The 230,686-nt window shown below is 61.4% G+C and carries 197 protein-coding genes and 8 pseudogenes (2 of these 205 running past the window's edge); 89 read left to right on the top strand and 116 right to left on the bottom strand.

Translation table 11 applies throughout. The annotated features are described in order from the left end of the window. A protein-coding gene (locus JMN22_RS04050; protein WP_198795892.1) for an aldehyde dehydrogenase family protein crosses the window boundary here: on the bottom strand, nucleotides 1-1,155 show its 5' portion. It extends 336 nt beyond the left edge of the window; the window shows 1,155 of its 1,491 coding nt (coding positions 1-1,155); it begins with the start codon at nucleotides 1,153-1,155; its stop codon lies off the left edge, out of view. 10 nt (nucleotides 1,156-1,165) lie between these two features. Next, complete coding sequence (locus tag JMN22_RS04045) at nucleotides 1,166-2,707, bottom strand: acetolactate synthase large subunit (RefSeq protein WP_198795891.1); 1,542 nt, start codon at nucleotides 2,705-2,707, stop codon at nucleotides 1,166-1,168. Between the two features lie 275 nt (nucleotides 2,708-2,982). On the opposite strand from JMN22_RS04045, the gene JMN22_RS04040 reads away from it, so the two are divergent. Continuing rightward, a complete protein-coding gene (locus JMN22_RS04040; RefSeq protein ID WP_198795890.1) occupies nucleotides 2,983-3,735 on the top strand; it encodes an IclR family transcriptional regulator in 753 nt (250 codons plus the stop codon). 197 nt (nucleotides 3,736-3,932) lie between these two features. On the opposite strand, the gene JMN22_RS04035 is transcribed toward JMN22_RS04040, so the two are convergent. From JMN22_RS04035 to JMN22_RS04020, 4 genes are all read right to left on the bottom strand, one after another. After that, nucleotides 3,933-5,258: a hypothetical protein gene (locus tag JMN22_RS04035; protein ID WP_198795889.1), complete on the bottom strand. Its 1,326-nt coding sequence runs from the start codon at nucleotides 5,256-5,258 to the stop codon at nucleotides 3,933-3,935. Nucleotides 5,259-5,340: 82 nt separating this feature from the next. Next, complete coding sequence (locus tag JMN22_RS04030) at nucleotides 5,341-6,690, bottom strand: aminotransferase class III-fold pyridoxal phosphate-dependent enzyme (RefSeq protein WP_198795888.1); 1,350 nt, start codon at nucleotides 6,688-6,690, stop codon at nucleotides 5,341-5,343. 11 nt (nucleotides 6,691-6,701) lie between these two features. Further along, nucleotides 6,702-8,123 carry an aldehyde dehydrogenase family protein gene (locus tag JMN22_RS04025; protein ID WP_030141614.1) on the bottom strand — a complete coding sequence of 474 codons (1,422 nt, stop codon included), beginning with the start codon at nucleotides 8,121-8,123 and terminating at the stop codon, nucleotides 6,702-6,704. An 84-nt stretch (nucleotides 8,124-8,207) separates the two neighbouring features. After that, entirely contained in the window at nucleotides 8,208-9,656 is a 1,449-nt protein-coding gene (locus JMN22_RS04020) for an APC family permease (RefSeq protein WP_030141615.1), read from the bottom strand. A gap of 493 nt (nucleotides 9,657-10,149) precedes the next feature. Here JMN22_RS04020 and JMN22_RS26780 point away from each other — a divergent pair. From JMN22_RS26780 to JMN22_RS04005, 4 genes and pseudogenes are all read left to right on the top strand, one after another. Continuing rightward, nucleotides 10,150-11,343, top strand: a pseudogene (locus JMN22_RS26780) (PDC sensor domain-containing protein); the annotation flags it as partial. A gap of 102 nt (nucleotides 11,344-11,445) precedes the next feature. Next, the gene (locus JMN22_RS26775; protein WP_437127678.1) at nucleotides 11,446-12,201 is read left to right on the top strand and encodes a methyl-accepting chemotaxis protein; all 756 of its coding nucleotides are present in this window, start codon (nucleotides 11,446-11,448) and stop codon (nucleotides 12,199-12,201) included. Nucleotides 12,202-12,301: 100 nt separating this feature from the next. Next, nucleotides 12,302-13,471 carry an efflux RND transporter periplasmic adaptor subunit gene (locus JMN22_RS04010; protein ID WP_198795886.1) on the top strand — a complete coding sequence of 390 codons (1,170 nt, stop codon included), beginning with the start codon at nucleotides 12,302-12,304 and terminating at the stop codon, nucleotides 13,469-13,471. Nucleotides 13,472-13,474: 3 nt separating this feature from the next. Continuing rightward, a complete protein-coding gene (locus JMN22_RS04005; protein WP_198795885.1) occupies nucleotides 13,475-16,570 on the top strand; it encodes an efflux RND transporter permease subunit in 3,096 nt (1,031 codons plus the stop codon). A 12-nt stretch (nucleotides 16,571-16,582) separates the two neighbouring features. Here JMN22_RS04005 and JMN22_RS04000 read toward each other — a convergent pair whose 3' ends face one another. Then, nucleotides 16,583-17,080 carry a winged helix-turn-helix transcriptional regulator gene (locus JMN22_RS04000; protein WP_198795884.1) on the bottom strand — a complete coding sequence of 166 codons (498 nt, stop codon included), beginning with the start codon at nucleotides 17,078-17,080 and terminating at the stop codon, nucleotides 16,583-16,585. Nucleotides 17,081-17,242: 162 nt separating this feature from the next. On the opposite strand from JMN22_RS04000, the gene JMN22_RS03995 reads away from it, so the two are divergent. Next, nucleotides 17,243-17,869: an isochorismatase family cysteine hydrolase gene (locus JMN22_RS03995; RefSeq protein ID WP_198795883.1), complete on the top strand. Its 627-nt coding sequence runs from the start codon at nucleotides 17,243-17,245 to the stop codon at nucleotides 17,867-17,869. Nucleotides 17,870-17,880: 11 nt separating this feature from the next. Next, complete coding sequence (locus tag JMN22_RS03990) at nucleotides 17,881-19,077, top strand: MFS transporter (RefSeq protein ID WP_198795882.1); 1,197 nt, start codon at nucleotides 17,881-17,883, stop codon at nucleotides 19,075-19,077. Here JMN22_RS03990 and JMN22_RS03985 read toward each other — a convergent pair. The 6 genes from JMN22_RS03985 to JMN22_RS03960 form a co-directional block, all read right to left on the bottom strand. Next, nucleotides 19,052-19,990 carry a hypothetical protein gene (locus tag JMN22_RS03985; protein WP_198795881.1) on the bottom strand — a complete coding sequence of 313 codons (939 nt, stop codon included), beginning with the start codon at nucleotides 19,988-19,990 and terminating at the stop codon, nucleotides 19,052-19,054. The genes JMN22_RS03990 and JMN22_RS03985 overlap by 26 nt on opposite strands. After that, complete coding sequence (locus JMN22_RS03980; protein WP_198795880.1) at nucleotides 19,983-20,873, bottom strand: hypothetical protein; 891 nt, start codon at nucleotides 20,871-20,873, stop codon at nucleotides 19,983-19,985. Before JMN22_RS03980 ends, JMN22_RS03985 begins: the two co-directional genes overlap by 8 nt. A gap of 186 nt (nucleotides 20,874-21,059) precedes the next feature. Continuing rightward, nucleotides 21,060-21,908, bottom strand: coding sequence for an ureidoglycolate lyase (locus JMN22_RS03975; protein WP_198795879.1), 849 nt, complete (start codon nucleotides 21,906-21,908; stop codon nucleotides 21,060-21,062). 25 nt (nucleotides 21,909-21,933) lie between these two features. Beyond that, on the bottom strand, nucleotides 21,934-22,674 hold the full coding sequence (locus tag JMN22_RS03970; RefSeq protein WP_198795878.1) for an SDR family oxidoreductase: 741 nt from the start codon (nucleotides 22,672-22,674) through the stop codon (nucleotides 21,934-21,936). After that, nucleotides 22,671-24,053 carry an MFS transporter gene (locus tag JMN22_RS03965; RefSeq protein WP_198795877.1) on the bottom strand — a complete coding sequence of 461 codons (1,383 nt, stop codon included), beginning with the start codon at nucleotides 24,051-24,053 and terminating at the stop codon, nucleotides 22,671-22,673. Before JMN22_RS03965 ends, JMN22_RS03970 begins: the two co-directional genes overlap by 4 nt. A gap of 283 nt (nucleotides 24,054-24,336) precedes the next feature. Beyond that, entirely contained in the window at nucleotides 24,337-25,275 is a 939-nt protein-coding gene (locus JMN22_RS03960) for a LysR family transcriptional regulator (RefSeq protein WP_198795876.1), read from the bottom strand. A gap of 114 nt (nucleotides 25,276-25,389) precedes the next feature. Between JMN22_RS03960 and JMN22_RS03955 the strand changes: the two genes are divergently transcribed. The 4 genes from JMN22_RS03955 (at nucleotide 25,390) to JMN22_RS03940 (ending at nucleotide 29,501) form a co-directional block, all read left to right on the top strand. Then, nucleotides 25,390-26,571 (top strand): fumarylacetoacetate hydrolase family protein, encoded by a 1,182-nt coding sequence (locus JMN22_RS03955; RefSeq protein WP_198795875.1) that lies wholly within the window; start codon nucleotides 25,390-25,392, stop codon nucleotides 26,569-26,571. Nucleotides 26,572-26,617: 46 nt separating this feature from the next. After that, complete coding sequence (locus JMN22_RS03950; RefSeq protein WP_198795874.1) at nucleotides 26,618-28,402, top strand: IlvD/Edd family dehydratase; 1,785 nt, start codon at nucleotides 26,618-26,620, stop codon at nucleotides 28,400-28,402. A gap of 143 nt (nucleotides 28,403-28,545) precedes the next feature. Beyond that, entirely contained in the window at nucleotides 28,546-29,046 is a 501-nt protein-coding gene (locus JMN22_RS03945) for a type VI secretion system amidase effector protein Tae4 (RefSeq protein ID WP_030141629.1), read from the top strand. Then, nucleotides 29,046-29,501, top strand: a complete 456-nt coding sequence (locus tag JMN22_RS03940; RefSeq protein ID WP_030141630.1) for a type VI secretion system amidase immunity protein Tai4 — start codon at nucleotides 29,046-29,048, stop codon at nucleotides 29,499-29,501. Before JMN22_RS03945 ends, JMN22_RS03940 begins: the two co-directional genes overlap by 1 nt. 10 nt (nucleotides 29,502-29,511) lie before the next feature. On the opposite strand, the gene mug is transcribed toward JMN22_RS03940, so the two are convergent. From mug to JMN22_RS03915, 5 genes are all read right to left on the bottom strand, one after another. After that, entirely contained in the window at nucleotides 29,512-30,030 is a 519-nt protein-coding gene (mug, locus tag JMN22_RS03935) for a G/U mismatch-specific DNA glycosylase (RefSeq protein WP_030141631.1), read from the bottom strand. 229 nt (nucleotides 30,031-30,259) lie between these two features. Further along, nucleotides 30,260-31,996 (bottom strand): OPT family oligopeptide transporter, encoded by a 1,737-nt coding sequence (locus tag JMN22_RS03930; protein ID WP_198795873.1) that lies wholly within the window; start codon nucleotides 31,994-31,996, stop codon nucleotides 30,260-30,262. Between the two features lie 248 nt (nucleotides 31,997-32,244). After that, on the bottom strand, nucleotides 32,245-32,709 hold the full coding sequence (locus JMN22_RS03925) for an ester cyclase (protein WP_030141633.1): 465 nt from the start codon (nucleotides 32,707-32,709) through the stop codon (nucleotides 32,245-32,247). 83 nt (nucleotides 32,710-32,792) lie between these two features. Then, entirely contained in the window at nucleotides 32,793-34,271 is a 1,479-nt protein-coding gene (locus JMN22_RS03920) for an APC family permease (RefSeq protein WP_030141634.1), read from the bottom strand. Between the two features lie 61 nt (nucleotides 34,272-34,332). Further along, entirely contained in the window at nucleotides 34,333-35,826 is a 1,494-nt protein-coding gene (locus JMN22_RS03915) for an aldehyde dehydrogenase (RefSeq protein ID WP_198795872.1), read from the bottom strand. Between the two features lie 277 nt (nucleotides 35,827-36,103). Between JMN22_RS03915 and JMN22_RS03910 the strand changes: the two genes are divergently transcribed. The 6 genes from JMN22_RS03910 to JMN22_RS03885 all read left to right on the top strand — a co-directional run bounded on the left by JMN22_RS03910 (nucleotide 36,104) and on the right by JMN22_RS03885 (nucleotide 41,379). Continuing rightward, the gene (locus tag JMN22_RS03910) at nucleotides 36,104-36,838 is read left to right on the top strand and encodes a FadR/GntR family transcriptional regulator (RefSeq protein ID WP_198795871.1); all 735 of its coding nucleotides are present in this window, start codon (nucleotides 36,104-36,106) and stop codon (nucleotides 36,836-36,838) included. A gap of 102 nt (nucleotides 36,839-36,940) precedes the next feature. Further along, nucleotides 36,941-37,684, top strand: a complete 744-nt coding sequence (locus tag JMN22_RS03905; protein WP_030141637.1) for a PDC sensor domain-containing protein — start codon at nucleotides 36,941-36,943, stop codon at nucleotides 37,682-37,684. Between the two features lie 97 nt (nucleotides 37,685-37,781). After that, nucleotides 37,782-38,552, top strand: a complete 771-nt coding sequence (locus JMN22_RS03900; RefSeq protein ID WP_030141638.1) for a substrate-binding periplasmic protein — start codon at nucleotides 37,782-37,784, stop codon at nucleotides 38,550-38,552. Nucleotide 38,553: 1 nt separating this feature from the next. Further along, the gene (locus JMN22_RS03895; protein ID WP_198795870.1) at nucleotides 38,554-39,900 is read left to right on the top strand and encodes a diguanylate cyclase; all 1,347 of its coding nucleotides are present in this window, start codon (nucleotides 38,554-38,556) and stop codon (nucleotides 39,898-39,900) included. Between the two features lie 25 nt (nucleotides 39,901-39,925). Next, nucleotides 39,926-40,660 carry a substrate-binding periplasmic protein gene (locus JMN22_RS03890; RefSeq protein WP_198795869.1) on the top strand — a complete coding sequence of 245 codons (735 nt, stop codon included), beginning with the start codon at nucleotides 39,926-39,928 and terminating at the stop codon, nucleotides 40,658-40,660. Nucleotides 40,661-40,848: 188 nt separating this feature from the next. Continuing rightward, entirely contained in the window at nucleotides 40,849-41,379 is a 531-nt protein-coding gene (locus tag JMN22_RS03885; RefSeq protein ID WP_198795868.1) for a cupin, read from the top strand. A gap of 30 nt (nucleotides 41,380-41,409) precedes the next feature. On the opposite strand, the gene treS is transcribed toward JMN22_RS03885, so the two are convergent. Then, nucleotides 41,410-43,476: a maltose alpha-D-glucosyltransferase gene (gene treS, locus JMN22_RS03880; protein ID WP_198795867.1), complete on the bottom strand. Its 2,067-nt coding sequence runs from the start codon at nucleotides 43,474-43,476 to the stop codon at nucleotides 41,410-41,412. A 284-nt stretch (nucleotides 43,477-43,760) separates the two neighbouring features. On the opposite strand from treS, the gene JMN22_RS03875 reads away from it, so the two are divergent. Further along, complete coding sequence (locus JMN22_RS03875; RefSeq protein WP_030141643.1) at nucleotides 43,761-44,594, top strand: SDR family oxidoreductase; 834 nt, start codon at nucleotides 43,761-43,763, stop codon at nucleotides 44,592-44,594. A gap of 5 nt (nucleotides 44,595-44,599) precedes the next feature. On the opposite strand, the gene JMN22_RS03870 is transcribed toward JMN22_RS03875, so the two are convergent. The 5 genes from JMN22_RS03870 to JMN22_RS03850 form a co-directional block, all read right to left on the bottom strand. Further along, nucleotides 44,600-45,853, bottom strand: coding sequence for a lipase family protein (locus JMN22_RS03870; protein WP_198795866.1), 1,254 nt, complete (start codon nucleotides 45,851-45,853; stop codon nucleotides 44,600-44,602). Next, nucleotides 45,850-46,833 carry an alpha/beta hydrolase fold domain-containing protein gene (locus JMN22_RS03865; RefSeq protein ID WP_198795865.1) on the bottom strand — a complete coding sequence of 328 codons (984 nt, stop codon included), beginning with the start codon at nucleotides 46,831-46,833 and terminating at the stop codon, nucleotides 45,850-45,852. Before JMN22_RS03865 ends, JMN22_RS03870 begins: the two co-directional genes overlap by 4 nt. Beyond that, nucleotides 46,830-47,846 carry a phosphoglycerate dehydrogenase gene (locus JMN22_RS03860; protein WP_198795864.1) on the bottom strand — a complete coding sequence of 339 codons (1,017 nt, stop codon included), beginning with the start codon at nucleotides 47,844-47,846 and terminating at the stop codon, nucleotides 46,830-46,832. Before JMN22_RS03860 ends, JMN22_RS03865 begins: the two co-directional genes overlap by 4 nt. Nucleotides 47,847-47,876: 30 nt before the next feature. Beyond that, nucleotides 47,877-49,274 (bottom strand): OprD family outer membrane porin, encoded by a 1,398-nt coding sequence (locus tag JMN22_RS03855; RefSeq protein WP_198795863.1) that lies wholly within the window; start codon nucleotides 49,272-49,274, stop codon nucleotides 47,877-47,879. A gap of 84 nt (nucleotides 49,275-49,358) precedes the next feature. Beyond that, on the bottom strand, nucleotides 49,359-50,648 hold the full coding sequence (locus JMN22_RS03850; RefSeq protein WP_198795862.1) for a CitMHS family transporter: 1,290 nt from the start codon (nucleotides 50,646-50,648) through the stop codon (nucleotides 49,359-49,361). Nucleotides 50,649-50,905: 257 nt separating this feature from the next. Here JMN22_RS03850 and JMN22_RS03845 point away from each other — a divergent pair, with 257 nt between their 5' ends. Continuing rightward, complete coding sequence (locus tag JMN22_RS03845) at nucleotides 50,906-52,111, top strand: citrate synthase (RefSeq protein ID WP_030141650.1); 1,206 nt, start codon at nucleotides 50,906-50,908, stop codon at nucleotides 52,109-52,111. Between the two features lie 61 nt (nucleotides 52,112-52,172). On the opposite strand, the gene JMN22_RS03840 is transcribed toward JMN22_RS03845, so the two are convergent. The 3 genes from JMN22_RS03840 to JMN22_RS03830 form a co-directional block, all read right to left on the bottom strand. Continuing rightward, complete coding sequence (locus JMN22_RS03840; protein ID WP_198795861.1) at nucleotides 52,173-53,546, bottom strand: MmgE/PrpD family protein; 1,374 nt, start codon at nucleotides 53,544-53,546, stop codon at nucleotides 52,173-52,175. Nucleotides 53,547-53,620: 74 nt separating this feature from the next. After that, entirely contained in the window at nucleotides 53,621-53,929 is a 309-nt protein-coding gene (locus tag JMN22_RS03835) for a DUF4387 domain-containing protein (protein WP_198795860.1), read from the bottom strand. Then, nucleotides 53,929-55,341, bottom strand: a complete 1,413-nt coding sequence (locus tag JMN22_RS03830; RefSeq protein ID WP_198795859.1) for an acyclic terpene utilization AtuA family protein — start codon at nucleotides 55,339-55,341, stop codon at nucleotides 53,929-53,931. The genes JMN22_RS03835 and JMN22_RS03830 overlap by 1 nt, the downstream gene beginning before the upstream one ends. A 485-nt stretch (nucleotides 55,342-55,826) precedes the next feature. Here JMN22_RS03830 and JMN22_RS03825 point away from each other — a divergent pair, with 485 nt between their 5' ends. Beyond that, nucleotides 55,827-56,075, top strand: a complete 249-nt coding sequence (locus JMN22_RS03825; protein WP_030141654.1) for a hypothetical protein — start codon at nucleotides 55,827-55,829, stop codon at nucleotides 56,073-56,075. 21 nt (nucleotides 56,076-56,096) lie between these two features. Here the strand turns inward: JMN22_RS03825 and JMN22_RS03820 are convergent, their stop codons facing one another. Further along, nucleotides 56,097-56,972, bottom strand: a complete 876-nt coding sequence (locus JMN22_RS03820; RefSeq protein ID WP_198795858.1) for a LysR family transcriptional regulator — start codon at nucleotides 56,970-56,972, stop codon at nucleotides 56,097-56,099. A 123-nt stretch (nucleotides 56,973-57,095) separates the two neighbouring features. On the opposite strand from JMN22_RS03820, the gene JMN22_RS03815 reads away from it, so the two are divergent. From JMN22_RS03815 to map, 5 genes are all read left to right on the top strand, one after another. After that, nucleotides 57,096-57,965, top strand: a complete 870-nt coding sequence (locus JMN22_RS03815) for an NmrA/HSCARG family protein (protein ID WP_198795857.1) — start codon at nucleotides 57,096-57,098, stop codon at nucleotides 57,963-57,965. A gap of 122 nt (nucleotides 57,966-58,087) precedes the next feature. After that, nucleotides 58,088-59,449, top strand: coding sequence for a chromate efflux transporter (chrA, locus tag JMN22_RS03810; RefSeq protein ID WP_198795856.1), 1,362 nt, complete (start codon nucleotides 58,088-58,090; stop codon nucleotides 59,447-59,449). Nucleotides 59,450-59,538: 89 nt separating this feature from the next. Beyond that, complete coding sequence (locus JMN22_RS03805; RefSeq protein WP_198795855.1) at nucleotides 59,539-59,811, top strand: hypothetical protein; 273 nt, start codon at nucleotides 59,539-59,541, stop codon at nucleotides 59,809-59,811. 165 nt (nucleotides 59,812-59,976) lie between these two features. Next, nucleotides 59,977-60,189 (top strand): ParD-like family protein, encoded by a 213-nt coding sequence (locus tag JMN22_RS03800; protein WP_030141658.1) that lies wholly within the window; start codon nucleotides 59,977-59,979, stop codon nucleotides 60,187-60,189. After that, nucleotides 60,186-60,962 carry a type I methionyl aminopeptidase gene (gene map, locus JMN22_RS03795; RefSeq protein WP_030141659.1) on the top strand — a complete coding sequence of 259 codons (777 nt, stop codon included), beginning with the start codon at nucleotides 60,186-60,188 and terminating at the stop codon, nucleotides 60,960-60,962. Before JMN22_RS03800 ends, map begins: the two co-directional genes overlap by 4 nt. Before the next feature lie 27 nt (nucleotides 60,963-60,989). Here the strand turns inward: map and JMN22_RS03790 are convergent, their stop codons facing one another. The 5 genes from JMN22_RS03790 to JMN22_RS03770 all read right to left on the bottom strand — a co-directional run bounded on the left by JMN22_RS03790 (nucleotide 60,990) and on the right by JMN22_RS03770 (nucleotide 67,244). Then, on the bottom strand, nucleotides 60,990-61,892 hold the full coding sequence (locus tag JMN22_RS03790) for a LysR family transcriptional regulator (RefSeq protein WP_030141660.1): 903 nt from the start codon (nucleotides 61,890-61,892) through the stop codon (nucleotides 60,990-60,992). Between the two features lie 184 nt (nucleotides 61,893-62,076). After that, the gene (locus tag JMN22_RS03785; protein ID WP_198795854.1) at nucleotides 62,077-65,094 is read right to left on the bottom strand and encodes an EAL domain-containing protein; all 3,018 of its coding nucleotides are present in this window, start codon (nucleotides 65,092-65,094) and stop codon (nucleotides 62,077-62,079) included. Continuing rightward, nucleotides 65,082-66,101: a substrate-binding domain-containing protein gene (locus JMN22_RS03780; protein WP_030141662.1), complete on the bottom strand. Its 1,020-nt coding sequence runs from the start codon at nucleotides 66,099-66,101 to the stop codon at nucleotides 65,082-65,084. Before JMN22_RS03780 ends, JMN22_RS03785 begins: the two co-directional genes overlap by 13 nt. A gap of 286 nt (nucleotides 66,102-66,387) precedes the next feature. Continuing rightward, a complete protein-coding gene (locus tag JMN22_RS03775; RefSeq protein ID WP_030141663.1) occupies nucleotides 66,388-66,795 on the bottom strand; it encodes a VOC family protein in 408 nt (135 codons plus the stop codon). Nucleotides 66,796-66,818: 23 nt separating this feature from the next. Next, nucleotides 66,819-67,244, bottom strand: coding sequence for a YciI family protein (locus tag JMN22_RS03770; RefSeq protein ID WP_030141664.1), 426 nt, complete (start codon nucleotides 67,242-67,244; stop codon nucleotides 66,819-66,821). Nucleotides 67,245-67,540: 296 nt separating this feature from the next. Between JMN22_RS03770 and JMN22_RS03765 the strand changes: the two genes are divergently transcribed. After that, the gene (locus JMN22_RS03765) at nucleotides 67,541-68,236 is read left to right on the top strand and encodes an EthD domain-containing protein (RefSeq protein ID WP_225936047.1); all 696 of its coding nucleotides are present in this window, start codon (nucleotides 67,541-67,543) and stop codon (nucleotides 68,234-68,236) included. 100 nt (nucleotides 68,237-68,336) lie between these two features. Here the strand turns inward: JMN22_RS03765 and JMN22_RS03760 are convergent, their stop codons facing one another. The 20 genes from JMN22_RS03760 to JMN22_RS03665 form a co-directional block, all read right to left on the bottom strand. Beyond that, the gene (locus JMN22_RS03760; RefSeq protein ID WP_198795853.1) at nucleotides 68,337-69,470 is read right to left on the bottom strand and encodes an FAD-dependent oxidoreductase; all 1,134 of its coding nucleotides are present in this window, start codon (nucleotides 69,468-69,470) and stop codon (nucleotides 68,337-68,339) included. Nucleotides 69,471-69,861: 391 nt separating this feature from the next. Beyond that, complete coding sequence (locus tag JMN22_RS03755; RefSeq protein WP_198795852.1) at nucleotides 69,862-71,331, bottom strand: NAD-dependent succinate-semialdehyde dehydrogenase; 1,470 nt, start codon at nucleotides 71,329-71,331, stop codon at nucleotides 69,862-69,864. Nucleotides 71,332-71,347: 16 nt separating this feature from the next. Continuing rightward, a complete protein-coding gene (locus JMN22_RS03750) occupies nucleotides 71,348-72,364 on the bottom strand; it encodes a dihydrodipicolinate synthase family protein (RefSeq protein ID WP_198795851.1) in 1,017 nt (338 codons plus the stop codon). A gap of 25 nt (nucleotides 72,365-72,389) precedes the next feature. Beyond that, nucleotides 72,390-73,400, bottom strand: a complete 1,011-nt coding sequence (locus JMN22_RS03745; RefSeq protein ID WP_198795850.1) for an ornithine cyclodeaminase family protein — start codon at nucleotides 73,398-73,400, stop codon at nucleotides 72,390-72,392. A gap of 98 nt (nucleotides 73,401-73,498) precedes the next feature. Beyond that, entirely contained in the window at nucleotides 73,499-74,449 is a 951-nt protein-coding gene (locus tag JMN22_RS03740; protein WP_236010242.1) for a LysR family transcriptional regulator, read from the bottom strand. Beyond that, nucleotides 74,446-75,171, bottom strand: a complete 726-nt coding sequence (locus JMN22_RS03735) for a FadR/GntR family transcriptional regulator (protein WP_225936048.1) — start codon at nucleotides 75,169-75,171, stop codon at nucleotides 74,446-74,448. The genes JMN22_RS03740 and JMN22_RS03735 overlap by 4 nt, the downstream gene beginning before the upstream one ends. 2 nt (nucleotides 75,172-75,173) lie before the next feature. Beyond that, nucleotides 75,174-75,959, bottom strand: a complete 786-nt coding sequence (locus JMN22_RS03730; RefSeq protein WP_198795848.1) for a cyclase family protein — start codon at nucleotides 75,957-75,959, stop codon at nucleotides 75,174-75,176. Further along, nucleotides 75,946-76,953, bottom strand: coding sequence for an NAD-dependent epimerase/dehydratase family protein (locus tag JMN22_RS03725; RefSeq protein WP_198795847.1), 1,008 nt, complete (start codon nucleotides 76,951-76,953; stop codon nucleotides 75,946-75,948). Before JMN22_RS03725 ends, JMN22_RS03730 begins: the two co-directional genes overlap by 14 nt. Continuing rightward, nucleotides 76,944-77,936: a fumarylacetoacetate hydrolase family protein gene (locus JMN22_RS03720; RefSeq protein WP_030141673.1), complete on the bottom strand. Its 993-nt coding sequence runs from the start codon at nucleotides 77,934-77,936 to the stop codon at nucleotides 76,944-76,946. Before JMN22_RS03720 ends, JMN22_RS03725 begins: the two co-directional genes overlap by 10 nt. Continuing rightward, on the bottom strand, nucleotides 77,933-78,505 hold the full coding sequence (locus JMN22_RS03715; RefSeq protein ID WP_198795912.1) for a cupin domain-containing protein: 573 nt from the start codon (nucleotides 78,503-78,505) through the stop codon (nucleotides 77,933-77,935). Before JMN22_RS03715 ends, JMN22_RS03720 begins: the two co-directional genes overlap by 4 nt. 63 nt (nucleotides 78,506-78,568) lie before the next feature. After that, entirely contained in the window at nucleotides 78,569-79,522 is a 954-nt protein-coding gene (locus JMN22_RS03710) for a PDR/VanB family oxidoreductase (RefSeq protein ID WP_198795846.1), read from the bottom strand. Then, nucleotides 79,519-80,565, bottom strand: a complete 1,047-nt coding sequence (locus JMN22_RS03705) for an aromatic ring-hydroxylating dioxygenase subunit alpha (RefSeq protein ID WP_030141676.1) — start codon at nucleotides 80,563-80,565, stop codon at nucleotides 79,519-79,521. Before JMN22_RS03705 ends, JMN22_RS03710 begins: the two co-directional genes overlap by 4 nt. Next, nucleotides 80,562-81,635, bottom strand: a complete 1,074-nt coding sequence (locus JMN22_RS03700; RefSeq protein ID WP_198795845.1) for an aromatic ring-hydroxylating dioxygenase subunit alpha — start codon at nucleotides 81,633-81,635, stop codon at nucleotides 80,562-80,564. Before JMN22_RS03700 ends, JMN22_RS03705 begins: the two co-directional genes overlap by 4 nt. A gap of 45 nt (nucleotides 81,636-81,680) precedes the next feature. Next, the gene (locus tag JMN22_RS03695) at nucleotides 81,681-82,883 is read right to left on the bottom strand and encodes an MFS transporter (protein ID WP_030141678.1); all 1,203 of its coding nucleotides are present in this window, start codon (nucleotides 82,881-82,883) and stop codon (nucleotides 81,681-81,683) included. Nucleotides 82,884-83,009: 126 nt separating this feature from the next. Continuing rightward, complete coding sequence (locus tag JMN22_RS03690; protein WP_198795844.1) at nucleotides 83,010-85,544, bottom strand: efflux RND transporter permease subunit; 2,535 nt, start codon at nucleotides 85,542-85,544, stop codon at nucleotides 83,010-83,012. 4 nt (nucleotides 85,545-85,548) lie between these two features. Continuing rightward, the gene (locus JMN22_RS03685; protein WP_198795843.1) at nucleotides 85,549-86,643 is read right to left on the bottom strand and encodes a WD40/YVTN/BNR-like repeat-containing protein; all 1,095 of its coding nucleotides are present in this window, start codon (nucleotides 86,641-86,643) and stop codon (nucleotides 85,549-85,551) included. Nucleotides 86,644-86,712: 69 nt separating this feature from the next. Next, entirely contained in the window at nucleotides 86,713-88,077 is a 1,365-nt protein-coding gene (locus JMN22_RS03680; RefSeq protein WP_198795842.1) for a DUF1329 domain-containing protein, read from the bottom strand. 12 nt (nucleotides 88,078-88,089) lie between these two features. Beyond that, nucleotides 88,090-89,769 carry a DUF1302 domain-containing protein gene (locus JMN22_RS03675; RefSeq protein ID WP_198795841.1) on the bottom strand — a complete coding sequence of 560 codons (1,680 nt, stop codon included), beginning with the start codon at nucleotides 89,767-89,769 and terminating at the stop codon, nucleotides 88,090-88,092. A gap of 184 nt (nucleotides 89,770-89,953) precedes the next feature. Then, a complete protein-coding gene (locus JMN22_RS03670) occupies nucleotides 89,954-90,319 on the bottom strand; it encodes a Rieske (2Fe-2S) protein (RefSeq protein WP_030141683.1) in 366 nt (121 codons plus the stop codon). 15 nt (nucleotides 90,320-90,334) lie between these two features. Continuing rightward, nucleotides 90,335-91,273 (bottom strand): VOC family protein, encoded by a 939-nt coding sequence (locus JMN22_RS03665; RefSeq protein ID WP_198795840.1) that lies wholly within the window; start codon nucleotides 91,271-91,273, stop codon nucleotides 90,335-90,337. A 319-nt stretch (nucleotides 91,274-91,592) separates the two neighbouring features. Here JMN22_RS03665 and JMN22_RS03660 point away from each other — a divergent pair, with 319 nt between their 5' ends. Together JMN22_RS03660 and JMN22_RS03655 are read left to right on the top strand one after the other, a co-directional pair. After that, nucleotides 91,593-92,504: a LysR family transcriptional regulator gene (locus tag JMN22_RS03660; protein WP_030141685.1), complete on the top strand. Its 912-nt coding sequence runs from the start codon at nucleotides 91,593-91,595 to the stop codon at nucleotides 92,502-92,504. Between the two features lie 216 nt (nucleotides 92,505-92,720). Beyond that, complete coding sequence (locus JMN22_RS03655; RefSeq protein ID WP_198795839.1) at nucleotides 92,721-93,878, top strand: alpha/beta hydrolase family protein; 1,158 nt, start codon at nucleotides 92,721-92,723, stop codon at nucleotides 93,876-93,878. A gap of 87 nt (nucleotides 93,879-93,965) precedes the next feature. Here JMN22_RS03655 and JMN22_RS26510 read toward each other — a convergent pair whose 3' ends face one another. The 3 genes and pseudogenes from JMN22_RS26510 to JMN22_RS03645 all read right to left on the bottom strand — a co-directional run. After that, entirely contained in the window at nucleotides 93,966-94,193 is a 228-nt protein-coding gene (locus tag JMN22_RS26510; RefSeq protein ID WP_236010254.1) for a hypothetical protein, read from the bottom strand. Beyond that, complete coding sequence (locus JMN22_RS26505) at nucleotides 94,117-94,467, bottom strand: NAD(P)-binding domain-containing protein (RefSeq protein WP_236010241.1); 351 nt, start codon at nucleotides 94,465-94,467, stop codon at nucleotides 94,117-94,119. Before JMN22_RS26505 ends, JMN22_RS26510 begins: the two co-directional genes overlap by 77 nt. Before the next feature lie 115 nt (nucleotides 94,468-94,582). Continuing rightward, nucleotides 94,583-94,925: pseudogene (locus JMN22_RS03645) on the bottom strand (SDR family NAD(P)-dependent oxidoreductase); the annotation flags it as partial. On the opposite strand from JMN22_RS03645, the gene JMN22_RS26500 reads away from it, so the two are divergent. Next, a complete protein-coding gene (locus JMN22_RS26500; protein ID WP_225936050.1) occupies nucleotides 94,921-95,247 on the top strand; it encodes a winged helix-turn-helix transcriptional regulator in 327 nt (108 codons plus the stop codon). The pseudogene JMN22_RS03645 and the gene JMN22_RS26500 sit on opposite strands and share 5 nt — an antisense overlap. Here JMN22_RS26500 and JMN22_RS03635 read toward each other — a convergent pair. Next, the gene (locus JMN22_RS03635) at nucleotides 95,153-96,040 is read right to left on the bottom strand and encodes a LysR family transcriptional regulator (protein ID WP_030141688.1); all 888 of its coding nucleotides are present in this window, start codon (nucleotides 96,038-96,040) and stop codon (nucleotides 95,153-95,155) included. The two genes, JMN22_RS26500 and JMN22_RS03635, sit on opposite strands and share 95 nt — an antisense overlap. A 94-nt stretch (nucleotides 96,041-96,134) precedes the next feature. On the opposite strand from JMN22_RS03635, the gene JMN22_RS03630 reads away from it, so the two are divergent. From JMN22_RS03630 to JMN22_RS03610, 5 genes are all read left to right on the top strand, one after another. Then, the gene (locus tag JMN22_RS03630; protein WP_198795838.1) at nucleotides 96,135-97,181 is read left to right on the top strand and encodes an Ldh family oxidoreductase; all 1,047 of its coding nucleotides are present in this window, start codon (nucleotides 96,135-96,137) and stop codon (nucleotides 97,179-97,181) included. 1 nt (nucleotide 97,182) lies between these two features. After that, nucleotides 97,183-97,911 carry an ABC transporter substrate-binding protein gene (locus tag JMN22_RS03625; protein WP_030141690.1) on the top strand — a complete coding sequence of 243 codons (729 nt, stop codon included), beginning with the start codon at nucleotides 97,183-97,185 and terminating at the stop codon, nucleotides 97,909-97,911. A gap of 51 nt (nucleotides 97,912-97,962) precedes the next feature. Then, a complete protein-coding gene (locus JMN22_RS03620) occupies nucleotides 97,963-99,267 on the top strand; it encodes a CitMHS family transporter (RefSeq protein WP_030141691.1) in 1,305 nt (434 codons plus the stop codon). A 148-nt stretch (nucleotides 99,268-99,415) separates the two neighbouring features. Continuing rightward, on the top strand, nucleotides 99,416-100,300 hold the full coding sequence (locus JMN22_RS03615) for a glycosyltransferase family 2 protein (RefSeq protein ID WP_030141692.1): 885 nt from the start codon (nucleotides 99,416-99,418) through the stop codon (nucleotides 100,298-100,300). Nucleotides 100,301-100,331: 31 nt separating this feature from the next. Further along, nucleotides 100,332-101,183, top strand: coding sequence for an NAD-dependent epimerase/dehydratase family protein (locus JMN22_RS03610; protein WP_030141693.1), 852 nt, complete (start codon nucleotides 100,332-100,334; stop codon nucleotides 101,181-101,183). A 153-nt stretch (nucleotides 101,184-101,336) separates the two neighbouring features. Here JMN22_RS03610 and JMN22_RS03605 read toward each other — a convergent pair whose 3' ends face one another. The 4 genes and pseudogenes from JMN22_RS03605 to JMN22_RS26490 form a co-directional block, all read right to left on the bottom strand. Continuing rightward, complete coding sequence (locus JMN22_RS03605; RefSeq protein ID WP_198795837.1) at nucleotides 101,337-103,493, bottom strand: glycosyltransferase; 2,157 nt, start codon at nucleotides 103,491-103,493, stop codon at nucleotides 101,337-101,339. Further along, nucleotides 103,486-104,172 carry a 2OG-Fe(II) oxygenase gene (locus JMN22_RS03600; protein ID WP_030141695.1) on the bottom strand — a complete coding sequence of 229 codons (687 nt, stop codon included), beginning with the start codon at nucleotides 104,170-104,172 and terminating at the stop codon, nucleotides 103,486-103,488. Before JMN22_RS03600 ends, JMN22_RS03605 begins: the two co-directional genes overlap by 8 nt. Further along, a pseudogene (locus tag JMN22_RS26495) lies at nucleotides 104,166-105,512 on the bottom strand (polysaccharide pyruvyl transferase family protein); the annotation flags it as partial. The pseudogene JMN22_RS26495 and the gene JMN22_RS03600, both read right to left, overlap by 7 nt. A 138-nt stretch (nucleotides 105,513-105,650) precedes the next feature. Beyond that, nucleotides 105,651-106,874 (bottom strand): annotated as a pseudogene (locus tag JMN22_RS26490) (ABC transporter ATP-binding protein); the annotation flags it as partial. A gap of 183 nt (nucleotides 106,875-107,057) precedes the next feature. Between JMN22_RS26490 and JMN22_RS03590 the strand changes: the two are divergent. The 10 genes from JMN22_RS03590 (at nucleotide 107,058) to JMN22_RS03545 (ending at nucleotide 120,429) form a co-directional block, all read left to right on the top strand. Then, nucleotides 107,058-107,876 (top strand): ABC transporter permease, encoded by an 819-nt coding sequence (locus JMN22_RS03590; protein WP_198795835.1) that lies wholly within the window; start codon nucleotides 107,058-107,060, stop codon nucleotides 107,874-107,876. A 146-nt stretch (nucleotides 107,877-108,022) separates the two neighbouring features. Next, the gene (locus JMN22_RS03585; RefSeq protein ID WP_198795834.1) at nucleotides 108,023-110,473 is read left to right on the top strand and encodes a glycosyltransferase; all 2,451 of its coding nucleotides are present in this window, start codon (nucleotides 108,023-108,025) and stop codon (nucleotides 110,471-110,473) included. Between the two features lie 246 nt (nucleotides 110,474-110,719). Next, a complete protein-coding gene (locus JMN22_RS03580) occupies nucleotides 110,720-113,128 on the top strand; it encodes a phospholipid carrier-dependent glycosyltransferase (protein WP_236010240.1) in 2,409 nt (802 codons plus the stop codon). Nucleotides 113,129-113,140: 12 nt separating this feature from the next. After that, nucleotides 113,141-114,163 (top strand): glycosyltransferase family 2 protein, encoded by a 1,023-nt coding sequence (locus JMN22_RS03575; protein ID WP_198795832.1) that lies wholly within the window; start codon nucleotides 113,141-113,143, stop codon nucleotides 114,161-114,163. Nucleotides 114,164-114,255: 92 nt separating this feature from the next. Continuing rightward, nucleotides 114,256-114,942 (top strand): class I SAM-dependent methyltransferase, encoded by a 687-nt coding sequence (locus JMN22_RS03570; RefSeq protein WP_236010239.1) that lies wholly within the window; start codon nucleotides 114,256-114,258, stop codon nucleotides 114,940-114,942. Beyond that, nucleotides 114,939-115,346, top strand: a complete 408-nt coding sequence (locus JMN22_RS03565) for a GtrA family protein (protein WP_030141701.1) — start codon at nucleotides 114,939-114,941, stop codon at nucleotides 115,344-115,346. Before JMN22_RS03570 ends, JMN22_RS03565 begins: the two co-directional genes overlap by 4 nt. Then, complete coding sequence (locus JMN22_RS03560) at nucleotides 115,346-116,629, top strand: NAD-dependent epimerase/dehydratase family protein (protein ID WP_198795830.1); 1,284 nt, start codon at nucleotides 115,346-115,348, stop codon at nucleotides 116,627-116,629. The genes JMN22_RS03565 and JMN22_RS03560 overlap by 1 nt, the downstream gene beginning before the upstream one ends. Beyond that, the gene (locus tag JMN22_RS03555; RefSeq protein ID WP_198795829.1) at nucleotides 116,619-118,205 is read left to right on the top strand and encodes an FAD-dependent oxidoreductase; all 1,587 of its coding nucleotides are present in this window, start codon (nucleotides 116,619-116,621) and stop codon (nucleotides 118,203-118,205) included. Before JMN22_RS03560 ends, JMN22_RS03555 begins: the two co-directional genes overlap by 11 nt. Then, nucleotides 118,202-119,311, top strand: coding sequence for a non-hydrolyzing UDP-N-acetylglucosamine 2-epimerase (gene wecB / locus JMN22_RS03550; protein WP_030141704.1), 1,110 nt, complete (start codon nucleotides 118,202-118,204; stop codon nucleotides 119,309-119,311). Before JMN22_RS03555 ends, wecB begins: the two co-directional genes overlap by 4 nt. 86 nt (nucleotides 119,312-119,397) lie before the next feature. Then, nucleotides 119,398-120,429: a glycosyl transferase gene (locus JMN22_RS03545; RefSeq protein ID WP_337248683.1), complete on the top strand. Its 1,032-nt coding sequence runs from the start codon at nucleotides 119,398-119,400 to the stop codon at nucleotides 120,427-120,429. A 1-nt stretch (nucleotide 120,430) separates the two neighbouring features. Here JMN22_RS03545 and metC read toward each other — a convergent pair whose 3' ends face one another. From metC to JMN22_RS03515, 6 genes are read right to left on the bottom strand one after another with little or no spacing between them, the layout of a single operon-like run. Then, the gene (gene metC, locus JMN22_RS03540; protein WP_198795827.1) at nucleotides 120,431-123,178 is read right to left on the bottom strand and encodes a cystathionine beta-lyase; all 2,748 of its coding nucleotides are present in this window, start codon (nucleotides 123,176-123,178) and stop codon (nucleotides 120,431-120,433) included. A gap of 44 nt (nucleotides 123,179-123,222) precedes the next feature. Next, nucleotides 123,223-123,822 carry a cysteine dioxygenase gene (locus JMN22_RS03535; RefSeq protein WP_198795826.1) on the bottom strand — a complete coding sequence of 200 codons (600 nt, stop codon included), beginning with the start codon at nucleotides 123,820-123,822 and terminating at the stop codon, nucleotides 123,223-123,225. A gap of 27 nt (nucleotides 123,823-123,849) precedes the next feature. Then, nucleotides 123,850-124,686, bottom strand: a complete 837-nt coding sequence (locus tag JMN22_RS03530) for an amino acid ABC transporter ATP-binding protein (protein ID WP_198795825.1) — start codon at nucleotides 124,684-124,686, stop codon at nucleotides 123,850-123,852. Next, the gene (locus JMN22_RS03525) at nucleotides 124,673-125,461 is read right to left on the bottom strand and encodes an amino acid ABC transporter permease (protein ID WP_198795824.1); all 789 of its coding nucleotides are present in this window, start codon (nucleotides 125,459-125,461) and stop codon (nucleotides 124,673-124,675) included. Before JMN22_RS03525 ends, JMN22_RS03530 begins: the two co-directional genes overlap by 14 nt. Beyond that, nucleotides 125,451-126,185 (bottom strand): amino acid ABC transporter permease, encoded by a 735-nt coding sequence (locus JMN22_RS03520; protein WP_198795823.1) that lies wholly within the window; start codon nucleotides 126,183-126,185, stop codon nucleotides 125,451-125,453. Before JMN22_RS03520 ends, JMN22_RS03525 begins: the two co-directional genes overlap by 11 nt. Before the next feature lie 54 nt (nucleotides 126,186-126,239). Next, entirely contained in the window at nucleotides 126,240-127,082 is an 843-nt protein-coding gene (locus JMN22_RS03515) for a transporter substrate-binding domain-containing protein (protein ID WP_198795822.1), read from the bottom strand. Nucleotides 127,083-127,324: 242 nt separating this feature from the next. On the opposite strand from JMN22_RS03515, the gene JMN22_RS03510 reads away from it, so the two are divergent. Next, nucleotides 127,325-128,176, top strand: a complete 852-nt coding sequence (locus tag JMN22_RS03510; protein WP_198795821.1) for a LysR substrate-binding domain-containing protein — start codon at nucleotides 127,325-127,327, stop codon at nucleotides 128,174-128,176. A gap of 37 nt (nucleotides 128,177-128,213) precedes the next feature. Here the strand turns inward: JMN22_RS03510 and JMN22_RS03505 are convergent, their stop codons facing one another. Then, on the bottom strand, nucleotides 128,214-129,131 hold the full coding sequence (locus JMN22_RS03505; RefSeq protein ID WP_030141713.1) for a LysR substrate-binding domain-containing protein: 918 nt from the start codon (nucleotides 129,129-129,131) through the stop codon (nucleotides 128,214-128,216). A gap of 44 nt (nucleotides 129,132-129,175) precedes the next feature. On the opposite strand from JMN22_RS03505, the gene JMN22_RS26645 reads away from it, so the two are divergent. The 7 genes from JMN22_RS26645 to JMN22_RS03475 all read left to right on the top strand — a co-directional run bounded on the left by JMN22_RS26645 (nucleotide 129,176) and on the right by JMN22_RS03475 (nucleotide 136,581). Then, nucleotides 129,176-129,304 carry a hypothetical protein gene (locus JMN22_RS26645; protein WP_272929120.1) on the top strand — a complete coding sequence of 43 codons (129 nt, stop codon included), beginning with the start codon at nucleotides 129,176-129,178 and terminating at the stop codon, nucleotides 129,302-129,304. Between the two features lie 22 nt (nucleotides 129,305-129,326). Further along, nucleotides 129,327-130,076 carry an SDR family NAD(P)-dependent oxidoreductase gene (locus JMN22_RS03500; RefSeq protein ID WP_198795820.1) on the top strand — a complete coding sequence of 250 codons (750 nt, stop codon included), beginning with the start codon at nucleotides 129,327-129,329 and terminating at the stop codon, nucleotides 130,074-130,076. Between the two features lie 99 nt (nucleotides 130,077-130,175). Next, nucleotides 130,176-131,474 (top strand): MFS transporter, encoded by a 1,299-nt coding sequence (locus JMN22_RS03495; RefSeq protein WP_030141715.1) that lies wholly within the window; start codon nucleotides 130,176-130,178, stop codon nucleotides 131,472-131,474. 17 nt (nucleotides 131,475-131,491) lie between these two features. Beyond that, the gene (locus tag JMN22_RS03490) at nucleotides 131,492-132,340 is read left to right on the top strand and encodes a transketolase (RefSeq protein WP_198795819.1); all 849 of its coding nucleotides are present in this window, start codon (nucleotides 131,492-131,494) and stop codon (nucleotides 132,338-132,340) included. Then, a complete protein-coding gene (locus tag JMN22_RS03485; protein ID WP_030141717.1) occupies nucleotides 132,337-133,359 on the top strand; it encodes a transketolase family protein in 1,023 nt (340 codons plus the stop codon). The genes JMN22_RS03490 and JMN22_RS03485 overlap by 4 nt, the downstream gene beginning before the upstream one ends. 60 nt (nucleotides 133,360-133,419) lie before the next feature. Next, on the top strand, nucleotides 133,420-134,361 hold the full coding sequence (locus tag JMN22_RS03480) for an alpha/beta hydrolase (protein ID WP_198795911.1): 942 nt from the start codon (nucleotides 133,420-133,422) through the stop codon (nucleotides 134,359-134,361). A 276-nt stretch (nucleotides 134,362-134,637) separates the two neighbouring features. Further along, on the top strand, nucleotides 134,638-136,581 hold the full coding sequence (locus tag JMN22_RS03475) for a sigma-54-dependent Fis family transcriptional regulator (protein ID WP_198795818.1): 1,944 nt from the start codon (nucleotides 134,638-134,640) through the stop codon (nucleotides 136,579-136,581). A 54-nt stretch (nucleotides 136,582-136,635) separates the two neighbouring features. On the opposite strand, the gene aldA is transcribed toward JMN22_RS03475, so the two are convergent. Beyond that, complete coding sequence (gene aldA / locus JMN22_RS03470; RefSeq protein WP_030141720.1) at nucleotides 136,636-138,072, bottom strand: aldehyde dehydrogenase; 1,437 nt, start codon at nucleotides 138,070-138,072, stop codon at nucleotides 136,636-136,638. A gap of 42 nt (nucleotides 138,073-138,114) precedes the next feature. Further along, complete coding sequence (locus tag JMN22_RS03465) at nucleotides 138,115-140,292, bottom strand: PQQ-dependent dehydrogenase, methanol/ethanol family (RefSeq protein WP_198795817.1); 2,178 nt, start codon at nucleotides 140,290-140,292, stop codon at nucleotides 138,115-138,117. A 290-nt stretch (nucleotides 140,293-140,582) separates the two neighbouring features. Here JMN22_RS03465 and JMN22_RS03460 point away from each other — a divergent pair, with 290 nt between their 5' ends. Both JMN22_RS03460 and JMN22_RS03455 read left to right on the top strand, forming a co-directional pair. Continuing rightward, the gene (locus JMN22_RS03460) at nucleotides 140,583-141,479 is read left to right on the top strand and encodes an alpha/beta fold hydrolase (RefSeq protein WP_198795816.1); all 897 of its coding nucleotides are present in this window, start codon (nucleotides 140,583-140,585) and stop codon (nucleotides 141,477-141,479) included. Nucleotides 141,480-141,547: 68 nt separating this feature from the next. Beyond that, nucleotides 141,548-141,955, top strand: a complete 408-nt coding sequence (locus JMN22_RS03455; protein WP_198795815.1) for an ACT domain-containing protein — start codon at nucleotides 141,548-141,550, stop codon at nucleotides 141,953-141,955. 371 nt (nucleotides 141,956-142,326) lie between these two features. Here JMN22_RS03455 and glcC read toward each other — a convergent pair whose 3' ends face one another. Continuing rightward, nucleotides 142,327-143,094 (bottom strand): transcriptional regulator GlcC, encoded by a 768-nt coding sequence (glcC, locus tag JMN22_RS03450; RefSeq protein ID WP_198795814.1) that lies wholly within the window; start codon nucleotides 143,092-143,094, stop codon nucleotides 142,327-142,329. A 233-nt stretch (nucleotides 143,095-143,327) separates the two neighbouring features. Here glcC and glcD point away from each other — a divergent pair, with 233 nt between their 5' ends. From glcD to glcF, 3 genes are read left to right on the top strand one after another with little or no spacing between them, the layout of a single operon-like run. Next, nucleotides 143,328-144,827: a glycolate oxidase subunit GlcD gene (gene glcD, locus JMN22_RS03445; RefSeq protein WP_198795813.1), complete on the top strand. Its 1,500-nt coding sequence runs from the start codon at nucleotides 143,328-143,330 to the stop codon at nucleotides 144,825-144,827. Beyond that, a complete protein-coding gene (gene glcE, locus JMN22_RS03440; RefSeq protein ID WP_030141727.1) occupies nucleotides 144,827-145,891 on the top strand; it encodes a glycolate oxidase subunit GlcE in 1,065 nt (354 codons plus the stop codon). Before glcD ends, glcE begins: the two co-directional genes overlap by 1 nt. A 3-nt stretch (nucleotides 145,892-145,894) precedes the next feature. Beyond that, nucleotides 145,895-147,112 (top strand): glycolate oxidase subunit GlcF, encoded by a 1,218-nt coding sequence (gene glcF / locus JMN22_RS03435; RefSeq protein WP_198795812.1) that lies wholly within the window; start codon nucleotides 145,895-145,897, stop codon nucleotides 147,110-147,112. Nucleotides 147,113-147,166: 54 nt separating this feature from the next. On the opposite strand, the gene JMN22_RS03430 is transcribed toward glcF, so the two are convergent. The 9 genes from JMN22_RS03430 to JMN22_RS03390 all read right to left on the bottom strand — a co-directional run bounded on the left by JMN22_RS03430 (nucleotide 147,167) and on the right by JMN22_RS03390 (nucleotide 156,308). After that, nucleotides 147,167-147,553, bottom strand: coding sequence for a hypothetical protein (locus JMN22_RS03430; protein WP_198795811.1), 387 nt, complete (start codon nucleotides 147,551-147,553; stop codon nucleotides 147,167-147,169). A 10-nt stretch (nucleotides 147,554-147,563) separates the two neighbouring features. Beyond that, nucleotides 147,564-148,796, bottom strand: coding sequence for an SfnB family sulfur acquisition oxidoreductase (locus tag JMN22_RS03425; protein WP_198795810.1), 1,233 nt, complete (start codon nucleotides 148,794-148,796; stop codon nucleotides 147,564-147,566). A gap of 161 nt (nucleotides 148,797-148,957) precedes the next feature. Next, nucleotides 148,958-149,734 carry an ABC transporter ATP-binding protein gene (locus JMN22_RS03420; protein WP_198795809.1) on the bottom strand — a complete coding sequence of 259 codons (777 nt, stop codon included), beginning with the start codon at nucleotides 149,732-149,734 and terminating at the stop codon, nucleotides 148,958-148,960. 52 nt (nucleotides 149,735-149,786) lie between these two features. Beyond that, nucleotides 149,787-151,121, bottom strand: a complete 1,335-nt coding sequence (locus JMN22_RS03415) for an ABC transporter substrate-binding protein (protein ID WP_198795808.1) — start codon at nucleotides 151,119-151,121, stop codon at nucleotides 149,787-149,789. Nucleotides 151,122-151,208: 87 nt separating this feature from the next. Further along, complete coding sequence (locus tag JMN22_RS03410) at nucleotides 151,209-152,273, bottom strand: branched-chain amino acid ABC transporter permease (protein ID WP_030141731.1); 1,065 nt, start codon at nucleotides 152,271-152,273, stop codon at nucleotides 151,209-151,211. Nucleotides 152,274-152,277: 4 nt separating this feature from the next. Next, nucleotides 152,278-153,159 carry a branched-chain amino acid ABC transporter permease gene (locus JMN22_RS03405; RefSeq protein WP_030141732.1) on the bottom strand — a complete coding sequence of 294 codons (882 nt, stop codon included), beginning with the start codon at nucleotides 153,157-153,159 and terminating at the stop codon, nucleotides 152,278-152,280. Then, entirely contained in the window at nucleotides 153,156-153,926 is a 771-nt protein-coding gene (locus JMN22_RS03400; RefSeq protein ID WP_198795807.1) for an ABC transporter ATP-binding protein, read from the bottom strand. The genes JMN22_RS03405 and JMN22_RS03400 overlap by 4 nt, the downstream gene beginning before the upstream one ends. Next, nucleotides 153,923-154,885, bottom strand: a complete 963-nt coding sequence (locus tag JMN22_RS03395; protein ID WP_198795806.1) for an AMP-binding protein — start codon at nucleotides 154,883-154,885, stop codon at nucleotides 153,923-153,925. The genes JMN22_RS03400 and JMN22_RS03395 overlap by 4 nt, the downstream gene beginning before the upstream one ends. Nucleotides 154,886-154,889: 4 nt before the next feature. Continuing rightward, nucleotides 154,890-156,308, bottom strand: a complete 1,419-nt coding sequence (locus tag JMN22_RS03390; RefSeq protein ID WP_198795805.1) for an LLM class flavin-dependent oxidoreductase — start codon at nucleotides 156,306-156,308, stop codon at nucleotides 154,890-154,892. 295 nt (nucleotides 156,309-156,603) lie between these two features. Between JMN22_RS03390 and JMN22_RS03385 the strand changes: the two genes are divergently transcribed. Next, nucleotides 156,604-158,241, top strand: a complete 1,638-nt coding sequence (locus JMN22_RS03385; RefSeq protein ID WP_198795804.1) for an ATP-binding response regulator — start codon at nucleotides 156,604-156,606, stop codon at nucleotides 158,239-158,241. Nucleotides 158,242-158,253: 12 nt separating this feature from the next. Here JMN22_RS03385 and JMN22_RS03380 read toward each other — a convergent pair whose 3' ends face one another. Next, complete coding sequence (locus JMN22_RS03380) at nucleotides 158,254-159,201, bottom strand: ABC transporter substrate-binding protein (protein WP_198795803.1); 948 nt, start codon at nucleotides 159,199-159,201, stop codon at nucleotides 158,254-158,256. A 302-nt stretch (nucleotides 159,202-159,503) separates the two neighbouring features. Between JMN22_RS03380 and JMN22_RS03375 the strand changes: the two genes are divergently transcribed. The 5 genes from JMN22_RS03375 (at nucleotide 159,504) to JMN22_RS03355 (ending at nucleotide 163,050) form a co-directional block, all read left to right on the top strand. Then, a complete protein-coding gene (locus JMN22_RS03375; RefSeq protein WP_198795801.1) occupies nucleotides 159,504-160,496 on the top strand; it encodes an aliphatic sulfonate ABC transporter substrate-binding protein in 993 nt (330 codons plus the stop codon). A 63-nt stretch (nucleotides 160,497-160,559) separates the two neighbouring features. After that, nucleotides 160,560-161,405 (top strand): ABC transporter permease, encoded by an 846-nt coding sequence (locus JMN22_RS03370; RefSeq protein ID WP_198795800.1) that lies wholly within the window; start codon nucleotides 160,560-160,562, stop codon nucleotides 161,403-161,405. 3 nt (nucleotides 161,406-161,408) lie between these two features. Further along, on the top strand, nucleotides 161,409-162,122 hold the full coding sequence (locus JMN22_RS03365) for an ABC transporter ATP-binding protein (RefSeq protein WP_198795799.1): 714 nt from the start codon (nucleotides 161,409-161,411) through the stop codon (nucleotides 162,120-162,122). A 122-nt stretch (nucleotides 162,123-162,244) separates the two neighbouring features. Further along, complete coding sequence (locus JMN22_RS03360) at nucleotides 162,245-162,406, top strand: hypothetical protein (RefSeq protein WP_198795798.1); 162 nt, start codon at nucleotides 162,245-162,247, stop codon at nucleotides 162,404-162,406. 53 nt (nucleotides 162,407-162,459) lie between these two features. Then, nucleotides 162,460-163,050, top strand: coding sequence for a helix-turn-helix domain-containing protein (locus JMN22_RS03355; RefSeq protein WP_170866797.1), 591 nt, complete (start codon nucleotides 162,460-162,462; stop codon nucleotides 163,048-163,050). Nucleotides 163,051-163,318: 268 nt separating this feature from the next. Here the strand turns inward: JMN22_RS03355 and JMN22_RS26485 are convergent, their stop codons facing one another. Continuing rightward, a complete protein-coding gene (locus JMN22_RS26485; protein ID WP_236010238.1) occupies nucleotides 163,319-163,828 on the bottom strand; it encodes a hypothetical protein in 510 nt (169 codons plus the stop codon). 448 nt (nucleotides 163,829-164,276) lie between these two features. Between JMN22_RS26485 and JMN22_RS03345 the strand changes: the two genes are divergently transcribed. The 7 genes from JMN22_RS03345 to JMN22_RS03315 all read left to right on the top strand — a co-directional run bounded on the left by JMN22_RS03345 (nucleotide 164,277) and on the right by JMN22_RS03315 (nucleotide 173,665). Continuing rightward, nucleotides 164,277-164,939: an HD domain-containing protein gene (locus JMN22_RS03345; RefSeq protein WP_198795796.1), complete on the top strand. Its 663-nt coding sequence runs from the start codon at nucleotides 164,277-164,279 to the stop codon at nucleotides 164,937-164,939. Between the two features lie 129 nt (nucleotides 164,940-165,068). Beyond that, nucleotides 165,069-166,769, top strand: a complete 1,701-nt coding sequence (locus tag JMN22_RS03340; protein ID WP_198795795.1) for a molecular chaperone HscC — start codon at nucleotides 165,069-165,071, stop codon at nucleotides 166,767-166,769. A gap of 2 nt (nucleotides 166,770-166,771) precedes the next feature. After that, nucleotides 166,772-168,436, top strand: a complete 1,665-nt coding sequence (locus JMN22_RS03335; protein ID WP_198795794.1) for a J domain-containing protein — start codon at nucleotides 166,772-166,774, stop codon at nucleotides 168,434-168,436. Continuing rightward, a complete protein-coding gene (locus JMN22_RS03330; RefSeq protein WP_198795793.1) occupies nucleotides 168,433-169,404 on the top strand; it encodes a DUF3829 domain-containing protein in 972 nt (323 codons plus the stop codon). The genes JMN22_RS03335 and JMN22_RS03330 overlap by 4 nt, the downstream gene beginning before the upstream one ends. 24 nt (nucleotides 169,405-169,428) lie before the next feature. Beyond that, nucleotides 169,429-170,217: a nucleotidyltransferase domain-containing protein gene (locus tag JMN22_RS03325; protein WP_198795792.1), complete on the top strand. Its 789-nt coding sequence runs from the start codon at nucleotides 169,429-169,431 to the stop codon at nucleotides 170,215-170,217. A gap of 46 nt (nucleotides 170,218-170,263) precedes the next feature. Next, nucleotides 170,264-170,704, top strand: a complete 441-nt coding sequence (locus tag JMN22_RS03320; protein ID WP_198795791.1) for a hypothetical protein — start codon at nucleotides 170,264-170,266, stop codon at nucleotides 170,702-170,704. Between the two features lie 30 nt (nucleotides 170,705-170,734). Next, nucleotides 170,735-173,665 carry a DUF4132 domain-containing protein gene (locus JMN22_RS03315; RefSeq protein WP_198795790.1) on the top strand — a complete coding sequence of 977 codons (2,931 nt, stop codon included), beginning with the start codon at nucleotides 170,735-170,737 and terminating at the stop codon, nucleotides 173,663-173,665. A 37-nt stretch (nucleotides 173,666-173,702) separates the two neighbouring features. On the opposite strand, the gene JMN22_RS03310 is transcribed toward JMN22_RS03315, so the two are convergent. Next, the gene (locus tag JMN22_RS03310) at nucleotides 173,703-174,869 is read right to left on the bottom strand and encodes an MFS transporter (RefSeq protein ID WP_198795789.1); all 1,167 of its coding nucleotides are present in this window, start codon (nucleotides 174,867-174,869) and stop codon (nucleotides 173,703-173,705) included. A 95-nt stretch (nucleotides 174,870-174,964) separates the two neighbouring features. Between JMN22_RS03310 and JMN22_RS03305 the strand changes: the two genes are divergently transcribed. Beyond that, a complete protein-coding gene (locus tag JMN22_RS03305) occupies nucleotides 174,965-175,858 on the top strand; it encodes a LysR substrate-binding domain-containing protein (RefSeq protein WP_030141748.1) in 894 nt (297 codons plus the stop codon). Nucleotides 175,859-175,881: 23 nt separating this feature from the next. Here JMN22_RS03305 and JMN22_RS03300 read toward each other — a convergent pair whose 3' ends face one another. The 3 genes from JMN22_RS03300 to JMN22_RS03290 are packed head-to-tail and all read right to left on the bottom strand — an operon-like array spanning nucleotide 175,882 to nucleotide 180,213. After that, complete coding sequence (locus JMN22_RS03300) at nucleotides 175,882-177,537, bottom strand: N,N-dimethylformamidase beta subunit family domain-containing protein (protein ID WP_198795788.1); 1,656 nt, start codon at nucleotides 177,535-177,537, stop codon at nucleotides 175,882-175,884. 51 nt (nucleotides 177,538-177,588) lie between these two features. After that, a complete protein-coding gene (locus JMN22_RS03295; protein ID WP_030141750.1) occupies nucleotides 177,589-178,914 on the bottom strand; it encodes an MFS transporter in 1,326 nt (441 codons plus the stop codon). A 48-nt stretch (nucleotides 178,915-178,962) separates the two neighbouring features. Then, nucleotides 178,963-180,213, bottom strand: a complete 1,251-nt coding sequence (locus tag JMN22_RS03290) for an MFS transporter (protein WP_198795787.1) — start codon at nucleotides 180,211-180,213, stop codon at nucleotides 178,963-178,965. 102 nt (nucleotides 180,214-180,315) lie between these two features. Between JMN22_RS03290 and JMN22_RS03285 the strand changes: the two genes are divergently transcribed. Continuing rightward, on the top strand, nucleotides 180,316-181,284 hold the full coding sequence (locus JMN22_RS03285) for an AraC family transcriptional regulator (RefSeq protein WP_030141752.1): 969 nt from the start codon (nucleotides 180,316-180,318) through the stop codon (nucleotides 181,282-181,284). 47 nt (nucleotides 181,285-181,331) lie between these two features. On the opposite strand, the gene JMN22_RS03280 is transcribed toward JMN22_RS03285, so the two are convergent. Continuing rightward, nucleotides 181,332-182,138, bottom strand: coding sequence for a GntR family transcriptional regulator (locus tag JMN22_RS03280; protein ID WP_198795786.1), 807 nt, complete (start codon nucleotides 182,136-182,138; stop codon nucleotides 181,332-181,334). A 250-nt stretch (nucleotides 182,139-182,388) separates the two neighbouring features. On the opposite strand from JMN22_RS03280, the gene JMN22_RS03275 reads away from it, so the two are divergent. The 5 genes from JMN22_RS03275 (at nucleotide 182,389) to hisM (ending at nucleotide 186,503) form a co-directional block, all read left to right on the top strand. Continuing rightward, nucleotides 182,389-183,402: an SIS domain-containing protein gene (locus tag JMN22_RS03275; protein ID WP_030141754.1), complete on the top strand. Its 1,014-nt coding sequence runs from the start codon at nucleotides 182,389-182,391 to the stop codon at nucleotides 183,400-183,402. A 2-nt stretch (nucleotides 183,403-183,404) separates the two neighbouring features. Continuing rightward, nucleotides 183,405-184,259: a PfkB family carbohydrate kinase gene (locus JMN22_RS03270; protein ID WP_198795785.1), complete on the top strand. Its 855-nt coding sequence runs from the start codon at nucleotides 183,405-183,407 to the stop codon at nucleotides 184,257-184,259. A gap of 61 nt (nucleotides 184,260-184,320) precedes the next feature. Beyond that, nucleotides 184,321-185,091, top strand: a complete 771-nt coding sequence (locus JMN22_RS03265; protein WP_198795784.1) for an ABC transporter substrate-binding protein — start codon at nucleotides 184,321-184,323, stop codon at nucleotides 185,089-185,091. 24 nt (nucleotides 185,092-185,115) lie between these two features. Beyond that, nucleotides 185,116-185,802, top strand: a complete 687-nt coding sequence (locus tag JMN22_RS03260) for an ABC transporter permease (protein ID WP_030141757.1) — start codon at nucleotides 185,116-185,118, stop codon at nucleotides 185,800-185,802. Then, complete coding sequence (gene hisM, locus JMN22_RS03255) at nucleotides 185,802-186,503, top strand: histidine ABC transporter permease HisM (RefSeq protein ID WP_030141758.1); 702 nt, start codon at nucleotides 185,802-185,804, stop codon at nucleotides 186,501-186,503. Before JMN22_RS03260 ends, hisM begins: the two co-directional genes overlap by 1 nt. A gap of 36 nt (nucleotides 186,504-186,539) precedes the next feature. Here hisM and JMN22_RS03250 read toward each other — a convergent pair whose 3' ends face one another. Then, nucleotides 186,540-187,130, bottom strand: a complete 591-nt coding sequence (locus tag JMN22_RS03250; protein ID WP_198795783.1) for a TetR/AcrR family transcriptional regulator — start codon at nucleotides 187,128-187,130, stop codon at nucleotides 186,540-186,542. A gap of 121 nt (nucleotides 187,131-187,251) precedes the next feature. On the opposite strand from JMN22_RS03250, the gene JMN22_RS03245 reads away from it, so the two are divergent. After that, entirely contained in the window at nucleotides 187,252-188,010 is a 759-nt protein-coding gene (locus JMN22_RS03245; protein WP_198795782.1) for an SDR family oxidoreductase, read from the top strand. Nucleotides 188,011-188,033: 23 nt separating this feature from the next. Here JMN22_RS03245 and JMN22_RS26770 read toward each other — a convergent pair. The 4 genes and pseudogenes from JMN22_RS26770 to JMN22_RS03235 form a co-directional block, all read right to left on the bottom strand. Then, nucleotides 188,034-188,375: pseudogene (locus JMN22_RS26770) on the bottom strand (ATP-binding protein); the annotation flags it as partial. A gap of 519 nt (nucleotides 188,376-188,894) precedes the next feature. After that, a pseudogene (locus JMN22_RS26765) lies at nucleotides 188,895-189,230 on the bottom strand (response regulator transcription factor); the annotation flags it as partial. 213 nt (nucleotides 189,231-189,443) lie between these two features. After that, a pseudogene (locus JMN22_RS26760) lies at nucleotides 189,444-190,493 on the bottom strand (sensor histidine kinase); the annotation flags it as partial. A gap of 1,294 nt (nucleotides 190,494-191,787) precedes the next feature. Continuing rightward, nucleotides 191,788-192,891 (bottom strand): ABC transporter substrate-binding protein, encoded by a 1,104-nt coding sequence (locus tag JMN22_RS03235; RefSeq protein WP_198795780.1) that lies wholly within the window; start codon nucleotides 192,889-192,891, stop codon nucleotides 191,788-191,790. Between the two features lie 312 nt (nucleotides 192,892-193,203). Between JMN22_RS03235 and JMN22_RS03230 the strand changes: the two genes are divergently transcribed. From JMN22_RS03230 to JMN22_RS03220, 3 genes are all read left to right on the top strand, one after another. Next, on the top strand, nucleotides 193,204-194,199 hold the full coding sequence (locus JMN22_RS03230) for a lipase family protein (RefSeq protein ID WP_198795779.1): 996 nt from the start codon (nucleotides 193,204-193,206) through the stop codon (nucleotides 194,197-194,199). Nucleotides 194,200-194,660: 461 nt separating this feature from the next. Beyond that, entirely contained in the window at nucleotides 194,661-195,023 is a 363-nt protein-coding gene (locus tag JMN22_RS03225; protein ID WP_030141764.1) for a DUF6124 family protein, read from the top strand. Nucleotides 195,024-195,244: 221 nt separating this feature from the next. Continuing rightward, complete coding sequence (locus JMN22_RS03220) at nucleotides 195,245-195,616, top strand: hypothetical protein (RefSeq protein WP_198795778.1); 372 nt, start codon at nucleotides 195,245-195,247, stop codon at nucleotides 195,614-195,616. A 183-nt stretch (nucleotides 195,617-195,799) separates the two neighbouring features. On the opposite strand, the gene fos is transcribed toward JMN22_RS03220, so the two are convergent. Then, on the bottom strand, nucleotides 195,800-196,210 hold the full coding sequence (gene fos, locus JMN22_RS03215; protein ID WP_198795777.1) for a fosfomycin resistance glutathione transferase: 411 nt from the start codon (nucleotides 196,208-196,210) through the stop codon (nucleotides 195,800-195,802). Nucleotides 196,211-196,469: 259 nt separating this feature from the next. Further along, the gene (locus tag JMN22_RS03210; RefSeq protein ID WP_030141767.1) at nucleotides 196,470-197,087 is read right to left on the bottom strand and encodes a LysE family translocator; all 618 of its coding nucleotides are present in this window, start codon (nucleotides 197,085-197,087) and stop codon (nucleotides 196,470-196,472) included. A 202-nt stretch (nucleotides 197,088-197,289) separates the two neighbouring features. On the opposite strand from JMN22_RS03210, the gene JMN22_RS03205 reads away from it, so the two are divergent. Together JMN22_RS03205 and JMN22_RS03200 are read left to right on the top strand one after the other, a co-directional pair. Beyond that, nucleotides 197,290-199,272 carry a M10 family metallopeptidase C-terminal domain-containing protein gene (locus tag JMN22_RS03205; protein ID WP_198795776.1) on the top strand — a complete coding sequence of 661 codons (1,983 nt, stop codon included), beginning with the start codon at nucleotides 197,290-197,292 and terminating at the stop codon, nucleotides 199,270-199,272. A 127-nt stretch (nucleotides 199,273-199,399) separates the two neighbouring features. After that, nucleotides 199,400-200,161 carry an SDR family NAD(P)-dependent oxidoreductase gene (locus JMN22_RS03200; protein WP_198795775.1) on the top strand — a complete coding sequence of 254 codons (762 nt, stop codon included), beginning with the start codon at nucleotides 199,400-199,402 and terminating at the stop codon, nucleotides 200,159-200,161. An 84-nt stretch (nucleotides 200,162-200,245) separates the two neighbouring features. Here JMN22_RS03200 and JMN22_RS03195 read toward each other — a convergent pair whose 3' ends face one another. From JMN22_RS03195 to JMN22_RS03155, 9 genes and pseudogenes are all read right to left on the bottom strand, one after another. Then, on the bottom strand, nucleotides 200,246-201,145 hold the full coding sequence (locus tag JMN22_RS03195) for a helix-turn-helix domain-containing protein (protein WP_198795910.1): 900 nt from the start codon (nucleotides 201,143-201,145) through the stop codon (nucleotides 200,246-200,248). Nucleotides 201,146-201,207: 62 nt separating this feature from the next. After that, a complete protein-coding gene (locus tag JMN22_RS03190) occupies nucleotides 201,208-202,596 on the bottom strand; it encodes a J domain-containing protein (protein WP_198795774.1) in 1,389 nt (462 codons plus the stop codon). A gap of 3 nt (nucleotides 202,597-202,599) precedes the next feature. Next, nucleotides 202,600-204,291 carry an Hsp70 family protein gene (locus tag JMN22_RS03185; protein ID WP_198795773.1) on the bottom strand — a complete coding sequence of 564 codons (1,692 nt, stop codon included), beginning with the start codon at nucleotides 204,289-204,291 and terminating at the stop codon, nucleotides 202,600-202,602. Nucleotides 204,292-204,450: 159 nt separating this feature from the next. Next, on the bottom strand, nucleotides 204,451-204,753 hold the full coding sequence (locus tag JMN22_RS03180; RefSeq protein ID WP_198795772.1) for a hypothetical protein: 303 nt from the start codon (nucleotides 204,751-204,753) through the stop codon (nucleotides 204,451-204,453). 58 nt (nucleotides 204,754-204,811) lie between these two features. Next, nucleotides 204,812-206,119 (bottom strand): OprD family outer membrane porin, encoded by a 1,308-nt coding sequence (locus tag JMN22_RS03175; RefSeq protein ID WP_198795771.1) that lies wholly within the window; start codon nucleotides 206,117-206,119, stop codon nucleotides 204,812-204,814. Between the two features lie 50 nt (nucleotides 206,120-206,169). Continuing rightward, nucleotides 206,170-207,823, bottom strand: a pseudogene (locus JMN22_RS03170) (AMP-binding protein). After that, nucleotides 207,820-208,566, bottom strand: a complete 747-nt coding sequence (locus tag JMN22_RS03165) for a nitroreductase (RefSeq protein WP_030141775.1) — start codon at nucleotides 208,564-208,566, stop codon at nucleotides 207,820-207,822. The pseudogene JMN22_RS03170 and the gene JMN22_RS03165 overlap by 4 nt, the downstream one beginning before the upstream one ends. 41 nt (nucleotides 208,567-208,607) lie before the next feature. Further along, nucleotides 208,608-209,951 (bottom strand): MFS transporter, encoded by a 1,344-nt coding sequence (locus tag JMN22_RS03160; protein ID WP_198795770.1) that lies wholly within the window; start codon nucleotides 209,949-209,951, stop codon nucleotides 208,608-208,610. A gap of 283 nt (nucleotides 209,952-210,234) precedes the next feature. Beyond that, the gene (locus tag JMN22_RS03155) at nucleotides 210,235-211,266 is read right to left on the bottom strand and encodes an AraC family transcriptional regulator (protein WP_198795769.1); all 1,032 of its coding nucleotides are present in this window, start codon (nucleotides 211,264-211,266) and stop codon (nucleotides 210,235-210,237) included. Nucleotides 211,267-211,555: 289 nt separating this feature from the next. Between JMN22_RS03155 and JMN22_RS03150 the strand changes: the two genes are divergently transcribed. From JMN22_RS03150 to JMN22_RS03135, 4 genes are all read left to right on the top strand, one after another. Further along, entirely contained in the window at nucleotides 211,556-212,020 is a 465-nt protein-coding gene (locus JMN22_RS03150) for a MaoC/PaaZ C-terminal domain-containing protein (protein ID WP_030141778.1), read from the top strand. Nucleotides 212,021-212,151: 131 nt separating this feature from the next. Next, nucleotides 212,152-212,676 (top strand): transporter suffix domain-containing protein, encoded by a 525-nt coding sequence (locus JMN22_RS03145; protein WP_030141779.1) that lies wholly within the window; start codon nucleotides 212,152-212,154, stop codon nucleotides 212,674-212,676. Between the two features lie 70 nt (nucleotides 212,677-212,746). After that, nucleotides 212,747-213,877: an HlyD family secretion protein gene (locus JMN22_RS03140; RefSeq protein WP_198795768.1), complete on the top strand. Its 1,131-nt coding sequence runs from the start codon at nucleotides 212,747-212,749 to the stop codon at nucleotides 213,875-213,877. Continuing rightward, a complete protein-coding gene (locus JMN22_RS03135) occupies nucleotides 213,867-214,916 on the top strand; it encodes a DUF2955 domain-containing protein (protein ID WP_030141781.1) in 1,050 nt (349 codons plus the stop codon). Before JMN22_RS03140 ends, JMN22_RS03135 begins: the two co-directional genes overlap by 11 nt. A 165-nt stretch (nucleotides 214,917-215,081) precedes the next feature. Here the strand turns inward: JMN22_RS03135 and JMN22_RS03130 are convergent, their stop codons facing one another. The 12 genes from JMN22_RS03130 to JMN22_RS03075 all read right to left on the bottom strand — a co-directional run bounded on the left by JMN22_RS03130 (nucleotide 215,082) and on the right by JMN22_RS03075 (nucleotide 229,003). Further along, nucleotides 215,082-216,263 (bottom strand): hypothetical protein, encoded by a 1,182-nt coding sequence (locus JMN22_RS03130; protein ID WP_198795767.1) that lies wholly within the window; start codon nucleotides 216,261-216,263, stop codon nucleotides 215,082-215,084. A 165-nt stretch (nucleotides 216,264-216,428) separates the two neighbouring features. Next, a complete protein-coding gene (locus tag JMN22_RS03125; protein ID WP_198795766.1) occupies nucleotides 216,429-217,667 on the bottom strand; it encodes a serine hydrolase domain-containing protein in 1,239 nt (412 codons plus the stop codon). A gap of 6 nt (nucleotides 217,668-217,673) precedes the next feature. Then, complete coding sequence (locus tag JMN22_RS03120) at nucleotides 217,674-218,630, bottom strand: ABC transporter ATP-binding protein (RefSeq protein ID WP_198795765.1); 957 nt, start codon at nucleotides 218,628-218,630, stop codon at nucleotides 217,674-217,676. A gap of 24 nt (nucleotides 218,631-218,654) precedes the next feature. Then, nucleotides 218,655-219,686: an ABC transporter ATP-binding protein gene (locus JMN22_RS03115; RefSeq protein ID WP_198795764.1), complete on the bottom strand. Its 1,032-nt coding sequence runs from the start codon at nucleotides 219,684-219,686 to the stop codon at nucleotides 218,655-218,657. Beyond that, nucleotides 219,686-220,570 (bottom strand): ABC transporter permease, encoded by an 885-nt coding sequence (locus tag JMN22_RS03110; RefSeq protein ID WP_030141786.1) that lies wholly within the window; start codon nucleotides 220,568-220,570, stop codon nucleotides 219,686-219,688. The genes JMN22_RS03115 and JMN22_RS03110 overlap by 1 nt, the downstream gene beginning before the upstream one ends. Beyond that, nucleotides 220,567-221,583, bottom strand: coding sequence for an ABC transporter permease (locus JMN22_RS03105; RefSeq protein WP_030141787.1), 1,017 nt, complete (start codon nucleotides 221,581-221,583; stop codon nucleotides 220,567-220,569). Before JMN22_RS03105 ends, JMN22_RS03110 begins: the two co-directional genes overlap by 4 nt. A 167-nt stretch (nucleotides 221,584-221,750) precedes the next feature. Beyond that, nucleotides 221,751-223,295: an ABC transporter substrate-binding protein gene (locus JMN22_RS03100; RefSeq protein WP_030141788.1), complete on the bottom strand. Its 1,545-nt coding sequence runs from the start codon at nucleotides 223,293-223,295 to the stop codon at nucleotides 221,751-221,753. Nucleotides 223,296-223,514: 219 nt separating this feature from the next. After that, a complete protein-coding gene (locus tag JMN22_RS03095; RefSeq protein WP_030141789.1) occupies nucleotides 223,515-224,342 on the bottom strand; it encodes a helix-turn-helix domain-containing protein in 828 nt (275 codons plus the stop codon). 327 nt (nucleotides 224,343-224,669) lie between these two features. After that, the gene (locus JMN22_RS03090) at nucleotides 224,670-226,385 is read right to left on the bottom strand and encodes an alkaline phosphatase D family protein (protein ID WP_198795763.1); all 1,716 of its coding nucleotides are present in this window, start codon (nucleotides 226,383-226,385) and stop codon (nucleotides 224,670-224,672) included. A 123-nt stretch (nucleotides 226,386-226,508) separates the two neighbouring features. After that, nucleotides 226,509-227,675 (bottom strand): MFS transporter, encoded by a 1,167-nt coding sequence (locus JMN22_RS03085; RefSeq protein ID WP_236010246.1) that lies wholly within the window; start codon nucleotides 227,673-227,675, stop codon nucleotides 226,509-226,511. Nucleotides 227,676-227,789: 114 nt separating this feature from the next. Continuing rightward, a complete protein-coding gene (gene dmeF / locus JMN22_RS03080; protein ID WP_198795761.1) occupies nucleotides 227,790-228,707 on the bottom strand; it encodes a CDF family Co(II)/Ni(II) efflux transporter DmeF in 918 nt (305 codons plus the stop codon). 20 nt (nucleotides 228,708-228,727) lie between these two features. Further along, nucleotides 228,728-229,003 carry a metal/formaldehyde-sensitive transcriptional repressor gene (locus JMN22_RS03075; RefSeq protein ID WP_030141796.1) on the bottom strand — a complete coding sequence of 92 codons (276 nt, stop codon included), beginning with the start codon at nucleotides 229,001-229,003 and terminating at the stop codon, nucleotides 228,728-228,730. A gap of 151 nt (nucleotides 229,004-229,154) precedes the next feature. Here JMN22_RS03075 and JMN22_RS03070 point away from each other — a divergent pair, with 151 nt between their 5' ends. Together JMN22_RS03070 and JMN22_RS03065 are read left to right on the top strand one after the other, a co-directional pair. Beyond that, a complete protein-coding gene (locus JMN22_RS03070; RefSeq protein ID WP_198795760.1) occupies nucleotides 229,155-229,511 on the top strand; it encodes a VOC family protein in 357 nt (118 codons plus the stop codon). A 29-nt stretch (nucleotides 229,512-229,540) separates the two neighbouring features. Further along, nucleotides 229,541-230,350 carry an isocitrate lyase/PEP mutase family protein gene (locus tag JMN22_RS03065; RefSeq protein ID WP_198795759.1) on the top strand — a complete coding sequence of 270 codons (810 nt, stop codon included), beginning with the start codon at nucleotides 229,541-229,543 and terminating at the stop codon, nucleotides 230,348-230,350. Between the two features lie 48 nt (nucleotides 230,351-230,398). Here JMN22_RS03065 and JMN22_RS03060 read toward each other — a convergent pair whose 3' ends face one another. Further along, nucleotides 230,399-230,686: the end of a DUF1206 domain-containing protein gene (locus tag JMN22_RS03060; protein WP_030141799.1), read on the bottom strand. 516 nt of this gene lie beyond the right edge of the window; 288 of the gene's 804 nt are visible here — the last part of the coding sequence; its start codon lies beyond the right edge, outside the window — the gene reads right to left on this strand; the stop codon is at nucleotides 230,399-230,401.

Here is a 230,686-nt window from a genome sequence, read left to right as displayed (position 1 = left end):
TACGCTGGGGCGAATGAAGTGGCCGCGTTCAAGGTGGGCCGGTCGGTCGCCGCCGCAAATCAGCTCCGCGCCTTCCTCCTGGCCCCGCTGCAAGTAGCCACGCACCGTGCCCAGTTGCCGGGCCGAGACCAGCGGGCCCATGCTGCTGGCTTGATCCAGGCCGGGCCCGAGCACATGGGCGGCCGCATGGCGCTGGAGTTCTTCAAGTACCTGGTCGAGAACGCTGGCATGCACATACAGGCGCGATCCGGCGGTGCAGACCTGGCCCTGGTTGTAGAAGATGCCATCGGCGGCACCCTTGGCGGCGCGGACGATGTCGGCGTCCGGCAGGATGATGTTGGGGGACTTGCCGCCCAACTCCAGCGAGACCTTCTTCATGTTGCCAGTGGCCGCCTGGGCGATCAGCCGGCCCACCTGGGTCGAACCGGTGAAGGCGATCTTGTCCACGTCCGGATGCTGGGCCAGCGGTGCGCCGGTCTGGGCGCCGAGGCCGGTGAGCAGGTTGACTACCCCGGCCGGGTAACCGGCAGCCTCGATCAATTGCACCAGGCGAATCGCGACGAGCGGCGTCTGTTCGGCGGGCTTGAGCACCGCGACACAACCGGTCGCCAGCGCCGGGCCGAGCTTCCACACGCACATGGTCAGCGGGAAGTTCCACGGCACGATCAACGCGCAGACACCCACCGGCTCGCGCAAGGTGTAGTTGAGCATCGGTGCGCCGCTGGCGGGCGATACGGGCAACGTGCTGCCTTCGATCTTGGTCGGCCAACCGGCGAAGTAGCGAATGATGTTGGCGGCGCTGGCGGCTTCGCCCCGGGCTGTCGCGATCGGCTTGCCGTTTTCCAGGGTGATCAGTTGCGCCAGTTCTTCGCGATGCTGGTCGAGCAGTTCCGCCAGGCGAAACAACAGCACCCCACGCTGGGCCGGCGAATGCTGCGCCCAGGCACCGGTGAAGGCCACACGGGCGGCGGCGACAGCGGCATCCACGTCACGCTCGCCGCCGGCGGCCACCTCGGTCAGGGTGTCTTCAGTGGCCGGGTTTTCCACGGCAAACCGGCGACCATCTGCCGCGTCCTGCCACGTGCCGCCGATAAACAGGCGTCCGGGTTGCGACAGGTACTGCTCGACCGCAGGCAACAGTTGAATCTGACTCATATCCTCTTCCTCACAGCGCCATTTCAATCAGGCAAGGACCACCGTCGGCCTTGGCGTTGGCCAGGGCGCGCTGCAACTCGCCGTTGGTGTGCACGGTGCTGGCCGGCAAGCCGTAGCCTCTCGCCAGGGCCTTCCAATCGATGCGTGGGCGATCCAGCACCGTCAGGCTCAGGGCTTCGGGGCCCAACTCGGTCATGCCGAAGCGGCGCAGTTCGTTCTGCAAGATGGCGTAGCGGTGGTTGGCCGCGATCAGGATCACCACCGGCAATTGCTCCCGGGCGATGCTCCACAAAGTCTGGATGGTGTATTGCGCACTGCCGTCCGATTGCAGGCAGAACACCTTGTTGCCGCGCTCGGCCATCGCGGCGCCAAAGCCCACCGGGATGCCCTGGCCGATGGCCCCGCCGGTGTTGGTCAAGACCCGATGGCGCGCGGCATGGGCCGAGGCGGTGAAGAATGGATAGCCGCACGTCCCGCCTTCCACCGAAACGATGCTGTCGTCCGGCAACGAGGCGGCCAGTACCTGCCCTACCGACTGCGGCGTCAGTTCAGCCTCGGCGGCAGGCAATTCAATGCCCATCGACGTGGGCACATGGGCCGGCGCCTCAAGCGCATCGGCCAACGCGGTGAGCGCCCCGGCCACGTCGTCTCCCACCTCGGCCAAACACAGCAGGCGATCACGCTCGGCCAGCCGGGAGGCAATGCCTTCGTAGCCGAAATAGCTGATGGGTTCGGGGACGCCGGCGCACACCACCGCGTCGTATTGGTCGAGGATCTCGATGGCCACTTCGGGGAAGTACGGCAGGCGATCCAGGTCCGGCAGGCCGCCACCGCGATAACTCATGCGCGGGAAGGTCTCGGCGAACATCCGCACGCCCGCCAACTGGGCCAGGCGCCCCGCCGCTTCCAGGCCTGCGACGGACAAGCCTTGGTCGCCGACGATAAATACCAGGCGCCGGCCATCACGCAGGGCCTGGGCGACCGCCTCGATCCGGTCACCGGCAAAGCGCCGGATCGGCGCCTGCAACGCTGTGAACGCGCTTTCGTTTTGCACGGCATTGGCTTGCAGGTCCATGGGCAGGATCAGGCTGGCGATCTGGCCCTTGGCTTGCCAGGCCGCACGCACCGCCTCTTGCAAATCCTCCCCGACGCCAGAGGCCGTGCGCGACGTGCGCACCCACCCGGATACGCTCCCGGCCAACGCCTGGATGTCACTGGCCAGCGGCGGATCGTAGTTGACGTGCCAGGACGCGTGGTCGCCGATGACGTTGACGATCGGCGTGTTGGCGCGGCGGGCGTTGTGCAGGTTGGCAATGCCATTGGCAAAGCCTGGCCCCAGGTGCGTCAGGGTCATCGCCGGCTTGCCGGCAATGCGCCCGTAGCCGTCGGCGGCGCCGGTGCAGACCCCCTCGAACAACGACAACACCGGCTTGAGGGCTGGCGCGCTGGCCATGGCCGCCACCAGGGGAATTTCGGTCGTCCCGGGGTTGGCGAAGCAGTATTCGATACCGCTCGCCACCGCCGCCTTCACTATCAGTTGCGCACCATTCATTTCCAGCCCTCTTCATCGAGCGTTTGCAATGGCTGAGATTTATCACACAGCGAAATCGACAAAACAAGCTATTTTTTACACATAAACTCGTATTTTGAGATTTATGCGTATTTCAGATGGCTTTATTCCAGCCGATCAACTTGCATTTCTCAGATCTTCAGTTACCGTGACAGCGCGCTACAGACCGACCCTGCGGGCTTTTCATCATCGATGGGTCTACCTATAGTGCTCACCCAAACGGCCACCCACGCGCCACTCCACCCTTTAGGAGCGAAATGAGCAGCCTGAGCAAGATGCTGAGCGTCCTGGACCTCTTCGGCCCGGATCGACTGAAGATCGACCCCGACACCATTGCCGAGCGCATGGGCCTGTCCCGGGCGACCGTGTACCGCTACGTGAAGGACTTGTGTGACGCTGGCCTGCTGGTGCGAGTGGATGCCGGCAGCTACGGCCTGGGGCCGCGGATCATCGAGCTCGACTGGATGATGCGGCAGTACGATCCGATCCTCGTCGCCGGCCGCGAGCTGATGCACGAGCTGTCCGAACGAACCGGCCTGGCGGTGTTCGCCAGCGTTTTCTATGACGGCCACATCATCAACACCTACATCGCCGAGCCCGACGACACCTACCAGTTCTCGTTCGGCCGCGGCCATCCGTTGCCGTTCTTTCGCGGCGCGCAGTCCAAGGTGTTGATCGCATTCCAGAAAGGTCGCCGCTTGCAGCGCCTGTTCGAAGAACACCTGGCCAACGAGCCCGACAATCCCTATGACTGGCCGGGTTTTTCCAAGGCGACGAAAAAGATCCGCAAGGACGGCTATTGCCTGACCCACGACGAACTCAACCAAGGGCTGACCGGTATCGCGGCACCGATCATCAACCCCGGACTCGACGAAGTGGTGGGCAGCCTTTCCGCCGTGGGCAGCACCGACAGCTTCAAATTGCTGCGTCAGGAGACCGTGATTGAAATGGTCGTTGAGACTACTCGGCGGATAGCGGAGCGGATGCAGCATCCGCCTGCCATGAGCTAGAAAGCAGGGACGCAGCTCATTCAAGAGAAACGATCCCCCTGTGGCGAGGGGATTTATCCCCGTTGGGCTGCGCAGCAGCCCCATACAGGCAACTCAATCTACCTGACACACCGAGTTGTTTGGCTTTTAGGGCCGCTTCGCAGCCCAGCGGGGATAAATCCCCTCGCCACAGGAGTTTTGCCGTCCAGCCCTCTGCCTCAAAACGGCACGGCCACCGTTACCTGGCTGTACACGTTGGTGCCATTGCCCGCCACTTGATTACCCCCTGTCGTTGCATCCCGGTCCGGCTTGTAGAGGCCGATCAGCGGCGTGACGATCAAGTGCTGGTTCACGGCCCACTCGGCATAGAAATCCAGCTCACGGGCATCCAGGTTCAAGGCATTGTCCTTGCGCACCGTGTTGAAATAGAAGTACAGCGCACCGAGGGTCAGGTTCTCCAATGGCGTGGCCTTCAAGCCGACATGGTGAATGCCGGTGTTGCTGTTGAAGGGCCCGGCATAGTTGCCCGCGACCTCGCCCTGGAACCAGGTGCCGTAACCGGTGCTCTGGCCGGTGAACAGCGAGTCCCACTTCTGCGAATAACGGGTGTAGCGATAGGTCAGTTTCGGCGCCCAGGCGATGTCCGCGAAGGTGTAGCCAGCCTCGGCGTACCAGGCGTTCTGCGGGCCGGCGTCCTTGTCCTGCCAGGCGTACTCGAAGGCCAGGCTGGCGTTCTCGATACCAGCGTCGCCTTCACCGCGAATGCTATAGACGTCCATGCCCTTGCGTTGCCGCTGGAAATCGCTGGACCAGCGGTCGTTCACATCAAGGCCATGGATCCAGGTCAACCCCAGTGTCCCGGCCTTGGCGGTGTAGTCCAGCGTGCCGGCAGCGAGTTCGGTTTCGGCCTGGGCGCGGTTGTCCGATTTAAGCCACACCACGCTGCCATGCAGGCCATCCTGCCCACCGAGGCGCAACACGGCGGTTTGATCGAACGCGTGCCGTGCAGCGAGGTAATAGGCGCCGCCACGATTCAAGCGCCCGTCGGCCGGGCCTTTGCCCAGGTTCGGCCCATCATCGTTGATCAGGAATCCCCTGCCCAACTTGACGATTTGGCGTCCGCCGGAAATATCGACACCATCCTGCCCCAGCAGCGGGAACAGATCGGCGGAGCGCCAGCCCAGGTAAGCGTCCTCGATTTTTGTCGTGCGCTCGCTGCCCAGCGTGTTGCCGGCCGCGTCGCCATCGCCCCAAGTGGCGGAGCTGACCAGGCTGAAGGCGCCGTAGGCGGTGCCCTGGCCGGCGAGGCCCTGGTCGCCACTCACGCCATATTTGATGAAGCCTTCGCGCCAGGTCGAACCGCCCGGCCTGCCGTCATAATTCTTGCGGCTGTTGAAGTGGCCGAACACCGCCAGCAGGTCGGCGTTGAGGTGAGTGTCGTCATCGGCATACAGCTCGTAAGCCTGGACCTGATTGGCGGCATAGAACGCCAACGTGCAGGCCAGGCCACTGCCGAAAAATCCCATACGCGATAGAGACCGCATGGCTTGAACTCCTTGAGGTGCGCCTTGACAGGCTGTTTTTATATTGGGAAGCCGGCACCGCAAACGGCACCGGCTGGCCGGGCTAGCGGCAGTTGGCGAGCGCGTCGTCCAGCGCGCCGACCATCATGCCGGCCTCGTCGGACGTGAGGGTCAGCGGTGGCGACAGGACGATCTTGTTGCCGATCGGGCGCACCAAGACGCCGGCGCGACGTGCATGCTCGGCAATCCGCGACGCCAGGCCGTTGGCCGGGTCCAGCGGTTCGCGAGTGCCCTTGTTCGCCACCAGATCGAGGGCAATCATCAGGCCCTTGCCGCGCGCTTCGCCGACCAGTGCATGGCGTTCGGCCAACGGCTGCAGTTGCTCCAGCAACTGGGCGCCAACCTTGCCGGCGTTGCCTGGCAAATCCTCGGCCTCGACGATGTCCAGCACCGCCAGCGCTGCGGCGCACGCCGTCGGGTGTCCGCTGTAGGTGTAGCCATGCATGATCACGCTGGTGAAACCCGGGCCGTTTTCGATGGCATCGACCATGCGCTGGTTGAACACCGTGGCGCCCATGGGGATGTAACCGGCGGTGATGCCCTTGGCCAGGCACAACACGTCCGGCGCGATGCCCCAGCCGCGACTGCCGAGCATGCAACCGGTGCGGCCGAAGCCGGTGACGACTTCATCGGCGATCAGCAGGATGCCGTGGCGATCGCAGACTTCGCGCAATTTTTTCCAATAATCGGCGGGGGGTACGATCACGCCGCCGGCGCCCTGCACGGGCTCGGCGATCAGCGCCGCGATGGTCTGCGCGCCGAGCAAGGCGATCTGGTCTTCCAACTGGCGAATGCAGTGGGCGGTCAATTCCTGCGGGTCACGGCAGTCCCAGGGATTGCGGTACAGCCACGGCGTATCGAGCAGATGGCAACCGGCCAACAGCGGCCCATGGTTGTAGTGATAGACGCCGTTGCCGCCCACGGAGGTGCCGCCCATGTGCACGCCATGGTAGCCATTGCGCAACGACAGGAAGCGCGTGCGCCCCGGCTCACCGCTAGCGATCCAGTACTGGCGGGCCATTTTCAGGGCCGTCTCGACCGCGTCCGAACCGCCGGAACTGAACAACACCCGCGCCATGTCTTCCTGGGCGAACATCGACGTGAGTCGTTCGGCCAGATCGAACACCCGAGGGTGGGCGATACCGTCGAAAGTCTGGTAATACGCCAACTCGTCCATTTGCGCGGCAATGGCCGCCTTCACTGAAGCGCGGTTGTGCCCCACGTTCACGTTCCACAAGCCGCCGACTCCATCGAGCATGCGGTGGCCGTCGATATCGGTGATGTAGTTACCGTCGCCACGGGCGATGACCAATGTCTTGGAGCGGTTGGCCGGCGCCGATGAGCTCATCGGGTGCCAGAATTTCTTTTGTGCCGTCTTGTAGTGCTCGTACATGGTTGCAGTCCTCACTGTGTTTCACGCTTGCGTACGTACAGCAGTTGCTGGCCGGTGAATTCCAGCAACCCTTCAAGGCCGAACTCGACGCCGAACCCGGACATCTTGCTGCCACCAAATGGCGTGTTCGGTTGGATCTGCGCATGGCAGTTGACCCAGGCCACGCCGCTTTCAAGGCGACTGGCCAAGGCCTGGGCCTGGTCCACATCGCTGCCCCAGACCGAACCGCCCAGGCCCATGTCGCCAGCGTTGGCGCGGCGCAGGACATCCTCGACGTCCTGGTAGGCAATCAGCGGCAACACCGGGCCGAACTGTTCTTCGTCCACCAGGCGCTGGCCGTCGCTGACATCGGCGACGAGGGTCGGCGGATAAAAGAAACCCGCTCGGTCCAGGCGCGCGCCGCCACACAGCACACGCGCGCCCTGGTTCCGGGCATCCGCCACCAGTGCTTCCACCAGCGCCAGTTGTTCAGCGTTTTGTACCGGACCGAAGGTGACCTCCGGCTCCAGGCCGTCGCCAACGACCTGGCGCGCGGCGATGAGTGTCAGTGCGTCGGCGAACGCCTCGTATTGGGATTGGTGCACGTACAGGCGCTTGAGGGCGGCGCAGGTCTGCCCCATGTTGAGAAAGGCCGCCTGGAAAATCTCTTCGGCCACCGCCTCGACCGACGTGCCGGGCAGGACGATGGCAGCATCGTTGCCGCCCAGCTCCAGCGTCAGGCGTTTGAGATTCGCCGCAGCACCGCGCATCACGCTCTGGCCGGTGGCTGTCGAACCGGTGAAGACAATTTTCTGGATACCGGCGTGGGCCGTGATCGCGCTGCCAAAGCCCTGTTCGCCGGTCACGACATTGATCACGCCCCGGGGCACATGACAGGCGATGATTTCCACCAGGCGCAGAGTGCTCAGGGGCGTCAGGCTCGACGGCTTGCTGATCACGCAATTGCCGGCTCGCAGCGCCGGCATGATGTGCCAGACGGCAATCATGAACGGCCAGTTCCAGGGCGTGATCGAGGCGACGACGCCCAAGGGCTTGCGGTGCAGCTCGATGCGCTGGGTCGGGGTTTCTTCCACCAGCTCCACCGGGATCTGTTGTTCGGCGGCATAACGCGTCCAGGCCGCCGCGCCCATGACTTCAGAAAACGCCAGCGCCAGCGGCTTGCCTTGTTCGAGGACGATGAGCCGGGCCAGCGCGTCGGCGTCCTGCTCGATGTCCGTCGCAATATCCAGCAGACGTTGGCGGCGATCTTCATGGGTACTGTGCCGCCACTCGACAAAGGCCGATTGCGCCGCCTCGACCGCGCGGTCCAGTTGGCCCAGGGAACCGGCCGGGCATCGGGCGAACGCAGCGCCCGTCGCCGGGTTGACCACATCGAAATGGCCGTTTTCGCCGTCGACCCGCACCCCGTTGATGAGCATTTGATAATCGTGCATGGAACCTTCCTTTCACGCGCCGCCGAACCGTCCCGAACGACAGCGCAGTTGTTTTTTGTGTGGTGTGAAGCGCTCGCGTGGCGGCTAGAGCTTGTGGCTACCCAGCGCCGCGAATCGCTCCGGCGAGACCTTGCGCAGACGCACGGCGAGGAACACGCCGACCACCAGCGCGACAGGAATGACGGCGCAGAGACCGTAGGACAGGCGCTGGCTGGCGCCCGTGAGCACATCGAAATGAATCACCGCAAGGGCCAGCACCGCGAGCAAGGCCAGGCACGCAAAGCCTGGAAGAATCCGACCGCGCCAAAGCCCCAGCTTCAATTCCGGGTGGCGCCGGAAGTAGACGAACACCGCCGCCGACGTCAGCGCCATCAGCAGGATCACGCAGAGGGTGGCCAGGTTGGAAAACCAGGCGAACAATTGCAGGATCGGGTCGGCGTCCAGCGCGGCGAAGATCAGCACCACCACGGCGGCGATCAGGCTTTGCAGGACCGAGCCCATGTGCGGGCTCTGGTGCACGCGGTGGGTGGTGCCCAAGCGGCTATGCAGCAAGCCGTCCCGGCCGATGGCATAGAAATAACGCGCCGCGGCATTGTGGAACGCCAGCAGTCCGGCGTAGATGCTGACCATGAACAGCAGCCGGATGATCTGGGTCAGGTGCGGGCCGACAAAGTGATCGGACAGGCCGTAGATGAACGTGGTCGGATCCTGCAGGGCTTGCAGCGTCGGTACGATCTTGTCGGCCCCGACACCCACGATCATCGACCAGACCGACAGCGCATAAAAACCACCGATCAACAGCACGGAGCTGTAGGTGGCGATGGGAATCGTGCGGTGCGGATTCCTCGCCTCTTCTCCATAGATCGTCGTGGCTTCGAAGCCGATGAACGCCGCGAAACAGAACAGCAGGCCGATGGATGGCGTGCCGCTGAAGACGTGGCTGCGGTCGAACGAATCGAGATTGATGCCGCTGTCGCCACCGGTCTTGAGGATGGCGAAATCCAGCGTCAGGATCGCCAGGTACTCGGCGATCACCACCACAGAGAGCACACGAGCCGATAAGTCGATCTTGCGATAACCGAGGATCGCAACGCTCGCCATCGCCAGCAGCGAGTACGTCCACCACGGCAATTCCAGGCCGAAGACACTGGCCATCGTGCCGCTGACCACGCCGCCGAACATGCCGTACAGGCCGACCTGGAGAATGTTGTAGGCAAACATCGCCAACACCCCTGCCGCGCCACCGGCCAAGCCACCCAGGCCGCGAGAGGTGAAGGCGTAGAAGCCACCGGCGTTGGTCATGTGCCGGGACATGGCGGTGTAACCCGCCGAAAAGGCCAGCAACACCAACAGCGCCAGCAGCAACAGCGCAGGTGTGCCGGCGCCATTGCCAAGCATGATGCCGATGGGAAAGCCGCCGGCGATGACACTCAAGGGACTCGCCGCCGATATCACGAAGAAGATGATGAAGCCGACACCCAGTGCGCCGCGCTTCAGCTCCGTCGAGCTGCTGATCGGGAAAGATACGCTCATTGTTCTTGACCTTATTGTATGAGGCAGTGGCTGCTGGATCGGAGTCGGCCAGCTTCACCGGCTTCCAGAATCTTGTTGTTCTGCTTGCACGCTGGTTTCGATGCTATGCCCTTGCCAAAACCCTTCGCTATCCCAAAACGGCAGCATCAAAAGCAGTGCCCCAAAACAGGCCAGCCCCATCAGGGAAGGACATTCCTGTGGCGAGGGGATTTATCCCCGCTGGGGCGCGAAGCGGCCCTAAATGCAGGCAACGCGGAGTATCAGAATACTGAGTTGACTGTTAGGGGGCTGCTGCGCAGCCCAGCGGGGATAAATCCCCTCGCCACAAGGACGTCGGCGCCTTAAGTGAACCGCATGCGCTCAATCTCGGCGCACAACCGCTGCCGATTCGGGATAACGGGGAGGCGCTTCCTGCCGCAAGATAACCTTGCCCACCGTTCAGACAGTGCTGGGCTCAAAACAATAAAAACCCCTAAGCCCAGGAAACCTCAGCATGTTTTTCGCTCGTCTCTCTATCCAATGGCGGATCACCCTTCTGAGCGGCCTGAGCCTGCTGGCAGTTGTCGGGGCACTGACCGGTGCCTCGCTGTATCAGAACCAGCAAGGCGCCACGCTGCTGAAACGGCAAAGCAGCCAGCTACTCGGACAGTCAGCCTTGGAGAGCCTGCAAGCACAGGCCTTGGCCCACGGTCAGCGGGTGGAACGGTTTTTCAGCGAAACGGCGATTTATGGCGAAGGTTTTGCCCAGCAGGTGCTGCAACTGCGCGCCCAGGCACTGAACGGACGATTGACGGCCGCGCAACTGCGCCACGACCTGATTGACCTGACTCGCGAGGCGCTGCTCAAGCGTGAAAAAGTCCTCGGTTTCTATGTCGTGCTGCTGCCCGACGCCCTGGCGACCGAGGATGCCAGCTTGGCCGGACAGCGCGACCTCGCCAGCAACGAAAAAGGCCGCTTTGCCCTGTACTGGTCGCAAAGCCAACCCGGGCACCTGATGCAGGAAGTGCTCAGCGAAGCCCAGATCAGCGCCAACACCGCGCCACCGGGCAGCGAGCCGGAAAACGCCTGGTACGTCTGCCCGCAAAACCAGGGGCATACCTGCGTGACGGAGCCCTACGCGATTGAAGTCGAAGGCAAGCAGACCTTGATGAGCAGCATCTCCATACCACTGCTGGACCAAGGCAAAGTCATCGGCGTGGTAGGCATGGACATCAGCCTCGATACCCTCCAGCAACTCGCCGCCAGCCTGGCGAACGAGCTGTATCCCGGCCACAGCGAGGTCAGCATCCTCTCCCCGTCGGGGCAAGTGGCCGGCCACAGCGGCGCCGTGACGGAGGCCTCCATCGACGTGCGCCAAGCCGTGCAGACCGCCGCGGCAAGCCACCCCTGGCAACTGCAGATCCGCGTGCCGGAAGCGCTCGTGCAAGCGCCCGCCTTGCACATGCAGGCGCAGCTCGACGACAAGCATCGCCAGTCGAACTGGTTCAACCTCAGCCTGGGCCTGCTGGCTGCCGGCCTTGGGCTGCTGCTCATCTGGCTCACCGCCTACGGCGTGACACGGCCATTGTTGCGGGTGGCTCATATGCTCGACGCCATTGTCGAAGGTGACGGCGACCTCACCCAGCGCCTGCCCGACGAACGCCACGATGAACTCGGTCAGTTGGCGCACGGCTTCAACCGTTTCCTCGACAAGCTCCAGCCAATCATCCGGGATATCCAGCAAGCGTCCCGGGACACTCGGGACACCGCCGACACGTCTGCGCGGGTCGCCGGAGAAGTCAGCGCAGGCATGCAACAGCAGTACCGGGAAGTCGAATTGGCGGCGACCGCCTTGCACGAGATGAGCGCCAGCGCCCAGGAAGTGGCGCGCCACTCCCACCAGGCTGCCGATGCCGCAACGGTGGCGGAAAATGCCAGCCGATCGGGACAGGAAATGTTCGCCAACGCCGTCAGCAGCATCGACGCCCTCGACCGGCGCCTGGAGGCAACGCTTGGGCAGGTCAAGGCACTGGCGGACAACAGCCAACAGATCAGCCAGGTGCTGGACGTGATTTGCGCCATTGCCCAGCAGACCAACCTCCTGGCCCTGAACGCCGCCATCGAAGCAGCCCGGGCGGGCGAACAGGGACGTGGCTTCGCGGTGGTGGCCGATGAAGTCCGGCATTTGGCGAGCAACACCCAGAATTCCGTCGAGCAGATCCGCACGGTGATCGAAGCCTTGCAGCAGCTGAGCCAGGACGTGGTACTCAGCACCCAGTCGAGCCGGGAACTGGCCAGGGGCAGCGTCGTTCACGTCGAACACACCCATGGCGCGCTGCAGCACATCACCCAGGCCGTGGAAGTGATCGAACAGATGAACCAACAGATCGCCAGCGCGGCCCTGGAGCAAAGCTCAGTGGTGGAAGACATCAGCCACCGCGTCAGCGGCATTCGTGGCATCAGCGAAACCCTGGCCGGCCGGATGCAGGAAGCTTCCCAGGCGAGTCACACGCTGCACGCCATGGCCAACCACCAGCAGGAGTTGGTGGGGCATTTTCAGATTTGATTCCAGGGGCGTTACACAATTTCACAGAGCCGCTACAAAGCTTAACCCCTGTCATCGGCCCGGTTCCCTACCATGGGCGGTTCAATAGTGGGGAAGCACCATGTCCAAGAAACCTGCCGTCACGCTGGGCCTGTTGATCGGTGCGCTGTTGCTCAGCGGCTGTGATGACACCTCGACCTCGGAAGAATCCGCACCGCCGGCCAGCGTGCGTATCGAGACCGTCCAGGCTCGACCGCTGTCCATCAGCAACGAGCTGAGCGGCCGGATTGCCGCACCGCGAGTGGCCGAAGTCCGCGCCCGGGTCGCCGGCGTGGTCTTGCAGCGGGTCTACCACGAAGGCAGCGACGTCAAGCAGGGACAGGTGCTGTTTCGCATCGATCCGGCGCCGTTCAAGGCTGACCTGGACAGTGCCGAGGCGGCGTTGCGCAAGGCCGAGGCCAATGCGTTCCAGGCCCGGTTGCAGGCGCAGCGCTATGCCCAACTGATCGATGACCAGGCCATCAGCGGCCAGGACTACGACAATGCCCGGGCCAACGTGCGCCAGACCGCCGCCGATGTCGCCGCCAACAAGGCCGCCGTGGAACGGGCCAAGCTGAACCTCGGCTACGCCACGGTGACCGCACCGATTTCCGGGCGCATCGGGCGCGCCCTGGTGACCGAAGGCGCACTGGTGGGGCAGAACGAAACCACGCCATTGGCACTCATCCAGCAACTGGACCCGATCCACGCCGACCTTACCCAATCGACCCGTGAACTCAATGACCTGCGCCGCGCCTTTCGCGCCGGCCAGTTGCAAGCGGTCGGCCGGGACCAGGCCAAAGCCACCCTGATCCAGGACGACGGCAGCCCCTATCCGCTGCCCGGCAAGTTGCTCTTCACCGACCTCAGCGTCGACCCGGGCACTGGCCAGATCACCCTGCGCAGCGAGTTCCCCAACCCGGACCTGGACTTGCTGCCCGGCAGTTTCATCCGGGTGCGCCTGGAGCAGGCAGTGAACAGCCAAGGCATCACCGTGCCGCAACGGGCGATCCTGCGCGACAGCGCCGGCATCGCCCAGGTATTGCTGCTGGACGCCGAGCAGAAGGTCAGCCAGCAACCGGTGCAATTGGGCGCCGCTCAGAATGATCGCTGGATCGTCACCGAAGGCTTGAAGCCGGGCGATCGCATCGTCGTCGAAGGTGTCCAGCACGCACGCCCCGGTGAAAAAGTCCGGATCGATGATTCCCCTCTTCCTCTCGCCCAGGCTTCCGGGCCACAGGCAGGACACTAAGCCATGCCGCAATTCTTCATCGACCGCCCGGTGTTTGCCTGGGTCGTCGCGCTGTTCATCCTGCTGGCCGGGATCCTGGCCATTCCACAACTGCCGGTGGCGCAATACCCGGTCGTGGCGCCGCCGCAAATCGAGATCTACGCGGTGTACCCGGGCGCGTCGGCGCAGACCATCGACGAGAGCGTGGTCAGCCTGATCGAGGAAGAACTCAACGGCGCCGACAACCTGCTGTATTTCGAATCCCAGAGCAGCCTCGGCAGCGCCACGATCACCGCGACCTTCCAACCCGGGACCAACCCCGAACTGGCCCAGGTCGATGTGCAGAACCGCCTCAAGGCGGTGGAGTCGCGCCTGCCGCAAGCGGTGACCCAGCAGGGCTTGCAGGTGGACAAGGTCTCCGCCGGTTTCCTGTTGCTGATCACCCTCACCTCCAGCGACGGCAAGCTCGATGACGTGGCGCTCAGCGATTATCTGGCGCGCAACGTGATGAACGAGATCAAGCGCCTGGACGGCGTCGGCAAGGCCCAGTTGTACGGCGCCGAGCGGGCCATGCGGATCTGGATCGATCCGCGCAAGCTGGTGGGTTTCAACCTGACCCCGGCGGACGTCAATGCCGCCATCGTCGCGCAGAACGCCCAGGTCTCGGCCGGCAGCCTCGGCGACCTGCCGAGCCGCAGCACCCAGGAAATCACCGCGACCATCGTCGTCAAGGGCCAGCTCTCGACGCCGCAGGAATTCGCCGACATTGTGCTCAAGGCCAACCCCGACGGTTCGACGGTGCGCATCGCCGATGTCGCGCGGGTGGAAATCGGCAGCCAGGAATACCAGTTCTCCACGCGCCTGAACGGCAAGCCGTCGACTGCCGTGGCGGTGCAGTTGTCGCCGGGCGCCAATGCGTTGAACACCGCCACCCTCGTACGGGCGAAGATGGATGAGCTGGCGCGCTACTTCCCGGCCGGCGTGGAATACAAGATTCCCTACGACACATCGCCGTTCGTCAAAGTCTCGATCACCAAGGTGGTCTATACCCTCGGCGAGGCGATGCTGCTGGTGTTCGCGGTGATGTACCTGTTCCTGCAGAACATCCGCTACACGCTGATCCCGACGCTGGTAGTGCCGGTGGCGCTGATGGGCACCTTCGCGACGATGCTCGCCCTGGGTTTCTCGATCAACGTATTGACCATGTTCGGCATGGTGCTGGCCATCGGCATCCTGGTGGACGATGCCATCGTGGTGGTGGAGAACGTCGAGCGGATCATGGCCCAGGAAGGCCTCTCTCCCAAGGACGCGACGCGCAAGGCCATGGCCCAGATCACCGGGGCGATCATCGGCATCACCCTGGTGCTGGTGGCGGTGTTCATTCCAATGGCGTTCATGCAGGGCTCGGTGGGGGTGATCTACCAGCAGTTCTCGCTGTCCATGGCAACGTCGATCCTGTTCTCGGCGTTTCTCGCCCTGACCTTGACCCCGGCGCTATGCGCGACCTTGCTCAAGCCGATCGCGCCAGGCGATCACCACGCCAAACGCGGGTTCTTCGGTGCGTTCAACCGCGGCTTCGATCGATTCGGCGACCGCTACCACAGTTGGGTGGCCTACGCAGTGAGACGCAGCGGCCGTTATCTGTTGATCTACGGCGTGCTGCTGCTGGGCATGGGCCTGCTGTTCAGTCGCCTGCCCTCCTCGTTCCTGCCGGTGGAAGACCAGGGCTACACCATCACCGACATCCAGTTGCCGCCGGGCGCGAGCAAGAACCGCACGGTACAGGTCGTCGAACAGATCGAGGCGCACAATGCCGGCGAGCCCGGCGTTGGCGACAGCACGGTGATCCTCGGCTTCAGCTTCTCCGGCAGCGGGCAGAACGCGGCCCTGGCGTTCACCACGCTGAAGGATTGGTCGCAGCGCGGCGGCGATGATTCGGCGGCGTCCATCGCCGATCGCGCCAACCAGGCCTTCGGCGCGATCAAGGACGCCATGGTGTTCTCGGTGCTGCCGCCGCCGGTGGACGGCCTCGGTACTTCCAGCGGTTTCGAGTTTCGCTTGCAGGACCGCGGCGGCCTCGGCCATGCCACGCTGATGCAGGCCCGCAGCGAACTGCTCGCCGCCGCCGAAAAAAGCCCGGTGCTGATGAACGTGCGCGAAAGTGCCCTGGCGGAAGCGCCGCAGGTGCAACTGGAGGTCGATCGCAAGCAGGCGAATGCCTTGGGGATTTCCTTTGCCGATGTCGGCGGCGTGCTGTCCACGGCGGTGGGCTCGGCCTACATCAACGACTTCCCGAACCAGGGGCGCATGCAGCGCGTGGTGGTCCAGGCCGAAGGCGACCAGCGCAGCCAAGTGGAGGATCTGCTGAAGATCCACGTGCGCAACAGCAATGGACAAATGGTGCCGCTGTCGGCGTTCGTCCAGGCCCGCTGGACCCAGGGGCCGGCGCAACTGACCCGCTACAACGGTTACCCGGCGGTGAGCATTTCCGGCGAGCCGGCACCGGGCTACAGCACCGGGCAAGCCATGGCCGAAATCGAACGGTTGGTCGCCCAGGGACCAAAAGGCATGGGCCAGGAATGGACCGGCCTGTCGTTGCAGGAACGCTTGTCCGGCAGCCAGGCGCCCATCCTGCTGGGCCTGTCGCTGCTGGTGGTGTTCCTGTGCCTGGCGGCGCTGTACGAGAGTTGGTCGATCCCGACCTCGGTGTTGCTGGTGGTCCCGCTGGGCGTGCTCGGCGCGGTACTGGCGGTGTCGTTGCGCGGCATGCCCAACGACGTGTTCTTCAAGATCGGCCTGATCACCATCATCGGCCTGTCGGCAAAAAACGCGATCCTGATCATCGAGTTCGCCAAAAGCCTGTACGACGAAGGCCACGACCTGGTCGACGCCACGCTCCAGGCCGCGCGCCTGCGCTTGCGGCCGATCATCATGACCTCGTTGGCGTTCATCCTCGGCGTGGTCCCGCTGGCGATCGCCACGGGGGCCAGCTCGGCGAGCCAGCAAGCCATTGGCACAGGCGTGATCGGCGGCATGATCAGCGCCACCCTGGCGGTGGTGTTTGTCCCGGTGTTCTTCGTGGTGGTGATGAAGCGCGTCACGCGTCGCAAATCCGATTGAGGGTTGGCGGCGCTACCTGCCCTTGAACGCTTCCCGACGGGCCGTGCGCTCGGCGAGGAAGCGTTCGCTGATCGACGGTTGCAAGTCCTTGCGTTCCACCGGTACTCCGCAATTGGGGCAAACACTCGCCACCCCCACGTCGTGACCACAGGCGCGATGCACAAAGTGCATCGCCAACCCTTCATCCTCGCCCTTGCACCACGTTTCGCCCCAGGCGCGCAACGCGTAGATCACCGGATAGAAATCCCATCCCTTGGCGGTCAGCTGGTACTCGTAGCGCAGGGGTTTTTCGTTGTAGGGACGACGCTCCACCAGGCCGTCGGCTTCCAATGCCTTGAGGCGCGAGGTGAGCATTTGCGGCGTGGCGCCGGCCTGGATCTGGATCTCCTCGAAGCGTGTCGTGCCCATGTACAACTCACGCAACACCAGGATCGTCCACTTATCACCGACCACCCCAACCGAACGCGCCACCGGGCACACCGTCTCGTTTGTCTCGTCGTGCTTGTTCATCACTTTTCCAGAATCCGCAAAGCCACTATTTTTTTCATAGTAACACGGCGATTGCAGATACGATTCGGCGGTAAAAAATGCGATGTACACCGCTAGATCATTGACTATATGATTTTCATAGTTAGTATTGAGCGTGCCTTTCCCAACCGGAGCATCGAAGACATGACCCAGCCTGTGTACTCCCCGTCCCGAACCGGCCTGCTGCTGGTCGACCCTTATAACGACTTCCTGTCCGAGGGCGGCAAGCTCTTTCCCTTGCTGGAAAAGGTTGCCCAGGACGTTCACCTCCTCGACAACCTGCGCACCGCTGTGGCAGCCGCACGGCAACAAGGCATCCAGGTGTTCTACGTGCCCCATCGTCGCTGGCAACCCGGCGACTACGACAACTGGAACCACCCCAATCCGACCCAACGCCTGATCCAGCAACGCCATACGTTCGCAAAAGGCACCTGGGGCGGCGAATGGCACCCGGACTTCGTGCCGCAGGACGGCGACATCATCGTCCAGGAGCATTGGGGCCAGAGCGGGTTCGCCAATACCGACCTCGATTTCCAGCTCAAGCAACAAGGCATCACCCACGTGATTGTCATGGGTTTGCTGGCGAACACTTGCATCGAGTCCACCGCGCGTTTCGCCATGGAATTGGGTTACCACGTGACGCTGGTGCGCGACGCAACCGCCGCGTTCAGTCCGGAAATGATGCACGCGGCCCATGAACTGAACGGTCCGACATTCGCCCACAGCATCGTCGATACAGGCACGCTCATTTCGACCTTGCAACCGCACTGAAGGACCGCGCCATGCCCGCGTCGAACGTGATCCCCGCGCGCCTGGTCGGCGTGATGGCCGTGTGTTGCGCCCTGGCCGTGTCGACCCTTTACTACCATCAACCGTTGCTGCCGATGATGGCCGCGTCGTTCGGCCTGACCTCGACCCAAGCCGGGCTGATCGCCACGCTGACGCAACTCGGGTATGGGACGGGCCTGCTGCTCATCGTGCCCCTCGCCGATTGCCGACAACCCCGCCGCGTTGCATTGCGGGCCATCGGGGCAAATGCCGTCGCGCTGCTCGCCTGCGCCGCGGCGCCGAGTTTCGCGCTGCTGTGCGTCGGCAGTTTCCTGGTTGGGGTGACGGCGATTACCGCACAGCTGATCATCCCCGCCCTGTCGGGTCTGGCCGCGCCCGCGGAACGCGGCCGGGTGGTAGGGGCGTTGCTGAGCGGATTGTCCGCCGGATTGCTGTTGGCGCGGACCTTCGGTGGCCTGCTCGGCGAGCACTGCGGTTGGCGATCGGTGTTCTGGGTGGCCTCGCTCATCGATGGGGTGCTGTTGTTGATCGTTGCTGGAAATCTACCCGCTCTGACGAGCCTTTCTCCCATGCGCTATGGCGCGCTGATGCGTTCCCTCGGCAGCCTGTTGCGCGAGGAGCCGGTACTGCGCTTCTGCGCCGCGAGCGGCTTCCTGATTTTCGCCGCCTTCAGTGCCTTATGGGCCACGCTGGCCGCGCTGCTGACCCAGCCGCCGTACACGTTCGGCTCGACCACCATTGGCCTGTTCGGCCTGGTGACAGTGTTGGGCATCGTCGCATCGCCCCGCATCGGCACGTTAGTCGATCGCCTGGGCGCCCGGACGCTGACCGTCGCGGGTACGACGGTGCTGGTCGTCGGTTTCGTCTTCATCGGGGCCGGCGGACAGCACCTGGGCTGGCTGATTGTCGGCATGGTGCTGTTGGACTTCGGCAACCGGGTCGGGCTGGTGGCCAATCAGGCACGCGTCCAGACCCTGCGCGCCGAGGCCCGCAGCCGATTGAACACGGTGTTCATGGGTTCGTATTTCCTGGGCGGTGCACTCGGCGCGGCCTTGGGTAACTACGGGGTCCACCGGAGCGGCTGGATCGGGCTCGCCACCGTCGGTGCACTGCTCGCCCTCGCGGCGACCGCCACCAGCGCCCTCGCGCCCCGAGATACCCGCGTCACGTTGGCGGACGCTCCGCCATGACAGCCGTTCGCTGAGGCTGTGGACCAGTGTTGCCGCGCGCCTTGTCCGCCAGCGCCTTGTCCACCAGTCGCTGCACCCAACCGGCGTCCCGGTCGTTGACCACGGCGTAACGGTCCGGCGGGAAAAAGCCCCAGCGATGGGATGCTTCGGCGAGGCGGCTGAACTCATCGGCGGACAGCCAGTACGAGGATTCCGTCAGCGGCAAAGGCGCACCGTCAAAGCGCTGGCCCAGCATCAACTGGGTCCCAGGGGCAAAGGCAATCGCCAATTGCTGCTGGGGCTTCATCCGCAGGTCGGACGCAGGCATTCGCCTGGCCTGTCCATGGCGGAAGACGCCGGGAATTTCCTCCGTGAGCACCAGCCAGTGCCCGGCCGAGGTCATGGCCAGGATCCATTGCGACACGCCGCAGCTTTGCACGCGCACCAGCTTGTCGTCTTGCCAGAGCGTGAGGCTGAGGGCCTCGGGATTATCATCGCAGGACCACAGGCTGATGCCCGAGACCAGCGTATGACGCTCAAGCTCGACCACCCCTTCATCCGGCATCGAGCGCCAGTAGCGCTTGGTCGGGTCGCGTGAATCGCGCCGGTAATTGGACGAGGCCCAACCGGCGATGAAAAGCACAGTCGCCAGCACCTGCCAGCCCCAGGATCCATCGATGATCCGGTCGACATCCAGGCCGGGGACGAACCATTTCTCGACGAGGCCCAGGCCAATCACGAACGCCAGGCTTGGCAGCATCAGGCCAACGCTCACCGGCGCCGCCAGCACCATGACCCAGCTGAAGCGGTGCATGGATGCACGCTCGCGCGCCCTGGCTGACTCCTCTGGGAGCATGGGTGATTGCTCGCGAGGGCCGATGGTTGGATCAGGCGTCTCGAAGCTGATCATTTGCTTGTAGAGTTCGTCACTCATGCTGAGGCCCGACACTGGCTTGTGCCCTGTCCACCAATCGTTGCACCCAGCGGGCGTCCTCGGTATTGACCACGGCGTAACGGTCCGGCGGGAAGAAAATCCAGTGATGGGCGGCTTCGGTCAGGCGCTTGATCTCATCGGCGGACATCCAATAAGGCGTTTCCACCAATGGCACAGGCGCACCCTCAAAGCGCAGGCCCAGCATCAGCTGGGTTCCGGGTGCGAAGGCAATCGCCAAGTGCTGGCGGGGTTGCAGCTGCTTGCCCTTCTCGGGCATCCGCCCTTCTCGCCCATAGCAGAAGTCACCGGGGAACTCGTCCTTGAGCACCAGCCAGTGGCCGGCCGCGGTCATGGCGAGGATCCACTGCGACACGCCGGAGCTTTGCACGCTCACCAGCTTGTCGTTCTTCCACAGGGTGAGGCTGTTGCAGTCCGGGTCAAAGTCGTTGGCCCAAAGGCTGATGCCCGAGACCAATGTATGACGCTCAAGCTCGACCAATCCTTGGTCCGGCAACGATTGCCAGTAGCGCTTGGTAGGGTCCCGTGAGTCGCGCAGGTAATTGGACAATGCCCAGCCGGCGACGAAAAGCATGGTCACCAGCGCCAGCCAGCCCAGGGAATCACCGACGATCCGGTCGACATCCAGCTCCGGGGCGAATAACTTCTGGGTCAGGCCCAGGATCGTCAAGTACGCCAAGCCTGGCAGCACGAGGCCCATGCTCAACGGCGGAAGCAGCACCACGAACCAACTGAAGCGGTGCATGAAGGCACGCTCGCGCGCCCAGGCCAACTCCTGCGGGAGCATCGGTGATTGCTCGCGCGGAGGGATGCTGGGATCCGGGGTTTGAAAACGGGAAAACCGTGCGTGGGAGTCGTCGCTCATGGGTCGAATCGTTCTCTCGAATCAGGCGCGCATCTTCGAGGATTTTTCGTGGCGAGGACAGTGCCTATATCTTCGGCAACAGAACTACCGCCATCGCGAGCAAGCTCGCTCCCACACGGTTATCTGCACCCTAGAGATCTCCTGTGGGAGCGAGCTTGCTCGCGATAGCGGCAGCGAAACCAGCGATCAATCCGCCTGCACGGTCACCTGACGCTGCTCGCCCAAGCCCTCGATACCAAGGCGCATGGTCTGCCCCGGGCGCAGGAACACCGGGTTGGGCTTGATGCCCAGCCCAACGCCCGGTGGCGTGCCGGTGGAAATGACGTCGCCCGGTTGCAGGCTCATGCACCGGCTCAGGTAGGCGATCAGTTGCGGCACGCTGAAGATCAGCGTCCGGGTGTTGCCGTCCTGATAGCGATGCCCGTCGACTTCCAGCCACAGGTCCAGCGCATGCGGGTCGGGGATTTCATCCTTGGTCACCAGCCAGGGTCCAAGGGGGCCGAAGGTGTCGAAGCCCTTGCCTTTGTCCCATGTGCCGCCGCGTTCGAGCTGCCACTCGCGCTCCGACACATCGTTGATCACGCAATAACCGGCGACATGCTCCAGGGCGTTCGCTTCGTCGATGTAGCCCCCGCCTTTGCCGATGACCACGCCCAGCTCGACTTCCCAATCGGTCTTGAGCGAGCCACGGGGGATCTGGATGTCATCGTTCGGCCCGCAGATGGCGCTGGTCCATTTGTTGAAGATGATCGGTTCCTTCGGCACCTCCATGTTCGACTCGGCGGCATGGTCGGCGTAGTTCAGGCCGATGCAGATGAACTTGCCGACCTGGCCGACGCACGGGCCGATCCGCGGTTGGCCGGCCACGACCGGCAGGCTGCGCGGGTCGAGGGCGGCGAGTTTTGCCAGGCCTTCCGGCCCAATGACATTTCCGGCGATGTCCGGCACATGGCCCGACAGGTCGCGGATCTGATGGTCGTCATCCAGCAGCCCGGGCTTTTCCGAACCTTTCTCGCCGTAACGCAACAGTTTCATGAAGTGCTCCTGTTCAAGTGAAAACTCAAAGGCTCATGCCGCCATCGATCACGTGCACGGCGCCCGTGGTATAGCCGGACGCGTCACTGCCCAGGTAGAGCGCCAGTTGCGCGATTTCTTCGGTATTGCCAATTCGTCCCATGGGCTGACGGTCGAGAAACTGCCGGTAGACCTGTTGCTCCTCGACACCCTGCTGCGCGGCCTGGTCGGCGATGCGCTGGCGCAGCGATGGAGAATCCACGGTGCCGGGGCAGATCGCGTTGCAGCGAATGCCCTGGCTGACGAAGTCGATGGCGACGGATTTGGTCAGCCCCACCACCGCGGCCTTGCTGGCAGCATAGGCGAAACGATTGGGCACGCCTTTGACACTGGAAGCCACCGACGACATATTTATGATCGAGCCGCCGCCACGGGCCAGCATGCCCGGCAGGAAGGCGCGGATCATGCGGTACATGGCCGTGACATTCAGGTCCATCGAGCGCGCCCAGGCCGCTTCGTCGCAGTCGAGGATGTTGCCGCTGTGCACGACGCCTGCGCAGTTGAACAACACGTCCAATCCACCGATTCGCTCGCAGGCCGCGTCGATGGCGCTGGTCGAAGTGACATCCAGGATCATCGGCTTGACCCCATCGATACCCGCCAGCGCGCGAATATCAATGTCACTGGCGAACACCTCGGCGCCGGCCTGGGCGAAGGCAACCGCGCTGGCCAGGCCGATGCCCTGTCCGGCCGCCGTCACCAGCACCCGTTTGTTCTGCAGGCTCATGCTGTCTCCAATTGCGCCGCCGGGGCCGCGCTTTTCGGTGTCCGGCCGAGCATCGAGGCCGGGATGGCCAGGATCAACCCGCCACTGACCAACAGGCACAGCGCCAGGACATAGGTACCGTTGTTGATATTGCCCGTGAGCGTCTCGGCCACGGCGGTGATCATCGATCCGGTGAACCCCGACAGGTTGCCGATGGCGTTGATCATGCCAATCCCCGCTGCGGCAGCGACGCCTGACAGTACGGTGCCGGGCAAGGTCCAGAAGATCGGCATCAGGCTGAGGATCCCCGAGGCGGAGACGCTGAGGAACAGCACTGACAGCACCAGGTTATCGGCGAAGTAAGCACTGAGGATCAGCCCCGCGCCACCGATGAAGGCGGGAATCGCCGCGTGCAGGCGGCGCTCGCCGGTGCGATTGGAATGCCGGGCGTTGAGCAGCATCGCCACCACCGCCACCGAGTAGGGAATGGCGGTGAGCAAACCGATGTGCAGGCTGTTGGTGATGCCGGTGCTCTTGATGATCGACGGCATCCAGAAGGCCAGGCCATAGAAACCGGTGTTGAACGTCAGCAGGATCAGCACCAGCAACCACACCCGAGGGTTGAAGAACACCTCGCTCAAGCGTGTGGCCTTGCCGTGGTTGTCGGTTTGAAGATTGGCCTTGAGCATGGCTTTTTCCGCCGCCGAAAGCCACTTGGCCTTGTCGATGTTGTCCGCCAGGCAGACCACCACCACAACCGCCATGATGATCGAGGGAATGCCTTCGATCAGCAACATCCACTGCCAGCCGGACAGGCCGTGCACACCCTGCATGCTGTTCATCAGCCAGCCGGACAATATGCCGCCGAGCGTCAGGCTGACCGGCAATGCCAGCAGGAACCCGGACATCACCCGGCTCTGCCGGTGGGTCGGGAACCAGTAGTTGAGGTAAAGGATCACGCCAGGAAAAAAGCCCGCTTCGCAGATCCCCAGCAGGAAACGCAGCACGTAGAACATCGTGCTCGATTCGATGTGGAAGAACGCTGCCAGCGGCACGGTGTAGGCCACCGCCATGGAAATCACCGCCCAACTGAGCATGATCCGGGCGATCCAGAACCGCGCGCCAAAGCGATGCAGCAACAGGTTGCTGGGCACTTCGAACAGGAAATAACCCCAGAAAAACATGCTGGCGCCCAGCGCGTACACGGTGTTGCTGAATTGCAGCTCGTTGAGCATGTCGAGCTTGGCGAAACCGATGTTCACCCGGTCGAGGTAGGCCGCCATGTAGCACAACAGCAGGACCGGCAGGATTCGCCAGATCACCTTGCGGTAGGTCCGGTCCTCGAAATCGAGTTCGCCGGCTTGCGCCTGGGCGGGCAAATGCTCGGAGATGGTTTGCATGAGGTAACCCCTGATTGTTTTTATTGGGTCACGTCGAATGAGCGAGTCATCCGGCGATTGAACGAGGACTCTACTGTCGGGAAGCGATTCTTTCCCAATGGCATTTTTGGATTAGTTGATAACCCAGTGTTATCAGTATTGAGAATCGGTATAGGATCGATGTAGACAGACCCGCCGCCATCGCGAGCAAGCTCGCTCCCACAGGGGGGCGGGCGTGTCGCGGACTTCTAGTCAACACTAAACAACTGTGGGAGCGAGCTTGCTCGCGATAGCGGCAGCACATTCAACGGCTCGGCCGGGCGTTGTCCTTGAGGATCTCGGCAAACTCCAGCGCCGCGCCCACCAGCGGCTCGTCCTTGCGGGTGAGGATGCCGTAGTCCTGCGGCACCAGGTGCAGCGGTGTGTCGAGGGTCTTGAGCTGGCCGCTTTCGAGCAGTGGGTCGACCATCGCATTGGGCAACATGCCGATCATGGGCCCGCGTTGCAGCACCTGGAGGAAGGTCTGCATGGAAATCGTGTCGATGGTGTTGCGCGGCATGCCCACCCCGGCTTCGGCGAAGGCCAGTTCCATGCGCGCGCGAATCGGCGTGCCGACCGGGTAGAGAATCCACGGCAGATCCACCAGTTGCTGCAACGACGTCGGCCCGGCATCGGCGAGCGGATGGCGATCATTGACCACGATGCAGAACGGTTCGGGGGCCAGGGGTTGGAAGTCATAGCGCTGCTGCTGGCTCTGATCGGTAAACCGCGCAACGGCAAGGTCGAGCTTCTTTTCTTCAAGCATCTTCATCAGGTGATTGCTGGTCTGCTCCACCACCTCGATGGACAGCAGGGGCCAGCGCTGCTTGATCTGCAGGATCGCCTCGGGCAGCGCCACCGCCGTCGCGGCGAAAATACCGCCGACCTTGAGGTAACCGTGGCCGCCCTCGCGCAGGCTGCTGATCTGTTCGACGAACGAACGGGCGTCATTCAGGGCGATTTGCGCATAGCGCAGCACGTGCTCACCCAGGGCGGTGGGCGGCATGCTGCGCGGTCGGCGCTCGAACAGGGCGAAGCCGAGCAGGTTTTCGATTTCCTTGAGCATCTTGCTCACGGCCGGCTGGCTGAGGTTCATCTGCTCGGCCGCCAGATGCATGTTGCAGGTACGTCCGAGGGTGTCGATGAGCAGCAGATGGCGGAATTTGAGCCAGCCGCAAAAGCTGGAGAAGGACAGATCTGACATGGACGTTCCTCGGCGGCGCAATAACCAGGCGTTATCGGATACTGAATATATCTCATTGGAGTTCATCGACAACGCGCCCTAGCGTGAAGGCTTTACGAACCAGGAAGCCTGTCCATGTCGCTATTGCTTACTCCCGAGAACACTCTGCCGGTCGATGGCGTGGCCGGTACCCTGATCGGTCGCGCCTGGGTCCCGGGGCGGATCGCCGGGCCTTCGCCGATCGTGCTGCGCAGTGACGGCGTGTTCGACCTCTCGGAGCATTTCGCGACCTTGAGCGATCTGCTGGAAACGCCCTCACCCCTCGCGTCGGCGCGACAGGCGCCGGGCACCTTCCTCGCCAGCGTCGAAGACCTGTTGGCCAACACCGGCCCACACGCTGATCCGGCCAAGCCGTTCCTGTTGCCGCCGCTGGATCTGCAAGTGATCAAGGCCGCCGGCGTGACCTTCGCCGCGAGCATGATCGAACGGGTGATCGAGGAACAGGCCGGCGGCGACGCGGCCCGGGCCGAAGCCGTGCGCGCCACGGTCCACGGCGTGATCGGCGACAACCTGCGCTCGATCGTGCCGGGTTCCGAGCAAGCCATGCGCCTCAAGGCGTACCTCATCGAGCAAGGCATGTGGTCGCAATACCTGGAAGTCGGCATCGGCCCGGACGCGGAAATCTTCACCAAGGCGCCGGTCCTCGCCGCCGTGGGCAGCGGCAGCCAGATCGGCATTCATCCGGCCTCGCAATGGAACAACCCGGAGCCCGAAGTGGTGCTGGCGGTGGACAGCCGGGGCCGGATCCACGGCGCGACCCTGGGCAACGACGTCAACCTGAGGGACATCGAGGGCCGCAGTGCGCTGTTGCTGAGCAAGGCCAAGGACAACAACGCCTCGTGCGCCATCGGGCCGTTCATTCGCCTGTTCGACGAGCAGTTCAGCCTGGACGACGTGCGCGCTTGCGAAGTCGACCTGCAAGTACACGGCGAAGACGGCTACCGCCTGCACGGCTGCAGTTCCATGAGCCAGATCAGCCGCGATCCGCAGGACTTGGCCAGCCAGACACTCAACGCCAACCATCAATACCCGGATGGCTTCCTGCTGTTTCTCGGTACCCTTTTCGCCCCCACCGAGGACCGTGATCATGCCGGCGGCGGTTTCACCCATAAACTCGGTGACCGGGTCAGCATCAGCAGCCCGTTGCTGGGCGGCCTGCATAATCAGGTGACCCACAGCTGCAACGCCGCGCCGTGGACCTTCGGCGTAGGCGCCCTGTTGCGTAATCTTGCCGCACGGGGACTGCTCGACCGCTGAGCCCGACCGATCGTCGATTCATCCAATTACAAGAGAGAAATGAATCATGAGTGACACGCCAAAACGCCGCCTGCGCAGCGAGCAATGGTTCAACGACCCGGCCCACGCGGACATGACCGCGCTGTATGTCGAACGCTACATGAACTATGGGATGACCCGCGAGGAGCTGCAATCGGGACGGCCAATCATCGGCATTGCCCAGACCGGCAGCGACCTGACGCCCTGCAACCGCCATCACCTGGAACTGGCGCAACGGGTCAAGGCCGGTATCCGTGATGCCGGTGGCATTCCAATGGAATTCCCGGTTCACCCCATCGCCGAACAGTCTCGCCGGCCCACGGCGGCGCTGGACCGTAACCTGGCTTATCTGGGCCTGGTGGAAATCCTCCACGGTTATCCGCTGGACGGCGTGGTGCTCACCACCGGTTGCGACAAGACCACCCCCGCCTGCCTGATGGCGGCGGCGACCACCGACCTGCCGTCGATCGTGTTGTCCGGCGGGCCGATGCTCGACGGCCGCCACAAGGGCGAGCTGATCGGCTCCGGCACAGTGCTCTGGCACGCACGCAACCTGATGGCCGCTGGCGAGATCAACTACGAAGGCTTCATGGAAATGACCACGGCGGCCTCGCCCTCCGTCGGCCACTGCAACACCATGGGCACCGCCCTGTCGATGAACGCACTGGCCGAAGCCCTTGGCATGTCGTTGCCAGGTTGCGCAAGCATCCCGGCGCCTTACCGCGAGCGCGGACAGATGGCCTACGCCACCGGCAAGCGCATCTGTGAACTGGTGCGCCAGGACGTGCGCCCCTCGCAGATCATGACCCGCGAAGCGTTCGAGAACGCCATCGCTGTCGCTTCGGCATTGGGCGCATCGAGCAACTGCCCGCCGCACCTGATCGCCATCGCCCGGCACATGGGCGTCGAATTGAGCCTGGACGACTGGCAACAAATCGGCGAGGACGTGCCGCTGTTGGTCAACTGCATGCCCGCCGGCAAATACCTGGGCGAAGGTTTCCACCGTGCCGGCGGCGTCCCGGCGGTCATGCATGAACTGCAAAAGGCCGGACGCCTGCACGAACACTGCGCCACCGTCAGCGGCAAGACCATCGGTGAGATCGTCACCGGCAGCCTGACCTGCGACGCCGATGTCATCCACCCCTTCGAGACCCCGCTCAAACACCGCGCCGGCTTCATCGTGCTCAGCGGCAATTTCTTCGACAGCGCGATCATGAAAATGTCGGTGGTGGGCGAAGCGTTCCGCAAGACCTACCTGTCCGAACCCGGCGCCGAGAACAGCTTCGAAGCGCGGGCCATCGTCTTCGAAGGGCCGGAGGACTACCACGCGCGCATCGACGACCCGGCACTGGACATCGACGAGCGCTGCATCCTGGTGATTCGCGGCGCCGGCACCGTCGGCTATCCCGGCAGCGCCGAAGTGGTGAACATGGCCCCGCCAGCGGCGCTGATCAAGCGCGGCATCGACTCCCTGCCCTGCCTGGGCGATGGCCGCCAGAGCGGCACCTCGGCGAGCCCGTCGATCCTCAACATGTCCCCGGAAGCCGCCGTCGGCGGTGGCCTGGCGCTGCTACAGACCAACGACCGGCTGAGAGTCGACCTGAATACCCGCACCGTGAACCTGCTGGTGGACGAGGCCGAAATGGAGCGACGGCGCCTCGCATGGACGCCGAACATCCCGCCTTCGCAAACGCCTTGGCAGGAGCTGTACCGGCAACTGGTCGGGCAGCTGTCCACCGGGGGCTGCCTGGAACCAGCCACGTTGCACTTGAGGGTGATCGCTCGCAGCGGGGAGCCGCGGCATTCTCATTGATCTTGGTGAACAGGCACGCTGTCCTTCCGCAACCAGATGAAGTCATGGACAGCGGCCTTTGATGATCCGGCTATTTGAAGCTATCTTTCGTTTCAGCAAAGAACCAACCGCAGCCGTATGCTGCCTGAAATCAAGGATGAATCATGATTCGACCCTCCTTTTCCAGCGCGTGGGCGGCCTCGCAACGGATCTACGACCCCATCAATCCATCTGAAAAAGTTGCGACAATTATCGGGGGTAACGTGGCCCTGAACATCAACAGCAGTCACCCGACCGCCAGGTGGGTCAACACTTGTGCGGTTCGCATGAGCTACATCCTCAATTACTCCGGCTCACTTATCCCACATATACGGGGAAAAACCGTGTCGGGTGCCGACAAGCGTTGGTATTTCCACCTCGTCAAGGATTTGATTTCATACCTGGAACAGCAGTGGGGACGTGCCGAGACGGTCAAGTATCCGGCTGCGGATGGCGGCACCCTCGCAGGGAAGAAGGGGCTTATCCTGTTCGAGATCTCCGGTTGGGAGGACGCCAAGGGCCACGCCACGTTGTTTGACGGCAGGATGTGTTATGACCACTGCTATTTCAATGAACCGGGCGTGAACTATAAAACCGACCAGGCGAACTTCTGGAGCTTGCCGTGATGAAAGCCTTCACCGCACTCCTGTTATCGGCCTGGGCAATCGCGCCTGGCGTGAATTGGGCCAAGGATGGACCGAGCGATTCCCCCCAGGCAGGCGGACGCACCTACGCGCAAAACTACAAGGACATGGTACTGGCGGACTGCATCGCGACAGCCTACAAAGGTGAACCTGACGCGGCCCAGGATGCCGGTAGCAGCGCCAGTGCGCTGATGGACTGGACGTATTTCGACCTTGAGCAAGCGCCCCAGGTCGGCAAACCGTTGATCGATCAATTCCTGGCCCGTGATTATCGCAATCCTGTGGTGGAATCGGAACGTCCGGGGGTCCGCTTCGAGCTGCTCAAATGCCTCGATCTTTATCACAGCAAAGAACTCGACAATCAGGTCAAGCAACTGGTTATCGATCCTGATCACACTTACCGCCAAGACAATCCGCCACGGCAGAAAAGCAACTGACGCGATCTAATCATGACGGAGTCTGGTATTGCATCGCCTGGTACAGCACCCGATACGCCGCCACCAACTGCCCCAGCGTGAACGCCCGGTTGCGTCCGCTGGGGTTGGGCAAGACCCAGACCTCGGCGCCGCCGAACGCTTGCGCCTGGCGCCCCCATGCCACGTCCTTTTTTCGCACCAACCCGGCGTAGGCAGACTTACCGAGGAACGCCAGGCAGCGGGGTGCATGGCGGATGATCTTCTGTTCGAAGCTCGCCGCCACCGAGGTGAACTCAGTGAAGGACAGTTGATCCGCCCGCGCCGTCGGTCGCTCGACCACGATGGTCAAGCCACAACGGTATTGCAGGATTGACCGATCGTCCTCCGGCAGTAAGCGTTGCGGGGTGAACCCGGCGAGGTGAAGCGTGGGCCAGAACCGATTGCCTCGACCGGCAAAATGATGCCCCTGGGCCGCCGCCATCAGGCCAGGGTTGATACCGCAAAACACCACCGCCAGATTTTCCGCGAGGATGTCTTCGAGGCCTGGCATCAGGCTGCCCGGCCGCACATGAGGCTGATCGCGGCGCGCGCAAGGCCGTCAAGTTGAGGGGACCGCTTCAGCCTGATTGCTGGCGGCCTGGAGACGATGATAAGAACTGCGGCACGGGCTAAAAATGGAGCGCCGGGACAAACACTGTTGCCAGAATTCATATGAATAGGCGTCGCGCCCGACTGCACGTTGCCGGGCCTTCGGTGGACATGAGCGGCGCTTGCCGTGCTCAGAGGTTCCCGAGCATTTCCCACAACGACGCACCCACCCCTGTGATGCTCTCCCCGGCGATCAACCCCGCCGCCGCGGTAATCGCGAAGCGTTCGGTGAGGCTCGGCCAGCGGCAGCTCACCAGCCAGGTGAGCACGGCGCCGAGGGCCATCATCAGCGAGACCGAGGCCGGCAGCACAAATGCCAGGCCCAAGGCTGCGGTGCTGGGCAGGTAGCGGGCGCGATGGGCCGGCAGCAGGCTGTCGAGAATGCCCAGCAGCAAACCGGCGAAACCACCGATGAAGATCGCCCAGCGAATGCTCGCCGACAACGAGTCCAGGCCATGGGTCAACGTTTGCGCCACGGCCTTCCAGGTGGCGACTGCCGGGGCTGGCCATTCTTCGGTGAGTAGCATGGCTTGCGGGTCGGGGATCAACGCCAGGTAGGCCAGCACGCCGACGATACTGCCGATGAAAATCCCCAGCGTCTGGGCCAGCAGTTGCTTGCGCGGCGTCGCGCCGATTGCCCGGCCGACCTTGAAGTCGTTCATCAAGTCCGTGCATTGCCCGGCCGAACCGCCGGCCGTGTTGGCGCTCATCAGGTTGATCGGCACCTGCCCCGGCGCGACGATGCCGAAGCTCAATTGGGACAACTGCCCGATGGCGCCGATGGGCGGGATACCCGTGGCGCCCACCACCCGGGCCGCCACCGCCGCCAGGCAGATGGCCAGGGGAATGGTCAGCAACGCCATCCACGGATTGATGCCAAACAACACCGCTTGCAGGCTGACCACCAGAACGATCGCCAGCAAAAACCCAATCGCGGGCCCGGCCTTGGGGATCGCCCAGGTTGTCCCGCCGCTGGCCTTGGTGGACGCGTGCAGCGTCCACAGGCGGATCGCCAGGGAAGCCAGGGTCGAGCAGACCATCAGGCTCACGCCCGGCCACAGCAACCATTCCACCAGCACCGCGAATTGTGGGCCGCTGCTGCCGGGCGGCATTTGCACCAGGCCATTTTCCAACAACCACGGCGCCAACCCGCCCCACGCCAGCAGTGCGCCGAGCAATAGGGTCAGGCCGACACGGATGCCGATGATGCCGCCGAATCCCACCAGCAACAGCGAAGGGTCGGCGGTGAATGTGAGCCGTTCCAGCTGGGCGCTCGGCGACCAGCGTGGGATGGCCCAAACGAACGTGTCGACCCACTTCGCCAGCCCGGACAGCAGCGTCGCACCCAGCAACACCTTGAGGCGCGTCGCCGCTTCATGGCCATGGTTGTAGATATGCAGCAGGGTTTCCAGGGTCGCCATGCCCTCGGGAAACCTCAGGGCCTTGTCGTTGAGCAGCGAGGGTCGCAGGTACCAGGCGATCCAGATGCCCAGGAAACTCACTGAAAACACCCAGGCGACCATTGGCAAAGCGTCGAGTTGCTGGCCGGTCAGCAAGGTATACGCCGGGATCGGCGCCACCAGCCCGCCGGAGATGATCGATGCCGCGGCGGACGCCACGGTCTGGTTGATGTTGCTTTCATGCAGCGTCCAGGGCAACGCGGCAGCCGAGCGCTTGGCCAGGCCTTGCCAGACACCGTAGCCGACCAGCAAGGCAATGATCGACATGTTGAACGACCAGCCGATCTTCAATCCCGCGTAGACATTGGAGGGCGTCAGGAGGGTACCGAGCACGATCCCGGTGATCACCGCGCGCGGGCTGAATTCACGCTCTACAGCGTGGACGTGCGGGGTCGAGGTTTGATCCATGCGAATTCCTTATCGGCAAAAACAGCACGGTCACCTGAGGTGACGACCTAGGCTCTGTACGAAATGTGTTCGCGCGAAGGCCAGACAAGGCGAAACGGGGCGAGGAAGCGGAGTGTACTGGAGTACATGAGCATTCCGAGCCTCGTTTCAACGCAGTATGGGCGAGTGCGGATACATTTCGTACAGAGCCTAACAAGTGAGCGCTGTATTGCCGTAAGGTTCATCCAGAGGGCAACCCCGGCATTGCGTTACCAACCCAGCTGCTTGTTGAAACCAAGGGCGTCGTAGTAGTCGTGCTGGGTGAGGATCTTGCCGTCCCTGAGCCGTATGAAACTGACGCCCTTGAAGCTCAAGGGGCGTCCCGTGGCCGGGGTTTCAGTGCTCCATGGCCCGGTATTGTTGCCCTTGAACTCCCATTCGAAGGCAATCCCTTCGCCTTTGAGAATCGGGTCGCCAAGCATTTTCCATTGCAGGTCGGGCACCGCCCGCATGAACACCTCGACCACCTGGCTCTTGGCATTTTCACGCCCCACCTGAGGCACGCCCACCGAGGCGTCGAGGAACTCGACATCCGGGGCGAAGAACTGGGCCGCCGCTTGGGCGTCGTGGGCATTCCAGGCCTTCATGTAGCCGTGGATGATATCCAGCGTCTGTTCCTGGCCAGCCGCCAGGACACCATGGCTGGCGAGGATCAGGAGCAGGCCAAGCAGCATTGATTGGATTCGAGAGGTCATAGCGTCCAGCCTTTTCCAAGAGGTGTCGCCTGCCGTCGGAAACGACAGGCGTTCGAGTGCGTCTAGCGTTGCTTCCAGGCATCTGAAGCGGGGGCCGTGCCCTTCTCGTAGGGACGGAACAGCGCCATGTAGACGAGGCCGGCAAGAATCACGATGGCGCCCACCAGCACGATGCCGTAGTTCACGTACCAGGGCGCATCGGGTGTGCGTGGCCACGACATGTTGACGATGGCGAACACGCCGTAGCAGAGCGCGGCAATGTTCACGATCCAGCCCCAACGTCCGAGGGTGAATTGGCCCTGGGGTTTCCAGCCACGCAGGCGGGCATACAGCACACCGCTGACAATCATCTGGAAGGCCAGGTAGATGCCGATGGCGGCAAAACTCACCACCATCGCGACGGCGTTCTGCAAGTAGAAGCCAACGCACACGATGATCGCCGGCAGCACACCGCAGACCAGCAACGCCGCTGTCGGCACGTGGGTCTTGGGCGAGAGTTTTTTCAGCGTCGCGCTGCCCATGAGCATTTCATCCCGGGCGTAGGCGTAGAGCAGACGACTGGCCGAGGCCTGCAGGCTCAGCACGCAGGAAACGAACGAGACGGTGATCACGCCCATCACCACCCGGGACATCACCGGGCCGAACGCCGCGCCGAAAATCGTCGACATCGGGTCCTTGTCCTGTCCGGAAATCACTGCGGCGATATCAGGCACCGCGAGGATCAAGGCGAGCGCAGCGAAGATCGAAGCGGCGCCGCCGATCCAGATGGTCATGCGCATCGCCTTGGGCACCTGGCGGCTGGGGTTCGGTGTTTCTTCGGCAACGTCGCCACAGGCTTCGAAACCGTAGTAGAGGAACATCCCCGCCAAGGAAGCCGCGAGGAACGCCGGCCAGTAGGCCCCGTCGATGGAAATATCAAACGTATCGAACAGCACGCTCAAGGGCTGGTGACGCTCGAAAATCAACAGGTAGCCGCCGATCACCAGGGCACCGACCAACTCACAGAGAAAGCCGAACATTGCCACCCGTGCCAGCAGCTTGGTGCCGCTGAGGTTCAAGACCGTCGCGGCGGCGGTCAGCACCAGGGCCACCAGGGTGTTGGTGACCGGCGAAGGTTCGAAACCCAGCAGGCTGGCGATATAGGGACCGGCCCCCAGCGCCACCGCCGCAATGGTGACGCACAGCGAAATGGCGTAGATCCATCCGACCATCCACGCCCACTTCTTGCCCACCAGGCGCCGGGCCCACGGGTAGACGCCACCGGAAATCGGATACTGGGACACGACTTCGCAAAAAATCAGGCACACCAGCATCTGGCCGAACCCCACCAACAGGTAGGACCAGAACATCGGCGGCCCGCCGGCCGCCAGGCACAAACCAAACAAGGTGTAGACGCCGACCACCGGCGACAGATAAGTGAAGCCGAGGGCAAAGTTCTGCCACAGGCTCATGCTGCGTTCAAAATTCGAGGTGTATCCCAGCGCACGGAGTTGCTCCGCATCCTGGTCCACCGCCACCGAGGCATTCATCGAGCTGTTCATTTCACCATCCTTCAGCAGGAAAATTGTTGTTGTAAGCGTCGAACAGGCCGCATCCCAGCGCTTAGAGCTGTATCCAGGTGGCCTTGATCTCGGTGTATTTGTCGAAGGCATGCAAGGACTTGTCGCGGCCGTTGCCGGACTGCTTGTAGCCACCGAACGGCGCCATCATGTCGCCGCCGTCGTACAGGTTGACCCAGACACTTCCGGCCCTGAGCGCACGGGCGACGTTGTGGGCACGGGACAGGTCAGCCGTCCAGACCGCAGCCGCCAGCCCATAGGGCGTGTCATTGGCGATACGCACCGCCTCCTCGGCATCGTCGAATTCGATCACCGAGAGAACAGGCCCGAAGATCTCCTCCCGAGCGATCTTCATCCCATTGCTGACATTGTCGAACAGCGTCGGCTCGACGTAGCTGCCACCGCTCTCCTCCAACGCCACGCGCCCGCCCAGCAATAACCGCGCGCCCTCCTCCTGCCCGCCCTGGATACGTTGCAACACCCCTTCCAGGTGACGGCTGTCCACCAGCGCGCCGACATTGGTATCGGGATCGAGTGGATGGCCCGGCTTCCACGCCTTCAGCGCCTCGATGACCATCGGCACGAACCGTGCCTTGATGGACGCCTGGACCAGCAAACGTGAACCGGCGGTGCAGACTTCGCCCTGATTGAAGGCGATGGCGGCGGCCGCCGCTTCGGCAGCGACCTGCAGGTCGGGCGCGTCGGCGAACACGATGTTCGGGCTTTTACCGCCGGCCTCGAGCCAGACCCGCTTCATGTTCGATTCGCCGGCGTACACCAAGAGCTGCTTGGCCACTTGGGTCGAACCGGTGAACGCCAGGGTGTCGACGTCACGGTGCAGGGCCAGCGCCTTGCCGACGGTGCCGCCGTAACCCGGAAGAACATTGAGCACACCCGCCGGCAAACCCGCCTCGAGGGCCAACTGGGCGATACGGATGGCGGTCAGCGGCGAACGCTCCGAGGGCTTCAGGATGACCGAGTTGCCGGTCGCCAGCGCCGGTCCCAGTTTCCACGACGCCATCATCAGCGGGAAATTCCACGGCACGATGACCGCCACCACGCCAACCGGTTCGCGGGTCACGAGGCCGAGTTGGTCAGGCGCCGTGGCGGCGACCTCATCGTAGATCTTGTCGATGGCCTCGCCACACCAGCGAATACTGTCGATGGAACCGGGCAGGTCCACCGCCAGCGCATCGCTGATCGGCTTGCCCATGTCCAGGGTTTCCAGCAACGCCAATTCCTCGGAATGGGCCTCCAACAGATCGGCAAAACGCAGCATGACCGCCTTGCGCTTCGCCGGTGCCAGGCGCGACCAGACGCCCGAATCGAAGGCCGACCGGGCATTGGCGACCGCCAGGTCGGCATCTGCCCCATCGCAACTGGCAACCGCGCCCAACAAACGCCCATCGATTGGGCTTATGCAATCGAAGGTCGCCCCTGAACAGGCCGGCACATAGCGTCCGTCGACAAAGGCACGTCCTTCGATGTCCAGCGCGTTGGCTCGGGTTTCCCACTCTGCTCGGCTCATGTGACTCATGGTGAAGGGTGCTCCTGGGTTCGATGATGCGATCTGGGCTCGCTTAAACATATGGAACCATATCTTTTAGACCCTGAGAACCCCCGCCGATACGAATAAAGGTACGATTCTTTGACTTGCAGTGCCCAGGATCCCTAGAATCCCCAGGCGTCCGAGAGACGAAAGCGGATTAAAAACTGAAATAGAATTTTTAAGCACACGCGGAACCGTTCGCGCTTGACGCCACATCGGACGCTTGCCACAGGTGTCAATGACCCCGTTTATGAATGAATCGACCATGAGCCCCACATCGAGCCTCATACGCGTCAACCAGGAAGGGAAAACGGAATCCGTCACCCGTCGCCTGATTGAAATGATCGACCTCGGGCTGCTCGTCGAGGGCGAACAGCTGCCCAGCGAAAACAGCCTGTCCACCCAGCTCGGCGTTGCTACGGTCACGCTGCGCGATGCCCTGGCGGCGCTGCGCGAGCGCGGGGTGATCGAAACCCGGCGCGGTCGCAACGGCGGGAGTTTCATCTGCGCCGCGCCCGTGACTTCGGAGGAGGCGCTGTTCGACCAGTTGCGGGAAATCAGCACTTTGCAGTTGCGCGACCTGGCCGATGAACACTGTGCAATTTCAGGTGCTGCCGCTCGGTTGGCGGCCCAGCGTGCCGGCCCGGAGCAGCATGCGCGGCTGGACGGCTTCATCGAGGCCTTGGCAAACGCCAAGGAGCGTCGAGAGCGGCGACGCGCCGATGCCCGGTTTCATATCGAGATTGCGGTGGCGGCGCAGTCCGTGCGCCTGACCCACAGCGAGGCGCGCTTGCAAGCCGAACTGGGCGAACTGCTGTGGCTGCCGTTCGCCGGCCAGCCGGATCCCCAAGCCATTGAACGCGAACACCGGGCCATCCTCGAAGCCATCATTGCCAACGACAGCAACCTGGCCGGCGCCCTTGCCGAAGCCCATGTGGCCCGCGGCATCCGCCGCTTGAGCAGCGTGCGGTTGCAACAGATGGCGCAGGACGCCGGATGACTGGAACAGAACTTGCTGAACGAATGACTCGCCCTGCAGCTCGACGTCCAGCCCGCGTCGCCTGCCTCCCGCAGCATACCCTCCGAGTCATGAGGTAGAGCCATGGCCAATGAAATGTCGGCACACGAACTGACCCAATGCGCAGCGCTGATCAACGCTTCGATTAGTAACGTCTTCAAAGGCCTCGAGGCACTGGGTGCCCAGGTATCGAGCATTTGGGAACAGCAACGGTGCAAGGCGAAGCAACCCGACCAAGGCGATCTCAAGCCGCTGCTGGCGGTCGTCCGGCGGATCCTCGACTCCGAAAGCCTCAAGTTCCACGGCGCCGGCGTGGTCTTTGCGCCGGGGGAACTGAAGGATTGCGAGATGCACCTGCAATGGTGGTGTCGCACCCAGCAGGAAGCGATACAGCCGCTGAAGCTGAACCTCAACAGCCGCAGCGATCGCTTCTACGACTACCTGCACATGCCGTGGTACACCCGTCCCCAGCAAACTCGCCGGCCGTCCATCGAAGGGCCTTTTGTCGATTTGTATGGCACCGAGCAGTACATCGTGGCGTTTTCGCTGCCGATCTTCTTCGATGATCGCTTCATCGGCGTCGCCGCCGCCGATATCTCCCTGCATTCCCTGGAGCCCTTGCTGGTGCGCAGCCTCATGCGGATCAGCAATGAAGCGCTGCTGCTCAACGCCGAGGGCCGGGTGCTTGCCGCCAACACGTCGAGCTGGCTGGCCGGCGATCTGATCCGCGACACCTTGAACCAGGACATGGAACACAGCCGGGTGTTGAGCCTGATCGATACGTCGTCCTATTGGAGCGTGGTGGAACGGCCCGCCCCACGAATTTGACCACGGCCCTCAAGCAGCCCTTCGCCCAGCCGATAACCTCAGTGACGAAGGCCCTCAGGCCTCGCCAGGCTTTGCTGGTTGCATAGGGTGATGATCAATGGCTTTGCAGCTTAACCGCGTACTGATGTTCGGCGTCCTGATGCTCCTGGTTGCAGGTGGATCGGCGTTGGCCATCGCGGCAGAGCCGCCGCTGCGCATCGTCACCGAGGAATTGCCGCCCTACAACATGACGCAGGACGGGCGCGTGACCGGCATGAGCACCGAGGTGGTCGAGGCCGTGCTCAAGGAAGTCGGCATGACGGCATCGATCCAGCCTATGCCCTGGGCGCGGGCCTACGAACTGGCGCTCAATGAAAGCAACGTCCTGATTTATTCGATCGTGCGCACGCCTGAGCGCGAATCGCTGTTCCAGTGGATCGGCGCCATCGCTCCGACCAAGTGGTACATCTACTCGCTGGCCGACCGGCCGGTGAAACTCAACTCCCTGGCCGACGCCCACGGGCACCAGATCGCGACCGTCAATCAGGACGTGGGCGAGCAATTCCTGGTCTCGAAGGGCTTTCGCATCGGCGAGGAACTGCAATCCAGCACCAAGTACGAACACAACTACCGCAAGCTCAAGGTCGATCACGTAGAGCTGTGGATTTCCAACGAACTCAACGCGCTGTACCTGACCCGCCAGAATGGCGAAGACCCGGACAAAGTCCTGATCCAGTCGCTGCCCCTGCCCGAACTCAGCAGCGCCGACGGCCTGAACATGGCGTTCAGCCGCAAGACGCCGCCGCAGACCGTGGAAAAATTCCGCGCCGGCCTGGAGGCCATTCGTCGCAACGGCGTCTACGATGCCATCGCGCGCAAGTGGTTGTGAAATGGACGGTAGATCCCGCCCGTCTCCGTCCGTGCAACCACAGGCCAAGGCACTCAGCTCGCTCGGGCGGAGGCTGGTGCTCGCGACCTTGTTGTTCTGCCTGCTGTTCACCCTGGCAATGGTGACATGGCGGACCTGGCTGGCGTGGGAGAACAACCTGGCGGAGATGAACTCCGAGCTGGGACTGATCGACCAGGTGTTCCGGGACACCTTGGCCCATGCGATCTGGGAAATGGATCGCGAATCCCTGGACAAGCAACTCACCAGTGTCGCGAGCGCCGCGCCCGTCGGACGCGTGGTGCTGAACATCCTGCGGCCCGGTCGATCACCGGAGATCATCGAGCTCAATCGCTACGCTTCCGGTGCTGCATCGGGTGCGGCGCCGGTACTGCATCGCGAGCTTGTCGCCGAACCCTACCTGGGCGCCTATGAAAAAGTCGGCGAGCTGACCATCGAAGGCGACAACCGACTCCTGTGGGAGCGTCTTTGGGGAGAAGCACGCAGCATAGTCATTACCCAGATCATCCAATCCATGCTGCTGGCCGGGTTGGTAATGACGATGTTCAATCGCCTGGTGACCATTCATGTGGTGCACATCGCCAGGCATCTGGGCGCGCTCGCGCCGCAGACGCTCCAGCGTCACCTCAAGCTGCAGCGCTCGGTCAATCGCCAGGATGAACTGAGCCTGCTGGAATCCCAGGTCAACGAACTGCAGGACAACCTCCGCGCACACCTGGAGCGCCAGCGCACGGACGAACTGGCGATTGCCGCCAGCCGCGACCAATTGGTGGAGCTGGTCGAGGCGCGTACCGCAGAGCTCAAGGCCGCCAACGACGCCCTTGAAACCTTGTCGCGCCACGATGCCTTGACGGGTTTGGCCAACCGTCGTCATTTCGACGAGTTGAAGGAAGTTGAATTCAACCGCGCCATCCGCCATCGGACGCCCCTGGCCCTGCTCATGTGCGACGTGGATTTCTTCAAGATCTACAACGACACCTACGGCCACGTGAACGGCGACCAATGCCTGCAACAGATCGCCGACACCCTGCGTGAGGTGTATGGGCGCTCCGGCGAATTGACCGCGCGGATCGGTGGCGAGGAGTTCGTCGTGGTGCTGCCCAACGTGGACACGCAGCAGGCCTGCGATGCGGCCCAACGGCTGCGCGCCGCACTGGCGGAACGCCAATTGCCCCACAGCGGCTCATCGGTCTCCCCTTTCGTCACCTTGAGCATCGGCGTCGCCCAACTGGACCCCGAAGCCATGGACCATTTCGATCAACTGATGCAACGCGCCGACCAGGCGCTGTACCGGGCCAAGCACCAGGGGCGCAACCGCGTTTCCCTCTGAACACAACGCCAGCCACGAGGTTTGTATGCGCCACCACCTGATGCTCTACGCGTTCGTATTGCTGGCCCTGGTCACCGTCAAAAGCCAGGCCGATACCATCGAAGTCGTCACCGAAGACTCGCTGTACGCCTACCTGCTCGACGACAAACTGGTCGGCCCCGGCATTCACATTACCTCCGACACCTTGAAAAACGCCGACCTCGGCGACTACCACATGGCTTTGTATCCCTGGGCACGGGCCTACGAAATGGCCCTGCGCGAGCCCAACGTGCTGATTTTCCCCCTCGACCGCACGCCGGCCCGGGAGCAACTGTTCAAATGGGTCGGTGAAATCCATCGTTCCACCAGCCGGCTCTACAAACTGCGAGACGCCGAACCCATCAGGATCGGTAATCTCGAAGAGGCCAAGCAGTACAGCATCGGCGTGGTGCGCAACGACGCCAAGCAGATCTACCTGCAGGATCGCGGCTTCAAGAGATTGGTCGTGTCGGCGGACAACCACGATAACTTTCAGAAGCTGCTCAATCATCAGGTGCAACTGGTGCCGATGCCCGAGAACACCGCACGCCTGATGAGCCAGGATGCCCAGATGGATTTCAACCTGCTGGAGGAAGTCTACGCATTGGATGAACAACCCCACCGGGTCTACCTGGCGTTCAGCCTGAACACGCCGGACGAAACCGTCGCCAAGGCCCAACGCGCGTTCGAGCAACTCAAGGCTTCGGGCGAGGTGGAGCGCATCATGAAGGAAAAACGCTGACGGGCGACAGCGGTCAGCGGCGTTGAACTCTGCTATCGAAAACCCGTCCAGACCTTCACATGCCAGTGGGAGTGAGCCTGCTAGCGAAGACGTCGGCCCATTCGACATCGACGGGGGCTGACACACCGATTTCGCGAGCAGGCTCGCTCCCACAGGCCGGGTTTTGCTACCTGCGGTGGAGACTTTCGATGAGCGCGCTGAACACGATGCCGAATGCCATACAGACGCTGATGCTGGAGCGCAACGACTGGGTGCCCAACAACCCGCGCCTGCCCGTGATCATTTATCGGGATGCGATAGCCAGCCAGGCAGGCGACCTGGCCACCCGCATCGAAGAGGTCTTTCGCGCCAACGGCTGGCCGCCGCAATGGCGCTACGGGATCTACGACTTCCATCACTACCACACCCAGGGCCACGAAGCCCTGGGCGTCGCCAGCGGCCAGGCGCGCCTGATGCTCGGCGGGCCCGATGGGCAGGTCGTCGAGGTCAAGGCTGGCGATGTATTGCTGCTGCCTGTCGGCACCGGCCATTGCAACCTGGGCGCCAGCGACGACTTCCTGGTGGTCGGGGCGTACCCACCCGGCCAGGAGGCCGACATCCGCCGCGAAGCGCCGAGCGAGGCGCAGCTCGCGGCCATCGACACGCTGCCGTTTCCTGATCGGGATCCGGTGCTAGGCAGCGAGGGTGGCGTTACCCGGTACTGGTCGGATCCCCACTGAGATTTCACCCCATCGCGCTCATCGTCCGTCCTAGATCATCGGCGAACTGCTCACCACCCGCAGCGCCAGCCCTTCGAACGCATCCAGGGTAATGGTGAACTCGCCCTCGTCCGTGAGATCCCCTTCGACCCGCTCATTGATAATGTCCACCACCGGTCCCGGTGCGATACCTGGCAGGTGCAGGGTTTCAGTGATCGGCGTCGAGCCGAAGTTCAGCGCGGTGATCTGCGTGCCTTTGCCGGCCGGCAGCTCGTGGACCATGATCAGCAACCCCGGATGCTCGACGTCCGGAATCAGTATCTGCCGGCTCGCCGCGATGTCGTAGGCCCGGCGTGCGGCCAGGATCCTGCGCAGTTGCGAGGCGAACGAATCCGGATCCTTCAATTGACTTGGCAGGCTGCCGTACAACGTCCTGGCCCGGGGCATCTGCCCAGCCGACAACGGCGCCTCCGGATTGAGGTCCACCAAGTCATAGGCACCGCGATGAATCCAGCGCGTGTCGCCGTCGCGCATCAGGTGTTCGACCTGCTCCGCCGGCAACGGCAACGCTCCCACCAGATCCCAGCCCGACAAGGCGAACACGCCCGGCTGCATGGCGTTGAACATCACCAGCAACAGATGGACCTGGCGAATCTGCTGGATATCGGCGGTGGTGATCGCATCGAGATCGCGAATGCCCAACGCGGCGGTGATGATACTGGCCGTGGTGCAGGACACGCCGTTGGTCACAAACCTCAGGTTGTAAGGTGCGTGTTCCCCTGACAGGCGCTCGTACATCTGCTCGCGAATGTGCTCGCGCAAGATGCTGCCGGGGAACGTCTGGCCTTGGTACAGGTACGTGTCGTGGGCGTGCAGCGTCCAGAAATGCACCAGCTCCAGGGTCAATTCGTCGTGGTTCTGCAACGCGTGGATCAGCGACCCTGGATCGATGCCGAAGGCGTGCATCTGGCGCAGCATCAACCGCAGGAATTCGGTGTCGCCCATCAGCAACGCGTGTTGGTAGGCCGGGCGCGTGATGAAGTCATAGGACAGGTCCGCCCCGCCGTGGGACATGGCGGCGATGTCATCGAGGGTCAGGTTCAGTTCCTGGAAACTGAAACCGCCGGCCTTGCGAATCGCACCGCCGAGCAACTGGTTGCCGGTGATCGACAACGGATGGCTCTCGGACCAGGCGGTACCGTCGAGCTTGCGTTCCACGCCAAGGAAACCGTTGGCGTCCAGGCGCAGGATCTTCGCGCCCATGCAATCGATGGCGTGCAGCGCATCGCCGATGATCATCTGTTGCGCGGCAAAGCTTGGGTCGAGCCAGTTCAACGACGGCTGGCCTTCCTTGAAATAATGCAGGTAGACCCAACGCCGCGGCTTGCCATCGACGCCTATGACGACAGGAGTCGCACTCCAGTCGGTTTCCTTGACGCCGGGCTCGAAGAAAATCACCCGCTGCAACTGGCCGACAATGTAGTGTTTGTCGCGCAGGGCATCCACCTGTTGCGCGGTGAGGTTCTGCGCATCACGCCCCTCCTCGACCTCCGGGAGCAGCGGCCAGTCTTCCTCGCGGATCTCCACCATATGGTAGAGCCCCGGATAATCTTCATAGGCCATTTCCGCCAGGCGAAAGTCCGCGCCCTTGCCGGTATGGGACGGGATGACATCGTCGATGACCACCGCGTTGTGGGCGGCGGCCATGCGCGTCAATGCCTGTAGCTGGGCCTCTGTGCCCAATTCCGGGTCGATGTCGAAGCTGATGCGGTCGAAGTTGCCGTCGATGGTCGGCGTGTATTCGGCGCCGCGCAGGCCGCCCGATTGCTTCAGCGGGCCGTTGTGGATGCCCTGGATACCGATTTTCGACAGCGCATGCCACAAGGTTTCATCCCCCAGCGCTTCCAGCACCGTGCCCTCTTCCCGGGTGACGATGGAAGCCGGGTACGCGGTGAACCACACGGAGGATAGCGCCGAGGCGTCGCGGGGCCGGGTGTGCGCGAAGGGCTGTTGCCATAGACGTCCCTGCCCCGAATAGAGCTTGGCCCGCTGCCTCGCAGCCTTGAGCATCGATTGTTCGACCAGCCAGTCAATATGGTTTTTCTCAGCCATCGTCATGAAAACAATCACCTGTCGAGATAAAAAAACGCAGCAGTCCTGGTTTCCAAAGCTGCGGCTCGTTAGTCATCAGAGGCCTCGACCCGGCATTCGTTGCATTGAGGCAGGGGGCGGTTGTCATTCGCCGGACGGTCTGTTCGGCGTGAACTCTGAAAGGCCTCCCCTGGACAAATGTGGGAGCGAGCCTGCTCGCGAAGAGGTCCTTTCTGACCACACCTCATGCCTGACCCACCGCATTCGCGAGCAGGCTCGCTCCCACAGGGTATGTCCAAGGAGAGTGCACGATGAAAACGTGGTTGATTACAGGTACATCCACCGGCCTCGGTCGTCTTCTCTGCGAGCAGTTGCTCGAACGCGGCGACCGTGTCATCGCCACGCTGCGCAAGCAAGGTGCGCTGGACGACTTGCTGGCGCTGCACGGCGATCGCTTGCAGATACTGACACTCGACGTCACCGACACAGCGGCGATCATTGCGGTTGTCTCACAAGCGTTCGAAGCAGCCGGACGGATTGACGTGATCGTGAGCAATGCCGGCTACGGGCTGTTCGGCGCCGCCGAAGAAGCCAGCCCCGAGCAGATCGAACGCCAACTCGCGACGAACCTCACCGGCTCCATCCACCTCATCCGCGCGGTACTGCCGCATCTGCGCGCCCAAGGGGGTGGCCGTATCGTCCAGGTGTCCTCGGAGGGCGGCCAGATCGCTTATCCGGGCTTCAGTCTTTATCACGCGACCAAATGGGGGATCGAAGGGTTCGTCGAGTCCGTGGCCAAGGAGGTTGCGCCGTTCGCGATCGATTTCGTCATCATCGAGCCTGGCCCCACCGCCACCCATTTCGCCGAAGGGCTGGATCGCACCACGCCCATGGCCTGTTATGAAGCCACCCCGGCTGGAGAGGTCCGCCGGGCATTGGCCACGGGTGCCTTCGCCGTCAAGGGCGACGCAGGCAAAACCGTCGAGGCCTTGATCAACGCGGCAGACATGACCCATCCGCCGCTGCGCCTGACCTTGGGCAGCACAGCCTATTCCTCCATCAGCGAAGCACTCGCCGAGCGAATCCGGTCGCTGGAGAAATACAGGCACGTGACGTTCTCCGCAGACATCGACGCGAAGGCCTGAACGTCTCAATCGTCATTGAACGGCGCATCAGGGTCTCTTTCACCGGGCGGACCGGGTCTTCGCAGGGTCGTGCAATTGGCGCCATAGCCCTGCCCGTCCAGTCGGGCCCCGACGAAGGCGAAGGCATCTTCCAGCGAACCATGCAGTACCCCGTCGTGCCCCAGGCCCTCATACGTGCGCCAAGTGACTGCGTTGCCGGCGGCGCACAACGCCGCTGCGACCGCGTACTGCCGCTCCGGGGTAATCGTCCGATCAGCCTGGCCGGTGGCGATGAACAGCGGGAAGGCGATGGATGCCTGCGGCATGTCGGTGGTCGGGATACGAAGGGCGCTCAGCGTCTCTGGGGTGACGGTCAACAGCTCGGCAAACGAACTGATCTGCAATGCCTTGGACTTGATCGCGATGTCACGGGTACAGCCCTGCCGGGCGGCCTCCAGCAATTGGAGACCCTTGGCGGTCAGGATGTCTTCTACTCGCGGTCCGTCGTCGCGTAATCCGCCGGACGCCAGCGCCAGGAACACGGTGTTGGACTGGCGCGGTGGCAGCGAAATGGGGCCTTGGGGAAAGGTGCTGTTCGGCGCCGTCAGCAGCGCGCCCAGGATAGGCAGCTCCGGCGCGTAGCTCGCGGCAAGGATGGCCGCGCCCAGCGCCGCTCCGCCGCCCTGGGATTGACCGGCGAGGAACGTGCGATTGGCAATCAGCCCTGGCCGGATGGCGCGGGCTGCGCGAATCGAGTCGAGGACGGAGCGTCCCTCGGCTTGCCAGAACGTATAAGGATGCGGTCCCGGCCCGCCCAGGCCTTGGTAGTCGGTCACGACCACAGCAAAGCCATGCGCCAGCCAGCGATTGATATACGCTGCGTCACGCTCGCGCAGCCCCGTCCAGGAAGGCGCGCACGCGTCGGCGATCCCCAGCGTGCCGTGGGCCCAGGCCAGCAGCGGCCAGCCTTCGGCGGGGGGCTTGCCCGTCGGCAGGTACAACGCGCCACTGACCGCAACGAGACCGGAATGCCAGCGCTCGTCGGTGGAGCTGTAGAGCAGACGCAACGCCTGCGCGGCAGCAGGCATCTGTGCCTGCACTGGCATGCCCTCGCTTCTCAGCAGTACGCCGGGCAACGCGGGCATTGCCTCAGGCCCGCGATAGAAGGCCGACAGCTCGGTATCCCCTGGGGCAGGCCCGACCGGCAGCGTGCCGGCGGCCATGGCAACGGACGCTCCTAGGCAGGCACAGGCAAAGGCCACGATTCGGAAAAGCTTCATGGGAGGTTCGCCTCCCTGGAAAGCGCCGCACGCAAGGCGCTGCCCTGCTCGGCAATGACGCTGCGGGCGACGGGCGCCCTTTCATTGAAACGGACAAAACCGTGAGTCATGTTCGGCAAGACTCGCAGGGTCGTCGCCACCCCCGCGTCTCTCAACCGCTGCGCCAGTTCGCGATTTTCATCCAACAACGGGTCCAGCTCGCCGACCACCAACCGTGCCGGCGGCAGCCCTGTCAAATCAGCAATGATTGGCTGAACCCGCCAGTCGTCCTCGTCATTGGCCAGGTAGCTTGCCCAGTAGGCGCTCATGGTCTCGACCGACAGGTTCTGTCCTCCGTACCCACCCAGCCTCTGCCACGAAACGGAGCTCATGTCCCGCGAGAAGCTGCCATAGAACAATAACAACTGCCGCAGCGCATCAATCCCCGAATCGCGCAACGCTATCGCAGCCCCCAAGGCCAGGTTGGCGCCTGCCGAATCGCCGCCCATGGCGTAGCCGCGCACCGGGCAATCGGTGATTGTCCCCAGCTTGATGACACGGCTGACGATTGCCACCACCTCGTTGAACGCCACGGGAAAGCGATACTCCGGCGACAACGCGTAGTCGATGGAGAGCACCGCCAGGCCACTGTCGCGAACCAACTGTCGCAGCGGTGCATCCCAACCGGCCAGTGAGCCATGGCGAAATCCGCCGCCGTGGCAGTAGAACATCAGGCAAGACGTCTCATCGCCCTCCGGCCAATAGAGCTTGCACGGCACCGTCCGACCGTCGACGGAAAACCCCAACGTGCGCTCGTAGCTCAGAGCGACGCTGGGTTGCGCCGCCCAGGCATTGATCCGTTCCAACTGCGCCCGGACGCTTTGCACATCGCCATGAACCACAGGCAGCAGGCCGGCCTCGCGCAACGACGCCGCCACTGCCAGCAAGTCAGGATGAACCGGCGGGCGTGAGTCCGCTGACAGGTTTTCGCCAGGACTCATGGCTGTTCACCCTGTGCGACGGTTCGACGCCCGTCCGCGATAACGCAATGGCCGGGTGGGCTGCGCCCTTCCAGCACAGCCACAGCACATTGGGCGGCAATCAGATTGGTACGGTTGAGCCCCTCGACCGTCGAGGCCCCGACATGGGGCGTCACGACCACGTTCGGCAGTTGGATGAGTTGTTCAGTAACGGGCGACAGCGCGGGATTGGACTCGCTTTCAAAGACGTCGAGCCCCGCCCCTGCCAGTCGCTTTTCCGTCAGGGCCTTGAGCAGTTCCGCATCGCGCACCAACCCGCCCCTCGCGGTGTTAATCAACACCGCAGATGGCTTCATCCAGTTCAGCGCCCGCTCATCGATCATCCCCTGGGTCTCGGGATTGAGCGGCGCATGGAGCGTGACGAAGTCGCTTTCCCTCAGCAGCGTCTCCAGGTCCACAACGCTACCTTCGGCTTGGGCGCTGTCGGGGCGGGAGGTGTGGATCAGCGGTTTCACCTCAAACCCGGACAAGCGCTGCAGCACGCCCCGGCCGATCCGGCCCAAGCCGACGATGCCAACCGTCTTGCGGTACAAATCACCGCCCAGGGGGATCGACCAATCATTGGCGGACAAGCCCTTCTGGCATTGCTTGAGCTGGCGACACACCGCGAGCATCAACGCAACGGTGTGGTCGGCAACGCTGGCGTCGTTACCGCCGATCGCGATGGTCGCCACTTTCCCCGCCGCCTCCACCGCTGCCGTGTCGACCCGTTCATAACCCACGCCACGCCGGGCGATGACTTGCAGGCGCGGTAACCTGCTCAACAGACTTGCGGTGATATTCGCGTGGCCGACAATCCAAGCGTCGGCGTCGGCGAGGAGCCCGATCAGTTGGGATTCGCTCAAGTCGCCATCGGCTTGTCCCGGCGGCAGGTCCGCGACCACGACATTACAACCATGGTGGTCCAGGAAATCAGCAGCCGTTGAGTCGAAGAATCGCTGTGTAACCACTACGTTATGACGAGATTTAAGCATCACCGGTCTCTCGGTATATAGGTTCAACGGTCAAAATGCATAATCCAGATAGACCCGCGCCTCAGAACCGCTCACGACGTTGTCGGGTTGCGCGGAGACAAGTGCGACAAAGTCCTGGTCAATCCGGTAGTTGATATAAATCAAACCCACTGAAAGTCCGGCGTATTCCTTTTCGTCGAAGCGATAATAGAGGCGGTATTCGTTCTGCCGTTCATGCACATCGGTTCGGCGACCACTGAAAGGATCGGTGGCGTCAAACGCGCCTTGTTTATAGATGGCCATGACTTTAAAACCGTCCAGCGATGTTCCCAATAACGAATGCCCGCCCAGGTCATATTCGGCACCCAGTTGCCAAGTGCGCTCGCCATGGTTATTGAAGTCATTACCGGAGCGCGTCCAGGCGTCCATCCTGCCGTCGACATTGTCGCCATGATCGAAATAGGCGTAACCCAGTTGCCCATTGCTCAACTTGGCATTTGTCTCGGAAAACGAAACGCCCAGACGCAACTTATCGAGCAATAAACCCAAGTTGATATTCAACCAGCTCGCGTCATCATCATAAGCGGCCTCGCCGGCCTCCCAATCACGCTCCCAGATTCGCCCGGCTTTTTTGAATTGGTAATATTGAGTGTCCAATACCACACCGGCCTTGTCGCCGAGGGGTGCTTTCAATGTCAGCCCATAACGGGTGTTTTCATTGAAATCCCGCGCCACGCCATGGGCGTAACCCAATTCAACGGCTTTCAAATCGTAATTGATGCCGTAGGTATACAGGTCCTTTATTTCCTCCCCCGTCTGGCTCAGCAGGTGCTCGAACTCTTCCCGGTCCCGAGGCGAAGTACGGTTGATATACGCGGTTTCGAACCCCAGCGTACCGGGTAGCGGGCCAATACCCATGTCGGTGAAATTCAGGTGGGCCCGGCCGCCCTGATAGGAACCCGGCACAATCCGAGTATCGAGAGTGACCAACGTCCCCGCATCGAACCGGCCCCGGCCTATCTGGGAGTCGGCGTTCCAACCGTCCCCTTCATAACGCAGTTTGAAATAACCCTGTCCGACTTTGGCGAAGCCGCCGTTAGTACCATCGGAGTCGTCAAACAAGTCTCGACCGTTATCTTTCGAATCGATCATCGCCACGCCGTACAACGACGCGTCAAACCCGACGACCCCGGCCCAATAACTGGAGTTGTAATCCAGGATCGCGCCGATCCCTGTCCCTCCCAATTCGGCACCGTCGGGAAATCCTCCAAAACGGTCTTCAATCAAGTCATTGGATATCCGCGTATTGATATACATCGAACGAAGATACGCATTCAACTTGCCTTCATGCTGAAACCTGTCTGGATTACTGATGCTTGCTGAAAGACAAACATCAGACACACACAATGTCGACAGCAACGTCATAGCGACGGCGTTAATCGATTTCATCGACCACCTCATCTATTATTTTTATTTTGACGTGAGCAGACGCGAACAGGCGTCCTTGAAACTTCGGCGCAGTGAACTAGTTGATCAGATAATTGCCCGCGTCATAGCGGCCGTTATAATCAGGACAAGACTGCTGCCTATGGCCCAGAGCAGGCAATAGCGTTGCATATCGCCCATGTCACGCTTGATGATTCCACTAATGAGATAAACCGCCGCAACCAATGGGCTTAATGCATGGACCGGTTGCCCCAGCACCGCCGCGCGCGCGATATGCATCGGGTCGATGCCGTATTCGGCAGCCGCCGCCCCGAGCACCGGCAAGATACCGAAGAAAAACGCGTCATTGGACAGCAGGAAATTAAGCGGCAAGGCAACCAGTGCGGTAATGATGCCGAAGTATTGGCCACCGCCCTCGGGAATCAGCTGGACGATTTTCTCTGACATGCCGTCGACCATCCCGGTGCCTGACAAAATCCCCGTGAAGGCACCTGAGGCAAATATAAGCGCGATCACCATCAGCACGCTTTCCGCGTGTGCCGCGACTCTCGCCTTCTGCTCCGCCAGGCGCGGATAGTTGATCAACAGCGCCAGGGAAAACCCTACCATCATCAACATCGGCAAAGGTGCCAGCCCTGTCGCCATCGAATACATGAGGCCGGCGGTAAGCGCCAGGTTGATCCAGAAAAGTTTCGGTCGATGGGTTTCACTCTGCACGGTCGGTAACGCGGCCTCCTCCGGTGCGGCGTCCTGGGTACCGGGCGTCCATCCCAAGCGGCGCCGTTCCTTGCGGCCTATCCAGAACGCCACGAGAAACGCGTAGGCAAGTCCGGCGAACATTGCCGGCACCAACCCCAGGAACATCTGCGCCACATCGAGGTGAAGTGCACTGGCGGCGCGGGCGACCGGCCCTCCCCACGGAATCAGGTTGACCACCGTGTTTGTCAGCAAGAGCATCAACGCCAGAATAAGCGGGTTCATTCCGAGGCGCAGGTAAAGCGGCAGGAATGCGGTCGTTACGATCAGGACCGTCGTTGCGCCATCCCCATCAAAAGAAATAACCGTGGCCAGCAGTGCAGTGCCAAGTACCACTCTAAGGGGGTCATTGCCTACGTAGCGAAGAATGCGTCGCACGGCGGGTTCGAAGAGCCCAGCGTCGAACATGATTGCGAAATACAGGATTGCAAACATCAGCATCAATGCAGTGGGCGCTACTTGCTTCACGCCATTCATCACCATCCCGCCCAGTTCCGGTCCTGCCCCACTGGCCAGCCCGAAGGCAACCGGAATCAGGATAAGTGCCGTCACAGCAGAAAGCCGCTTGCTTATGATCAGTGCCATAAACGTGACGACCATTGCGAAACCTAACCAAGCCATGCGTTTCACCTTTTCGTTATTATTTTTATCGATGCATCGAAATCAATGTGAACATCTCTTGCGCAGCCGAAATCTACATAGGGGGTGAAACCCTGTAAATCTTGATTTTTTTCGTCAACATCCCGGCTGGATCGGGCTTATCAGCCGTCAGTCGCCTCACAAACCCAGACTGGGATTTTTCCGCCAATACACATTGACGACATGACGGCATATCTAATAAACATGTACGCCTTTCAATCAACTTGAGTGGGCCCGTCATGCCAGAACAAGAAGGCCTTTACCTCTCCGCAGACGAGGCGGCCGCCCTGCTCCGGGTCAGCCTGCCAACGCTGTACGCCTACGTCAGCCGCAAGAATATTCGCTCCATCAAGATCGCCGGGACGCCCAAACGTCGCTATTGGGCCGAGGATATCCAGCGGCTGGTGAAAGTCCCGGCGGCCGAGAAACCCGTGGCAAAACGCTCGCCGCCGTCGGACAGTGCAATTACGCTGATCACCGATGATGGGCTTTTTTATCGCGGCCATGACGTCGTCGAGCTCGCTGAACGCGCAACGGTCGAAGAGGTGGCCGAATTGATCTGGCAGGTGCCTTCGGCATTCGGCGAGTCGCTGCCTCGGGCCCCGAAGGACAGCGTCCAACTGCTGAAGATTTATGAGCATATGTCCGCCCAGGAAAAAGCCATCGCGCTTTTCCCCCTGGTTCAGCGAGAGAACCCCAAGGCGTTCGACCTATCCCCCGACAGCTACGCCCGTACAGGCGCCGATGTCGTGAGATGGTTTGCCGCGCTGGTCGTAGGGGCGACCGAGCCGAGCACGCAACCCTTGCACGAGTTCATCACCCGGTCTTGCGGTGCCCCGCCCGCCCATGCCGATCTGATTCGTCGCCTGCTGATCCTCAGTATCGACCATGAGCTGGACCACACCACCCACAGCGTCCGCGTCGCCGCCACGACCGGCGCCACCCCGTACTACGCCGTTATCGCCGCACTCGCCGCCGCACGGGGCCATAAGGTCGCCTATGGCAGGAATGAGGCAGCCAGCCGGATGATCGAAGAGATTTGTACCGCCGTAGACCCTACGCGGCCGATCTTGCAGCGCTACAACCAGGACGGACACATCGTCGGATTCGGCCCCAACGTCCACTCGATCAACGACCCGCGGGCCAGCAATCTCTTGGCCGCGCTGACCGCCGCCTTCGATGGCGACAGCGAGTTCATCAAGCTGCAAAAGGCTTTTTCGGTGGCCTCGGAGCTCGTTGCGTACCCACCGGAATTCATTCTCATGGTGAGCTTCATCGGTAGGAAACTGGGATTGCACGGGCAGGAAATTTCATTGGGAGGCGTAGGACGCTCCATCGGCTGGATTGCCCACGCCAGTGAGCAATACAACCAGCACCACGAGGGCCGGCCTCGCGCTCGCTACACCGGGATGTTGCCAACGGCGACCCATACCGGACGCCGCTGATTCCGCCTCGGGCGCTCCTTTGGGCGATGCCATTGGAGCGCAGGCACTTTTCGTACAAACCCTAGGAAACAGCCATGGCGATAAACAACGACTCGAACTCGGTTTGATCTTCAAGTCCCGCCACGAATTCAAGCACCGCGGCCTGTGCCGATGCGTCGATATGGGGCATCGCCATGCGCCGGAACTTGCGTTCGAAGTCGCTATCGGTCATCGGCGTTTCCACCGATCCGGGCCCAGTGATCATCTCGCTCACCACGTGCCCGCCGGAAACCAGGGTCACGCGAACACGGTTGGCAAGGTGCCGTGGGAACAGCGCCGTCAGCGCCGGATCCTCGACGACACTGGTCTTCTCCATCAAGGCAATCGCCGCAGGGTCGGCGATCATCTCGGCAACGTACGAGCCAACCGTGATGTCACCGTCCAGCAACGCCCGGGCGACGTTATAAGGCAAGCTGTGGTCAGCCGTTTCGCGGGTTCTCGGCAACCATTTCTCAGGGGTATCGGCGAGCACTCGACGGTTGAATTCGGACGTTTCGATTGAAATCGCGGCAATGTCTTTCACACCGTCAATCCGCTTTCGGATATCCAGCGCCGCCCAGACGGCGGTGTGCAGTTCGCCATTGGTTGGGAATGTCTTGGTCAGGGAGCGGCGTATGGCGTAGTCGCCGTTGTCGGGTGTACCGAAACGATCAACATCCAGTTCGAATCGCCCCGAAACCTGTTTGAAGAAGCCCATCTCGCCTTCAAACACCGGCGACGGCCCTGTCATGCCATGACGCGCCAACTGCGCTGCGAAAATAGCGTTGCGCGCCGCATTGGCTGCGGAACAGCCCTTCCAATCGGACAGCGAACCGCTGCGCACTTGGCGCATTGCCAGGTGCCCACTCAGGGCGATGTTGATGGCTTGCTCGGTTTGCACCACGTCCAGCTTCATCAGGTTGGAAGCCGCTGCGGCCATCGCGACGTTGATGTAGTTGACGTGGTCCCAGCCACGCTTGTTCAAGCTGGCCGCATCCTGCAGGCGCATCTGGATTTCATAGGCCAGGACGATGGCCGAGACCAGCGCGGCGCCGGTTGCGTTTTCGGCTTGCGCCAGCGCCAGGCAGGCCGGGATGTTGTCGCTCGGGTGGCCGGGCTCCAGGCCCATGTAGCCATCGTTGTAGTCCAGGAAACGAACCATCAGGCCGTTGGTGAAGGCGGCGATTTCGGCTGTCGTCCTGAGGCGGGTGCCGAATACGCTGGAGGATTGCGCCGTATTCGCGGCGGCGTAACACAACGCTGCCTTGACCGGATCAGCCCCGTAGGCGCCCAGCACGCACGCCAGGCTATCGATAAAACGCTGGCGTACCAGCTTGATGATGTCTTCGGGCAGTCGCTGCTCCCGGAATTCGCAGGCGTAGCGCGCGAGCCGCCTCGCAACGGTCGAGTCCGTCATGATGACCTCAGGGGGTTGAATTGGATGGGCCTCGTCCATGAGGCGACTATGTCAAAGCGCGGGGCACCGCAGCCTCAGTCGATCACCACATCGAGCAGGCGCACATATTGCTGGCCGGCGTGCATGTCCCGCTCGACCATTCCGCCTTGGGGCGTTGTACGGGGATAGGAAATCTTGACCATTTCCAGGTCGGGCACGGCGATGCGCTTGACCCGTTCGGGATCAGCTCCGTAGAGACTTGCGAATTGCGCCGGGGACAGCGCCGCGCAGTCGCTATAGCGCTCGAAACTCTCGCGCCCGTTGAAAAAGACATCGAACGTGATCCAGAACGGTCCCGCCTGTTTGGATCGCACATGTCGGCAGACATCACGCAACTTGGTCATTATGCAAGCTCCTTAACAGCCATCGATCTATCCGATAAATCAATCCACTCCAAGCGGACCAACTCCAAAGGATCTTCAAGTTGCACCACATGATTCAATTTGAATTCAAATATCTGCCCGCGAGGTATATCAGCCGGCGTAAAGGCAAACCCGTAGGACGGCAGTTCCTTGCCCATGACACTTGGATAATGGAAGAAATAAGGATTACAGGCGTGAGCAATGGTATTGGCCATTTCCTGAGTGGCAGCGGTTGCCACAAATAACATGCCTATTTCAGGTGGCGGCAATGTTCCAGCGACGGGCTTTACACCGGTAACAGCATTCCATCCATACATCCGCAGGGAAATATGAAACTCACCCAACTCCTCGGACGGAATGGATTGCCGGGTTCTTTTATAGAGCGCGTCCAGCAAACGATCATGAAAACCGTCAATATCCTTGAGCACGTCGGGGTCCTGTACGCCCACCAACATGATGGTCTGATACATACCGGCCGCGGCGCCTTCCAACTTCATGGTGTACGGCATGGGTTCCCACCGCGAGCCTTCTACCCGGACAGCACGGCCATTCAAATCGGTGTAGCGCGCATCGGCAACATTCAAGATGCCGCCGGGCTCCAGCAACCGAAACGGGTCGCTGTTCTCGTACAACATATGGGCCGAGACACTGTGGGGCGTGCACTGGTTGTCCTGGCTCAGCGGCTCGACTTCGAAGCCATTCGCGTCGACGCTCAACAAGATGCCCGACCCCAGCGTCGGGTTGACGGCACACTGCACGCCACATTCCCCGGTCTTGCCGGCGTGCCACGACGGGCCCCAAGGCGCGCCTTTCCAGATGGGGTAGCAGCCGATGACTGCGGTATCGGTCGAGCGGCCGGCCAATATGATATCGGCGCCTGCATCCAGCGCAGCGAGAAAGGGCTCCACGCCGAGTGCCGCGACAATGTGCTCACAACTGTCCACCGTCTCATCGTCCAGCTCGGTATGAGGTGGGAGCGGCTTGATACGACCTTGCGCATTCAAGCGTTTAATTGTCTGCTTGTCCTGCTCGCAATAAATGAGCGCAATCTTCGGCGACACGCCCAACTCCCGAGCGATCTCCACGGCAATATCCCGCGTCCAATCAAGATTGAGATCGCCGCCCGCCTGCCCCGCGGTCCCCACAATAATCGGTACACCGGACTTGGCCTGCGCCTTCATTAGAATGGTCAGGTCGCGCTTGACTGCACCGCGATTGTTCTTGGACTTTCCAAGTGCGAGATAGGCCGCACCGCTGTCCGTGGAACCTGCGTCCGTGGCAATGACTTGGGCCCCTGCCGCCAACCCGTATTCAATTTCTTCTTCGCGAACACCTGCTCCCAAAGAACCACAGGGAACGATTACCTTTACGCAACCTTCAAATAACTGCTCCATAACACCCTCTTCTTGGCGACTCAGTGGGCCAATAATAGGGGTTGTAATTACGTTGACAAGTGGACAGATTTTGTCCACATAGTCCTAAAAAAACACCATCAGGTATTTATCAAAGGGACTTTCCCAAGCAACTTTCCCTGGAACTATCGACCAACACAAAGATCCGTCGAATGGCAGATAAAACGCGTTGGCGTGGAAGGGTTTTTCTTATATGACAGGGCATTTTTTTGAATCGGTGCCAAAGCCGGATCCAGCCCTGAAATCGCATAAAAGCGCCCTTCATGGCGCCAACAATCCGTCACCAAACACCCACATGTAAAAACTTTTAAATAAGGTGCCATTTTCCCGACAGATGGCACAGGCGTCCCATTGCTGAAGGTTTGAAGGCAGGCTCATCATCCGCCGGGAAATCGCTGTGCGTTCAGGCGCCAAACCGCGCTGACACAGGACGTAATAACCGCATCGCTCAATGGAGCAACATTAGGATGATGACTGTCTATTTTCTTGTCATGACGATCTGTAGTGGCATGGAAGGCTGTGTGGAAGAGCGAAAAACCGGGCCGACCTACGCATCCAGGGAAATCTGCATTGAAACGGCCAAGGACATAACGCCGCGCAAAGGCGTTAAATATAAGTGCCGCAGCGAGCGGCTATGGGTTTCCAACGAAGTGAAACCCGTTGGAAGTTACGACGCGGTCGTTTCAACCAAGGTCAAGGAGCAGCCTCTACCCTGAGTTGGGCGCAAACGCTTCGCGTCATCCCTCCAGTACCAGCGACATGTCCGGGTACCGGGCGCACATGAAATCGACGAATGCCCGGACTTTCGGAGCGGCCAGGCGCCTGGACGTGTGCAGGACCCAAAGCTGCGCTTCGACCGTCGACACTGTCCCCCACTGAACCAATTCCCCACGGGCCAGTTGGCTCCAGGCAATGGACTGCGGAACAAGTGCCGCTCCACCACCGGCCACCGCGGCGTCGCGAATCATCAGGAACGAGGAAAACCAGAGCCTGGGGATCGGCTCCAGGATCAGGCGCCCATCGTCGAGGTTCCACTGGGTCGGCTGGAAGTTGGAGAACACGATAGCGGGAACGGCGCTGACTGCGCCGGGTTCTGGCTTGGCGACACCAGGCGCGGCCACGACCACCAACCGGTCCTTGGCGAAGCAGCGCCCGACCAGATTGCTGTCCGGGCGTGGGTTGATCCGGATGGCGACGTCAAATTGCTCCTCGACCAAGTCCACCAGGCGATCCTCCGCCAGCACTTCGATCGACACCTGCGGATAAGCCGCGCAGAACTCCGCCCCGATGCGCCCCATCGCCAGTTGCGAAAACAACACCGGAGCCGCCACTCGCAAACGCCCACGCGGCGTCGAGACGCCTTCCTGGGCCGCTGTCATGGCTTCGACGACTTCGCCCAACGGACCTTCGGCCCGGGCGATCAGCATTTCGCCGGCTTCGGTCAGCTTCAGTCCCCGGGCACTGCGCTCGATCAGCCTGACGCCCAATTGTTCTTCCAGCTCGGCGATGCGGCGCGACAGCGTAGCTTTCGACCGGCCGCTGGCACGGCTGGCCTTTCCCAATCCTGAATGGGTGGCGACCAGCGCAAAATCGATCAACGCGTTCAGGTTCATGGTGTTCCACTTTTGAAACGAGGTGTCTGCATTCTGGCGTCTTCGTTTTACCTCTGCAACGGCCTATCGTCTGCTCACTGCAATCGAAATCCCCCCTTGATAGCCGCGACAGGAGATTCATCCATGAGCATTTTGATCACAGGCGCCACCGGCACCATTGGTTCACTCATCACCGCACGACTCGCCGAGCAAGGCGCCGATGTAAAAGCGCTGGTGCGCCAGCCCGCCAAGCGGGAGTTTCCGGCAGGCGTCACCGAAGTCGTCGGCGACCTGACGGACGTCACCTCGATGCGCGCAGCCCTTGCCTCGGTGCGCACGCTGTTCCTGCTCAATGCCGTCACGCCCGACGAAGTGACACAGGCATTGATCGCGCTGAACCTGGCCCGTGAGGCCGGCATCGAGCGCATTGTCTACCTGTCGGTCATACACGCCGACAAATTCACTAATGTTCCGCACTTCACCGGCAAGCACACGGTGGAGCGCATGATCGACAGTCTCGACATTCCGGCGACTGTCTTGCGCCCGGCGTACTTCATGCAGAACGAGCTCATGGTCCAGCAGACCATCCAGGACTACGGGGTCTACCCGATGCCGATCGGCTCGGCGGGCGTCTCGATGGTCGATGTGCGCGACATCGCCGACATCGCCGTCGCCGAGTTGCTGCGACGTGACCGGGCGCCTGCTGCGCTTGAACGTGTCACGCTGGAACTGGTCGGCCCGCGCGCCTTGACCGGTGCATCCGTGGCGCAGGCCTGGCGTTCAGCCCTGGGTCGCGAGGTCGCCTATGGCGGCGACGACGTGGCCGCCTTCGAAGCGCAAATGGCCTCGTTCGGCCCAGGCTGGCTGGCCTATGACATGCGCCTGATGATGGCCGGTATCCAAAGGTTCGGCATGCAAGCCGAGGCAGGTACCGTTGAGCGATTGCAAGCCATCCTCGGCCGGCCGCTGCGCACCTATGAAGCGTTCGTTCGCGAGGCTGTCGGCAACGCCTGAATGCTCAGGTGTGGTGTTCTGCCGGTGGGAAGCCATTGCTTCCCACCTCGGCCGACAAATAGCTTTCCATTTTTCGATGAACCGATACTGTAGCGACATCTCATTTTTCCGAGCTGTCGCTCATGAATCCCGAGCTTGCCAAATCTGCCGTCGAAACCGATCTTCCGAGACCTGAGCCCATCAGCTTGCGCGTTGCCTTCTGGTTCTGGCTGAAACTGGGTTTCATCAGCTTCGGCGGCCCTGCGGGGCAGATTTCGATCATGCACCAGGAGCTGGTCGAGCGGCGACGCTGGATCTCCGAGCGACGCTTCCTCCACGCGCTCAACTACTGCATGTTGCTGCCCGGGCCCGAGGCCCAGCAATTGGCGACCTACATCGGCTGGCTGATGCATCGTTCCTGGGGCGGCGTGGTCGCCGGCGCCCTGTTCGTCCTGCCCTCGCTCTTCATCCTGATCGCGCTGTCCTGGATGTACATCGCCTTCGGCGAAGTCCCGGTGGTGGCCGGCCTGTTCTATGGGATCAAGCCCGCTGTCACGGCGATCGTCGTTCAGGCGGCGCATCGAATCGGTTCGCGGGCATTGAAGAACAATTGGCTGTGGGCCATCGCCGCGGCTTCGTTCACGGCGATCTTCGCGTTCAACGTGCCCTTCCCCCTGATCGTGCTGGGCGCCGCATGCATTGGTTACGTTGGTGGCCGCCTGGCACCGGAGAAATTCCAGGTCGGCGGGCATGGCGCCGCGAAAAAGTCGTTCGGCCCGGCCCTGATCGATGACGAAACGCCCACCCCCGATCACGCCCGTTTCAGTTGGCCGAGGCTCGCCTTCCTGGCGATGCTGGGTGTGTTGTTGTGGAGCCTGCCGATGGGCTTGCTCACCGCGCTGTTCGGCTGGGAAGGCACGTTGACGCAGATGGGCTGGTTCTTCACCAAAGCTGCCCTGCTGACCTTCGGCGGCGCCTATGCAGTGCTGCCTTATGTCTATCAAGGCGCGGTCGGCCACTACGGCTGGTTGACCCCGACCCAAATGATCGACGGCTTGGCGCTCGGCGAAACCACGCCCGGACCGCTGATCATGGTGGTGGCTTTCGTCGGGTTTGTCGGCGCCTATGTCTCGCAGGTGTTTGGCGCCGACCAGGTGTTCCTGGCGGGTGCCGTTGCGGCAGCCCTGGTGACCTGGTTCACCTTCCTGCCCTCCTTCCTGTTCATCCTGGCGGGCGGCCCGCTGGTGGAATCGACCCACAACGAACTCAAGTTCACCGCACCACTTACCGCGATTACCGCGGCGGTGGTCGGGGTGATCCTCAACCTCGCGTGTTTCTTTGGCTATCACGTGCTCTGGCCAAGCGGATTCAGTGGAAGCCTCGACTGGCCTTCGGCACTGATTGCGCTGGCGGCGGCGATCGCGCTGTTTCGCTTCAAGCGCGGCGTGATCCAGGTGTTGCTCGGTTGTGCGCTGGTGGGCTTGGCCGTGCACCTGATGCGCTAGGGGCCAGAGCATTCTCCAGAGGCAACTTTTCCAGAAACAGATGTCTACCGGATGCGCGGTGCTTGCCGCCTCACTGGAGACGTTTTCCCATGCGCCACCTCACCACCTTCGCCTTTGCAATCATGTGCGTGACGGCGCAGCAGACCCATGCTGAAGACCTCGACCGGGCCCGGGAGCAATATCGGCGTTATTGGGCACAACAGCGGGAAGCGGAAAAAACCGAACGGGAGAACGATTCGCACCAAAAGGCCCAGGAGGCAATGGCTCGGGAAAAACGCAGGCATTACGAGCAGAGCCAGCGTGACGACGCCAGGCGCAGGTCGGAGTTCTATCGCCAGCGCGACAACGCTCGTCGCCAATGAATGGAGCATGACGGTGGTGGAGATGAAGCGCGTCGCGTGAGGGATCTTGCCACGCGTCGAGGACCTGGCCTGACCGGTCCCTTGAGGAGCGGCAGGAAAAAAGACGCTGGCCCATGAATATATGAAACGTATATGCTTCACCTACGTTTCATATGGGAGCTACACATGGGCATTGTCAACATCGACGACGAACTCCACGATCAGCTGCGCAAGGCAACCAAGGTGTCCTGCCGCTCGATCAACGCGCAGGCGGCCTTCTGGATCAAGGTCGGCATGCTGTGCGAGACCAGCCCGACCCTCAGCTTCAACGAGATCATCCAGCGCGAGCTCAGTGACGCCGGTGTCACCGCGCAGCCACTGGAGGCCAGCTATCAATGATCAAGCGACCCGAGGAAGTGGCCTTGATGGCTGAATCCGGCCGGCTGCTGGCGTCAGTCTTCGAGCGGCTGGACCGGACCTCTTTGATCGGCTTGTCGACGCTTCAGATCGATGAAATGGTCGAGCATATGATTGTCCGGGACCTCCAGGCCCGCCCTGCCAGCAAAGGGCAGTACGGGTATGGCTTCGTGCTGAACTGCTCGATCAACGAGGTGGTCTGCCACGGAGTGCCGTCGCGCTCGCAGGTGCTCCAAGACGGCGACATCGTCAATCTCGACATCACCTTGGAGAAGAACGGCTATATCGCCGACTCCAGCAAGACGTACCTGATCGGCAACGTCGATCCAGTTGCCAGGAAACTGGTCCGGGTCACCTACGAAGCGATGTGGAAAGGCATCCGCAGCGTCCGCCCGGGTGCGCGCCTGGGCGACATCGGCTCAGCCATCCAACGCCATGCCACGCTCAACGGATATTCGGTGGTCCGTGAATACTGCGGCCATGGCATCGGCCGGCAAATGCACGAAGAACCCCAGGTGCTGCACTTCGGCAGGCCGGGGACCGGGCTCGTCCTGCGTGAAGGCATGGTCTTCACCATCGAACCGATGCTCAACCAGGGTGCGCCGCACGTCAGGACCGAGGCCGACGGATGGACCGTGGTCACGAAGGACGGGGCGCTTTCCGCGCAATTCGAACACACCGTGGCGGTGACGCCTTGCGGTTTTTCGGTATTGACGTTGCGTGCTGATGAATCGGGCATGGTGGACGACCGATAGTTTCAGCGTGATGGGCACCGCTGTCGTTCAATCGCTGAGATAACGTTCGAAACGCGCTGCCAGAAAGGCCCTCAACATCTGTACCGCAGGCGTCAGCGAAGTTCGGTGGGCGCACACCAATTGGAGCGGTGCTGGCTGGCCATAGTCCGGCGGGAAAACTTCCACCAGGCGGCCACTGCGCAGGTCGTCCATGACGTCGAGCCTGGATTTGTAGACGATCCCCTGCCCCGACACCGCCCAGCGCCTGACAATATCCGCATCATCGCTGATGCGATTTCCGGCAACCTGGACCGTTTCCACACCTCTGGGCGTCTGAAAACTCCAGCGTTCGAACGTCTGGTCCCCCATCACATAACGAAGGCAATTGTGCCGGCTCAACTCGGCGGGCGTCTGTGGCCGGCCATGGCGTGCGATGTAGTCCGGGGATGCGCACACGGTCCGCCTGTTGGAAGGCTCCAGCGCCAAGGACACGAGGCTCGAGTCGGCCAACTGGCCGTAGCGGATGCTCGCGTCGAGGTGCTCGCTGAACAGATCCGCCACCTGGTCGCTGACGCGCAACTGCAACAGCACCTTGGGGTGCAACTGCTGGAACTCATCCAGCCACGGCAGCAACAGGTTGCGCCCGATGTCCGAAGGCATGGACAGCCGCAGCGTCCCGGCCACTTCGTCGCGTCCCTGGGCCAGGGCAAGCTCGCCGTCCCCCAACGCTTCCAATGCCTGCCGCGCATGCGCCAGGTAGCGCTCGCCGTCATCCGACAGACGCAGCCGCCTCGTGGAGCGCACGAACAACCGCACGCCCAGGCTGGCTTCGAGCCGTTGCACCGCGACGCTCGCGAGTGCAGGAGAAATGTCCAGCAACCGTGCCGCCGCTGAAAAACTGCCGACGTCGGTGGTGGTCACGAATACCTGGAGGTCATCGACTCGAATGATTTTTTTCACGCTGTAGGGTCTCTCGACAGAGCTTCACCAACCGGGGCAATTGGCGTTTTCATGGGCTTCGATGAAGATGCGGGCAGGATGTGCTGGCTCGGGTATCGCTCGGTACAAACGGGTAAATCGTAACGCGTTTGCCAGGCAAACGACTACGCCTGGATCGACGCCATGACACGCCGAACTAACGCCCAGGCATTGGACGGCCCGGGCGTTTTACACCGTGCGCCTGTCCTGTCGAATCCGTATTCAGGGTGCGGCTTGACTGAGGCAATCGAGGCATACGCAGCAACAGGCTGATTTCCTCTGCGCTGACGGCCTTGCTGAAAAAGTGACCTTGAATTTCATCGCAGCCGTTTTCCCGCAGGAACGTTTGTTGCTCTTCGGTTTCGACACCTTCGGCGATCACTTTGAGGTTCAGTTTGTGCCCCAACGAAATCACCGCGGTGGCGATAGCCTTGTCGTTTTCGTTGTCGGGCAGGTCGCGCACGAAAGACTGGTCGATCTTGAGCCTCGCAATCGGGAAGCTCTTCAACGCTGCAAGGCTGGAATAACCGGTGCCGAAGTCGTCGATCGAGAGACTGGTGCCCATTGACTGCAGCGCCTTCATTTTACTGATGGCTTGCTGGAGGTCTTGCATGATCAGGCTTTCGGTCAGCTCCAGCTCAAGGTACATCGGCTCAAGCCCGGTTTCCTGCAGGGCATGGTTGACCCGGTCGATCAGGTTCCTTTCGACGAACTGGCGCGCCGAGATGTTCACCGACACGGTGATCGGCGGCAAGCCGGCCGCCTGCCACGCCTTGTTCTGTCGGCACGCGGTGTGGATCACCCAGTCGCCGATGGGCACGATCAGGCCGGTTTCTTCGGCCTGGGGAATGAACTTGATGGGCGACACCATGCCAAGCTCGGGGTGCTGCCAGCGAATCAACGCTTCCACGCCAATGATCTGGCCCGACTGCAAGTCCACCTGTGGCTGGTACAGCAGCAGGAACTCGTCATTGTCGAGGGCGTTTCGAAGCCCATCCTGCATGGCCAGCTTGCCCTGTACCTGGGTGTTCATCTCGCTCGTGTAGAACTGGAAGCTGTTGCGACCCAGCTCCTTGGCCCGGTACATGGCGGCGTCCGCATTGCTGATCAACGTATCGGTGTCTGCGCCGTCGGCAGGGTAAGTCGCCAGCCCCATGCTGCAGGTGACGTGGAGTTTATGGCCGCTGAGGTGGATCGGTTGCAGGATCGCTTCCTGGAGCTTGTGCAGGACGGGCGTCACGCCGTCGAGGTCTGAGGGCTGGTCGAACAGGATGATCACGAATTCGTCGCCACCCAACCGCACAACGGTGTCGGTCCGGCGGACGCACTCGACCATGCGCTGGGCCACCGTCTTCAGCAGTTCATCACCGGCACTGTGCCCAAGGCTGTCATTCACCAGTTTGAATTTGTCCAGGTCGAGAAACACCACCGTCACCAGCCGGTTATAGCGCTGGGCATAGAGCATGGCCTGCTTGAGACGGTCTTCGAGCAGCGTGCGATTCGGCAGCCCGGTCAGCACGTCATGATCGCCCATGAAGCGAATGCGCTTTTCCGTCAACTGGCGTTCGATGGCAATCCCGGCGAGGGGTGTCGCCAGATCGATCAGTTGCGTCTCGGCCAGGCTGGGGCTGCGCACGGTCTTGGCATACAACGCAAATGTCCCCAGTACCTTTCGCTCATGGGACAGGATCGGCGTCGACCAGCAGGCACGAAACCCGTAGGGCTCGGCGATTGAACGGTATGCCTCCCACAGCGGATCCTGCTGGATATCCGTGACGATCACCGGTTCTCGGCGATACGCCGAAGTACCACATGAACCGACGTTCGGACCGATTTCGATCCCGTCGATGATCTGGCTATAGGCTTTGGGCAAACTGGGCGCGGCCCCGTGGTGCAGGTGCTTGCCTTCCTCATCCAGCAAGAGGATCGACACCATCATGCCCTCCAGCTGGGACTCGACCAGGTGAGCCAGGCTGTCGAGCACCTCGGCAAGCTCGGTGCTCCTGGCGATCAGCTCCAGGACATGGCCTTGTCCGGCACGAATGATCGCCTCCTGCTCCAGCCGGCTGTTCTGCACGGCGAGCCGTTCAGTGGCGATGCTCAATTGGGCGGTTCTTTTTTCCAACTGAAGCCGGTCCTCAAGAAACTGATTCACCGCCCGCGCCATGTTGCCGATCTCGTCGTTCCCATGGTCCGCCATCATCAAATGCGTTTTGTCCGCATGCTCCTGGCGCAACTGCCGGCTTATCTCATTCAGGCGCACGAGCACATGGCGGCCCATGAAGACCCGGGTCACGAACCAGGCGAGCACCAGGCTGGCGCCCAACATGATCAGTACCCATTGCTGGCTACGGTTCGAGTCCTCCACCAGCCGCTGCACGGCTGCGCGATAGTCCTCGGTGTAGGCATTCGACTGCGCACGGGCCAAGGTGACCAACACCCCGGCCTGATTCTGCAACTCCTCGTTGAAGCGCTTTATGACGTTGTGCTGATCGACGAGCGTCCCGCGCAGGGAAAACAGATCGGGCTTGCCCATGTCAGCGTCAAGGGAAGCTGCCTCGGGTGACAAACGTTCATAGCGCATCCGCAGTCGTTGCACCGCCTCACCGTCAGCCGTCTGCGACAGATCGAAAAGCAACACCGCCCGCTCCAGGCTGGCCGGGGTACTGGCCGCCGTTAACCGGGCGGTGCGATCCTCAAGGGCCTGCTCGAACGTAATCTCGGTTTGCAGCAGGCTTTCACGCAACTGTGCAACGATGGTGGCGGTATTGCGGAACAACTGGCTCGACTGATGCATATCGAGTATCGCTACGGCACTGTTCGCGGCGGTCAACTGCTGAACCAGTTGGTCCAGGGCGCCAAGCTGTTCGACGGTCGCGGCATAGCTTGATCGCAGGACGTCTGGTGAACGGGTAGTCAGGAGCTGGTCAGTCTGGCGTTCGATCAGCAATGTACGCTGCACCATGTCCTGGCCATATTGCATGCGGACCAACCGCTCATCCGTCAGTTGGCGAGTGGCGTTGTTCGAGGAGCGCAACGCGTAGACCGCCGTGGCTCCCCCCGCGAGAATCAACAGCGCCAGCGCCACAAACGCCAGCGCAAACTGGGCGCGGAGTGATTGTGGCCAGAGCTGGCGTCCAAGCCGGGAAAAAATATCCAACATCAGGGGTTCCATTGGCGGCGATAGATGTCTCGATAGCCGTTATCCGGATCGTACTGGGATTTTTTTCCACCATCGAAGGCGACATTGTCGGCGTTGACCAAGTGGATCGGCGCGATGAAGCCGCTCACCGGCTGGCCTGCAAACAACCGGTTCAATTCGTCCATTACTTGCCAGCCATGCAGGTTGAGCGGCTCGGCGACGGTAACGGTCTGGTAGGTTTTCGCCTGGATGCGCAGGAAAGCCGAAGCGCTGCCATCCCCGGCAGACAAAAGACTGATGCCATTGCTGGGTATCGCGGCGCCGGTCAACGAGGCAATCGAATAGTCGAAATAGATATCGTTGATCGCCAGCGTGTGGGTCCAGCGCTTGCCATAGCGCTGGAGCAGTTCCCTGGTCACGGCAGGCATCTTCTCGCTGCTTTCGGAGATCGCGACATCGCGCACTTCCAGCATCGAACACCCCTGACAGGCCCGAATGACGTCCTCCATGGCCTTGGCTTTGGTCATGGCGATGCTGTACTTGGAGTCAGTGAGAATGACCACGCCGGCCTGTCCGTTTGACTGCGCCACCGCCGCCATGGCGGTAAGCCGTGCCACTTCAAGCGGGTCGCTCGTGACGTTCATGGCCACCGGCGTACCGTCAATCGGCCCGGGGTGTGCCCCGGCGTGCCAGCCGACCACCGGGATGTCCTTGTCGGCGAAGCGCATCAGCGCCGCGTTGTTCTCAAGGGCATCGGAGCCGCACAGCATGAGACCGTCGGGCTTCGCCGCCAGGGCATCGGAAAAAGCCTTGGCGCGACCGGACGCGGAGCCTGCGCCATCGAATATCCTCAGCGTCCAACCCATCGCACTGGCTGCCTCCCGGGCCCCCTGCGCGACACCGACAATGCCACCGTTGCGCAAGTCCTCTGCGACCAGCGCAATACTCTTGCCCCGCTGGGCTGGCGGACCGGCCTGCGGACCGCTCCAGCGGACGGCCCCGAGGGTGGCCTTGGCTACGATTTCCTGGGCTTGGGCCACCGTCACCGTGGCAGCCGCCTCGTTCGGTTGCTCCTGGCCGTAGCCGGAAGTTGCCGCAAGGAAACAGGACACCGCAATTGACGTCATCCAGCGTAGCGACGGCCCGATCAAACAGGTTCGATCACCCCAAATGAGGCGGGATCCAGGGCCGGTGGCGCGTTCATAGTCTGGCATGGCGTCCCTTTGCCAAGAATGCAGTACCGAAAGGATAGCCGGGTTCTGCAACTATCAAGTCCTTTTCAGGTCGCCGGCCGCTTCCAGGCCGGCGACCCTGGCTACGCCCGGCCTATTGGCGCCCCTCGTAGTTGACCATCCAGGCGATCCCGAAACGGTCTTCGAACATGGCGAAGCGTTCCGCCCAGAACGTCTTCGCCAAGGGCATGTGCACGCTGCCCCCCGCACTCAAGCCCTTGAAGAGCCGCTCGGCCTCCTCCGCGCTGTCGACGTTGAGGGAAACCGACACGCCTTGCGGCTTGCGATACGGCTGGCCTGGCGGGCAGTCGGACGCCATCAGGCTGAAGTTGCCCACGGTCAGGCAGGTGTGCATGATCAGGTTCGGGTCCTTGGGCATGCCGACATCTTCTGGCGCCTCGGCAAAGGACATGGAAAACAGCTCGCCGCCCAGCACGTCCTTGTACAACGCAAAGGCTTCCTTGCAACGGCCATCGAAGGTCAGGTACGGAATGATTCTCATGGTGTGCTCTCCTTTCATCGGTTTCACGACTGACTGGATATCTGCGCCCGCAGGCGTTCTTCCTGTGCCTGTAGTTCAGGGGTAAAACTCTCGCCGAATTCCTCGAGTTCGAAGATCTGGCGGATCTCGATCTCACTGTCGCTGACCATCGGGTTCGGACAGCGCTTGACCCAGTCGATCGCCTCTTGCAGTGACCGGACCTTGAAAATCCAGAACCCGGCGATCAACTCGCTTGTCTGGGCGAATGGCCCCTCGACGACGGTCCGGTCCTTGCCGGAAAACCGTACGCGCACGCCCTGGGCACTGGGATGCAGGCCTTCGCCGGCGAGCATCACCCCCGCCTTGACCAATTCTTCGTTGTAGGCACCCATGGCAGCCAGCAGCTCCGCGCTGGGCATTTCTCCGGCTTCCGACTCCGGACTGGCCTTGACGATCACCATAAATCGCATGCTCATATCTCCTGGGGAATGAATGGATCAGGCCGTCCGTGTGGCGGCTCTACAGGGTAGTCGAATGGCGATGACTCGAATCGACAGCGTGGCGGCGTTTTTTTTTCGAAGCGTGGTAAAGCCCGGGAATGAGTTGATCAGGCATGGCATTGCGCGATACCTGGCAGCCGAAATAGCGATTGGTTAGCCGCCCGACCCTCGCCTTATATTTTCAGGGTCAAAAAGTCCGTCGATGATAATAAAGCGAGAGTCCGCTCATGATTAAGATGCTAGCCGCTGTGCGCAGGAAACCCGGCATGACCCATGTTGAATTCCTCGACTACATAGAGCACCAGCACGGAAAGATCGCCCAAGCCAAGCCCCTGGGCGTCAAGCGCTACGTCCAGAACCACGTCATCGACGCAGCCTTTGGCGTCGATTCCGATAACGCCTACACGCAAACATTTCACAGGGATTCCATAACGGAATTGTTCTTTGAAAACATGTCGGACCTGATCGCCACCTTCAGCGACCCCTATACCCAGCAAACCACGGGACCTGATGCCAAGAACTTCGCTGACCTTTCCAAACAGGTTGCGCAACTGATGGATGAGGTCGAACTGTCCGAAACCGGCACATTGCCCACGAATTGGAAGGCCATGCTTTTCCTCAAAAAGAACCCCGCGGTGCAGCTCGAGGCTTTTTTCAGCGCCTGGGATCGCGCTCATGCTGCGGCAGCGAGTGAATGTCCGGCGTTCCAGAAGGCCCTGCGCAGGCACGTTCGCGCCCGGTATATGCCCGAAGGTGACCGGGTGACGTCTTATTTCGGGCCGGACATAGGCGTCTACGAAGGCGTTTCCAGCCTGTGGTTCGAAAACGAAGCGGACCTTCAAGGTTTTCGGCAGTACCAGAGGTCGTTGTTCCAGCAGCTTTCCGACGAAGGGATCGCGCTGTCGTCAGAATCGTTTTTCGTCTACGTGAAGGAAGTCGTCATTCTCGATCTGGGCCAATAGACCTTCAGCCATTACCGCCGGACGATTGTGAAATCAGGACCGGCCCGGAATAAAAAAGGACGACTATCAAAGCCGTCCTTTTATTTATGCCGGCCCGGGCTCAAACAGGCTCGGCCAATAGCGCGGTGGACTCGCGCATGATCTGGGCATGCTCGTCTTTATCACCACCATTCTTTTCCAGCTCGCACAGACGCGCGGAGTTCTCCACCACCAGTTGGCACCGCTCCCAACGTCGCGCTTCGAATCGGGCCAGGGCTGTCTGGAGATAACTTTCGGCGAGCAGTTCCTCAGCCAGCACGATGGCGCTCTCGATGCCAATTCCAGCCCCGGAAGCCAAGTGCGGCGTGGTGGCGTGCACGGTATCCCCGATCATCACGATGCGGCCTTGGTGCCAGGGTAACGGCACCAATAGATTGGCCAGCGGACGATAGTCGATACTGGCGCCCGACTCGTACAGCTGCGGCACCAGCGCTTGCAGGATCGGGGCTGGGAACTCGCCCAGCAGACGGGCCATCTCACCCGGCCAGGTGGCCGGATCGATCCACTCGGAAAAATCGCGGTTCTCCATCAGGAACATGTACATGTGCGTGTCGGAAATCGGATTGACACCGACCTTGGTGCGCCCCAGCCAGTGAGTCGGGCGGACGATTTCCGGCGGGCGCCTCAGCACCGCGCGCCAGACACTCTGATGGATGGGTTTTGGCGACGGTGCTTGCGGGAAAAATTCCTTGCGCATCCGCGAATGCACACCGTCAGCGGCGATGACCAGGTCATAGCGTCCAGCAGTCCCGTCGGTGAACGACACTTCAATGCCATCGTCCTGTTGGGTGATGGTGTCGTAGCTGATGCCGAGGCGCACGCGGGTGCCCACTTCCCTGGTTTTTTCGGCGAAGATCCGGGCCAGCACCGGGCGCAGGATGCCGCCGCCACAGGGGATCGGTTTATCGCTGACCGGAGGTCGAAGTGCCAATTGCACGATCAGCTCGCCTGCCGGTGAAAACACATCGAAGTTGGTCGACAGGTACCCTTCCCCAGCCACCCGCTCAAGGATTCCAATCGTATCCAGCGCTCGCAACGTAGGCCCACTGAGGGTGATACCCGCCCCCAGCGGACACCACAGCGGGTCTATTTCCACCAGATCGACTTCGACGCCCTGGCGGGCGAGCTGGATAGCCGCGGTCATACCGGAAAACCCGCCTCCGATCACCAGGACCTTATTGACTGCTGCAATCATCGCGCTCTCCTAATTATTCTTATTTCAATCGGGCGGACATTGCCTGGCGCACCGACAGGCTCTGCGACGACATCGAATCAACGCCGCAGAATCATGAGAATGCCGACGAAAAATGCCGGATCAGCCACGAGACTATCGAATCGGGAATCAGCGCTGAAATCGCTTTGCACAATCCGAGGTATCGCTGCCGGCGATGGGTCTGGCCAGTCCACAGATGACCAGCCACCCCAAACCCGTGGCGAGGGAGCTTGCTCCCGCTTGGGTGCGAAGCGCCCACAAGAAAGGGCCGCTACGCAGCCCAGCGGGAGCAAGCTCCCTCGCCACAAAAGCGCTCGGCGGTGCATCAGCCAAGAAGGTGCAAGCCCAGGCATCCATGGACCAGGCACAGGTTTCACACGCTTTCCAAGCCATCCCAGCAGAGGTATTTCACTTCAAGGAACTCGTCGATGCCCAGGTGGGATCCCTCTCGCCCGAGACCGCTCTGTTTCACGCCACCAAAGGGTGCGACTTCATTTGAAATCAGGCCGCAGTTGATGCCCACCATGCCCGATTCGATGCGCGCGGCGTTGCGCCAGATGCGTGCCGCGTCACGGCTGAACAGGTACGCCGCCAAACCGAACTCGCTGTCATTGGCCATCGCGATGGCCTGGTCATCGTTGTCGAAACGCACCAGCGGCATGACCGGGCCGAAGATCTCCTCGCGAGCGACCCGCATCCCGTGGGTCACATCGGTGAGCAAGGTGGGCTGGAAAAAACACCCGCCGAGGGAATGAGGTTTGCCACCCGCCAGCAGCCGGGCACCTTGCGCCAGTGCATCATCCACCAGCGCCTGGGATTTTCGTACGGCCGCGTCATCGATCAACGGCCCGACCTGCACGCCAGGCTCCAGGCCATTGCCCACCTTCAGGCGCGCCATCCGCTCAACGATGCGCTCGGCCAATGCGTCATGAACCCCCGACTGCACCAGCACCCGGTTCGCGCCGATACAGGATTGCCCGCCGTTGCGAAACTTGGCCACCATCACGCCGTCGGCTGCCGCATCGAGATCCGCATCGTCGAAGACAATGAACGGAGCGTTGCCGCCCAGCTCCATGGAGCATTTCTTGACCGTCTGCGCCGCTTGCGCCAACAACAGCCGGCCCACTTCGGTGGACCCCGTGAAGGTGAGTTTGCGCACCAACGGGTTGGCCGTGAGCTCACCGGCAATGTCGCGAGTGTCATTACCGGTGATGACACTGAAAACGCCGCCCGGCACCCCCGCGCGCAGGGCCAGTTCAGCGAGCGCCAACGCGGTCAAAGGTGTCTGGCTGGCCGGTTTCACCACCATGGTGCAACCGGCCGCGAGGGCTGGAGCGGCCTTGCGCGTGATCATCGCGGCCGGGAAATTCCAGGGCGTTATCGCCGCGCAGACGCCGATGGGCTCGCGCAGTACGACGATGCGCTGAGTGTCCTTCACCCCCGGAATCAGATCACCGCGCACCCGTGTGGCTTCTTCGCCAAACCATCGCACGAAAGACGCCGCGTAATCGACTTCACCGCGCGCCTCCTCCAGTGGCTTGCCCTCCTCCAGGGTAATCAGCGTGGCAATGTCCTCGCGATGTTCGACCATCAGCTCATACCAACGGCGCAACACCTCGCCACGGCGCTTGGCCGTCAAGCGACGCCACGGGCCGAAGGCGTCGTGCGCCGCATCGATAGCCTGCCGGACTTCAGCTTCGCGACAGCGCGGCAACTCGGCCAGCACCGTCTGATCCACCGGGTTGCGCAACGTGTACCGACCGTGCGGCGTCTCGGCCAGCCATTGTCCAGCGATGTAGGCGTCAGTACGCCACAGCGTGGGATCCTTGAGTAAATGTTTCACTGTGCAATCCTCCCCATCAGCACGGATGGCGCCCGATCATGAAGGCGCTGTCCGGGTCCGAAGTCACCGGCAACCCCGACGCAACCAAGCCTTGGCGCAGCGACTTCATGAAGCGATCCGGGACGCGCATCGCCGGGGCACGCAACGGGCCGCCATTGAAGCCGGCGAGCCAGTCCTGGTATTTCCACATCGTCCGGTTGAGCACACCGGTACCGCCGGCGTAGCTCTGCGCGGCAGCGCCGTTGGCACTGCGGGCCGGATTGACCTTCCAATACAGTTCCATCGCCTCTTCAAAGCGCCCCGTGCGCGCCAGTTCGAACGCTTTCGGGTAGTAGTCGCTCATCCAGGCGGTGTTGCTGGTGCCAGAAAACTGCAGTTTCATCAGGCTCATCAAGGGGATCGCGTCACCTTCGATCGGGCAACTGATCACCACCTGATCACGGAAGTGGTAATACATCTCGCAAATGCCCGCCGGCAGTGGGAACCCTTGCTCCGATTTGATCGCCGCGATGTTCGGGCAATCAGCCAACAGCCGACGGACCAACTCCAGGGACATACCCGCCGGATGCACCCGTTCAAAACCCCACAACGGAATCGGAAACAGCATCACGGCAAGGTCCGTCGCGTCGCAGAACGCCTTGGTGTAGTCGTAGATTTCCTGCTCGTTGGTCGGCCAGAACTGCGGTGGATAGGACAGCAGGACAATATCCGCACCGGCATTCTCGGCGAGCTTCACCGCCTCGATGTTCTCGGCAAGCGTCCCAAAAGCCGCGTGGAAGAACAGGATCAGGTTTTTCCCCGACTCACGGGCCCAGGCCGTGAACTGCGCGTTCTCCTGGGGAGAGATCGCCAGTTCGCTGCACAGCAACGTGGCGCTGTAGCCCAGGCCGACCGTATGTTCAATGTCGTGGCGAATGCCACGTTCGTTGAGTCGCTTCAGATCGGCACTGAAGCTTGGGATGGTGACAGCCGAGCAGCCCACCAGGTTTTCCCGCGCCCAGGCACGGGCGTCCGCTTTCTTGTATGTGGCCATGATGATTTCCTTTGGACAGTGAGGGTTATTTCGAGACAGGGACAATGCTGGCCGGCAGCTCGATGCCGAGGCCTTGTTGCCGGGCGCGCTCGTACAGCGCTTGGGCGATGACGACGTCCTGCAGCGCCGAGCCCACCGATTTGTAGAGAACGATGTCGCTTGCCTGCTGGCGCGGGGTGACACGGCCCGCGACCAGGTCCGACAGCGCCACCAATTTGTCGGCGACATACACGCCGGCACTGATCGCGGCGATGGCGTCACCGGTATCGTGGAGCACCTCTTGCGGCATATCCGCGACAATGCAGGCGGCTCGCTCCATCGTGACCGGATCAACCTCCCGTTGCTCAGGCAAGGTGGAACCCAACGACACGACCGTGGCGCCCGGGCAAAGCCACGCGCCTTGCAACACCGGAGACTCGTCACGGCTGCGGGCGGCACAGATCACCACGTCAGCGTCCCGCACCGCCTCCTGGGCGCTGCTCACCGCCTGGATATCCAGCCCGGGCCTGAAGCTTTCGGCAAAACGCTCACGGCTCGCGGGCGTTGGACTGAACACCCGGACATGGGACACGTCGCGCACGGACTTGAGGCAGTCCAGCGCACCCCGCGCCTCGAACCCGGCGCCAATCACACCCACCCGCAGCGCTCGCTTGGGCGCCAGCAAATCGACCGCCAGCGCAGCGGTGGCGGCGGTACGCAGACCGGTCACCCGATTGCCGTCGATCAGCGCACTGAGGGCCATGGTTTGCTGATTGAACAAGGCGATCAGGTAGCTGGCGCAGCGCGCCCGCATGGAAGCGGCGATCAATTTGCAGCCCATCTGGCCGCCCGTGGGCGGTACGGCGGTCAAGCTGCGCAGCCAGAGCCCGTCGCCCCGCGCCATGGAACGAGGCGGCACCATCGCGTCGGACGTCGGATGGGCATACGCCTCGGCGAGTGCGGCGACGGCAGTGCCCCAATCGGCGAGAGAGGCAACATCGGCATCGCTGAGGAAAAGCGTCGGGGCGATGACTTGGGATTCTTGAGCGTGATGCATGGTGCGAACCTCGCAATCGGTATCAATCGTTGGTTGACTGACACCCTACGAGGCGCTCCCCGCACCGAATACTGCTGGGGAGCGAAAGCAGCTATCGCTTAAGTCGATGGCATGGACAGGTTGCAGATCAACCGGCGCACCTCACGGGAGGCACGCGTCACCGGGCGCCGGGGCGACTCCGCCAGGACAACGAAGCGCTCGAGGACCGGCTCGACGATTCGCGATGACACCAATCGCTGATCCAACGAGCCCGGCAGCACCGACGCAATGGCATAGCCGCCCCCCGCCGCCACGACTTCGTACTGCAGCTGGACGGAATCGGCTTCCACGGCCACGGATAATTCGACACCTTGATCGGCGGCCAAGTGGTCGAGCCTGGCCCTCAACAGATGCGGCCGCCCGGGTACGACCAGGGGCAATCCAGATAACTGCTTCAACGGAATGTCTCGACTGGCGAAAAGAGGATCGACCGCAGGCCCCACCAGATGCAGTGGGAGCCTTGCCAGCAGATGCGCTTGCCCGATGCTCGCCTCGCTCTCGCGCAGCACCAGCGCCATATCCAGGCGACCGTCGTGCAACTGCTCTTCGAGTTGAGCACTGGCGCCCTCGATCAAATGCAACCTTACCCCGGGCATCTGCGCCCGCACCGTGGAAAACAGCGTCCCCGCGAACCGCCGCACCGCTGAGGGCAACATGCCCACGACCACCTCGCCCACCGGTTTTCCACGCAGGTTGCGAATGTCGTCGGCAAGGCCCTCCGCATCCGCGAGAAGGCCGGATATACATGGCAACAGCTGTTCACCGAATTCGGTCAGGACCACGCCTCGTCCGGTGCGATGGAACAGGCGTTCGCCACATTGCGACTCGAGCAAGGCGATATTGCGACTGACCATGGATTGCGGCATATCCAGCAATACGGCCGCTTTGCTGAGGCTGCCCGCCGCCACGACACGGACAAACAAGGTCCAGCGCGGATCGATGATGGTCAGCGCCGAGGCGGGGTACTGCGTTGTCGTTTCCGGCACCTGGGCGTTCTGGATGGTTGTCATGTCAGCAGCTCGTTGCGGGCCTGATGCAGGTACTCGCGACTGTCCTGGAGGTGCAGGCGCATGGCCGCGCGTGCGTATTCGGCGTCTTGATTGAAGATCGCCTGGTAGATCTGCTCATGCTCGCTTTGCATGCGCTGCTCGTAGTGCAAAGGCTCATCGTGGAACAGCCGCGCGGAATCCAATCGGCTGCGCGGAATGATGACCACGCCCAGGTTGAGCAGCGTGTGGGCGATGTAGTGATTGCCGGTCGCCTCGGCGATGCCCAGATGGAACTGGAAATCCAGCGCCGCCCGATCATTGAGGCTGACTGCCGGCTGTCCGAGCTGATCGAGCAGCGCTCGCAAACCGGCCAGCTGATCCGGGCGGCGGCGTTGCGCGGCGAGCCCGGCGGCTTCGACTTCCAGGCCAATCCGGAACTCCATGATCGCCAGGGAATCGACGATGACACCAATCGTCGCCGGGTCGATGAAGGTCTTCAATGACAGCGTGCTATCGCGCACAAACGTACCGATGCCGTGGCGTGTCTCGACCATTCCGGCGGCCTGCAGACGCGACATCGCCTCGCGCACCACGGTCCTGCTGACCCTGTGTTCGAGCATGAGGGCCGACTCGGTGGGCAATTGTTCTCCGCTACGCAGTCGCCCCTCGATGATGTGCTCGGAAAGCAGCACCTCAAGCCCTCGGGAAAGACTGCCGCGTTTTTTTCCTTCCGACGCACGCACGGTCATTCCTCGAAAATCGCCACGGCGCGGACGAAGCCGGCCGAGGCGTGCCTGATTTTGTAGGGGAAACAGGACACCTGAAAGCCATGGGCGGGCAGGCATTCCAGGTTCGCCAGTTTCTCCATCTGGCCGTAGCCGATGTCGCGTCCGGCCTTGTGCCCTTCCCAGATGATCGAGGCGTCGCCGGTGGCGGCGAAGCGTTCGCGCGTGTACTTGAACGGCGCGTCCCAGCTCCAGGCATCGGTGCCGACCACGCGTACGCCGCCCTCCAACAGATACAACGTGGCCTCGCGGCCAATGCCAACCCCGGCATCCAGATAACCTGGCTGGCCGAACAGCGCACCGGCGCGGGTATTGACCAGGACGATGTCCAACGGCTGGAGCACGTGTTCGATGCGCGCCAGCTCAGCCTGTACTTCGGCGGCGCTGACCACGTGACCGTCAGGCATATGGCGAAAGTCCAGTTTCACCCCCGGTTGCAGGCACCAGTCCAGCGGCAACTCGTCGATGCCGAACGCCGGCTTGCCGCCGTCCGTGGTCGAGGCGTAATGCCAAGGGGCGTCCATGTGCGTACCGCTGTGGGTGGTGATTTGCAGGCGCTCCGCCGCCCAGGATTCGTCGCCAGGCAGTTGCGCCTTGGCCAGGCCGGGAAACATCGCGGCCATCTCCGGCCAGCCTTGTTGATGGTCCATGTAGTCGATTTTCGGCAGCAACGGCGGCGGATCAGTGTAAGGGTTGTTGTCCAGGGTCACGGACAGGTCCACCAGACGGCGTTTAGTCGGTTGCATGATCGGTCACTCCAAGCGCCACCCGCCCCCGCGCACGACGCGCCGAGCCAGCAGGCTTCAAACTGTTACGTATCAAGGCGGCAGCCGAGCCGTCATGGCGAAAGCCAAGGGCCCGGGCCAGTGGGGTTTTCATCGCCGGGAAACTGCCGAACAAGGCTTGCAGCCCGGCATCCGGTAAGAAGCTGATCAGTCCGCGGCGTTCCTGGCCGTAGGCAGCGGCCAGGGCATCGATGACCTGGGCAATGGACAGGTGCAACAACGGCAGTTGCCAGACACGTGAGCCGCCGAGTTCGGCGGTCGGCAGCTCGGCGGCTCGCAGCAGGTTATCGACGCAGCACCGCACCGACATCCACCACGCCTGCGCCTGCGGCGACACCGGGCAGCAATACGGCTCGCCCTGGGCAAACGCGTGCAGCAGATCGCTCATGAATGCCGAACGCAGGCCGTTGGGTTCACGTGGACGCGCGACGATGCCGGGCAGGCGCACGGCACGACCGTCCACCTCGCCGCGCCGAGCCAGATCGTTGAGGGCCGTTTCCACCATCACCTTGTGCGCGCCATAGCTTATTTGCGGGTGTGGCACGGCACGCTCATCCATGCGCGCCGACAGGTCGCCGCCGTATACCGCCACGCTGCTGGCGTACACCAGCACCGGCACGCCAGGCTGTTCGCGCAACTGATCGAGCAACTCAAGGCTCGCCAGCAAGTTGACCTGATAGCCCAGTGAATACAGCTGCTCGGCCGCGCCGCCCGGCACGCTCACCAGGTGGAACACCACATCGATGCCATCGGCCAGGGCGCGACGCAGCAACGCGGCATCGGTGACGCTGCCACAATGACGGCGCACGCGCTTGTCGTCAGTAAAGCCCGCCAGTTCCTTATCCAGCAGGATCAACGCGCTGATTGGCTGGCCTCGCAGCTGATTCGTGTCGAGCAGGCGCTGCACCAGTGCCCGCCCGACAAAGCCGTTGGCACCGGTAATCATCACGCGCATGGGCGGTCTCCTCGGACGACACGCTGGTCTATCGCGCCAAAGACCGACTGCCCTTGCGCATCGAGGACGTCCATGCGCACCCGGTCGCCAAAGCGCATGAAGGACGTTTTGGGCGCGCCCTGTTCAATCATCTCCACGGCACGACGTTCAGCGATGCAAGCCGCGCCAACGCTGGGGTCGGCATTGGAAACCGTGCCGGAACCGATCACGCAGCCGGCCCTGAGACGCCGGGTCAGCGCTGCATGGGCGATCAACTGATGGAAGCCGAAATGCATCGCGCCACCGTGGGCATGCCCGAACCACTGGCCATTCCATTCAACCTTCAGCGGCAAGTGCACGCGCCCGTCGCTCCAGGCTTCGCCCAACTCGTCGGGGGTGATTGCCACGGGGGCAAAACTTGATGAGGATTTGGCCTGGATAAACCCGAAGCCGGTCTTCATCTCCCGGGGTGCAAGTGCGCGCAAGCTGACGTCGTTGACTTGCACGATGAGACGGATATGGGCGAGGGCTTCTTGCGCCGAGCAGCCCATGGGAACTTCATCGACCACCACGGCGAATTCACCTTCGAAGTCGATGCCATGGGTTTCACTGGGCAGCACGATGTCATCGTGGGCGCCGAGGAAGTCATCGCCGCAACCCTGGTACATCAGGGGCGTGTGTTCGACACCTTCGATGGGATCCAGCGAAAACGCTTTCTGCATCCGCTCGCCATGGCTGAGAAACGATGAAGCATCCAGCCACTGCCAGGCACGCGGCAAGGGTGCGGCGGCTTGTTGCGGATCAAAGGCAAAGGCCCCGACCAGCGCGCCTTCGTTCAGGGCGTCATAGCGAGCGCGCAAAGCGGCCTCGACGCTCGGCCAATGCTCGATGGCCTCCTGCAGCGTCGCCGCGAGATCACTGGCATCCACGGCCCAGGCCAAGTCGCGTGATACCACCAACAGGCGACCGTCGCGGCTGTGATCCTTGAGAGTACTGAGCTTCATGCCCGTTCTCCTTGCAGTTCGGGGGCGAAGCGACCGTCGAGCAGCACGAAGAGCATGCGTGCCATCTGCTCGGTGCGATTGCTCCAAGCGTGATTGGTGCCGCGCTGCACGACGATGTCACCGCGCTTGAGGTGCACCTCTTCGCCATCGAGGACCAGCCAGACCTCGCCCTCCGTCACCACGCCGTAATCCAGCGTTTCGGTGCGGTGCATCAGTTTGTGCGTGGAGTCCGCCTGGCCCGTACCGGCGTGGGCCTGGCCAATTTCGGCGAAGGCTGCCGCGGCATCCTCGGCACTGACCTGGTTCTGCACGCTGTCGGGCGGGATATCCACCACGCGGATGACGCTGCCCAAAGGGGCCGGACTCAATTGAAGCGGCTTGCGGGTGGGGTCGTCGCCGTTGTCGAGCGCGGCCGGGCTGGCGCCGCTGTTCCAGATCTCGTGGAAGACCGTGCCGGGCACGGCCTTGAGCGGGAAGCTGTTCGGCGTCGGTCCGCTGAGCGCGACCACCGCCCGCCCCTGGGCATCGTGCCCGGTGACCACGCGTTTGAAATCAGGAAGCTGTTGCATGTTCAAGTCCTCGATCTGTTGGTGGAACGTGCCAGCGGGTAAAAATGGATTCATGGGAAAGCCTTAAAGATCGAGCACCAGCCGCGCGCTCCTGGCGCGCGAGCAGCACGGCGTGAACTGGTCGTTGCGTGCTCGCTCGGCATCGGTCAGAAACATATCGCGATGCTCCGGCTCGCCTTCCAGCACCCGTGTCAGGCAAGTGCCACAGATGCCCTGCTCGCAGGACAACGGGATGTCGATGCCGGCCTCCAGCAGCACCTGGGCCACGCTGAGCGCGGCAGGCACCTGGAAGCATTGCCCGGTGCTTGCCAGTTGCACCTCGAACCCGCCCGCCTCGCTGGCCGGCGCAGCGGCAGCGGTAAAGTACTCACGGTGCAGCTGCGCCTCGGCCCAGCCCTGCGTGCGTGCGGTATCCAGCACATGGTCCATGAAGCCATTCGGGCCGCAGACATACAGGTGGCGATCATTGGCCGGCGCGGACAGAACCCGAGCGCTGTCGAGGCGCTGGGCATCCTCACCGTCGTCAACATGGATGTGCACGTTGTCAGCCAACGCCGAATGGCGGATGTACTCGATGAAGGCCATCCGCCCGGCTGAACGACCGCAATAGTGCAACTCGAAAGGCGCGCCGATCCGCGCCAGGCGCTCGGCCATGCAAAGGATCGGCGTGATGCCGATACCGCCCGCGAACAACACGCTGTACCCCGCCCCATATTCCAGCGGGAACAGGTTGCGCGGCTCGCTGATGCGCAGCCGGCTACCTTCGTGGACCTGCTCGTGCATGGCCTGCGAACCACCGCGCGACGCCGGGTCGAGCAACACCCCCAGCAGGTAGCGGTGGCGTTCTTCCGGGTGATTGCACAGCGAGTACTGGCGCACCAGGCCATTGGGCAGGTGCACGTCGATATGCGAGCCGGCGCTGAAGGCAGGCAGCACGGATTCTTCGGCCGGAGCCAGCTCGAAGCTGTAGATGCCTTCGGCTTCGCGCCGCTTGCGAGTGACGATGACTTCGATCATCCCTTGGCACCCACAGGCTGCTCGGCAGCGATCAAGCGATCGAGTACACGCCGCGCGCGGATGGCGCCTGCATCACCGATCAGCAGGACCGGCTTCAAGTCCCAGAACGACGCATCGCCCATCATGCGCTGCTGCGCCTCGAGCATCGGCAAGTCTTCATCGGCAAAGGGTTGGTTGATCGCGGCCGCTTGCTCGTCAGCGAATCGCTCGGCGAACTCGCCCATTGCCTTGGGGAAACAAACTGAAAACCAGTAGTGAGTCGTGGCCTCGGTTTCCGGGGTGAACAGATGCGGAATCGGCGTGGAAACGCCCTGTTCCCTGGGGAGCCCTGTCGCCACCGCACCGGAAAACAACAACATGTTCGCAGGCGCATCCCAACGCACATCAATCCAACGGTCCACCGGAGTGCCCTGGGGAATGTTCCAGGCGGCGTAGAGAAATTCCGGCATGATTTCCGCGACGGTCTGGCGGTTGGACCAAACGGTGTTGCCCTCCTCCTGCACGCTGGTCAACGCGCTCTTGACGCCATCACCACCCAACGTTGACGGGTGCAGGAACTCGATATGACTCAGGTCCATGATGTTGTCGGTTTCCAGCACGTAGTTGGCTCGCGCGTGCAAATAACGTTTGCCGACATACCAAAGGTCTTCGTCCATGCAACTGAAATCCGGAATCAGCGTCGCGTCGGCCAGACCTGCATCGCCCATCCAGATCCACAACAGGCTGTGGCGCTCGACCAGCGGGTAAGCCTTGACCTTCGCCGCCTTGGGAATGGCGCCATCGCCGTGGGGGTTATGCATGCAGGTGCCGCTGCCATCGAATTCCAGGCCGTGGTACGGGCAACGCACCGAATCGCCTTTAAGCGTTCCCATGCCCAGGGGCGCGAAACGGTGGGGGCAGCGATCGGCAATGGCCTGGGCGGTGCCCTGGGTATCGCGAAAAAACACCACGGGTTCGTTGAGCAGGGTTCGTTGGAACAGCTCTCCGGCGTTGACCTCGGTTCCCCAGGCGGCTGCGTACCAGACGTTGCGTAGGAAGCTCATCGCAATACCTCTTTTCCAAAGCTTGATGACGGGTTGGCGTGCGTCGCCGCGCGCTCGGTTTCAATCAACCGACGCAGCACCCGCCGACAGCGCACGGCCCCGGCATCGACGGGCAGCAACACCGGGTTGAGGCCCAGCAAGTCAACCTCACCTATCTGGCGCTGCTGGGCCTCGACCATGGGTTTGTCTTCACCGGCGAAGATGCCGATCAACATGTCCTGGACGAAGGCGTTCAATTGCGCGTTGTCCTGCTCGAAACTGCGCGTGTTGGCGAAGAAATAATGGGTATTCGTCGCATCCTGCGGGGTCATCAGGTGCAGGTTCCAGGTCACCGGTCCCTCTTCCCTGGGGCGCCCTGGCGCGGTGGCGCCACTGCCCAGCAGCATCAGGCCAGGCGCGTGCCAGATGACTTCGGCCCAGACGTCTGCCCGGCTCGGATCTTCAAGGTGAGCGCCGAACGCCGGCGGAGGAACATCATCTGCGGCCCACCAACTGATGCGCACGCGATCGTTGGCCAGCTCCTCGACGGCGGCGCGGGTGCGTGACAACGCTCCGCCACCGAGCGTATCCGGGTGCAGGAAATCAACATGGCTCAGGTCCATGATGTTGTCGGACAGCAGCTCGTAATGCGCGCGTGTAGGCAGGTACCCGTGTCCCTTGGCATGGGTGGGCGCCTGCTCGAAAAAGGAAAAGTCAGGAATCAGCGCATCGCTGGCCAGGTGACGCTCACCCAGCCAGACCCAGATCGCGCCGTGGCGTTCAACGACCGCGAACCCGCGGACACAGGCCGCCTTGGGGATGTTTCCCTCGCCATGGGGGTTGTGCGTGCATTGGCCACTGCCGTCGAAACGCAAGCCGTGGTATGGGCACTGGATGCTGTCGCCAACAATCGTGCCCATGTGTAGCGGGGCAAAACGGTGCGGGCAACGATCGGCGAGCGCTTGGATCGCGCCCCGGCTGTCGCGAAAGAAGACCATGGGTTGTTCGACGATGGTCCTGCCCAGCATCGCCCCTGGCGCCAACTCGTCCGCCCACCCGGCGATGTACCAGGTGTTGAGCAAATAGCTCATATCGTTCTCCTCTTGTTCTTGTTCTTGTTTTTTTGGGATGTGGAATCAGCGATCAGGCTTTGCCGCAACCGCAGCGGGAAAAACCGACTCGCCGCCACGCAACCGAATACAGGCCACGGCCACCAGGAGTTGAACGCCGGCAACGATGCCCAGCGCGGCGGGCAAGGCGCTGGTCACCCCACCGGTGATCGCCAGCACCACCAGCGGGCTGACAAACTCCCCGGCGAAGAACATCGAGGTGAAACCACCGGCGGCGCGGCCGCGCTGCTGGAAGTCGACCTGGGCCATGATCCAGGTGAGCAGGGTCGGCATCATCAGGCCGATACCCAGGCCATTGATCAGTACGGCGATCACCACCCATCCATGGCTGTCGGCCACCGCCAGCAACCCACCGCCGATGCCAGCGGCGACGAAGGCCAGGAGCATCTGCCGGTGCGCCGGCACGCCACTGAACAGGCGGAAACTCAACGCGCCGACCAGTACGCCGAGCTGGCTGGCGCCCATGGTCAAGCCAATCTGCTGCGACCCTTCGACATGCAGCAGGTTGAGCAGATAACCAACTTGTACCGGCACGATGAACAGGCTCAATCCGGCAAGGAATGCCAGGCCATACAACGGTGCCAAGGCGCGCCAGGGAAACGTCGCGCCTGCGGCTTTTTTCGCCGCGACGTCACGCCCATGCGGCTCCCACAGCAGCCAGGCCATCAACGGCAGCAGCACCAGCCCCAACCCATACAGCGCAAACGGTGTGCGCCAGCCGTACTCGCCCAGCACGCCGCCGATGGCAATGAAAATCGCCGCCGACAACGAGGTCGCGACCATTTGCAGGGCGAACATGCGTTCACGCCGCGCGCCGCTGTAGTAGTCGCCCATCATCGTGGTGCAACACGTCATGATCGCCGCCTCGGCCAGGCCGATGCCGGCGCGGCTGACGACGATCGCCTGCAACGAATCCAGCCAGAGCGGCAGCACCCCACAGACGGTGTAGAGGCACATCGCGCCGATCAGCAACGGCTTGCGTCCGAGTCGGTCGGCAATGATCCCGGCGAAAGGTGCCAACAGGGCAATCATCAGCGCCGGTAGCGTCAGGGCGATGGGAACCAGCACCGCGACGCCCGGGGTGTCGGCGAAGTGTTCCTGCATGCGCGGCAGGACGGGGGCCAGCAGCACCGCGCCGAGGACCGGCAGGCAGCTGCCGAGCAACAGCAACAAGGACTGCGGCAGCCGCGCCTGGCGTTCAACGTTCATCACGCACCTCCGGCGGTTGGGTCGCGCAGAACGCCACCCCGAAAGCGACCAGACCGGTTCGAAGCGCTAGCCAGAGATACTGCTGGAGCTGATAGATGCGAGGCATGGGAACATCCTTTCTTATTGTCATGACGCAATGGGTTGGGCGCAGGGCGTTGCGCGTTGATCGTGTCCCGGGGTTTGCGGACAAAGGGCCTGTTGCAGGCAACCGCCCTCCTCGACCACGGCAGGCGTGAGCGCCAAGCTGGTCGGCGGGATGGGTTCAGCCAAGGTCTGTTCCCGACTGATCCGTTCGCTCGGCAACAGGAAGTGCGCCAGGGCCGGCAACAGGACCAGGGCGCCGACCATGTTCCAGACGAACATGAACGCCAGCAGCACGCCCATGTCGGCCTGGAACTTGATCGGCGAAAACATCCAGGTGGCGACGCCGATCGCCAGGGTCACACCGGTCAGCATCACCACCTTGCCGGTGGACAGCAGTGCCCGGTAATACGCCTGCGACAGGCTGGTGCCCTGGCGCATGTGACCGAGCAGGATGCTCATCACGTACAGCGCATAGTCGACGCCGATGCCCACGCCGAGGGCGATGACCGGCAGGGTCGCGACCTTGACGCCGATGTCCAGCCAGACCATCAGCGCTTCGCAGAGGATCGAGGTGAGCATCAGCGGAATCACCGCGCACACCGTGGCACGCCAGGAGCGGAAGGTGATCAGGCAGAGCAGGATCACCGCACCGTAGACCCAGAACAGCATTTCCCGATTGGCCTGCTTGACCACGATATTGGTCGCGGCCTCGATTCCGGCGTTGCCGGCAGCCAGGAGGAACTGGACGTCGTTGGTATTGTTCGCCGCCGCGAACTGTTCGACATGCTCCACCAGGCGGGTCAAAGTTTGCGCCTTGTGATCGGAAAGGTAGGTGTACAGCGTCAGCAGGCTGCAGTCTTCGTTGTACAACCCGCGTGGCGCCCCGGCGGTGATCATGTTGAGCATCGCCTGGTTGTTCTGCAGCTCGTACCACTTCGGGCTGCCTTCGCTGAGGCCCACCAGCATTCGACGGTTGAGCAGCGCCAGGGAATTGGTCGAGTCGACACCCGGCAAGGTACGCAATTGCCAGTCGAGGGCATCGACCTTGTTCAGGATGTCATAGCGCGAACAGGCGCTGGCAGGCGTCTTGATCATCACCGCGAACAGATCGCTGCTCGCGCCGTAATGCCGGGTCAGGAAGGCATCGTCCTGGTTGTAGCGCGAGTCAGCACGCAGTTCGGGAGCGCCTGCATCCAGGTCACCCACCTTCAATTGCAGGCTAACCACGAAGCCGAGCGTCGCCAGCGCCAGGCTCAAGGCGATGCACAATGCCGCCCAGCGACGCTGGGTGAACAGATCGAGGAAGCGCCAGAATCCATGGCGATGTTGGCCGGCTTGCTCGGCGTGCTCGCTTTTCAGGCTCAGTCGCGCCGCATGGCCGCTGACCCCGATATAGGAAAGCAATATCGGCAGCAGGATCAAGTTGGTGAAGATCAGTACCGCGACGCCGATGCTGGCGATCATCGCCAGGTCCTGGATCACCTGGATCTTGATGATCATCAGCACCGCGAAACCGACCGCATCACAGAGCAGCGCGGTGAGCCCGGCGAGGAACAGGCGGCGAAAGGTGAAACGCGCGGCGACCACGCGGTGCATGCCGCGACCGATGTCCTGCATGATCCCGTTCATCTTCTGCGCCCCATGGCTCATGCCAATGGCAAACACCAGGAACGGCACCAGCACCGAATAGGGGTCCAGCTGATAATCCAGCAGCGGCAGCAGGCCAAGCTGCCAGACCACCGCCACCAGCGAGCAGAACACCACCAGCAAGGTGCTGCGAATGCAGCGGGTGTACCAATAGAGCACGACGGTGGTGATCAGGATCGCCACGGCGAAGAAGATCAGGATCTGCCGCAGGCCGGCGATCAGGTCACCGACTTTCTTGGCGAAACCGGTGATATGGATATCAACGCTGTCGCTCTGGTATTGGCTGCGCAGCGATTCCAGTTGTTGCGACAACCGGGTGTAGTCCAAGGGCCGGCCGTCGGGAGTGCGCTGCAACAGCGGGACCTGGATGATGCTCGAGGCCTGGTCGAATGCCACCAGCTGGCCGATTTCGTTGGACAGCTGCACATTTCGCCGCAAGGCCGCCAGGCTGGCGGAACCACCGTCGTAGTTATCCGGGATCACCGGCCCGCCTTCCAGGCCGGCTTCGGTCACGGCGACCCAGCGCGTGGCGGGCGTCCACAACGATTTCATGTAGGCGCGATCGACACCGGGCAGCAGGTAGATCTTGTCGCTCAACGCCTGCAAGGTCTTGAGGTAGTCAGCGTCATAGATCTCGCCCCGCTTGTTCACCACGGCGATGCGCAAGGCGTTGCCCAGCCCGCTCAACTCCTGCTGGTGCTCAAGGTAGTTGGCAATGTAGGGATGATGGGTGGGAATCATTTTTTCGAAACTGGCGTTGAGCTCGACGCGGCTGGACTGCCAACCCAACACCAGCGTGGTCGCCAGGCACAGCAGCAACACCCACAGGCGATGATTGAACAATGCCCGTTCGAGCACCGAGCCGGAACGCGGATCGAAATCGTCGAACGCATTCGCAGGGGATTGGGGGAACTTACCAGGGGACGTCATAACCTCACTCCGAAGCGGCAGTGGCTGGCTGCGCAATACGCTGCAGCCCGGTGAAACCGGCAACGACCAGGCTGCCATCGGCGGCCTCGATCAGACTTGAAACAGGCTTGCCCAACGGCTTGCCAAATGGCAGCAGCACCTGCCCGCCGTTGCGAAACAGCGTGCCGGCCTGGTTGACCAGCAACACCTGACCGTCGGCCAGGCGGGTGGCGTCGTTGAAGGAAATCGGCACGGGAACGGACAGGCGCTGAAAGCTTGTGCCGGCATCGTTGGAAACAAAGGCGTTGCCCTTCAGGCCGGCGACGAGCAGCGCGCCATCGGCACGACTCTGGAGGGTGAAGAAACTGCCTTCGTAAGGGCTGTCCAACTGGCTGAACGACGTCGCGTCGTCGTCCGAGCGCGCCAGGTAACCCTGCTCGCCCGCCAGGAACCAACGCGGGCCCTGGCGACTGATGGCGTACAAGTGCAAGCCGTTCGGGTTGGCGATGCGCCCCATCAATGAATGCCAGGTCGCGCCGCCATCGGTGGTCTGCAGCGCCAAGCCATAGGCCCCGACGATCAACCCACGGTGTGCATCGATGAACTGGAGCGCCAGGAAGGGCTTGTCCGCCCCATCGGCGACCAGACGCTCGGCACTTTGTACCCGTGTCAGGGCGTCGTCCGGGTTGGCTGCCGTGGCCTGCTCGGCCTTGGCGGCCTCCAGTTCCAGCTGTGCCACGCGCACGCCGTCGAGCTGCAGCGTCCAGTGCTCGCCGCCATCGTGCGTCGTCAGCACCACGCCTGCGTGGCCGACCGCCCAACCCTGCTGCGCATCGACAAACTGCACCGCCGTCAGGCTGACCGACACCGGCACCGAAGCCTGGCGCCAGCTCTGCCCGTTATCGTCGGAAAACACCACCAGCCCGCGTTCACCTACGGCGACGAGACGTGTACCGGCGCGCGCCAGGTCGATCAAAACGCCTTTCTGCGCACCCGACACTTGCATGGCGGGAGTATTCAGCGGCACGTCCACGGCAGCCGTCCCGGCCAGGCATTCGCCCGCGACGACGGGCAGGCACAGGGCCAAGAGCAACGCGCCCGCCTGACTGATTCTGTTCATAACCCACCTCGGAAAAACATTCATCCCCCAAGGGCAGGCCGACAGGCCCGCCCCTGGCTCTCGGCCCGATCAACGCACGCCGCGACCCGCCATCGCCGCGGGCGAGAACTCCGAGGCCTTGTAGCGATCAACCGCGCGATACTGCTCCGGCAACCCGGCATAGAGGTTCTGGATAAACCACGCACCGGAAGTCAGGTCGTAGAAACCGGATGACAGTTGCACCAGGCCTGGCAGGTCGGGCAATACGGAAGGCAGCGACCAGAGGGTCTTGGCCAGTTGACCGCTGGCGTCCCAACGATCGCCGAGCAGGGCTTGCCAAGTGTCCTCGTCGAGGTAGTAGCGGCCCTTGGGCAACTGGTGGCGCTTGCCGGCGGCCACCGTCGACTCGACCACCCAGACGCGGTGCAACTCCCAGCGCACGTAATCCGGGTTCAGATGGTGCTTGCCCAACAGGTCCTGCGGCTGGGCAGCGTTCTGCACCTTGTTGGTGTTGTAGGGAACGTAGATTTCCTGCTTGCCGACCAGTTTCCAGTCGAACCGGTCCGTACGACCGCCCCACACACTCAACTCATCGAAGGACATGACCCCGGCGGTGGAAGGCGTCGGCGTATCACAGCAGGCGTTGGGCAGCGTGCGCACCCGGCGCTGGCCGCTCAGGTAGACATGGGCCTGGGATTTGTCGCCGTTGATGTTTTCACGCCCGAGGATCTGCTCGCCGGCACGAATCGCCGGGCCGAGGTTGACGAAGTGCACCAGCCAGTAGTCGCCCGAGTAGTTTTCAGGACCGCGCTCCTGGAAGTAGTAGGGCATTTCCTGGGTCAGCAGGCCGTCGCTGGTCATCACCTGGTTGCCGTCGGCGGTCATCAGATAGTGGCGAAAATGCCCCGCCACCGAAGTGCCGCGCCAGTTCAACACGTGGTTCCAGATGGCTTCGGTGCCGTTCTGCGGAATCGGAAACGGAATCCCGCCATAGGCACCGTCGGGAATCAGGCCGGCACTGCTGTTGATCAGTTTGGCCCGAGTCGCATTCTTGAAGGTGTTGTCGTAGACCCATTGCGGCGCGGCCGCCGTGCGCCGGGTCGGGTAGACATCGATGCGATAGGTCTCCGGGAAGCGCTTGAACAGCTCCTTGGTGCCGTCGCTGAGCTTGTCGGCGTACTTGGTCAGGTTCTGTGCAGTGATGCTGAACAAGGGTTTATCGGCGGCAAACGGATCGCTGCGCTTGGCGCCCGGGACATAGCCCGGCTCGACCTTGGTGTAGCCACCGTCCCAGGCCGGGATGCTGCCGTCGGCATTGCCAGCCTTCTCGGCACCGAAGGGCGTCAGGGTCTTGCCCAGCGCGGCGGCTTGTTCGGCGCTGGCGGCCAGGGCGATCGGCGCGGCGGCAGCCAGCAGGGTTAAGCACAAGGCCTTTAGAGTGAACTGAATGGTCATGCGCGAATCCTCTTAAAACGTGGTCTTGACGGAGAAAGCCAGGTAATCCCGGTCCTTCAGCGACTGCTTGTAGTTGAACTGGTTGGCGGCGTTGAGGCTGGTATCCTCGGGACCGTAGAAGTGGGTGTAGGTCAGCCCCACGGTCACTTGGTCCAGGTAGGTGGCGGAGACGCCGATGTTCATGTCCCCTCCCCGATCCGGCCCGAACCCACTGATCACCGCCGACTTGCCCATGGGGAAATAGCTGATGCCCACCGGCACGCTGATATCCACGCCTGGGAAGAACTGGCGATAGGTGGGTGTGTAAACCAGCTTCAAGCCCAGGCCGTCATCGGTGGCGTTGGGGTCCAGCGCGGCACGATTCCTGGTCACGGCCAGCAGGCGGTTCCAGGCGACCTCGCCCACCAGGCTGGCTTCATTGGAAACAAAGGAAGGGCCCAGCGAGGCCAGGACGTTGAGGTTGACGTGGGCCGTGCGGCCGACGGCGTAGAGGGCGTCATCGTTGTTGTCCGCGTCGACGCCCGGCAGGACGGTCTGGGCGTTGGAGACCAGCGGCATGTTCCAGCGCATCGACGCTTCGCCGGCAAAGCTGTACTCGTTCACCGACGTCGCGAAGCTGGCCCCCAGGACCCGGATATCTTCCGGGTAGACCCAGGAGTATTCGCCGACCTGCCCGGTGCTGAAGTTCGGCCCGGTGGCATTCGGCTTCAAATACAACGTCGGGGTTTTCTCGTGGTACTGCAGCGCGTACAGGCCGTAATCCGTCGTCCCGGTGTTGTACTTGAGCTGCAGGCCGCCCTGGCCGGAGCTCCTGGCCTTCTTGTCCTTGCCATGGAAAAACGCCGCCGGGCTGTTGGCATTGCCGCCCAGGAAATCCGGGAATGGCCCGCCCGTGATCAGCCGTTCATTGCCGTCGCCGATGGTGTCGCTGGTGGAGAAATAACTGCCTGCGCCCGGCAAGCGGGTGGCTTCCCACTCCAACTGGTAGAAGGCACCCAATGACACATCGTCGGTCAGTTGGTACGCGGTGGAGAGCTGGTTGACCGGCCGGGTGATTTCCTTGAACTGCGTGTTGGGCACCGACTGCGCCTTGACCACGTCCACCGGCGCCATGGCCCCGGCAATCCCGTTGCCGCCGAAGAACAGGCTCTCGCCCCAGATCAGGCCGTGGCGCCCCGCGCGAACCGACAACGTACGGTCGGCCAGCTCACCGTTCCAGTAGACAAAGGCGTCCAGCAGTTCACCGTCGCCACCGTGCAATTGCTGGGTGTCGTGGGTGAATTCGTCGAAGCCCACCGACCGTTGGTTGGCGCTGGCCGCGTCGTTGTTGTCGTTGCGGTCCTGGTACACGGTGTCGTACCAGGCGGCGCCGCTCAGACGGGCACCGAAGTTGTGAAAACCGATGTCCAGTTCGGAAAGAATGTCCAGGCGATTGGAGATCAGCCCCTTGCCGAAGTTATGGTCGCCGTCATTCTGGTTCAGCGCCGTCTGGCCCTCGCTGAGTTTGCTGCTGGGATCCTTCAGCCGCCAGGCCGCGCTGTACTTCAGCGTATTGTCCCAACGCAAGCTGAGGTCGGGATTGCCGGTGTCGATCTGGAAGGCCTGGGCAGCCGAAGCGCCCAGTCCCAGGCTCGCAGCAAGGGTCAGGGTAAAGGGGACGCGCCGCGACGCAGCGATCTTGCGAGTAGCCATCGAAGTAACCCTCTTATTGTTTTTTTTGTATGTCAGTTCTTCTGGTAAAACCGTGCCGCAATCCAGCCAGGCCTACCGACTGTTTTTGCACGCATTCGCTGCCGGGTTGTGTTCACTTTCTCGGCAAAGCAGGCGTTTGACTAATCGCATGTAGGGATACGATGTATCAGAAACCGCGATACATTCATGACCCCGCAGGCACCTCCAGTTGGCCGGCTTCGAGCACCAGCCAATCAGCCTCCGCGTGCCATTGCAGAGCACTCAGGCTTTCGCCCAGGCACGGCCCGTAGACGCACAAACCCGTGTCCGGAAGGAACCTGGCACCGTGGGCGTAACAGATGACCTGGCGGCCATCGACGCTGAGAAAACGGTCCTTGCGGTACTCCAGGCGCACCTCCAGATGCGGGCAACGGTTGCGATAAACCCGCACCTCGCCGTCATGGCGCAGGGCAAATACGCTGTCCTTTCCGGTGCCCAGAGGGTCGAACCCGCGGGACTGCCCTTCGACCAGTTCATCCAGGCGGCACAGCACCATCGCTTCATGACCCATGGACGAAATCCGCACTCAGGCCTGCTTCGGCGGCGGACCGCTCGGGAACCATTTTTCCCGGGAGGTGAACAGGAACAGCTGCGAGTTATCCGCCGACAACGACGCGTGGCGCGCTTGCCAGTCGTCGTCGTGCTTGTCCATGTCGGCGTCATATTCGATATGGCAGCCCAGTGGGCTGTTGAAATACCAGAACCAGTTGGAGCCGAAGAGGTGGCGGCCCGGGCCCCAGAAACTGGTCCAGCCTTGCTGTTCGAAACGCCGGCCCGCCAGCAGCACTTCCGTGCCGCTGCCCAGGTGAAAGGTGAAGTGCTCGCAGCCCTTCATGTGCGGCGGGGTCTGGATCATGAACAGACAGTGATGGTCATCGGAACCGGCCGGACGCATGAACGGGCCCGCGCCAACGAAAGCATCCGTGGTCACGAAGCCCAGGCGCTTGTAGAAGGCTTCGGCCTTGACCGCATCCGGCACGAAATACACCACGTGGGACAATGTGCGTGGCAGGGCCTGCATGTCCGGGTTGACTGCCGGCTGGTTGACCGGACGCTGGGGAGCATGGCCCGGTGCGTTGGTCAGGTCGGCGGGCGCGCTGTACGGGCGTCGCACACTGACCTGGAAACCAATGGCGAAACCCATGTCGTCCACACTGTGCACGGAACCATCGGCACCGCGAGTCACCAGGCGGTCGCGCCCCAACTCATCGGCGATGGCCTCGAGATCCGCCACGCCGGCCACGCCATAGACGGTTTCACGAATCGAGGGTGCAGGCCCGATGGCCGCTGGCAAACGGACGTCATCCGCCCGACGGATAATCACCGCCGTGCCGTCGAGCGCTTCGAAACGACCGCCCTCGCTGTCGACATCGACAGGTTGCAGACCGTAGTCACGCAGGCAATGCGTACAGGCTTCAATATCGTCGACGCCAAAAATCAAGGCATCAAGACCGATGATGTTCATGGTTACCACTCCGTTGTAATTATTCGCATGAGGCCAGCACCCGCTCTCAAGGCTGGAGGCTATGCGCTGCCGAGCCGGGTCCTGGAGTCGGCAAGGCCTCACGGTCGGCCGACTGTGGGCCGATACTGAAGGGGTAGGAATTCACTGACTAATCGCTTGTCGGGATGCGACCTATCGGCAAATGCGATACCTGGCTGCGCCGCACAAGCGGCGGGGAATATCGAATCGGCGATACTCGATTCGCCCGCTTGCGGGACTTGACGCCGCGATAGGAAGGTCGGAATGTATTTACAAAATAAATACAAGAATCGAGACCGCCATGCGTTTCAACCACCTGGATCTCAATCTCCTGGTGGCGCTTGATGTGTTGCTGGAAGAGCAGAACATCACCCGCGCCGCCGAACGCCTGCACATGACTCAATCCGCCACCAGCGGCGTACTGGGCAGGCTGCGCCTGTATTTCGAAGATGAACTGCTGGCGCAGGTCGGGCGCAAGATGCAACCCACGCCCTATGCCCGGGAACTGGCGGCGCCGGTACGTGAAATATTGCTGACGATCCAGTCCTCGATTACCGCCAAACCGGTCTTCGATCCAGCCACCAGCAAGCGCCACTTCCGCTTGATCACCTCGGACTACCTGATCAGTGTACTGTTCGCCCGGGTTATCCAGAAGATTTCCCTGGAAGCCCCGCACATCACCTTCGAGCTGCTGGGCCCCGGTGACACCTCCACCGAGCTGCTGATGCGCGGCGAAGCGGACATGATGATCGTGCCCGAGCACTACCTCATCGAAGGCCACCCGTCGCAGTTGCTGTTCGAAGAAGAACACGTTTGCGTTGTGTGGGATGGCAATACCCTGGTGGGCGACAGCATCACGCTGGATCAATACATCGAGATGGGCCACGTCTCCGTGATTTTCGGCCGCAACCGGCAACTGAGCGTCGAAGAATGGCTAATGAGCCAATACGGCCTCACCCGCCGCATGGAAGTGGTGACCCACGACTTCAATACCCTGCCACAACTGATCGTCGGCACCCAGCGTATCGCGACCATGCTCCAGCGAATGGCCAGGCTCTACGCCAACTACCTGCCGCTGCGCATCGTGCAACCACCGGTAAAGATCCCGGTGATGCGTGAGTTCATGCTCTGGCACCGCACGATGGAAGGCGATCCGATGCACCGCTGGCTGCGGGCGAAAATCAGCCAGATCATCAACGAACTGGAGCAGTAGCGACCGCCCGCTGCTTGAGCTTTTTGTTGGCGTGCGGCCCCTGGCCCCAAACCGATGGTGCACGCCCCCTCCATCGCCGTTCGCAATACCTCCCATCCCGACTCGCGATTGGCCAAACAACTGGCCTCCCCTTAGCCTGCTTCGAACTGTCAGGCCTGGCGATCCTCGCTCCGGTCCTGGCCGCCTGCATTTGCTTGCATAAGGACAACAACAATCATGTTTCGCTACTTTCCAACCAACTACGTGTGGAACCTTTCCGTCGACCTGGCCATTGAAATGGGCGCCCGCATCGGCGAAATCGAGGAAATGTGCGCGCCATTGCAAGAAGCCGCCAGGCAGCCGGATGCCGCCGGCAGCCAGGCTTTCCGTGAAACCTGGGCGAACATGGCCGACAAGCTGTGCGGCTTGGCAGAAGAAGATGAAGGCAAGGGACGGATGTTATCCGCCGGTGAAAAGTACAACCGCGCCGCCACTTATTACCTGAGCTGCGAACGCCTGCAGGCCCATGGTGCGCCGGGCCGCACGGAGCTTTACCAGCGATTTCTACAGACCTTCCAGCGCGGCATCGAATTGTCACGGGAAAACTGTGAGCGCGTGGAAATCCCCTACGAGGGCAAACACCTTTCCGGCCTGCTGGTCCGTGCCGAAGGCGTCAGCGGCCCCGCGCCAATCCTGGTGCAGGTCAATGGGCTGGATTCCACCAAGGAAATGAAATACCGCGTCGGCCTCCCCGCCTGGCTGGCGAAACGTGGCGTGTCGTCGTTGATCATCGACCAGCCCGGCACGGGCGAAGCACTGCGCCTGCATGACCTGACGGCACGTTTTGACAGCGAACATTGGGCCAGTCGCGTGGTGGACTGGCTGGAAACCCGCGACGATATCGACGCCAGACGCATTGGCCTGGAAGGCGTGTCGCTCGGTGGTTATTACTGCCCGCGCGCCGTGGCCTTCGAGCCGCGCTTTGCGTGCGGTGTGGTATGGGGCGCCAATCATGACTGGCGCGACGTGCAGAAGCGTCGCCTGGAAAAGGAAGGCAGTTTCCCGGTGCCGCATTACTGGTCCCATGTGTCCTGGGTCTGGGGCGCCAAAGACACGGACCAGTTCATGGCCATCGCCGAGCAGGTCCATCTGGACGGCATCCTGGATCGCATCAAGGTGCCCTTCCTGGTCACCCACGGCGAGAAGGATTCACAGATCCCGGTGAAATGGGCACATCGTACCTACGACCAATTGGTCAACAGCCCGAAACGCGAACTGAAAATCTTCACCGAGCGCGAGGGCGGCGTGCAGCATTCGAGCTTCGACAACAGTATCAATGCCGGCCAGTACATTGCCGACTGGGTGGCTGAAGTGCTCGGTGGTCGTACGGCATGAGCGGCGTCTGACGAGCTACCAGGATCAGGCTCTGGCGGTCCTTTGTCCGCCTGAGCCTGATCGAATCGGAACAGCCAGCCCGACTTATCAGTCGAACTTGATCAAATCCTTGAAGATCAGCTTACCCCAGCTGTTTCCACGCGCTTGCACAAGCATTCCTCCTTCCGAAAGCCCACCCAGCCTGATGGGGGCGAACCCGAGGTTCTCCGCAAGCGCACCCACCTCTTCCGCTGCGCGCTCATCGTCGCTCGCCAGGAACACGACTCTCCTGCCGCCCTGTACCGTCGGATCCTGCTCGAGGACAGTGGCGATCAAATGGTTGAACCCCTTTACCAGCCGCGCCCCCCGTGAAGGCCTGCTCGACCACCTTGGAAGAAGGCAAGCCCCCGAGTTCTTCAGGGGATACGCCATAGGCATTGGTCACATCGATGATCGTCTTGCCCTCCCAGCTCGGCAGCGCCTTCGCAACATCCCGGTGCGACTCGTAGCGAACAGCCAAAAAAAGGACGTCCGCGTTGACCGCCTCCGCCAGCCGTTTGGGAATGAGCCCCGGGCCGATCGCGGCCGCTTCGGGCGAATGCCTTGGCAAGCGCCTGGCCAATCTTGCCGAAGCCGATAATTGCGTAGCTCATGGATGGTTCCTCGGGTCACTGCGCCCTGCGGGCTCCGGATTTCGAATGGAGCGACTGGCCGGGCGCGAAAAATCAGATTTGCGCCAGGCCGCCATCAACGGCAACTTCGCTGGCGGTCATGAAGCTGCTGTCTGCCGAGGCGAGGAAGGCGGCAACGGCTCCGATTTCTGCCGGATCGGCCATGCGCTGGAGCGGGTTCATCGAGGCGAAGACCTTCATGCCCTCCTCGCCCAACGCTTCCTTGGCCAGCTCGGTCGCCGTCGGCCCAGGCGACAGCACGTTGACCCGAATACCGGTGCCCTTCAAGTCCTCCGCCCAGGTCCGTGCAAGGTTGCGCACGGCTGCCTTGCTCGCGCTGTAGACGCTGAATGCCCGGGGCGCCGGTGGTGCCGGCGCTGGAGCCGGTCAGGATGATCGGCAAGTGGAAACCGCTGGTCCTGTTTTTTCTGCGTAATGGTCCGAAGCGCTACGGCGAACTCAAGCGGCTGATCCCAGGCGTCAGCGACAAAGTGCTGATCCAGCAGTTGAAAGACCTGGAAGCCGACCGCGTCCTGGCACGGACCGACTACAAGGAAGTGCCGCCACGGGTGGACTACGCACTGACTCCGCTGGTCTGCGGCTGTTCCAGGGACGCGGCGGTCGTTACTTCCCGATCCCCATCAACAGGTCGAAAAGCAATTGCGCGACCGGGGACAGTGTTCGCCCGCGGCGTGATATCAGCCCCAGGGTTCGGCTGATTGCGGGATTCGTCAGCGGGCGCGTGACCAAGGTCGCATGCCCTTCCGCCGGCATGGCCAGCTTGGGCACCACACCCACGCCCAGCCCCGCCTCTACCAGGCTGACCAGCGCCGGAACATGCTTAACCTCACAGAACGACCGGGGCCGGATATCGCGGTTGGCGAGCGCCTGGTCGATGAGGAAACGATTGCCGCTGCCCTGCGCGAGGCTGATGTAGTCCACCGTCGTCAGGTCGTCCCAGGTCAGTGACTCGCGTTCGGTCAGTGGATGGCCGACTTGCAAGGCGACGACAAACGATTCCTCCAGCAACGGCTGGAACACCACATCGGCATCCTGGGTGCCGATGTAGGTCAGGCCAAAATCCGCCTCCCCCCTGGCCACCACCGTCAGGATCGCAGACGACGACTCATCGATGACCCGTACCCGGATTCCCGGGTATTTGGCGTGATATTGACGGATGACGTCCGGAAGGAAATACGCCACCGCCGAGGGTACGCAGGCGATGGTGACTTCTCCGGAAAGCCGGTAGGCCAGGTCGTGAAAACCAATCAGCGCATTTTCCACTTCGTTCAGCACATTCCGCGCGCGGGGAAGAAAACCACGGCCGATGGTGGAGAGTTCCACTCGACGGGTGGTGCGCTCGAACAACTGCACGCCCAGGGCCAGTTCAAGCTTGTCGACCCGACGCGACAGCGCGGATTGCGACAAATGCAGCGCCTGGGCAGCCGCGCTGAAACTACCCAGATCCGCTACGGCGAGAAAACCGCGTAAATCCGCGAGATCAAAATTCATGCGTTTCCCTCATAGATCCAACTTTTATTTGCATTTCTCTTTTTAATCAGCGCCCGGCAACCTGTCAACTCAGTCGAATCCATGAGTCATTTCCATGCACAACAAAAACGAATCCGCTGATGTTGCCCTTGAAGACCTGCGCGAACTGGGGCGTCTTGCCTTCCAGGGCTTGGGGCTTGCGCCAGAAGCCGCCGAACAGGTTTGCCAGGTGTTGGTGCTTGCCGACTTGTTCGGCTTGACCACCCACGGGCTGAGCCGCATCGAGTCCTATGGCGAGCGCCTCGAGTCCGGCGGCATCAGTGCCGCAGCCGAGCCGACTGTAGAGGCGCTTGCCCCCGCCATCGCACGGGTTGATGGGCGCAATGCCGTCGGGCCGTTGGTCGGCATGACGGCGCTGGAGGCCGGAATGAAGATCGCCCGGCAGTTCGGCATCGGCCTGGTCCTGGCGCGCGGCAGCAATCATTTCGGCCCCGTCTCGCCCTATTCCTACATCGCGGCCGAGCAAGGTTTTGCCAGCATCATCGGCAGCAACGCGACCACTACGATCGCACCTTCGGGCGGTAGCGACGCACGCCTGGGCAACAGCCCCCTGGGATTCGGCGTACCGAATCCGGATGGCAATCACTTCATGCTGGACATGGCCATGAGCGTCGTCGCGCGGGCGAAGATCCGCAACGCCCTCGCCCGCCAGGAAAGCATCCCGGACAACTGGGCAACGGACGTCAGCGGCAGGCCCACCACCGATCCCCGTGCGGCGCTGGACGGCTTCCTGTTACCCATCGGCGGTCACAAGGGCTACGGGCTGGCGCTGGTGGTTGATTTGCTGGCGGGGTTGCTTTCGAACGCGGCCTATCTGACCCACGTGAAATCCTGGGTCGATGCGCCGGATGAGCCGCAGAACCTGGGGCACTTTTTCATCCTCATCGATACCGCACGCCTTGGCTCCGCTGGCTGGCTGCAGGAACGCATGCGCGACTTCGCATCGATCCTTCACCAAAGCCCCCCCATCGAACCCGCGTCGCCGGTCATCGTTCCGGGGGAGATCGAACTGAAGAAGATGCGGCGCTACTTGCATGAAGGCGTGCCGGTGGATGCCGCCACCCGACGGCTGTTGGATCAATACGCAAGTCGGGTGGCCTGAGATGACTTCATCCCACAAAAACCTTGCGACCGCCTTCAGCCCCACTGGCGTGCTGAGGGCGTCGATCAACGTGGGCAATCCCATCCTCGCGCGGCTGGACGAAGCCGGGAACGCGGTCGGTGTATCGGTCGATCTGGCCGCTGCCTTCGCCGAGGAACTGGGGCTGCCGCTTGAGCTGCGCGTGTTCAAAAGCGCGGGGGAATCCGTCGCGGCGGTTTCCGAGGGCCGGGCCGATTTCGGCTTCTTCGCGATCGACCCGCTTCGTGCCGAACAATTGGCCTTCACCGAACCCTATGTGCTGATCGAAGGCTGCTACCTGGTCAGGGAGGATTCGCACTTGAGCAGCATCAATCAGGTGGACCAGCCAGGCCTGGCGTTGGTGGTCGGCAAAGGCAGCGCTTATGACCTGTACCTGACGCGCGAGCTCAAGCACGCCACGATCATCCGCTCGCCGACTTCACCCACCGTGGTCGATACCTTCCTGGCCGAGGGGGCCGATGTGGCGGCAGGCGTGAAGCAACAGCTTGAGTTCGATACCACACGCTTCCCCGGCCTGCGCCTTCTGCCGGGGCGTTTCATGGAGATCCGCCAGGCCATGGGCGTTCCCCATGCCTATGGCAAGGACGCCGCCGAATGCTTGCGACGATTTGTCGATCGGGCCAAGGCCAGCGGCTTCGTTGCCGAAGCCATCAAGCGCCACGGCATCGTGGGCGCCACGGTCCCCGGCTGACGACCACGCAAACGTCCTGCGCCCTCTCCAATAAAAACAAGAGTAACTGACATGTTGGCATTCCTTGGCTTATCGATGGTCGTGGTATTTACCTACCTGATCATGGCGAAGCGACTTTCGCCCATCGTTGCGCTGATTGTCGTACCGGTGGTCTTTTCGATCATCGCGGGCTTCGCGCTCACCACCGACAAGATGATGCTCGACGGCATCAAGATGGTCGCCCCCTCGGCGGCGTTGCTGCTGTTCGCGATCCTGTTCTTCGGCGTCTTGTTCGACGCCGGACTGTTCGACCCGATGATCAAGACGATCCTCCGTGTGGTGAACGGCAATCCGGTGAAGATTGCCGTCGGCACGGCCATTCTCTCGTTGACCACCGCGCTGGATGGTGACGGCACGACCACCTACATGATCACCTGCGCAGCGATGCTGCCGCTGTATAAACGCATCCAGATGAACCCGATGATTCTTGCCAGTATCTGCGTGCTTTCATTGAGCGTGATGGGCGGGATGACACCGTGGGGCGGGCCGGCCACTCGGGTCATCGCGGTGCTCGGGCTGGACGCCGCCGAGTTCTTCATTCCGCTGTTGCCGACCATGGCCACCGGCGCCGCCGGGGTGCTCTACATCGCGTATGTACTGGGCCGGCGCGAGGTTCGGCGGATCGGTGTGGTGACCCTGTCCAGCGGTGGAGATGACTGCTACATCGATTCCATCGTCGGCCAGGGGGAGCATAAAAAACCGAAGAACGTGGTGCCCAACCTGATACTGGTATCGATGGTGATGGTCTGCCTGGTCACCGGGCTGCTGAATTCGGTGATCAGTTTCTTGCTGGGATTCGTGATCGCCCTGGTCATGAACTACCCGAACCTGAACCTGCAGAAAGAACGGATGCTCGCCCATGCTGGCAATGCCATGGTCGTTGTGTTGCTGGTGTTCGCAGCCGGGGTGTTCGCGGGTATTTTCTCCGGCACCAAGATGGTCGATGCAATCGCACAACTGCTGGTCAATACCATCCCGCCGTCCTGGGGCCATCTGTTTCCGCTGGTGGTGGCAATCACCAGCATGCCGCTGACGTTCCTGTTGTCCAACGATGCCTATTATTTCGGTGTCGTGCCCATCCTTGCCAATGCCGCGGCAGCGTACGGGATCAGCCCGATGGAAATCGCCCGCGCCTCGGTATTGGGCCAACCCGTGCATCAGATCAGCCCACTGGTGGCGTCGACGTTATTGCTGGTCGGCATGATCGATCGAGACCTTGGCGACTTCCAGAAGAGCACGATCAAATGGGCGGTGTTGCTTTCGCTTTTGATGACGGGGTTGTCGCTGCTGACCGGGGCGATCAGCCTGTTTACTTGAGGAAAGCGTCGGCGGAACTGGTCGAAGCGCACGGACCTGCTATCTTCATCAAAGACCTGAGTAGTTGCGATCCCATACGTATCCAGGTCTGTACAGGGAGTGGGTGAAGTTGGAAGCAGTGGAACTGCTCGCTATTGACGAACGGCTCATGCCATCGCCCCATGGCGAGTGTGATGTGGTCATCGTCAATTACAACGCTGGTCAGCTATTGCTGGCGAGTGTCGGATCGGCCTTTGCCGCCGGCGCCTCCAGGGTGATCGTCGTGGATAACGACTCCCACGACGACAGCCTGAGGTTGCTCGAGCGAACCCACGCCGACGGCGACTCGCTTCGAATCGTTCGCAATGCCACAAATCTCGGCTTTGCCGTGGCGTGCAACCAAGGCGCCCACCTCTCAGCGGCCCCCAACGTGCTTTTCCTCAACCCTGACACCGAGCTGGCCGCCGATGCCTTGGAGCGCATGCTGCAAGCACTGCGCAGCTCACCCGGAATCGGCATGGTCGGTGGATTCCTGTGCAATCCAGATGGCAGCGAGCAGCCCGGTGGACGTCGGGTATTTCCGACACCCAGGCGCGCCTTCATGCGAGCGTTCGGACTTTCGCGGCTCTCAGCTCTTTTTCCATCGATGCTGTCGGACTTCCTGCTGCACAAGGAACCGCTACCCAGCACCCCCGTTGTCGTCGAGGCCATCTCCGGAGCTTGCATGTTGGTCAAGCGCGAAGCGATCGAGAGCGTCGGGCTGTGGGACGAAGATTATTTCCTCCATTGCGAGGACCTGGACTGGTGCATGCGCTTTCATCAGGCCGGTTGGCGCGTCCTGTTCGTGCCGGATGCCCGGGTGATGCATGTATTCGGTGGTTGCAGCCGGCACCGACCCTATTTCGTCGAATGGCACAAACACCTGGGATTCCTGCGTTTCTATCGTAAGTTCTTCCGCCGCAAGTACCCAGCCGTACTGTGGGTCAGCGTGGTCATCGGAGTGTGGTTTCGATTCGGCCTGATGGTTGTTCGCCACGCGACTTCCCGGCTCTGACATTCATGGAACCAGCGGTAAAGAGCGTTCAATGCGGATAGGAGTATTAGGTGGCTCCAGCCTCCTGGGTGAGCGCGTCCTGCCGTTGTTGGCACAAAACGGCCATTCGACCAGCGCGTTTACCCGAGGCGTGCCCAACGTATCTTGCCCCGGTGTAACGTGGCGAAACGCAGATGACTGGCACGGACTGACGCTGGACACGTTCCTGTCGTTTGCCCCCCTCTGGGTGGTGCCCGACTATCTGGAGCGCCTTGCCAACACCCAGGTCAGACGCGTGGTCGTCCTCTCCTCCACGAGCCGCTTTGCCAAGCACGCGTCGCCCGATGCCCAGGAAAGGGACGTGGCACAACGTTTGATCGAGGCAGAGGAACAGCTCCAGCAATGGGCGACCGAACGGCAGGTTGAATGGGTGATCCTGCGACCGACCCTGGTCTATGGTTTTGGCCGCGACAAGAACATTTCGGAAATAGCGCGTTTCATTCAACGCTTCGGAATTTTTCCGCTCATCGGCGGCGCGACTGGTTTGCGCCAACCGGTGCATGGTGATGACGTGATCCAGGCGTGTCTATCCGCCATGAGCACACCGGGCCTGCCCAGTGGCGGCTATAACCTCTCAGGGGGAGAAGTCCTGCCCTATCACCTGATGGTGAGCCGGATATTCGAAGCCATGGGACGCCCGCAGCGAACATTGGTCCTCCCCGCCACCGTCTTGAGCAAGGGCATTTCGCTCCTGCGCTGCCTGCCACGCTACCGGCATCTTTCAAGCGCGCTGGTGACGCGGATGAATCAGGACCTGGTATTCGACCACTCCCAAGCCAGCGAACGGCTTGGCTTTGCTCCCAGGAAGTTTCACCTGGGTAACGAAGACTTGCCTGAACGCTGAATTGACTTTCGATAGCTAACGCATTTTCCCCTGTGGGAGCGAGCCTGCTCGCGAAGACGGCATCACCGTCGATGAAGTGCCTGGGCGTGCCGACCTTTTCGCGAGCAGGCTCGCTCCCACCAAGGGGTTCCGCGAACCTGCATTGCCTCCCACTTAGCCCTTCTCCACGCCAGGCATTTGCCGTTGAACATGGGCCTGCCAAGCGCCCCATTTACTTTCGAAGTACGCCTGGTTCTTATCCCAGAGCGCCTGGTACTCACCGCTGGCGATCAACGTCCTGAACGATGCCTGCCCATAGTGATGGATAAACGAATCTTCAGCACACACCGTCCGGTAGCCGGCCGCCTGCACGCGACGGCTGTAGTCGTCGTCCTCGAACAGGCCGATCCCGAACGCCTCATCCAGATACCCCACTTCTTCGAGGATGCCTCGGCGAAAGGCAACACAAAACATCGCGAGCATCGGAATATCGAATGACCGTCCCTTGCGGGATTCGGTATAGCGGTCTGCAAACGCTTGCATCTGTTGGATATCGGTGTAGGAAACCTCGATTTTCGCTTCGTTGCCGACCGCATTCGTGACCGGCCCCACCATGCCGATACTGGGCTCTCTCAAATGCATGACCAGCGGATCCAGCCAGCCGCCCGGCACTATCGTGTCGTTATTGAGCAACAGCAGGATGTCACCATCGGCTTCTCGCAACCCTTGGTTGTTGGCCGCCGCGAAGCCACGGTTGTCCGGGTTGAGGATGATCTTCGCGGTCGGCACCTCGTTGCGCAGGCGCTCAAGGTAATCCGCCGTGCCGTCCTGCGAGCCGTTGTCGATCACAAGGAGCTGGTAATTGGGCCAGGTGGTATTGCGAAGAATGCTATTGATGCATTGAATCGTCAGACTGAGATTGTTGTACGTCACGAGCACGATGGAGACTTTTTCATACAGTCCGGCGATAGCCAGTTGCAGGCTATTGAATCGATCCTTCCAATCATTGGCCCGGGCGAGCTCCACGCGCCGCTTGTACAAGGCCAGGTCGTGTTCGGCCAGGGCCCGCTCGATCTGCTCGATGAACTCATCGACTCCGGTTGCAAAGTACAGCAAGTCTTCATAAATGCTCATCTCCGCCAATGGCGTGGAGATCACCGGCTTTCCTGCACTGATGTACTCGTAGAACTTCACCGGATCGACCGCATGCGTCACGTTGTAAAGCCTGAAGGGAATCAGGCAGGCGTCGAAATGGTCCAGATAAAGTGGCATCTGCGCGTAAGGCTTGCGGCCCAGCAACTGCACGTTGGGCTTGTGCTCGAGGCCCGCCAGATCGTCGACGAAAATGTCCCCCACCAGAATGAAGTTCCACTCGGGTCGGCGGTCCGCCAACGCCGCCAGCAATGGATAATCGAGCCATTGCGCCAGGGCGCCGTAGTAGCCAATGACCGGGCCGACCAGTCCATTCAGCAAATCATTGGTGAAACAGTTCTGCCGGAAAAAATCGAAGTCCACCGCGTTGCGGACCAGCATGCAGCGGGGGTTGTGGGCGCACCACTTCTGGTAAAGCAGCCCGGCGGAAACGGTGACCAGATCCGCCTGCACAACCAGGGCTTTCTCCTCATTCAGCAATTGTTCGCCGATGTTTGGAAAACCATCCCAGTCATCCATGCAGTCGTAGTGCACGCGCCAGCCATGCAGGGCACGCAGGCTGAGGGCCACGGGGCTCCAGTAAGCGATATGCACCACCGAGAGGGCGGTTCTGATCTGCATATCGGCGACCAACGCAGCCAGGGCATGCAGCAAGGCCTGATGATTCTCAGGCGTTACCACCTTTTCGTAGTACGCCGCTTGCGCCTCGCGTTGCAGGGCCACTTCAAAGATATTCGGCGCTACCAACGTCAATCGATACAGCTGCCCCTCCTCCGGCAGGCTGGAGGGCACGATATAAAAAACCCGATGACCATTGCTCGCGAACTGCCCCATCAATTGCTGCGGTCGCTGGAAGCGTGCGGCCCAATCGATGTTGGCGAAGCAGAGAATATCCAGGCGCCCTTTCGTGACGAAATCAGCTTCCACACCAGGACTCGGCAACGGCCGCGGCGCTGTTGGGTAGGCCGTCGCGGCGACCGGCTCGGGCAATTCATGCGTGGCGCCAAAACCATAACGCATCATCCGGAAAAGCGCGCGCAGGGGCCGGGTCAAACGCCACGAACGGGTGTTCTGCAGGAAATCCACTTGTGCCAGGGCGATATCGCGCTCGTTGATGGCCGCGTCTCTTTGAGCCAAGGCGGCGTCACGGTCGATCTGGCTGCTGTCGATCTTAAGCACGTGGGTACCCATGCAACGGGGTGTCGTCGCCCGCCGGCCACATCGAACTGAGGGAACCCGGTCGATAGAACGTCGCCGTCAGGCTTCGGCGGGAAGAACGGCAGCCGCTCACCACGGGCGTGACCGCATGCCAGGAATTATCCGAACGCACCAGGATCGCCGAGTTGCCCACCAAGGGCTCGATCTCGGCCGCCACGGCGCTGGGATCGTTGCCGCGCAGGATGCTCAGGCACCCGCCGTCGTTGCGATCCCAGGACTCATTGAAATAAAGGATATGGGTGACCAGTTTATCCGGCAGGTCCGGATGGGCCCCCAGGCTCGCGCCGGGGCCGTAATGAAAGACGTTGACCTCCATCGGCACGCTGCGCAGGTCGATCCCGGTCATCTCCGACATGGCCTCTCGATAGCCCGCCGAGCCCAGGTCCTGCGCCAGTTCCAACCACGCCTCGCTCAGTTCTTCGGGGAACGCGATGGCATGGGTGCCCATGCTCACCAGGGCGCGGGCTTCATAGTCATAGTTTTTCTCTCCACCGTAACCGCTCACCGTCTTGAAGTGATCATGGGGAAAGGAGGCCGCCAACGCGGCGGCATCCTCGGGCGAATACAGGCCGCCGATTTCAGCCCATGAGAACGGGTGAGCCTTGAGCGCCGCAGGCGTGAGACGAGAGAGATCTAGCATTGTCTGTTCTTGTTCACTGTGAGGTTTCTGATACCACGGGCGATGGAGCGCAGTGGCGCGGTCATTCGGAACGAGTTGGAGTTCTGCAACTCAAGCATCCTGGCATCACTGAGGGCCAGTTGCTGGCTGAGCTGGACAATCCGTTGCTGCTGAGCAAGGTTGGGTGGCGGCTCGAGGGTGCCTGGCTCCGGCACGACGGGCTTGATCGACGATTCAGCCAGCGCTGGCTCCCCCCCCTCGGCCGCGGCCTCGAGCAGATTGGGCAGGTGTTGCAGGAACGCTCCCAAAACCGGCTGGGATGAGGTTTTACCCTGGCGAATAATCGCCGCGACCCGATCCCAGTGATCGACCAACTGATCCCCCGCTGCTTGCGCCGCCAGCGATGGGCGGGTCTTGCCCAACCGCGCGACGAACCATTGCGGGTCGATTGTCGCCGGGTCCGGCAACGCATGAAGCGAGTCGAACCCAGCCAGGGCCGTGTACTTGCCGGTGGTCAGGTCTGCCGAGCAAAACACCGGGACACCAAACGCCAGGGCGGTGATTGCCAGGTGGTAGCTGTGGCCGATCACCGCTTGTGCCTGGCTGATGATTTCCGCCATCAGCAACGGTTCCGGCCAGAACGACAACGTGATGGCCCCGGGCAGACGCCCGGCGATGACCGACGGATCGTCGCCCAGCACGGGGCCTATCGGGACCACCAGGAACTGATAATCCTGGAACGCCTCGGGGTGGTTTTCGAACAGTTTCATGAATGACTCCACGACATGAATGGCGTGGATCACGATGTACGGCCCAGTCAGCCCGGCGTGCTCGCGCAGGCGAATGAATTCTGCGGAGGGCTGCTGCTCATCGATCAGGTGCGGCAAGCCAAACGCGGTATCGGGCAGCACGACGATGTCGGCTTGCTGGGTGAGCGCGCCGAGCGTATCGCGCGTCAGTGCATCACGGACTCGCACGTACTGGCTTTGCTCGAGGGCCATCGTCAATAGCGGCCTGGCCCAGGGGGGAACATCGTTGCAGTGCATACCGGGGGCATTCCATATCACTGGGATAGCATGCTGCAACGCGATCAGCGCAGGCGTCAGCCAATAACCGGTCGGGTGATGAATATCGACAGCTGGCGGACCATAGCCATGGGCCACGACTTTATCGAAGCGGATCAGAAATCCACCGCCGATCAGGACGCCATCCAGGCTGGCCGCCATACCGGGCAGTTCCGTCAGCGACGTCACTGCGTAGGGCCATTCGGGGCGGCGTTTTTCATGATAGGAAAACCGATGCAGTTCGACTGGGCCCAAGCGCCGCACCAGCTCCGCCTCGGCAATGATCGGAAACAACAGGTCGCCGTAGTTTTCGACGTCGAAGGTGCCGAATATGGCGACCTGCCACCCTCGCTCGTCCTGGTGTCCCGCCAAAACCGTTTCTCCTTGAGCCCCGCAGGTGTTGGGAAGCGACTGGACCGATGGAGGATCGATTCTCTTCAGTCCCAGGTCGACCATGCCCAGGAATTGCCTGGGGCTTGGCAACATGTCGAACGCCAGCGGCGCAACCTGTTTCTCGATCAGTTGCGAAGTGTCTTCCGTCGCCCCGTGCAACAGCTTGAGGGTGACATGATAGCGGCCCTCGGCGAGGTTGGCCGGGAAGCGCACCGTGATCGCCGCCCGCCGCCAGCCGTTCTCGACCGGGCCTGGTTGCAGGGCGAAATTGCCACCACCAATCACCAGCAGCCTGGCCTCCTGGACAGTAAAGCTGATGTTGGGTTGAGTGATCGACTCATGCAGCATCGCCTCGACGCGAATCTCGATGTCGTCGCCATACAGGTAGCTGGAGCAAAGCTGCTCGGTATTGGTGAAGCAGGCAGCGCTGATATGCCCCTCTTCGGTTCCGAAGGCTATCCCCTCCTGCCCGCCGATAAACGACTTGCGTGTCACCGGTATGACCCCGCCGCTGGCCCAGCGACGTTGCTCATCACGCATGTCGAGCAAGTGCAGCTCGGCCATTTCGTCAGGCGAGCCGCTGGCCACGACCCGGCCTGCACGCAGGTAGATGACTCGGTGGCAAAAGCGCTTGACCATGCTCATGTCATGGGAAACGAACAGCAGCGTCGTACCTTTCGCAGCCAGTTCTTCCAGCCGGTTCAGGCATTTGAATTGAAAGGACGCATCGCCGACCGAAAGAGCTTCATCGACGATCAGGATCTCGGGTTCCACACACACCGAAACGGCGAAGGCCAACCGCACCAGCATCCCGCTGGAATAGATCTTGGTGGGTTGGTCGATGAAGTCGCCGATATTGGCGAAGGCGAGGATATCATCGAAGCGAGCGTCGATTTCCGAGCGACTCAAGCCCAGCACTGCCGCGTTCACATAGACATTTTCCCGTCCGGTGAACTCTGGATTGAAACCAGACCCCAGCTCAAGCAGCGCGGCAATCCGGCCATGTCCCTGGACACTGCCCCGGGTCGGCATCAACGTTCCGCAGATCAGTTGCAACAACGTGGACTTGCCGCTGCCGTTACGGCCGATGATTCCGACGGTCTCGCCCTTGGCGATGGTCAGGGAAACATCATCCAGGGCCCAGAACTCACGGTAGAAACGCTTCCTGCCGCGCACCAGCATCTGCAACAGACGGTCCTTGGGCGCATCGTAAATCTGATAACACTTGCTCAGGTTCTCGGCGCGGATGGCCACTTCAAACGACATCGGCAAAACCCTTCCATGAAACACGACCCATATTACGGCGCCGCTGAACAGTTCCTTTGTCGGGCGCTGCGGATGAGTTAAGCACAGAAACGGGAAAAAACGCCGGATGAATCTACACTGGGTCTACCTCCATGAAGAAGCCACTCAAGGAGCCCCGAATATCGCCTCAAGGATCACGCAACAATGCAGTCGTTCAACACGTCCCCTGCCGCCATGGTCAAGAGTGTCCTGATCAATCGCCTGTTGATCTTCGTGTTGATCCGCAGGGAAGTCGCCGGTCGTTACAAAGGCTCGATGCTCGGTATCTTGTGGTCGTTCTTCACACCCGTGTTCATGCTGGTGGTCTACACATTCGTGTTCAGTGTCGTGTTCAAGGCCCGCTGGTCGGGCGGCGGCGAGTCCAAGAGCGAATTCGCCCTGGTGCTCTTCGCTGGCCTGCTGGTCTTCAACCTGTTTTCCGAATGCATGAATCGTGCGCCGGGCCTGGTGCTGGCCAATACCAATTACGTCAAGAAAATCATATTCCCACTGGAAACCCTGCCCCTGGTGTCGCTCGGCGCAGCACTGTTCCACATGGCCATCAGCGTGCTGGCCTGGCTGGTCTTTTATGTCGTCCTGTTCGGCATTCCTCCGGTAACCGCCCTGCTCCTGCCGCTGGTGCTTTTTCCATTGGTGCTCCTGACGCTGGGGCTCTCCTGGTTCCTCGCCTCGATAAGCGTCTACCTTCGCGATATCGGCCAGTTCATCGGCATCATTGTCACGGCGATGCTGTTCCTCTCGCCGATTTTCTATCCACGCTCGACGCTTCCGCACAGCTATCAGGCCGCCTTGCAGGCAAACCCGCTGACGTTGCCGGTGGAAATGGTTCGCGATGTGCTGTTCTGGGGCAGACCGCCGCAATGGGATCAATTGGCCACCTACTCGGCGATCGCCGTGCTGGTCGCCTGCGCCGGGTTTGCCTGGTTCCAGAGGACCCGAAAAGGCTTTGCCGATGTCATATGAGCCCGTTGGCGTGGCGCGCTGGGCAGCACCCGCTATGATGATTCATGGCACGGCTGGAGCCGGTGCTTGCCTGGTGATTGAAGTCGACAACGATCCTGAAACATTTGGGGTGCGTTGCCGTAATGACCAAAGGACCGAAGGAACGCATGGACCCAATCAACCGTCTTGTTGATCGCATTGACCAGCTGACTCGCTCGACACAATCCAGATCCATAGAAGCCTTGCAGTTGGTCAAGGAGATCGAGAATCGGGATCGGCTCATCAATCAGCTGCGCCTCGATTCCAAAGCGCTTGGCACTCGTCTGTCACTTCAAGAGTATGAAGCCCGACGGCTGCGCGAGCGGCTGCGGCTGGCTGAACAGCGCCTCAAGAACGCCGAGGCGTTGCTCAAGACGAAACAGCGCGAGGCGGTCGCGCTGTCAGATTGGGCGGTGGATCTGCGTGCCCAACTGGCGGCGAAGCAGGCTGAGCTGTTCAAGCTCTGCGACTGGGGCAACGCCATCGAGCGCGCACCGCTGCGTTATTCGATACGCAAGATGGCGTATCGACTGTCACGCTGGGTCTACGCGTGGCTGCCCCTCACCGCACAGGTGAAAAGCAAGCTGGCGCGCCGGCTTCGAAACGGGTTCAAGCAGCGCAAGGCAAAGCCAGGCGAAACAGCGGCATCCGCAAGCCTCGCCCCGCTGCCGTCCCTGCCACCGTCGCCGGACCTGGCTGTGCCGTCCAACGCCGGACAACCCATGATCCTGATGTTCGGCGTGATTGACTGGCACTTCCGTATCCAGCGCCCGCAAAACCTGGCCAAGGAATTGGCCAGGGCAGGACAAACGACTTTTTATATCTCCAACCACTTTATCGACGATGATGACCCCGGTTTTGAAGCCGAGCCCTTGGCGGGTTCCCATCGGCTGTTCCAGATTCGTTTCAAGGTACGCGGCGCGCCAGCCATTTATCATGCCCCACCGTCAGCCGCCGCGATCCGCCAGTTGTGCCAAGGCTTGGCGATGTTGTTGGAGTCAGCGAATGTCGGTGCCGTGGATTGCATCGTCCAGCACGCCTACTGGTTCCCACTGGCCAGGCGCGTCCCCAACTCCACGCTGGTCTATGACTGCATGGATCATCATGAGGGCTTCGGCAATGTCGCCCAGGAATTGCTCGACCTTGAAATCGCCTTGATGCGCAGGGCGGACCTGCTGGTGGCGACATCCGACTGGATCGAACAACACGGCAAGCGGGAAAACCGCAACGTGGAGGTGATCCGCAACGCCTGTGAGTTCAGCTTCTTCAGCCAACGTCCAGGCAAGGTCTATCAGGACCCCGCCAACAGAAAGATCATCGGTTATTACGGTGTCATTGCCGAATGGTTCGATCTGGACCTGGTCAGGCAAGTCGCTCGATCGTTCCCGCAACACCTGATCCTGCTGATCGGCAGCGACACCGTCCAGGCAAGGAAATATTTCAAGCGCTGTCCGAACGTGGTCCTGGAGGGCGAAGTCCCGTACGCCTCCCTGCCCTACTATCTGCACGCCATGGACGTGTGCCTGCTTCCATTCAAGGTGATGCCGCTGACCCTCGCCACCAACCCGGTCAAGGTCTATGAGTACCTGAGCGCGGGCAAACCGGTGGTCTCGGTGAAACTGCCGGAGTTAAGCCAGTTCGGCAAACTCGTCTGGGCCGTTGAACAGCCGGATGAGTTTATCTTGGCCATACGCAATGTCCTGGATGCGCTGCCGGAGGCCCGCGCCCTGCGACAGGCGCGTCAATCATTCGCTCGGGGCCAGACCTGGCGGCATCGGGCCATCCGCCTGCGCCAGGCCATCGAGACATTGCCACTGCCCAAGGTCAGCGTGGTGGTGCTGACCTATAACAACCTCGAACTGACCAAGGCCTGCCTCGACAGCCTGTTGACCCAAAGCCAATACCCCAATCTGGAAATCATCGTCGTTGACAACCACTCCAGCGACCAGACCCCAGCGTATCTCTGCGCCTGGGCCGAAGGGCACCCGGACCGGATCGTCATCCTCAACCCGGACAACAAGGGCTTCGCCGCGGGCAACAACGTGGGTCTCGCGGCAGCCAGTGGTGACTACCTGGTTATCCTGAACAACGACACGATCGTTACCGCTGGCTGGATCAAGGGCTTGATTCGCCATCTACGGGACAACAAGGAAATCGGCATCATCGGCCCGATCACCAACAACATCGGCAATGAAGCCAAGGTCGGCACCCGCTATGACCGGGTAGACGACATGCCCGCCGAAGCCGCGCAAATGACTCGCGCCCGCATGGGCGAATGGTTCGAGATCAATACCCTGGCGTTTTTCTGCGTGATGTTCCCGCGCTCGACCTACGAGCAGATCGGTGGCCTCTGCGAAGAATACGGCCTGGGTTTTTTCGAGGATGACGATTACTGCCGCCGCGTACAGCGTCGCGGCATGCGCGCGGCCTGTGCCGAGGATGTCTTCGTGCACCATCACCTGTCCGCCTCGTTCAACGCCTTGGGGGCCCGGAAAAAGCAGGCACTTTTCGAGAAGAACCGGGCGATCTACGAGAGCAAGTGGGGATCCTGGGTTCCGCATACGTACCGAGACGCCTGAACGTCCTTCGCATGCAACGCTATTTACTTAAGGGAGCAGATGAATGTGTGGCGAGGGAGCTTGCTCCCGCTGGGCTGCGTAGCGGCCCTTAGCCCAGCCACCGCAGCGTGCCAGATTGCTTGCATTCTGCCTTTTGGGGCCGCTGCGCCCGAGGCGTCGGACCGGCCCAGCGGGAGCAAGCTCCCTCGCCACGAATCTTTGGTTTGCCTTAATGAACAGCACTGTCCCTTCAGCCGAGACGATAATTTGCCCAGATACAGCCTGAAATACGCAGTGGTGTTATTGGTTCTACTGGCGAGTGTGGCGGTCGGCGCCTACGGGTTTTCGACGCTTGAAATGGTGTCCATGAACAGCGGCGCCCGGACGATACTGCTGTCCTTGGGAAGCCTGGCTGTCCTCACCGTCTTCACTCGCCGAACACCGTACATCCTCTGCCTGGGTTTACTGGCCTGCTTGTCCATCGTCTGCGCACAGGTGTGGCCGGTGATGGTCGTCGCGTTGTTGGCACTGTCTGCCACTGTGCTCGGCAAGTGGATGCTCAAGCGACACAACACGGCCGACTGGAGCGTCCATCTGCTGGTGGGAGCGGGCACGCTCGGAACCTTCACAGGCTGGGCGGCGTACCTGCCGATCAACTACCCCTGGCTGTACGGCGCGCTGCTGTCGTTGCCACTTCTACTGGGGCGCAAACACGTGATCTCGCTAGGTCACGAACTGCTGGAGCACACCCGGGCTGTCCGCTCGGCGCAAACACCTATCCAGACGGGGCTCGACGTACTGATTTGCGGCTTCGCCTGCCTTTACGTCCTGGTCGCCTTCATGCCCGAGGTCGGCCACGACGCCTTGGCCATGCACCTCTTCATCCCTTCACACATGGCGCAGCGGCATCAGTGGTCGTTCGACGCGAGCACGTACGTGTGGGCGGTCATGCCCATGCTGGCCGACTGGATCTACAGCATCGTCTACCTGCTGGCCGGCGAAACGGCATCACGCTTGACCAATAGCGCATTCACCCTGTTGCTGGCGTGGCAGATCCACAACATGACCCTCTGGGCCGGAGGCTCTGCCACGAGTGCCCGCTGGGCAAGCCTGATCTTTCTCTCGACGCCCCTCGCCTTCGCTGAAAGCAGCAGCCTGCATATCGAGTCGGCGTGGACGGCCTTCATGATGGCCGGGACGCTGGCGATCCTGAAGGTTTCCAGCTTTACACCGGAGCCCAGGGAGCGCTTGTCACAATTGCTGCTGGCCGGCCTCCTGCTGGGCTTCGCCCTGGCGACCAAAGCCGTGACCTTGAGCGTGCTGCCGGTCCTGTTGGTGGTTCTCTTGTTTCAGTACAAGGCCTGGGCCATCCAAGGGGTCGTCAAGACGCTGCTGCTGGGCAGCGCCGGCCTGATGTTGGCCGGTGCGCCCCCCTACGTCTCGGCCGGGTACCTGACCGGCAATCCGGTATTTCCGTTTTTCAACGCCATTTTCCATTCACCGCTCTGGCCGGACATCAACTTCGAACCGCCGGCCACTTTCGGTACGGGGATGAGCTGGGACACGCTGTATCGAATGGTCTTCAAGTCGCCCGAGTTCATCGAAGGGCGAGTCGGCGCGGCAGGCTTCCAATGGTTGTTGCTGCCGACCGCTGCGGTCGCCGCGCTGTTGAGTGGCAACAGAAAAGCCCTGTGGATCCTGCTGGTCGGCGCCGGCGCGATGTTCGTGACGTTCCACTCAACGGCCTATCTGCGTTACGTGTTCCCCTCCTTCGCCCTCTTCTCGGTGATCCTCGCCCTACCGTTTTCCGACAGCAGGATCTTCCCGCGCAGCCTCGCCATGGTCGCCGGTGCCTTGTTGATCCTGACCAATACTCGTTTCATCCAGGCCGCCACCTACTATGGCGACATCAAGCCCTCCGCGCTGTTGAGCCAGGCCGGTCGGGAGGGCTATCTGCTGGAGCGCCTGCCCCTGCGGAAAATGGTCGACACCGTCAACGCGTTGAACACCGGCCATCAGCCCGTGGCGATCTTCGCGTCGCCTTTGATGGCGGGCTTGCGCGGCGATGCCCTTTACGCCTCCTGGTACAACCTCAAGTGGAAGGGCGAGGTCGACGCGGCGACTTCATCTTCGGAGCTTGCCCGGCGCTTGCGCCAGCGCCAAGTGAATTGGCTGGTGATCGACCTCAAGTCCCTTCCCCAGGCGCGACTGGACCTGCTGCTCAACGTGTCAACCTCCTATGCCCGACTGGGTGACCTGGACCTGCGCAAACTCAACGTCACGCACTACGAGCATCTGCTCAATCCGCAGCTGTCCAGCCTGGACGGCTGGAGCCTGACGACACCTTCGAGCTACGACCCATCGCGCAAAACCCTCACGGTCAACGTCAAGGCCCCGGCGACGCAACGGGTCGAGGTGACGCCGGGGCTGACGTACATCAACAGCGTATCCGCACGCTGCGCAACGACGCCCACCACGGGAAGAATCCAGGCCAACTGGATGGACGCCCAAGGCGCCTTCATCACGGCCAGCATCGAAACGTTTGATTGCACCACGCAATGGGAGACCCACGAAATGAACGTCATCGCCCCCGCGAATGCCACCTCCGCGATCATTTATGCCTCCGGCCACACCGACACTCCGCTGGAGTTCAAGTCACTCTCATTCAGGCAATAGCGGGCGATCACGATGAATTCAAAAACCGAGCTTTTCACGGATGAACAGCGAGTCGCCGTGGTCATCCCCAGCTATCGGGTCACCGCGCACATCGTCGATGTCATAGACGCCATAGGGCCGGAGGTCTGGCGCATCTACGTCATCGACGATGCCTGCCCGGATGGCTCGGGCGGGCATGTGCTGGCCTCCTGTAACGATCCTCGGGTCAAGGTGCTGCCCCACGACGTCAACAAGGGCGTGGGCGGTGCGGTCATGACCGGCTATCGAGCAGCCCTGGCCGACGGTGCAAGCATCATCGTCAAAATCGACGGGGACGGCCAGATGGACCCGACCCTGATCCCGCTGTTCATCGAACCGATCCTGGCCGGTGAAGCCGACTACACCAAGGGCAACCGTTTTTTCAATCTTGAAGAAGTCCAATCGATGCCGCGGCTGCGCCTGTTCGGCAACGCCGTATTGTCGCTGATGGCCAAACTGTCGACCGGTTACTGGGACCTGTTCGACCCCACCAACGGCTACACGGCGATTCACCGCGACGTTGCCCGGCTGCTGCCCCTGGACAAGGTCAGCCAACGCTATTTTTTCGAGACCGACATTCTGTTCCGACTGAACACCGTGCGCGCCGTCGTGGTGGATGTTCCGATGGAAGCCCGATACGGCGACGAAGTCAGCCACCTCAAGATCTCGAAAATCATTGGCGAGTTCCTGTTCAAACACCTGCGCAACTTCACCAAGCGCGTGCTCTATAACTACTACTTGCGCGACATGTCCCTGGCTTCGATCGAACTGCCGCTCGGGGTCCTGATGTTCTTGTTCGGCATCTTCTTCGGCAGCTACCACTGGTTCGAATCGGCACAGAATGGCGTCGCGACGCCAGCCGGAACCGTGATGCTCAGCGCACTGCCCATGCTCATGGGGTTGCAATTGATCATGGCGTTCCTTGGTTATGACATCGCCTCGGTGCCCAACAGGCCCAGGCACTCCAGGCGCAGTAAAGCAACGTCGTTACGGGAAGAAAACTCATCAAAGCATTAAGGGATTTTTTATCGGACCCGTCGCTCAAGGCGTTGGACGTCGATGGCATCGAGCGCCTCGAACTTCACGACAAAGTGCTCGGGCGCAAACGGATGCTGCGGGAAGTCTTCGTGGAGTTCCACCACGCGTTCCATCGCCTGGCAGCGCGCTACTTCACAGCGGAAGGCCTTGAAGTGGAGCTGGGGGCCGGCATCGCGCCCATGCGCAACTCATACCCGCAAGTGCTGGCGACTGACATTGTCTGCACCGAGCGACTGGACATGGCGCTCGATGCCGAAGCAATGAACCTGGGCGATCGTTCGGTCCGGGCATTTTATGGCCAGAACTGTTTTCACCACTTTCCTCACCCGGATCGTTTTTTCAAAGAGCTGGAAAGAACCCTCAAGGTGGGTGGCGGCGCCATTTTGATCGAGCCGTTCCACGGCCCGTTTGCGGCGTTTCTCTATAGGCGCTTGTTCAAATCCGAAGGGTTCGACATGCAATTCCCCTCCTGGGAAACGCCCTCGACCGGCCCCATGAACGGTGCCAACCAGGCCCTCAGCTACATCGTCTTCGTGCGCGACAGGGAGGCGTTCGAGCGCAATCACCCCGGCCTGGAAATCGTCCATCAGGAGATCTGCGGCAACTATCTGCGCTACTTGATTTCCGGCGGCCTGAACTTTCGCCAGTTGTTGCCTGATGCGCTGATCCCCGTGCTCAAAGTCACCGAAAAATTGCTGCATCCGTTGCGGCGGGTATTGGCGCTGCATCACATCGTGGTGCTCAGGAGGACGTCTTGACCTTCATCCGATACGGCGCCATCCAGCTCATGGCCTATACGTTGGACATGGGTGCCTTTTTGCTGTTGATCACGTTTTTCGAGGGGCACCCCGTCCTGGCCAACATCGCCGGCAAAGTCACCGCCGGTGTGTTCGCATTTTTCCTGCATCGACACTTCACGTTCCAATCGACCCACGGCAGCGGCAAGGCCCAAGCGGTGCGCTATTTTTCATTGCTCGCCATCAACATCCCAGTCGCTTCGGCACTGTTCAGCGTGGGCCTGTATTTCGTCGACAGCCCTGCCCCGGTGAAATTGATCTGCGACGTGGTCTGCGTAGCCTTGACCTACTGGATCAGCAAACTGTTCGTGTTTCACTCCAACACGCCCCCGCCCGCTCCCGCTGACCGCGCGGAGGGTGCTTGATGAAACTGGTGATTACCGGCGCGACCGGCTACATCGGACAACGTTTGGCCGCCCTCGCGGCAGCCAGCGGACACGAGGTCATTTGCGCCACGCGCCAGCCATGCCCCGCCCGTTACACCTGGCTTCCCTATGACCTGCGGGGCCCGGCCCCCGATTTCCCCGTTGGCACCCAGGCGTTGATCCATTTGGCGGCCGATACCTCCAACACTGCCCACCGCGACGCGGACGACGAAGTCAGGGCAGCCCAGGCGCTGATCGAACGCGCCCACCAAGGCTCGGCCAAGTTCATCTTCATCTCCAGCCAAACCGCCGAAGCCACGGCCCCGAGCGTTTATGGCAGGACCAAGTGGCGTATCGAACAACAAGTGCTCGCCGCTGGCGGCGCCGTGATCCGTCCCGGCCAAGTGTATGGCGGTCCCGAGCGCGGGCTCTTTGGCCTGTTGTCCGGGATGGTCCGGCGAAGCCCGTTCATTCCGATCCTCGTGCCTGCGCCTTGCGTGCAACCCATCCATGTCGATGACCTCGCGGCCTCGATACTGGCGGTTGTCGAGCGGGACGACATGCGTGCCGAAATCCTCAACCTGGGCGCCGTGCAGCCCATCGCGTTTGGCCGTTTCCTCATGTCGATCGCGACGCACCGGGCCCGTACCACTCGCCTGCCGATCCCGGTGCCCGTGGTATTGCTCAGGCTATTGCGTCGCTCACTCGGCCAGTCGTTGAGGACGAAAGTGGGCCTGGAGCGAATGTTTTCCCTCATCCAACTGCCGCCCATGGACAGCGAGCGCTCCCTGCAAAGAATCGGCATCGCGCTGCGCCCCCTTGCCTACGGCATGCATCGTTCCGGCCATGGTCAACGTCGAGGCCTTCTCCAGGAAGCTGCGGTTGTCTTGACCTACCTGCTCAAACACCCGCCACCAAAAAACCTAGTCCGCCGCTATGCGCGGGCACTGGAGCGAGCCGGCAAGCGGCATCCTGTCCTCCAATCGCGCCTGCTGACGCGCTGGCCAATATTGCTCGCGCTTCTGGACAACCCTGCCGTCCTGCTCAAGCCTGAAGGCCGGGAGCTGGCCTGGCGCCTGCACGTCGCACTGGGTATCGCCGAAGCCAGCCGCCAGGGTGCACTCGTGTTTCTCGGCGACCAGCAGCCGCGAAGCCTGGTCGCCACGGTGGTTGCGCTGGGACTGACCGCACTCAAGGCGCTGGTATGGAAGCTGGCGGCGTTGGCGTGCCGTCCCTTTGCCCGCCAACTGATACTTGAAAGGGAAACCCCGCGTGGCGCCTGAATTCGACGTCATCATTGTCGGCAGCGGTCCGGCGGGGACTTCGGCTGCCTATCCGCTGGTCAAGGCGGGCCTGAAAGTCCTCATGGTCGATGCCCAGGCCAATACGGCCTCACCGGTGCTGCCAAGCCGTCCGTTTCTCGACGCCAGGGCCAACGACGAGCATCAGTGGAAATGGATGGTCGGCGAAAATTTCCACGCGTTGAATCAACAGAACGCGGTCTCGCCCAAGCTGAAGACGCCGACCCATGCCCATGTCTTCGAAGGGTTCAGCGCCAGTAATCGCATCGAGACCGACAACTTCATCGGCGTCGGCTCGCTGGCAACCGGAGGCCTGTCCAATGCCTGGGGCTGCGGCGTGGCAGCACTCGGGGCCAACGACTTCGCCGGGCTGCCCATCGATTATTCGCAGATGCAGGCATCCTACGAAACGGTCGCCCGCCGAATCGGTATCAGCGGTCGGATCGTCGATGACCTGTCGAGCTATTTCGGCCTCGATGAATGGTCGCAACCGCCCCTGCCGCTGGACACCTTGCATCAACGCCTGCTCGACCAGTACACCCGCCGCCACGCGGCATTTCACGAGCACGGGTTTCGCCTGGGCCGCTCCAGGGTTGCCGTCCTGAGCCAGCCCATGGACGAGCGCAAGGCCTGCGATCTATCTGGAAACTGCTTGTGGGGCTGCCACAACCAGGCCTTGTACAGCGCGTCGCAAGAACTGCAGAAACTCAAGCAATACCCCGGCTTCCAGCACGTCCAGGATTTTCTTGTGGAGGACTTGCTGGAACAGGAGGGTTCATGGGCAATCATCGATCGTCGTTCAGCCCGTCGCTTGCGCGCTACGCGCCTGCTGTTGGCGGCCGGCACCCTGGCCTCGACCAGGCTCGCCCTCAAGGCCCTGAACCATCGCGACCCGATACCGCTGCTGTCATCGCCGACGGCGGCCTTCCTGCTGTGGCTGCCAAGAATGCTCGGCACCCCCAGGACCTCGACATTTGGCCTGGGCCAGCTATCGTTCGCCTTGCAGCTATCGTCCAGCACCACCGCGTTCGGCTCGACGTTCAGTACCACAGGCTTACCCATGAGCGAGTTCGTCAGCCGGATCCCCCTGAGCAAGCGCTACAGCATCGAACTGCTGAGGAACCTGCTGAGCGCTTGCGTCGTCGGAAATATTTTCCTTCCCGGGCAGTTGTCCAACAACACAGCGGTCTTGCGTGCCGATGGTTCGTTGCACATCCACGGCCAGGTACGTCCCGAACTCCCCGGACTCATGCAGACTGCCGAGACGAAGCTGCGCCGGTTCTATTGGACGTTGGGCGCGCTGTTGATGCCCATGAGTTTCACCGTCGGCCGTCCCGGGGCGGATATCCATTACGCGGGAACCCTACCGATGCGCTCGATGCCGAAGATCGGGCAGACCGATCGCCTGGGTGAGATCGCAGGCCTTGGCGGAGTGCACATCGTCGACGGCGCCTGCCTGCCCAGCCTGACCGAAAAGTCCCACACGCTGACACTCATGGCCAATGCGGACCGGATAGCCCGCTCACTTGCCACCACGATAGGAAATCAGAAGGCATGACCCACAAGGTACTCTGCATCGTCGGCACACGCCCGGAGGCGATCAAGATGGCGCCCGTGATCAAGGCGCTCCAGGCCGAAAACAATATCGAGTGCCGGGTGCTCGCCACCGCCCAGCACCGAGGCCTGCTGGACCAGATCCTGGAGGGGTTCGCGATCACAGCCGACCTGGACCTGGACATCATGCGTCCCGACCAGTCATTGGCCACACTGACCTCACGCTTGACGCTTGAACTCGACGGCGTACTGCAATCGGAGAAACCGGATGTCGTACTGGCTCAGGGCGACACGACCACGGTCATGTGCGCCGCATTGACGTGTTTCTACCGGCGGATTCCCTTTGGCCATGTCGAAGCCGGCCTGCGGACCGGCGACCTCTGCAACCCGTTTCCCGAAGAAGCCAATCGGGTGATCGCCAGCAAGCTGACCCGCTGGCATTTCGCGCCCACCCAGCGCGCCGTGGACAACCTGTTGGGCGAAGGGGTCGCCAACAGCGATATCAGCCTGACCGGCAATACCGTGATCGACGCCTTGCTGATGACCGCCGAACAGGACTCAGCCTTGGCTGCCCCGCTGGATGCCAGCAAACGCCTGGTGCTGGTGACCGCCCATCGACGGGAGAACTTCGGCGAACCGTTCCGCAATATCTGCCAGGCCCTCAAGCGACTGGCCGAACGAAACCCAGGCATCCAGATTCTCTATCCCGTCCATCCCAACCCGAACGTCAAGGATGTCGCGCATCGCCTGCTCGGCCAAACCCCAAATATTCTTCTCTGCGCGCCGCTGGATTACGCGGCGTTTATCGCGGCGATGAAACGCTCATACCTGATCATCAGTGACTCCGGCGGGGTGCAGGAAGAAGCGCCAGCCCTGGGCAAACCCGTGCTGGTGTTGCGGGAGGAAACCGAACGCCCGGAGGCGGTCGAGCTCGGCGTGGTCAGGCTGGTCGGTGCCAACCCGGACACCATCGTCGAACAGGCCCAGCGCCTGCTCGATGACCCGCAGGCGTACCGAGCCATGGCCCGCGGGGTATCGCCCTATGGCGATGGCAAGGCCGCAGCCCGCATCGTCGAAGTCTTGAAGCGGTACTTCCAGTCATGCGCATGATCTATCTGTCCCCGGTGCCGTGGGCCAACTTCAGCCAACGCCCCCACCACTTCGTCGACTGGTATCACCACCAGACCGGGGCGCCGGTGCTCTGGATCGATCCGTATCCGACGCGCTTACCTGCATTCAATGATTTCAGGCGCAAGGCGCCTGTTGCCCAGCCACAAAATGTCAGCGTTCCCTCCTGGCTGCAGGTCTGCAAACCCCGAAGCCTACCCATCGAGCCGCTCTGGGGCTCGGCAACGGTCCTGAAGCAGCTCTGGCGCAACACGTTCCAGGAGGCCAGCGCATTCTCCGCAGAAGGCTCCTGCAGGGTGTGCGTCGGAAAACCTTCCGAACTGGCCTTGCAACTGCTGGCGCTCATCCCCGCAAGCCATGCCGTCTACGACGCCATGGATGATTTCCCGGCCTTTTACCAGGGCCTGTCGCGCAGGTCCATGGAGCGTCGCCAGGCACAGATCATTCAACGCGTGTCAAAAGTATTGGCGTCGTCCAGCGCGCTTCGCGACAAGCTGCTGGGCATGACCGATCAGGTCGAACTGGCCCGCAATGCCTGTGACATGCACCGGCTGGCGCCTGTCGACAGCCTCGACCTGGGCCCCAAGCAGCAAGTGCTCGGCTACGTCGGCACGCTGGGTCGCTGGTTCGATTGGGACCTGGTCATCGCGCTGGCGCAGGCTAATCCCGGCAACCAGATCCGGCTGATCGGCCCTCTTTTCACTGCGGTGCCTCGCCTATTGCCAGCCAATATCGAGTTGCTTCCCGAGTGCTCCCATGCCAGCGCGATCGCGGCCATGGCGACGTTTTCGGTTGGGCTGATCCCTTTCAAGCTCAACCGCCTCACCGCCTCGGTCGACCCTGTCAAATACTACGAATACCGCGCCCTCGGCCTGCCGGTCATCTCTACCCGCTTCGGTGAAATGGCCCTGCGCGATCGGGAGCCGGGGGTCTGGATCGTCGATGAAGACGCTGATTTGCGTAAGGTCGCCGTCGAAGCGCTTGGCAGTCGAAGTGATCACTCAGCTGTTGAGCAGTTTCGTGAAGCCCATCGTTGGGCCCAGCGTTTTTCTGCGGTAAACCTCACGCAATCCTCCCTGGAAAAACCAAAGGTGTCGTAGCTCATCCGGCGGCGATAAACCCCCGCTGCAAATCCTCAATCAACACCCCGACGTCTTCCAATCCGACATGCAACCGGACCACCGGATTCAGCGCCCGGTCCTCGGTACTGTTCCGATCCTGGGTGTCAGCAACCGTCACCAGGCTCTCGAACCCGCCCCAGGACGCCCCCAACCCGAACACCTGCAAAGCGTCGATGAAGCGTTCCAGGTAAGCGTCGTCCTTCTCGCGAAGCTCGAAGGACAGCAACCCGTTGCTGCCCTTGAAATCCCGTTGCCACAACCTGTGACCGGGATGCTCGGGCAGTGCCGGATGGAAGACCCGCTTGACCTGCGGTTGCGCCTGCAACCAACGGGCGATCTCCAGTGCCTGGCGCTCATGCGTCTCCAGGCGTGGAGCCAGGGTACGGGCGCCGCGCAGGACCAGGTAAGCGTCATCCGGGCTGACGGTATTGCCGAAGGTGTCACTCATGGCCGCGAGTACCGGCCACGCCTCCTGCCGTGTGCAAACGCTGCCCATCACCACGTCGCTATGGCCGCCCAGGTATTTGGTCAGGGCCATGATCGAGATGTCGGCGCCCAACGCCAGTGGCCGGTACAGAACGCCCGAGCCCCAGGTGTTGTCCACGGCCAGCAAGATGCCGCGGGATTTGCAGAGTGCGGCGATGGCTGGCAAGTCGCATAGCTCGTACAACAGTGAGCCGGGCACTTCGGTGTAGACCATCTTGGTGTTGGCTCGCAGCCGTCCGGGCAGGTCGCAGCCATCGGGAGCGAAGTACTCGACCGCTACGCCGAAGGCTTCGAGGAAATCCCGTGCCACGCGCCGTACCGGGGCATAGACCGCATCGGTGATCAGCACATGATCCCCAGGTCGCAGGTAGGCCAGGAAGGTTTGCGCCACGGCGGCCAACCCGGTGCCAAACAGCCGGGCGCGGTAGCCTCCCTCCAACTCAGTGACCAAGTCTTCCAGCGCGAAGGCCGTCGGATTGCCGCGGGCGCCATACGTCAGGACTCGCTCGCTGTCACGCCGGGAACGGGCGTCACGCATCTGTGCCAGGTTGTCGAACAGCACCGTGCTCAAGCGGCTGACCGGTACGTTGACGGTTCTCGCACCGCTGCCCTTTTCGGTGCGCGCGCCATGGATCAGACGGGTGCGGAGTCGCTCGCCCACAGCGCCTTGAACCGGTTCGTGCAACGGCTTGAGGCTGGCGATTTCCTCGGCGCTCATTTGCGCCAGCAAGCCGATCTCCCAAGCCAGGTATTGGCGCGCCGCATCCTTGTTGCCCGCGTGACGGTCATGGGTAAAGAACAGAAAATCGATACACTGCGCATCCGGCAGCGTGTCCACGCCTTCTCCCAGCGCCAGGCCCGCCGCACGCCAGGCATCAGGACCGCCCTCCAGCAAGCGGACTTCAGCTTGCGGTAGCTCGAGTGCCGCCAAGGCCGCCAGGCGAGGGTCATCGGCCGCCAGCACCACTGGCCGCCGCTCACCCGCCAGCGCACTGGCCAATAACGGCCGGATCGACCAACGCGCCCCGGCAATATGCCCTTTGCGATAGGCCCTGCTCGAACGCAGGTCGATCAATGCCACGGCGTCATCCTTGAGGGCATCGGCCAAGGCTCGCACGCTGATCAGCGGCAGTTCCTGCGGCGCGAAAGCGGCTGGAACCGGTAATGCCACGCCACTGCCCAACCCGCCCGACAATACAAAAGCCTGGTGCCCCAGTTGCCGCAGCCAACTGGCGATGATCGGTGCACGCACGCCGTCGTTGTCGAACAGCACCACGCGCGCCTGGCGCACCCCCACATACAGATCGGTGGATTGGATCAACTGCCCGCCCGGTGTGTGTTGCGCACCCGGCAGCGTGCCGGCGGCAAACTCCTCGGCGGTGCGCACATCGCAGAGGAAAAGGCTGCGCCCGGCGTCCGCTGTCCACTGCTCGACCTGGGCAGCCTCGACGACAGGCACTGCAGCCCGCGCGGCCAGTCGTGCCGCCGCCAAGCGCTGGCCTGGCAACGCGCTGCGTGACACCTCATTGGCATATCGACGCTCGCTGCCGTGTTCCAGTGGGAGATCTTCCAGGTCCCAGCCTTGCGTTCCGTTCTCCAGGGCATAGACCGGGTTTTTCAGACCCAGGTCGATCAGCGTCTGGGCACCGATGATGCTGCGGGTCCGACCAGCGCAATTGACCACGATGGGGGTTTGCTCGTCCGGTACCAAGTCGTGCACGCGATAACCCAACTCACCATTCGGACAACAGATCGAACCGGGAATGGTCATCTTGCGATACTCCTCCAGCGGTCGGCCGTCGAGGATCACCAGCGGTTCACCCTCGGCTTGCCATTGCGCCAGTTGACGGGCAGTGACGTGAGGGGTGTGACGCACCGCCTCCACCTGCTCGCCAAACGCCTTGGAGGGCACATGCACACCGGCGAACAGCTGATAGCCCGCAGCCTGCCAACCTTCGGCGCCGCCCTCCAGGATGTGCACATTCACGTAATCCAAAGCCCGCAGGCGTTGCGCCGCGCGCGCTGCGAGGTCTGTGCCATCCTGGTCGTGAATCACCAACCGGACCTTGGGGTTGGGTGCCAGCCGCCGAGCGTCCAGCTCCAGGCGGCTATAGGGCAGGTTCACCGCGAAAAACAGATGGGCTTCGCCATACTGGCCGTGCTCGCGCACATCAAACAGGGCGATTTCCTGCCCGTCGAACAGCCACTGCTGCAGTTGCTGGGGGGTTACGATCTGGCTCATGGGGGTCCCGTCGGAAGAAATGGAATGACTGAATTCAAGGGGCGTCAGTGGGCATAGGCCTTGATCGACGGTGCCATTTGCGAGGCGTTGTAATTGAGGATGCGCCCGTCGGCCTCGACGCCGTAGCGGCCGTTGAGCGATTCCAGCGGCAAACCATAGAGATGGAAATGCAGGGTCGGTTGCTCCCCGGCCACGCGGATTCCATGCACGTCCTCACCCAGGAACGCGATGGACGTCCCCGGCTGCACGACGACTTCCTTTTCCAAGTGCAACGTGGTGTAGCCCGGCTCGCGCCCTTCGTCATCACGTCGATAGACGTAGTTGATTTCCTGGCCTTCGACGGCACTGATGATCGCCCACGTCTCATGGTTGTGAGGGATCGTGCTTTTGCCGGGCAACAGCGAGTTCAGGTAGAGGGTCGGGGTGTCGCCGTCGTCATTGAGGCGATAGCGGAACGCAGTGCTGCCCTGCCCCGGGACCGGCGCGGGGAAGGCCTCGAAGTTGAACAGGTCGCGGCGCTCGGCCAGGCCTTCCAGGAGCACGACGATGTCCTCCAAGGCCGCGCGATCCACACCGCGCTGGTGGATGACACGCACTTTCTGCAGGAAGTCTTCGATGACGTCGGGACGCTTGAAAATACTCATGGGGCGGGCTCCTTGTTTAACGGAAAGTCAGACGGACAGGCTGTAGCGGCTCAGGTTGGTCAGCAGATAAGGATCAGCGCCGATGGGCGGTCGCCGCCCTGGGTCACCCAAGGCATGGCGCAAAAACTCCCGAGTGCGCTCGCTGGTGGGGTGTTGGAAAATCCGGGCGGCGCTGCCGTGCTCGACGATCACGCCGTTCTCCGTGAAATAGACGACATCGCTGATCTCCTCGGCGAAGCGCATTTCATGGGTCACCAGCACGCAAGTCATGCCCTCTTCCGTCAGCTCGCGGATCACCGCCAGTACCTCACCGACGGTTTCCGGATCCAGGGCCGAGGTCACTTCATCGAACAGAATCAGCTCCGGACGCATCGCCAGTGCACGGGCGATAGCCACCCGTTGTTGCTGGCCGCCGGAGAGCTGCCCCGGGTAGGCATCGGCCTTGTGTTCCATGCGCACCTTGGCGAGCAAGGCACGGGCGTCCTTCTCGGCGTCGGCCCGGTGGCGGCCCAGCACCTTGCGCGGCGCGATCACCAGGTTCTCCAGCACCGACAGATGCGGGAACAGGTTGTACTGCTGGAACACGAACCCCACGCGCTTGCGCAGCTCGATGCGCTGGGCCTCATGGGCCAGGGTGTGGACCTCGGTGGCGCCGACGCGAATGCTGCCCTTTTGAGGCTGCAACAGGCCGGTGATGCACCGCAGGATGGTCGACTTGCCCGAGCCCGACGGGCCGATGATCGACACGGCCTCGCCACGGCGCACGTCCAGGTCAATGCCCTTGAGCACCGGGTTGCCGCCGAACGAAAGGTGCAGGTCGCGCAGGCTGACCAGGGGTTCTGCGACGGGTTCAGTCGAAGGCATAACGTCGCTCCAAGTATTGGGTGAGGCGGGAAATCGGGTAGCAATAGGCAAAGAACAGCACCAGCAGGCTCAGGTAGATCACCACGGTGAAGCCGGTCTGGTTCACGGTGTTGCTGGCGATCTGCGCGGTGTCGATCACGTCGTGCACACCCACCAGGGAGGCCAGCGCAGTGCCCATGGTGATCACTGCGTAGAGGTTCATCCACGGCGGCAACATGCGCTTGAAGCACTGCGGCAGGATGATCGAGCGGAAAATCTGCCCACGGCTGAATGCCAGGGACCGTGCCGCCTCCCATTGGGTGCTGGGGATCGAGGCGATGGCGCCACGGAAGATTTCCGCGACATTGGCGCTGGCTGGCAAGGCCAGGCCGAGGGTGACCTTGACCCAGTCGGGAAACGCGACATAGGTGCTGCCGATACGAATCTCGAACGGGAACACATAGGTGGTGAAATAGATCAGCACCAGCCAAGGCGCGTTGCGGAAGATCTGCACCCAGAGCCGCGCCGGCCAGCCCAGCAGGCGCAGGGGCGACAGGACCATGGCACCGACCAGCAGCCCCGCCACGGAGCCCGACCCGATGGCCAGCAGGCTGATCAGAATGTTCTGGCCGAACCCGGCGGCCAAGGCGGGAGACCACTGCAGCAACGCCTTGAGCACCGGACTGTGCTGCGCGAAGTACACCAGCCCGCACAGCGCGCCCATCCCCAGCAGCAACTTGCCGATATGGCGACGCGGCCAGGCGCGGGGCAAAACGACGGAAGAATCAATGGCCATAGCCGGGCATCCTCAGGCGCGCTTCGAGCCAGCGCCCGACGCAATTGACGGTGAAACTCAGCAGGCCGAAAAAACCCAGGATCAGGATCATCAGTTCCAGCACGTTATCGCTCTGGGTCCAGATCATGATCGCCGCGTAGGTGATGTCACCCACGGCAATGGCCGAGGCCACGGCAGTCATCTTCACCAGGTCGATCAGGTTATTGATCAGCGCCGGCAAGGCGAAACGCAGGGCCAGTGGCAGTTGCACGCTCCACAACAATTGGCGGTTGTTGAACGCCAGCGAACTGGCCGCCTCCATCGTCACCGTGGGCACGGCTTCGATGCCGGCCCGCAGTGCCTCGGCGTGGAACGCGCCCTTGTGCAGCGAGATGACGATCACTACCCAGGCAAAAGGTGTCAGCGGGTTGGCCGCGCCGACGGCTTGGGTCAGCAGCATGTTCAGCACGAGGAACGCGCAATACAGTTGCACCAAGGTCGGCGTATTGCGGGTCACTTCGACAAACACCCGGGCAGGTCCTGCCAGCCAGGGCTTGCCAGAGGTCAACATGGCCGCCAGGCCGACGCCCGCCAGCAAGCTGCCGACGATGGTCAGCAGGCACAGCAGCAGCGTGGTCAACGCGCCCTGCTCCAACGTGCCGCGCTGATAGGCATCAACCAGGAAGTTGTAGTTGAGGCCAAACCCGGCGCTCCAATGAACGAACGCCTCCAGCCAATGAGTCATGGGCGATTACCTTGAGCGTCGGGATGGGTCGAGAGAGACGCAGGCACGACGATCTCAGGCGCCGTTGGCCTGGAACTGTTTCTGCAACTCCACCAAGGCCGGTGACGCCGGGGTGATGCGATGACGGGTCTGGGCCTCGATCAGCCAGCCGCTGCGGTGCAACTGCTGGATGATCGGGTCGAGCCTGGCCTGGGTATCGCTTTCACCTTTGCGCGTCCATACCACCGAGGGCGCCGGGTTCAGCTCCGGACTCAGGGCGCGGTAGCCCTGCCACTCGGGGTTCTCGGCAACCAACGGATTGATCAGCGTGGCGTCATGCACCGCGGCGACGCAGTTGTTGCCCCGCAGTGCCAGGAGCGACTCCGAGGAACTCTTGAAGGCCTTGATCTCGACGCCCAGCTCGGTGAGCGGCTTGATGTAGCTGCTGCCCTGGGAGGTGCATACCGGTTGATCCTTCAAGTCTTCCCAGCGGCTGATCTTGCTGTCCTTGAGCACTGCCGCAGTGCCGCCGACGCGGTAGAACGGCGTGGGCACGAAGCCGAGGATTTCACCGCGCTCGGCGGTCCATTCCATGTTGGCAATCAGCAGGTCGACCTTGCCCTGCTGCAAGAACTGCACGCGGTTGGCGGGAAGCACCGGCACCAACTGGACCTCGGCGCCGAGTTGCCGGCCCAGTTCCTGGGCGAGATCGACGTTGAAGCCGCGAGGTTTCTGGGTAGCAGGATCGATACCGCCGAACGGGCCACCGGACAACAACACGCCCACTACCAACGCGTGGCGTTGCTCGATCTTGTCCAGCGTGGCATCGGCATGGGCAAGGTGGACGGTCGACAACGAGACCAAGGCGCCCAGCAGGACAGGCAACAAGCGTTTTACGGATGAGCGCTCAAGTGACATGGGATTCCCCTCATGGATGGCCGGCGTCCCCCGGCCTGATGAGTGGGCATCCTAGGTAGCGCCCGGAGCCAACGGAAATTCAAATATCTAATATCGTTATAACTCGTCAGGTTTGGTCTCCAAACGAAAAACGAATAACCACGGTTTCCTAGGGTCGCAGAGCATATCGAGCGATAGCGGCCCACCAAACACATAAAAATCTGTAATGTTTAGGTTTTCAGCCTTGATGTGAAGCGGTGACCATGTCGACCTTGGATCTCGAATTACTGCGCACCTTCATTGCCGTGGTCGATCACCACAGCTTTGCCGAAGCAGGCGCCCAACTGGCCCGTACGCAATCGTCGGTGACCCAGCACATGCAACGCCTGGAACAGCAGGTCGGGGTCACGCTGTTCGAAAAACGCGGCAGGCACAAGCAGCTCACCGAAGCGGGCCAGCAATTGCTACGGCACGCACGACAAATGCTTTCGCTCAACGACGATGCGCTCAATTCCCTGCGTGAAAGCAGCCTGAGCGGCGTGTTGCGCATCGGCTCGCCCCACGACATCGCCGACACCATCCTGCCGCCGATTCTCAGCCACATCGCCCGCTCGGCTCCGCGCCTGCGCCTTGAAATCGACGTTGGGCGCAGCCCGTTCCTGATGGATGACCTGCACCGGGGCAAGGTCGACATGATCATCTCGACACGCCAGGACCCGAACCTGGAAGGCTTCGCGTTGCGCACCTCGCCGGTGTGGTGGATCTGTTCGGCGCAGTACCTCCACAATCCCGGCGAACCCCTGCCGTTGATCCTGGTGGATGAGCCGAGCATCTATCGGCGCTATGCCCTGGAAGCGCTCGAACGCGCGAATATCCCATGGCGCCAGGCCTACCTGGCCTCGAACCTGATCGGCATCAAGGCGGCCACCCGCGCCGGCCTGGGCGTCACGCCCCGCAGCATGGAAATGCTCGGCCCGGACATGCGCGTGCTGGGTGAGAACGATGGCTTGCCACGGCTGCCGGATGTGACCTATCACCTGTGGATCCGGCCCAATACCGTCAACCCGCTGGTGCGCCGGGCCTATGACCTGATCAGGAACAATCAAGGGCATTGAGACGACGCTCGTCATTGCCCGAAATTGCTCCCGACAGTCAATACGCGAAGCCCTGCCCCAGCTCACTTTCCATCCATTCCAGGAAACGCCGGACGCGAGGGAAACTCGAGTGCGCCTTGGGAAACACCAGGTGGTGGGCAGCCACGGGGGCGCTGAGCGCTTCTGGCGCCACCTCGACCAGGCTGCCGGCCGCCAGGTATTTCTTCGCCAGCAACGTGCTTTCCAAGGCAAACCCCAACCCATGGCTGGCTGCTTCCAGCGACATGTATGACCGGTCGAAGCTCAAGGCGTAAGGTTTCTCCGGGCGCGCCAGGCCATGTTGAGCGAACCATTGCGGCCATTTGAGTAAGGTGGCTTCGGAAAGCACCAGGTCGCAATCCAACAGGTCGGACGCGCTGCGGATCGGGCATTGCGCGAGCAGTTTCGGCGAAGCGAGCACCGCGAAGGTTTCGTTCTGCACGGTGCGGACTTCGTAACTGGGCCAGTTTGCAGTGCCGTGGCGGATATCCACGTCGATCTTGTCTCGACTGAAATGCAGCGATTCGTAGGAACACGACAGATTGATCTGAATATCCGGGTTGGACGCTCGAAAAGCCTCCAGTCTCGGCATCAACCACAACAACCCGAAGCTGGGCGCCGAGTGCAGGCGCAAACAGTCCAGGCTCACGTCGCTGGCCGCGCGCTCGGTGGCGACCGCCAGGCTATGGAGCACCCCAGAGACTTCCTTGAGGTATTGCTCGCCCACCGGCGTCAGCGTTACCCCTCGAGCGGCGCGGACGAACAATTGCCGGCCAATCATGGCTTCGAGTTTCGCCAGTTGATGACTGACCGCAGAGGGCGTCAGGTCCAACACTTCCGCAGCCCTGGCGACGTTGCTGAACCGGGCCGTTTGCTCAAAAGCCTGAATTGCTTTCAGCGGTGGAAGAATCAAGGGGGCATCGGTGTCGGTACGCATGGCAGATCACTCGACAATAGTTCTAATGATTGTTGAGCTTCGCCGTGAAAGCTTCCATCCGCAAGCAACCGAGTACTGAATTTTTTTCAGCGCTGAATGATTTTTACGGCATTGCTCAGCCGGGAGGCAAAGCAGAAGCTGAGTCATCGGTTTTTTCCAAATCGACCCAATAAAAACAATCCGAGGTATCCCTCCATGCTTCTGCAAGGCAAAGTCGCGATCATTACCGGCGCCGCATCCGTCCGTGGCATTGGCCGCGCCACCGCTACGACGTTCGCCCAACACGGCGCCCGCGTCGTGATTCTCGACCTGGATGAATCTGCCGCACGCGATGCCGCCAGCGCCCTGGGCGAAGGCCATCTCGGCCTTGCGGCCAACGTTGCCGATGAATCGCAGGTCCAACGGGCCGTCGCCCAGGTCGTCGAACATTTCGGCCGAATCGACATCCTCGTCAACAACGCCGGCATCACCCAACCCCTCAAGACCCTCGATATCCGCCCATCGGACTACGACAAAGTGCTGGACGTCAGCCTGCGCGGCACCCTGCTCATGTCGCAGGCGGTGATCCCGCTGATGCGCGAACAGCAAGGCGGCAGCATCGTCTGCATGTCTTCGGTGTCGGCCCAACGGGGCGGCGGCATCTTTGGTGGGCCGCATTATAGCGCCGCCAAGGCCGGCGTATTGGGCCTCGCCAAGGCAATGGCGCGCGAGTTGGGTCCGGACAAGGTGCGGGTCAACTCCATTGCCCCGGGCTTGATCCACACCGACATCACCGGCGGCCTCATGCAGGATGAGCGTCGGCACGCGATCATCGACGGCATTCCGTTGGGTCGCCTGGGTGCGGCGCAGGATGTCGCCAACGCCGCCCTGTTCCTGGCCAGCGATTTATCGTCTTACCTGACAGGCATCACCCTGGATGTGAACGGCGGCATGCTGATTCACTGATGCATCTGGGCGGGCCATCGCGGCCCGTGCGGTTCTGGATCGAAGACCCCAGCCGGGCTGTTTGCCTGGCGGTCAATAAAAACAAGAGATCAGGCCATCATGACTACTTTGTCGCTCGAAGCGGTTTCGACCGTGCGTTCCAATGCCTACCGGAAAACGGCCTGGCGGCTGATGCCTTTCCTGATGCTGTGCTATTTGTGCGCCTATCTGGATCGGGTCAACGTCGGCTTCGCCAAGCTGCAAATGATGAACGACCTGGCACTCAGCGAAACCGTCTACGGGCTGGGCGCGGGCATGTTTTTCATCGGCTATTTCCTCTGCGAAGTCCCCAGCAACGTCATCTTGCACAAGGTCGGCGCTCGCGTCTGGATCGCGCGGATCATGATCACCTGGGGCATCATTTCCGCGCTGTTCGCCTTCGTCGAAACTGCCTGGCAGTTCTATGCCCTGCGTTTTTTGCTCGGGGTCGCCGAAGCAGGACTGGCCCCCGGATTGCTGCTTTATCTCACCTACTGGTTCCCGTCCTATCGGCGTGCGCGCATGACCGTGCTCTGGTTCATCGCCATCCCCTTGTCGGGCATGGTGGGCGGCCCGCTCTCCGGCTGGATCATGAACCATTTCGCCGGCGTGCACGGCTGGGCCGGATGGCAGTGGATGTTCGTGCTCGAAGCCATTCCCACCGTTGTCGTCGGGCTGCTGGTGCTGAGTTATCTCAAAGACGGCGTGCATCAGGCCCATTGGCTGGACGATGAAGAGAAGGCCCTGGTCAGCCGTGAACTGGCCGAGGACAACCAGCAGAAGGTCACCCATGCCTCGGTGGGCGAGTTCGTCCGTGACCGCCGCCTGTGGCTGCTGGCCGGGATTTATTTCTGCGTGGTCATGGGCCAGTACGCCATCACCTTCTGGCTGCCGACACTGGTGCGCAACGCCGGGGTTTCCGATCCGCTGCACATCGGTTTCCTGACCAGCCTGCCCTACCTCTGCGCCATTGCGGCCATGTTGTTGATCGGTCGCAGCGGCGATAAGCATCGCGAGCGGCGCTGGCACCTGATCGCACCGATGATCGCCGGTGCCATCGGGCTGACGCTCGCCGCACTGCTGGGGGGCAACATCCTGCTGTCCATCCTGAGCCTGTGCCTGGCGGCGTCCGGCATCCTCTCTGCGTCCTCGATGTTCTGGATGCTGCCCACGACCTTGCTCGGCGGGGTATCCGCCGCCGCAGGCATCGCGGCGGTCAACAGCTTCGCCAACCTTGCCGGCTTCTGCTCGCCCTACCTGATTGGCTGGATCACCACGCAGACCGGTTCCAGCGCCATCGGCATGTACCTGATCACCGGCGTACTGCTGGGCGGCGCCTTGCTGGTGCTGCGCATTCCCGCCGCCCTGGTCAATCGTTAAGTCACCGGAGTTCCACCATGACTCGCTCGCTTTCATCCGCTTCATCCACGTCCCTGGCCGACCGCGCCCACAATATCCGTCGTCATGCGCTGCGCATGGGTCAGGTCCAGGGACAAGGCTACGTCGGCCAAGCCCTGGGCGCCGCCGACCTGCTGGCAGTCGCGTACTTCCACGCTATGAATCATCGGCCTGAAGCCCCTGAGTGGGAGCCACGTGATCGCTTCTATCTCTCCATCGGCCATTACGCGATCGCGTTGTACGCGGCCTTGATCGAGGCCCGGATCGTTCCCCTCGATGAGCTGGAAACCTATGGCGCGGACGACAGCCGGCTGCCCATGTCGGGCATGGCGACGTACACGCCGGGCATGGAAATCACCGGAGGCTCCCTCGGCCAAGGCCTGGGCATCGCCGTAGGTGCCTGCCTGGGCCTGAAGCGCAAAGGCTCGCCCGCCTTCATCTACAACCTGCTGTCGGACGGTGAATTGAACGAAGGCTCGACCTGGGAAGCCGTGATGTCGGCGTCGCACTGGAAGCTCGACAACCTGATTGCCATCGTCGACGTCAACAACCAGCAGGCCGATGGCTACTCCAGCGAAATCCTTTCGTTCGAGCCGATCGTTGACCGCTGGCAAGCCTTTGGCTGGTTCACCCAACGCGTCGACGGCAACGACCTGGATGCCCTGGTGACGGCATTCGATGCGGCGCGTAACCACCCTTCCAGCCAGCCCCGGGTGATCATCTGCGATACACGCATGGGCAAGGGTGTGCCGTTCCTGGAAAACCGCGAGAAGACCCATTTCATCCGCGTCGAAGAACACGAGTGGGACCTGGCGCTGAACAACCTTGAAGAAGGAAAACACTCATGAGCAACGCCGCCAACACACCGAATGCGATGGGCCAGCCGGGCAAGAAACGCTTGACCACCTCAGCGATGATCGCCTCGATTGCCGCCGAAGGACAGGCGACGAAAACAGCACCATTCGGCCATGCGCTGGCCGCATTGGCGGACCAGCGCCCGGACATCGTCGGCCTGTCCGCCGACCTGTCCAAATACACCGACTTGCACATCTTCGCCAAGGCCCATCCGGATCGTTTCTACCAGATGGGCATGGCCGAGCAGTTGCTGATGAGCGCCGCGGCGGGCATGGCCCGGGAAGGTTTCGTGCCGTTTGCCACGACCTACGCGGTGTTCGCTTCCCGTCGGGCCTACGACTTCATTTGCATGGCGATCGCCGAGGAAAACCTCAACGTCAAGATTGTCTGTGGCTTGCCAGGCCTCACCACCGGTTACGGTCCGAGCCACCAGGCTACGGACGACCTGGCGATCTTCCGCGCCATGCCCAACCTGATGATCGTCGACCCCTGTGACGCGTTGGAAATCGAGCAGGCCGTACCGGCCATCGCCGCCCACCAAGGCCCGGTCTACATGCGTTTGCTGCGCGGTAACGTGCCCTTGGTGCTGGACGAATATGGCTACACGTTCGAGATCGGCAAGGCCAAGACCCTGCGTACCGGCAATGATGTCCTGATCATTTCCACCGGGTTGATGACGATGCGTGCCTTGGAAGCCGCCAAGCAACTGCAGGCCGACGGCGTCGATGTCGCGGTCCTGCACATGCCGACCATCAAGCCGCTGGACGAACACACCCTGCTCGCCGAGGCCAGAAAGCCAGGGCGACTGGTGGTGACCGCGGAAAACAGCTCCATCATCGGCGGACTGGGCGAAGCGGTTGCCGGGGTCTTGCTGCGCAATGGCGTGACCCCGACATTCAGGCAAATCGCGTTGCCAGACGCCTTCCTCGACGCGGGCGCGCTGCCGACGCTGCATGATCGCTACGGCATTTCCACCCAGGCCGTTTGCGCGCAAATCAAAGCCTGGCTTTAACGGCAAGCGCCGGGTACCGGCAACAGGTACCCGGCGGTTCCAAGCAAAAGGGAGCGAAACCTGATGCCTGATGATTGGCTCGATCCCGCGTTCAGCGGTCTTGTGGCCTCGGGCGCGGAACAATGGTCGCTGAGCACGCTGCCGGCCATCCGCGCCCGAGTTCATTCGACCTTCAAACCCGAGCACCACGTGCGATGTGAAGTGTGCTGGATTCCTGGCGCCGATGCCGAGCATTTGCGCCTGTGCCTCTACCGGCCGAAAGGCCTCGCGCCAGATGCGAAGCTTCCGGCGATCCTGTCCATCCATGGCGGTGGCTTCGTACTCGGAAAGCCCGAGATGGCCGATGACCTCCTGGCGGACCTGGCCGACGAGTTGGGGGCCCTCATCGTTGCGGTGGATTATCGACTGGCGCCCGAACATCCTTTTCCTGCACCCCTCGACGACTGTTACAGCGCCCTCGCCTGGCTGTTCGAAAACAGTCAGGACCTGGGCCTGGATTCCCGGCGCGTTGCAATCATGGGCCATAGCGCCGGTGGCGCGCTTGCCGCCGCATTGGCCATCATGGCGCGCGACAAAGGCCGGTTTCCGCTGGCCGGCCAGGTGCTCATCTACCCGATGCTCGATCACCGCACAGGCTCAGCGCAATCCCCCTACCCGAGCAGGAAAACAGCCACGTTCAGTTGGCTGCCGGAGCCCAATCAGTTCTGCTGGCAGTGCCTGCGCGGTGGCTACGCCCTGGACGATGATCGTGTCGGCCTGTTTTCACCGGCCCTGCAACCAGACCTTTGCAACCTGCCGCCGACGTTCATCGCGGTCGGTGCGCAAGATCTGTTTCTCGAGGAAGACGTCGATTTTGCGATGAGGCTGTCTCGCGCTGGGGTCGCCCTGGAGCTTCACGTCTATCCTGGCGCGCCCCATATGTTTGACCAGGTGCCAGGGCGCATCGCGGATCAATCGACCTGCGACATCGTTCGGGCGTTGAAAGTATTTTTGAGGAAGTGACGAAGCGGGATCCGGACCTGCAATCCAACGGTGAAAACTTGCGCGCCAGCGTCTATGGTAGATATCTGCAACGCAGACCATCCCCTAGGGTCTGTACGAAATGTGTTCGCGCGAAAGCCAGACAAGGCGAAACGGGGCGAGGAAGCGGGAGTACATGAGCATTCCGAGCCCCGTTTCAACGCAGTATGGGTGAGTGCGGATACATTTCGTACAGAGCCTAATAACAAGATTGCCGTGAAAGCCCTGCGCGGGCGTCACGCCCGATGGGAGCCTTTCATGACCCTGCACAGCGCGCAGCCGATCCCCAGTGAACTGGCGGCCTTCGTCAACGACCATTTTTCCGGACGCGGCCTGAAGCCCGATGGCGTCATCGCCCAGTCCTGGTACCGCAGCGTCGTGGAGCACCGGCTCGATCCCGGTGCGGCGAGCCGCAAGAACATCCTCAGCGCCGAGGATATCCGGCGTCATCAGGAACAACACCAGCAGTATCTTTCCATCGCCAGCCAGGGCGTCAGCGGTCTGGCCCGGCGCGTGGTGCCCGCCGGCTTTGCCGTGCTGCTGAGCGACGAGCGCGGCATCACCCTGGACTCCCGGCTACCCGACCAGCCCGACATCTATACGCAATCAGGGCTGGTGGTGGGTGCGCAGTGGGAGGAATCGGTGGTGGGCACCAATGGCATTGGCACAACGCTGGCTGCCGCGCAGCCATTGATCATTCATCGGGAGGAGCATTTCCTGGCGTCCAATTTCGGCCTGAGCTGTTCGGTAGCACCCATTTTCGATGCCCAGGGCCTGCTGCGCGGCTGCCTGAACGCGACCTGCATGAACAGCGCGGGCCCTCGGGAAAGCCAATACCTGACGCTGCAACTGGTGATCATGTATGCGCGCCTGATCGAAAATGCACATTTCCGCCAGAGCTACCGCGACCGCTTGACCTTGTCCCTCAAGCCCCTTGATGAAATCGCCGACCTGGCCAACGAACAGTTACTGGCGCTTGATGAAAGCGGTCGCATCATCGGCGCCAACCGTGCCGCCTTTGTCGCCCTGGACTTGGCTGAGGGTCCAGCACTGCTGGGCACCGTCATCGATCGCCTGCTGCCAACCACGGTGGACGAGCTGCTCAAACTCACCAACGGTGGCGCCCAAGGCGTGCGTTTGCGTGGTCTGCGGGATGAGGCGTTGCTGGAGGTCGGCCTGCGGATCCCGTCTCAACAGCACCGCCCCCGCCCCGTCGCCCGCCCTGCCCCTGACGCACACCCGGACCTGCAACAACTCGCCGGCCTCGACCCCCAACTGCAACAGAGCGTCCACCGGGTGCGCAAGGTGATCGACAAAGGCATCCCGATTTTGATTACCGGCGAGACCGGCACCGGCAAGGAAGCCTTTGCCCGCGCGATCCACCACGCCAGCCTTCGTCGCGCTGGGCCTTTCGTCGCACTCAATTGCGCAGCCATTCCGGAGACCCTGATCGAGAGCGAGCTGTTCGGCTATCGCGCCGGCAGCTTTACCGGCGCGAACCGAAAAGGCATGAAGGGCAAGTTGGAACTGGCGAATGGCGGCACGCTGTTTCTCGATGAAATTGGCGACATGCCCGCCCATTTGCAAACCCGCTTGCTAAGGGTGCTGGCGGAGCGGGAAATCGCGCCGCTGGGGGCTGAAGTGCCGGTGGCGCTGGACATCCAGGTGATCTCGGCGACTCACCAGGACCTGCCCACGATGATCGGCGAGAAGCGCTTTCGCGAAGATCTGTTCTATCGGCTCGCCGGCATGAACCTGGCGCTGCCCGCCTTGCGCGAACGCAGTGACCGCGCCGCGCTGATCGAGCAACTGCTCGCGGCACAGGACGAAACCCGCGCGCTACGACTGAAAGCGGATGCCCGCCAGTGCCTGCTCGACTACCACTGGCCCGGCAATATCCGCCAACTCCTCAATAGCCTGCGCTACGCGGTGGCCCTGGCTGAAAACGGCGTTATCGACCTGGACTGCTTGCCCAGCGAAGTGCTGGCGCCACAGCGCCTGTCACTGTCCGCCAGCACCACACCGTTGGCCGTCAGCTTGGGCGAACAGCTGGGCGACGAAGAGTCCCGTCGCCTGCTGGCAACCCTGCGCCAGCATCGCTGGAACATCAGTGCCGCCGCTACCGACCTGGGCATCTCCCGCTCCACGCTGTACCGCAAGATGAAAAAGCATGGCGTCGTCGCGCCCAACGACCAGTTCTGATACGCCCAGAAAAATGCCGGCGCCCTTGCGGGTGCCGGCATTTTTCTCGCCAGATCACACTTGGATGTAAACCACGTGGGTATGGGTGTACTCATACAAGCCGTGCTTGCCGTCCGCGCCGCCAATGCCGGACTTGCGCGCCCCGGCATGGAAGCCCTGCATCGCTTCGAAGTTCTCTCGATTGATGTAGGTTTCGCCGAAATCCAGCTCGTTGCTCGCGCGCATGGCGGCACTCAGGCTGCGGGTGTAGATCGATGACGTCAGGCCGTACTCGCTGTCATTGGCCAGGGCGATGGCTTCGTCCAGGCCTTCGACAATCTGGATCGGCAGCACCGGGCCGAAGATCTCCTGGCGCATGATCGCCATCTCGCCACCACACCCAGCCAGCACCGTCGGCTGGTAATGGAAGCCCTGGCCCTTGTCGGCCACCGCGCCGCCCGTGACCACTTCAGCCCCCTGCTCCTTGGCAATGGTGACCATCCGCGCAACCTTGTCCAGCGCCGCCTGGTTGATCAGCGGCCCCATGTCCAGATTGTCCTCGGCCAACGGGTCGCCGTAGCGGGTCGCGGCCATCGCGGCGGCGATCTGCTCGATGAACTGATCGGCGACCTTGCGCTCGACATACACCCGCTCGGCGCAGTTGCAGACTTGCCCGGTGTTGATCACCCGCGAAGCCGTGATCGCCTTGACCGCGAGGTCCAGGTCGGCGTCCGCCAGCACGATGGCCGGCGCCTTGCCGCCGAGTTCCAGGTTGAGCTTGGTGATGTTCGGCGCCGCCGCGGCCATGATCCGCGAGCCGGTGCCGACGCTGCCGGTGAAGCTGATCAAGTCGATGCCGGCATGGCGGGTCAGGTTATGCCCCACGGTCGCCCCCGTGCCGCTGACGACATTGAACACCCCGGCCGGCAGGTCGGTCTCGGCCACCAGACGGGCAAACTCGAAGCAGTTGATGGGCGTTTCTTCGCTGGGCTTGATCACAATGGTATTACCGGTCACCAGCGCCGGCGCCATCTTGCGAGCGATCAGGAAGAACGGAAAATTCCACGGCAGGATACCGGCCACCACACCCAGGGGCTTGCGCAGCAGAAAGATGCTTTCGCCAGCGCGGTCGCTGGTCAGCACCTCGCCCTCAAGGCGCCGTGCCCACTCGGCCATGTAGTCCAGGTAATCGGCGGTGAAGTTGACTTCCACCCGCGCCAATCCCAGCACTTTGCCTTGCTCGGCGGTGATGATATGGGCGAGTCGTTCGGCGTTGTCGCGCACTTTGCTGGCGATTTTGCGCAGGTAGCCGGCGCGCTCGATGGCCGGGCGGGCGGCCCAGCTTTTTTGCGCCTTGCGCGCTGCGGCAATCGCCGCTTCGACTTGCTCGCCGCTGGCTTCGGGCACCCGCGCCAGTAAAGCGCCGTTGGCCGGGTTGTGCACCTCAATGCTTGGGTCGCTGGGAATGAAGGCGTTGGCGATGAAGTTCTGGTAATTGATGATCTCGGTCATGTGCTTGCTCTCGCGGTCAGTTTCAGAACGATGCAGGTGCATTCATTTGGCGGTGAAGGTTTTCCAGACCCCGCCTTCCTGCTGCAGGTCGTGGGCGCGCTTGATCAGGTATTGATGGATCTGCTCCACCTGTTCCGGCGTGAAGGCGTCGGCGAAGGACGGCATGCCATCCGGCACTCGACCGCCGTAGAGAATGCCGAGGAACATCTGGTGTTTTTCCGCCGTCAGCTTGCGCAGGTCCGGCAGCACGCCGCCGCTGACTGCATGAATGCCGTGGCATTGGGAGCAATAGCCGTCGTAGAGCTTGGCGCCGGCGTCCACTGCGGCCAGGTCGCCGGTCAGGGGCGGCGGTTTCGGGGTGTCGGCGAGCGGTGCCGGCTCGTTGAGTTTCGCCGTGCCGCCCAGCTTGTAGGTCAACACCTGGGAGAACGGCCGGACCCCGGCGCGCAAGGACAAGGCACCGGCAAAGGTCGAGAAGGCGCCGCCCCATCCGGCCATGAACGTCACGTACTGCTCACCGTCCACGCTGTAGGTAATCGGCGCCGCCATCACACCGCTGGCCGCCGGCTGCTCCCAGAGTTTCTTGCCACTGTCGGCGGCATAGGCAATCACCCGGCCGTCGGCGCTGCCCTCGAACACCAGGTTGCCGGCGGTGCTCAAGGTGCCGCCGTTGAAGATCGTCACATAGGGCACTTCCCAGGCCGGTTGTTGCTTGACCGGGTCCCAGGCGATCAGCTTGCCCGACCAGCCCTTGGCCATTTCCAACAGCCCATCGGCGTCCTCCGGCATCATCCCGGTGCGCAGGCCCAGTTGGTACATGCTCTTGAACGGGTTGCGCTTCGGCGCCTCGGGAATGTGCTCGTAGTAGGCGGACATGATGTGCGCCGGGATATACACCAGGCCGGTGTTCGGGTTGTAGGACATCGGCTGCCAGTCATGGGCGCCCCAGAACGCGGGCGTGACCAATTTGCGCTTGCCATCCTTCCAGTACGCGGCATTCTCGTCATCGACGATGGGCCGGCCCGTCTTCATGTCCATGCCTTTGGTCCAGCTCTGCGGCACGATGCCCTTGGCCGACAACAGCTCACCCGTGGCGCGGTCGATCACGTAGAAAAAACCGTTCTTCGGCGCCTGCATCAGCACCTTGCGCGGCTTTCCATCGATCGGCAGTTCCGCGAGGATCATGTGCTGGGTGGCAGTGTAGTCCCAGGCGTCCCCCGGCGTGGTCTGGTAGTGCCAGGCGTACTCGCCCGTATCGGCGTTGACCGCGACGATGGACGACAGGAACAGGTTGTCGCCCTTGGCCTGGCTCCGCCATTTCGGGTCCCACAACGATCCATTGCCCACACCGATGTACAGCAGGTTCAAGTCCGGGTCGAACGCAAAGGAATCCCAGGCCGTGCCGCCACCGCCCTGGGCCACATAGGCGTCGCCGTGCCAAGTCTTGGCGGCGATGGCCATGGCCTTGTCTTCCGGCGGCAACTTGGGATCACCCGGCACCGTGAAGAAGCGCCAGGCCTGCTTGCCGGTCTCCGCGTCGTAGGCGGTGACATAACCGCGTACGCCGAACTCGGCGCCGCCGTTGCCGATCACGACTTTGCCATTGACCACTCGCGGGGCCCCGGTGATGGTGTAGCTGCGCGAGTGATCGGCCCGGGTGTCCACCGACCAGGCGCGCTGGCCGGTCTTGGCGTCGATGGCTTCAAGACGACCATCGAGCACACCCACGTAAACCTTGCCCTTCCACACCGCGACGCCCCGGTTGACCGCGTCGCAACAAGCCTCACCGGCGCGGTTGCGGTCGGACTTGGGGTCGTACTTCCAGATCAACTTGCCGTCGCGCGCATCCAAGGCGTAGACCACCGAAAACGGACCGGTCGTATACATCACGCCGTCGACCACGATGGGCGTCGCCTCGACACCGCGATCCAGGTCCAACTTGTAGCTCCAGGCGAGCCCCAACTGGCCGACGTTCTGGTCGCTGATCTTCTTCAACGGGCTGTAGCGTTGCTCGTCGTAGGTGCGGCCGGTACTCATCCAGTTACCGGGTTCCTGGTCGGCGGCGATGATGCGCTTGCCGTCGACATTCGCCGGCAGGTCCTGCGCCCAGCCCGGGACGGTATGGAAGGTAAGCGCCAGCACGACAAATAGCGTCTTGAGAGGAACGCGAAGGGGCGCGTTCCGAGAAGCAGTAGGCACGGCGAGGCCAATCTGTGTCATGGGAGGACTCCTGGTTCTTATTAGTAGCGAAGCCATTGCGCTGCGCACCAGGAGAGGAGCAACCCCCATGCCACCGTTTGGAAAAGCTTTGCAAGCCCCGTTTTACGGGGTCTTCGGCTCGTTTCGCGGATCGTGCAGCCGTGCGACAGTTGTCGCATTTGCCGCGACAGCTGTGCCAGAGGTGAGTCAGGTTGCGCACGATTCGTGAAGAAAGCCGTCACACGCCGGGCCTTAGCACCCGCGAGCGCGCGCCCTACAATGAGCGCAACCATCAGCAGGAGAACCAAGCGATGTTCGCCTCATTTGAATCGGGCCGATGCCAAGTCAATGGCATCACCGTCAGCTACCGCAAAGGTGGGAGCGGCCAAGGCCTGCTGCTGCTCCACGGGCATCCCCAGACTCACGTCATGTGGCACAAGATCGCCGAACCCTTGGCGGAGCATTTCACCGTGGTCGCGGCGGACCTTCGTGGCTACGGTGACAGCGACAAACCGGCAGGCGACGCCGAGCACCTCGCCTACTCCAAGCGAGAAATGGCCCAAGACGGACTCGAGCTCATGCGCGCGCTGGGATTCGTGAAATTTGACGTGCTGGCGCATGACCGAGGCGCACGCGTCGCCCATCGCATGGCCATGGACCACCCGGACGCAGTGAAGCGTTTGATAACACTGGATATCGCGCCGACCCTGGCAATGTATGAGCAAACCAACGAAGCGTTCGCCCGAGCCTATTGGCACTGGTTCTTCCTGATCCGGCCAGCTCCGTTTCCCGAAACGCTCATCGAGGCTGATCCGGAGCTTTACCTGCGCAGCGTCATGGGCACCCGCAGCGCTGGCATGGCGCCTTTCACCGACGCCGCATTTGCCGAGTACTTGCGCTGCCTGGCACTCCCTGGCACCGCTCATGGCCTGTGTGAGGATTACCGGGCAAGTGCCAGCATCGATCTGGAGCACGACCGGAGCGACCGGCAAGCCGGGCGAAAACTCTCAACGCCGTTGCTGGCCTTGTGGGGAGCGGACGGCGTCGTGGGCCGGTGCTTCGATCCGCTTGGCGAATGGCAAAAAGTCGCGACCGACGTGCAAGGGAAAGCGTTGCCGTCGGGGCATTACATCGCGGAGGAAGTGCCAGGGCTTTTGATGGACGAGGTGCTTGGTTTCCTGCTTCCTTCGGTCCCGGGAGGCAGGTAGTTGCAGGCGGTGTCCGTTTCGACAACACTCGCCAGCAGATGCCCTTATCCATCGAACGGTGAACCGACATGTCAGGCGAAAAATCGATTGCGAAATTGCTCAGCGCAATGAGCCCGACGCTCAACGACGGGGATTACGTCTTCTGCTGCGTCGCCGACATGGACCTCGTCAAAGGCGAGGAAATACTGGGCAGTTTCCGGGAAAAGGAAGGCCTGACCGTCATCATCGAGCGCAACAGGGCCCAGGCCCTGGGCCTGCACTTCGACTACGTCGCCGCCTGGATCACCTTGACCGTGCACTCCGCCCTGGATGCCGTCGGGTTGACCGCCGCCTTCGCAACAGCCTTGGGCAACGCGGGCATCAGTTGCAACGTCATCGCCGCCTACTACCACGACCACATCTTCGTGGGTCGGAAAGATGCGCAGCGGGCGATTGAGGTTCTGGAGGCGCTTGCTCGGTCTGGAGGCAGCGACTGAGCCGAAACTGCGGTCGACGGAACAAACCATCCAGGACAGTTGCTCCCACAACGATCGCCGTGGCGTACGCAAACCTTGGAACCACCCCAAAACAACTGTGGGAGCGGGCTTGCCCGCGAAGGCGTCCGGTCAGCTACATCTTTTTGACTGACACTCCGCCTTCGCGAGCAAGCTCGCTCCCACATGGGTTTTTGGGTCGTTTTCAAGATCAGCGTCCACCACCCATCCCTTGTGGGAGCGGGCTTGAACGCGAAGACAGTGGATCAGCTTGCATCTATGTTGAATGTGCCGCCGCCTTCGCGAGCAGGCTCGCTCCCACAGAGGATAGCGTTCAGCCGAAACCAGGTCGGCACCTGCCCAACGGTTGACCTCTACGCCCACCCCTCCAGCCGCAACGTGGCGCGCACCAGGCGTTGCTCTTCGTTTTCGATTTCCCTGAGGTTCTCGCAGATGCTCTGGATGTGGGCGATGGCCGCCTTGCGCGCCTGCTCCGGCAGCCGCCCGGTCACGGCGTTGTAGAGCCGGGCGTGTTGGCGGTCGATCTGGCGCTTTTGCGGCTCGCGGTGGTAGAGGTTGTTGACCGAGGCAAACACTGAGCTGAGCAGCAAATCCGTCAGCGAACGCAAGGTCTGCACCAGCACCGGATTGTGCGAGGCCTCGCAGATCGCCAGGTGAAACGCATGGTCGAGCCGGGCATGGACGCTGGCCTCCAAGGGACGGCTATGGGCGTCGAGCATGGCCTCGTAGCTGCGGGTGATCAGTACGAAATCAGCCTCGGTCCCGCGCAGGGCCGCCAGGCGCGCGGACTCGCCTTCGAGCAGGCTGCGGACCTCGAACAGATCATAGAGCGTGCGTGGCTGCGAGCTGAACAGGTGCATCAGCGGCGACGCCAGGCCATGCCCCGACAAGTCGGCCACGAATGACCCCTTGCCCTGCTCGGTCTTGATAATCCCGCGGGCGCGCAGCAGCTTCAGTCCCTCGCGAAGCGCGGTGCGGGAGACACCGAGCTTTTCTGTCAGTCGCCGTTCCGAAGGCAACAGCTGCCCGGTCTTGAGCACGCCATCGACGATCAGGCGTTCTATGCGCTCGCAGACCACGTCGGCGACTTGCGGGTTACGGCGCGTCTCGAAGCTTTCCATCGAATCTCCAACTGGTATGACCAGCTCTGTCATCGGATCCAGAGGTTTTCAAACACAGCGATAGCTCGCTGATTTTTCATTGAATTTTCAAACAGCCAAAAAGAACAGGGTCGAAGAACTGGTTCGACCAGTCCAACAACACATGGACAGTAGAACGCCTCGGACCAATGATGCAAGTCAGCCGTATCAGAACAGACCTCGAATAAAAACAACTTGAGGGTCGCCTGCGAACCATGAACATTCTCTACGATGAACGCGTCGACGGCGTCTTGCCTGACGTGGACAAAAATGCACTGCTCCAGGCCCTGCAAACCCAGCTTCCCGACCTGGAAATCCTCCATCAGCGCGAAGCGCTCAAACCGTACGAATGCGACGGGCTCTCCGCCTACCGCACCACGCCCATGCTGGTGGTGCTGCCGCGTCACATCGAAGAAGTCCAAGGCGTGCTTCGCCTCTGCCACGCGCGCCAGGTGCCCGTCGTCGCCCGTGGCGCGGGCACCGGTTTGTCCGGCGGTGCGCTGCCGTTGGAGAAAGGCGTGCTGCTGGTGATGGCGCGCTTCAACAACATCCTTCACATCGACCCCGCCGCCCGCACCGCCCGGGTCCAGCCGGGCGTGCGCAACCTGGCGATTTCCCAGGCGGCCGCGCCGTTCGGCTTGTACTACGCGCCGGATCCCTCTTCGCAGATCGCCTGTTCAATCGGCGGCAATGTCGCGGAAAACGCCGGTGGCGTGCATTGCCTCAAATACGGGCTGACCGTGCACAACCTGCTCAAGGTCGACATCCTCACCGTCGATGGCGAACACCTTACCCTGGGTTCCCAGGCCCTCGACTCACCGGGGTTCGACCTGTTGGCGTTGTTCACCGGTTCCGAAGGCATGCTCGGGGTGATCACCGAGGTCACGGTCAAACTGTTGCCCAAGCCGCAAACGGCCAAAGTGCTGCTGGCGGCCTTCGATTCGGTTGAAAAGGCTGGCCGGGCGGTGGGTGACATCATTGCCGCCGGGATCATCCCGGGCGGTCTGGAAATGATGGACAACCTGGCCATTCGCGCCGCCGAAGACTTCATCCACGCCGGCTACCCGGTGGACGCCGAAGCCATTCTGTTATGCGAACTCGATGGCGTGGAAGCCGACGTCCATGACGACTGCGACCGCGTGCGCCAGGTGTTGCAACAGGCCGGCGCCACCGACGTGCGCCAGGCTTGCGATGAGGCCGAACGCGTGCGCTTCTGGGCCGGACGCAAGAACGCGTTTCCTGCGGTGGGCCGCCTTTCGCCGGATTATTACTGCATGGACGGGACGATCCCCCGCCGGGAACTGCCCCGCGTGCTGCAAGCCATCGCGGCGTTATCGGCGGAATACGGCCTGCGGGTCGCCAACGTTTTCCACGCTGGCGACGGCAACATGCATCCGCTGATCCTGTTCGATGCCAATCAACCGGGCGAGCTCGATCGCGCCGAAGCCCTGGGCGGCAAGATCCTCGAATTGTGCGTGGAGGTCGGCGGCAGCATTACCGGTGAGCACGGTGTGGGCCGCGAGAAGATCAACCAGATGTGCGCGCAGTTCAACGGCGATGAGCTGACCGTGTTCCATGCGGTCAAGGCCGCGTTCGACCCGAGCGGGCTGCTCAACCCAGGGAAGAATATTCCGACGCTGCATCGCTGCGCCGAGTTTGGCGCCATGCATGTGCACATGGGTCAGCTGCCCTTCCCCGAACTGGAGCGCTTCTGATGGGCAGCGAACACGATTTCGACGACAGCGCCGCGCTGCTGGAGCAGGTCAACCAGGCCCTGGAAAACGCCACGCCGCTGCGTATCCAGGGTTCCAACAGCAAGGCGTTCCTGGGGCGCAGCGTGGCGGGCGAAGTACTCGACACGCGCTCGCACCGCGGCATTGTCAGCTACGACCCGACTGAACTGGTGATCACCGCTCGTGGCGGTACGCCGTTGACGGAGTTGTTCGAAGTGCTCGACGCGGCGCAGCAGATGCTGCCTTGCGAACCGCCCGCCTTCGGTGAAAATGCCACGGTGGGCGGCATGATTGCCTGCGGACTCTCGGGGCCACGTCGTCCCTGGTCAGGCTCGGTGCGCGATTTCATCCTCGGCACACGGGTCATCACTGGCCACGGCAAGCATTTGCGCTTCGGCGGCGAGGTCATGAAAAACGTCGCCGGCTACGATCTGTCGCGCTTGATGGCCGGCAGCTACGGCTCGCTGGGCGTGGTGACCGAAGTGTCCCTCAAGGTCCTGCCAAAACCACGGCAGACCTTGAGCATCAGCCTGGAGATGGACGCCCAGCGTGCCTTGCAGCGCCTGGCGGAATGGGGGCAGCAACCGCTGCCGATCACTGCCGCGTGCCACGATGGCCAGCGCCTGAACCTGCGACTTGAAGGTGGCGAAGGCTCGGTGGCCGCGGCCCACGACCGTTTGGGCGGCGAGCGACTGGACGCTTCGTACTGGCAGGACCTGAACGAACATCGGCTGAGCTTCTTCGATGAAGATCGGCCCCTCTGGCGCCTGTCCCTGCCGCCGAACACGCCTCGCTTGCCGTTGCCCGGCGTCCAACTGATCGATTGGGGCGGCGCCCAGCGCTGGCTCAAATCGGACGCCGAAGCGACCTTCATCCGCTCGATCGTCGAACAAGTCGGCGGGCATGTGACCTGCTACACCCCTGGATTGGCCGACAGCCCTTTCCAACCGCTGCCCGACGCATTGATGCGCTATCACCGGAACCTGAAGCAGCAACTCGATCCACGGGGCCTCTTCAACCCCGGCCGCCTGTACGCGGAGCTTTAAACCATGCAGACCACCTTGAGCGAATACGCCCGCCAATTGCCCCGCGCCGAAGAAGCCGAACGCATCCTGCGCAGTTGCGTGCACTGCGGTTTCTGCAATGCCACCTGCCCGACCTATCAATTGCTGGGCGATGAACTGGATGGTCCGAGGGGGCGCATCTACCTGATCAAGCAGGTGCTCGAAGGCAACGAAGTGACCCGCGCCACCCAGGAACACCTGGATCGCTGCCTGTCGTGCCGCAACTGCGAAACCACCTGCCCCTCCGGCGTCGATTATCACAACTTGCTGGACATTGGCCGGGCGGTGGTCGATGCGGCAGTCCCGCGCCCGCTCGGCCAACGCCTGTTGCGCGAGGGGTTGCGCAGCGTGGTGCCCAACCCCAGGCTGTTCAAAGGATTGGTGAGCGGCGGCCAGGTTTTCCGCGCGTTGCTGCCAGACACGCTGAAAGCCAAGCTGCCCCGCAACGTGCACCCAGCAAAGCCACGACCGACCACCCGCCATGACCGGCAAGTGCTCATGCTCGAAGGCTGCGTGCAACCAAGCCTCTCACCCAACACCAACGCAGCCGCCGCACGGGTACTGGATCGATTGGGCATCAGCGTCACCGCGATTCGCGAGGCCGGTTGTTGCGGGGCGGTGGACTATCACCTGGACGCCCAGGCCGCCGGCCTCGATCGTGCCCGGCGCAACATCGACGCGTGGTGGCCGGCCATTGAAAGCGGCGCCGAAGCCATCGTGCAAACCGCCAGCGGTTGCGGCGCCTTCATCAAGGACTACGGGCACCTGCTCAGCAGCGATCCGGCGTATGCCGCCAAGGCCGCAAAAGTGAGCGCCCTGGCCAAGGACCTGGTTGAAGTACTGCGCGACGAACCGTTGGATCAGCTCGGCGTACGCAGCGACCAGCGCCTGGCCTTCCACTGCCCCTGCACGTTGCAGCACGCCCAAAGACTCGGGGGCGCAGTCGAAGCGATCCTGGAAAAACTTGGATTCAACCTCACGCCGGTGCCCGACAGCCACCTGTGCTGCGGCTCGGCGGGCACCTACTCGCTGACCCAACCCGAACTGTCCCGGCAACTGCGCGACAACAAGCTCAACGCTCTGGAAAGCGGACACCCGGAAGTCATCGCCACCGCCAATATCGGCTGTCAATCCCACCTCGACGGCGCTGGCCGAACCCCTGTCCGGCACTGGATCGAACTGGTTGAAGAGGCGTTGCCTTGAGCGGCGGACTTGGATCATTCAACCCGGCACAAAGGCGAGCAACCGCAAACCCGCTCACGCCTGCCCTCCCTGCCCATCCGCCAACGCCGCGCCGTTGAGGTAATGGTCGCCCAGCAACCGGCGCTGGGTCAGCAACGCTGGCTCGGCGGCGTCCGGCAATGGCCGCGGCAAGCTGCGCCCGGCCAACTCGAAATACGCATGACCGGCCACGCGCGCCGCCTCCGCAGCGGCCAGGCGAAAGGCGATGGCGGTCGATTGGGACGTGTCGGCGCGTTCGAGCAAAGCATCGGCGGCGTCGATGCGGATGCGCAGGTCGCCGACTGCCGCGACCACCAGGGCCTCATGTCGCGCGCTCTGCCCGCGCAGGTAGTCAAGCAGAGCCGCCTCGACGTGGCGGGCATGGGCGAGGTCGCTACGACCTTGGGAATGTGAATGGGACATGCTCGATACCTCAGTTCCAGGAATGACGTTGTGGCTTGATGTCGTTGAGAAGCTGGTTGCCGACCAAGTGATATTTCCAGCGCACCGGGTCGTGCAGGGTGTGGGTCCGCGCGTTGCGCCAGAACCGGTCCAGGCCCTGGCTGGCCGAGACGCTGCGCGTGCCGCCCAGCTCCAGCAAACGGCTGGACGCCTCCAGGGCGATCTCGGTAGAGAGCACCTTGGCCTGGCCAACGATTACGGAAGCCTCGGCGACTCGTTCCTCGCTGGGCTCGGCGACGGCACGGTCGACGGCTCGGGCCGCACGCTGCAAAATCGCCTCGGCCGCCTGCAGGCGCCAGGCCAGTTCACCGATCAGCGCTTGGCCCAGCGGATCCTGCCAACCGTGCTGCAGGCCGCTGTCGACCCAGGGGCGCGCCTGGCGGGCGACGCGCAGGGTCTCGGCGAAGGCGCCACGGGCAATGCCGGTGTCCACCGCAGCTTGGATAATCTGCGAGATCGGACCGTCGGAAGTGGGTTGGTCATAGGCTTTCCAGGCCGGCACCACGTCGATGGCAGGCACTCGCACGCCGTCGATACGCACCTGGCCGCTGGCGGTGATGCGCTGGCCGAAACCGTCCCAACTGTCGATCACCGTCAACCCGGCGGCATCGCGCGGCACCAGGGCGATGTGCACATGCCCCGCCTCGTCCACTCCGGCAACCGGCACGATATGGGCGAACAATGCGCCGGTGCAGTAGGCCTTCTCGCCGTCGAGCACCGCCGTGTCGCCCTCGAAGCGGACCTGCGTCTGGAAGGTCGTGACGTATTGGCTTCGCGCTTCGGAAAAGGCGTTGCCGAAGCGATACCCCTGGAGCACCTTGGCGTAGTAGCGTTGCTTCTGCTCTTCGCTGCCGGTCAAGCCGAGATTGCTGAGGACGCCGAAATGGTTTTGCGGCAGCTGGCCGAGGGATGAATCGGCTGCGGAAATGATGGCGATCACCTCGCTGAGGGTGACATAGGACACCCCGGCACCACCGTAGGCCTTCGGCACGCTGATCGCCCACAGGCCGCTTTCGGAAAAGCGTTCCAGTTCATCCCAGGGCAGCCGTCGCTCACGATCGCGCAAGGCGGCCTCCCGGGCGAAATCCTCGGCCACATGCTGCGCCACCTCGATGGCCTCGGCGTCGCTGCGAATGATATGGGCCGGGCGCCGAGGGCCTGGACGGGCCGGCTGGGACGGGGCAATGGTCGGTGAATGGCTCATGTGCTGCTCCTTGCGTAACGGGTTCACCCAAAGCCAGAGCACACTCCGTACCAAGCCTTTAAACCCTTTGTATTCAACGCGTTGCGATCCGACAACAGGCCTGGAAAAGCCCCTGCAACAGCAAACTGCGGATTCACTGTTGCCCACCGAACACTCGACCGTCAGCCGGCCTTGCCGCCCAGATAGAAATGCTGGATGTCTTCCCGCGCCGCCAACTCCGCACCGCTGCCCTCACCCACCACCCGACCGTTTTCCAGGACGTAGGCGTAGGTGGCATGGCGCAGGGCAACGTTGATGTTCTGCTCGGCCACCAGAAAGCTCATGCCTTCCTGGGCATTGAGCTGGGCGACGATGGCAAAGATCTCCTCGACAAGGATCGGCGCCAGCCCCATGGAAGGTTCATCCAGCAACACCAGCCGAGGCCGGGTCATCAATGCCCGGCCGATGGCGAGCATCTGCTGCTCGCCGCCCGAGGTCAGTCCGGCCTGGGTCTTGCGCTTGGTCTTCAGGCGTGGGAACCAGGCGTAGATGCGCTCCAGATCCTGCTCCAGCTGCCGGCGCGTCGGCTTGCGCAGGAAACCGCCGCTGCGCAGGTTGTCCTCGACGGTCAGGTGCGCGAACACATGACGCCCCTCCAGCACGTGGACGATGCCCTGGCGGGCCAGCAGATTGGCTGCAACGCCGGCGGTGTCCTGCCCCTGGAAAGTGATCCGGCCCCGGCTGACGTGCGCGCGGTCAGCCTGGACCAACCCGGAAATGGCCTTGAGCGTGGTGCTCTTGCCGGCCCCGTTGGCGCCCAGCAGCGCAACGATGTCGCCCTGCCCGACCCGCAGGGAAACTCCGGCCACGGCAAGGATCGCGCCGTCATAGATCACTTCGATGTCGTGTACCGCCAATAGCTCACTGCTTGCGGTGCCGGCAAGGGTCGCAATGGTCATGGGTGCTTCCTCCTCGGGCGCGGGTGCGCCCGGTTGTGTGTCGTGTGCAGGGTCATTGCGCCGCGCAATCGCGGGCGGACACGCCCTTCTCTTTCGCATACTCGGCGGCCTTGGCATCGATCAACGGGCGCAACGTCACGCGGTCGGCCTGGACCCAGTCGGTGATCAGCTTCCATTGCTGGCCGTCCCATTGCTGGACCTTGGCGGCCCCGCCCCCTTCGTGGTCGCTGCAAGACAACTTCAGCGGCTGCATCAACCCAAGGAAACCAATCTCCTTGAGGCGGGCATCACCGAGGTCGAGGTGCTCCAGGCCCCAGCGACCTTCCTCACCGTTGAGCGGACGGTTGCCGAATTTTTCCTGCCCGGTGCGGATCGCCTCGACGGCAATGGCGGCGTTCACCAAGCCGGAGTTGTAGTAGACGCTGCCAAAACTCTTCGGGTCCTTGAGGTCGCTCTTGCCGGTATCGAGGATGTACTGGCGGATGCGTTGGTGGATGTCGAAGTCGGCACCGCCCGGATAAGGCGTCAGCGCCAGGTACCCCTTGCCCGCCTCGCCGGCCGGCAGCACGTCCTCATTGGAACTGGCCCAGATGTCACCGACGATGCGTTCCACCGGGTAGCCGAAACGCGCCGCAGTCTTGATCGCCACGGGCGTGGACACGCCCCAGGTCCGTAGAAACACCCAGTCCGGCTTGAGTTGCCGCACCTGGCGCCACTGCCCGGCCTGTTCGTTGCCCGGGTCGGCCACCGCGATCTGGATGTTCTCGAAGCCATACTTCTGCGCCAGCAGCGCCAGCGGTCCCTGGGTTTCTCGACCGTAGGCCGAGTCGTGGTAGACGGTGGCGATCTTCTTGCCCTTGAGCTTGTCCAGCCCACCCTCGCGCTCAGCCACGTAATTGATGAACGCCGAGGCCTCGCTGTAGAACGTCAGCATGGCCGGGAAGTTGTAGGGGAATACCCTGCCGTCGGTGGCCTCGGTACGGCCATAGCCGAGGGTGATCAACGGAATCCGGTCGGCTTCGGCCTTGTCCGCGAGGGCATAGGCCGCCGGTGCGCCGTTGGGTGCGTAGATCGCCACTGGCGCGCCGTTGAGGCCGTTCTTGAAGCGCTCGTAGCACTCGATGCCCTTTTCCGCCGTCCATTCGGTCTCGCATTCCTGCCAGACCAGTTTGACGCCGTTGATCCCGCCTTCCACGTCGTTGATGTAGCGCAGGTAGTCGATCATTCCGGCCCACACCGGAATGCCGCTGGAGGCATAGGCGCCGACCCGGTAGGTGGCCAGGGGGAAGAACTGTTCGTTGGCTGCCTGGGCAGCCGATACCAGCGTTGCACAGGCGCCCAATGCCAGGCCGATGGCGGCGAGGCTACGTTTGAAAGTTGCATGCATGTCTGTCTTCTCGATGTGGTCTTGTGCGGTGTTGGAAACCTCCTTTCCCTCGGTAGGGTCAAGGTTCGTTGGGTTGTAGGTCGGCGCTCAGAACCGCAGCGGCCAGACCCTGATGCGTTCGCGCAGGTCGCCGAGCAGGCGCGCCAGCCCCTCCGGTTCCTTGATCAGGAACCCGATGATCAAGGCGCCGAAGAGCACCTTCTGCAGGTTCTGCAATTGCCCGGCGTCGACGTTGCCGTTGAACAGCCATTGCCCGGCATGGCTGAGCAGGATCGGCACGAGGCTGATGAAGGCCGCGCCGATGAAGCTGCCGGCAATGCTGCCCATGCCGCCGATAATGATGATGAACAGAATCTGGAACGAACGGTTGATGTCGAAGCTGCCCGCGCTGGCTGTTCCCAGGTAAGCGAATGCCCAGAGCGCCCCGGCGATTCCCAGGTAGAACGAACTGACGGCGAAGGCCATGCGCTTGTCGCGCTCCACGGCAATCCCGATCACGGCGGCAGCGGTGTCCATGTCGCGGATCGCCATCCAGTTGCGTCCGACCTGGCTGCGCACCAGGTTGACCGCCACCCAGGTCAACAGCACCACGCAACTGAGGGTCAACAGGTAGCGGCCGACCGGCGTCGCCAGGTTATGGCCGAACAGTTCCAGGCGCGGCGCGCTGATGGTGCCGGACGAGGCGTAGTTGTAGAACCAGGGGAATTTGGCGAACACCCATTCCAGGAAGAACTGCGAGGCCAGCGTGGTGACCATCAGGTAAAAGCCCTTGATCCTTGAGCTGGGAATGCCGAACAGCAGCCCGACCACCCCGGCAATCACCCCACCGCCCAGCAGCGCCAGTGGCAGCGGCAGGCCAGGTACGCGCAGCAGCAGGCCGTAGGTGGCAAACGCCCCCACGGCCATGAAGCCGGCGGCGCCGACCGAGGTCTGGCCGGTATAGCCCGTCAACAGGTTCAGCCCCAGGCCCGCCAGCGACAGCACCAGAAAGGGAATCAGGATCGCGTTGAGCCAATAGTCGTTGCCCAGCCACGGCAACCCGACAAACGCCACCAACAACAGCAACAACAGGCCCGGCCGCCAACGGCGACGCACCAGGGTCAGGGGCGCGTCGTCGAAGCTGGCAGTGAGGCGCGGAACAGTAGCGGTCATGGCGTCATACCCGTTCAATGATCCGGTCGCCGAACAGGCCGGACGGACGGATGTAAAGGAAAATCAAGGCGAGGAAATAGGCGAACCAGGGCGTGATCCCGCCGCCGACCAGTGGGCCGATGTATGCCTCGGCGAGGTTCTCGGCCGCCCCGACGATCAGCCCGCCGACGATAGCGCCGCCGATCGAGGTGAAGCCGCCGATGATCAACACCGGCAGCGCCTTGAGCACCACCAGTGACAGTGAGAACTGCACGCCTTGCCGCGCGCCCCAGAGCAACCCGGCGACCAGGCCGACCACCCCGGCCACAGCCCAGACGATCTGCCAGATGCGGTTGAGGTTGATGCCCAGCGACAGTGCCGCACGGGTGTCGTCGGCCACGGCGCGCAGAGCGACACCGATGCGGGTCTTGTTGAACAGCAAGGCCAGCACCGCCACCGTCAGCCCCGACACGCCGGCGGCGATCAGGTCGAACTGGCTGACCATGATCTCGCCCACGAACAGCGGGACGTCCTCGATACCCAGGTCCAGCGCACGTACCTGGGCGCCCATCAGCCCTTGGGCCAGGCCTTCGATGATGAACGACAGGCCAAGGGTGGCCATGAACAGGGTGATTTGCGAGCGGTTGACCAGCGGACGCAGCACCAGCCGCTCGATCAACAACGCGCCGACAATCATCACCAACACCGTCAGGACCAACGCCAGGGCAAAAGAAAAACCCTGCTCGCGCAAGCTGACGAAGGTCAGCGCGGCGAACAGCAGCATGGCGCCCTGGGCGAAATTGAACACGCCGCTGGCCTTGTAGATCAGCACGAAACCGATGGCCACCAGGGAATACAGGGTGCCGGCCAACAGCCCGCCGACCAGGGTTTCCAAAAAGAAATTCATGCGTGCGAAACCCCCAGGTAAGCGGCGATCACATCGGGGTTGGCCTGGACTTCAGCGGGCGTGCCGTCACCGACCTTGCGTCCGTAGTCCAGCACCACCACATGACTGGAGAGGCCCATGACCACCTGGATGTCGTGTTCGATGAGAATCACCGTAGTACCCAGGTCGCGATTGATATCGGCGATGAAGCGGCTCATCTCCTGTTTCTCCTCGGCGTTCATGCCGGCCATCGGTTCGTCGAGCAACAGCAGGGTCGGTTGCGCGATCAGCGCCCTGCCCAGCTCCACGCGTTTCTGCAGGCCGTAGGCCAGGCTGCCCACGGCGACGTCGCGCCAGGCCTGCAACTCGAGGAATTCCAGCACCTGCTCGGCCCGCTCGGCGAACGCCCGCGCCTCGCGCCGGGCTCGCGGCAGGCCCAGGGCCTGTTCGAGGAAAAACGTGCGCTGGAAGCGCGACAGGCCGGTGAGCAGGTTGTCCACCACGCTCATTTTCTTGAACAGCGCATTGTTCTGGAATGTCCGGCCGATACCGAGCCGCGCCGCCTTCAGCGGATGCGGACGGCGCAGCGCTTCGGCAGCGAAGAACACCTGGCCGGCGTCGGCCCGGTAGACCCCGTTGAGGATGTTCAGCAGCGAACTCTTGCCCGCGCCGTTCGGCCCGATCAAGGCGCAGATCTCGCCAAGCCTGACGCTGAACGAGAGGTCGGAAATCGCTTTCACGCCCCGGAACGACAGCGACACATTGCGCACCTCCAACAGCGCACTCATGCCGCTCGCTCCAGGTATTCCCGCAACCACGCAGGGCCTTGCCGCACGGCGCCTGCGGGCGCGCTCGGCACCTCGATCCGGCGCAGTCGCTGGAAACCGAGCAGGTGCCGCACCCGCGCCTTGAGCCAGCGTCGCAGGCCACGGCGCGGATCATCCAGAGTCCATTCGCATAGCCGTCGGCGCCAACTGTCCGGGGCCGGCAGCCGGGCTTCTATTTCCGCCGCCAGCGATTCGACTCGCGCCGCGGACAGCAGCAACGCCGTCGGGGCGATCTCGCGGCGATCGCGGCTGGCCGATTCTCGAGTTTCCGGAAAGGCCAGGCCTTCGCCGCCCTCCAGCCAGCGACGGAACAGGTGCGCCAGTCCATCACGCCATTCGGTGCCTTCATCGATCCACACCACCGCGTCGTCGGCAACCTGGGCCCAGCCCTGGCGCTGTGCAGTCGGCGCCTCGGCGACGAACAGCACCGACAGCGATTGCACCTGCCACAAGCCGCGACGCACCGCATTGGCCTGGGCCGAATACAGCCGCAACGGCCAATCATCATCGAGACCGCACTGCAGCCAGTGCGACACGCTTTCGCGGCGCTGGACAAAGGCGAACGCCGGACGGATCAGACGTAGCTGGCGTCGCAGATCCTCACCCTGACTCTCGCGGTCGATCACCACGCTGTGCCCACCCAACTGGCGCGCCGCCAGTGCCAGGATCAGCAGGCTCGGCTCGAAGGCGCCGCTCAGCGCCAACCGCGCCCCCGGGGCAAACCCCTGCTGGCGCAGACCATCGCAGACACGCTCGACCTCGCGTTGCACATCGATCCACCGCCAGGCCCCCCACACGCCGAGGCGTCGATGACGCAAGGCAATCTGCGTCGGTCGCTCCCTGGCCCAACGTTGCAAGGCGACCAAGGCGTTGTCCGTCACGCTTTCAGGCAGTGGTGCATTGAGTTCGAAGAGGCTCATGCGCTTACTCCTCATCCACCAAGGCCGGCTCGGCTACACGGGTGCGCTGGCCCAGCCGGCTCAAGTCCCGATAACCGGCACCCGGGTGGCTGGCGGGCAAGCGCGGGCCGTCACCGAACAGCTTGTCGCGCAGGGTGCCGGGGCGGTATTCGGTCTTGTACGCGCCGCGCTGTTGCAGCTCGGGCACCAGCAGGTCAACCACATCGCGGAAGGTTTCATGGGCCAAGGCGTAGGCCAGGTTGAAGCCGTCCACATCGGTTTCCTCGACCCAGGCCTGTAACTCGTCGGCGACGGTTTGCGCACTGCCGACGATCAACGGGCCGAAGCCACCGATGCCGACCCAATCGGCCAGTTCCTGGACGGTCCACTGCTTGTCCGGGTCGGCGGTCGAGAACGTCTCCACGGCCGACTGGATGGCGTTGGTATGGATGTGCTTGAGCACCTGGTCGGGTCGGTACTGACCGAAGTCGATGCCGGTCCAACCGGAAATCAGCGCCAGCGCGCCCTCGTAGCTGCTGTAGGATTTCAGCTCCTGCCACTTGGCCTGCGCCTGGGCGTCGGTCTCGTCGACAATCACCGTTTGCAAGTTGAAGATCAGCACCTTGCGCGGATCGCGCCCGGCCTCGGCGGCACGCCGGCGGATATCGGCCACGGTCTTTTTCAGGATGACCTTGGACGGCGCCGCGACGAATACGCACTCCGCATGCCCCGCAGCAAAGTCCTTGCCGCGACTCGATGCCCCCGCTTGATAGAGCACCGGCGTGCGCTGCGGCGACGGCTCGCAAAGATGGATGCCCGGGACCTGGAAATGCTTGCCCTGATGACGGATCTCGTGGACTTTGCTCGGGTCGCTGAAGATGCCGCGCTCCCGGTCGCGCACCACCGCGCCCTCCTCCCAACTGCCTTCGAACAGTTTGTAGAGCACCTCGAGGTATTCGTCGGCGTAGTCATAGCGCGCATCGTGATCGCTGAGCGCCTTCTGCCCGAGATTGCGCGCCCCGCTGTCGAGGTAGGACGTGACGATGTTCCAACCGATCCGCCCCTTGGTCAGGTGGTCCAACGTGGACAGGCGACGGGCAAAGGGATAGGGATGTTCGAAGGTCAACGAGGCAGTCAGGCCGAAGCCCAGGTGCTCGGTCACCAAGGCCATCGGCGTGATCAACGCCAGTGGGTCATTGACCGGGACTTGGGTCGCCTGGCGGATGGCGGCGTCGCCATTGCCGCCGAGCACATCGTAAATACCGATGACATCAGCGATGAAGATACCGTCGAACTTGCCGCGCTCCAGCAACTTGGCCAAGTCGGTCCAGTAATCGAGGTCCTTGTACTGCCAGGCCCGGTCCTTGGGGTGTCGCCAGAGCCCCGGAGACTGATGACCGACGCAGTTCATCTCGAAGGCATTCAAACGAATTTCACGTGGCATGGAAACTCCTGCTCGATAGATTCAGCACCCAGTCCCGGTGCTCTTTACTGTTCTATCAACACGATTCATGCCAAGAAAATTGTCCTTTAGATTTCAATCAGTTAGATATTTTCCCAGCCAGCAAGGGTGCTGGTTCATCCATAGAGATGTTGATCAGCTGTTCGGTGGCAAACAGTGGCCTGCTCGTTGGAAAAACCCGCAGGAGTCTCCCGACTCGGCAACTGATCTGTCCATGCAGAGGGGACAGGCGCTACGCTTGCCCAGGTCAGCAGCGGCTCATGGAGTTGGAAAGCCAATGGAGAAGAACAGTGAACTTGACCAGGCCACCTTGCGCCTGACCGTCAGCGCCTGCGCACTGTTGTATATCGTCGTGCTGGTCGGCCTCGATCCGGACGCCGCCACGCGTTACGCCCCCATCATCATCTACATCGTCACGTTCATCTTCGCCTCGGTGTTCCTGCGCATGGCAATCAAGCGCTGGCCAGGGCATTTCTTCTGGCGGCGTCTTTTCGCCATGTTGCATGACTACACCGGTATTGCGTTCGCCATGGTGCTGGGGGGCGAAGGCGCGTTGCCGATCTATGCAGCGCTGCTCTGGGTCACCCTGGGCAATGGCATGCGCTTCGGCTCGCGCTACCTGGCCCTGGCAACGGTCATTGCACTGTCGACCTTGGTGCTGATTTTCTGGCTCAACCCCTTCTGGCACACGCAGCCCTACATGTTCCTGATGCTGATCGTCACGACCATCGTGGTGCCGGCCTATGCGCACATCCTGCTCAAACGCACACGCATCGCCTCCGAAGAGGCGATTGCCGCCAACCAGGAGAAATCGCGATTCCTGGCACAGGCGAGCCATGACTTGCGCCAGCCGATCCATTCCATTGGCCTGTTCACCGCGTGCCTGAGGGACGCCAGGCTGGGCCTGGAGGAGCTGCGGCTGGTGGACAACATCGACCGCTCGCTGCACACCGTGTCGCAACTGTTCCGCTCGATCCTCGACATCTACACCCTGGATCACGGCAAGTGGGTACCGCAGGCTGACACCGTCCACTTGGGCGCCTTGCTGCAAGACGTCGTCAAGCAGAACACCGAGGCCGCGCGCTGGGCCGGCGTCGAGCTACGCCTGCGCGCCTGTCCCTATTGGGTCAACGTCAATCCCGGAATGCTGACCACCATGGTCCAGAACCTGCTGTCCAACGCCCTCAAATATGCGCCGGGGCAACCGGTATTGATCGGTGTGCGGCGCCAGGGCAAGCGCCTGGCCGTGGTGATCTACGACAAGGGACGCGGCATCGCCAGCGAGCATCTTCCCGAGGTATTCAAGGAGTTTTATCGCGTGCGCCATGTCCGCGATAAAGACGTCGAGGGGCTTGGCCTCGGCCTGTCCATCGTCAAGCGCATCAGCCAGTTGCTCAATGTCGACATCCACATCCGTTCGATAGTCGGCCAAGGCACCAAGGTGGCGATCAGCGGCCTGGAGCCAGCGGCACCCCGGGCCTCGGCGCCCAGGGTCTCCGGTGCCCGTGACCGCTTGAACGGATTACGGGTGTGCCTGGTGGAAGACGACGCCAACGTCCTGATGGCGACGTCCGCGCTGCTCGAGAAGTGGGGTTGCGACGTGCAAGGTCACAGCGACGGCGAAGGCTTGTCCAGCGACTGCGACATCGTGATCGCCGACTTTGACCTGGGCACCAAGGTCTCCGGTGCCGAGTGCATCGCCGCGATACGCGCCCAACGCGGCTGGGAAGTCCCGGCGCTGGTGATCACCGGACACGACATCGAGCGGATCCGCCAGTCCCTGCAAAACATGAATGTCTCGGTGCTGGCCAAACCTGTACGCCCACCGGAGCTGCGAGCGGTACTGCTTGAGCAGCTCAAGGCCATGGATCGCCAGGGCGAGTTTCCAGCCAAGGCGTCCTCGGAACCGGATTGAAAGTCCGGGTGGTCAATGACTGAAGGCTTGGCTGAAAGACGTGTCGATAATTCCAGCAGTGGCCAACGGCGCCGGCAGGGCCTTGACCGTGTACAGGAAGTCCGCCGTGCTCTGCAGGTCGGCGGCGGCCTTCGGGTCTACCGGACCGACATTCATGTGGGCCTGGCGCAACCAATGGCGCGAAACGTCCTGGTCCAGATTGGCTTTCTTCGCCCAGAGGTCGGCGTATTGATCGGTGTGGTTGTCGACCCAGGCGCGGGCCTGCTTCACGCGACCGAGGAAGTCGGCGATGGCTTCGCGCTTGTTGTCGATGGCCGGCGTCGAGGCGGCAATGGCGCTGAGGCCGGGCATCAGATTCTTCGCCGTCAGGATCGGCCGGGCGCCGGAGAACAGGATCTGTTGCGAGATGTAGGGTTCCCACACCGGAAAGGCGTCGATGCTGCCCTGGGGCAAGGCGGCGGCCGCATCGATGGGCATCAGCTTGATGAACTCGACGTGGTTGTCGGGCAAGCCGGCCTGCTCCAAGGCGCGCAGCGTCAGTTGCTGGCTCCAGGCGCCGGGCCAATAGGCGACCTTCTTGCCCTTGAGGTCGGCGATGGTCTTCACCGGCGAGTCCTTGGGCACCAGTAGCGCAATGGTGTCCGGGTTCTGCCGCGAGACACCGATCAGCTTCACCGGTGCCTGTTTGGCAGCCAGGAACAAAAAGCCCGAGTCGCCGAGGAAACCCAGGTCCAGGTCACCGGTATTCAGCGCCTCGGCCAGCGGCGCAGCGGCTTGGAAGTGCTTCCAGTCAACGCGATAAGGGGCGCCTTCCAGCACGCCCGACGCCTCCACCGAAGCCCTGACGTTGTAATAGTTCTGGTCGCCTACGTGCAGCACCAACGGCTCGCCAGCCTGGGCCAAGGGGGCGGCGAACAGTGTGCTGAAGAGCAGACGGCGCAGGGATCGGGTGAACGTCATGACAGCATTTCCTGGATGATTTTTTAGAACATAACGCTCCTATCAATTCCTTTAGAAATTCTTTTAGCGCATAAGCTCATAGTCATAATTCAGCCAGTGTTCATGGGGCAACAGCACCGCAACAGACTGTTCGCCGACCAACATTTCCTCCGATGCCTTGCGCAGTGTCAGCGCCCGTTGGCCGCCCTTTCGAGGCTGTGGCACAGAGCCTGCATTATTCCTTTAAGGCGCGATTTTTTCCCGCTGGCCGATCTTTCGGAAATAAGAACATTGCTTTCTCACCGCCTTGTCTGGAGCTTTCCATGAAACCCGCTCTCCGTTTCACCCTGGCCCACGCTAGACACCTGATCAGCGCCTGCACCCTGGCGCTGGGTCTGCCGTCCATGGTCCTGGCCGCCGAAAGCCCTCCAGCCGAAGTGCATCTGGACTACGCCTATTATTCGCCGGTCAGCCTAGTGCTCAAGCACTTCGGTTACCTGGAAAAAGCCCTGCCCCAGACCAAGGTGAGCTGGGTCTTGAGCCAGGGCAGTAATCGTTCGCTGGAATACCTCAACAGCGGCGGCGTCGACTTCGCATCGTCCGCCAGCCTCGCCGCGGTGTTGAGCCGAGCCAATGGCAGCCCGATCAAGTCGGTGTATGTCTACAGCCGCGCCGAATGGACAGCGCTGGTGGTGCGCAAGGATTCGCCCTACCAGACAGTCGCCGACCTCAAGGGCAAGAAGATCGCCGCCACCAAGGGCACCGATCCCTACCTGTTCACCCTGCGCAGCCTGCAACAAGCCGGGCTGAAGAAAGACGATGTGGAACTGGTGCACCTGCAGCATCCGGACGGGCGCACCGCACTGGAAAAAGGTGACGTCGACGCCTGGGCCGGTCTCGATCCGCACATGGCCGCCAGCGAAGTCCAGGCCGGATCGCGCCTGCTGTATCGCAATTCCGCTTTCAACAGCTACGGCGTGGTCAGCGTCACGGAGAAATACGCCCAAGAGCATCCGCAGACCATCGACACCGTGATCGCCGCCTACGAACAGGCCCGGACGTGGTCGGTGGAGCATCCGCAAGAACTGGCCAAACTGCTGGCCGACGAATCCGGGCTGCCGCTGGAGGTTGCCAAGCTGCAACTGTCACGCACCGACCTGGGCAGCCCGCAGCTGAGTGCCAAGGATGTGTTGGCTTCCAAGGCGGCCGCTCCGATCCTGGTCTCCGAGGAATTGGTACGGCGCGGGGTGAACGTCGACCAGGTGATCGATCAACTGCTCGACACCGGCCGCCAGCAAGCCGTCGCCCGTCAATAACCCCTAGCCCAGGCGACAACCGATCCGCGCCTGGCGCGGATTCGGCATTGCCGGAGAATCGCCATGAGCAGCAACAGCAAAGACCTCTCCAACCCACACCTGGCCCTGTCCCCAGCGGACAGAACGCCGCTGTTCGATTCCGATCGCTGGCGACTGCGCCTCAAGGGATTGGCCCTGCCGGTGCTGATCATCGTGTTGCTGGAGATCATCGTGCGCATCGGTTGGCTGCCCGCCTACCAGATGCCGGCCCCCAGCGAGATCGCCCTGACCCTTGGCGAACTGGCCGAAGGCGCCCTGTGGAAGCACATCAGCGCCAGCCTGCTGCGCGTGCTACTGGGCTTTGCCATCGGTGCCAGCCTGGCGTTGGTCTTCGCCGCCTGGGTTGGCCTGAGTCGGGAAGCCGAAGCCTACCTGGAACCGACCTTCGCGGGCCTGCGCTCGATCCCCAGCCTGGCCTGGGTGCCGTTGCTCCTGCTGTGGCTGGGCATCGACGAAACCTCCAAAGTGGTGCTGATCGCCATCGGCGCGTTCTTTCCGGTGTACCTCAATGGCGTGGCGGCGATTCGCAACATCGACCGCAAGCTGGTGGAAGTCGGCCACATGTATGGTTTCAGCCGTCGCCGCCTGGTGCGGCGGATTCTCCTGCCTGCCGCCCTGCCCGGCCTGTTCACCGGGTTGCGCAGCGGCATGAGCCTGGCCTGGATGTTCCTCGTGGCCGCCGAACTGATCGCCGCGACCAAAGGCCTGGGCTATCTGCTCAGCGATGGTCGCGAAACCTCGCGCCCGGACATCGTGCTGGCGGCGATCATCGTGCTCGCCGTGCTGGGAAAGCTCAGCGACGGCCTCCTCGCCGGCCTGGAGAAACGCTTCCTGGCCTGGCGCGACACTTTCAACGGCACCGAGGACTGAGCCATGCCCCAAGCCCTGCTGGACATTCACGTGGCGCGCAAGAGCTTCGCGACCACCACCGTGCTCAACGACATCCACCTGCAACTGCAGCCTCGGGAAACCGTGAGCCTGCTGGGCCCCAGCGGCTGCGGCAAAAGCACCTTGCTGCGCATCGTTGCCGGCCTGGAAAAAGACTTCGAAGGGCAACTGCTCAGCCACACCGAACAGTTGGCCTTTGTGTTCCAGGAACCGCGGTTGATGCCCTGGCTGACGGTGCAACAGAACATCGGCTTCAGCGACGATGACCGCTATGACAAAGCCTGGGTCGCGCAGTTGATCGAAGAGGTTGGCCTCAGCGACTTTGCCGACGCCTTGCCCAAGGCGTTGTCCGGTGGCATGGCGCAACGGGTGGCGATTGCCCGCGGCCTGTATTCGCGGCCGCGGGTGCTGCTGCTGGACGAGCCCTTCAGCGCCGTGGACGCTTTCACCCGGATGAAACTGCAAGACCTGTTGCTGCAACTGGCCGAGCGTCACGCTATCGCCCTGCTGCTGGTAACGCACGATGTCGACGAGGCGCTGTACCTGAGCGACCGGGTCCTGGTCATGGACAATCGCCCCAGCCGCATTCGCCAGGAACTGGTGGTGCAACTGCCGCACCCACGCGATCGGCGTGACCCGTTGCTGGCCAGGCTCAAGGCATTGGCGCTGACTGAGTTGCACCGGGCTCACGTAATTTAATCAGGGCGCTTCGCTAAGCATTTAAAAGTATTAACAAATAAATAATCAGTATTTATGGTTATAAACATAACCACGTACTCTCAGCTCATCCCGTCCCATTGGTCACGACAGTGAAGTGCCTTATGAAACCGACTGACAACGTTATCGATTGCGTCCAATTCCGCAAACGCAAGCAGGCCCAGCAACGGGCCCGGGCCATGTGGGAAATGTACGCGCGTAATGCCGGTTACCAGGCGTTCCAGTGGGTCCAGGCATCCCAGTCGACCGCGACGTACCAGGCGTGAGCGCCCAGGAACCCTCGCGCTTTTTGGCGAGCACCGACGAACCCGAAGTGGATCTGAACAATCTGGAAGCCTTGGATGAGGATCCGATCTGCGAACGGGTCGCGCAAAACTTGCAACGCCTGCGCGGCAAGCGACACTTGTCCCTCGACGCCCTTGCCCGCCAGTGCGGGGTTAGCCGGGCCATGCTGGCCCAGATCGAATCCGGACGCAGCGTGCCGTCGATCAAGGTGCTGTGCAAAATCGCCAAGGGTTTGAAGGTATCGGTCGCCGCATTCCTCGAACACCGTGCGTTCGAAGGCGTGGCGGTGCTGTCGGTCAGCCAGAGCAAACGCCTGGTCAGCGCCAGTGGTGCCTTCGTCAGTCGCGCCCTGTTCCCGTTCGACGTGGCACGCCAATCGGAATTCTACGAACTGCGCCTGGGCCCCTTGGGCGAGGACCAGTCCGAAGGGCACGGGCCTGGCGTGCAGGAGAACCTGGTGGTGTCCCAGGGTGTGTTGGAGATCAGTGTCAACGACGAGCGCTACCTGCTTTCCACGGGTGATTCGATTCTGTTCTACGCCGACCAGCCACACCGATATCGCAACCCGGCCGACAGTGAAGCAGTGGCGTACCTGGTGGTCACCTATCCGGAACGCCTGGACTGAAGACGAACATGCAAAAAGCCCGGCATTAACGCCTAGATGCTGTTCAAGGCACTCGACAAACCCGTGGCGAGGGAGCTTGCTCCCGCTGGGCCGCGCTTGTAGGAGCTGCCGAGCGAAGCGAGGCTGCGATCTTTCCAATGACACTCGAATCCCAAGCGAAAGATCAAAAGATCGCAGGCTTCGCCAGCTCCTTCAGAGCCGAGCGGGAGCAAGCTCCCTCGCCACAATGGATCGTGCCCGCGTCGAGAGCGAACCAGCCCGGTTGTCATCAGCAGGTGCAGCACATCATCGGCATGCCATTGCAGCTCATCATCATCGGCATGCTGCAGTCGCCCATCATCTTCATCATCAACGCGCAGCAGTTTTTCATCATGTCCATGTTCATGCCGGCCATCGGCATGACTTTGCACATCATGCAGTCCGCCATCACCGTGCTTTCCATCACGCACTTCATCGACGGCATCGGCATGCCCATCATCGGCATTGGCATCATCATGCTCGCCATCGGCATGGCCGTGCTCACCGGGGACATGCACATCATGCTCATGTTGCCGCAGTGCATCATCATCGGCATGCCGCAGTTCATCATCATCTGCATCATGTCGGCGCTGTTCTTGAACATGGCCATGTCCATGCCGGCAGCGGGCATCATCTTGCACATCATGCCGTCATCCATCATTTCGCAGGTCATGGTCGCCATCATCATCGGCATGCCCATCATCGGCATCATCGGCATGTTGGCGTTCATCGGCATTGGCATCTGCATGGCGTTCATCATGGTGGTGTTCCCTGTAGGTTCGAGAGTCGGACAAGCTGATGGGGGCGGATTCTAAGGATTGGCCCGGGCCCGACAAGATGGCGATCGAACAGCAGGAATGAACGTTCAAGCAGGCTTACCGGAGTGACGCGCGCCAAGCCTTCTGTTATTGCACGTCTTTCGCTCTCATTGCAGACAGTAAGTAAACGACAGCGTCGATTTCCCGGTCATGGGTATGCCATCCAACGCTATATAAATAACCGTAAGAAATAATCGATCTAAACTCGCATACCGGCCGGACGCACGACCCGGCGGGGTCCGAGATAGGCGCGTCCCATTCCTGGCCCGACTCAAAGCCCTCGCCCCCAATGAACTGCAGAACTTGCCAATGACGGAACGATTGCGAGAATCTCCGCCACATGCAGCGATGGCTTTCAGTTGCTTAAAGAATTGACGCAGAGGAACAATCATGACGGAGCTGCCAGATGGGAGCGATCACGACGCAGCGTCCGACGACGTGAGCCTTGCCGCCTGGACTCGGGTCTGGGCGGATCTCGGCGTCAGGCACGCACCGCTAGAGACGTTTGAAGAACTCATTCGACACTATTGCGAGCCACACCGCGCTTATCACAACCGCCAGCATCTAGCGGAGTGCCTCCACGTACGGCGACGCGTCAATGCCGCTTGCCAGGCACCCGCCGAAGTTGACCTCGCGCTATGGTTTCATGACGCGATCTACGACCCCCTTCGCACCGACAACGAGCTGCGCAGTGCACAGTGGTTGGACGACGTGGCACGGGATAACGGACTGGACGAGGAAACACGACGCAGGCTTTACGACCTGGTCATGGTGACACGGCACGACGGTGCCCCAGCGACGGCAGACGAGGCGGTGCTGGTGGATACTGACCTGGCGATCCTGGGGGCCTCCTTCGAGCGGTTTGAGGAATACGACCGGCAAATCCGCCTTGAATACCAATACGTGCCCCTGCCTATGTACCGTCAGAAGCGGCGCCAGGTCCTGGAGCGTTTCCTGGCGCGTGAGCGTATCTACACGACCCCCTTGTATTTCGAGGCATTCGAGCAGCAGGCACGGGAAAATCTCGCCCGGGCTATCCCCCGCCTTGATTGAAAACCGGATTCAAGCGTCAACGTGATTCGTCTTCAAGGTTTTTCAGTCATTCGCCGATACAGGCCTGATAAACTGACCGGCTCGCCGATAGCCCATCGCGGCGCAACGACTCAAGGAGTTCCAACGGACATGATTGTCGGCATTGACCTGGGCACCACCCATAGCCTTATCGCAGCATGGCGCGACGGCGCGGCGCAACTGGTGCCCAACGCGTTGGGCGAGTGGCTGACACCGAGCGTGGTCGGCCTGGACGATGAAGGCCGCGTCATGGTGGGCCGCACGGCCCTGGAGCGCTTGCAAACGCACCCCCGACTCACCGCCTCGCTTTTCAAGCGCTACATGGGCAGCGCCCGTCTCACCACCTTGGGCAACCAGCAGTTCCGGGCCGAGGAGCTCTCGGCCATGGTGCTACGCAGCTTGCGCGAGGATGCCGAGCGGCATTTCGGCGAACCGGTGGAAGAGGCCGTCATCAGCGTTCCCGCCTATTTCAGCGATGCCCAGCGCAAGGCCACGCGAATCGCCGGCGAGCTGGCCGGATTCAAGGTCGAGCGACTGATCAATGAACCCACCGCGGCCGCACTCGCCTATGGCTTGCACCGGCGAGACACTGCCAGCACTTTCCTGATATTCGACCTTGGCGGCGGGACGTTCGACGTGTCGATCCTGGAGCTGTTCGAAGGGATCATGGAGGTGCGCGCCAGTGCTGGCGACAACTTCCTTGGCGGAGAAGATTTCGACACGCTGCTGGTCCAGGATTTCGTTGCCGCACAGGCAGGCAACAACGAGGCGCCGCTGGCCCTTGGAGACCCACAGCTCTACGGCCGGCTGCGCCGTGAAGCTGAACGCGTGCGCAAATCCCTGGGCCAGGAGTCAAGCGCAACGTTCGCAATACGCCAGGGCGAGCGCGAATGGCGTCGCGAATACACCCAGGCCAGCCTGACCGACCTTTATGCGCCCCTGTTCAGCCGTCTTCGAGCCCCTATCGAGACCGCGTTGCGAGATGCCCGCATCCGCGCCGGCGAGCTGGACGAAGTGTTGCTGGTGGGCGGCACCACCCGCATGCCGTTGGTACGCAAACTGGCCGCCAGCCTGTTCGGACGCTTTCCCTCTATCCAGCTCAACCCCGATGAAGCCGTGGCGTTGGGCGCAGCGGTGCAGGCAGGCCTGAAAAGCCGCGACGCGGCACTTGAAGAAATCGTGCTCACCGATGTCTGCCCGTACTCCCTGGGCATCGAAATTGCGGTTGAGTTTGGCGGCAAGCTCGAAAGCGGGCATTACCTGCCGATCATCGAACGCAACTGCGTGGTGCCCGTGAGCAAGGTCAAGCGCGTCTTCACACTTCAGGACCAGCAAAAGGTCGTGCTGCTGAAGGTCTATCAAGGCGAAAGCCGTCGGGTCACTGAAAACATTCTCTTGGGCGAATTGGAAATTCCCGTGCCGCCCATGGCTGCCGGAGAGGTGGGGATCGATGTGCGCTTCACTTACGACACCAACGGTCTGCTGGAGACCGATGCGCAGACCGTCCAGACCGGTGAACGGCGCAACCTGGTGATCGCCAATAACGCCGGCGTGCTGGATAGCGAAGAAATCGGCCGGCGTCTCAAGGCCTTGGAAACGCTGAAGATCCACCCACGCAACGAACAACCCAACACCTTGCTGATCGCCCGGCTGGAACGTCTCTACCAGGAAAGCCGCGGTGAGCTGCGCCAACGAATCGATGAGTTGGCGACCCGCTTCGGCCAGATGCTCGAAACCCAGGAATTGCATGACATCCGGGCACTGCGGATGCAGATCAGCGCCCAGCTCGACAGCTTGGAAGAAGGTGTCTGACGATGACCTGCTGGGTTGTACTCGGACTGCCGGAAGATGCCGACAAGCGCAGTATCAAGCGCCAATATGCAAGCTTGCTCAAGCAGCTTCGCCCGGACGAAGATCCAGTGGGTTTCCAGCGCCTGCGCGAAGCTTACGAACAGGCATTGGAATGGGCCGACTGGCAGCCGGAAGTCGTAGTCGACGAAGATCAGCCCACCCCTGCCAAGCTGCCCCTCGTGGATTTTCCGGCCCCGCAGTCAGCGCCGACAACGCCTCCACCGAGCCAGCGCGTGGCGACGCAGTGCCTGGAAGCGGTAAGCGCCGCCAATCTCCACGACCGTCTGGTGCAGGCGCGCCTTTATGGCTGCGAGCGTGAGTTCGAACAAGGCCTGCTGGAGCTTTGCCTGGCGCAAGAGGATAGCTACGACCTGGCTGAAGCAGCCGTTGAGCAGTTGCATTGGCTGACCCTTTGGCAACGCGAGGACTTGCCCGCCGCCGCCACCGAGCAGCTGCGCGGCAGGCTCATGGATCTGGCATGGTCTCGCCTGACTGGGGCCTGGCACGATGACCGACGCTTTCTCGATGTCGCCCGCCAGCTCGACACCAGTCCCTGGCTACAGACCCTGGACGCCCGGCAATGGCTGAACCGATGTCTGGCCATGGCGCTGCTGCAGGCGCCGCAGTGGTCGCAAACATTGTTCGATGACATTTGCGAGCAGCAAGGTTGGAAGCAGACCGGCCAGTACACACCTTGTCCCGAACCCTGGTGGAGCCAACTCCTGGCGCGCAGCCACTGCGCCATCTTCCTGGCGCAGCAGGCTCGTCTCACTCAGCTCTTCGACAGCAGCGAGTCCCAGGCCGCGCGAATGCTGTTTGGATCACACGATGAAGACGCCCGGGTGCGTTTGAGCATGACCTTCAGTGCTACGGACTGGGATGCCTGCGAGGCGCTGTATCGCACCGTTCAGCTTCGCTATCCACAACTGCTGAACGAGAGGCCACAGCTGGGGCCGGACAATTGGCGCCCGTTGCGTCGGCAGCCGCCGGTCCTGGCCGTGCCACTGGCCATACTCGGCACTTCGATCTGCATGAGCTGGCTCTTTGAATATCGGCTCGGTGGCTCGTTCTACACCAGCGTAGTCGATATGTTGCTTCGCGCCCTGTTGCTCGGTGTCGTCGGTTGGGCACTTCACGCAGTGTGCAAGAAACTGAGCCGCAAAGCCTGGCGCCTGGACCATTGGATAAATGACCATTACGGTCGCTGGCTGAGTCTGCGGCGCCCCACTCCGATGCCGATCCGCGAGATCCTCTGGGTCGGGCTGCTGGGCGGCCTCATTTACTTAGCCGGCGGTGTTGCCGGGGCGGCGACCTTCTTTGGGACGCTCGGTGTGCTGGGAGCCTTGAGCCGCCGGACGCCCTTCGATCGCGGCAAGTCTTTCCTGGCCCGACTCTATGACCAGGTGCCCGGCGACGTGCTTATTGGCCTTTTCCTGGGCATGCTAGTGCCCATGGTCTTGTTGGGGAATACCTGGGCCAAGAGCACGTATGTCAGCAAGAATGAAGGCCTCCAGGTCTGGCCACAGCGCATTTGTGCCGCCCGACAGTCCACCGCTTCGCCATGCCCTTCGGTACTGTCTGCAACCGAGTGGCAAGCTTTCAAGAAACCTCAGGCCAATCAACCATGATCAGCACCCGCGCTTTCATCACTGCAGTTGTCGTGCTACTGACGATGACTTGGCTGGTTCAGCGCCTGGCCGGGCCGTCGGACGAGGATAAGGAAAACCGCGTGCATTGGGACGAAGTTCAGGAGATAAGTACCTGCCTGGTGGACGGAGCGGAGCTATTCGAGCAGCGTTATGTCGACTACCGTGCCCGCCGGGCCTTGCCGGAGGACGAATGGATTCGCAAAATGGGTTTCGTCGGCTTCGGCATGGGGTCGGGCATCGACGCCGAGGAGTTCATCCGGCCTCAGGGTGCTCAGCCATCACCCTGCAAGCATGGGTTCAGTATTGGTGAGCCCGGCAGTCTGCAAGCCCTCGCGGCGAACTACATCAAGGCCTATGACAACCTGCGCCCGAACGCCCGGATCGCCGAACTGTGGCTGGCGAATCATCGCGATCAGCCTCAGCCTGACCAACTCGATAAGCTGGACCGCGACCTGACCCTGCATTTGCAGGACGCTCGTGACCAGGCGATACCGTTGCGCCAAGCATTGGAACAGCCGCAGCTAAAGGTGCGTGAACAACAGTTGGCGTCCATCGAAAAGCACCTGGGACAGGACCAACATTGGTACACGCTGCGCTTCATGATCCAGGCCCGTCAGACCATCAACGCCTTGGACGCCATGACTGAAGGCGCCCCGCTGACGCCGCAACAACTGCTCGCCCTGCAACATTCGCTGACGGCTCACTGGACAGACACCGAAGCCTTCGTGCAAGCCCTGCCGCGCCTGCGATCGGCTAACGGCAACCCGCCCGTGTGGAGCAAAATCAGTCTGGCAGCCAAGGAATGGCTTACCGCCGTTGAGCGCCTGCAACAACACTGGGGGGCCGGGGCCGACGCCGCAGAACTGAACCAGGATCTTGCTGCCGCACGGGCCGGGTATGACGAATTGCGGATGCGTTACAACGCTGCGGTGCAGTCCCAGTATTGAAATTAATTGGATTGGAGTGGGGTCATGGTTTGCGTAGCTGTCCAGGAAGAAGTTCGAAGCCGTCTGCGCCGCGCCGAGGATGAACATGAGGTCAAGGTCCTGCTCGCCGTTGAGTCAGGCAGCCGCGCATGGGGCTTCGCATCGCCCAATAGCGACTATGACGCGCGCTTCATCTACGTCCATAAACCTGACTGGTATCTCTCGGTCGGCCTTGAGGAACAGCGCGACGTTATCGAGTACCCGATTGTCGACGACATGGACATCAATGGCTGGGATCTGCGCAAGGCATTGAGGCTGTTCTGGAAGTCGAATCCAGGGTTTGTCGAGTGGGTGCAATCCACCATCGTCTACGAGCATTGCGGCTCCTTCCACGAACGTGCCAAAGCGTTGCTACCGCAGGTGTACTCGGTTGAAAGCGGCATCTACCATTATCGCAGCATGGCGAAAACCAATTTCCGTGGGTATTTGCAGGCACCGGAAGTACCGCTGAAGAAGTATTTCTACGTGCTGCGACCCTTGCTCTCCGTACGGTGGCTGGAGCGGTTCGATACACCGGCCCCCATCGAGTTCGACACGTTGCGCCAAGTCATCGACGGCGAACCAGAACTGCATTCGGCGATCGATGACTTGCTTGCGATCAAGCGCGCCTCACCAGAAATGGGGCTTTCACCGCAAATCATGCCTATTCAGACATTCGTCGAGCGTGAACTGCATCGGCTTGAAGCCATCAAGCCGACCCGCAGCGAACGTAAGGAAGTCGAGCCGCTGCTGTCGGAATTGTTTCGCTCGGTCCTGAAGGAAACGTGGAAATAGTCCAAGGCACAGGTTTTAGGCTGGTCTGGCTTACAAGGAATGCATCATGGAGTTCGTGGTTCATAGCTATTGCCTGAAAGGCGCACGCCAGGAGCCTCTGCTGCCTCCTGTCACCCTGACTCCGTCCTCGTTAACCTTGACGGTTGCCGAGTTGATTCGCCTGGCCGTTGCCGAGCAGATCGCCGCATTGTTGGCTCGGCACTCGCTGCACCAAGTGTCGGTGCGTGAAGTGCTCGACCGCCAATACCTGAGCGAGCGGGACATCCTTCAACAAGCCAGCGAAGGCGCGGTAGCCATGCCTCACGCCAGCGCGTCCCTGGACCTGGATGTTGGCGTTGAAGCCGAGCGAGCCTTGAAGGGTTTTGAAACCCGTGCGTTTCGCATTCTGCATAACGGCGTCATGCTCCAGAGGCTCGATGAGTCGATTGAATTGAGCGCGCCATCCACGCTCGCGTTTATCCGCCTGCTGCCGCTGATTGGCGGTTGATCCTCGTCGCTCGCCCCCTCGGATACCCTCATGCAATCACGCCGTCCTTTGCCCGAACAAGCCACGCGCCTCGCTGCACTGCGAGTATTCTGCGACAGAGCGCTGGATGAGTATCCCGAGCTCGGCCCCTATGACCAATTCGCACCCGGTTTCTGGGACGGCATCGACGTTCTGCGCATCGCCGAGGACTGGGTCAGGCTGCATCCCGAGTATGGACCCGAAGCGCTGGCTGACGGTTTTGTGTTCCCGACCGTTTGGGACGACCTGGAGGACCTTCGCGATCAGCAACGCTACGGCCTGCAATATCGAATCTGCGATGCCTGGATCACCGCCCACCCGGACACCTATGCGCTAGAGCAGATTGGCGCGCGGCTGCAGCACATGCTGCAATTTGCCCTCGAAGACAGTGACTACCCATTACCCACTGACGAAGATGACCCCGCCTATTACCGCAGAAGCCCGGACCAGGCCTGGGCCTTCCCTGACGTCCAAGCCTGTATCCATCGCTTGAGCAACTACCCGTCCACCCCAACCTGGCAGACCTTCGCCGGATGGTTGCTGGATGGCAGCTGGAATCGCGAGCAGCCCCCTTCAGCGCCTGGGGAAGAACAACGGAAAATCGCTGACGCCTATATCTACGTGCACCGGGAAATCAAGCGCATCGCCTTGGGCTTGGTGGAAGCAGGCCGCCTCGATTACCCCCGCTTCGTCCGGGGCGCCAACACCTGGGGCAGCGCCATGATGTTCTACGCAGGCGACGCCGGGTTGGACAGCGATGATGTGGACCCGGATCGGTACACCCACGAAGCATTCGGTGAGGAGGACTCAAGCGATGAGGGTCCCGAAGACGAGGACGTCGATGATGAGTCGTTCCAGAATGATGATGTCCTCGATGAGGCACCCACACCCGTGCACCCCGAACTGGCAAGCTTCACCGTTCGTTATGTCGAGGAAGCCTTGGCTGGATTGCCCGATAACGCCGCGAAGCTGGCTGACACCTTCCGTTCGGTAGAGGTGTATGACACCCGATGGATGCTGCAGGCCCTGGCGGTCATCGAACGATTGGGCGCGACGCCCGATGGCTTTTTCGACCGTTTCGGCGATACGGCCGCGGTGCTCGAACGTTTCCTGCTCCTTCAGGAGTTGCCCGAGGACCAATCGGCAGCACTGCTCGCCGCGCTGACCGGCTTTTCCAGAAATACCCTGCTGACCGCCCTGCCCTATGCAGGACATGCCAGCCGCGTGGTGCTCGACGCGCTCGGTTGGAGTGATCTGCAAGCCTTTCAGCGCGAGTATTTGAGCATTGCCCTGGCACCTCGGTCCGGATGGGGTACCGACCTGCCCAATACGCTTGATGAAACGGTGGGCGTGGTGGACCGCTACCTGCTGGACAAGGCGCTGGCCGAGGCGGACCCGGAGCATTTGCGCGACTACCTCGTGGCACTCGAGCATTCGCACTGGGCGTTTCCCGAGACGCGTGTACTGCTCGACGCGTACCGAGGCATCGGTCGACCGGCATTGGAAAAGAAACTGGCCCGCCATGCACAGCCGGCCATGCGCATCTATGGCGTGCTGCCCGTCATGGATTCGGATGATGTACGCCAGCGCTATCTGACGTTGAAAAAACTGCACAAAGAGGTGCGTAAATACGGCGCTCAACGACAGGCCAACTCCCACGCAGCGGTGCAGGCGGGATTGGAAAACCTGGCGCGTGTCGCGGGTTACCCCTCGGCGATTCGCCTGGAATGGGCCATGGAATCGGAGATCGCCGAATCCGCCCTGACGGCTGCCACCATCGATGGCTATGACGTCACGATCGTCATCGACGGCTTGTCGCCGGCATTGCACATCTGCAAAGCCGCAAAGCCCCTCAAGACCGCACCGCCTGCAATTCGCAAACACGCAGATTTCATCGCCCTCAAAACGCAGCAGGCCCAGCTCAAGGAACAGATCGCACGCTTCTGCAGAACCCTGGAAACAATGATGAGCAGCGGCGAAACCCTGGCGTTGGCGGAGCTGAAGCCGCTGCTGAAAATGCCTGCGGTTCGCCTGTTGCTCGAACAGCTTATCGTGCAGGTCGACGACGCAGCGTTGGGTTGGCTCGATGCCGCAACGCTGACCGTGACAGACCTCGAAGGCCAGCGACACGTGGCCGAGAAGCACCTGCGTATTGCTCACCCTTTTCACCTGTTCACGGCAGGACAACTGTCGGCCTGGCAGAAAGAAGTCGTGACCCATCGCCGCGTGCAGCCATTCAAACAAGCCTTTCGCGAGTTGTACCTGCTGACACCGGCTGAGCGAGAGACCGCTCTGTGGTCCAACCGATTTGCCGGCCACCGCCTCAAAGGCAAAGTAGCCGCCCGGTTGCTGCAGGTCCGCAATTGGTCGACCTCAAGCGTCGAGGACATCTATTACGAGAGCAAAGAGCATGGCATTTACGCCATGTTCAACTTTCTCGATACCGGTCACTACCTCTCCGAAACGGAACACTTCACCTTCGACACGATTGCGTTCCACCGCGACCGGAAAGCGATCCCGCTTGAGCAAGTACCGCCGCTGCTGTTCTCGGAAGTCATGCGCGATGCCGACTTGCTGGTCTCCGTGGCCTACGCTGCGGACAGCTACGCCACCAGCAACGAAACCTTGCAACGACGCGCCGAACTGGTCGGCGAATTGATCCAGGGGCTCGGGTTGCAAAACGTCAAATGTGAAGGGCATTTCCTGCACGTCACCGGCCAGCGCGCCAGCTACCGCATTCATTTGGGCAGCGCAGCCATCCATATCGAACCCGGCAACTACCTGTGCATCGTGCCCGTAGGCGCCAGCGCCGAGGCGTTCTACCTGCCGTTCGCCGACACCGACCGGAAAATGGCCGAGGTGCTGAGCAAAATGTTCCTGTTGCTGGACGATATGGACATCACTGACAGCCAGATACTGGAGCAGATACAGCGCGGCGATTAACTCCAGCAGGATTGGGAACAGCGCATCCATGCCATCGTCAAACCGCCGCAGCCGCAACCATTCTGGAACGCCAGGCGAAAGCCAGCACCATCAGCAACCCCAGCCCCGCCATCGCCGCTCCAGCCAGGGAAATCGCCGGATAGCCCAAGCCCGCGTTGATCACCGCGCCGCCCAGCGCCGCGCCAATCGCATTGCCCAAGTTGAAGGCGCCAATGTTCACGGCCGAGGCCAGATTAGGTGCGTCCTTGGCGGCTTCCATCACGCGCATCTGCAAGGGCGGTACCAAGGCAAAACTGGCGATGCCCCAGATCAGGATGGCGATGGCCGCCGGGAGCGGCCAGCGCATCAGTGCGGTGAACGCCAGCAGGACGAGAATCAGCACGCCCAGCGAAACGATCAGGGTGCGGTCTATCGAGCGATCCGCGGCCTTGCCGCCCCACATGTTGCCCAGCGTCAGTCCGACGCCGAACAGCACCAGCATCGCCGTGATGAAAGTGGCGGAGGCATGGGTCTCGTTGCTCAGGATCGGGGCGACATACGTGAAGACAGTGAACATCGCACCTGAGCCGACCACGGTCAGGGCCAACGCGCCCAACACCGGGCCGCGCCCCAGTACCCGAATTTCGGCCAGCACGCCGATGCTTTGCGGCGCCGGCACGTTGGGCAAGGCGAACCACAGCGCCGCCATCGCCACCACGCCCAGGCCGGTAATTCCCCAGAATGCCGTGCGCCAGCCGAACAGTTCACCAAACCAGGCAGCCAACGGCACACCGCCGATCGTCGCCAAGGTCAGGCCCATGAACATCGCCGCGACCGCCCCGGCGCGTTTCTGCGGGGCGACCACGCTGGCCGCGACGATGGAGCCGACGCCAAAGAACGCACCGTGGTTCAGTGAAGTCACGACCCTGGCGGCCATCAGGCTGTAGTAATCGGTGGCCAGCGCTGACATCAGGTTTCCCAGGGTGAAAATCGCCATGAGTCCGATCAGCAGATAGCGCCGGGGAATCCTGCCGGTGGTCAGGGTCATCAGTGGCGCGCCGAGCAGTACGCCCAAGGCGTAGGCACTGACCAGCAGGCCTGCGGCGGGAATGGAAACGCCGAGATCTGCAGCGATCCCCGGCAACATGCCCATTGGGGCGAACTCGGTTACGCCGATGCCAAAGGCACCCATGGCGAGTGCAACAAGGGGTGGATTGATACGCATAGGAAGGCTCCTCATCTATGCTGCAAATGCTACGATGCGACCTTCTATGGCGGTAGATAGCCTTTCTTGCAAACACCTTTGCGTGTGGAGCACAAATGGACGTCAACGGCAGATCAGGTGAAATGGTTGTGTTCGCCGCGGTGGCGCAGGAAGGCAGCTTGTCGGCTGCCGCGCGTGCTTTGGGGCTGACACCCTCGGCGATCAGCCGGATCATCGCGCGAACCGAACTACGGCTGGGCACCCGCCTGCTGTTGCGCACCACACGAGCGATCACTTTCACCGCCGAGGGCGAGGCTTACCTGCGCGGCGCCCGCCGTATCCTGGCCGACATGGCCGAGGTCGAAGAAGCCGTCGCCGACCAAGGCGTACCCAAGGGCCGTTTGCGGGTCAGCGCCGCCCTCGGCCATGGTCGACAGACGATCGTGCCCTTGGTGGCCGCCTTCAGCGCCCGCTACCCGAACATCGTCGTCGACCTCACCCTCGGCGACGAAGTGGTCGACATTCTCGGCGGCCAGGCCGACGTGGCGGTGCGTTTCGGCCATCTGCCCGACAGCCCGCTGACCGCGCGCCGGATCGGCGACACCGGCCAAGTGGTGGTGGCTTCGCCCGAGTATCTGGAGCGCCACGGCACACCCCTGGAACCGGAAGATCTGCTGCGCCACAACTGCCTGCGCTTCAATTTTCGTCGTGCCGAACCCAACTGGCCGTTCATCCGCGATGGCAAAGCGTTTTCCCTGAAGGTCAGCGGCAACATCGAATGCAGCAGCGGCGAGGCGTTGGCACAACTGGCACGACTCGGCGCTGGCATCGCCCGTATCGGCGAGTTCACCGTAGCCAAGGATCTGCAACGCGGCGGCCTGGTGCCACTGTTGGATACCTGGAACCCCGGAGACCGGGAGCCGATACATGCAGTTTTCGTTGGGGGTTCGGCGATGCCGGCGCGGGTGCGGGTGTTTGTAGACTTTCTGCTGGAACATCATCGGATGTGAACAGCAGCTCTCCATCACAGCCATCAGGACGTATTCCGCAGGAAACGATCGAGCACATTTTTTGTGATCATCACGGTGTAAATATCTGCCTGCATGAGCCCATGTACCCATTCGCACGTGGCGGCAGTAAATACCTCACCTCGGCCTTTGTGGAAATGCACCACCATGCCTGCCCCGCGGCTGTGCCGGTGGACGCTGGCCTCGCTAAGGTCGGGCGCCAGGATGGAAGCACGAAACCGGGCATCGCCATCGCCTAGCATGAACGAATAGGCATCCTCGGATCGGCCATGCTCGGCATTGGTCGCCCAGCCCATGGCGAGGATTTGCAATCCGGCGGGCGCACCGTCCGTGCCGAGCGGTTCCGGGAGACCGTCGACAAATGTGTACTCCAGGCCATCCACCTCATAGCCAAAGATATTAGCTTCGTCCCCGAACATATCCGCGTAGCCCAGCCCCGTGCCCACAAACGCCCAGTGCCGGGGCCTGAAGACCGTGTACCCGCGAGGGCTGCGTGGTGCCATCCCCCCAAATGCGCCATATATTCCTCGCAAGGCGTTCACCCCAAACGTCCGTGCCCCTGGGTGATCCACCCTAGGATCTTCCCAGGCACCGGATAGCCGATGAAGGTCGGTAGCCGCCACGGGATCAAGGTCGCCGGCATCGTATTTGTAGGCCACCTGTTTCTGGCCCTCCTCCTCCAAGCGAATCTGCCACATGAAGTTGCCGGCGAAGCGCGCAACCTTGCCGCCCCCTTCGACGAAGACATCGACGTGGTCGCGCATTTCCCGCGTCCAGTATTCGTCGTGTCCTATGAAGACGGCGCAGCTATAACCCTCAAGCGCCTGCGGATCCTGATGCAAATCGTCCTGGGTCAGGATGTCGACCGTATAGCCTTGCTGTTCGGCCCAGACCACAAAGGGTCTTTCGTAGGAGGCCCACCCCGCCAGCGCGTAGTACTTGGCGTAGCCGTTAAGAGATGCCCATTCGATGAACTCGTAGCGCGCCGGCCCGGGCTTGCGTTGCCGGGTAGCGTTGACAGAACGTGGCGCATCCTCGGGCAGCCAGACTTGCCCCCGCGCCCAGGGGCGTTGTGCCGAGAGCAATGGCGCGCGGCCCCTCGGCGTTCCGGGGTGGAGACCGAAGTAGTGATTGGCGCCGCCCCAGTCGTTGTAAGCAGCCCACGTCGATGTCGCCGCGACGAGCACCAAAGCGTCGGCACGCTTGCGCGCCGCCTTGATGATGAACAGGTGATGCCCGAGTACGCTGTCAGCACTATCGCGTACTTCCACTACATAGCCACCCGGGTCCGCATCACCCGGGATTGACCATTGCACGAAGACCGGCCATTGGCATCCCTGCTCGTAGGCACGTTCGGGCAACGGGTGGAAGCGAGCATCGAGGCTGTCGGTTTCGTGCAGCGTGCGAGCAACGGCTCCATCACGATAGATCCTGAGTCTCACTTGCGCTCGGTTCGAGGACAGATGCAGGCGCACCGAGTCACCCGGGCTATAGGAGCGGCGATCCGAGTAGCACCAAGCGGCCGCCGGGCCCGACTCGGAAGGGACTTCGACCCAGATCTCGCGCGCGGCCTGACGAGGCCCTGACGTCTGGCTGGCGGTCACGTTCGCGCCCGGTCGCTCACCTCGTGCTGCGGCATTCTTGAGGTCTGTTGAATTCATTGAATCGCACTCCTTGGATCCGCTGATCCGGCGGGTCTACATGCCAATTGATTAGTCCTGAGACAGCGCCACCGGCCGTGAGCCGGCAGCGGTTCGAGCACCGGGCGCCTCGATGTGCGCAAGATCGATGCCCGCCGTTTCGTCGATAAGAAAACCCGCCAGGACGGTAACCAGACCCAACCCCATGACGTAGCAGATGTACAAATAGCCAAGGTCGACGCCGCTGAGATAATTGTGCAAATAGGGCGCGGTGCCGCCAAAGAGCGCCACCGAAACCGACGACACCAACCCAACGCCCTGCGCCCGCGCCTGGGTCGGCACCTGCTCGGACAGCACTGCGGGAAAAATCGCCGCAATCAACGACCAGGCTCCCAACCCCACGACCTGGGCCAGGAACAGCGTGTAGGGTTCAACGGTCACCATTATCGAAATGGGATAGGTCAGCAGGATCACGCCCAGGCCCCAGGCGATGACCATGGGCCTGCGGCCGAAACGATCGGACAACATTCCGCAGACTGGCAACCAGCACACACAAAGGATTTGCGCGAAGAGACTGGCCACATAAGCACCCGTGGCGTCCATGCCCCGGGCAATGGCCGTCGAAGCACCGAAGGTGACCCACGCGTAGTAGGTGACATTGGCAGCCGCTGCAAGCATGACGATGTTGCGCGCCACTCGCAGCATCTCCCCCCTGGATAACTTGCGCGGCGGCCGAGCCTGCCCCTGCTGCTCCACGAACACGTGAGACTCCTGCGCACTGCGGCGCAAAAACAGCGCATAGATGCCGAGCAGCCCACCGATGGCGAAGCCAATCCGCCAGCCGTAGTCGGCCATGGCCTGCGCGCCCAATAGCCAGGTCAGTACCGCCGCCATGGCCGTCGCTGCCATCACCCCTAGCGTCACCCCGACATAGACCGAACTGGACCATAAGCCACGGTGCTTGCTTGGGGCGATCTCGGCGACATAGGTGTAGGAAACCCCGGTCTCGCCGCCATGGGCGAGCCCCTGCATAAGCCGGAAGAACAGCAGCGCGACCGAGGCATACAGGCCAATGCTTTCGTAGCTGGGGATGATCGCGATACCAAGGCTGCTGATCGCCAGCAGCAACATCGTGATGACCATGATGGCCCGGCGTCCCAATCGGTCGCTCAGGCGCCCAAACAGCCATCCGCCGATAGGACGCGCGACAAAACCCACCGCGAACACGGCGAGAGTCGCGAGCATTGCCGAGCGGGCATCAATCTTGTCGAATAGATTGCTGGCCAGGTACACCGAAAAGGTTGCGTACAGCGTCCAGTCGAACCACTCCAGCGCATTGCCTATACCTGCCGCGCGCAAAGATTTGAGGCGTCCTTGGTGAGACGTCGTATTGTTCATGTCTTATCTCCGGATTACGGATGGAATCGAGGCGGCTGCGAAGCCGGATCAGAGATGCAGCGCGGGCCTGGGCCGGGCATTGCCATGGGCGGAAGGAACCCGGACCCGCAACGCAATCAGCAACGCGGCCAGCAGCATCAGCACCGCCGCCGCCACGAATACGCCGACGCTGCCACCGAGGCTGAACATCGCACCGCCAGCGGCGGCGCCCGTTGCGATGGCCGACTGGACAGATGCCACCACCATGCCCCCGGCGCTTTCCGCCTGATCGGGTACCGCGCTGGCGACCCAGTTCGACCATGCCACCGGCACACCACCAAAGGCCAAACCCCAGATCGCCAGCAGCACCGCCTGCCCCGGCACCGAGGCGGGCAACAGAACCAACGCCAGTGCTGCAACGCCCACCAACGTCGGCATCAACACCAGGGTGGCCAGTGGACGGCGCTCAAGCAGCCATCCCGCCAACAACGTGCCGCCAAAGTTCGCCACACCGAAACCCAGCAGCATCAGTGACAACCCTTGCGGGTCGATGCCAGTGGTCCCTTCGAGGAACGGTCGGACATAAGTGAACATCGCGAAGTGGCCGCTGTGCACCAGCACACAACCGAACATGCCCATGGCGATGCCCGGGCGCTGCAGCACTTCCAGTACGGTGCGCAGGCGTGCCGGCCTGCGCGGCGCAAGGCGCGGCAGCGTGAACGACTGGAAAACCAGGGTCACCACGCCGACTGCCGCCGCTGCAAAGAACGCGCTACGCCAGCCGTATAGCCCACCCAGGTAGCTGCCCAGAGGGACCGCAACCACCGTCCCGACGGCAATGCCGCTGAAAATGATAGAGAGCGCCCGGGGCAACAAAGCCCCCGGCACCAAGCGCATCGCCACCGCTGCCGCCATGCTCCAGAACCCGCCAAGGGCGATACCCAGCAAGATACGCATGACCAGCAGCACCGCGAGACTGGAGGAAACGGCGACCAGCAGATTGGAGGCGATCATCAATGTGGAAAAACCCAGCAGCACCCAACGGCGGTCGATACCGCGAGTCAGGCCTGGCACCAGCAGGCCAGCGAACAGTGCGATCACTGCAGTCACCGTTACCGCCTGGCCAGCCAACGCTTCGGACACCCCCAGGTCGGTCGCCATCGGCGTCAACAGGCTGGCCGGAAGGTACTCGGCGGTGAGTAATCCAAACACGCCCATTGCCAACGAAAACACGGCCATCCACGCGGGTGTGGCGGGTTCTACATCCGGCCCGGCGCCGAGATGGCTGTCGGATACGGCATTACAAACACAGTCAGTCATTGCACAGATCTCCCAATCCTCATTGCGATCCGCAGTCTAGGCGGGCGAATCTGGATGATCTATGATCGAAAACCTCCATTTTTTGACTGAAACACCTGAATCATGCCTACCGATCAGTTTGCCCTCTCCTCGGATCTCATCAATGAACTGTTGCGCGGCATGCGCCTGCGTGGCGTCGAATACCGGCGTATTCAAGCCGGCCCAGCTTTTGGCCTGGGTTTCGCTGCCAAACCCGGGCATGCCTGGTTCCACTTTCTGGCAGTTGGCAATGCGGTGCTACGAATGGAAGACGGGGCCACCTATGCGCTGTCTGCCGGAAACGCAGTATTCATCTCCCATGGCGCGGCCCATCAATTGCTTTCCCATACGGATGTGCCTGTTCAGGACATCGACCATCTGGACGGCGCCCCCCTCGGTGAAACCGTGAGCGCGGTGGATACCGGAACCGATGCCAGGCCGACGCCGACCACCCTTTTGTTCAGCGGCTGCATGGAGTTTGAACTGGGCAGCATCCATGGCCTTGGCAAGCTGATGCCGGGCCTGATGCTGATCGACGCCGGCGGCCAGCGCTACCCCGGACTGGTGCCTATCCTGACCACCATGGAACGCGAGGTCAGCGCCGCACGTATCGGCTTCGCGGGCATACTTGCGCGATTAGCCGACGTGGTGGCCGCCATGGTCGTTCGCGGTTGGGTGGAGTGCGCCTGCGGCAATGCCTCTGGTCTGGTCGCTGCATTGCGCGATCCACGCTTGGCCAATGCACTCCTCGCGCTCCATCAACAACCGGGGCGCGACTGGACCGTTGCGCAGCTGGCGGAACAATGCAACACCTCTCGCTCAGCCTTCGCTGACCGCTTCCAAATGACGATTGGCATGGCCCCGTTGCGCTACGTGACCGAACTGCGGATGCGGTTGGCGAGCCAGTGGCTGACGCTCGAAAGGCTGCCTATTGAAGAGGTGGCGCAGCGCTTGGGCTATACCTCCCAGGCCGCTTTCAGTCGCGCGTTCAAGCGCATTACGGGCAAGACGCCTGGATTGAGTCGTCAGTCGGGGCAGTCCGCTGCTCCTTGACGACGAGAGGGAATCGTGGAGGAACCGTAGGGTGTCCGCGTTGGGCTTTACCCAGATGGGAAATGATGATCGGAATGCAGGCTGTTGACCCGACTGTCCGCCAATTTGAACACCACACGCTGGGGATGGTTGATCGAGACCAGGTATTCCACCGGCTGCCCTTGGCGGTCAAAAATCACACCTCGGTAGACCAGCGCGGCCGTCCCGGGCTCGACGTCGAGCAAGCGGGCCTCCTGGTCGCTCATCGTGGCGATGCTCAGTGTGCCCTCGTCACTTTCCATTTCGATCTGGTAGCGCGATAACAGCAACGCATACAACGAGGCCCCCTCGATCAGGTCTCCCGCCACGAGGTCCGGTGCGCGGGCTGCAGGGATGTAGCTGGTCTCTATGCAGAATGGCTTTTGATCCACCGTGCGCAGTCGCCTGATGGTCAGCAAGAGGTCGCCTTCCTGGATCTTCAGCAGTTTCGCCACGCGGGCATTGGCCTGGGTTTGTTCGAAGTAGAGCAATTTACTGCCCGGCCTGGCCCCCGCTTGTTCGACCACTTCGGCGATGCCTTTGCGCGCGACGGTATTGAGTGGCCGCTCGACGCCCGGACCGGTCACGAAGGTGCCGCGGTTGCCACGGCGCTCCAGGACCCCGCGATCGATCAGCGTTTGCAAGGCCTTTCGCAGCGTCATCCGGCTGATGCCCAGGTGCTCGGCCAGGTCCCGTTCCGCCGGTATCCGCTCACTCGGCCCGAACTCCGGGCGCTCCAGCATTTCCAGCAGGGCCTGGACGGCCTGCCAGGCCACCTGCTTGCGTTCGGGCGCCAGCAGGGCCACGTCGGAGGATTTGGAAGGACTAACTTTCATGGTCTACATCCTGGATTTATTTTTCTGTGCAACGGCGTGCCAACAGTACCCACTGAAACCATCGCAAACCCGCCAGCTTGATAATCAGACCCAATAAACGGTCCATTGCCTACCTTGAAAACTGCGGTGACGGTGCATTAGACCACGGAGGAAAAATCTTGTAATGGTATTTTTCGTGGTATAGCTTTTGGTCTACATGGTGATCATGAACCGCAACATGAACACCGCAACAAAGCCCCCAGGAGCTCACATGGCGATCCAGTTCAACCGGGAAGCATTCACCACTTCCTTGCAGCAATCCGTGCAAATCGTCGACGACGCGCAGCAGTTCGGCCAGGAACTGGCGACGCGAATCGACCGCATCTACTTCGTCAGCTGCGGTGCGCCCAACCGCATCATGCTCGGCTTGCAGTACTGGCTGGAGCGCTACAGCCACACACTGGAAGTACGCCGTTATTTCCCCGCCGATTTCATGGACATCGATCCGCCGCGCTTGGATGAACGCACCTTGGTGGTCCTCGCCTCCAAGTCCGGGACGACCCAGGAAACCATCGCCGCCGCGCGTTTTCTGCAGGACAAGCCCTGCCTCACCGTCGGCGTGACGCAAACCGCCGAGCTGCCGTTGGCCCAGGCTGTTCAACATTGCTTTTTGCTGGGACGTACCGATGAGGCGTACTTCGGTTGCTTCATGATCCTCCAGGCACTGGTCGGCGGGATCCTGGCCAAGCGTGAAGGCTGGCCGCTGCTGGACAAGCTCACTCGCTCGCTCAAGGCCCTGCCGCAGGCCCTCGCCGACGCTGCGATCAATAACGACCGGCGCGCCACCGAAGAGGCGCGCCTGTATAAGGATGATCGCGTGATGTACTTCCTCGCGTCGGGCCCGATGTTCACCACCGCCTATGTATTCGGAGTCTGCGTGGTGATGGAAAGCCAGTGGTTGCATTGCCTGCCGGTGGAGGCTGCCGAGTTTTTCCACGGCCCGTTCGAAGCCATCGACGCCAGCACCCCGCTGCTCCTGCTGGTGGGCGAAGACCCCAGCCGGGCGCAGATGGAACGTGTGGTGCGCTTCTGCCAGCGATACACCGAACGCGTCATGGTCTATGACGCCAAGGATTTCCCCATGGAAGGCATCGACCCGGAGATCCGCGCCATTGTCGCGCCCTACATCGTCGGTATCGCCGTGGAACGTATTGCCGCTCATCTCGCGGTCTGGCACCAGCAGCCGCTGACGACGCGCCGCTACATGTGGAAAACGGAGTACTGAGCATGGCCAGCCTGATCGCGGTCGGCGACAACACTGTGGATGTTTACCTGGACCGGAACATCGAGTACCCCGGTGGCAACGCACTCAACGTGTCGGTGTTTGCCGCCCGACTGGGGGCGCGCAGCGCCTATCTGGGCTGCGTTGGTCATGACCGGCACGGCCAGTACCTGCTCGATTGCCTACAACAGGAAGCGGTCGATGCATCCCGCTGCAGAACGCTGGCAGGGGCCAACGGCTGGGCTTGTGTCGACAGCATCGACGGCGAACGGGTGTTTCTCGGCAGCGATCCGGGCGTCTGTCGCCAACTGCGACTCGGTGCCGACGACTTGGACTATCTCGCGCAATTCCCGCTGGCCCATGGCAGCCTCTATAGCGGTCTTGAGAACCAACTGGCGCAGATTCGCCAGGCCAGTGGCTACCTGTCATTCGACTTCTCGGACAACTGGGTCGAGTTCGATTGGCAAGCGTTGATCCAGCACGTCGATATCGCTTTTTTCTCGGCGGCCCACCTGTCGCCCAGCGAAGCCCGTGAGCTGGCGGACTCGATGCGGGCGCTGGGCCCGGCAACGGTGGTCATCACCCGCGGCGCCCAGGGCGCGCTCGCAGTCGACGCACGGGGCGTGCATGAACAGGCGGCGCGGCCCTGCGCGTTCGTCGACAGCATGGGTGCCGGCGACGGCTTTATCGCCGCGTTCCTGCTGGCATGGCAAGCGCGGCACAACCTTGCCGAGTGTCTTGCACGGGGCGTCGACTATGCCGGCCAGGTGTGCGGCTGGGCCGGTGGCTTTGGCCATGGACAGGCCGTGGACGACCAACGCGCTCGACAACTGAAAAACGCCTTGGAGATTCAAGGCTGATGCGTGCTGCCCGGGCCCCGTCCCGGGACGCTTCTACCAATCTGTCGTGGATACCCCGTCGATGAAAAAATGTCTGATCGGTTTGATGCTCGTGGCCAGCCCGCTGATGACCTGGGGCGCCAGCGAAGAGCTGCGTTTCGGGGTCGACCCCACCTACCCGCCCTTCGAGTCCAAGCGACCGGATGGCTCGCTGACAGGCTTCGATATCGAACTGGGCGAAAGCCTGTGCAGCGAGTTGCAACGTCGTTGCGTCTGGGTCGAAAACGCCTTTGACGGCATGATCTCGGCCCTTAAAGGCAGGAAGTTCGACGGCATACTTTCTGCGCTCTCGATCACTGAAGCACGCAAAGCCGAAATCGCCTTCTCCGACACCCTGTACGACACGCCGGCACGCCTGGTGGCCCCACAAGGCAGCCAACTGCAACCGACGGCCGAATCCTTGCGCGGCAAGCGCATCGGCGTGCAGCAAGGCAGCGTATTCGAAGCCTATGCAAAACGGATGTGGGGCCTCAAAGGCGTGGAAGTGGTGCCGTATCAAAGCAGTGACTTGACCTATTCGGACTTGATCAACGGTCGCCTGGACGCGGCGTTCGACGATGCCATTGCCGTTTCCGAAGGCCTGCTGAAGAAGCCTATCGGCAAAGGCTTCGACTATGCCGGCGAGGTGGTCAAGTCACCGGAGATCTTCGGTCCGGGCACTGGCATCGGATTGCGTAAAAGCGATACCGCCCTCGCTGGGGAAATCAATCAGGCGCTCGAACGGATCCACCGTAACGGCACCTATGAGCGCATCGCCAGGAAATACTTCGACTTCGACATCTCGCCGAAATAATCCATCCGTGCGGAGCCCGAAAGCATGTTTCTCGAAGGGTACGGTTATCTGATTTTCCAGGGCGCGTGGCTGACCGTCCAGGTCGCCACCTGGGCCGCCTGCGTCGCCATCGTGCTTGGCCTGCTCGGCGCCTTGGCGAAACTCTCGCCGGTGGCGCCGCTGCGGCTGGTCGCGACGGTCTACACCACGCTGGTGCGCAGCGTGCCGGACCTGGTCCTGATGCTGTTGATCTATTACAGCGCGCAAATCGGAATCAACCAGATAGCCCAGGCGTTCGGCCGGGAATCGTTGCAGTTGAATCCCTATGGCACCGCGATCGGTACGTTGGGATTCATCTACGGTGCCTACTGCGCCGAAACCTTTCGCGGCGCCTTCAGGGCCATTCCGTTTGGCCAACTGGAAGCCGCGCGGGCCTATGGCATGAGCCATTGGCAAGTGCTGCGGCGGATCCGCCTGCCGCAAATGATGCGGTTCGCCTTGCCCGGCATCGGCAACATCTGGCAGGTGCTGTTGAAAAGTGCCGGCCTGATCTCGCTGCTGGGCCTCAATGACATGGTCCAGGTCGCCAAGCAAGCGGGCAACGCAACCTCGCGGCAGATGTTTTTCTATCTGGTGATCGCGGCGATCTTCCTCGCCTTTGCGATCCTCTCCAGCCTGGCCCTCAAACACCTTGAACGACGCTACAGCCTCGAACCGCAGCGGAGCGTGTGATGATCGAGATACTGAAAGAGTTCGGGCCGAACTTCCTGTGGTCCGACGGTTACCGCTGGAGTGGCTTATCCGTCACCTTATGGCTGTTGGTGACGTCGGCCATTATCGGCCTGGCCGCAGCAATACCCCTGGCGCTGGTTCGCACCTACGGCAATCGCTGGCTGGCGTTGCCTGTCCAGCTCTACACCTTGGTATTTCGTGGCACGCCGCTGTTCGTGCAACTGCTGATCATCTACAGCGGCCTGGCCAGCCTGAGCCTGATCAGGGAATCACCAAGCCTGTGGTGGTTCTTTCGAGACGGCATGCATTGCGTGATCCTGGCGCTGGCCTTGAACACCTGCGCCTACACCGTCGAGATTCTGGCCGGCGTGTTGCGCACCACCCCACGCGGTGAAATCGAGGCGGCGCTGGCCCTGGGCATGACCCGCCGCCAATTGTTCGTCCTGGTGCTGATCCCGAGCATGCTGCGCCGGGCACTGCCGGCCTACAGCAACGAAGTGATCTTCGTCCTGCACGCCACGGCCATTGCCTTTACCGCCACCGTTCCCGACATTCTTAAAATCGCTGCCGATGTAAACGCCGCCACCTTCAAGACCTTCCAGGCCTATGGCATTGCCGCCCTGCTCTACATGCTGTTGGCGTGCGCGCTGGTGGGTGTGTTTCGATTGGCCGAGCGCCGGTTGTTGGCTTATCAGCGTTGAACAGTTTGGGGGGCTGGCTTCCGTCCCGGGCATCACCTACGGAGCATTCTCAGGCGCCCCCGCGTTCATCTTCAAACTTTCAGGGCTGCCTGCGCACAGGCCATCCATCACTAGGTCCATCAATCTGTCGAGACGAGTACGCCATTGGCACTGGGAATCGATTTGCCATATGCCGGCCGTGGCCAGGAAAAAGTCGTCGTGGGTGACGCCGCTGCGAATGGTCCCGGCCTCCTCATTAGCCCTCAGCAGTAGCTCGGCTGCCGCCTGGACTGGCGCGTATCCAGATTTCCCTGGGAATTCGTAGGCAGAAGCGGCCTGTCGTATCGCAGTCGCAAGCCCGGCCTTGGTCATTGCATATTCAGCGAGGCAGCTCATCCATTCTCGGAGCGCCTCTTTCGGTGGTTTTGTCGCGAGCAGTTGTTCGGCCAACGCGGCCACCTGCTGCATTTCGAATTGATAAACCTCGAACACCAGGCTTTCCCGGGTAGCGAAGTGTCGATAGAACGTGCCCTGTCCTACCCCGGCTTTCTTCGCGATCGTACTCAGCGGCACTGCTGGATCGATCGTCAGTTCCACCACCGCGACCTCCAGTATTCGCTCCCGGTTTTTCTTGGCGTCGGCACGCATTGCCGATTCGTCATTCCTAGGCAAGATTTTTCCTTCGCGCATTGCAAAGCGGACAATTGTCCGGTAGATTTTTTTACATAAGCGGACACGTGTCCACTTATGACCTTCACTGGAGTCTACTATGAACGGCACTGGCAATACGATTCTCGTTACTGGCGGCACCTCCGGCATAGGCCTTGGCCTGGCACTCAGGCTTCACAAGGCGGGCAACAAAATCATCATCGCGGGACGTCGCCAGGCTCTGCTCGACCAGATCGTGGCCGAACATCCAGGTATTGACTCCGTCCTGCTGGACGTCTGCGACCCACAATCGATCCAGCGCAACAGCGAAGCGCTCGCGACCCGCCACCCGAACCTGAACGTTCTGATCAATAACGCTGGCATCATGCATTGGGAGGATCTGACTGATTCCGAATACCTGGGCACAGCCGAAGATACCGTGACGACGAACCTGCTTGGCACGATTCGCATGGTGTATGCGTTCATTCCCCAACTGCTCAAGCAACCCAGCGCAACGATCGTGAATGTCAGCTCGGCCTTGGCGTTCGTGCCGCTGCCTGCAACACCGACCTACAGCGCAACCAAAGCGGCCGTCCACTCTTTCACCCAGAGCCTTCGTGTCCAGCTGGAAGCTTCGCCAATCGAAGTCATCGAGCTTGCGCCACCGGGCGTGCGCACCACCTTGCTCGGGCAGGAAAATGACGAACATGCCATGCCCCTGGACGAGTTCCTGGATGAACTCTTCGAGCTGCTCGAGACCTCTCCGACCCCGCGAGAACTGATCGTCGAGCGCGCCAAGCCCTTGCGATTTGCTGAAGCAAGCGGTTCACATGAAGAAGTATTGAACACGCTGGCGGGGTACAAACCTCCGGCAGAATGAGACGCGTAGGAACGCTTCTGTATTCACTGCTTACCCAGCGAAGCATCGACGGGAATATCCAGGATAAACGTCGCTCCCTGCCCAACCCCATCGCTGCGCACGGTCAAGCTGCCGCCCATTTCCTGCGCGGCGAGTGCGCAGCTGTGCAGGCCGAAACCGTGGCCGTCCTTGCGAGTCGTGAAGCCATGGGAAAAGAGGCGCGCCATGTGCTTTGGCGCGATCCCCTTGCCATTGTCGGTCACCGTGATACGCAATGCTGCCTCGTCAGCGAGGAATGCGCTGAACGTGACGCATGGGCTGCGATCGGTCACGCCGTCCAGCGCCTGCCTGGCATTGCGGATCAGGTTCACCAGAATCAGCAACACCCGGTGCCGGTCCAGCGGCAGCAGAGGCAGGTCGGCGATGTCCTTGACCACCGTCATCTCCTGGCGCGCCCGGGATCCAGCACTCATGCGCAAGGCATCATCGATCAACTCCGGGACCGGCACGGTCTCGACCACACTCACCGCAACGGCGTAGGACTGCTGGGCAGCGACAATGGTCTTGATGTGGTCAATGCCCTTGGTCAGTTGCCCGAGTTCTTCGATGATGCTTTGTTGCTCTTCCGCCACGACTTGCGCCAGCTTGAGCAGGTAATCGGGCAGCATCTTTCCCTTGTGGTCGTGGGTCAGGAAATCGCTCAGGTCATGGACGTGTTCGTTCATCAGCTTAGCCACCTTGCCCAGCCCCTGCGCCTTGGACGAGCGCATCTGACTGCTGACCAACTCTGCCGATACGTTCACGCTGTTGAGCACGTTACCGACGTTGTGCAGCACCGTGGTGGCAATTTCGGCCATGCCCGCCTGGCGCGATTTCGCATGCAGCTCGGTCTGCACCTGGCTCATGCGCAGCGCCGCGCGTACGCGAGCCTGGAGCTCCAGCGGCGAGAAGGGTTTGGCGATGTAGTCATCGGCGCCACTCTCCAGCCCGGAGACACAGGCCTCGCTGCCGCCGCGAGCCGTCACCAGGATCACAGGCAGATGGGCAAAACCGGCGCTGGCCTTGATCCTGGCTGTCAGGCCAAAGCCGTCGAGGTTCGGCATCATCACGTCCGAGACGATGACATCGATGGGGCGACGCTGCAGGATTTCCCAGGCCTGTTCTCCATCCGTTGCGGTGACGACGATGTAGTCGTTGCGCAAAAGTTCGCTGAGATAGGTAAGCATTTCAGGGCTGTCGTCTACGACCAGGACTTTGGATCGCGAGGCGTATTCCGGGTGCTGTCCATCGTCTGCGCCTGGCGCCGAAGCCAAGTCGTTGCGATTACCCTGGCGGCCATCGTCGAAACGCAAGTGGCGCTGCTCGGTTGTGCTTGCGGTGTTCGCCGACGATCGCTCGTACACATCGCTGGCTTCGGCCGGCAGGGTGTTTTGTCCATCCCCTATCGGGAGTCGAACGAAGAAGCGCGAGCCCCGCCCGGGCTCGCTGCTGACGCCGACTTCGCCGCCCATCAGTTCGGCCAGGTCCTTGACCAGGGCGAGACCGATGCCCGTACCGCTGTAATGGCGCGTGGCGGAATTGTCGATCTGGGAAAAACGCTGGAACAACAACGGTAATTTGTCCGGCGCGATACCAATGCCCGAGTCTTGCACTGCGAACTCGAACCGCTCGCCCTCCATCGGCGTCGCTGCCAGGTGCACCGTGCCGCCAGCGGGGGTGAACTTGATGGCATTGCTCACCAGGTTGAGCAGGATCTTCTCGAAGTGTCGAGGGTCCAGGAACACCGTGCCGAGCGCGGAATCGATGCTGCAGGTCAAGCTGCAGCCTTTACCCTCGGCCACCATGGCGGCATCTTCGGCCAGCACCCCAACGACCTTGTTCAAGTCAATGAGCGTTGGACACAACTCGAACTTGCCCGCTTCGGCCTTGGAAAAATCGAGGATGTCGTTCACCCGGTTCATCAAGCGCAGCGCGTTGCGTTGGGCGCGCTCGATTTGCACGCGCCAGTCGTCCGGCGGAGTGGTCGCCGCCGAGAGCTGCTCCAGGGGAGCGAGGATGAGGGTCAGGGGTGTGCGCAATTCGTGGCTGACCGTGGCAACGAAATCGCTTTTCGCCTGGTTAGCCGACTCGGCCTGGTTGCGCGCCTGGATGAGTTCGATGGCCTGCGCCTCCAGCTCCTCGGTCTGCTGGTGCAGCGTATCGGTCCGTTCGGCGACCATTCTTTCCAAAGAGGCCTGGACTTGCTGTCGTTCGGCTTCGGCCTCGGCCTCCAGCACCCGGATGCGCAGGGCGTTCTCCTGGAACACCCGTACGGCGCGGGTCATGACGCCAATTTCGTCGCCGCGTCCGGCACTGGCGATCTCGGCGTTCAGGTCGCCGGCCGCCAGCCGACGCATGACCGAGGCCAGGGCCACGATGGGTTGCGCGATAAATCGCGAGGTGCTCCAGGCAATGGCGCCGGCGAGCAGGATGGCCACGGCACCGGCCACGATCGTCGCAAGCATGCCGCGATCATTGTGGACCAACGCGTCGGCGCGCGCTTCGCCGGCAAAGCGCGCCACCAGCAAGCCGGCGCTCCGTGCCTCGTTGCGAACCTGGTCGCGTGCGCCGCCCAGGGCATTGCTCGCCTGCTGGAACCGGGCGAATGCTGCCCGGTAGCCGGCAATCTGGTCGCTGACCGTCAAGGGCGTCGCCTTCGCTTGCAGCCCGACGGACGAAGGAAGAACGCGCGCGAGACGGGAAAGTTCATCCAGGATAGCGCCGACAGAGGTGGCGATCTCCGCCGACGGTGACAGGCGAAACGATAAGGTCTGCGCCTCCAGCGTGGCGACACGCTCGGCGAAACGCTTGGACAACGCGGCTGCATTGTTCAGCAATCCGGTGGCCGCTTGAATGTCGCTCGCATCATGGGCAACACGCCCATCCACGTCACCCAGCATTGCCTCGAGGCGCTCGGCCAGGTTGCCGATGGCGGCGAGGTGCCGCAAGGCCTCGCCTCCCCGGAGCTTGGGCGCCTCGCCAAGTTTCTCTACCGTCGCACCGGTTGCGGTGATCGCCGCCACCAATTGGTCCAGGACTTCTATCTCCTGTGGCGCCCCCATCACCTCACGTAATTGTTCGACCACGGGCTGGAGTGCCGCGCAGGCATCACGCGCCGCGCCGGCGGCCGTTCCATCATCGTTCACCAGCAGCTTCGCCACATGGGTGGTGATGATCTGTTCGCCGTTGCGCAGGACATCCAGGATGCGGTGGGCGCTTTCGATGTTGCTCACCCGCGCCGTGTGCTCGGCGGCGCGAGAGCCAAGACGCTTCTGGCCATCGACGATGCCTTGCTCGACAACCGTCGCCGCCTCTCGCATCCGGCCGTAGTGGGCCGTCATGTTCTCCGTTTCGCCATCCATGGTCAGGGTCGCCGCCCGCAAGACCGTGATCGCCGCGGAGAGCCTGTCCAGCCCGCCCTTGAGCGATTTTGCCTCGGCCACCGGAATGGCAGTGAGGCTGGCGATCGCCGTTGCGACCATGCCTTCGGCCTGGGACAGGCTTTCCTGGTCGCGGGAGGCGATGAAATTTTCCACCCGCTCGGTCGCTCCGTTGACCGAGGCCAGGATCTCCGCGGAATGGCTGGCGGAATCCACGGCACGCACCATGCCCCGCAGGCCGTAGAGGTTCACCAGCGATACCGCCAGCATCAGGAATACCAGCGCGGCGACGGCCAGCCCGATCCTGACAGCAATGGGCCTGTCAGTGGCGAGTCTGAATGTCACCATCGCCCCTCGCCTCCTGATTCTCTACCCGCCATTACTGCTTCGTCACCTCCGGCAAAGGCGTCGGCGGCGCCGGCGTATTGTTGATGGCCGCATCGATCATCGCCGCTACGGAAGCCTGGCTATACAAAGGATTGGCAGCGCCGCCCACCGGCATCGTGGCGAGCCAGGCATCCAGGTCTTTTGCATCAATGCGTACCAGCGGCACCTCAACGAACTTCGGTACCGATTTACCCGCCAGAATCTGCTGCGCCACCCAAAAACCCACCTGGGAGACGCTTGGCGAGGCGGAAACGGAGACGGTCTCGTAGCCATTGGCATCGCGCTCCTGTTTCCACAGGGCAAGTTCGTCCTGGCGGTTGCCCATCACGATGATCGGCAAAGGGCGCCCCGCCGCCTTGAACGCCATGGCCGCGCCATAACCGTCGCCGCCCTGGGTCGCGACCGCATCGATGCTGGGCAGCGCCGGCAGCGCCAGCGCCACCTCCTTGCGGGCGACGGACGCCGTCCAGTTCCCATAAACGGTCTTGGCAAACTTCAGGCCCGGATAGTCGCTGGCGGCCTTGCGAATGCCGTCGCTGATGTTTTTATCGGTGGCATCGCCGGCAATGCCGCGGATTTCCAGCAACGTTCCATTCCCCTTGAGGCGCTTGGCGATGTAATCGATTTCCACCCGGCCCATGGCCGCCCAGTTGTAGTCCACGGTATAGACACAGCTTTCGGTAACCAGGCTGGCCATGACGACCACCACGATGCCAGCGTTGCACGCATCACGGATCACCCCGTCAAGAGCGGTGTCGGACGCGGCCAGGATCACAATGGCGTTGACGCCTTTGACGATCATGTCCTGGATATGGGCGGCTTGTTCCGACGCCGAGTTGTTGGCGCTGACCACCGGAGCTTCCCGGATCAAGCCCTCCTTCTGCGCCTGGACCGCAATTTCCTCCCAGTTGCGCACCATTACCTTGCGAAAATCGCTGCCCGCGTAGGAGTTGCTGAAGGCGATGGTATAGCTTGCGGTTGGGCCACTGGCGATGCCGCTTTCGGCCGCTTGGGCTGGATGGGTGGCGAATATCGCCAGTCCGGTCATGCAGGCGGCGAGGCGCCACAAGACTTGGTGGATCGGTTTAGTGTTCATGCCGCACTCCTTGCTTGGGATCTACTAACCGTAATCCACCTGCATCTGCCATGAGCATAGTCTCGACGCGCCCGCTTCGCGCGCCACATGATGGATTTCATCCAACGGAGCGCGTCACACCTGGCCTGCCTCCTCCGATCACACGCTGCCCTTCAGCATTGTTCAGTACTCGTTCTTCACCATTTGGATACATCAGCGCTTGCATCCAGAAACTGCGGCTACACTCGATCCTGCTGGCCAAGAAGGATCGACGGCAGCCGTGAGTTTTCGTTGGTCCCGTTGAACTATTTATCTTCGAGACAAGGAGCAGTCATGACTTCGCTAGACTCACTTCAGCAAAGACAAATCAATCTTACCCAGGCGTACGTGGTGAACAATGCGGCGCTGTCTTCGCCGGATTGGAAAAACATGAAGAACCCTTCGCCGAGCCAGGTCAAAGACAACATTCTTACGCGCCTTAATGGCTCCAAGGTTGGCGGCGGCTATGGCGTAGCCTGGGGACCCGCCCTGGTCCCGGATGGCGAGCATGTGGCTCACATCACGGTGGTGCTCATCGGCGGGCAGAACGAAAACGATATCGTCGTGGTGACGAGTGGGACCCTTGCCGATTCCATCAAGGATCAGATAGATGATCTTGATATTTCTCCAATGGTGCCGCTGCAGAACCTCATCAAGAACTGCCCAGTACCGGCTCACGTGGCGCAGGGGACTGCGGACGGCGTAAACGCGATATTGGGTCAGGAATCGAAAATCGGCAGCCAGGGCAAACTCTGCGATTTCCTGGCAAAACAGCGCAGTGGGGCAACGATCCGGTTGGTCGGGCATAGCCTCGGCGGTGCCTTGATGTCGGTTCTTGCACTTTATTTGAAAGATAAATTTTCGAACTTTGATTTCCACTGCGAAACGATTGCGGCGCCTACGGCCGGCGACGGTGTTTTTGCGAGCTATTTCAATCAACAGATGGCCGGCAATGCGCTACGCATCTACAACACGCTGGATGTCGTTCCGATGGCATGGTGCGCAACCTCTCTCGACTTCTCCTTGACGCTTTATGAGCCCACCAACGTCATCGATGAAAAAATGAAGGGAATGGTTTGCTCCAATATCGATACCATCACCCGTAATAACTTGAACTACACGCAATGGGGCATGGGCGGCGCAAACATGGAGCTGCGGCTCTGTGGGGAACTTCAATCCCCGTGCCCTAACTACGAAGCGCAATCCGGCTATCAGCACATCTACGAATACATGACGCTGCTGGGGCTGCAGCTAGGTGATATTCCGATGCCGGCGCCGTCTGGCAGCTAGGGCGCAGTTTCATCGATCAGGGAAGAAACGGGGACAGGCCACGATTATGAGACGGTCCGATTACAGATAAGTCCAAATCGTGGTCTGTCCCCGGTTTCCAACCCACCTGCATTGCCAAAACGCCCCTCTCCTACAGCCGCCGCCTACAACGTCCATCTAGCTACGCATCCTTGCGCCTTTGCCTACAACTACGCCAGAATCCGCCCGCTTGTGCGCCTTGTCCCGGGGCTCTATTGTCTTCCTGCCACTGCCCATCAGTGGTCGGGTTTAGTAGCCCGAGGTAATCGAAGTTGTACAAGCGCGTCTCAAACAGGGTCCTACCCTGTTCTTGATGGTGGCTGTACGCAGGGCGCTCAGGCGCGCCGGCTTCTTCGGTTCCCCGGTCTACTAACCTGCGTACAGCTGCCACCCCTTTGTTTAGTAGCTTCGGGGTGTCGGCACCACATTCGGAACCGAAGCTTATGTTCAAAATAACCCCGAATCCGCCAGAAGCAGATTCCATTTCCAAATCCGCAAAATCCAAAGCCAAGCAGCACGACGAAACCACCAAGCGCGTGCTCGATCACTACTTGCTACCGAAACCGGATAAACCCAAAGACGCCCCCAAACCGGGACAGCTATTCACCGTCGCGAAAGGCCTCGATAACGAATGCCTGCTCGCCAACCTTAGCGAAACCCTGGCTTCGGCTGATGCCATGGTGAGTGATCTGGCGTTTGATCTGGATGGGGCACGGCGTCATGTAGCGCTGGGGATTCAGCAGTTGATTGAGTTGAGTTCGTTATTGGCGAATCGGGTATTGGATAACGTGGAGCCGCGGCAGTAGGATTTATTCCTAAACGGAAAAACCCGACGTTTTGCGTCGGGTTTTGATTTTTCTATCCGTAGGAGTAGGCGAATAACTCTAAATTGCTTTCAAATTTTTCTTCTGCACTTCATCACATTCCTAGCGGTAGGCCACAAACGGTGATGCAAGCGCCACCTCGCATCCAGCGGAACAAACTCATGATTAGGCTGTTACCGAAGAATGAGCTCCAAGAGCTTTCCATGAAAGCTGAAGCAGACGGTTTGGCGCTGAGTGATATTGCCGCCACGTGTGTGAAATTTGATGTTGCCCCACAAGATGTGCTGAACGAGCTGTCCATCGCGATTGCGGAAGGCTATCTACAGGGGACTTTGAATTATGACTTTTGCGACGGCGTCATGAACGGGATCATAAACGCTGTGGTTGAAGTGGGAATGACCAATGACATGCCTCAGCCCGCTTTCTCCCTTTACCAAGCGTTCGACCAAGGTGAGTGGATCCGCAAAAGCGATCCGCCGGAGACCGACCCCAATGAGAAATATGTGAAGCCGATCGTCCTCGAAATAATGCGAACCCTCGATACAGCATCAAGCAAGCGTCCATATGAACTTTGAAAAACCCGAAGCGCTGAGAGTCCAGCAACGATGCGATGCGCTCGACGAGCACGACTTCCGAATGCACAGTTCCTTTTTCCTTTTTCCTTTTCTCTTTTTCGTCTGCTTCCCTGCTCGCTAATGCAGAGATTTTGCCGTTGGCCGGATAGCAGAGCTATCTTCAATAAAATCAGACAAAAACGGTCAGTCAAAAAACTCCATACCTGCATACGGCTGGCGCCGGCATTGCTCAAGCCTTGAAGCTAGGCTGCCTACATGTACTTCCAGGCGATGCCCATCGGGATCCGAAAAATAAAACGAGTTGCCTTCGCTCGAGTTGGATTTCCACTCAATTACGTTACGAAGCCGCAAGTAAGCGGCGACTTCTTCAAAATCGTCCTGCCCCACCGAAAACGCATAGTGGGTGTAATCAGGCTGTTTTTCCGCCACGCGGCTCTCGTCGACAGACAGACAAAGCCAGAGGTCACCGAGGGAAAGGTAAGCTCCCGTCTCCCAGCGGGCAGCCAATCTAAAGCCGGGAAGAGCCACATAAAACTCAATACTGAGAGAAAGGTTCGCAACCGCCAACGTCAGATGATTCAAGCCAGTCAACATGAGCATCTATCCAGAACCAGTCCATGAGAACGGTCGAGGATAACAATATCGACTTTTTCGACACAATCGGTCGTTTTTTGCCTGTTGTGAGGAGCAGCATACGATCCATGGCTGTCATTGTTGTATGAAAGTAACGAAGCTGGTTTCCATTTCGACGCTTGCAGAGTAGAAACGGGGACAACCACGATTATGAGACAGTCCGATTACAGATGAGTCCAAAATCGTGGCCTGTCCCCCGGTTTCCCTCTCAATCGTAGGCCTATCGAACCAGCTGCCGTATCCCAAGAGACAAAATCAAACCACCGCATAATCGATCAATAGCTTTTTTCCTCCTTCGATACGCTGAAGCAATCCCAGGTTGCGAAAGAGCGATTGCGACCACTCCGTACCAAGTCATCGAAACCACCGCTACGACTGCCAGCATCGCCAAAAACGTGCTGGTTGAAACGTGCGTGGGGGCCGCCGCTGAGAAAATAGCGGCATAGAAAGCCATGGATTTAGGGTTGCCGATGTTTGTAACGACCCCCTGAATGAACGACTGCCGAGCGTTTGCGACGACTGCATCATTGCAGGGGGCAAGCGCGCTCTTCCCCGCCTTGAGCAGCAGTCGGAATCCAAACCACATCAAATAGGCTGCGCCCAGGACTTTTACGATCAGCGCCGCCCAAGGGAACGCAGCAAATACAACGCCGATACCTGCGATTGCGCAGGTTGCCCAAAATACATTGACCAATACGATGCCTGCTACCAAAGCCAAAGCTTCTGCGCGCGTCGCAGCAACCGCCTTGTGTACTACTGCAACGAAATTTGGTCCTGGAATGACGACACCGGCCAGGTATACCAAAAAGACTGTCAAAACGGCGGGACCATCGATCATGTCATTCCTTTGCGAGTGTTGTGGCCGGGGACGGTCATCATTCATTTCAAAGCCGGCTACGGCTCCAACGTACAACGAAATAAAAGTTCGATACAGGGCTTTTAAGCCTCGTTGTGTTTTTACACACTCGCTTCACAAAGTGGAAACCAGACCGAGCCCTGTCTATTGTCTTTGGCGACGTATAGCCATCGGAGACATGGACATGACTCAGAGCACTTCGCCCGCCGCTTCAGCCGTGCGGAACACAGGCACGGTAGCCACGACCCTATGGGGCTCGGACACCGTCGCAGGTATCGCGGTCGATCCGGACGGTAACATCTGGCTGGGCGCTTATAGTCGCCTGGGACTGGGAGGCGAAGAGGATTCAGGCTTTACCGGCAGCCTGGTCCGGTTCAATGCCGAGGGTCGCCTGGACCGCAACTTCAGTGGAGACGGTAAGTCCCTCCTCCCTGTGTCGCTCGATATCGAGGACGGCGGGAATGCCGCCGTGCAGCCGGGAGGGAGCTACTTGGTGGCGCAGTACGTGAAAGTCGGCGACGCCTGGGTGTCGGGCGTCAGTCGCACCTTGGCCGACGGCAGCCTCGACACGAGTTTCGGCAATGGCGGCACCGCGACAGTGCCCTTCTACTGGAATGACAATCTTGGCCAGCAAGCGTCGTTCTCCGTGCAACACGACGGCAGTTTTTTCGCAAGCGCCGGGTATCCCTCCGGGGAGATCTATATTGCTCGTTTCGACGCGACGGGGACCTTGGTCTCGTCTTTCGCTGAGGCTGGGGTCCTGCGCCTGCCAACGTCCGTTGGTATCCACCCCGGCGGCACGATTGACGTTTCGCTGCAGGGAGACGGGAAGGTATTGGTCACGGGACAAGATACCCTGACCCGCCTCAACCCGGACGGTACGCTGGATAGCACCTTTGCGAATGGGGGCAGCCTGGTCCTGGATGTTCATGCAGACGCGCTCGTCATACAGGATGACGGAAAAATCCTGCTGGCGGGCGCCTCAGGTGGCGTGGCGAGCGTCATCCGACTCAACGCCGACGGTTCGCTCGATACCGATTTTGGTGATCAGGGTCAGGTGCGTTGGGGCTCGGAAAGCGCTCCCTTCGCGGTCGCCGACATGGTCGTGCGGGCCGACGGCAAGCTGTTGATTGGCGGAAGCCAAGGCACGAGCGCGGACGGCTATCTGGCCGCCCTGGTCCAATTGAACCCCGACGGCAGCCTGGACCACAGTTTCGGCAATCCCGACGACGGCTATCACCACCTTGACGGTGGCCGCGAGGATGACTTCTTGCTGGGTACCGCGTCGTTCGACGATGCGATCCTTGGCGGGGCCGGTAACGATCTGCTCGATGGCCAGCAAGGTCGCGACCAGCTGACGGGCGGTGTTGGGGCCGATACGTTCCGTTACGAGTCAGTCACCGACAGCTACCGAACCACAACCACGGCCCATAGCGATCGAATCACCGACTTCGACCCCAGCACCGATACGCTCGACCTCTCCTCCCTGGGCTTCCTCGGGCTGGGTGATGGACATGACGGAACCCTGGCGATACGCGTCAATGAAAGCGGGACGCGGACCTACCTCAAGAGTTTCGAAGCCAATGCGCAGGGGGAACGCTTCGAAGTGGTCTTCGACGGAAACCTGGGCCAAGCGCTGGATGAAACCAACATCCTGTTCCAGCAAGCCAGGTTGATGGGCACCGAAGGGGTTGATCAATTACAAGGCAACGCTCGGGGCGAAATCATCGAAGGGTTCGCGAGCGACGATCGCCTTTATGGCGCGCTAGGGAACGATGCATTGATTGGCGGAGAAGGCCGGGACTTATTAACGGGTGGCGGCAACAGCGATGTGTTCCGCTTCGACACACTGAGCGACAGTTACCGTACCGATACCGAAAACCACGCTGATCGCCTGATGGACTATACCGCCGGTGAAGACACGATCGATGTGTCCGCCCTAGGCTTTACCCGACTGGGAAATGGCTACAACGGCACGTTGGACGTGGTTTTCAATCAAGCCAGGAACCTGACGTACTTGAAGAGCTACGAAGCCGACGCCTCCGGGGCGCGATTCGAATTGAGCCTGACAGGGGATCACTCCGGTTACCGTAACTTGGACATCACCTTCGCGCCCTCGGAAGAAGAAGTATTTCAATTGATCGGCGTCGCTGACTTCCAGGTTTAGCGCGGCCAACAAACGAGAAAGGAGCAAAAACCCAACAGTCCGAGCAAGGCTGCCAAAGAGAGGCACGTCAAAAAGCAGCAGAGTTGAACCGTCGAAACGACTGACAACCACTGCTTGGAGACCTGTCATGACTCAATTCAATCCAACCCCTGATGAAGTTGCAGGCAAAGTAGTCCTGGTGACCGGTGCGGCCAGTGGCATTGGTAAAGCCATTACCGAGCTGCTCCATGCCCGCGGTGCCAAAGTAATCGCCGAGGACATCGACCCGTCTGTAAACGACCTGGAGCGAGACGGCATTGTGCCCTTCGTCGCGGACATCACCGTGGATGGCTCCGCTGAAAAAGCCGTCGCCCTGGCCGTCGGGACGTTCGGCAAGCTGGACGTGCTGGTCAATAACGCAGGCCGAATTCTCTACAAACCGATCGTGGAAATGACGCGCGAAGACTGGACGTGGCAGATGGAAACCAACGTCACCGGCGCGTTCCTGCATTCTCGCGAAGCGATGAAGGCAATGATGAAAAACAAATCCGGGGCAATCGTGAACATCGCCTCCTACGCCTCGTATTTTGCGTTCCCCGGCATCGCCGCCTACACCGCCTCCAAAGGCGCCCTCGCCCAACTGACGCGCACCCAGGCGCTTGAAGCAATCGAGCATGGCATCCGGGTAAACGCCATCGGCGTCGGCGACGTGGTGACCAACCTGCTGAACCACTTCATGGACGACGGCCGCGGTTTCCTGGAGGAACACGGTAAATCGGCCCCCATCGGCCGGGCGGCGGCGCCAGAGGAAATTGCCGAAATCGTCTCCTTCCTCGCCTCCGAACGCGCCAGCTTCATCGTCGGGTCGGTGGTCATGGCTGACGGCGGCATGAGTATTCCCGTGGGCTGATGCTGGTCCTGATCCGCGCGGTGCGGCGTTGTCTGCACCGCGCTTTTTTTGGACACCGCGATGACGAACACATCGGCAAAGGGCTCACTTGCGATAGTGGCTCGGCGTCACGCCCACTTGGCGTTTGAAAACTTGGGAAAAATGGCTTGGGCTGCTGTACCCCACGTCCAGGCCGATATCGATAATGCTGCGATCCGTCTCCAACAGAAGCTGCCGGGCACGGGCCATTCTCAGTCGGATGAAAAACTGCGAAGGCGAGTGCCCCGTCGCTTTCTTGAACAGCCGGCTGAAGTGGAATTCGCTCATGTCGGCTGCTTCGGCCAACGCCCGCAAGCTGAACTCCTTTTGCAGATTGGCTTCCATGTCCGCCAATACGCGTCGCAGTTTATAAGCCGGCAAAGCATTGCGACGGGCGATATCGTCTGCCGAATCGTCCAGGTACTCACGGGCGAGGTGAACGGCCAGGCACTGCGCCAGTCCCTGCAAAAAGAGTCCGCTGCCCCGGTGGCGAGTGGTCAGTTCCGCGCGGAACTGTTCCAGCAGCATGGACAGCACGTCGTCACGACCACCCGACACCTCGCGCAAACGGACAGCACCAGGGCCGCCGAGCGTCTCCTGAATGGCTTTCTCCAGCAGCGCGATGCCCAGGTAGATATGCATCACGACAAAAGCGTCTGCGCCAGACACGCTCCAGCGCATTTCGTAGGGCTCAGCCGATGTGGTCAAAAAGAAATCGCCCTTGGACACGACGCTGGTTTGCCACTCGCCGCCCAGGCTGCGTTCCTGCACCGCCGCGGTGCCTGACATGATCCATACCAGCAAGGGCTCAGCGACGGCTGGGACGATAAAGCCTTCCTCCTGAGGCTCGCGGTTGAATATCTGCACCAACACGTCGCGGCCGGCCAAATCATCCGACGCCGCCAAGCGCTCGCCGCGAATATAAGCCTCCAACCCTTGGGGAGAGGTTCGTTCTATTGGCTTCATGCTCATCAGCGCCCCTTTATCGATACCCCCGGCCAGCGCGCCTGACGTTGAAAAATCTATTTCTAAGCGACACCTTTCATACGCCAGTACACCGTCGCCGCCATCACCAGCACGACAATCACGACCACAAGACCTGGGTGTTGCAGCGTGTGCCAAGGCAGCCGCCCGACCCGAAGTTTAACGGCGCGCCATGCTCGTGCCCAGATGGAAACCTTACCGCCGCTCAGCGCTTGGTTGGTGAAATAGAGGACACCAAGGAACACAGCGACCGCGCTTCCCCACCGCAACCATGCAGGGCCGCCGGACCATATGTACGCCAAGAAGGCGGGCGCTGCGCCGGGAAGGATGTGGCGCAGCAACAGCAGCCCGGCGCCCTGTCGGTACCAACGGCGCGGGACCAACCACTGGCTGAGCAGCACGTCCAACCGAGCCGCTGTCACGGCCACCAGCGCCCAGATTCCGTAGGCCTTCATGCCGACCCAGTTCACTGCGATCATCAGCACCGGCATGATAACCGCCGAACTCAGCCCATCCTTTCTTATCAGACCGGTGAACACCGACGTGATCAGCACCACGGACAGCGCCACCCACAGGAACAGGTAGATGCCTCGATAGCTCGTCGGGGGTAGCCAATCCCGCCAGTTGTCGACGGGTTGCAATCCAAGCTGCCCGGGCACCTCTGGATACTGATATTCGATCGCTTGAGCGAGCTGGGCAAAACGTTGCCAGTCACCGCCGTCAAAGCCATCGGCCAATTCACGGCGGTCACCGTCCGCCATGGCTTTCAGCAGCAGAGCGGCCGGCTGCCCGTAGACTTTATCGGTTTCGAACCTGGTAAGGTCCGCCCGCACAGACTCGGCAAAGGCTTGCGCCTCGCACCGTCTGATCAGGCGGTCCCAACGCCAATATTCACAAGGCAGCGTGGCCTGGGCTTCATCCCACCCCATGACCTTGCACACCCCATCGAAAAAGGCCGGCGACCAGCCTTCCGCGGATTCGAGCCATTCCAGGACGCTCAGCTCGAACTGCTGGCGGCGCTCGAACGGCAACAGCCAGTCACTGGCCAGCCAAACGCGAAGCCCGTCCATTACCTGGCGGTCCCGGCCCTCGGCCAACCATTGCTGCATCTGCTCAAGGGACGGTTGCGGCGGGCTGATGGACGTTTGGACGTCGATATCGTCCAAAGAAATGGCGAGCGCAGAGGCCTGCACAACAGTGGGAGATGAGTCCGGGGTTGGCTCGCTGACATCTAGCGAAACATAGCTGCCTTCATCTTCAGCCTGCGCACGCCACTGTGCCTCGGCCAGCGTCGCCTCGTACGCTTGGCGCAGGCGTTGGAACTCATCAGGGTTTTCGTCAGGACGATGGACTTTTAGCAGCCGTGCATAGGCGCGCTTGATACTGCGCTCGTCCGCGTCGGGGGCAAGGCCCAGCATTTGCCAATGGCTCATGACTTACCTCTCCATCTCGAAGTGGGCAAGGCGCAGGCTGATGTCGCCACGGGCTTCGCGGATCCGGTGTTCGTCCTGGGTGTCGAGCATTTGCTGGAAGTGGTTCGCCAGCGCGGCAATATGGTCTCGCCCGTCGCCAAGGCTTTCCTGATACAGGCGGTCCAGCCGAGCCAGCAGCAACGTATTGACCTGCTGGTCCCGCGGATGCACTTTCAATGCTTCAAGGGCGGCCAGCCGTCGGGCGATTTCTTCCGGGGCCAGCACGCCAGGGTTGTTCTCGATGACCAGCCGACGAGTTTCGCCATTGATCGGCAGATGCACCTGGGCTTCGAGCAGGCCGTTGTTATCGTAAGTGAAGCGCACGTCCAGGGTGATCTCCCCGGCCTTGCGCGGCGGCACTGGGATTTCCAGCTCACCGAGAAAAATATTGTTGGCCACCAAACGGCTTTCGCCCTGGTAGATACCCAGCCTGACCACTTTCTGGTTGTCGCTGAGGGTCGACACGTTACGGGAACGACTCACCGGCACCACCGTGTTGCGCTCGATGATGGGCAAGTAGTGACCGCTTTGGTATTGGTTGCCCAGCTGTACCGAGGTTTCGATGCCCAGCGTGTAGGGGCAGACATCGGTCAGCACCACTTCTTCCAGGGAAGCATGGCGTGCTTTCAGTGCCGCCTGGATAGCCGCGCCCTGCGCCACGACTTCGTCCGGATTGAGCTGCATCGCCGGGATCCGTCCGAACAGCGTCGCCACCAATTTGCGCACCAGCGGCATGCGTGTGGTGCCGCCGACCAACAGTATTTCGTCCAGGTCCGCGACCTTGATCCGGGCATCACGCAGCGCGCGCTCGATCGGCGCACGCAGGCGATCCATTAACGGCTGGGCGATGTTCGCCAGATCGCTCTGGGTCACTTCCAGGCACCACTCGCGTGCCTGCTCGCGCAGCACAAAGCGCGCAACCGGCGCCTGACCCAAGGCATGGCGAACACGTTGCGCCTCGCGCCGCAATCGCTGCGCCATGCCAGGCTGGGACGTATCAGGGAGATCGGCGGCGCCGATGCTGGCGATGAAATGCTCGACAAGTCGATCATCGAAATCTTCGCCACCGAGGAAGTTGTCGCCGGCACTGGCGCGCACCTCCATGACCCCTTCGAACAGCTCCAGAATGGAGACGTCGAAGGTGCCGCCACCCAGGTCGAACACCAGGAAGGTGGCCTCGTCCCGCTGTTGCAGGCCGTAGGCCAACGCCGCGGCGGTGGGTTCGTTGATCAGTTTTTCGACCTTCAGGCCCGCCAGCTCTCCCGCAATACGCGTGGCCTTGCGCTGGGCATCGCTGAAGTACGCCGGCACGCTGATCACCGCTTCGAGAACGGGCACGCCCAAGGCACGCTCGGCGTCAGCCTTGAGACTGCGCAGCAGCATCGCCGAAAGCTCTTCCGCGCGGTAGGCCCGCCCGCCCAGCAATGTTTCACGGGCACTGCCCATATAACGCTTGAACAACGACGCGGTGAGGTGCGGATGGGTGTGCAGCCTTTCCCGAGCGATATCGCCGGCGATCAACTGGCCATCGTCGTCGAGGCCAACGACGCTCGGGGTAAGAAGATTGCCAAGGGCATTGGGCAATAGCCGGGCGTGTTCGCCGTCCCAGGCCGCCACGAGGCTGTTGGTGGTGCCCAGATCGATACCTATGATCACTGTCACTTTTCCTTGATTGACACGGTCGGCCAGCAGAGCACCGCATTTCGGCTCAGTCAATACTGATGCGGACGCGGTTCGCGGATTCATGACCGGGGGTATCGGCGGCGTGGGCGGTGGCTTTAGGTATTGGCGCCTGGAGATTGTAAGGTTGACCGCTTACATTTTTTCATCGTAGAAGGCGATGCGAAGGCCAGGCCTGTCCTTGGAAATAAGGATATTGATGCGATAGCTTCGCCCACTGCCCTGGGCATCGCGCAGTGTAATGCCCGTATCGCCGATCGGGAGGATTTCAGAATCGTCCCACCAGTCCATCGTTTGTGGAACGGCCTGAAGAACCTCGTTGAGGATGGACTTTAGAATCGGGCTTTTCCCGCCTGTCAGATAGTCATGGCGCGCCTTGAGCAGTACAAGCCTCGCGGCGGACTGCCAGTCTTGAATCTTGACGCCTGGTACAAGCATTTTCGACAGCGGCCGGGCGCCGAGTACCAGGAGCGCTCGATACGGTGATGCCGCACCCTTAGAGCAGCGGAATGCTGTAGCTTACAAAAACCCGGTTCTGGTCTTGGTCACGGGCGGCTTCGCTATTGGATTTACCGTTGCGCCAACCGAAGCCAACACCTTTGAGCGTTCCTGACTGAACGACGTAGTCCAGAAAGATATCCCTTTCCCATTCTTTCTGAGTGTCACCGGATCTCGTCTTGATGTTGTCACCGGAGAGGTACATGACCGAGGCTTTCAGGCCCGGGATCCCCAGGGCGGTAAAGTCATAGGCGTACTGACCGAATAGCGTGCGCTCCCCTGCACGGGTGAAACTCTGGATCAGACGATCTGTATACAGGTACAAGGAGCTGCCTCCTGCGCCTTTATCTACCAGGCCACCCTGATTGAGTTGGGTGAAGCTGCTACCGTCCGAGACGCTTTGGTAGCCGGCCGTTATCGCATGAGCGCCGAGGCTATAGATCAATGCAGCACTCCAGAGACGATTGTCGATAACGCCATCACCGTTTTTGGTGTAGCCGCTGATTCGGTAGCCCGATGTACCGGAGCTGTTTTCACCTGACGCGTCAGTCCTGAAGTAGCGCAGGTCGGTTTTCAACGATTGGCTGTCCGAGAATGCGAGCGTATGCGTCAGTCCGAAAAACTGCTGGTTATAGTAGTTTTCGAGCTGGGCATAGTAGTACTGAGCTGTCAGGTCCTTGGTGACTTTCCAGTCGCCCCCGGCGAAAGCGAACTGGTTGCTTTCACGCGTACCGCCCATAGCGGCGAGCCCTGTCCGGTCAGTTGAAGCACGACCGGTTGCGTGTTCAATTCGCCCACCCGTCAGGGTCAGGTCCTTGAACTCGCTCGAAGTGATTTGGCCGCCCTCGAAGGTTTGCGGGAGCACCCGTCCATCGTTGGCGACCAGAATCGGAAGTTTCGGAATCAAGGTGCCGTAGCGCAGTTCGGTCTTGGACATCTTGACCTTACCGGTCAGCCCCAACCGGCTCCACTCGTCGACGGCGCGGTTGTCGCTGTCCGAGGGAATCATCGAGCTGCCAACATGACGTCCCTTGCCAGTGTCCAGGGTAACGCCCAGCAACCCAAGGGCATCAACACCAAAACCAACGGCACCCTCGGTATAACCCGACTTGAAGTCCAACATGAAGCCCTGCGCCCACTCTTCGGTTTTCGAAGGGGCAGCGACGCCATCGCGATTGTCATTATTGAAGTAGAAGCTCCTCATGCCCAAGGTGGCTTTGCTATCGCTTAGAAAGTCAGCAAACGCCTGGCCACTGAGGGCAATGCTGCCAGACACCAATGTTGCAGATATTTTCTTCAGGCTCACTTATAACGCTCCTATTTTTATTATTTGTATGTGATGGAAGCGACCACGACCTAGCCATTCGAAGCCAAACGGACAATGGCATCGCGACTGCCTGCCTGCTCTCGAAGTAAAAACTTCTGGATTTTTCCGGTTGCGGTTTTCGGCAACTCCATAAAGACCACTCTGCGCGGACATTTGAATCGGGCCAGACGCGCTTGGCAGAACTCCATTATTTCTGCTTCGGTGGGAGGCTCGACACCCGTTTTCAGCTCGACAAACGCGCACGGTACTTCCCCCCATTTGTCATCAGGCTGAGCGACCACCGCGGCATATAGAACAGCGGGGTGACCATGGATGGTCTCTTCGATCTCGACCGACGAGATGTTCTCCCCGCCGGAGATAATCACGTCTTTGCAACGGTCGGTAATTTGGACGTAGCCGTTGGGGTGAACGACGGCGACGTCCCCCGTATGAAACCAACCCCCTTCGAAAGCTTTTCGGGTTGCACTGCCATTCTTCAGATAGCCCATCATGACGGTATTGCCCCTGAGCAGTAGCTCACCCGTTGTCTGACCATCCTTTGCTACTGGCTGCATCGTATCGGCGTCAGCCACCATCGAAGCCTTCGAAGGCGGCTGCACGAGCCCCTTGGCGCACTCGCATAGCGCCTTGCTCACCGACCGTCAGATCATCCCAGCCGTCTTGCCAGACGCAACTGATCGGCGTACCGGACACTTCAGTAATTCCATAGACGTGGTCAACATCGAAGCCTCGTGAAACCACCGCGTTGAGTACGCTGGCCGGAGGTGGGGAACCGGCGGTCAGCACTCGGACCGGAGTCTTGAGCACGCGGCGATCTTCGGCATTGGCAATCATCGCCATGACAATCGGCGCCGCACAGAAGTGATCGACACCGTGGTTATCGATCGCATCAAACACCGTCTCTGCGCACACTTTTCTCAGGCAGACGTGCGTACCGGCCGCAGCCGTGATCGCCCAGGTAAAACACCATCCGTTGGCGTGGAACATCGGCAATGTCCACAGGTAACGAGGCGCCCGCGTGAGCGGCCAGTTGGTCATCTGCAGCAGACTCATGAGGTAAGTGCCACGATGGCTCGCGACCACGCCCTTTGGATCACCGGTTGTACCGGAGGTGTAGTTGAGTGCTATCGGCTGCCACTCGTCATCCGGCCATACGCCTTCGAAATCAGGGTTGCCGCTGCGGATGAAGGTTTCGTAGTCAGTGTCCCCGACACTCGCGCAAAGTGACGCCAGGTGATCATTGATATCAATCACCATCGGGCGATGCTCGAGGAGCGCTAGTGCGGCATCCGCCAGCGCAGCAAACTCTCGATCCACCAAGAGCAACTTGCATTCGCCATGACGCAGTATGAACGCCACACCTTCGGCATCCAGCCGGTAATTAACCGCATTGAGTACCGCGCCGCTGAGGGGGACCCCGAAATGCGCTTCGAGCATGGCAGGCGTGTTAGGAGACAGAATTGAAACGGTGTCCCCTGCTCCCAGGCCTTTTTCGCAAAGCGCCGAGGCCAGTCGATAGCAGCGTCCGCGGGTTTCTCGCCAGGTTCGTTGCAGTTCGCCATGCACCACCGCTACCCGATCCGGGTGCACAAGGGCTGCCCGATCCAGAAAACCAAGTGGCGTCAGGGGCAGATGGTTGGCCTTGCAGCGATCAAGCCCACTCTCATAAGCACCAGGCTTCATGACGTCGTTTCCTTATTATTGTGATGAAAAGTGCAGAACGCGCTCACCGGCTCCCGATCAGTGACCAAGGTGTTCTCGATACTGGTCTCGTTGGCGTATCCAAGGCTCATTCCGCAAACCAGCATTTGATCCGAAGGGATCGCAAGGACTTGCGAAATGACCTGGTGATATTTCAAAAAAGCGGCTTGTGGGCAGGTGTGCAGATTCCTCCCGCGCGCTGCCATCATTACGGCCTGCAAAAACATTCCGTAGTCAAGGAGGCTGCCCTCCTTCAACACCCGGTCCATGGTGAAAATCAGGCCGACGGGAGCGTCGAAGAACTGGTAATTGCGGCCGTGCTGCGCATGCATCCGCTGCTTGTCGCCCTTTGCAATGCCCAGCAGCCCATAGAGTTCCCAGCCGACTTGCCTTCTCCGATCCACATAGGGTGAAGTCCACTCGCGTGGGTAGTAGTCGTAGGCATCTTCAAGGTCGCTGCCCAGTGATGGGTCGTTGTCAATTTCCGCGATGGCGCATGAAAGACGGGTCTTTGCTTCTCCAGTGACGACATGCACGCGCCAAGGCTGCATGTTCACGCCCGTTGCGCAGAACCGAGCGATATCAAGGATCGCTTCAATGTCTTCGCGCGGTACGGGAGTGGGCAAGAAAGCCCGAATACTGCGCCGTGAAGCGATCGCCCAATCAACCGTTTGACCAAGCAGTTCAGGCGGTATGGGCGGTTTGGATAAGCGATTCATTTTCATGCATTCAATTCCACGGATTCAGCTACAGGCGGGTGCATCCCTCAGTTCGACAGGGCCGGGGATTTCCTGACTTGAGTAGAGTCGGCGCGCGACTGATTGATCAGGGTCACGGCGACAGCGCCGATGAGGCCGGCCAGGCTGATGGCCATGAAGTTTTTCTCAAGTGCAAGATTCAACGACACCAGCCAGCCAATCAGGACAGGGGCGACGATTGCGCCTATTCGTCCCACACCAGACGCGAAACCCACACCGGTTGAACGAATCGATGACGGGTAGAAATCGCCCGCGTACGCATATGCCAGCAACTGGGTCCCTAGCGTCGATGCGCCGACAATGAACACCACAGGAAACAGCAATGTCGTTGAACGCGTATAACCCAGAATAGTGAGCGCAATCGCACCGACGATGTAGAAGCAGACCAATACGTGCTTGATGTTCAGCTTGTCGCTCAACCACCCTCCGCCTATTGCGCCGGCAATGGCCCCCACGTTGAAAACAATCACAAAGTTCAGCGCAGAACCCAGGCTGAACCCCGCCATCGCCATCAGCTTGGTTAGCCACGAGTTAAGGGCGTAGACCATGAACAGGCCCGTCATGAACGCAGCCCAGATCATTACCGTGCTAAAGCCCCGACCTTCCTTGAATAAATTACGAACGGGGGCTTCCTGTTTATCCAGTACGGTGGCGTTCCCGATCATCAGCGTGTTTTCGTCGATAACCAGAGCTGGGGCCAGTTTACGAGCGATCGCCCGTAATTCGTCCTGACGTCCGCTCTTGAGCAGGTAGCCGATGGACTCAGGTAGGGTCTTCAGGATCAGAGGGATCAGCAGCACGGGCAGCAACGCCACATAAAACACCCACTGCCATCCGTGACTCTCGATGAGTTGCTTACCCGTCAGGGCAACCAGAATTCCGCCCACGGAGTACCCGGCGAAAACCAGGGTGACCAGCCGAGTACGCAGTTTGAGCGGAGAAAATTCACCCATCTGAGCGGTGCAGATGGGCAGTACACCACCGATGCCAAGACCCGCGATAAAGCGAGCAACGCTGAAGCTGATCGGGTCACTGGTGAGGCCTGCCGCCGCCGTGAAAACACTGAACAACGCCACGCAGATGGCGATCATCCTGGGCCGCCCGATACGATCGGCCAGCGTGCCAAGAAAAATCGCGCCCAACATCGTTCCGAAGAGCGCAGAGCCTGCCATGACACCAGCGCTGGTTGGATCGATGTTCATGTCCTTCATGATCGCCGGGAGGGCTGCACCGACGACGGCGAGGTCATAGCCATCGATGATCAGGATAAGCACACACCAGAACAGGATGAGCCCATGGAAGCGGTTGAACTTCGACTCAACCGCGAGCGTATTGACGTTTACCGGCTGCATATCGCGTCTCCTTCGATCTTGTTTTTGTTTGTGAAGTGCGAAGATTTGCTGGCTCGCTTGATAGGCGATGCCAGGGCTACCTGCAGCGCATCGTAGGAGTTGCCTTTGCGGCGGCCTATGCCCGACGACATCGTTGTGCGTGACCGTTTTGGACACCCATGACTTGCCAAGCATGATCGGGCTGGTCCTGGTCCGTTGAGGTTTGGGGGGATGAAGCGAGTGGCAGATCACAGCAGGTAATCTGGCGGGGAAGCAGTGCTTTTTATAACCGCAAGAAGGGCTTTTAACTCTCGCCCGATTCGTCAGCATTGGAGCGGCGGTAAGCGCCGGGACTCACCCCCGTCCACTTTTTGAATGCTCGATGAAACGCACTGCTTTCCTGGAAACCCGTGAGGGTAGCCACTTCAGTCACGGTCATATTCGGTTGGCACAGCAGATTGATCGCCATGTCACGGCGCAGATTGTCTTTCAAACGCTGATAACTGACCCCATCGGCCTGGAGCCTTCGCTGGAGCGTCGAATAAGACATGCACAGCGTGTTCGCCATCTTGTCAAGTTCTGGCCATTCCTCCGGATCGAGGCCTCTCAATCTGAGGCGGATCTGGGCGCTAATACTGTCCTCGTTACGATATTTCACCAGCAGACTGGCAGGCGACTCTTTCAAGAATGCCGATAGGCTGGCTTTGTTTTGCGCGACCTTGAGGCTTAGAAAACTGCGTTCGAAACGAACCATCGTCACTGGCGCACCAAACTGAATGTCTTCACAGAAGCGCATCCGATAGTCGCTATCGTCGAGCGGTCGATTCGGCCTGAAGCAGAGCTCTTTTATGGGAATGCGTCTGTTACCCAGCCAGCAGAGCAGTCCATGGACCAGGATCAGCCATGTTCCATAACTGAAGAGACGACGTTCAATGCCGTTGTCATGGATAACGATGACGGCGCAGTCGCCATCAAAACTCAGCTCACCGTGAATATCGTCCAATACGAGACGCAGGAATTTAAGGATGCGTCGCAGCGCTTGCTCTAACGACTCGCAGTCAATCGAGGACTGGCACATCAATCGGAAGCTGCCCCGTCGCATGGGATGGCTATCGATTGCGAAAAACTCGTCGTCGAGCAGATCCGAGAGCGCGACCCACAGGCGAGAAAATGCAGCGGCCGAAACCCTCGCTTGAGGAGAAGTGAGGAGTACCGGGTCGATACGTGCCTGCTGCAATACGATGGAAGTGTCCAACTGGCGTCGCAATGCGCCCTCGAGGGCCTCATGCACCAGTCCAATTGAAGTCGTTCCCTTGTCCTGGATGAGCACGCCCATACCTCTCTGTCGGTGAGTGACTGCTGACCTGATGCTGACCTTCAAATCTCTTCGGCAGATCCTGCTTTATGCAACCCGGCGAGCCTGAGTTCTCTGTCTACGTTCCGATTTCCTGATATTACCTGTCAACCCAACCCTCCCCCAGGCTTGATGGCAGGCCTTGCTCGTTGTCCAAAACATTCAACCACGCTAAGGCTTTTGAGCATTGTCGAGGCCACTGACCACCGACACCATTGACTTAACAATCTTCGGTACGTTGAGTTCAACGCTACAGAATCCAGGGGCTACCGTGGCAGAGAAAGAGTTGTATTGGGAAGACCTCCCGGCAGGCAGTATTTGGACGGCCAAGCAATCTGCACCTATCACAACGCAAGAGATCATTGCCTTTGCCGCCGAGTACGATCCTCTCGATATTCATATCGATCCTGACCTTGCCCGTTCGAGTCCGCTTGGGGTGCATTGTGCCAGCGGGGTGCAAACCTTCGCTATCTCGCAGCGGTTGATGTGCGATGCCCTGTTGCTTCAAACAAATATCGTGGCGGGTGGCAAAATCGACGGTTTCAGGATGGTTGCTCCGGTAGTGCCCGGAGACACGCTCAAACTATCCGCTCGAGTCGTTCGATCATTTATCCACGCGTCAAACCATGAACGAGGTTGGGTCGTGTTTAAAGTCGATGTCACTACGAATGAGGGGAAAACAGTTCTCGTCTATGAGGTGACAGTATTGATAATGCGCGGGGGCGATCAAGTTTAAATATGACGAAGCGTTTTTGAGGGGCATTCACAGAAAGACCGCCACTACCGAATGCGTTGGCAATCCAGCTGCTAAGCTCATTCCTGCTCCAGACCATAACCAACAACAATTTCAAAGAAAGGGAAGGCAGCATGACCACGGCTCAGCCCCCGGCAACGTCAACGTCCGCGAAATGGCGCTTCAAGGCGGGCATCGCCATTCTTTGTCTAATGCTCGCGTTGTGGTTGTTGGTGCCGCTGGCAGCGGCTGCGGATGTGCCCCGCTCCACCATTGCGGCAATCACCGGCGCCCTGTTCATCATCAACAAGGTGCTGTTGCTGTTGGTCATCGCCGTGATGGGCAAGGCAGGTTTTCAAGAGCTCAAGCAGCATGTGTTCAGCTATGTGTCGGGACTTGTGCCGAGCGCGGAGCAGGAAGTCAGCGTCACCCGCCACCGTATTGGCCTGGTGATGTTCTGCTTGCCGTTGGTGTGCTCCTTTCTCGAACCCTATGTCGATACCTTGGCACCCGGTCTGCGCCCCAACAGCTGGGCATTGCAACTGCTTGGTGATGCGCTGCTGGTTGGCAGCTTCTTCGTGCTGGGTGGCAATTTCTGGGAGAAATTACGCGCGCTGTTCATTCGCACCGCACGGGTCGTTGCGACTGACCCGGCCTGAGCCAACGCCGGATCGCGTCTCCCTCGCGCTTTCTGTATTTCTTTAACGGCCATGACCTGCAGGTGCCGATATGCCCGAGACGCAGAATTCGCCCGTTTCCTTCGAGCCAGAACGCCAAGCTGAACCGCCTTCTGAAAAGCCTGCGCCAGGCAATCCGCTGCGACGCATTGCGCTAGGCGTCGCGGTGTTGACCGCCGTGCTGTTTACCCTCTCCATTTTCATGGAACGACGCACGCCCTCGACGTCACAGGCCGTGGTGCAAGCCTATGTGGTGGAAATGGCTGCCGAGGTAGGTGGCCGCGTGACAGAAATCGCGGTACTCGACAACGCCCGGGTGAAAGCCGGCCAGGTGCTGTTTCGTATCGACCCGCAACCCTACAAGCTTGTCGTCAGCGAGGCTGAAGCGCGGCTGGAGGAAACCGGCCAGGCATTGGGCGCCAGCACCGCCTCGGTGGATGCCGCCCAGGCCCAGCTGGTGTCGGCGCGCGCGCAGCGCGACAACATACGCGAGCAGGCCCGGCGGGTGAATCAAATGGTCGAGCGCGGTGTGTTCGCCCCCGCCCGCCAGGATGAAGCCAAAGCCTCGCTGGGTTCCGCCGAGGCGGCCGTGAGCAAAGCCCAAGCCGACCTGGAGCGGGCGCGCCAGCAACTAGGGCCCAAAGGCAACGACAACCCGCAATTCAAGCAAGCCTTGGCCGCGCTGGAAAAAGCCCGGCTGGATCTGGTGCGTACCGAAGTCATTGCACCCGCCGATGGCGTGATCACCCACCTCCAGCTCGCCGTTGGCCAAGTCGTCAGCGCTGGCCAACCGGCACTGACCTTTATCGACAGGACCACGGTATGGGTGTCTGCCGCCTTCAAGGAAAACAGTCTGGAACATGTGCAGGCCGACGATCCGGCGGAACTGGTGTTCGATGTATTGCCGGGGCGGGTATTCAAGGGTCGTGTTGAAAGCGTTGGCTGGGGTGTCGCACAGCAAGACAGCAGCAACGCCGCCCTACCCTCGGTGCGCAACGAGAGTGGTTGGGTGCGCGACCCGCAGCGCTTTCCGGTACGCCTGATAGTGGAGGAGCCCCACCCGATCGGCCCACGTTACGGCTCGCAAGTCACCGTGGTGATCTATACGGGTGACAACCCCATGACCAACGCTTTGGGGGCATTCATGACACGCCTGGGCGCCTGGCTGAACTATGTCTATTGATGGGCAAGCTGCGCCGCAACTGCTGCGGATCAAACGCCAGGGATTGCGCGTCGCCCTGGCTGTGACCGTGGGCTTGTGCACGGGACTGGTCCAAGGTGACATCCTGCCCTTTCTCGCACCCTTGTTCGCCATCCAGTTCCTCTTGGCCAGCCGCCGCGCGCCAACGTTATCCCAGGGATTGATAACGTTGTTGGTGAGTATGCTGACCGGCGCGCTGCTGGTGTGCATGACCGGCGTGCTCGGTGAGCGGCCGTGGATACTGTTACCGCTGCTGTGGCTGTTTTATTTCGCCTGCTTTACCGCGCAAGGCCGACAATTGGGCGGCGCGGGGCCCACATTGATGTTGGTGATTGCGATTGTGGTGCCGATGCTCGATACCGTGCAGCGTGATCTGGGCGAGTCCATCGTGCTCGTTCTGGTCAAGGCGGTCAGCCTGGGTTTGCTATTGACCTGGGGCGCCCATGCGCTGATGCCCGACCTTGCGGGTGAACAGGCCGACCAGCCACTCGCGCAGCCGCAGGAGTTGACGCTAGTGATTCGCCAGGCCATGACCAGCGCGGCGATTTTGCTGGCCATGGTTGCCCTGTGCCTGAGCGATCCACGATTGGCCACGGCGATGGTCGTCCCCATCACGGTGGCCTCGTTGCTCAGCCAATTCTCCTTGGACATGAGCAGCCGCAGCGCCCTCGGGCTGGTGGTCGTCAACCTGCTGGGTGGAGTGGTGGGTTCTCTGGCCTTTACGCTGTTCGAACTGCGGCCAAGCCTATGGCTGGTGGCGCTGGTCCTGCTGCTGGTCAGCCTGCTGTTTGCCGGCAAAGCTGCCCTGGGCAACACCGCTGGCAAGGTATTCGGCGGAGGGCTCATGACGTTCCTGATTCTGTTCGGGCTCGGTGTATCACCGTTGCCGACAGAAACGCCCCAGCTGTTTTCCACCCGTATCGCGTACGTGCTGTTTGCGGCTGTCTATGCCATTGGCATGGCCGCGCTGTTGTGGCCGAGAGGGCGTGCAAGAGCTCGCCGTGCAGGCGTAGAGCGATAGGCTGATGAAGGTGCACCTCCCCGCCTAGCGACTGAGTGGGCTCGAAACACCCAACGCCGATTGGGGATTTCGCAAGCCAACTCGCTCCCGAAGTTTATGCGCTAAACCTGTGGGAACGAGCCTGCTCACGAACAAGACTTCAGGGCTGTTGCCCCATAATTCTAATCAGAAGTAGTAACCGATGTTCATGTACAGCTGGTTTTCCCACCGGTCACTACCCCCAGCCCCCAGACTCTGGGTGAGGCTGCTGCCGCCGATGACCGGGTCATTCTTGCCGTACAGCCATTCCGTGGCGATCCACAGTTTGCTGAGGGAGAACGAGGTGCCGAGAATCATCCGTTGCGAGGTCTTGAAGTCGTCTGCGGATTTATCGAAGGCGCTGTAGTTGGCGTACAGCTGCACGCCGCTGATCTGGTCGAACAAGTACTTGCCGCCAACGTCGTAGCTCACATCCGCCACATACAAGTTGCCGCGACTGGCCACGTTGTAGGTGGCGTCGTAGCCGCCGAAAGTCACCAGTTCATCGGTACCGGGGTTGCGCGGGGACATCTGCTGTCGCGCAGCTTGCAGTTGCACGCCCCACGGGCCGTTTTTGCCAATGTAGTGCACCGCCACGGCATTGCGCCGGCCTTCGTTGTCGGTGTCGCGGTTCTCCAGGGACGAGGTCAGGCCAGAAATGCCGACCTCGGACTTCCACGGCCCCAGGTCCAGCGCCTTGGCCACCCGCAGCACCACGGTGTTGCGTTCCTGGTTGTTGCTGCCGTCGATGACATAGCTGTCCGCTTCGGAGACGACGCTGGAGTAGGTTTCACCCTTGCTGGTGCCTTTGCCCTGCGAGGCCGGGCGAACGTAGTAACCGGCCTGGATATTCCAGTCGCCGCTTTGCTGGATGTACTTGGCGCCCAATTCTTCCAGGTCTTCCAGGCCCACGACGTTGCCCAGGGTTTGATAGAACGTACTGCCAAAGTATGGCTGCAAACCGAACGGCACTTGGTTCAGGCCGACCTGGACTTGCTGGTCGGGGTTGAACTTGTAGCCAATCCAGGCCAATTCGGCGAACTGGACGTCTCCTACATTTTCTGTGTACTGGTAAGGGTAGGCACGTCCGTAGAAACGGTACTTGGCCTGGCCGATCCAAGTGTCGGAGTTGTACTTGGCGGAGAGGATCACGGTATCGAAGTTGAACTTCTGTATATCGCGATCCGGGTCATAGTCCCAACGCGCCCGGACGGCGCCGCCGAGATCGAGGTTATCGGTGACTTGGATCGCCTGCGCGTGGGTGGAAAGTGCGCCCAACAGCGCCAGCGGGATCAGTGAGCCCAAGGCCCGGGTGGTATTCAAGTTCATGGTCGCTCCATCTTTAAGTTTTATTTTTGGCAACAACCATCCCGGCCACGACAAAGCGCGGTCTGGATGAAATAGGTATGGCCCGCCGGAACAGAGGTTGGAACAGCGTCCAGGTGCTAGCGGGCTACGGGTGTTCGAGAAATCGCAGTCGTTTAAATTTCGGTGTCAGTTGCGTTGAATTTCTTCGACCACAGCCGCACAAGCGCGGAAGGTATCCAATGTCCACTCTGGATTGATGAAGTCCGGCCAACTGGACAGTTTTACGATCGTCACTTCAGAAGCCGGATCCCAAAAGATGCTTTGACCAAATACTCCGCGCGCCGAGTAAATCCCATGCTCACTGTCCAATACCCAGCACTTATTGCTATAGGCCGCGGTAGGAAAGTGCTTGGTGTAGTAGCCGTAGAGCACTTCAAAAGCGGGTGTGGAGCCACGTCCGCATGCACGTACAAATGTCTCCGGGACGATTTGCTGGCTGTTGTAATGTCCACCTTGCAAATACATTTGGGCAAATCGCCCGAGATCGCGCAGCGTGGCACTTATTCCCCCATCGGCCAATGCAGTTCCAACACGATCAAGGGTGATATTCGCGTCTTGTTCTGCTCCCAGTCTCGACCAGATCTCCCGACTCAACAAAACGGGGAGCCGCTCGCCGCAGGCCCGCTCGCAGACCCAGGCCAACATGTCGGTATCCACTGAGCGATACTCAAAGAACTGGCCATGTTCACGATCTTTACTCAGTGACTTCAACAAGGCATAGATGCTGTCGGGTGCGTTTCGCTCGCCCCGTTCACGCCAACCCGAGGCGATATCCAACTGGATGAATTCGGCGTCCGGATCGGTGTAGTCCTCCCTGAATCTCACGCCCGTGCGCATATCCAGCAGATCCTGTACCCGGGCGTCGCCATAGCCGCTTGCTGAAAGCTCGGGCACATAGTGGCTGACACACGCTTGAGGATCGATCCTGCCCTGGCCGATCAACCGGCCGACCAGGCTGCCGATGATGGTCTTGGATACCGATTGCAACAGATGCAACGTGTGCGGCTGCATACCGTTGAAATACTGCTCCGACACCACCTTGCCTTGGTGAAGTACCAAAAAACCATCGGTGTAACTATCGGTCAGGAAGGTCGCCAGATCGGTTTGCCCGCCGTCGACCCGCTGGAAACGTACGTCATCCAGTGAGCGCTCGTTGCGCTTGAGTTCGCTGACCGGCCCGGGACCGCGATGAATAGCGGCCACTGGAAACAGGTGGCTCATGTGCTGGAACGACCAGCGGTTATAGGGCGGGCTGTCCCAGTTATGCAGGCCAATCTGCTTTTCCCGGGACGGCGGATAGCCCTGCATCAGCCTTAAATCCTGGTAGCCAATGCCTGGAGCGGTCATGTCGTTTTTATTGTACATAGGGGTTCAGCTCTCATCGTTCAGAGGGTGGTGGCAAGAAAAGCGGTGGCCGTGATCCTGGGTCTCGGCTGGCACCTCTCGGCGACAACGCTCGCTGGCCCGCGGGCAACGGGGCGCGAAGTGGCAGCCGGTAGGCCGGTTCAAAGGGCTGGGAATTTCTCCGCTCAGGATCTGCAACTGGTCACGGCGTTCCGGGTCGATGGAGGGCACCGAGTTGAGCAGCGCACGGGTGTAGGGATGACGCGGCCTACCGAACACCTGCTCCACAGGCCCGGCCTCGACGATGCGCCCCAAGTACATCACCAGCACCTGCTGCGCCAGGTACTCGACCGTCGCAAGGTCGTGACTGATGAACAGGTAGCTCAGGCCATTGTCGGTCTGCAGCGTCTTGAGCAATTGCAGCACTTGGGCCTGGACCGACACGTCGAGCGCCGCCGTAGGCTCATCGAGGATCAGCAGTCTTGACTCCAGCGCCAGGGCTCGGGCAATAGCGATACGCTGCAACTGGCCACCGGAGAATTCATGGGGATAGCGATCCATGTGCTCCTCGCCCATCCCCACGTTTCCCAACAGCGAAAGAATGCGCGCGTGCAAGGCGCTGCCGCGCAAACCAAAGGCAACCTTCAGTGGTTCGGCAACAATCGCCTTGATGGTCATTTTCGGGTTCAGCGAGGCATAGGGGTTCTGGAACACCATGCTCAAGCTCTTGCCCCGAGCCCTGGCATCGGAGGGCAGCGGCCGACCTTCGACCAGGATTTGCCCACTGTCGGCTGGCAGCAGACCGAGCAAGGTCGCGGCCACCGTACTTTTGCCACAACCGGACTCTCCCACCAGCGCGACCGTCTCACCAACCTGCACCTCCAGGCTGATGTGGTCGATGGCGGTCACCAGGCCGTCGCGGCTGGCGTAGGTCTTGTGCAACTGAGTGACGCTCAGCAGTGCGGGCTGTTGGTTGTTGTTCATAGCCGTTTACCTTTCAAAGAAGCCTCACACCTTGACCAAGGTGTTGTGGCAAGCCGCCCAGTGTTCCTCGCCAATTTCCACCCTCGGCGCAACCTGGACGCAGCGCCCGGTAGCGCGTTCGCAGCGGGGGTTGAAGGCGCAGCCAGGCGGGGGAGCCGCCATGTTCGGCACCTGCCCCGGGATAAAGCCCAGGGGTTGGAGGCCCTGCCCCAGCTTTGGCACGGTGCCCATCAATTTCAGGGTGTAGGGATGCGCGGGTCGCTTGAACACCTGGCCCACCGGACCGCTCTCCACCACTTCGCCGGCATACATCACCGCCACCCGGTCACAGAGCGAAGCCACCACGCCAAGGTTGTGGGTGATAAACAGAATCGCCAGGTCCTGCTCTCGCGCCAGCTTGCGCAGCAGGGCGATGATCTGCGCCTGCACGGTGACGTCCAGCGCCGTGGTCGGCTCATCGGCGATCAGCAGTTTCGGCCGACAGGCCAGCGCCATGGCAATCACCACTCGCTGCAACTGGCCGCCAGACATCTGGTGCGGATACTTGCCTAACGCAAGAGTGGGATCGGGCATGCTCACCGCTTCCAGCGAGCTCAGCGCCTCGGCGCGAATCTGTGCCTTGCTCAGTTGCCGATGGCAGCCGATGACATCGAACATCTGCCGCCCGACCGTGAAGAACGGGTTGAGCGCCTTCATCGGGTTCTGGAAGATCATCGCCGCGCCACCGCCACGCAAAACCGCCAGCTGCGACGCCGACGCGCCGTTGACCTGCTGTCCGGCGACCTTGACACTGCCTCCCAACCGCGCGGCCTCAGGCATCAATCCGAGGCAGGACATGGCCGTCATGGACTTGCCCGAGCCCGACTCCCCCACCAACCCAAGGATCTCGCCGCGCCTTACCTTGAGATCGATGCCGCGTACGGCCTTTACGGTCTTGAACAAACCAGGGAAGGACACCGTCAGTCCTTCCACTTCCAGCACCAGGTCCTGAGCTGCCTCGTTGTTCGAAGCAGCGAGAGGCCCGAGCGTAGAAGTTTTCAAGGATTCGTTGATCATCAGCGCGTCCCCTTCTTTGGATCGAGCACATCGCGCAGTCCGTCACCCACCAGGTTGACGGCCAGCACCAGGACAAAAATCGCGACGCCGGGAAACAGCACCGTCCAGGGATTTTCGAGCAACTGTGAGCGCGACGCCGCGGCCATCAACCCCCATTCGACCATGGGCGGCTTGGCGCCCAGCCCGATAAAGCTCAGCGAGGCAGCGGCAAGTATGGTGTAACCAAAGTCCATGGAGCCCTGCACGATCACAGGGGTGGTGGCATTGGGCAGGACATGGCGAAGCAAGATACGGCAGTGACTGACGCCCATGGCGCGGGCGGCTTGGATATAGGTTTCCGAGCGAACCCGTACTACCGCACCACGCATGATTCTCGCGTACCAGGGAAACCAGGAGACGGCGAGCGCCAGCATGGCGTTGGCCAATCCCGACCCCAGCGCAGCGGTGATAGCGATCGGCAACAACAGCGGCGGAAAGGCCAGGAACACGTCTGAGACACGCATCAGCAGCGTATCGATTCGACCACCGAAGTAGCCGGATACAAGCCCGATCGGAATCCCGATCAGCATCGCAATCAGCGTCACGCTTATTCCAATGATCAGCGAGGTGCGTGCGCCATAAAGCACCCGTGAAAGAATGTCGCGACCAAACTCGTCGGTGCCCATCCAGTGTGCCCAGTTGGGCGCCAGCAACTTCTGGGAAAAAACAATCTTGTTAGGCTCATAGGGCGCAAGCCAGGGGGCGAAGATGGCTGCCAGGATGATCAACAGCAATAACAGCGCGCCGAAAACAAACAACTTGTTATCGCAGGCAAACGCAAGGACCTTGATGCGCCATGACGGGGCTCGCGAGGGCATGGACAGGGACACGTCTTGGATACTCATTGGACTCGCAACCTCGGATCAACAAGGTGATACAAGAGATCAACAATCAGGTTGATCGACAGATAGGTCGTGGCCAGCACCAAGGTGGCGCCCATCACGGCGGGGAAATCATTCTGGGCAATCGAAAACACCACGAAGCCGCCCAGGCCGGGCCAATCGAAAACGAACTCGACGACTACCGCACCACCGAGCAGATAACCGAAGGTCAGGCCCACCACGGTCAGGAGCGGGATCATTGTCGCCTTCAGGGCATAGGCGTAGTGAATACGCCACTTGGGTACGCCGTAAGAAACGGCCGTGCGGATGTACTCCTCGGAGAGCACCTCCACCATCATGTTGCGAGTGATCCGAGTGACGGTGGCCAAGGTCACGACGACCAGAGTGAGCACGGGCAGCGTCAGGTGTTTGATGGCGCTCCACAGTGCTACGAAATTACCGGCCAGCAGCGTGTCGACCAGGTAAAAACCAGTCACACGCTCAAACGGACTATCGAGAAGAATGGAAGCATCGATACGTCCTTGCAGGGGCAGCCAGTTGAGCTTGCCGTAGAACAGCAACTGCAAACCCATGGCCAGGATGAAAACGGGAAATGCCGTCCCGGCGATGGACCCCGCCCGCGCCACATTATCGATCGCTGAGTTCTGCCGCGCCGCAGAGACGACACCGATCGGCACCCCGAGCACCACCACCCAGAACATCGCCAGGAACGTCAGTTCAAACGTCGCGCCAACCCGCCTGACCACCTCCTCCACCACCGGCCGCCCGGTGCGCAAACTGGTGCCAAAATCACCCTGGAGAAGATTGCCGATGTAATTGAAGTATTGGATCGGCAGAGGTTTATCCAACCCGAGTTTTTCCCGCGCGACGGCAATTTGCTCCGCCGTGGGGTGATTTCCCAGCATCATCTCTACCGGAGAACCGGGAAGAGCTCGGCTCAGCACGAAGGTGATAGTCAACACGCCCAACAGAATGAAGAGCATGACTATCAATCGCTGGGCTATATACTTCGCCATTTAAACTACCTTTTGTGGCTAATAAACTTGGCCGTGACTTCTTACGCCCAGCATAAAGCCCTCAAGGCGAATCAACGCTTGAGGAATGACCGGGCGAATCAACCGACTATCGGATGTCAGGGCAAATCAGGCCTACCTCTACAACTTCATCGCAAACAGCTCGGCATTCAGCGATTCAAGTTGTAATAGAGAATGGCCTCATAGGCCGGATTAAGGCTTTTTTCCATACCCTTGATGTCTTTGCGGGAGACACGTATCTGCTGCACGTCGGCGTACCAGATCGCAGGAGCGTCCTTGGCCAGTAGCTGCTGGGCATGGACGTACTTTTCAGAGGATTTTGTCCTGTCGCTGCCTTCCAGCGCCGCCGCCTCTTCGATCAACTGATCAAAACTTGGGTTGCTGTAATGAGACAGATTGAACAGCGTTGTCTTCTCGGTATGAAACTCACTGAAAAGCCAGTCGCTGGGCGTCGGATACGTCGGCCACCAAGCCATGGACTGCAAGTTGGGAGCGGTGTCCAGCTTCTTCGCCTTATCCCAGATCACCCCCCACTCGCCGGGACGCAGCTCTACTTCTACCCCAACCTGAGACGCCGTCGCCTGGAACAGTTCAGCCGCGTTTGCATAGACGCCACCGATGTACTGCATCGAGACTTTCCAGTCCTGCTTGGGTACACCGGAGGCTTCCAACAATTGTCGGGCTTTATCCAGATCGTAAGAAGCCATGGGCACGCTGGCATGCCCCCAGATACTGCTGGGCAAGGGCCCCTTGGGGACACTGCCGTAGCCGTGCAGAATATCGTTGGTGACACCTTCATAATCCCAGAGGTATTGCAGCGCCTGACGGAATGCCAGGTTATCCGTAGGGTACTTCTGGGTATTGATCAAGAATTGGAAGTTCTTCCACGAAGGCGCGGTGCTCACCTTGATGGCGGGGTTCTCTCCCAACACCTTGAGCTGATCAAGCGGGATATCCCAGGCGACACCGGCCTCGCCATTCTTGATCATCTGGGTACGGGTAGAAGCTTCGGACACGACTTTCACGATGACCCGATCGAACTGCCCTTCTTTCCAGCCGCCCCAGTAACCCTCGAAACGTTCGAGCACCACTTGCTGGCCCTGTTCGACCTGCCCAAGCTTATAAGGACCGGTGCCGATGGCATTGGGGGCCATCATCCAGTCGTGCCCTTTATCCACCGCCGCCGGGGCAATGATGTAGGCAGCGTATTGACCTGCTGCGATCAGATTGGCCGGAGTGGGACTCTGAAACTTGAGCACTACCGTGTCGTCAGCGACGACCTCCACGGAATCCAAGGCCTTCCATACATACGCGGCGCCTTGTTTTAGCGCTTTGACGTAATCAATGGACTTCTTGACCGCAGCGGCATTGAACGCCGAACCGTCATGAAATTTGACCCCGTGCCGCAGTTTGAAAGTCCAAGTCTTGCCGTTGTCGCTGCTTTCCCAGGACGTGGCGAGCCCGGGGGAAAACTCCTCGGCGCTGCCTGGCGCGTTATAGACCAGAAGTGTCTCGTAGATATTGCCCAGCACCCGAACCTCTTCGGAAAAAGCCGAGGCTGGATCCCAATCCTTGAAAGAGGCTCGATCAGCGACTACCAAGGTATTGTTTGCCGCACACACCAAGCCACTGGTCAACGGCGCAGAAACGGAGAGCGCCATCAACCCTGCCATCAAGGTTCTTTTGAAGTTCATCGGTGTTCCTCTTATTTTTATGATGGGCGCAGCGGGTCACTTGCACGAACAGACAATCATCCGACCGGAATAAACGACGTGATTGGTCGTCGCGAGACTGCCTGAGCGGTGTGGCCCATTATTGATCTGCCGTACCGTCAGCTCAATTTCGCGAACGCTAAGAAAAAAACGCCCGGTGACGCTTGAAAGCGTCACCTAGCGTCTGTTTTTAAGGCGGGGTTAGAACAAGGGGGGAACAAGGTTGAACTCACCCTCGGATGGGCGGATCAGCAGCCGCGCCCTGACTTCGCTGGGAATCTCAGGGGCATCAATCGGGAAGCAACTGCAACTGGACAGCGCGTTACGCAGGTCGATCGACTCGCCAAGGTACTCAAACACAATCTGCGCACCGAAAGGACGTCGAAAATTGTCGCCCGACACGCCAAGCACCAAGCCATTGAGAAAGCGGAAGCGACTGCGGTAGGAAGGGTAAAGCGCTGACCAGATATAGCCCCGGGAGGATAGGTATTCGCGCTCGACGATGTAAATCAGGTCCGATGATGCAAAGCAGAACCCTCGATATTTATTGATGCCGAAACTCTTCAGTTGGTCATCACCCAACCTCACTCGCTCGTACGTTTTACTCAGGATTTTGTTGCCAGAACGAGTCAAGCGGGTAATCGACTTGATCACCTCCCCTGAACCGGAGGGCGACATCAAATAGACGAAGTAGTAACCCTGGTACTTCGACAGCTCCTGCGCGGAGCTTGGAAAAAAATCGGTGGGTACAGCACTGTCCGGCTCTCGCGACGTGCGCTGCCGGTTGAGCAAAGCGCGGAAGGAATCGTGCTCGGAGAATATCTCATCCTCATCGACCCCGAAAAAGGCGCATATCTTGCGAAGGGTGAACAGTGAGGGAGTCGCCTGCGCCCCCAGGTATTTGTTGAACTGCTGGCGGTTGATATCGAGGGAGCGGCACACCATCGCCACCGATTTGTAGTACCCGCAGAGAAGACGCAAGTTTTGACTGAAATCTTGCATCGACTGGGGTGAATTGGAACTCGCCATTAAAAATATTCCTAACGCCACTATTGAACACGCTGGACTTATCGTCTCTTTGGATCACGGTCAGAAATCTGCAGCGCCAACCCGTGACCGACGTGCGCATTAAGCCCGACCATAGCGCCTGGGTGGGGGAATATTCAACAAGGACACATCATGCATTCGTTGGCCGTGCGTGCTCTCCCGCTGGGCGGCCGTTCAAACATCCAGCACTCGAGTTTCGTTGATCCGTTCATAAACGCCGGGGGATGCCCGGCGTTCATGGGCCATGACCGCCCGGCTTTGGCGGTCATGGCGCAGCATCGCAACCACTCGGTCACGATGTACGCCGCATCACCAAGGCGCCAGCTTCAATCTCTCCGGCATCTTGCGTATCTGACCGTCCCCATGGCTTCGTGCAATCGGCTCTCCATCCCCGTCGAAGGCTTGCACGGCCAGTTCCGCCGCCACCGGGTCCACGTCGATCCGGCAGAAGTTGTCATCCTGGGAGAAACCCCACGCCCTGTAGTGCAAGGTGCCCTGGGCCGGACTGATGGCGAAGCCATCCTGGGTATTCGCAGCGCGTGAATCGTGGACGTAGCCAGCGGGGTCGCCATCGGCAAAAGCAAACGGCCAATAAAATGCGGAGGAGACTATGGAGTAAGCCTTGAGCGCCGCGGCAGGGCCCGAGAATTCCAGTTGCGCCACGCTGGAGCAATGGATGTCACCGGAGAGGAAAATCACGTTCTGCACGTTTCCGTCTACCATCGTCTGCAGAATCCGCCGACGCGTGTTGGGAAAACACGGCCACGAATCATCCTTCTCCTTGTGCTCGTCGCTGAGCAAGGTATCCACGCCGTTTGGCAGGAAGACGCTGGACGTCACGATGAACTTCGGCACGTTGCCGCGGGTTTGCTGCATGTGCATCAGCCACGCGCATACCCGGTCCAGTTGGCTCGGCTCGTTGGGATCAAGCGAGGGCCGGCCCAGCAGGTGATTGTCGGCCAACCCCGGCAGGTCGGCGAGAAAACGCTGGGTGCGGGTGTCGAGGACAAAGAATGGGTAGCCGGCGCAAACGAAGTCGTAGAACAGGTTCAGCGTGCGCATCCGCTTGAGCGAGGCTGGCGCCCCGTACGCCGGATCATTGACGTAGCTGTCGGTGAAACGCGGGCCGTGGCTCCACTGGTAACTCATGTAGGCACCAATGGCCAGGTTGAAGAGTATCCGTTTGCTGTTGCTCTGGTGCAGGCGATCCTGTGACCAGTTGTCCTCGATTTCGTGGTCATCCAGGATCATGTAGGTTGGCACGCGACTCAGCAGCTTGCGCATGTTCCGCGACCCGAACGCAATATGGTAGCGCTCCTGGAACTCTTCGTAGGTATCCGCCAGGCCGATGGGCACCATGCGATTGAACATGTCCGCATAGACCTGATCCCCGGCCATGAGTGACAGGTTGACCGGCCTTGCCTCATGCTGCTGGAGCATGGGGCGAAAGATGCGGTCGGCTTCCTTGCGCTTCCATAGCAAACCTGGATATCGGCACGAGCCCAGCAGGAAACTGAGTGGGGATGCGGCTTGTCCTGGCGCCGTCTGTGTGGTGAACGTAGCCTCGGCAAACGCTTCACCCAAACCATTTTCGAGATTCAACTTGTCCGCCCACACGGACGCGTCTGGGAGCTTGGACGCAATTTCCTCACTGGTTACATTGCTGTCATTGGGATAAGCGTCATCCTGATTCAGCGACGCCATGCGCACGGTGTAGGTGGTGGCGGGATCGAGCGTGTAAGGCTGCAGTTTCTTTTCCTCCGCCGCATTTTTCCAGAGGGACTTGTCTACACCGAGATTCAACGTGCCGGTACGGTCGTATTCGCGGGGCAAGCGAAAATAGAAGATATCCCCCGGCTTTACCTTGCCGTTTTTTCCTACGACACCGAGTACACCAATGGAGCGGACCTCTTCATCCAGTTCTTTTCGATCGAGACAATCCGAGGCGGCAATCCACAACCTGCACGAACGATGGGTCGTGTGTCCCACGATGGGACCGAGTGCGGGCGCGCGAAGCGTAGTCATGCAGAGGCATCCTTGAGTTCAGCCGTTACACGCTAGTTGACTTTCCGTGGCACCGCTATATAGCGCTGGCGTCTAAAAAGAAATAACGCATCCGATTGAAATAGCGTTACTGCAGAATTCTGGCTACCGAACCTGAACTTTCTTTTTTATTACCCATAGCCCCAGAAAAGTCAGCACGGCAAAGCCGGCTCCCATCACGAAAGTAGCCTGGTAACCCACCGAGTCCCACAGAACACCCGCAGTGACGCTTGCCACCAGCAAGGTCAACCCAGTCAACAGATTGAACATGCCAAATGCCGTGCCACGCAGCTCAATAGGCGCGCAATCGGCGATCAAGGCAGCGAATATTCCCTGGGTAAACCCCATGTGCAGTCCCCATAGAACCACTCCTGCAGCCAGGCCGGTGATGCCCGGAACGAATGCCAGTGTCAGGTCGGCGATGATCAGCAATATCAGCCCTGTGCCGAGCACCGACAGGCGGTTGATACGATCAGACAGTGCGCCAGCTGGATAGGCTGACAGCGAGTACGCCACGGCCATCAAGACCAGCACTGCAGGTGCCCACATCGGCGCCAGTCCAACGGCGTGGCCACGCAGGATCAGGAAGGCTTCGCTGAAGCGTGCCAGGGTGAACACCGCAGCTACACCCACCACCCACCAATAGCCGGCGCCCAGTCGTGCCAACTCCCGTCGACTCAAGGGCATACGCACCCGTTGCGCTCCTGGCGCCTGTGCGGGCTCATGGACAAACAGAAGCAACACCGCGACGGCAAGGAAGGCCGGGATGACGGCCACCCAAAAAACCGTCTGGAAGTGGTTCGCCGTCAGCCACATCAAGCCAATCGCAAGCAGCGGCCCCAGGAACGCACCCACGGTATCCAGCGTCTGGCGCAGGCCGAAAGCTGCCCCTCTTATCGCTGGCGGAGTGATGTCGGCGACTAATGCATCACGCGGGGCACCGCGGATCCCTTTGCCAATACGATCGATAAAGCGGGCACCGGTCAGCCAGTCCAGCGAGCCTGCCAAAGGAAAGATCGGTTTCGACAGCGCCCCCAATCCGTAACCCAGCGCCGCAAGCAGTTTGCGCTTGCCCAATCGATCACTGAGAGCCCCGGAGAATACCTTGGTGATCGAGGCTGTAGCCTCGGCGATTCCTTCGATGAGACCCACCGCCAGGACGGAGGTACCCAGCACTGTGACCATGTAGAGCGGCAATAAGGCATGGATCATCTCCGAGGAAATATCCATCAACATCGAGACGAAGCCCAGTGCCCAGATACCGCCTGGCATGGTGCGCCAGGCATTGCCGGTCGAAGCCTTGCGGATTGGCGCAGTCGTTGGAACACCGCCCGGCCTGTCAGTGGTTTTCATCATGAGCCTCGGAAAACGCCTTGGAGCGTTGGGTCAGACGGGACGATATTCGACGGTCAGATGGCTGACTTCGTGAACCGGCTTGAGACGTTCACGAATGCTATCGGCGTCCACCGTGTTGTCACCCATTATGCTGACAATGGCCGCATGGGCTTGCGGTCCAATCTGCCACACGTGCAAGTCCGTAATGGTGGCATCCCCATTCTTCTCCACCAGCTCGCGGATTTCCTCGGCAATGTGGGCATCTGTCTGGTCCAGCAATACAGCCGCGGTGACGCCCATCAACGACCATGCCCAACGCGCGATAACGAGGGCGCCGACGATCCCAATGACCGGGTCCAGCCACACCCAACCGAGATAGCGGCCGGCGAGCAGTGCAACGATGGCCAGCACCGACGTCAGCGCGTCTGCGATGACATGGAAATAGGCCGATTTCAGATTATTGTCGTGCCCGTGGTGGTGATGGTCATGATCACTGTGATCATGCCCATGGCTATGTCCGTGGCCCAGCAGCAGTGCGCTGATAATGTTGACGATCAAACCGACAATCGCAATGAGCGTCGCAGAGCCGAACTGGACGTCTGTTGGCTGCAAGAGACGCATGACAGACTCAACGCCAATCCCCAGGGAGACCATGCCGAGTATCAACGCCGAGGCAAACCCGCCCAAGTCGCCAACCTTCCCGGTACCAAAACTGTATCGCTGACTGGACGCGTGGCGTTTTGCATATCCGTAAGCGGCGGCCGTGATGCCCAATGCGCCGGCATGGGTTGCCATATGAAAACCATCGGCCAATAAGGCCATCGACCCTGTGATATAGCCGGCGATTATTTCGCCAATCATCATCACGACGGTCAGTGCCACGACCCAAAGCGTACGCTTGGCGTTTTCGTCGTGCGCCGAGCCAAGGAACATGTGGTGGTGGGTGTAGTTGAGGTGGGAGCCGCTCATGGGGGTGTACCTGGATGCGTTCACTTGGAATAACGGCGAATGGCTTCGAGCAGCTCTTCGACGCCTTTGTTGCGCTGCGCTTCGCTGAGCGCAGGGTTAGCGACATGCTCCCGTGCGTGGTCTTCGATGATTTCTTCCATCAGACCGTTGAGGGCGCCACGAGTGGCGGCCACGAGGTGAAGTGTCTTGGCGCAATCGAGATCCGACTCCAAGGCCCGCTCAACGGCCTGGATCTGTCCGGCGATACGTTTCACGCGCTTGAGAAGATCGTCTTTGTTTGCTGCGATATGACCCATTGGATACCTCTGCTATGCGTTGCGCACGATAGGTATACCCCCTACCCCTATTCGCCGACAAGCTAAAAGCGCCTTAACAGGCCCCAATGCGCGAACAGTGCAAGCGCTTACGTTACACTCGCCACCCTAAGCATCGGCCAGGGAGGCAAGCATGAGCGTTCGCGGCAAAGACCGACAAATCGACAATATCGAGCTTAATGTAGGCGACATCGCCCGTAGCAAAGCCTTCTACGGCAGCGCATTCGGTTGGACCTTCGTCGACTATGGCCCCACCTACACTGAATTCACTGACGGCCGCCTCACCGGTGGTTTCACTACAGGCGAGCCCGTTCGACCGGGTGGGCCTTTAATCATTTTGTACGCCGACAACCTCGCTGAAACACAACGGCGGCTCATAGCCCTGGGCGCTGTTTTAACCCGGGAGGTATTTTCTTTCCCGGGTGGCAGCAGGTTCCACTTCACGGATCCAGATGGCTATGAACTGGCCGTGTGGACAGAGCAGCAATAAAACAAACCCTTCAAAGGAGTTGAATTGCCATGGCCCCACTGGATAACGCTTTTCACAGCCTCCACCAGAATGGACTGTTGGTTCTGGCCAATGTGGCCGACGCGGGTGGTGCGCGTATGGTCGAACGCCTGGGTGGCAAGGCCGTAGCCACCAGCAGCGCGGCCATGGCCTGGTCCCACGGGTATCAGGATGGCAACAAGCTGCCTCTTGACCTGCTGAGTACCACCGTCAAATCGATGGCCAGGGTGCTCAGCGTACCGCTCACAGTGGATATCGAAGGCGGCTACTCGGATGATCTGAAGCAGGTCGGCCAGGTGATCAATGCCGTCATTGCCGCCGGAGCGGTCGGGATCAATATCGAAGACGGCCTGGGCTCGCCAGAGCTGCTAGTTCGCAAGGTTGACGTGGCGAGGACGGTGGCAGACCGGGCGGGCGTCAAGCTGTTCGTCAACGTACGGACCGACGTTTACCTCAAGAACCTTTTCCCCGCCGAACAGCGTCTGGAAGAACTACTGAAACGCGCCGCGCTGTATGCCGCCGCCGGGGCAGATGGTCTGTTTGCCGCCGGCGTGATCGATGCGGACGAAATCGCCACCGTCTGCCAGGAAACCAGGCTGCCAGTGAACCTGCTGTCCCGGGACGGGTTGCCCTCCCTCGACGAATTGAAGCGCCTAGGAGTCCGACGGCTAAGTGCTGGTTCCAGCATCGCCGAATTTCTGCATGGCGCCATGGGCGCGTTGGTCAGCAGTTTCCTCGACAATGGCCAACTCGACACCCACGCCTTGAAAGCCCATACATACGGCGAATTGAACGCATTGATGGCGGCGAAAACCGAGTGATGTCGGGGCCCCGAACGGGGCCGAACACTATTGATGCCATGGACATGCCTATACGCCAGGGACTTCCATATTTATCTTCCGCCAGAAGGCCTCAGCGAAGCTGTAAGCCGAGAAAGCAATCAATCCGAAGGCCATTATCATCAAAACCATCCACCCAGCTGGTAAATTCTGGAGCGCCTCAAGGGCTTCCTTCATACCGGGTGGATCCATGGCTTGATAGGCAGAGCCACTAACGGCCAACAGCAATGCAATCTCTATAAAGACGACGCCACGTGCAATCAGGCCAAACCGAGACACTGGGCGGACGTACCGCATGACGTCTTCGTCGGCCTCGAA

Source organism: Pseudomonas sp. HB05 (assembly GCF_016756915.1).
Lineage (GTDB): Bacteria > Pseudomonadota > Gammaproteobacteria > Pseudomonadales > Pseudomonadaceae > Aquipseudomonas > Aquipseudomonas alvandae.
This window is presented reverse-complemented; position numbering and strand designations above follow the sequence as displayed.

Bases quoted from the DNA above. Each gene is read 5' to 3' on its own strand.
- JMN22_RS04045 (WP_198795891.1), bottom strand. From the start codon at position 2,707: ATGAATGGTGCGCAACTGATAGTGAAGGCGGCGGTGGCGAGCGGTATC.
- JMN22_RS04040 (WP_198795890.1), top strand. From the start codon at position 2,983: ATGAGCAGCCTGAGCAAGATGCTGAGCGTCCTGGACCTCTTCGGCCCG.
- JMN22_RS04035 (WP_198795889.1), bottom strand. From the start codon at position 5,258: ATGCGGTCTCTATCGCGTATGGGATTTTTCGGCAGTGGCCTGGCCTGC.
- JMN22_RS04030 (WP_198795888.1), bottom strand. From the start codon at position 6,690: ATGTACGAGCACTACAAGACGGCACAAAAGAAATTCTGGCACCCGATG.
- JMN22_RS04025 (WP_030141614.1), bottom strand. From the start codon at position 8,123: ATGCACGATTATCAAATGCTCATCAACGGGGTGCGGGTCGACGGCGAA.
- JMN22_RS04020 (WP_030141615.1), bottom strand. From the start codon at position 9,656: ATGAGCGTATCTTTCCCGATCAGCAGCTCGACGGAGCTGAAGCGCGGC.
- JMN22_RS26775 (WP_437127678.1), top strand. From the start codon at position 11,446: ATGCAACAGCAGTACCGGGAAGTCGAATTGGCGGCGACCGCCTTGCAC.
- JMN22_RS04010 (WP_198795886.1), top strand. From the start codon at position 12,302: ATGTCCAAGAAACCTGCCGTCACGCTGGGCCTGTTGATCGGTGCGCTG.
- JMN22_RS04005 (WP_198795885.1), top strand. From the start codon at position 13,475: ATGCCGCAATTCTTCATCGACCGCCCGGTGTTTGCCTGGGTCGTCGCG.
- JMN22_RS04000 (WP_198795884.1), bottom strand. From the start codon at position 17,080: ATGAACAAGCACGACGAGACAAACGAGACGGTGTGCCCGGTGGCGCGT.
- JMN22_RS03995 (WP_198795883.1), top strand. From the start codon at position 17,243: ATGACCCAGCCTGTGTACTCCCCGTCCCGAACCGGCCTGCTGCTGGTC.
- JMN22_RS03990 (WP_198795882.1), top strand. From the start codon at position 17,881: ATGCCCGCGTCGAACGTGATCCCCGCGCGCCTGGTCGGCGTGATGGCC.
- JMN22_RS03985 (WP_198795881.1), bottom strand. From the start codon at position 19,990: ATGAGTGACGAACTCTACAAGCAAATGATCAGCTTCGAGACGCCTGAT.
- JMN22_RS03980 (WP_198795880.1), bottom strand. From the start codon at position 20,873: ATGAGCGACGACTCCCACGCACGGTTTTCCCGTTTTCAAACCCCGGAT.
- JMN22_RS03975 (WP_198795879.1), bottom strand. From the start codon at position 21,908: ATGAAACTGTTGCGTTACGGCGAGAAAGGTTCGGAAAAGCCCGGGCTG.
- JMN22_RS03970 (WP_198795878.1), bottom strand. From the start codon at position 22,674: ATGAGCCTGCAGAACAAACGGGTGCTGGTGACGGCGGCCGGACAGGGC.
- JMN22_RS03965 (WP_198795877.1), bottom strand. From the start codon at position 24,053: ATGCAAACCATCTCCGAGCATTTGCCCGCCCAGGCGCAAGCCGGCGAA.
- JMN22_RS03960 (WP_198795876.1), bottom strand. From the start codon at position 25,275: ATGTCAGATCTGTCCTTCTCCAGCTTTTGCGGCTGGCTCAAATTCCGC.
- JMN22_RS03955 (WP_198795875.1), top strand. From the start codon at position 25,390: ATGTCGCTATTGCTTACTCCCGAGAACACTCTGCCGGTCGATGGCGTG.
- JMN22_RS03950 (WP_198795874.1), top strand. From the start codon at position 26,618: ATGAGTGACACGCCAAAACGCCGCCTGCGCAGCGAGCAATGGTTCAAC.
- JMN22_RS03945 (WP_030141629.1), top strand. From the start codon at position 28,546: ATGATTCGACCCTCCTTTTCCAGCGCGTGGGCGGCCTCGCAACGGATC.
- JMN22_RS03940 (WP_030141630.1), top strand. From the start codon at position 29,046: ATGAAAGCCTTCACCGCACTCCTGTTATCGGCCTGGGCAATCGCGCCT.
- mug (WP_030141631.1), bottom strand. From the start codon at position 30,030: ATGCCAGGCCTCGAAGACATCCTCGCGGAAAATCTGGCGGTGGTGTTT.
- JMN22_RS03930 (WP_198795873.1), bottom strand. From the start codon at position 31,996: ATGGATCAAACCTCGACCCCGCACGTCCACGCTGTAGAGCGTGAATTC.
- JMN22_RS03925 (WP_030141633.1), bottom strand. From the start codon at position 32,709: ATGCTGCTTGGCCTGCTCCTGATCCTCGCCAGCCATGGTGTCCTGGCG.
- JMN22_RS03920 (WP_030141634.1), bottom strand. From the start codon at position 34,271: ATGAACAGCTCGATGAATGCCTCGGTGGCGGTGGACCAGGATGCGGAG.
- JMN22_RS03915 (WP_198795872.1), bottom strand. From the start codon at position 35,826: ATGAGTCACATGAGCCGAGCAGAGTGGGAAACCCGAGCCAACGCGCTG.
- JMN22_RS03910 (WP_198795871.1), top strand. From the start codon at position 36,104: ATGAGCCCCACATCGAGCCTCATACGCGTCAACCAGGAAGGGAAAACG.
- JMN22_RS03905 (WP_030141637.1), top strand. From the start codon at position 36,941: ATGGCCAATGAAATGTCGGCACACGAACTGACCCAATGCGCAGCGCTG.
- JMN22_RS03900 (WP_030141638.1), top strand. From the start codon at position 37,782: ATGGCTTTGCAGCTTAACCGCGTACTGATGTTCGGCGTCCTGATGCTC.
- JMN22_RS03895 (WP_198795870.1), top strand. From the start codon at position 38,554: ATGGACGGTAGATCCCGCCCGTCTCCGTCCGTGCAACCACAGGCCAAG.
- JMN22_RS03890 (WP_198795869.1), top strand. From the start codon at position 39,926: ATGCGCCACCACCTGATGCTCTACGCGTTCGTATTGCTGGCCCTGGTC.
- JMN22_RS03885 (WP_198795868.1), top strand. From the start codon at position 40,849: ATGAGCGCGCTGAACACGATGCCGAATGCCATACAGACGCTGATGCTG.
- treS (WP_198795867.1), bottom strand. From the start codon at position 43,476: ATGACGATGGCTGAGAAAAACCATATTGACTGGCTGGTCGAACAATCG.
- JMN22_RS03875 (WP_030141643.1), top strand. From the start codon at position 43,761: ATGAAAACGTGGTTGATTACAGGTACATCCACCGGCCTCGGTCGTCTT.
- JMN22_RS03870 (WP_198795866.1), bottom strand. From the start codon at position 45,853: ATGAAGCTTTTCCGAATCGTGGCCTTTGCCTGTGCCTGCCTAGGAGCG.
- JMN22_RS03865 (WP_198795865.1), bottom strand. From the start codon at position 46,833: ATGAGTCCTGGCGAAAACCTGTCAGCGGACTCACGCCCGCCGGTTCAT.
- JMN22_RS03860 (WP_198795864.1), bottom strand. From the start codon at position 47,846: ATGCTTAAATCTCGTCATAACGTAGTGGTTACACAGCGATTCTTCGAC.
- JMN22_RS03855 (WP_198795863.1), bottom strand. From the start codon at position 49,274: ATGAAATCGATTAACGCCGTCGCTATGACGTTGCTGTCGACATTGTGT.
- JMN22_RS03850 (WP_198795862.1), bottom strand. From the start codon at position 50,648: ATGGCTTGGTTAGGTTTCGCAATGGTCGTCACGTTTATGGCACTGATC.
- JMN22_RS03845 (WP_030141650.1), top strand. From the start codon at position 50,906: ATGCCAGAACAAGAAGGCCTTTACCTCTCCGCAGACGAGGCGGCCGCC.
- JMN22_RS03840 (WP_198795861.1), bottom strand. From the start codon at position 53,546: ATGACGGACTCGACCGTTGCGAGGCGGCTCGCGCGCTACGCCTGCGAA.
- JMN22_RS03835 (WP_198795860.1), bottom strand. From the start codon at position 53,929: ATGACCAAGTTGCGTGATGTCTGCCGACATGTGCGATCCAAACAGGCG.
- JMN22_RS03830 (WP_198795859.1), bottom strand. From the start codon at position 55,341: ATGGAGCAGTTATTTGAAGGTTGCGTAAAGGTAATCGTTCCCTGTGGT.
- JMN22_RS03825 (WP_030141654.1), top strand. From the start codon at position 55,827: ATGATGACTGTCTATTTTCTTGTCATGACGATCTGTAGTGGCATGGAA.
- JMN22_RS03820 (WP_198795858.1), bottom strand. From the start codon at position 56,972: ATGAACCTGAACGCGTTGATCGATTTTGCGCTGGTCGCCACCCATTCA.
- JMN22_RS03815 (WP_198795857.1), top strand. From the start codon at position 57,096: ATGAGCATTTTGATCACAGGCGCCACCGGCACCATTGGTTCACTCATC.
- chrA (WP_198795856.1), top strand. From the start codon at position 58,088: ATGAATCCCGAGCTTGCCAAATCTGCCGTCGAAACCGATCTTCCGAGA.
- JMN22_RS03805 (WP_198795855.1), top strand. From the start codon at position 59,539: ATGCGCCACCTCACCACCTTCGCCTTTGCAATCATGTGCGTGACGGCG.
- JMN22_RS03800 (WP_030141658.1), top strand. From the start codon at position 59,977: ATGGGCATTGTCAACATCGACGACGAACTCCACGATCAGCTGCGCAAG.
- map (WP_030141659.1), top strand. From the start codon at position 60,186: ATGATCAAGCGACCCGAGGAAGTGGCCTTGATGGCTGAATCCGGCCGG.
- JMN22_RS03785 (WP_198795854.1), bottom strand. From the start codon at position 65,094: ATGGAACCCCTGATGTTGGATATTTTTTCCCGGCTTGGACGCCAGCTC.
- JMN22_RS03775 (WP_030141663.1), bottom strand. From the start codon at position 66,795: ATGAGAATCATTCCGTACCTGACCTTCGATGGCCGTTGCAAGGAAGCC.
- JMN22_RS03770 (WP_030141664.1), bottom strand. From the start codon at position 67,244: ATGCGATTTATGGTGATCGTCAAGGCCAGTCCGGAGTCGGAAGCCGGA.
- JMN22_RS03765 (WP_225936047.1), top strand. From the start codon at position 67,541: ATGACCCATGTTGAATTCCTCGACTACATAGAGCACCAGCACGGAAAG.
- JMN22_RS03760 (WP_198795853.1), bottom strand. From the start codon at position 69,470: ATGATTGCAGCAGTCAATAAGGTCCTGGTGATCGGAGGCGGGTTTTCC.
- JMN22_RS03750 (WP_198795851.1), bottom strand. From the start codon at position 72,364: ATGGCCACATACAAGAAAGCGGACGCCCGTGCCTGGGCGCGGGAAAAC.
- JMN22_RS03745 (WP_198795850.1), bottom strand. From the start codon at position 73,400: ATGCATCACGCTCAAGAATCCCAAGTCATCGCCCCGACGCTTTTCCTC.
- JMN22_RS03740 (WP_236010242.1), bottom strand. From the start codon at position 74,449: ATGACAACCATCCAGAACGCCCAGGTGCCGGAAACGACAACGCAGTAC.
- JMN22_RS03730 (WP_198795848.1), bottom strand. From the start codon at position 75,959: ATGCAACCGACTAAACGCCGTCTGGTGGACCTGTCCGTGACCCTGGAC.
- JMN22_RS03725 (WP_198795847.1), bottom strand. From the start codon at position 76,953: ATGCGCGTGATGATTACCGGTGCCAACGGCTTTGTCGGGCGGGCACTG.
- JMN22_RS03720 (WP_030141673.1), bottom strand. From the start codon at position 77,936: ATGAAGCTCAGTACTCTCAAGGATCACAGCCGCGACGGTCGCCTGTTG.
- JMN22_RS03715 (WP_198795912.1), bottom strand. From the start codon at position 78,505: ATGCAACAGCTTCCTGATTTCAAACGCGTGGTCACCGGGCACGATGCC.
- JMN22_RS03710 (WP_198795846.1), bottom strand. From the start codon at position 79,522: ATGATCGAAGTCATCGTCACTCGCAAGCGGCGCGAAGCCGAAGGCATC.
- JMN22_RS03705 (WP_030141676.1), bottom strand. From the start codon at position 80,565: ATGAGCTTCCTACGCAACGTCTGGTACGCAGCCGCCTGGGGAACCGAG.
- JMN22_RS03700 (WP_198795845.1), bottom strand. From the start codon at position 81,635: ATGAGCTATTTGCTCAACACCTGGTACATCGCCGGGTGGGCGGACGAG.
- JMN22_RS03695 (WP_030141678.1), bottom strand. From the start codon at position 82,883: ATGAACGTTGAACGCCAGGCGCGGCTGCCGCAGTCCTTGTTGCTGTTG.
- JMN22_RS03690 (WP_198795844.1), bottom strand. From the start codon at position 85,544: ATGACGTCCCCTGGTAAGTTCCCCCAATCCCCTGCGAATGCGTTCGAC.
- JMN22_RS03685 (WP_198795843.1), bottom strand. From the start codon at position 86,643: ATGAACAGAATCAGTCAGGCGGGCGCGTTGCTCTTGGCCCTGTGCCTG.
- JMN22_RS03680 (WP_198795842.1), bottom strand. From the start codon at position 88,077: ATGACCATTCAGTTCACTCTAAAGGCCTTGTGCTTAACCCTGCTGGCT.
- JMN22_RS03675 (WP_198795841.1), bottom strand. From the start codon at position 89,769: ATGGCTACTCGCAAGATCGCTGCGTCGCGGCGCGTCCCCTTTACCCTG.
- JMN22_RS03670 (WP_030141683.1), bottom strand. From the start codon at position 90,319: ATGGGTCATGAAGCGATGGTGCTGTGCCGCCTGGATGAACTGGTCGAA.
- JMN22_RS03665 (WP_198795840.1), bottom strand. From the start codon at position 91,273: ATGAACATCATCGGTCTTGATGCCTTGATTTTTGGCGTCGACGATATT.
- JMN22_RS03660 (WP_030141685.1), top strand. From the start codon at position 91,593: ATGCGTTTCAACCACCTGGATCTCAATCTCCTGGTGGCGCTTGATGTG.
- JMN22_RS03655 (WP_198795839.1), top strand. From the start codon at position 92,721: ATGTTTCGCTACTTTCCAACCAACTACGTGTGGAACCTTTCCGTCGAC.
- JMN22_RS26500 (WP_225936050.1), top strand. From the start codon at position 94,921: ATGATCGGCAAGTGGAAACCGCTGGTCCTGTTTTTTCTGCGTAATGGT.
- JMN22_RS03635 (WP_030141688.1), bottom strand. From the start codon at position 96,040: ATGAATTTTGATCTCGCGGATTTACGCGGTTTTCTCGCCGTAGCGGAT.
- JMN22_RS03630 (WP_198795838.1), top strand. From the start codon at position 96,135: ATGCACAACAAAAACGAATCCGCTGATGTTGCCCTTGAAGACCTGCGC.
- JMN22_RS03625 (WP_030141690.1), top strand. From the start codon at position 97,183: ATGACTTCATCCCACAAAAACCTTGCGACCGCCTTCAGCCCCACTGGC.
- JMN22_RS03620 (WP_030141691.1), top strand. From the start codon at position 97,963: ATGTTGGCATTCCTTGGCTTATCGATGGTCGTGGTATTTACCTACCTG.
- JMN22_RS03615 (WP_030141692.1), top strand. From the start codon at position 99,416: ATGCCATCGCCCCATGGCGAGTGTGATGTGGTCATCGTCAATTACAAC.
- JMN22_RS03610 (WP_030141693.1), top strand. From the start codon at position 100,332: ATGCGGATAGGAGTATTAGGTGGCTCCAGCCTCCTGGGTGAGCGCGTC.
- JMN22_RS03600 (WP_030141695.1), bottom strand. From the start codon at position 104,172: ATGCTAGATCTCTCTCGTCTCACGCCTGCGGCGCTCAAGGCTCACCCG.
- JMN22_RS03590 (WP_198795835.1), top strand. From the start codon at position 107,058: ATGCAGTCGTTCAACACGTCCCCTGCCGCCATGGTCAAGAGTGTCCTG.
- JMN22_RS03585 (WP_198795834.1), top strand. From the start codon at position 108,023: ATGGACCCAATCAACCGTCTTGTTGATCGCATTGACCAGCTGACTCGC.
- JMN22_RS03575 (WP_198795832.1), top strand. From the start codon at position 113,141: ATGAATTCAAAAACCGAGCTTTTCACGGATGAACAGCGAGTCGCCGTG.
- JMN22_RS03570 (WP_236010239.1), top strand. From the start codon at position 114,256: ATGCTGCGGGAAGTCTTCGTGGAGTTCCACCACGCGTTCCATCGCCTG.
- JMN22_RS03560 (WP_198795830.1), top strand. From the start codon at position 115,346: ATGAAACTGGTGATTACCGGCGCGACCGGCTACATCGGACAACGTTTG.
- wecB (WP_030141704.1), top strand. From the start codon at position 118,202: ATGACCCACAAGGTACTCTGCATCGTCGGCACACGCCCGGAGGCGATC.
- metC (WP_198795827.1), bottom strand. From the start codon at position 123,178: ATGAGCCAGATCGTAACCCCCCAGCAACTGCAGCAGTGGCTGTTCGAC.
- JMN22_RS03535 (WP_198795826.1), bottom strand. From the start codon at position 123,822: ATGAGTATTTTCAAGCGTCCCGACGTCATCGAAGACTTCCTGCAGAAA.
- JMN22_RS03530 (WP_198795825.1), bottom strand. From the start codon at position 124,686: ATGCCTTCGACTGAACCCGTCGCAGAACCCCTGGTCAGCCTGCGCGAC.
- JMN22_RS03525 (WP_198795824.1), bottom strand. From the start codon at position 125,461: ATGGCCATTGATTCTTCCGTCGTTTTGCCCCGCGCCTGGCCGCGTCGC.
- JMN22_RS03520 (WP_198795823.1), bottom strand. From the start codon at position 126,185: ATGACTCATTGGCTGGAGGCGTTCGTTCATTGGAGCGCCGGGTTTGGC.
- JMN22_RS03515 (WP_198795822.1), bottom strand. From the start codon at position 127,082: ATGTCACTTGAGCGCTCATCCGTAAAACGCTTGTTGCCTGTCCTGCTG.
- JMN22_RS03510 (WP_198795821.1), top strand. From the start codon at position 127,325: ATGTCGACCTTGGATCTCGAATTACTGCGCACCTTCATTGCCGTGGTC.
- JMN22_RS03505 (WP_030141713.1), bottom strand. From the start codon at position 129,131: ATGCGTACCGACACCGATGCCCCCTTGATTCTTCCACCGCTGAAAGCA.
- JMN22_RS03500 (WP_198795820.1), top strand. From the start codon at position 129,327: ATGCTTCTGCAAGGCAAAGTCGCGATCATTACCGGCGCCGCATCCGTC.
- JMN22_RS03495 (WP_030141715.1), top strand. From the start codon at position 130,176: ATGACTACTTTGTCGCTCGAAGCGGTTTCGACCGTGCGTTCCAATGCC.
- JMN22_RS03490 (WP_198795819.1), top strand. From the start codon at position 131,492: ATGACTCGCTCGCTTTCATCCGCTTCATCCACGTCCCTGGCCGACCGC.
- JMN22_RS03485 (WP_030141717.1), top strand. From the start codon at position 132,337: ATGAGCAACGCCGCCAACACACCGAATGCGATGGGCCAGCCGGGCAAG.
- JMN22_RS03475 (WP_198795818.1), top strand. From the start codon at position 134,638: ATGACCCTGCACAGCGCGCAGCCGATCCCCAGTGAACTGGCGGCCTTC.
- aldA (WP_030141720.1), bottom strand. From the start codon at position 138,072: ATGACCGAGATCATCAATTACCAGAACTTCATCGCCAACGCCTTCATT.
- JMN22_RS03465 (WP_198795817.1), bottom strand. From the start codon at position 140,292: ATGACACAGATTGGCCTCGCCGTGCCTACTGCTTCTCGGAACGCGCCC.
- JMN22_RS03460 (WP_198795816.1), top strand. From the start codon at position 140,583: ATGTTCGCCTCATTTGAATCGGGCCGATGCCAAGTCAATGGCATCACC.
- JMN22_RS03455 (WP_198795815.1), top strand. From the start codon at position 141,548: ATGTCAGGCGAAAAATCGATTGCGAAATTGCTCAGCGCAATGAGCCCG.
- glcC (WP_198795814.1), bottom strand. From the start codon at position 143,094: ATGGAAAGCTTCGAGACGCGCCGTAACCCGCAAGTCGCCGACGTGGTC.
- glcD (WP_198795813.1), top strand. From the start codon at position 143,328: ATGAACATTCTCTACGATGAACGCGTCGACGGCGTCTTGCCTGACGTG.
- glcE (WP_030141727.1), top strand. From the start codon at position 144,827: ATGGGCAGCGAACACGATTTCGACGACAGCGCCGCGCTGCTGGAGCAG.
- glcF (WP_198795812.1), top strand. From the start codon at position 145,895: ATGCAGACCACCTTGAGCGAATACGCCCGCCAATTGCCCCGCGCCGAA.
- JMN22_RS03430 (WP_198795811.1), bottom strand. From the start codon at position 147,553: ATGTCCCATTCACATTCCCAAGGTCGTAGCGACCTCGCCCATGCCCGC.
- JMN22_RS03425 (WP_198795810.1), bottom strand. From the start codon at position 148,796: ATGAGCCATTCACCGACCATTGCCCCGTCCCAGCCGGCCCGTCCAGGC.
- JMN22_RS03420 (WP_198795809.1), bottom strand. From the start codon at position 149,734: ATGACCATTGCGACCCTTGCCGGCACCGCAAGCAGTGAGCTATTGGCG.
- JMN22_RS03415 (WP_198795808.1), bottom strand. From the start codon at position 151,121: ATGCATGCAACTTTCAAACGTAGCCTCGCCGCCATCGGCCTGGCATTG.
- JMN22_RS03410 (WP_030141731.1), bottom strand. From the start codon at position 152,273: ATGACCGCTACTGTTCCGCGCCTCACTGCCAGCTTCGACGACGCGCCC.
- JMN22_RS03405 (WP_030141732.1), bottom strand. From the start codon at position 153,159: ATGAATTTCTTTTTGGAAACCCTGGTCGGCGGGCTGTTGGCCGGCACC.
- JMN22_RS03400 (WP_198795807.1), bottom strand. From the start codon at position 153,926: ATGAGTGCGCTGTTGGAGGTGCGCAATGTGTCGCTGTCGTTCCGGGGC.
- JMN22_RS03395 (WP_198795806.1), bottom strand. From the start codon at position 154,885: ATGAGCCTCTTCGAACTCAATGCACCACTGCCTGAAAGCGTGACGGAC.
- JMN22_RS03390 (WP_198795805.1), bottom strand. From the start codon at position 156,308: ATGCCACGTGAAATTCGTTTGAATGCCTTCGAGATGAACTGCGTCGGT.
- JMN22_RS03385 (WP_198795804.1), top strand. From the start codon at position 156,604: ATGGAGAAGAACAGTGAACTTGACCAGGCCACCTTGCGCCTGACCGTC.
- JMN22_RS03380 (WP_198795803.1), bottom strand. From the start codon at position 159,201: ATGACGTTCACCCGATCCCTGCGCCGTCTGCTCTTCAGCACACTGTTC.
- JMN22_RS03375 (WP_198795801.1), top strand. From the start codon at position 159,504: ATGAAACCCGCTCTCCGTTTCACCCTGGCCCACGCTAGACACCTGATC.
- JMN22_RS03370 (WP_198795800.1), top strand. From the start codon at position 160,560: ATGAGCAGCAACAGCAAAGACCTCTCCAACCCACACCTGGCCCTGTCC.
- JMN22_RS03365 (WP_198795799.1), top strand. From the start codon at position 161,409: ATGCCCCAAGCCCTGCTGGACATTCACGTGGCGCGCAAGAGCTTCGCG.
- JMN22_RS03360 (WP_198795798.1), top strand. From the start codon at position 162,245: ATGAAACCGACTGACAACGTTATCGATTGCGTCCAATTCCGCAAACGC.
- JMN22_RS26485 (WP_236010238.1), bottom strand. From the start codon at position 163,828: ATGATGAACGCCATGCAGATGCCAATGCCGATGAACGCCAACATGCCG.
- JMN22_RS03345 (WP_198795796.1), top strand. From the start codon at position 164,277: ATGACGGAGCTGCCAGATGGGAGCGATCACGACGCAGCGTCCGACGAC.
- JMN22_RS03340 (WP_198795795.1), top strand. From the start codon at position 165,069: ATGATTGTCGGCATTGACCTGGGCACCACCCATAGCCTTATCGCAGCA.
- JMN22_RS03335 (WP_198795794.1), top strand. From the start codon at position 166,772: ATGACCTGCTGGGTTGTACTCGGACTGCCGGAAGATGCCGACAAGCGC.
- JMN22_RS03330 (WP_198795793.1), top strand. From the start codon at position 168,433: ATGATCAGCACCCGCGCTTTCATCACTGCAGTTGTCGTGCTACTGACG.
- JMN22_RS03325 (WP_198795792.1), top strand. From the start codon at position 169,429: ATGGTTTGCGTAGCTGTCCAGGAAGAAGTTCGAAGCCGTCTGCGCCGC.
- JMN22_RS03320 (WP_198795791.1), top strand. From the start codon at position 170,264: ATGGAGTTCGTGGTTCATAGCTATTGCCTGAAAGGCGCACGCCAGGAG.
- JMN22_RS03315 (WP_198795790.1), top strand. From the start codon at position 170,735: ATGCAATCACGCCGTCCTTTGCCCGAACAAGCCACGCGCCTCGCTGCA.
- JMN22_RS03310 (WP_198795789.1), bottom strand. From the start codon at position 174,869: ATGCGTATCAATCCACCCCTTGTTGCACTCGCCATGGGTGCCTTTGGC.
- JMN22_RS03305 (WP_030141748.1), top strand. From the start codon at position 174,965: ATGGACGTCAACGGCAGATCAGGTGAAATGGTTGTGTTCGCCGCGGTG.
- JMN22_RS03300 (WP_198795788.1), bottom strand. From the start codon at position 177,537: ATGAATTCAACAGACCTCAAGAATGCCGCAGCACGAGGTGAGCGACCG.
- JMN22_RS03295 (WP_030141750.1), bottom strand. From the start codon at position 178,914: ATGAACAATACGACGTCTCACCAAGGACGCCTCAAATCTTTGCGCGCG.
- JMN22_RS03290 (WP_198795787.1), bottom strand. From the start codon at position 180,213: ATGACTGACTGTGTTTGTAATGCCGTATCCGACAGCCATCTCGGCGCC.
- JMN22_RS03285 (WP_030141752.1), top strand. From the start codon at position 180,316: ATGCCTACCGATCAGTTTGCCCTCTCCTCGGATCTCATCAATGAACTG.
- JMN22_RS03280 (WP_198795786.1), bottom strand. From the start codon at position 182,138: ATGAAAGTTAGTCCTTCCAAATCCTCCGACGTGGCCCTGCTGGCGCCC.
- JMN22_RS03275 (WP_030141754.1), top strand. From the start codon at position 182,389: ATGGCGATCCAGTTCAACCGGGAAGCATTCACCACTTCCTTGCAGCAA.
- JMN22_RS03270 (WP_198795785.1), top strand. From the start codon at position 183,405: ATGGCCAGCCTGATCGCGGTCGGCGACAACACTGTGGATGTTTACCTG.
- JMN22_RS03265 (WP_198795784.1), top strand. From the start codon at position 184,321: ATGAAAAAATGTCTGATCGGTTTGATGCTCGTGGCCAGCCCGCTGATG.
- JMN22_RS03260 (WP_030141757.1), top strand. From the start codon at position 185,116: ATGTTTCTCGAAGGGTACGGTTATCTGATTTTCCAGGGCGCGTGGCTG.
- hisM (WP_030141758.1), top strand. From the start codon at position 185,802: ATGATCGAGATACTGAAAGAGTTCGGGCCGAACTTCCTGTGGTCCGAC.
- JMN22_RS03250 (WP_198795783.1), bottom strand. From the start codon at position 187,130: ATGCGTGCCGACGCCAAGAAAAACCGGGAGCGAATACTGGAGGTCGCG.
- JMN22_RS03245 (WP_198795782.1), top strand. From the start codon at position 187,252: ATGAACGGCACTGGCAATACGATTCTCGTTACTGGCGGCACCTCCGGC.
- JMN22_RS03235 (WP_198795780.1), bottom strand. From the start codon at position 192,891: ATGAACACTAAACCGATCCACCAAGTCTTGTGGCGCCTCGCCGCCTGC.
- JMN22_RS03230 (WP_198795779.1), top strand. From the start codon at position 193,204: ATGACTTCGCTAGACTCACTTCAGCAAAGACAAATCAATCTTACCCAG.
- JMN22_RS03225 (WP_030141764.1), top strand. From the start codon at position 194,661: ATGTTCAAAATAACCCCGAATCCGCCAGAAGCAGATTCCATTTCCAAA.
- JMN22_RS03220 (WP_198795778.1), top strand. From the start codon at position 195,245: ATGAAAGCTGAAGCAGACGGTTTGGCGCTGAGTGATATTGCCGCCACG.
- fos (WP_198795777.1), bottom strand. From the start codon at position 196,210: ATGTTGACTGGCTTGAATCATCTGACGTTGGCGGTTGCGAACCTTTCT.
- JMN22_RS03210 (WP_030141767.1), bottom strand. From the start codon at position 197,087: ATGATCGATGGTCCCGCCGTTTTGACAGTCTTTTTGGTATACCTGGCC.
- JMN22_RS03205 (WP_198795776.1), top strand. From the start codon at position 197,290: ATGACTCAGAGCACTTCGCCCGCCGCTTCAGCCGTGCGGAACACAGGC.
- JMN22_RS03200 (WP_198795775.1), top strand. From the start codon at position 199,400: ATGACTCAATTCAATCCAACCCCTGATGAAGTTGCAGGCAAAGTAGTC.
- JMN22_RS03195 (WP_198795910.1), bottom strand. From the start codon at position 201,145: ATGAAGCCAATAGAACGAACCTCTCCCCAAGGGTTGGAGGCTTATATT.
- JMN22_RS03190 (WP_198795774.1), bottom strand. From the start codon at position 202,596: ATGAGCCATTGGCAAATGCTGGGCCTTGCCCCCGACGCGGACGAGCGC.
- JMN22_RS03180 (WP_198795772.1), bottom strand. From the start codon at position 204,753: ATGCTTGTACCAGGCGTCAAGATTCAAGACTGGCAGTCCGCCGCGAGG.
- JMN22_RS03165 (WP_030141775.1), bottom strand. From the start codon at position 208,566: ATGAAAATGAATCGCTTATCCAAACCGCCCATACCGCCTGAACTGCTT.
- JMN22_RS03160 (WP_198795770.1), bottom strand. From the start codon at position 209,951: ATGCAGCCGGTAAACGTCAATACGCTCGCGGTTGAGTCGAAGTTCAAC.
- JMN22_RS03155 (WP_198795769.1), bottom strand. From the start codon at position 211,266: ATGGGCGTGCTCATCCAGGACAAGGGAACGACTTCAATTGGACTGGTG.
- JMN22_RS03145 (WP_030141779.1), top strand. From the start codon at position 212,152: ATGACCACGGCTCAGCCCCCGGCAACGTCAACGTCCGCGAAATGGCGC.
- JMN22_RS03140 (WP_198795768.1), top strand. From the start codon at position 212,747: ATGCCCGAGACGCAGAATTCGCCCGTTTCCTTCGAGCCAGAACGCCAA.
- JMN22_RS03135 (WP_030141781.1), top strand. From the start codon at position 213,867: ATGTCTATTGATGGGCAAGCTGCGCCGCAACTGCTGCGGATCAAACGC.
- JMN22_RS03130 (WP_198795767.1), bottom strand. From the start codon at position 216,263: ATGAACTTGAATACCACCCGGGCCTTGGGCTCACTGATCCCGCTGGCG.
- JMN22_RS03125 (WP_198795766.1), bottom strand. From the start codon at position 217,667: ATGTACAATAAAAACGACATGACCGCTCCAGGCATTGGCTACCAGGAT.
- JMN22_RS03120 (WP_198795765.1), bottom strand. From the start codon at position 218,630: ATGAACAACAACCAACAGCCCGCACTGCTGAGCGTCACTCAGTTGCAC.
- JMN22_RS03115 (WP_198795764.1), bottom strand. From the start codon at position 219,686: ATGATCAACGAATCCTTGAAAACTTCTACGCTCGGGCCTCTCGCTGCT.
- JMN22_RS03110 (WP_030141786.1), bottom strand. From the start codon at position 220,570: ATGAGTATCCAAGACGTGTCCCTGTCCATGCCCTCGCGAGCCCCGTCA.
- JMN22_RS03105 (WP_030141787.1), bottom strand. From the start codon at position 221,583: ATGGCGAAGTATATAGCCCAGCGATTGATAGTCATGCTCTTCATTCTG.
- JMN22_RS03100 (WP_030141788.1), bottom strand. From the start codon at position 223,295: ATGAACTTCAAAAGAACCTTGATGGCAGGGTTGATGGCGCTCTCCGTT.
- JMN22_RS03095 (WP_030141789.1), bottom strand. From the start codon at position 224,342: ATGGCGAGTTCCAATTCACCCCAGTCGATGCAAGATTTCAGTCAAAAC.
- JMN22_RS03090 (WP_198795763.1), bottom strand. From the start codon at position 226,385: ATGACTACGCTTCGCGCGCCCGCACTCGGTCCCATCGTGGGACACACG.
- JMN22_RS03085 (WP_236010246.1), bottom strand. From the start codon at position 227,675: ATGCCAGGCGGTATCTGGGCACTGGGCTTCGTCTCGATGTTGATGGAT.
- dmeF (WP_198795761.1), bottom strand. From the start codon at position 228,707: ATGAGCGGCTCCCACCTCAACTACACCCACCACCACATGTTCCTTGGC.
- JMN22_RS03075 (WP_030141796.1), bottom strand. From the start codon at position 229,003: ATGGGTCATATCGCAGCAAACAAAGACGATCTTCTCAAGCGCGTGAAA.
- JMN22_RS03070 (WP_198795760.1), top strand. From the start codon at position 229,155: ATGAGCGTTCGCGGCAAAGACCGACAAATCGACAATATCGAGCTTAAT.
- JMN22_RS03065 (WP_198795759.1), top strand. From the start codon at position 229,541: ATGGCCCCACTGGATAACGCTTTTCACAGCCTCCACCAGAATGGACTG.